This is a genomic window from Pilimelia terevasa, from assembly GCF_014647915.1.
GTDB lineage: Bacteria > Actinomycetota > Actinomycetes > Mycobacteriales > Micromonosporaceae > Pilimelia > Pilimelia terevasa.
On sequence record NZ_BMQC01000005.1, the window covers coordinates 113,891 to 322,734 of the forward strand.

The 208,844-nt window shown below is 75.6% G+C and carries 174 protein-coding genes, 1 pseudogene and 1 riboswitch (1 of these 176 cut by a window edge); of the genes and pseudogenes, 81 read left to right on the forward strand and 94 right to left on the reverse strand.

The features are described from left to right. Both IEY75_RS08905 and IEY75_RS08910 read left to right on the forward strand, forming a co-directional pair. Positions 1-400, forward strand: the 3' portion of a protein-coding gene (locus IEY75_RS08905) for a LamG domain-containing protein (protein WP_189113766.1). 341 nt of this gene lie to the left of the window's left edge; only the last 400 of its 741 coding nucleotides appear in the window; its start codon lies off the left edge, out of view; its stop codon occupies positions 398-400. A gap of 91 nt (positions 401-491) precedes the next feature. Further along, on the forward strand, positions 492-869 hold the full coding sequence (locus IEY75_RS08910; protein ID WP_189113767.1) for a response regulator: 378 nt from the start codon (positions 492-494) through the stop codon (positions 867-869). Between the two features lie 74 nt (positions 870-943). Here IEY75_RS08910 and IEY75_RS08915 read toward each other — a convergent pair whose 3' ends face one another. Genes IEY75_RS08915 through IEY75_RS08925 form a run of 3 tightly spaced genes read right to left on the reverse strand, consistent with a single transcriptional unit; the run spans position 944 to position 4,952 of the window. Further along, on the reverse strand, positions 944-2,311 hold the full coding sequence (locus IEY75_RS08915) for a cobyrinic acid a,c-diamide synthase CobB (protein ID WP_189113768.1): 1,368 nt from the start codon (positions 2,309-2,311) through the stop codon (positions 944-946). Continuing rightward, positions 2,305-2,907, reverse strand: a complete 603-nt coding sequence (gene cobO, locus IEY75_RS08920) for a cob(I)yrinic acid a,c-diamide adenosyltransferase (RefSeq protein WP_189113769.1) — start codon at positions 2,905-2,907, stop codon at positions 2,305-2,307. Before cobO ends, IEY75_RS08915 begins: the two co-directional genes overlap by 7 nt. Continuing rightward, entirely contained in the window at positions 2,907-4,952 is a 2,046-nt protein-coding gene (locus IEY75_RS08925; RefSeq protein ID WP_189113770.1) for a VWA domain-containing protein, read from the reverse strand. Before IEY75_RS08925 ends, cobO begins: the two co-directional genes overlap by 1 nt. 87 nt (positions 4,953-5,039) lie before the next feature. Next, positions 5,040-5,118, reverse strand: a riboswitch (cobalamin riboswitch). 285 nt (positions 5,119-5,403) lie between these two features. Here IEY75_RS08925 and IEY75_RS08930 point away from each other — a divergent pair. Both IEY75_RS08930 and IEY75_RS08935 read left to right on the forward strand, forming a co-directional pair. Further along, the gene (locus IEY75_RS08930) at positions 5,404-8,475 is read left to right on the forward strand and encodes a S8 family serine peptidase (protein WP_189113771.1); all 3,072 of its coding nucleotides are present in this window, start codon (positions 5,404-5,406) and stop codon (positions 8,473-8,475) included. A gap of 449 nt (positions 8,476-8,924) precedes the next feature. After that, entirely contained in the window at positions 8,925-10,394 is a 1,470-nt protein-coding gene (locus tag IEY75_RS08935) for an SMP-30/gluconolactonase/LRE family protein (protein ID WP_229789468.1), read from the forward strand. Between the two features lie 9 nt (positions 10,395-10,403). Here IEY75_RS08935 and IEY75_RS08940 read toward each other — a convergent pair whose 3' ends face one another. Continuing rightward, positions 10,404-11,531, reverse strand: a complete 1,128-nt coding sequence (locus tag IEY75_RS08940) for an acyltransferase (protein WP_189113772.1) — start codon at positions 11,529-11,531, stop codon at positions 10,404-10,406. 214 nt (positions 11,532-11,745) lie between these two features. Between IEY75_RS08940 and trmB the strand changes: the two genes are divergently transcribed. From trmB to IEY75_RS08960, 4 genes are all read left to right on the forward strand, one after another. Next, positions 11,746-12,429, forward strand: a complete 684-nt coding sequence (gene trmB, locus IEY75_RS08945) for a tRNA (guanosine(46)-N7)-methyltransferase TrmB (RefSeq protein WP_189113929.1) — start codon at positions 11,746-11,748, stop codon at positions 12,427-12,429. Between the two features lie 8 nt (positions 12,430-12,437). After that, positions 12,438-14,957, forward strand: coding sequence for a DEAD/DEAH box helicase (locus IEY75_RS08950; RefSeq protein ID WP_189113773.1), 2,520 nt, complete (start codon positions 12,438-12,440; stop codon positions 14,955-14,957). 82 nt (positions 14,958-15,039) lie between these two features. Next, positions 15,040-16,203: a S8 family peptidase gene (locus IEY75_RS08955; RefSeq protein WP_189113774.1), complete on the forward strand. Its 1,164-nt coding sequence runs from the start codon at positions 15,040-15,042 to the stop codon at positions 16,201-16,203. A gap of 253 nt (positions 16,204-16,456) precedes the next feature. Further along, on the forward strand, positions 16,457-16,987 hold the full coding sequence (locus IEY75_RS08960; RefSeq protein WP_189113775.1) for a zinc metalloprotease: 531 nt from the start codon (positions 16,457-16,459) through the stop codon (positions 16,985-16,987). A gap of 16 nt (positions 16,988-17,003) precedes the next feature. On the opposite strand, the gene IEY75_RS08965 is transcribed toward IEY75_RS08960, so the two are convergent. Then, entirely contained in the window at positions 17,004-19,658 is a 2,655-nt protein-coding gene (locus IEY75_RS08965; RefSeq protein WP_189113776.1) for a glycosyltransferase family 4 protein, read from the reverse strand. Between the two features lie 324 nt (positions 19,659-19,982). Between IEY75_RS08965 and IEY75_RS08970 the strand changes: the two genes are divergently transcribed. The 3 genes from IEY75_RS08970 (at position 19,983) to IEY75_RS08980 (ending at position 23,932) form a co-directional block, all read left to right on the forward strand. Further along, complete coding sequence (locus IEY75_RS08970) at positions 19,983-21,551, forward strand: glycosyltransferase (protein ID WP_444544006.1); 1,569 nt, start codon at positions 19,983-19,985, stop codon at positions 21,549-21,551. Positions 21,552-21,628: 77 nt separating this feature from the next. Beyond that, complete coding sequence (locus tag IEY75_RS08975; RefSeq protein ID WP_229789469.1) at positions 21,629-23,140, forward strand: glycosyltransferase family 4 protein; 1,512 nt, start codon at positions 21,629-21,631, stop codon at positions 23,138-23,140. Between the two features lie 108 nt (positions 23,141-23,248). Further along, positions 23,249-23,932 (forward strand): LON peptidase substrate-binding domain-containing protein, encoded by a 684-nt coding sequence (locus IEY75_RS08980; RefSeq protein ID WP_189113778.1) that lies wholly within the window; start codon positions 23,249-23,251, stop codon positions 23,930-23,932. Here IEY75_RS08980 and IEY75_RS08985 read toward each other — a convergent pair. The 26 genes and pseudogenes from IEY75_RS08985 to mraZ all read right to left on the reverse strand — a co-directional run bounded on the left by IEY75_RS08985 (position 23,847) and on the right by mraZ (position 55,271). Further along, entirely contained in the window at positions 23,847-24,698 is an 852-nt protein-coding gene (locus IEY75_RS08985) for a DUF2567 domain-containing protein (RefSeq protein ID WP_189113779.1), read from the reverse strand. The two genes, IEY75_RS08980 and IEY75_RS08985, sit on opposite strands and share 86 nt — an antisense overlap. Next, positions 24,695-28,228: a DNA polymerase III subunit alpha gene (gene dnaE / locus IEY75_RS08990; RefSeq protein WP_189113780.1), complete on the reverse strand. Its 3,534-nt coding sequence runs from the start codon at positions 28,226-28,228 to the stop codon at positions 24,695-24,697. The genes IEY75_RS08985 and dnaE overlap by 4 nt, the downstream gene beginning before the upstream one ends. 145 nt (positions 28,229-28,373) lie before the next feature. Then, positions 28,374-30,101 carry an ATPase gene (locus IEY75_RS20860; RefSeq protein WP_229789470.1) on the reverse strand — a complete coding sequence of 576 codons (1,728 nt, stop codon included), beginning with the start codon at positions 30,099-30,101 and terminating at the stop codon, positions 28,374-28,376. 149 nt (positions 30,102-30,250) lie between these two features. Further along, positions 30,251-31,078 carry a hypothetical protein gene (locus tag IEY75_RS09000; RefSeq protein ID WP_189113781.1) on the reverse strand — a complete coding sequence of 276 codons (828 nt, stop codon included), beginning with the start codon at positions 31,076-31,078 and terminating at the stop codon, positions 30,251-30,253. Position 31,079: 1 nt separating this feature from the next. Beyond that, positions 31,080-31,964, reverse strand: coding sequence for an RluA family pseudouridine synthase (locus IEY75_RS09005; RefSeq protein WP_189113931.1), 885 nt, complete (start codon positions 31,962-31,964; stop codon positions 31,080-31,082). 44 nt (positions 31,965-32,008) lie between these two features. Continuing rightward, positions 32,009-32,599, reverse strand: a complete 591-nt coding sequence (gene lspA / locus IEY75_RS09010; protein ID WP_189113782.1) for a signal peptidase II — start codon at positions 32,597-32,599, stop codon at positions 32,009-32,011. Between the two features lie 98 nt (positions 32,600-32,697). Then, positions 32,698-33,129 carry a TraR/DksA family transcriptional regulator gene (locus IEY75_RS09015; protein ID WP_373290244.1) on the reverse strand — a complete coding sequence of 144 codons (432 nt, stop codon included), beginning with the start codon at positions 33,127-33,129 and terminating at the stop codon, positions 32,698-32,700. A 754-nt stretch (positions 33,130-33,883) separates the two neighbouring features. Next, entirely contained in the window at positions 33,884-35,386 is a 1,503-nt protein-coding gene (locus IEY75_RS09020; protein ID WP_189113783.1) for a potassium/proton antiporter, read from the reverse strand. 64 nt (positions 35,387-35,450) lie between these two features. Next, entirely contained in the window at positions 35,451-35,879 is a 429-nt protein-coding gene (locus IEY75_RS09025; protein WP_189113784.1) for a hypothetical protein, read from the reverse strand. A gap of 38 nt (positions 35,880-35,917) precedes the next feature. Next, the gene (locus IEY75_RS09030) at positions 35,918-36,742 is read right to left on the reverse strand and encodes a DivIVA domain-containing protein (protein WP_189113785.1); all 825 of its coding nucleotides are present in this window, start codon (positions 36,740-36,742) and stop codon (positions 35,918-35,920) included. A gap of 52 nt (positions 36,743-36,794) precedes the next feature. Next, on the reverse strand, positions 36,795-37,094 hold the full coding sequence (locus IEY75_RS09035) for a YggT family protein (protein WP_189113786.1): 300 nt from the start codon (positions 37,092-37,094) through the stop codon (positions 36,795-36,797). 93 nt (positions 37,095-37,187) lie between these two features. Further along, positions 37,188-37,850, reverse strand: a complete 663-nt coding sequence (locus IEY75_RS09040; RefSeq protein WP_189113787.1) for a cell division protein SepF — start codon at positions 37,848-37,850, stop codon at positions 37,188-37,190. A 130-nt stretch (positions 37,851-37,980) separates the two neighbouring features. Then, positions 37,981-38,760: a YggS family pyridoxal phosphate-dependent enzyme gene (locus IEY75_RS09045; protein ID WP_189113788.1), complete on the reverse strand. Its 780-nt coding sequence runs from the start codon at positions 38,758-38,760 to the stop codon at positions 37,981-37,983. A gap of 52 nt (positions 38,761-38,812) precedes the next feature. Further along, positions 38,813-39,943, reverse strand: a complete 1,131-nt coding sequence (ftsZ, locus tag IEY75_RS09050) for a cell division protein FtsZ (RefSeq protein ID WP_189113789.1) — start codon at positions 39,941-39,943, stop codon at positions 38,813-38,815. 273 nt (positions 39,944-40,216) lie between these two features. Then, positions 40,217-41,011, reverse strand: a complete 795-nt coding sequence (locus IEY75_RS09055) for a cell division protein FtsQ/DivIB (RefSeq protein ID WP_189113790.1) — start codon at positions 41,009-41,011, stop codon at positions 40,217-40,219. After that, complete coding sequence (gene murC, locus IEY75_RS09060; protein WP_189113791.1) at positions 41,008-42,441, reverse strand: UDP-N-acetylmuramate--L-alanine ligase; 1,434 nt, start codon at positions 42,439-42,441, stop codon at positions 41,008-41,010. The genes IEY75_RS09055 and murC overlap by 4 nt, the downstream gene beginning before the upstream one ends. Before the next feature lie 8 nt (positions 42,442-42,449). Then, positions 42,450-43,556: an undecaprenyldiphospho-muramoylpentapeptide beta-N-acetylglucosaminyltransferase gene (gene murG, locus IEY75_RS09065; RefSeq protein ID WP_189113792.1), complete on the reverse strand. Its 1,107-nt coding sequence runs from the start codon at positions 43,554-43,556 to the stop codon at positions 42,450-42,452. Then, the gene (locus IEY75_RS09070) at positions 43,553-44,974 is read right to left on the reverse strand and encodes an FtsW/RodA/SpoVE family cell cycle protein (protein WP_229789472.1); all 1,422 of its coding nucleotides are present in this window, start codon (positions 44,972-44,974) and stop codon (positions 43,553-43,555) included. The genes murG and IEY75_RS09070 overlap by 4 nt, the downstream gene beginning before the upstream one ends. Next, positions 44,971-46,365: a UDP-N-acetylmuramoyl-L-alanine--D-glutamate ligase gene (murD, locus tag IEY75_RS09075; protein ID WP_229789473.1), complete on the reverse strand. Its 1,395-nt coding sequence runs from the start codon at positions 46,363-46,365 to the stop codon at positions 44,971-44,973. Before murD ends, IEY75_RS09070 begins: the two co-directional genes overlap by 4 nt. Positions 46,366-46,368: 3 nt before the next feature. Continuing rightward, positions 46,369-47,499: a phospho-N-acetylmuramoyl-pentapeptide-transferase gene (gene mraY / locus IEY75_RS09080; protein ID WP_189113793.1), complete on the reverse strand. Its 1,131-nt coding sequence runs from the start codon at positions 47,497-47,499 to the stop codon at positions 46,369-46,371. Between the two features lie 109 nt (positions 47,500-47,608). Continuing rightward, positions 47,609-48,985 (reverse strand): annotated as a pseudogene (locus IEY75_RS09085) (UDP-N-acetylmuramoyl-tripeptide--D-alanyl-D-alanine ligase); the annotation flags it as partial. Between the two features lie 52 nt (positions 48,986-49,037). Then, on the reverse strand, positions 49,038-50,552 hold the full coding sequence (locus tag IEY75_RS09090; RefSeq protein WP_189113795.1) for a UDP-N-acetylmuramoyl-L-alanyl-D-glutamate--2,6-diaminopimelate ligase: 1,515 nt from the start codon (positions 50,550-50,552) through the stop codon (positions 49,038-49,040). Between the two features lie 74 nt (positions 50,553-50,626). Beyond that, positions 50,627-52,930, reverse strand: a complete 2,304-nt coding sequence (locus IEY75_RS09095; protein ID WP_229789474.1) for a peptidoglycan D,D-transpeptidase FtsI family protein — start codon at positions 52,928-52,930, stop codon at positions 50,627-50,629. 3 nt (positions 52,931-52,933) lie between these two features. Beyond that, a complete protein-coding gene (gene ftsL, locus IEY75_RS09100) occupies positions 52,934-53,518 on the reverse strand; it encodes a cell division protein FtsL (RefSeq protein WP_189113796.1) in 585 nt (194 codons plus the stop codon). Beyond that, a complete protein-coding gene (gene rsmH, locus IEY75_RS09105) occupies positions 53,515-54,633 on the reverse strand; it encodes a 16S rRNA (cytosine(1402)-N(4))-methyltransferase RsmH (RefSeq protein ID WP_189113797.1) in 1,119 nt (372 codons plus the stop codon). The genes ftsL and rsmH overlap by 4 nt, the downstream gene beginning before the upstream one ends. Before the next feature lie 206 nt (positions 54,634-54,839). Continuing rightward, positions 54,840-55,271, reverse strand: coding sequence for a division/cell wall cluster transcriptional repressor MraZ (gene mraZ, locus IEY75_RS09110; RefSeq protein ID WP_189113798.1), 432 nt, complete (start codon positions 55,269-55,271; stop codon positions 54,840-54,842). A 615-nt stretch (positions 55,272-55,886) separates the two neighbouring features. Between mraZ and IEY75_RS09115 the strand changes: the two genes are divergently transcribed. The 3 genes from IEY75_RS09115 to IEY75_RS09125 are packed head-to-tail and all read left to right on the forward strand — an operon-like array spanning position 55,887 to position 58,745. After that, positions 55,887-57,140, forward strand: coding sequence for a Mur ligase family protein (locus IEY75_RS09115; RefSeq protein ID WP_189113936.1), 1,254 nt, complete (start codon positions 55,887-55,889; stop codon positions 57,138-57,140). Further along, positions 57,130-57,846: a type 1 glutamine amidotransferase gene (locus IEY75_RS09120; protein WP_189113799.1), complete on the forward strand. Its 717-nt coding sequence runs from the start codon at positions 57,130-57,132 to the stop codon at positions 57,844-57,846. The genes IEY75_RS09115 and IEY75_RS09120 overlap by 11 nt, the downstream gene beginning before the upstream one ends. Further along, on the forward strand, positions 57,843-58,745 hold the full coding sequence (locus IEY75_RS09125) for a TVP38/TMEM64 family protein (RefSeq protein ID WP_189113800.1): 903 nt from the start codon (positions 57,843-57,845) through the stop codon (positions 58,743-58,745). Before IEY75_RS09120 ends, IEY75_RS09125 begins: the two co-directional genes overlap by 4 nt. 62 nt (positions 58,746-58,807) lie before the next feature. Here the strand turns inward: IEY75_RS09125 and leuS are convergent, their stop codons facing one another. After that, the gene (leuS, locus tag IEY75_RS09130) at positions 58,808-61,630 is read right to left on the reverse strand and encodes a leucine--tRNA ligase (RefSeq protein ID WP_189113801.1); all 2,823 of its coding nucleotides are present in this window, start codon (positions 61,628-61,630) and stop codon (positions 58,808-58,810) included. 427 nt (positions 61,631-62,057) lie between these two features. Between leuS and IEY75_RS09135 the strand changes: the two genes are divergently transcribed. The 3 genes from IEY75_RS09135 to IEY75_RS09145 are packed head-to-tail and all read left to right on the forward strand — an operon-like array spanning position 62,058 to position 66,653. Then, complete coding sequence (locus tag IEY75_RS09135) at positions 62,058-62,969, forward strand: AAA family ATPase (protein WP_189113937.1); 912 nt, start codon at positions 62,058-62,060, stop codon at positions 62,967-62,969. A 1-nt stretch (position 62,970) separates the two neighbouring features. Then, complete coding sequence (locus IEY75_RS09140; RefSeq protein WP_189113802.1) at positions 62,971-64,251, forward strand: DUF58 domain-containing protein; 1,281 nt, start codon at positions 62,971-62,973, stop codon at positions 64,249-64,251. After that, the gene (locus tag IEY75_RS09145; protein ID WP_189113803.1) at positions 64,248-66,653 is read left to right on the forward strand and encodes a transglutaminase TgpA family protein; all 2,406 of its coding nucleotides are present in this window, start codon (positions 64,248-64,250) and stop codon (positions 66,651-66,653) included. The genes IEY75_RS09140 and IEY75_RS09145 overlap by 4 nt, the downstream gene beginning before the upstream one ends. Positions 66,654-66,701: 48 nt before the next feature. On the opposite strand, the gene IEY75_RS09150 is transcribed toward IEY75_RS09145, so the two are convergent. The 3 genes from IEY75_RS09150 to IEY75_RS09160 all read right to left on the reverse strand — a co-directional run bounded on the left by IEY75_RS09150 (position 66,702) and on the right by IEY75_RS09160 (position 69,335). Next, on the reverse strand, positions 66,702-67,085 hold the full coding sequence (locus IEY75_RS09150) for an SCO2097 family morphological protein (RefSeq protein ID WP_189113804.1): 384 nt from the start codon (positions 67,083-67,085) through the stop codon (positions 66,702-66,704). Between the two features lie 161 nt (positions 67,086-67,246). Next, entirely contained in the window at positions 67,247-68,521 is a 1,275-nt protein-coding gene (locus IEY75_RS09155; protein WP_268244340.1) for a DNA polymerase IV, read from the reverse strand. A gap of 70 nt (positions 68,522-68,591) precedes the next feature. Further along, positions 68,592-69,335, reverse strand: coding sequence for a methyltransferase domain-containing protein (locus IEY75_RS09160; RefSeq protein ID WP_373290240.1), 744 nt, complete (start codon positions 69,333-69,335; stop codon positions 68,592-68,594). Positions 69,336-69,478: 143 nt separating this feature from the next. On the opposite strand from IEY75_RS09160, the gene IEY75_RS09165 reads away from it, so the two are divergent. Further along, positions 69,479-70,057 carry a hypothetical protein gene (locus tag IEY75_RS09165; protein ID WP_189113806.1) on the forward strand — a complete coding sequence of 193 codons (579 nt, stop codon included), beginning with the start codon at positions 69,479-69,481 and terminating at the stop codon, positions 70,055-70,057. On the opposite strand, the gene IEY75_RS09170 is transcribed toward IEY75_RS09165, so the two are convergent. From IEY75_RS09170 to IEY75_RS09190, 5 genes are all read right to left on the reverse strand, one after another. After that, positions 70,058-73,360, reverse strand: coding sequence for an error-prone DNA polymerase (locus IEY75_RS09170; protein WP_189113807.1), 3,303 nt, complete (start codon positions 73,358-73,360; stop codon positions 70,058-70,060). Positions 73,361-73,447: 87 nt separating this feature from the next. Then, complete coding sequence (locus tag IEY75_RS09175) at positions 73,448-74,983, reverse strand: DNA polymerase Y family protein (protein ID WP_189113808.1); 1,536 nt, start codon at positions 74,981-74,983, stop codon at positions 73,448-73,450. Then, a complete protein-coding gene (gene imuA' / locus IEY75_RS09180; protein ID WP_308425693.1) occupies positions 74,980-75,666 on the reverse strand; it encodes a DnaE2-dependent mutagenesis accessory factor ImuA' in 687 nt (228 codons plus the stop codon). The genes IEY75_RS09175 and imuA' overlap by 4 nt, the downstream gene beginning before the upstream one ends. 30 nt (positions 75,667-75,696) lie before the next feature. Continuing rightward, entirely contained in the window at positions 75,697-76,143 is a 447-nt protein-coding gene (locus IEY75_RS09185) for an SAV_6107 family HEPN domain-containing protein (protein WP_189113809.1), read from the reverse strand. Between the two features lie 484 nt (positions 76,144-76,627). Beyond that, entirely contained in the window at positions 76,628-77,047 is a 420-nt protein-coding gene (locus IEY75_RS09190; protein WP_189113810.1) for a hypothetical protein, read from the reverse strand. 410 nt (positions 77,048-77,457) lie between these two features. On the opposite strand from IEY75_RS09190, the gene IEY75_RS09195 reads away from it, so the two are divergent. Continuing rightward, positions 77,458-78,003 (forward strand): GNAT family N-acetyltransferase, encoded by a 546-nt coding sequence (locus tag IEY75_RS09195; RefSeq protein WP_189113811.1) that lies wholly within the window; start codon positions 77,458-77,460, stop codon positions 78,001-78,003. A gap of 37 nt (positions 78,004-78,040) precedes the next feature. Here IEY75_RS09195 and IEY75_RS09200 read toward each other — a convergent pair whose 3' ends face one another. Both IEY75_RS09200 and metF read right to left on the reverse strand, forming a co-directional pair. Then, positions 78,041-78,682: a CDP-alcohol phosphatidyltransferase family protein gene (locus IEY75_RS09200; RefSeq protein ID WP_229789493.1), complete on the reverse strand. Its 642-nt coding sequence runs from the start codon at positions 78,680-78,682 to the stop codon at positions 78,041-78,043. A 124-nt stretch (positions 78,683-78,806) separates the two neighbouring features. Next, complete coding sequence (gene metF, locus IEY75_RS09205; RefSeq protein ID WP_189113813.1) at positions 78,807-79,724, reverse strand: methylenetetrahydrofolate reductase [NAD(P)H]; 918 nt, start codon at positions 79,722-79,724, stop codon at positions 78,807-78,809. Between the two features lie 137 nt (positions 79,725-79,861). Here metF and IEY75_RS09210 point away from each other — a divergent pair, with 137 nt between their 5' ends. Together IEY75_RS09210 and IEY75_RS09215 are read left to right on the forward strand one after the other, a co-directional pair. Next, complete coding sequence (locus IEY75_RS09210; protein ID WP_189113939.1) at positions 79,862-80,944, forward strand: polyprenyl synthetase family protein; 1,083 nt, start codon at positions 79,862-79,864, stop codon at positions 80,942-80,944. A gap of 33 nt (positions 80,945-80,977) precedes the next feature. Continuing rightward, positions 80,978-81,181: a hypothetical protein gene (locus tag IEY75_RS09215; RefSeq protein ID WP_189113814.1), complete on the forward strand. Its 204-nt coding sequence runs from the start codon at positions 80,978-80,980 to the stop codon at positions 81,179-81,181. Positions 81,182-81,266: 85 nt separating this feature from the next. Here the strand turns inward: IEY75_RS09215 and IEY75_RS09220 are convergent, their stop codons facing one another. Together IEY75_RS09220 and IEY75_RS09225 are read right to left on the reverse strand one after the other, a co-directional pair. Beyond that, positions 81,267-82,016, reverse strand: a complete 750-nt coding sequence (locus IEY75_RS09220) for a beta/gamma crystallin family protein (RefSeq protein WP_189113815.1) — start codon at positions 82,014-82,016, stop codon at positions 81,267-81,269. Positions 82,017-82,090: 74 nt separating this feature from the next. Beyond that, positions 82,091-82,360 (reverse strand): hypothetical protein, encoded by a 270-nt coding sequence (locus IEY75_RS09225; protein WP_189113816.1) that lies wholly within the window; start codon positions 82,358-82,360, stop codon positions 82,091-82,093. 297 nt (positions 82,361-82,657) lie between these two features. On the opposite strand from IEY75_RS09225, the gene IEY75_RS09230 reads away from it, so the two are divergent. Genes IEY75_RS09230 through IEY75_RS09240 form a run of 3 tightly spaced genes read left to right on the forward strand, consistent with a single transcriptional unit; the run spans position 82,658 to position 85,271 of the window. After that, entirely contained in the window at positions 82,658-83,278 is a 621-nt protein-coding gene (locus tag IEY75_RS09230) for a hypothetical protein (protein ID WP_189113817.1), read from the forward strand. After that, positions 83,275-84,561 (forward strand): sensor histidine kinase, encoded by a 1,287-nt coding sequence (locus tag IEY75_RS09235; protein WP_189113818.1) that lies wholly within the window; start codon positions 83,275-83,277, stop codon positions 84,559-84,561. Before IEY75_RS09230 ends, IEY75_RS09235 begins: the two co-directional genes overlap by 4 nt. Continuing rightward, positions 84,558-85,271, forward strand: a complete 714-nt coding sequence (locus tag IEY75_RS09240; RefSeq protein ID WP_189113819.1) for a response regulator — start codon at positions 84,558-84,560, stop codon at positions 85,269-85,271. The genes IEY75_RS09235 and IEY75_RS09240 overlap by 4 nt, the downstream gene beginning before the upstream one ends. Here IEY75_RS09240 and IEY75_RS09245 read toward each other — a convergent pair. Genes IEY75_RS09245 through IEY75_RS09255 form a run of 3 tightly spaced genes read right to left on the reverse strand, consistent with a single transcriptional unit; the run spans position 85,208 to position 86,260 of the window. Continuing rightward, positions 85,208-85,543: a lycopene cyclase domain-containing protein gene (locus IEY75_RS09245; protein WP_189113820.1), complete on the reverse strand. Its 336-nt coding sequence runs from the start codon at positions 85,541-85,543 to the stop codon at positions 85,208-85,210. The two genes, IEY75_RS09240 and IEY75_RS09245, sit on opposite strands and share 64 nt — an antisense overlap. Further along, entirely contained in the window at positions 85,540-85,857 is a 318-nt protein-coding gene (locus IEY75_RS09250; protein ID WP_189113821.1) for a lycopene cyclase domain-containing protein, read from the reverse strand. The genes IEY75_RS09245 and IEY75_RS09250 overlap by 4 nt, the downstream gene beginning before the upstream one ends. Before the next feature lie 7 nt (positions 85,858-85,864). Then, positions 85,865-86,260 carry an Rv2175c family DNA-binding protein gene (locus IEY75_RS09255; RefSeq protein WP_189113940.1) on the reverse strand — a complete coding sequence of 132 codons (396 nt, stop codon included), beginning with the start codon at positions 86,258-86,260 and terminating at the stop codon, positions 85,865-85,867. 123 nt (positions 86,261-86,383) lie between these two features. Here IEY75_RS09255 and IEY75_RS09260 point away from each other — a divergent pair, with 123 nt between their 5' ends. The 6 genes from IEY75_RS09260 to IEY75_RS09285 all read left to right on the forward strand — a co-directional run bounded on the left by IEY75_RS09260 (position 86,384) and on the right by IEY75_RS09285 (position 91,477). After that, entirely contained in the window at positions 86,384-86,893 is a 510-nt protein-coding gene (locus IEY75_RS09260; RefSeq protein WP_189113822.1) for a hypothetical protein, read from the forward strand. A 154-nt stretch (positions 86,894-87,047) separates the two neighbouring features. Then, the gene (pknB, locus tag IEY75_RS09265) at positions 87,048-88,991 is read left to right on the forward strand and encodes a Stk1 family PASTA domain-containing Ser/Thr kinase (RefSeq protein WP_189113823.1); all 1,944 of its coding nucleotides are present in this window, start codon (positions 87,048-87,050) and stop codon (positions 88,989-88,991) included. Beyond that, positions 88,988-89,899: a deoxyribonuclease IV gene (locus tag IEY75_RS09270; protein ID WP_229789476.1), complete on the forward strand. Its 912-nt coding sequence runs from the start codon at positions 88,988-88,990 to the stop codon at positions 89,897-89,899. The genes pknB and IEY75_RS09270 overlap by 4 nt, the downstream gene beginning before the upstream one ends. A 56-nt stretch (positions 89,900-89,955) precedes the next feature. Then, entirely contained in the window at positions 89,956-90,147 is a 192-nt protein-coding gene (locus tag IEY75_RS09275; protein WP_189113824.1) for a (2Fe-2S)-binding protein, read from the forward strand. A 36-nt stretch (positions 90,148-90,183) separates the two neighbouring features. Then, positions 90,184-90,666, forward strand: coding sequence for a bacterioferritin (gene bfr, locus IEY75_RS09280; protein ID WP_189113825.1), 483 nt, complete (start codon positions 90,184-90,186; stop codon positions 90,664-90,666). Between the two features lie 244 nt (positions 90,667-90,910). After that, the gene (locus IEY75_RS09285; RefSeq protein ID WP_189113826.1) at positions 90,911-91,477 is read left to right on the forward strand and encodes an iron transporter; all 567 of its coding nucleotides are present in this window, start codon (positions 90,911-90,913) and stop codon (positions 91,475-91,477) included. 55 nt (positions 91,478-91,532) lie between these two features. Here the strand turns inward: IEY75_RS09285 and IEY75_RS09290 are convergent, their stop codons facing one another. The 5 genes from IEY75_RS09290 to IEY75_RS09310 all read right to left on the reverse strand — a co-directional run bounded on the left by IEY75_RS09290 (position 91,533) and on the right by IEY75_RS09310 (position 96,482). Continuing rightward, positions 91,533-92,555, reverse strand: a complete 1,023-nt coding sequence (locus tag IEY75_RS09290) for a threonine aldolase family protein (protein ID WP_268244343.1) — start codon at positions 92,553-92,555, stop codon at positions 91,533-91,535. 28 nt (positions 92,556-92,583) lie between these two features. Continuing rightward, complete coding sequence (locus tag IEY75_RS09295; protein ID WP_189113828.1) at positions 92,584-93,978, reverse strand: class II 3-deoxy-7-phosphoheptulonate synthase; 1,395 nt, start codon at positions 93,976-93,978, stop codon at positions 92,584-92,586. 51 nt (positions 93,979-94,029) lie between these two features. Then, the gene (proC, locus tag IEY75_RS09300) at positions 94,030-94,842 is read right to left on the reverse strand and encodes a pyrroline-5-carboxylate reductase (RefSeq protein WP_189113829.1); all 813 of its coding nucleotides are present in this window, start codon (positions 94,840-94,842) and stop codon (positions 94,030-94,032) included. Positions 94,843-94,871: 29 nt separating this feature from the next. Then, positions 94,872-95,900: a 6-phosphofructokinase gene (locus IEY75_RS09305; protein ID WP_189113830.1), complete on the reverse strand. Its 1,029-nt coding sequence runs from the start codon at positions 95,898-95,900 to the stop codon at positions 94,872-94,874. Positions 95,901-95,969: 69 nt separating this feature from the next. Further along, positions 95,970-96,482: a polyadenylate-specific 3'-exoribonuclease AS gene (locus IEY75_RS09310; RefSeq protein ID WP_189113831.1), complete on the reverse strand. Its 513-nt coding sequence runs from the start codon at positions 96,480-96,482 to the stop codon at positions 95,970-95,972. Positions 96,483-96,720: 238 nt separating this feature from the next. Here IEY75_RS09310 and IEY75_RS09315 point away from each other — a divergent pair, with 238 nt between their 5' ends. Both IEY75_RS09315 and IEY75_RS09320 read left to right on the forward strand, forming a co-directional pair. Next, positions 96,721-97,413 (forward strand): Crp/Fnr family transcriptional regulator, encoded by a 693-nt coding sequence (locus IEY75_RS09315; protein WP_189113832.1) that lies wholly within the window; start codon positions 96,721-96,723, stop codon positions 97,411-97,413. Positions 97,414-97,548: 135 nt separating this feature from the next. Further along, on the forward strand, positions 97,549-101,178 hold the full coding sequence (locus IEY75_RS09320; protein ID WP_189113833.1) for an ATP-binding protein: 3,630 nt from the start codon (positions 97,549-97,551) through the stop codon (positions 101,176-101,178). 76 nt (positions 101,179-101,254) lie between these two features. On the opposite strand, the gene IEY75_RS09325 is transcribed toward IEY75_RS09320, so the two are convergent. The 3 genes from IEY75_RS09325 to IEY75_RS09340 all read right to left on the reverse strand — a co-directional run bounded on the left by IEY75_RS09325 (position 101,255) and on the right by IEY75_RS09340 (position 111,753). After that, complete coding sequence (locus IEY75_RS09325; protein WP_229789477.1) at positions 101,255-101,959, reverse strand: S1 family peptidase; 705 nt, start codon at positions 101,957-101,959, stop codon at positions 101,255-101,257. 1,748 nt (positions 101,960-103,707) lie between these two features. Continuing rightward, a complete protein-coding gene (locus tag IEY75_RS09330; RefSeq protein ID WP_189113834.1) occupies positions 103,708-110,520 on the reverse strand; it encodes a polymorphic toxin-type HINT domain-containing protein in 6,813 nt (2,270 codons plus the stop codon). A 555-nt stretch (positions 110,521-111,075) separates the two neighbouring features. After that, positions 111,076-111,753 (reverse strand): lysophospholipid acyltransferase family protein, encoded by a 678-nt coding sequence (locus IEY75_RS09340; protein ID WP_189113836.1) that lies wholly within the window; start codon positions 111,751-111,753, stop codon positions 111,076-111,078. A 201-nt stretch (positions 111,754-111,954) separates the two neighbouring features. On the opposite strand from IEY75_RS09340, the gene IEY75_RS09345 reads away from it, so the two are divergent. From IEY75_RS09345 to IEY75_RS09355, 3 genes are all read left to right on the forward strand, one after another. Then, the gene (locus tag IEY75_RS09345) at positions 111,955-112,710 is read left to right on the forward strand and encodes a DUF308 domain-containing protein (RefSeq protein ID WP_189113837.1); all 756 of its coding nucleotides are present in this window, start codon (positions 111,955-111,957) and stop codon (positions 112,708-112,710) included. A gap of 111 nt (positions 112,711-112,821) precedes the next feature. Further along, positions 112,822-114,255: an alpha,alpha-trehalose-phosphate synthase (UDP-forming) gene (locus tag IEY75_RS09350; protein ID WP_189113838.1), complete on the forward strand. Its 1,434-nt coding sequence runs from the start codon at positions 112,822-112,824 to the stop codon at positions 114,253-114,255. Positions 114,256-114,451: 196 nt separating this feature from the next. After that, positions 114,452-115,936: a M1 family metallopeptidase gene (locus IEY75_RS09355; protein ID WP_189113839.1), complete on the forward strand. Its 1,485-nt coding sequence runs from the start codon at positions 114,452-114,454 to the stop codon at positions 115,934-115,936. A gap of 15 nt (positions 115,937-115,951) precedes the next feature. Here the strand turns inward: IEY75_RS09355 and IEY75_RS09360 are convergent, their stop codons facing one another. From IEY75_RS09360 to IEY75_RS09385, 6 genes are all read right to left on the reverse strand, one after another. Next, positions 115,952-116,596, reverse strand: coding sequence for an alpha/beta hydrolase (locus tag IEY75_RS09360; RefSeq protein ID WP_189113840.1), 645 nt, complete (start codon positions 116,594-116,596; stop codon positions 115,952-115,954). Then, positions 116,593-117,954, reverse strand: a complete 1,362-nt coding sequence (locus IEY75_RS09365) for a flavin-containing monooxygenase (protein ID WP_189113841.1) — start codon at positions 117,952-117,954, stop codon at positions 116,593-116,595. Before IEY75_RS09365 ends, IEY75_RS09360 begins: the two co-directional genes overlap by 4 nt. A 108-nt stretch (positions 117,955-118,062) precedes the next feature. Then, complete coding sequence (locus tag IEY75_RS09370) at positions 118,063-118,722, reverse strand: endonuclease/exonuclease/phosphatase family protein (RefSeq protein ID WP_189113943.1); 660 nt, start codon at positions 118,720-118,722, stop codon at positions 118,063-118,065. A 79-nt stretch (positions 118,723-118,801) separates the two neighbouring features. Then, a complete protein-coding gene (locus IEY75_RS09375; RefSeq protein WP_189113842.1) occupies positions 118,802-119,755 on the reverse strand; it encodes an ROK family glucokinase in 954 nt (317 codons plus the stop codon). Next, positions 119,752-120,198 (reverse strand): hypothetical protein, encoded by a 447-nt coding sequence (locus IEY75_RS09380; RefSeq protein WP_189113843.1) that lies wholly within the window; start codon positions 120,196-120,198, stop codon positions 119,752-119,754. The genes IEY75_RS09375 and IEY75_RS09380 overlap by 4 nt, the downstream gene beginning before the upstream one ends. Then, positions 120,195-120,638 carry an SRPBCC family protein gene (locus tag IEY75_RS09385; RefSeq protein ID WP_189113844.1) on the reverse strand — a complete coding sequence of 148 codons (444 nt, stop codon included), beginning with the start codon at positions 120,636-120,638 and terminating at the stop codon, positions 120,195-120,197. The genes IEY75_RS09380 and IEY75_RS09385 overlap by 4 nt, the downstream gene beginning before the upstream one ends. A gap of 126 nt (positions 120,639-120,764) precedes the next feature. On the opposite strand from IEY75_RS09385, the gene IEY75_RS09390 reads away from it, so the two are divergent. From IEY75_RS09390 to IEY75_RS09400, 3 genes are all read left to right on the forward strand, one after another. Then, on the forward strand, positions 120,765-122,561 hold the full coding sequence (locus IEY75_RS09390; protein WP_189113845.1) for an AMP-dependent synthetase/ligase: 1,797 nt from the start codon (positions 120,765-120,767) through the stop codon (positions 122,559-122,561). Positions 122,562-122,673: 112 nt separating this feature from the next. Continuing rightward, a complete protein-coding gene (locus IEY75_RS09395; RefSeq protein WP_189113944.1) occupies positions 122,674-124,365 on the forward strand; it encodes a GAF domain-containing sensor histidine kinase in 1,692 nt (563 codons plus the stop codon). Between the two features lie 6 nt (positions 124,366-124,371). Continuing rightward, positions 124,372-125,067, forward strand: a complete 696-nt coding sequence (locus IEY75_RS09400) for a response regulator transcription factor (RefSeq protein WP_189113846.1) — start codon at positions 124,372-124,374, stop codon at positions 125,065-125,067. Positions 125,068-125,172: 105 nt separating this feature from the next. On the opposite strand, the gene IEY75_RS09405 is transcribed toward IEY75_RS09400, so the two are convergent. From IEY75_RS09405 to IEY75_RS09415, 3 genes are all read right to left on the reverse strand, one after another. After that, positions 125,173-126,306: a glycosyltransferase family 4 protein gene (locus IEY75_RS09405; protein ID WP_229789478.1), complete on the reverse strand. Its 1,134-nt coding sequence runs from the start codon at positions 126,304-126,306 to the stop codon at positions 125,173-125,175. After that, complete coding sequence (locus IEY75_RS09410; RefSeq protein ID WP_189113847.1) at positions 126,303-127,559, reverse strand: M48 family metalloprotease; 1,257 nt, start codon at positions 127,557-127,559, stop codon at positions 126,303-126,305. Before IEY75_RS09410 ends, IEY75_RS09405 begins: the two co-directional genes overlap by 4 nt. A 148-nt stretch (positions 127,560-127,707) precedes the next feature. Beyond that, a complete protein-coding gene (locus tag IEY75_RS09415) occupies positions 127,708-129,060 on the reverse strand; it encodes an NYN domain-containing protein (RefSeq protein ID WP_189113848.1) in 1,353 nt (450 codons plus the stop codon). A 119-nt stretch (positions 129,061-129,179) separates the two neighbouring features. Between IEY75_RS09415 and IEY75_RS09420 the strand changes: the two genes are divergently transcribed. The 4 genes from IEY75_RS09420 (at position 129,180) to IEY75_RS09435 (ending at position 134,557) form a co-directional block, all read left to right on the forward strand. After that, complete coding sequence (locus tag IEY75_RS09420) at positions 129,180-130,985, forward strand: DEDD exonuclease domain-containing protein (RefSeq protein ID WP_189113849.1); 1,806 nt, start codon at positions 129,180-129,182, stop codon at positions 130,983-130,985. Between the two features lie 272 nt (positions 130,986-131,257). Further along, positions 131,258-133,057 carry a RelA/SpoT family protein gene (locus IEY75_RS09425; protein ID WP_189113850.1) on the forward strand — a complete coding sequence of 600 codons (1,800 nt, stop codon included), beginning with the start codon at positions 131,258-131,260 and terminating at the stop codon, positions 133,055-133,057. Between the two features lie 10 nt (positions 133,058-133,067). Next, complete coding sequence (locus IEY75_RS09430) at positions 133,068-133,652, forward strand: NUDIX hydrolase (protein WP_189113851.1); 585 nt, start codon at positions 133,068-133,070, stop codon at positions 133,650-133,652. Continuing rightward, positions 133,649-134,557 carry a nucleotidyltransferase family protein gene (locus IEY75_RS09435; protein WP_229789479.1) on the forward strand — a complete coding sequence of 303 codons (909 nt, stop codon included), beginning with the start codon at positions 133,649-133,651 and terminating at the stop codon, positions 134,555-134,557. Before IEY75_RS09430 ends, IEY75_RS09435 begins: the two co-directional genes overlap by 4 nt. Before the next feature lie 34 nt (positions 134,558-134,591). Here IEY75_RS09435 and trpD read toward each other — a convergent pair whose 3' ends face one another. The 3 genes from trpD to IEY75_RS09450 all read right to left on the reverse strand — a co-directional run bounded on the left by trpD (position 134,592) and on the right by IEY75_RS09450 (position 137,056). Continuing rightward, positions 134,592-135,668: an anthranilate phosphoribosyltransferase gene (gene trpD / locus IEY75_RS09440; RefSeq protein WP_229789480.1), complete on the reverse strand. Its 1,077-nt coding sequence runs from the start codon at positions 135,666-135,668 to the stop codon at positions 134,592-134,594. A gap of 4 nt (positions 135,669-135,672) precedes the next feature. Beyond that, positions 135,673-136,101 (reverse strand): response regulator, encoded by a 429-nt coding sequence (locus tag IEY75_RS09445; protein ID WP_189113852.1) that lies wholly within the window; start codon positions 136,099-136,101, stop codon positions 135,673-135,675. A 61-nt stretch (positions 136,102-136,162) separates the two neighbouring features. After that, complete coding sequence (locus tag IEY75_RS09450; protein WP_229789481.1) at positions 136,163-137,056, reverse strand: cytochrome c oxidase assembly protein; 894 nt, start codon at positions 137,054-137,056, stop codon at positions 136,163-136,165. Between the two features lie 84 nt (positions 137,057-137,140). Between IEY75_RS09450 and ctaE the strand changes: the two genes are divergently transcribed. The 4 genes from ctaE to qcrB all read left to right on the forward strand — a co-directional run bounded on the left by ctaE (position 137,141) and on the right by qcrB (position 141,397). Beyond that, on the forward strand, positions 137,141-137,767 hold the full coding sequence (gene ctaE, locus IEY75_RS09455; protein WP_189113854.1) for an aa3-type cytochrome oxidase subunit III: 627 nt from the start codon (positions 137,141-137,143) through the stop codon (positions 137,765-137,767). An 83-nt stretch (positions 137,768-137,850) separates the two neighbouring features. Next, a complete protein-coding gene (gene qcrC / locus IEY75_RS09460) occupies positions 137,851-138,729 on the forward strand; it encodes a cytochrome bc1 complex diheme cytochrome c subunit (protein WP_189113855.1) in 879 nt (292 codons plus the stop codon). Beyond that, positions 138,726-139,805 (forward strand): cytochrome bc1 complex Rieske iron-sulfur subunit, encoded by a 1,080-nt coding sequence (qcrA, locus tag IEY75_RS09465; RefSeq protein ID WP_189113856.1) that lies wholly within the window; start codon positions 138,726-138,728, stop codon positions 139,803-139,805. Before qcrC ends, qcrA begins: the two co-directional genes overlap by 4 nt. Next, the gene (gene qcrB / locus IEY75_RS09470) at positions 139,802-141,397 is read left to right on the forward strand and encodes a cytochrome bc1 complex cytochrome b subunit (protein ID WP_189113857.1); all 1,596 of its coding nucleotides are present in this window, start codon (positions 139,802-139,804) and stop codon (positions 141,395-141,397) included. The genes qcrA and qcrB overlap by 4 nt, the downstream gene beginning before the upstream one ends. A 74-nt stretch (positions 141,398-141,471) precedes the next feature. Here the strand turns inward: qcrB and IEY75_RS09475 are convergent, their stop codons facing one another. The 3 genes from IEY75_RS09475 to IEY75_RS09485 all read right to left on the reverse strand — a co-directional run bounded on the left by IEY75_RS09475 (position 141,472) and on the right by IEY75_RS09485 (position 143,696). Then, positions 141,472-142,089 (reverse strand): DUF4360 domain-containing protein, encoded by a 618-nt coding sequence (locus IEY75_RS09475; protein ID WP_189113858.1) that lies wholly within the window; start codon positions 142,087-142,089, stop codon positions 141,472-141,474. A 226-nt stretch (positions 142,090-142,315) separates the two neighbouring features. Beyond that, positions 142,316-142,969 (reverse strand): DUF4360 domain-containing protein, encoded by a 654-nt coding sequence (locus tag IEY75_RS09480; protein WP_189113859.1) that lies wholly within the window; start codon positions 142,967-142,969, stop codon positions 142,316-142,318. A 124-nt stretch (positions 142,970-143,093) separates the two neighbouring features. Beyond that, the gene (locus tag IEY75_RS09485) at positions 143,094-143,696 is read right to left on the reverse strand and encodes a DUF4360 domain-containing protein (protein WP_189113860.1); all 603 of its coding nucleotides are present in this window, start codon (positions 143,694-143,696) and stop codon (positions 143,094-143,096) included. A 351-nt stretch (positions 143,697-144,047) separates the two neighbouring features. On the opposite strand from IEY75_RS09485, the gene IEY75_RS09490 reads away from it, so the two are divergent. Beyond that, the gene (locus IEY75_RS09490; RefSeq protein WP_189113861.1) at positions 144,048-144,245 is read left to right on the forward strand and encodes a hypothetical protein; all 198 of its coding nucleotides are present in this window, start codon (positions 144,048-144,050) and stop codon (positions 144,243-144,245) included. A 78-nt stretch (positions 144,246-144,323) separates the two neighbouring features. Here IEY75_RS09490 and IEY75_RS09495 read toward each other — a convergent pair whose 3' ends face one another. Both IEY75_RS09495 and ctaC read right to left on the reverse strand, forming a co-directional pair. Beyond that, on the reverse strand, positions 144,324-144,767 hold the full coding sequence (locus IEY75_RS09495) for a cytochrome c oxidase subunit 4 (RefSeq protein ID WP_189113862.1): 444 nt from the start codon (positions 144,765-144,767) through the stop codon (positions 144,324-144,326). Continuing rightward, entirely contained in the window at positions 144,764-145,675 is a 912-nt protein-coding gene (ctaC, locus tag IEY75_RS09500; RefSeq protein WP_229789482.1) for an aa3-type cytochrome oxidase subunit II, read from the reverse strand. The genes IEY75_RS09495 and ctaC overlap by 4 nt, the downstream gene beginning before the upstream one ends. A 268-nt stretch (positions 145,676-145,943) precedes the next feature. Here ctaC and IEY75_RS09505 point away from each other — a divergent pair, with 268 nt between their 5' ends. Both IEY75_RS09505 and IEY75_RS09510 read left to right on the forward strand, forming a co-directional pair. Then, positions 145,944-147,104, forward strand: a complete 1,161-nt coding sequence (locus IEY75_RS09505) for a cysteine desulfurase family protein (protein ID WP_189113863.1) — start codon at positions 145,944-145,946, stop codon at positions 147,102-147,104. A gap of 41 nt (positions 147,105-147,145) precedes the next feature. Next, a complete protein-coding gene (locus IEY75_RS09510; RefSeq protein WP_189113949.1) occupies positions 147,146-147,352 on the forward strand; it encodes a sulfurtransferase TusA family protein in 207 nt (68 codons plus the stop codon). A gap of 103 nt (positions 147,353-147,455) precedes the next feature. On the opposite strand, the gene IEY75_RS09515 is transcribed toward IEY75_RS09510, so the two are convergent. The 3 genes from IEY75_RS09515 to IEY75_RS09525 form a co-directional block, all read right to left on the reverse strand. Then, positions 147,456-148,436: a carbohydrate kinase family protein gene (locus IEY75_RS09515; RefSeq protein WP_189113864.1), complete on the reverse strand. Its 981-nt coding sequence runs from the start codon at positions 148,434-148,436 to the stop codon at positions 147,456-147,458. 145 nt (positions 148,437-148,581) lie between these two features. Then, positions 148,582-148,938 carry a HesB/IscA family protein gene (locus IEY75_RS09520; protein WP_189113950.1) on the reverse strand — a complete coding sequence of 119 codons (357 nt, stop codon included), beginning with the start codon at positions 148,936-148,938 and terminating at the stop codon, positions 148,582-148,584. 226 nt (positions 148,939-149,164) lie between these two features. Further along, complete coding sequence (locus tag IEY75_RS09525; RefSeq protein WP_229789483.1) at positions 149,165-150,307, reverse strand: glycerate kinase family protein; 1,143 nt, start codon at positions 150,305-150,307, stop codon at positions 149,165-149,167. Positions 150,308-150,798: 491 nt separating this feature from the next. Between IEY75_RS09525 and nadA the strand changes: the two genes are divergently transcribed. The 5 genes from nadA to IEY75_RS09550 all read left to right on the forward strand — a co-directional run bounded on the left by nadA (position 150,799) and on the right by IEY75_RS09550 (position 157,268). Continuing rightward, the gene (gene nadA / locus IEY75_RS09530; protein ID WP_189113951.1) at positions 150,799-151,932 is read left to right on the forward strand and encodes a quinolinate synthase NadA; all 1,134 of its coding nucleotides are present in this window, start codon (positions 150,799-150,801) and stop codon (positions 151,930-151,932) included. A 213-nt stretch (positions 151,933-152,145) separates the two neighbouring features. Beyond that, entirely contained in the window at positions 152,146-153,528 is a 1,383-nt protein-coding gene (gene murA, locus IEY75_RS09535) for a UDP-N-acetylglucosamine 1-carboxyvinyltransferase (protein WP_189113866.1), read from the forward strand. An 80-nt stretch (positions 153,529-153,608) separates the two neighbouring features. Beyond that, positions 153,609-154,241: a DUF3043 domain-containing protein gene (locus IEY75_RS09540; protein ID WP_189113867.1), complete on the forward strand. Its 633-nt coding sequence runs from the start codon at positions 153,609-153,611 to the stop codon at positions 154,239-154,241. Positions 154,242-154,714: 473 nt separating this feature from the next. Then, positions 154,715-156,181 carry a WG repeat-containing protein gene (locus IEY75_RS09545; RefSeq protein ID WP_189113868.1) on the forward strand — a complete coding sequence of 489 codons (1,467 nt, stop codon included), beginning with the start codon at positions 154,715-154,717 and terminating at the stop codon, positions 156,179-156,181. An 88-nt stretch (positions 156,182-156,269) separates the two neighbouring features. Continuing rightward, positions 156,270-157,268 (forward strand): aldo/keto reductase family protein, encoded by a 999-nt coding sequence (locus tag IEY75_RS09550; RefSeq protein WP_189113869.1) that lies wholly within the window; start codon positions 156,270-156,272, stop codon positions 157,266-157,268. 22 nt (positions 157,269-157,290) lie between these two features. Here the strand turns inward: IEY75_RS09550 and IEY75_RS09555 are convergent, their stop codons facing one another. Beyond that, entirely contained in the window at positions 157,291-157,488 is a 198-nt protein-coding gene (locus IEY75_RS09555) for a hypothetical protein (RefSeq protein WP_189113870.1), read from the reverse strand. A 163-nt stretch (positions 157,489-157,651) separates the two neighbouring features. Here IEY75_RS09555 and IEY75_RS09560 point away from each other — a divergent pair, with 163 nt between their 5' ends. The 3 genes from IEY75_RS09560 (at position 157,652) to IEY75_RS09570 (ending at position 161,105) form a co-directional block, all read left to right on the forward strand. After that, positions 157,652-159,286 (forward strand): bifunctional adenosylcobinamide kinase/adenosylcobinamide-phosphate guanylyltransferase, encoded by a 1,635-nt coding sequence (locus IEY75_RS09560; protein WP_189113871.1) that lies wholly within the window; start codon positions 157,652-157,654, stop codon positions 159,284-159,286. Positions 159,287-159,347: 61 nt separating this feature from the next. Continuing rightward, on the forward strand, positions 159,348-160,151 hold the full coding sequence (locus IEY75_RS09565) for an adenosylcobinamide-GDP ribazoletransferase (RefSeq protein WP_189113872.1): 804 nt from the start codon (positions 159,348-159,350) through the stop codon (positions 160,149-160,151). A 204-nt stretch (positions 160,152-160,355) separates the two neighbouring features. Next, positions 160,356-161,105 carry a S1 family peptidase gene (locus tag IEY75_RS09570; RefSeq protein WP_189113873.1) on the forward strand — a complete coding sequence of 250 codons (750 nt, stop codon included), beginning with the start codon at positions 160,356-160,358 and terminating at the stop codon, positions 161,103-161,105. Between the two features lie 58 nt (positions 161,106-161,163). On the opposite strand, the gene gcvT is transcribed toward IEY75_RS09570, so the two are convergent. Continuing rightward, positions 161,164-162,276, reverse strand: a complete 1,113-nt coding sequence (gene gcvT, locus IEY75_RS09575) for a glycine cleavage system aminomethyltransferase GcvT (protein ID WP_189113874.1) — start codon at positions 162,274-162,276, stop codon at positions 161,164-161,166. A 211-nt stretch (positions 162,277-162,487) separates the two neighbouring features. Here gcvT and IEY75_RS09580 point away from each other — a divergent pair, with 211 nt between their 5' ends. Then, positions 162,488-164,038 (forward strand): leucyl aminopeptidase, encoded by a 1,551-nt coding sequence (locus tag IEY75_RS09580; protein ID WP_189113875.1) that lies wholly within the window; start codon positions 162,488-162,490, stop codon positions 164,036-164,038. A 39-nt stretch (positions 164,039-164,077) separates the two neighbouring features. Here IEY75_RS09580 and IEY75_RS09585 read toward each other — a convergent pair whose 3' ends face one another. Continuing rightward, positions 164,078-164,410, reverse strand: coding sequence for a hypothetical protein (locus tag IEY75_RS09585; protein ID WP_189113876.1), 333 nt, complete (start codon positions 164,408-164,410; stop codon positions 164,078-164,080). 268 nt (positions 164,411-164,678) lie between these two features. Between IEY75_RS09585 and lpdA the strand changes: the two genes are divergently transcribed. From lpdA to IEY75_RS09600, 3 genes are all read left to right on the forward strand, one after another. Next, positions 164,679-166,064: a dihydrolipoyl dehydrogenase gene (gene lpdA / locus IEY75_RS09590; protein WP_189113877.1), complete on the forward strand. Its 1,386-nt coding sequence runs from the start codon at positions 164,679-164,681 to the stop codon at positions 166,062-166,064. A gap of 42 nt (positions 166,065-166,106) precedes the next feature. Next, on the forward strand, positions 166,107-168,077 hold the full coding sequence (sucB, locus tag IEY75_RS09595; RefSeq protein WP_189113878.1) for a 2-oxoglutarate dehydrogenase, E2 component, dihydrolipoamide succinyltransferase: 1,971 nt from the start codon (positions 166,107-166,109) through the stop codon (positions 168,075-168,077). A 97-nt stretch (positions 168,078-168,174) separates the two neighbouring features. Further along, positions 168,175-169,101, forward strand: a complete 927-nt coding sequence (locus tag IEY75_RS09600; RefSeq protein ID WP_189113952.1) for a TIGR01777 family oxidoreductase — start codon at positions 168,175-168,177, stop codon at positions 169,099-169,101. A gap of 58 nt (positions 169,102-169,159) precedes the next feature. Here IEY75_RS09600 and IEY75_RS09605 read toward each other — a convergent pair whose 3' ends face one another. After that, positions 169,160-169,543, reverse strand: a complete 384-nt coding sequence (locus IEY75_RS09605) for an SCO5389 family protein (protein WP_189113879.1) — start codon at positions 169,541-169,543, stop codon at positions 169,160-169,162. A gap of 31 nt (positions 169,544-169,574) precedes the next feature. Further along, positions 169,575-170,531 (reverse strand): ATP-binding protein, encoded by a 957-nt coding sequence (locus IEY75_RS09610; RefSeq protein WP_189113880.1) that lies wholly within the window; start codon positions 170,529-170,531, stop codon positions 169,575-169,577. A gap of 161 nt (positions 170,532-170,692) precedes the next feature. Between IEY75_RS09610 and IEY75_RS09615 the strand changes: the two genes are divergently transcribed. Both IEY75_RS09615 and lipB read left to right on the forward strand, forming a co-directional pair. Further along, positions 170,693-171,928 carry an MFS transporter gene (locus tag IEY75_RS09615; RefSeq protein ID WP_189113881.1) on the forward strand — a complete coding sequence of 412 codons (1,236 nt, stop codon included), beginning with the start codon at positions 170,693-170,695 and terminating at the stop codon, positions 171,926-171,928. Positions 171,929-171,979: 51 nt separating this feature from the next. Further along, positions 171,980-172,693, forward strand: a complete 714-nt coding sequence (gene lipB, locus IEY75_RS09620; RefSeq protein WP_189113882.1) for a lipoyl(octanoyl) transferase LipB — start codon at positions 171,980-171,982, stop codon at positions 172,691-172,693. A gap of 26 nt (positions 172,694-172,719) precedes the next feature. On the opposite strand, the gene IEY75_RS09625 is transcribed toward lipB, so the two are convergent. Both IEY75_RS09625 and IEY75_RS09630 read right to left on the reverse strand, forming a co-directional pair. Then, positions 172,720-175,056 carry a PAS domain S-box protein gene (locus tag IEY75_RS09625; RefSeq protein ID WP_229789484.1) on the reverse strand — a complete coding sequence of 779 codons (2,337 nt, stop codon included), beginning with the start codon at positions 175,054-175,056 and terminating at the stop codon, positions 172,720-172,722. 63 nt (positions 175,057-175,119) lie between these two features. Then, the gene (locus IEY75_RS09630) at positions 175,120-175,923 is read right to left on the reverse strand and encodes an isocitrate lyase/PEP mutase family protein (RefSeq protein ID WP_189113883.1); all 804 of its coding nucleotides are present in this window, start codon (positions 175,921-175,923) and stop codon (positions 175,120-175,122) included. 128 nt (positions 175,924-176,051) lie between these two features. Between IEY75_RS09630 and lipA the strand changes: the two genes are divergently transcribed. The 5 genes from lipA to IEY75_RS09655 all read left to right on the forward strand — a co-directional run bounded on the left by lipA (position 176,052) and on the right by IEY75_RS09655 (position 180,853). After that, complete coding sequence (lipA, locus tag IEY75_RS09635) at positions 176,052-176,993, forward strand: lipoyl synthase (protein ID WP_189113953.1); 942 nt, start codon at positions 176,052-176,054, stop codon at positions 176,991-176,993. Between the two features lie 67 nt (positions 176,994-177,060). Next, positions 177,061-177,558, forward strand: a complete 498-nt coding sequence (locus IEY75_RS09640; RefSeq protein WP_189113884.1) for a hypothetical protein — start codon at positions 177,061-177,063, stop codon at positions 177,556-177,558. 56 nt (positions 177,559-177,614) lie between these two features. Next, complete coding sequence (locus IEY75_RS09645) at positions 177,615-178,304, forward strand: DUF4191 domain-containing protein (RefSeq protein ID WP_189113885.1); 690 nt, start codon at positions 177,615-177,617, stop codon at positions 178,302-178,304. Positions 178,305-178,449: 145 nt separating this feature from the next. Next, positions 178,450-179,874: a type I glutamate--ammonia ligase gene (glnA, locus tag IEY75_RS09650; RefSeq protein WP_189113886.1), complete on the forward strand. Its 1,425-nt coding sequence runs from the start codon at positions 178,450-178,452 to the stop codon at positions 179,872-179,874. Positions 179,875-180,010: 136 nt separating this feature from the next. Beyond that, positions 180,011-180,853, forward strand: a complete 843-nt coding sequence (locus IEY75_RS09655; RefSeq protein ID WP_189113887.1) for a PhzF family phenazine biosynthesis protein — start codon at positions 180,011-180,013, stop codon at positions 180,851-180,853. Positions 180,854-180,916: 63 nt separating this feature from the next. Here the strand turns inward: IEY75_RS09655 and mptB are convergent, their stop codons facing one another. Genes mptB through IEY75_RS09670 form a run of 3 tightly spaced genes read right to left on the reverse strand, consistent with a single transcriptional unit; the run spans position 180,917 to position 186,151 of the window. Then, positions 180,917-182,413 carry a polyprenol phosphomannose-dependent alpha 1,6 mannosyltransferase MptB gene (mptB, locus tag IEY75_RS09660; RefSeq protein WP_189113888.1) on the reverse strand — a complete coding sequence of 499 codons (1,497 nt, stop codon included), beginning with the start codon at positions 182,411-182,413 and terminating at the stop codon, positions 180,917-180,919. Then, positions 182,406-185,369 (reverse strand): bifunctional [glutamine synthetase] adenylyltransferase/[glutamine synthetase]-adenylyl-L-tyrosine phosphorylase, encoded by a 2,964-nt coding sequence (locus tag IEY75_RS09665; protein ID WP_189113889.1) that lies wholly within the window; start codon positions 185,367-185,369, stop codon positions 182,406-182,408. Before IEY75_RS09665 ends, mptB begins: the two co-directional genes overlap by 8 nt. Positions 185,370-185,377: 8 nt before the next feature. Beyond that, entirely contained in the window at positions 185,378-186,151 is a 774-nt protein-coding gene (locus tag IEY75_RS09670; RefSeq protein WP_189113890.1) for a type 1 glutamine amidotransferase, read from the reverse strand. A gap of 119 nt (positions 186,152-186,270) precedes the next feature. Here IEY75_RS09670 and IEY75_RS09675 point away from each other — a divergent pair, with 119 nt between their 5' ends. Next, a complete protein-coding gene (locus IEY75_RS09675; protein ID WP_189113891.1) occupies positions 186,271-187,011 on the forward strand; it encodes a lysophospholipid acyltransferase family protein in 741 nt (246 codons plus the stop codon). Between the two features lie 120 nt (positions 187,012-187,131). Here IEY75_RS09675 and IEY75_RS09680 read toward each other — a convergent pair whose 3' ends face one another. Further along, complete coding sequence (locus tag IEY75_RS09680) at positions 187,132-187,824, reverse strand: RICIN domain-containing protein (RefSeq protein WP_189113892.1); 693 nt, start codon at positions 187,822-187,824, stop codon at positions 187,132-187,134. A 362-nt stretch (positions 187,825-188,186) separates the two neighbouring features. Further along, entirely contained in the window at positions 188,187-189,542 is a 1,356-nt protein-coding gene (gene glnA / locus IEY75_RS09685; RefSeq protein ID WP_189113893.1) for a type I glutamate--ammonia ligase, read from the reverse strand. Between the two features lie 186 nt (positions 189,543-189,728). Between glnA (IEY75_RS09685) and IEY75_RS09690 the strand changes: the two genes are divergently transcribed. Then, entirely contained in the window at positions 189,729-191,489 is a 1,761-nt protein-coding gene (locus IEY75_RS09690; RefSeq protein ID WP_189113894.1) for an NAD+ synthase, read from the forward strand. Positions 191,490-191,514: 25 nt separating this feature from the next. Here the strand turns inward: IEY75_RS09690 and IEY75_RS09695 are convergent, their stop codons facing one another. Next, positions 191,515-191,739 carry a hypothetical protein gene (locus IEY75_RS09695; RefSeq protein ID WP_229789485.1) on the reverse strand — a complete coding sequence of 75 codons (225 nt, stop codon included), beginning with the start codon at positions 191,737-191,739 and terminating at the stop codon, positions 191,515-191,517. 336 nt (positions 191,740-192,075) lie between these two features. On the opposite strand from IEY75_RS09695, the gene IEY75_RS09700 reads away from it, so the two are divergent. Next, a complete protein-coding gene (locus IEY75_RS09700) occupies positions 192,076-193,203 on the forward strand; it encodes a hypothetical protein (protein WP_189113896.1) in 1,128 nt (375 codons plus the stop codon). Between the two features lie 147 nt (positions 193,204-193,350). Further along, on the forward strand, positions 193,351-194,232 hold the full coding sequence (gene panB, locus IEY75_RS09705; RefSeq protein ID WP_189113897.1) for a 3-methyl-2-oxobutanoate hydroxymethyltransferase: 882 nt from the start codon (positions 193,351-193,353) through the stop codon (positions 194,230-194,232). A gap of 24 nt (positions 194,233-194,256) precedes the next feature. Here the strand turns inward: panB and IEY75_RS09710 are convergent, their stop codons facing one another. The 3 genes from IEY75_RS09710 to IEY75_RS09720 form a co-directional block, all read right to left on the reverse strand. Then, positions 194,257-195,132 carry a S41 family peptidase gene (locus IEY75_RS09710; RefSeq protein ID WP_189113898.1) on the reverse strand — a complete coding sequence of 292 codons (876 nt, stop codon included), beginning with the start codon at positions 195,130-195,132 and terminating at the stop codon, positions 194,257-194,259. Then, positions 195,129-195,869, reverse strand: a complete 741-nt coding sequence (locus IEY75_RS09715; RefSeq protein WP_189113954.1) for a helical backbone metal receptor — start codon at positions 195,867-195,869, stop codon at positions 195,129-195,131. Before IEY75_RS09715 ends, IEY75_RS09710 begins: the two co-directional genes overlap by 4 nt. Before the next feature lie 167 nt (positions 195,870-196,036). Next, positions 196,037-197,479: an RNB domain-containing ribonuclease gene (locus IEY75_RS09720; protein WP_189113899.1), complete on the reverse strand. Its 1,443-nt coding sequence runs from the start codon at positions 197,477-197,479 to the stop codon at positions 196,037-196,039. A gap of 99 nt (positions 197,480-197,578) precedes the next feature. Between IEY75_RS09720 and IEY75_RS09725 the strand changes: the two genes are divergently transcribed. From IEY75_RS09725 to IEY75_RS09755, 7 genes are all read left to right on the forward strand, one after another. Next, positions 197,579-198,688 (forward strand): hypothetical protein, encoded by a 1,110-nt coding sequence (locus IEY75_RS09725; RefSeq protein WP_189113900.1) that lies wholly within the window; start codon positions 197,579-197,581, stop codon positions 198,686-198,688. A 418-nt stretch (positions 198,689-199,106) separates the two neighbouring features. After that, positions 199,107-200,546: a flavin monoamine oxidase family protein gene (locus tag IEY75_RS09730; protein WP_268244342.1), complete on the forward strand. Its 1,440-nt coding sequence runs from the start codon at positions 199,107-199,109 to the stop codon at positions 200,544-200,546. A 111-nt stretch (positions 200,547-200,657) separates the two neighbouring features. After that, a complete protein-coding gene (locus IEY75_RS09735; protein ID WP_189113902.1) occupies positions 200,658-202,058 on the forward strand; it encodes a hypothetical protein in 1,401 nt (466 codons plus the stop codon). Then, on the forward strand, positions 202,055-203,770 hold the full coding sequence (locus tag IEY75_RS09740) for a D-glucuronyl C5-epimerase family protein (protein WP_189113903.1): 1,716 nt from the start codon (positions 202,055-202,057) through the stop codon (positions 203,768-203,770). The genes IEY75_RS09735 and IEY75_RS09740 overlap by 4 nt, the downstream gene beginning before the upstream one ends. Before the next feature lie 24 nt (positions 203,771-203,794). Next, positions 203,795-204,349, forward strand: coding sequence for a DUF1990 domain-containing protein (locus IEY75_RS09745; protein WP_189113904.1), 555 nt, complete (start codon positions 203,795-203,797; stop codon positions 204,347-204,349). Positions 204,350-204,358: 9 nt separating this feature from the next. Continuing rightward, complete coding sequence (locus IEY75_RS09750) at positions 204,359-204,925, forward strand: dienelactone hydrolase family protein (RefSeq protein ID WP_189113905.1); 567 nt, start codon at positions 204,359-204,361, stop codon at positions 204,923-204,925. 102 nt (positions 204,926-205,027) lie between these two features. Further along, a complete protein-coding gene (locus tag IEY75_RS09755; protein ID WP_189113906.1) occupies positions 205,028-205,393 on the forward strand; it encodes a hypothetical protein in 366 nt (121 codons plus the stop codon). A gap of 307 nt (positions 205,394-205,700) precedes the next feature. Here IEY75_RS09755 and IEY75_RS09760 read toward each other — a convergent pair whose 3' ends face one another. Continuing rightward, positions 205,701-205,937, reverse strand: coding sequence for a hypothetical protein (locus tag IEY75_RS09760; RefSeq protein ID WP_189113907.1), 237 nt, complete (start codon positions 205,935-205,937; stop codon positions 205,701-205,703). Continuing rightward, a complete protein-coding gene (locus IEY75_RS09765; RefSeq protein WP_189113908.1) occupies positions 205,921-206,073 on the reverse strand; it encodes a hypothetical protein in 153 nt (50 codons plus the stop codon). Before IEY75_RS09765 ends, IEY75_RS09760 begins: the two co-directional genes overlap by 17 nt. A gap of 329 nt (positions 206,074-206,402) precedes the next feature. Here IEY75_RS09765 and IEY75_RS09770 point away from each other — a divergent pair, with 329 nt between their 5' ends. Together IEY75_RS09770 and IEY75_RS09775 are read left to right on the forward strand one after the other, a co-directional pair. Further along, a complete protein-coding gene (locus IEY75_RS09770; protein WP_373290245.1) occupies positions 206,403-206,921 on the forward strand; it encodes a DUF6879 family protein in 519 nt (172 codons plus the stop codon). After that, on the forward strand, positions 206,902-207,732 hold the full coding sequence (locus tag IEY75_RS09775) for a helix-turn-helix domain-containing protein (RefSeq protein ID WP_189113910.1): 831 nt from the start codon (positions 206,902-206,904) through the stop codon (positions 207,730-207,732). Before IEY75_RS09770 ends, IEY75_RS09775 begins: the two co-directional genes overlap by 20 nt. A gap of 270 nt (positions 207,733-208,002) precedes the next feature. On the opposite strand, the gene IEY75_RS09780 is transcribed toward IEY75_RS09775, so the two are convergent. Beyond that, positions 208,003-208,350: a hypothetical protein gene (locus tag IEY75_RS09780; RefSeq protein ID WP_189113911.1), complete on the reverse strand. Its 348-nt coding sequence runs from the start codon at positions 208,348-208,350 to the stop codon at positions 208,003-208,005. Between the last annotated feature and the right edge of the window lie 494 nt (positions 208,351-208,844).

Below are 208,844 nucleotides of genomic sequence, written 5' to 3' on the forward strand. Positions count from 1 at the left end.
GTTCTTCGGCGCCCGGCTCATCGGGACCGCGGGCGCCGTCGGCACGGGCGCCAACATCCTGCAGAAGGGCGTGAACCCGGGCGGCAGCCAGTACAAGCTCCAGATCGGCGCCCGGGGCAAGCCCAACTGCGTGGTCGCCGGCCAGGCGGCCGGGGAGGTGTTCCTCGCCCGCTCCTCGGCGCCGGTCACCGACGGCGCCTGGCACCAGGTCGCCTGCCTGCGGACCGGCACGACGCTGTACGTGTACGTCGACGGCGTGGCCCGCGGCTCGACGGCGGTCCCCGCTACGGTGACCGTGACCAACACGCTTCCGCTGCGGCTGGGTGCCCGCAACCTCGCCGACCGGACCGACCGCTTCGGCGGCGGGGTCGACGACGTCTTCGTCACCATCGGCGGCTGACGCCGCCTCCGGCGGGTCCGGCCCGCGGGGGCGCCGGACCCGCCGCCCGTCCGCCCCCGACCTGGCCCGACCGATGCGGAGTACACACGCCATGGCGCTCATCACCGTCGCCGAGGACGACGACGACCTGAGACCGGTGATCGTCCGGGTCCTGGAGCGGGCCGGACACGAGGTGGTGGCCGTCGGCGACGGCGGCGCCGGCCTGGCCGAGCTCCGCCGCCGCCGGCCGGACGTCCTGGTGACCGACCTGGACATGCCGGTGCTCACCGGTACCCAGATGTGCCGGCGGGCCGCCGCCGAGGGGCTGCTGGACGGGGTACTGATCATGGTGGTCAGCGGCGCGCTCCCGCGCGGCGCCGACCCGCACGACGCCCTGCCCACGAACACGGTGCTGCGCAAGCCGTTCACCGGCACCGATCTGCTCCGCTGCCTGCGCGCCCTCATGGACCCCTCCGCCCCGACTCCCTGACCTCCGCCGCCCTCGCCCCTGCCGGGGGCGCCGCGGGTCCCGCCGCGCCGCCGGTCTGCCCGGGGGCGGCGGTGCTACGCGGGGGCGTGGGGGGTGGCCCGGGCCGCGGCGCGGACCAGGGCCGCGGCCAGCTCCGGGCGGCCCGCCCAGTGCAGGTGCAGGTACGAGGCGTGGACGCGGCCGAGGACGAAACCCTCGCGCCGGGCCCTCCCCTCGCCGTCGCGCCAGGCCCACGCCGGGGCGGCGCCCGCGGGCGGGCCCACCGCGGTCCGGTGGAACTCGTGCCCGGTCACCCGGGTGCCGGCCGGCGCGAGCGGGCTGTCGGTGACGGCGACGGCGTCGCGGTACCCGAGCACCAGGGTCGGGGTCATCGCCGCGTCCGCGGGCAGCACCCCGCACATCGGCGCGCCGTCCAGCGTGCGGCACAGCCAGAGCAGGCCGGCGCACTCGGCGACCACCGGCGCGCCGGCCGCCGCCAGGTCGGCCACCGCGGCCCGCAGCGGCGCGTTGGCCGAGAGCTGGGCCGCGTACACCTCCGGGAACCCGCCGCCGACGACGAGCGCGGCGGTGCCCGCGGGCAGCCGCTCGTCGCGCAGCGGGTCCAGGGTCGCCACGCGGGCCCCCGCCGCGGCCAGCAGCTCGGTCGTCTCGGCGTACCCGAAGGAGAACGCCGGACCCCCGGCGACCGCGACGACCGGGCGGGCGGCGGTGACCGCCCCGCCGGGGGTCCAGGGGGCGGCCGCCAGCGGCGGCGCCGTGGCGGCGAGCGCCGCGACGGCGTCCAGGTCCACGCCCGCGGTGACCAGGGCCGCCAGCGCGGCCACCGAGGCCAGCGCCTCGCCGCGCCGCTCGACGGCCGGCACCAGGCCGAGGTGCCGGGACGGGGCGGCCACGTCCGGGTGCCGGCGCAGCGCTCCCAGCACCGGCGCGCCCACCTCCGCGCACGCGTCCCGCAGCAGCCGCTCGTGCCGGTCGGAGCCGACCCGGTTGAGGATGACGCCGCCGAAGCGGACCCGCCCGTAGGCGCGGAACCCGTGGATCAGCGCCGCGACCGAGCGGCCCTGCGCCGAGACGTCCACGACCAGCACCACCGGCGCCTCCAGCAGCGCCGCCACCTGCGCGGTCGAGCCGAGGTCGCCGGCCCCGACCCGCCCGTCGTACAGGCCCATCACGCCCTCCACGACCGCGAGTTCGGCACCGGCCGCGCCGTGGGCGAACAGCGGGGCGATGCGGTCCTCGCCGACCAGGACCGGGTCGAGGTTGCGGCCGGGGCGGCCCGCGGCGAGCGCGTGGTACCCGGGGTCGATGTAGTCGGGGCCGACCTTGAACGGGGCCACCCTGGTCCCGCGCGCCGCGAAGGCCGCGAGCAGGCCGGTGGCCACCGTCGTCTTGCCGTGCCCGGAGCCGGGGGCCGCGAGCACCAGCCGGGGCACGGTCACCACTCGATGCCGGCCTGTCCCTTGCGGCCGGCGTCCATCGGGTGCTTGACCTTCGTCATCTCGGTGACCAGGTCCGCGGCCGCGAGCAGGTCGGGGTGGGCGTCGCGGCCGGTGACGACGACGTGCTGGCTGCCCGGCCGGGCGGCCAGGGTCGCCACGACGTCGGCGACGTCCACCCAGCCCCACTTCATCGGGTAGGTGAACTCGTCCAGCACGTAGAAGCGGTACGACTGCGCGGCGAGGTCCCGCTTGATCTGCGCCCAGCCCTCGGCGGCCTCCACGGCGTGGTCGCGCTCGGCGCCGGGCCGCTGGATCCAGGACCAGCCCTCGCCCATCTTGTGCCAGGTCACCGGGCCGCCGTCGGGGCCGGCGCCCAGCGCGCGCAGCGCGCTCTCCTCGCCGACCCGCCAGCGCGGGCTCTTGACGAACTGGAACACGGCCACCGGCCAGCCCTGCGACCAGGCGCGCAGCGCCATGCCGAACGCGGCGGTCGACTTGCCCTTGCCGGCACCGGTGTGGACCGCCAGCACCGGCTGCCGGCGGCGCTGGCGGGTGGTGAGGCCGTCGTCGGGTACGTGCTCCGGCCTGCCCTGCGGCATCAGGCGGCCCCCCGCACGGCGCCCAGTGCGTCCAGCGGTACGCAGTCGGCGGAGAGGGCCGCGGCGAGGCGGCGCGCCGTGCCGAGCCGGACCGGGCCGGACTCGCAGTCGACGACGACGGTGCTCACGCCGGCCAGCGCGGGCGTGACGGTGGCGGGGTCCGGGCCGCTGGTGCTGCGGCCGTCGGTGACGACGACCAGCAGCGGGCGGCGGCGCGGGTCGCGGCGGCGCTCCAGCTCCAGCGTCCGGACGGCCGCGGACAGGCCGGCGGCGAGCGGGGTCCGGCCGCCGGTGCGCAGGGCGGCCAGCCGCAGGACGCCGACCTCGTGGCTGGTCGTCGGCGGCAGCACCTCCTCGGCGGCGGTACCGCGGAACGTGATCATGCCGATCCGGTCGCGGCGCTGGTAGGCGTCGCGCAGCAGCGACAGGACGGCGGTCTTCACCACCGTCATCCGCCGCCGCGCGGCCATCGAGCCGGAGGCGTCGACCACGAACAGGACCAGGTTGGACTCCCGGCCGACGTGGACCGCCTCGCGGAGGTCGGCGCCGGTGACGGGCGCGCCGCCGCGCAGCGCCGCGGCGCGCAGGCTCGCCGGCAGGTGCACCCGGGTGATCCGGCCGGTGGGCCGGCGGGCGCCGACCACCCGGCCGCGGTGGGCGTAGGCCGGCGAGCGCCGACCGGTGTGGCCGGCCTGGCCGCGCCGGGCCGCCCGCAGCTCCCGCGGCCGGAACGCCGCGCCGGCCGCGACCGGCGGCGCGGCGTCGGCCCGGGCGCGGTCGGTGCCCGCCACGGGGGGCGTCCCCGCGGCGGCCGGCGGCGGGCCGCCGTCGGCGTGCGGGGCCGCAGCGCCGGGCCGGGGGTGCTGCTCCCGGCCGCCCGCGTCGTACGGGGGGTCGCCGGCCGGGCCGCCGGAGCCGCCGCCGTCCGGCCCACCGCGGGGGCCGCCGCCGTCCGGGCCGCCGCCGGGGCCGGCGGGGCCGCCGCCGGGATCGTCGGGGTCCGGCGCGTCGCCGTCGGGGCCGGGGGGCTGCGGCGCGTGCCGGTCGAGTACTTCGTCCAGCCGCGCCTGGTCGGTGCCGGGCGGGTCCAGCGGGTCGCGGCGGCGGCGGTGCGGCAGGGCGAGGCGGGCGGCGTCGCGCACGTCGTCAACCCGGACCTCCGGGTGCCCGTGCCAGGCGGCCAGGGCGACGGCGCAGCGGGCCACCACGATGTCGGCGCGCAAGCCGTCCACGCCGTAGTCCAGGCAGATGGCGGCGATCCGGTCCAGCTCCCGGTCGGGCAGCCGGACGGCGCCCAGCCGCTCCCGGGCCGCCGCGATCCGGCCGGCGAGCGCGGCGTCCTCCGGCGACCAGCGCGCGGCGAACGCGGTGGGGTCCGCCTCGTAGGCCAGCCGGCGCCGTACCACCTCGGCGCGCTCGGGCGCCCGGCCCGGGGCGGCGACCGAGACGACGAGCCCGAACCGGTCGACGAGCTGCGGGCGGGGCTCGCCCTCCTCGGGGTTCATCGTGCCCACGAGCAGGAAGCGGGCGGCGTGCTTGACCGAGACGCCGTCGCGCTCGACGTGGGCGCGGCCCATGGCGGCGGCGTCCAGCAGCAGGTCGACGAGGTGGTCCGGGAGCAGGTTCACCTCGTCGACGTACAGCACGCCCCGGTGCGCCGCGGCCAGCAGGCCGGGCTCGTACGCCTTCACGCCGTCGCTGAGGACGCGCTGGAGGTCGAGGGTGCCGGTGACCCGGTCCTCGGTGGCGCCGACCGGCAGCTCGACCAGCGCCGCCGGGCGGCGCTGGGCCGGGGCGGCGGGGTCGTGCGGGCCGTCCGGGCAGGCGGCGTCGGGGGTGGCGGGGTGGCAGGCGAAGCGGCAGCCGGGTACGACGTCGACGTCGGGCAGCAGCGCGGCGACCGCCCGGACGATGGTCGACTTGGCCGTGCCCTTCTCACCGCGGACCAGCACGCCGCCGACGGCCGGCGACACCGCCGTCAGCAGCAGGGCCAGCCGCAGGTCGGCCAGGCCGACGACGGCGGAGAACGGGTAGGGCGGGGTCACGGGCAACTCAGGCGCGGAGCCATGCGCGTCAGTCCCTTCCGCGGGTGTCCACGCCCGCGCGTCGGTGGGGTTCGGGTCCGCGCGACGGAGTTCCTGACTCCCCGCCGGGCACGCGGCCGGGCGGGTCACAGTGGCGGGACCGCCCCGGACTCGCACCGGGTTCCTCCACGCGCGCTCGGGCGCCATGCTCCCCCACCCCCGGTACCCCGTCAAACCTCGGCCGCGGCGGCGGCGCCCCGCCGCGGCCTCCGGCGGGCGCGGGCGGACCCGGGCCGCACCGCGGGGAGGCTGTCCGCGGAATCGCGGCGAAGTACGGGGATTTGGGCGGTTAAACATCGTCTCTTTCGCTAGATTTGGCTCTCCTGCGCAGGAGTACGCGCTGGTGCGGTGGAACCGCCGATGCCAGGGGCGAGGGAGGCTCTCCGGCAGCCCCACACCCGGGAGAGAGCCAGTGTCGAATATCTGCCGCCGTACCGTCCTGCTCGCCGCGCTGGTCGCGGCGACCGGCGCGGTCGCGCCCGCGGGCGGGTCCGCGCCGACGCCCGCCGCCGACCGGGCCTCCTCCTCTCCCGCCGCGACCGGCCCCGGCGCTGCCGGCGGCGACGCCGCCGCGACCGACTTCGACACCACGACCGACTTCGACGCCACGGCCGACCTCGACGCCACGGCCGGCCCGGGGCCGGCGGGCGGCGCGGCGCCGAGCGGGGCGGGCGCGGCTGGGCCGCGCGGCGCCCGGCGCGGCGCGGCGCGGGTGGCGGCCGCGGACTCGGTGCTCGTCCGGTTCCGGTCCGACCTGGCCCCCGCCGCCCGGCGGGCCGCCGTCGGCCGCCTCGGCGCCTCCGGCGCCACCGGCGTCGGCGCCTCCGGCCTCACCCGCGTGGCGGTCACCGGCGACGCCACGGCCGCCGCCGCGCGGCTGCGCCGCGACCCCGCCGTCGCCGAGGTGGCCGTCAACCACCGGCGCCGCCTGACCTTCGTGCCCGACGACACCCGGTACGCCGCCGAGCAGGCCGGCAACCTCGGCGTGCTGCGCCTGCCCGCCGCGTGGGACGTCGAGCGCGACGCCGCCGACCAGATCGTCGCGGTCGTCGACACCGGCGTCGACGGCACCCACCCCGACCTGGCCGGGCGCCTGGTCGCCGGCTGCAACACCGTCGGCACGGCCGGCGGCTGCCAGGGCAGCACCGGCGACGCGAACACCGCCAAGTACGAGGGCGCCGGCCACGGGACCATGGTCGCCGGCATCATCGGCGCCGCCACGAACAACGCGACCGGCGTGGCCGGCGTCACCAGCGCCGCGAAGATCATGCCGATCAAGGTGTTCGGGCCGGACGCCGCCGCCCCCGGCGAGCTGACCGCCACCGACGACGACGTCATCGAGGGCGTGCGCTGGGCGGCCGACCACGGCGCCACCGTGATCAACCTGTCGCTGGGCGGGAGCGAGCCCGGCGCGCTCGGCCCGGCGATGACCTACGCCCGGTCCAAGGGCGCCGTCGTGGTGGCCGCGGCCGGCAACTCCGGCGCGGAGTCCCCGGAGTACCCGGCGGCGTTCAGCAGCGTCCTAGCCGTCGCCGCGACCGACAGCGCGGCCCGGCTGACCGAGTTCTCCACCCGGGGCGACTGGGTCGACATCGCCGCGCCCGGGTTCGACGTCGCCTCGACGTTCCCCGGGGACAAGTACGAGGCGTGGAGCGGCACCTCCTTCTCCGCGCCGCTGGTGGCCGGCGTCGCCGCGCTGGCCCGCTCCGCCGACGGGCTGGACGACGCGGCGACGTTCAGCCGGATCGTCGGCACGGCCCGCGACGCCGGGCCGCGCGGCACCGACCCGTTCTACGGCCACGGCCTCGTGGACGCCGCGGCGGCCGTCGGCGCCCCGGCGCTGCCGCCGGGTCCCGGCGTGGCCGAGGTGCCCCAGCCGGACATGACCGACGACGCCAACGGGTTCCCGGCCCGCGCCACCGCCTTCACCGGGTCCAGCACCGCCGGCACCATCGGCATCGAGGGCGACGTCGACTGGTACCGCCGCCCGGCCTCCCCCGGCCGGCGGGTCAGCGTCCGGGTCACGCCGCCGTCGTACGTGACGACGAAGGCCGCCAACATGGACCCGGTCCTGCTCGTCTACGACCAGGACCTGCGCCTGCTCGACGTCGCCGACGACCCGTTCGACGCCACGGCCACCGAGACCAGCACGCTGACCACCCCCGCCGGCACGACGGCCCTGTACCTGGCGGTGCACAGCTACCACGGCGCCCGGGACAGCCGCAGCTACACCCTGTCGGCGGGTACCCCCGCCGCGGCGCCGCGGCGCGCCCGCGGCACGGCCGCCTGGATCCGCGACATCAGCCCGGCGCCCTACGCCGTGGCGCAGTCGGCCGCCGCCGCCCCGCGGGTGGTCTTCCACCGGGCGATGAAGGCGTCGTCGGTGACCGCCGCGACCGTCAGGCTGCGCGACGGCCGGACCGGCGCCTTCGTCCCGGCGACCGTCACCTACCGGTCGGCCACCAGGACGGCGACCCTGGACCCGGTGACCGCGCTGACCGCGACCGGGCCCTACCGGGTGGAGGTCGGGTCGGTCCGGGACGCCCAGGGCACCGTGTACACCGGCCGGGCGCGCAGCGCGTTCCGGGTCGGCGTCGCCCCCGTCACCGGGCTCGCCGTCACCGCGACGCCGGACAACGGCGCCCAGGACATCGACCTGGACTGGACGAACCCCGCGATCGGCACCCTCGACAAGGTGGTGGTCCGGTACGTCGCGGGCGCCGCGGTCCCCGGGCGGCCGAGTCTCGGCGCGGCGGTGTACGACAGCGACGACGCGGCCCAGCCCAGCGACGTGCACGCCACCGTCCAGGACCTGGCGGGGCCGACGCACACCTTCGCGGTGTTCACCGTGGACGAGACCGGCCTGTACTCCGCGCCGGTGGTCGGCCGGGTGAGCGCCGCGGCCGTGGCGCTGCGGGCGTCGGCGACGCCGGTCACCTACGGCGCCGCCGTCACCCTCACCGGCACCGTGCGGCACGCCGGCACGCTGGCCCTGTCCGGCGCCGCCGTCAAGCTGGAGTTCGTCCCCGCCGGGGTCGGGGTCGCCGCGCACGTCAGCAACCTGACCACCGACGCGACCGGCGCGGTGGTGTACCGGCTGCGGCCCGCCGCCAGCGGCACCTACCGCCTGCGCTACCTCGGCGCGGCCGGCGCCGCGCTGGTGGCCCCGGCGACCGGGTACCGCCCGGTGGCGGTCCGGGTGGCGGTGACCGGCGCGCTGGCGCGGGCCGCGGCCGCCCGCGGCGCGACGGTCGCGTTCACCGGCGCCGTGGCCCCGGACCACGCGGGCGGGCCGGTACGGCTCCAGGAGCGGTCCGGCGGCACCTGGCACGACGTGGCGACGGCGACGCTGGACGCCGACAGCCGCTACCACTTCGCCGTCCGCGCGGCGGTGCGCGGCGTGCACACCCTGCGCGCGTACTGCCCCGGCGACGGCGACCACGCCGGTGGCGCCAGCCCGTCCCGGCAGCTCACCGTCACCTGATCAAAAAAGGTTGCCAGTTGATCTGTCGGATACCTGACAGCGCGGGAGTCGCGCGAGGGGCAGTCTAGGGAGACGACCGACGGCAGGGCCTCGTCAGACGGGGGTGTGCCGGATCGTCCCCGCACCCACACGGCGGACGCATCCGATCAGCGGCGGGGCTCTCGCGGTCGACCGGCCAGGTGCGGATCCGCGCCTTCCCCGCCGGTGGGCGTGGTGTCCGACGCCGGGCGACCGGAGAGTCGGAGAGCGCGCCCACCTCGGCCGCCGGTCCGCGGGCCGGCGCGCTTGCGCGCCGCTGCCTCTACGCGTCGCACGCGCCGCCCCGTCGCTTCCCCGGGCGCGGCCCGGCCGCCTTGTCAGGTGCGCCGGGGCCGTAGGCCAGGATGGGGGCCGCGCAGCCGCGCCGCGGCCCTCCACTGTGGTCGCGTGGTCGGAGAGGAACAACGCACATGCCCCCACCCCCGCGCCCCGGTCGACGCGCGCTCCTGGCCGCCGGAGCCGTCCTCGCCCTGCTGGCGACCGCGAGCCCGACCGCGGCGGCGGTACCGCCGCCCGCGGCCGACCGGCCGGTCGCCGCGCCGCCCTTCGGACCCTCGGCGCCACCGAACCCCGCCACCGCCGCCAACGGCGGGGCGTCGATCCACGGCGACAGCGCGTCGGCCAAGGCGTTCCCCACGCCCGGGCCCGGCACCGGCGTGGCCCGGGTCGGGCGGTCGGTGCTCGGCGCCGCCTGCCCGACCCTGCTGCACGGCCGCGACGCCCTGCCGATCGCCCTGTGCACCGACATGCTCACCCGGGTGCCCGCGCTGCACCTGCTCGACCCGCGCACCGGCCGCAGCCTGGCCACCCACGAACTGGCCGCCGGGGACCTGCTCGGCGGCGTCTACGCCTACCTCGACCGGGACGACCGGGTCGTCCTGGTCGACGGCACCCGACACCTGCTGCGGATCGCCCACGAACGCGACGGCGGCGGGCGGTGGCGGTTCCGGGTCACCGACCGGACCCCGATCGGGGCGGCCGTGCCGCCCGGCGACGGGGTGGTCGCGGTGCTGCCCTCCCACGACGGGCGGATCTGGTTCGCCACCACCGGCGGCGTCGTCGGCGTGGTGGACCGCGCGGGCGCCGTGGCCACCCGCCGGCTGCCCGGTGAGCGCGTCGCCAACAGCATCTCGACGGTCCCGGGGCAGGTAGCCGTGGTCACCGACCACGCGCTGTACGCCTTCGACGCCGACGCCCCGGGCCCGCCGCGGGTGCGCTGGCGGCACGCCTACGACCGGGGTCCGCACCGCAAGCCCGGCGTGCTGAGCTGGGGCAGCGGTACCACCCCGGTCTACTTCGGCCCGCGCGAGGGCACGGAGTACGTGACGATCACCGACAACGCCCACCCGCACATGCGCCTGACGGTGCGCCGGGCGGCCGACGGCGCCGAGGTGTGCACGCTGCCGCTGTTCGCCGCGCACGCCGCCAGCGGCACCGACGACGCACCGGTGGCCTCGGGGCGCAGCGTGTTCGTCACCAACGCCTACGGCTACACCTACCCGCCGGGCACCGACGACGGGACCCCGAGCGTGCCGGCGACCGCGCCGTTCGTCGGAGGGCTCACCCGGGTGGACGTCGAGGCCGGCGGCACCGGCTGCCGCACCGTGTGGACCGACCGCGTGCGCACCTCGTCGCTGCCGCGGCTGTCCATGCCGGACCGCGTGCTGTACGTGATGGAGCAGCTCGGGCCGCTGGCCAACGACCTGGGGCCGTACGCGCTGGCTCCGGTCGACGCGGACACCGGCGCCGTCGGCACCCGCACGCCGGTGGGCTTCAGCCTGGTCAACCCGCTGCGGCTGGGGGCGACCGTCACCCCGGACCGGGTGCTGTACCAGGGCACCGTCACCGGCGTGCTGCGGTTGGCGCCGACCGGCTGGTAGCCGCCGGCCTCAGAAGACGGTGCGCAGGTACGGGACGCGGGCGGCGCTGAGCGAGACGGCGAAGGACGCGGCGAGGACCAGGGCGTACGCGCCGAGCATCACCGGCAGCGAGCGGCCGGCGCCCGCCGCCGGCACCGCGGCCTTGACGGCCTCGTACACCAGCAGGTGGACGAGGAAGACCCCGAAGGTCGCGTCGGCGACCCGGACCAGCCGCCGGCCGGCGGTCGGCCCGGGTCGCCACCGGTCGCCGAGGTTGACGCCGAGCAGGAACACGCCCAGCGCCGCCACGGCGACCGTCGGCCCGAGGTAGTTGACCGGCAGGAGCACCTGCAGGGTCGGGTACGCCGGCCGCACTCCCCACTGCCAGACCAGCGCCGCCAGCAGCAGGGCGGTGCCGGCGGCGACGGCGAGCAGCGCGCGGCGGCCCAGGTGCGCGCGGCGCAGCGCCCAGCCGGCGAGGAAGTAGCCGACGTACGGCCACCACATCGTCCACGCGCCGAGGTGCTGCGGGCGGGGGGTGCCCAGCACCTGGTGGGCGCCGACGACGACGGTGGCGCCGAGCGTCCAGACCAGGGCGACGGCGGCGGTCCGCGCGGCGCGGCGCTGGCCGCCCTCGCGCAGGAAGGCGGCGAGGACCGGGGCGACCAGGTACAGCCCGGCGATCAGCCAGAGGAAGTACAGGGCGGTGAACACCTTGGCGTCGAGCACCAGTCGCACGATCCGGTCGAGGTCTAGCCGCTCGCCGCGCCACAGCATCCGCACGCCGACCAGGTACACCGCGTGCCACACCACGAGGGCGGGCAGGATGCGCAGGAACCGGCGGCGGTAGAAGCGGGCCGGCCCGCCGGCGTGGCCGCGCGGGTCCAGCAGCAGGGCGCCGCTGATCATCACGAAGACCGGGACGGCCCAGACGAAGCCGATGTCGACGGCCGCCGCCGCCCACCAGGTGGCCGTCCCCCGCAGGTCGTCCTCGTTGAGGATCATCCCGACCACGTGGATCGCCACGACGCCGCAGATCGCCACGACCCGCAGCAGGTCCAGGCCGTACCGGCGCGGCGGCGGGGCGGGCCGCGCGCCCGCGGGGTGGGGGATGCGGACGGCGGTGTCGCCGCTGCGCGACTCCACAGATACGGACATAACGTCTATAACGCCCTATTTACACTATTAGTCGCGGTGCGTCCATCCGTCGGACCGGTACCCGGCTCGCCCGCGGGGACGCGCCGGGCACCTCGCTAGAGTGCACGCGGTGCGGCGAGAGGTGGCGAGGGTGCGGGAGCAGGTCGGGGCGCGGGCGGTCGGCGGGGCGGTCCCGGGGCAGGTGGCGCGGCCCGCCCGGGTGCGGACGTTCACCATGCGCGGGCGACTCAGCGGCACCAACGCCGCCGCGGTCGTCGACCACTGGGCCGCCTACGGCGTCGACGTCGCCGACCGGCCGGCCGCGCCGCTGGACTTCGCCGCGCTGTTCGGGCGCACCGCGCCGGTCGTCCTGGAGATCGGCTTCGGCATGGGCACCGCCACCGCCGCGATGGCCGCCGCGGACCCCGGCCGCGACTACCTGGCCACCGAGGTGCACGTCCCGGGCCTGGGCAACCTGCTGCGGCTGGCCGTCGACGCCCGCCTGAGCAACCTGCGCGTCGCCCGCGGCGACGCCCTGGACCTGCTGCGGCACCAGATCCCGCCGGGCTCCCTCGACGCCGTGCACCTGTTCTTCCCCGACCCGTGGCCGAAGGTCCGGCACCACAAGCGGCGGCTGGTGCAGCCCGCGCACGTCGCGCTCCTGCGCTCGCGGCTGCGCCCCGGCGGCACGCTGTGGATGGCCACCGACTGGGCCGAGTACGCCGCGTCGGCCCTGGCGGCCCTGCGCGCCGACCCGGAACTGGTCAACCTGCACGCCGACTACGCCCCCCGGCCGCCGCAGCGGCCGGTGACCAAGTTCGAGCGGCGGGGCCTGCGCGCCGGACGGGCCGTGCGGGACCTGGCCTTCCGGCGGGCTGCCGAGGCGGTCGCGGCGCGCGGGGGCGACCAGGCAGGATAGGGGCCATCATGACGCTCTTCGACCTCCTGCCCCCGGACGGACCGGACGGCTCGCCGCCGGACGCCGACGCCGTGTACGACGCCTTCGCCACCTGGGCCGCGGGGCGGGACCTGACCCTGTACCCGCACCAGGACGAGGCCCTGATGGAGGTCGTCTCCGGGTCGCACGTGATCCTGTCGACGCCCACCGGCTCGGGCAAGAGCCTGGTGGCCACCGGCGCCCACTTCCACGCGCTGGCGCGGCGGGTCCGCACCTTCTACACCGCACCGATCAAGGCGCTGGTCAGCGAGAAGTTCTTCGCCCTGTGCGACGTCTTCGGCGCCGCGCACGTCGGGATGCTCACCGGCGACGCGAGCGTCAACCCCGACGCCGACATCATCTGCTGCACCGCCGAGATCCTGGCCAACATCGCCCTGCGCGACGGCGACCGGGCCGACTGCGGGCAGGTGGTGATGGACGAGTTCCACTTCTACGCCGAGCCCGACCGCGGCTGGGCCTGGCAGGTGCCACTGCTGGAGCTGACGCGGGCGCAGTTCGTCCTCATGTCGGCGACCCTCGGCGACGTGACCCGGTTCGAGAAGGACCTGACCCGGCGCACCGGCCGGGCCACCGCCGTCGTCCGCTCCGTCCAGCGCCCGGTGCCGCTGATCTTCTCGTACGCCACCACCGCGCTGCACGAGACGCTGGAGGAGCTGCTGCGCACGAAGCAGTCGCCGGTGTACGTCGTGCACTTCACCCAGGTGGCCGCGCTGGAGCGGGCCCAGGCCCTGCTGTCGGCGAACGTGAGCACCCGGGCGGAGAAGGACCTCATCGCCGAGGCGATCGGCAACTTCCGGTTCTCCTCCGGCTTCGGCAAGACGCTGTCCAAGCTGGTCCGCAGCGGCATCGGGGTGCACCACGCCGGGATGCTGCCCAAGTACCGCCGGCTCGTGGAGACCCTCGCCCAGGCCGGCCTACTCAAGGTCATCTGCGGTACCGACACCCTCGGCGTCGGCATCAACATCCCGATCCGCACGGTGCTGTTCACCGGGCTGTCCAAGTACGACGGCGTGCGGACCCGGCTGCTGTACGCCCGCGAGTTCCACCAGATCGCCGGCCGGGCCGGGCGGGCCGGCTTCGACACCATCGGCACCGTCGTCGTGCAGGCGCCCGAGCACGTCATCGACAACGAGCGCGCCCTGGCCAAGGCCGGCGACGACCCGAAGAAGCGGCGCAAGGTGGTCAAGAAGAAGCCGCCCGAGGGCAGCGTCGGCTGGGGCCAGCCCACCTACGACCGGCTCGTCGCCGCCGACCCGGAGCCGCTGACGTCCCGCTTCCGGGTCTCCCACGCGATGCTGCTCAACGTCATCGGCCGCCCGGGCGACCCGTTCGCCGCGATGCGCAGGCTGCTCACCGACAACCACGAGGAGCCGGCGGCGCAGCGGCGGCACATCCGCCGGGCGGTCGAGGCGTACCGGGCGCTGCTGGCCGGCGGCGTGGTCGAGCAGCTCGCCGTGCCCGAGCCGGACGGGCGGCGGGTGCGGCTGACGGCCGACCTGCCGTACGACTTCGCGCTCAACCAGCCGCTGGCGCCGCTGGCGCTGGCCGCCCTGGAGCTGCTGGACCGCGAGTCCCCCACGTACGCCCTCGACGTGGTCTCGGTGGTCGAGTCCATCCTGGACAACCCGCGGCAGGTCCTGTCGGCGCAGCAGCACAAGGCCCGCAGCGAGGCGATCGGCGCGATGAAGGCCGAGGGGATCGAGTACGACCAGCGCATGGAGCTGCTGGAGGAGGTCACCCACCCGCGGCCGCTGGCCGAGCTGCTGGAGGCCGCCTACGAGATGTACCGCCGCGGCCACCCCTGGGTCGCCGACCACGAACTGGCGCCCAAGTCGGTCGTCCGGGACCTGTACGAGCGGGCGATGACCTTCACCGAGTACGTCAGCCTGTACGGGCTGGCGCGCTCGGAGGGGCTGGTGCTGCGGTACCTGGCCGACGCGTACCGCACCCTGCGCCAGACGGTCCCGGAGGAGGCCCGGACCGAGGAGCTGACCGACCTCGTGGAGTGGCTCGGCGAGCTGGTCCGCCAGGTGGACTCCAGCCTGATCGACGAGTGGGAGCGGCTGCGCTCGCCGTCCGACGACCCGGCCGCGCCGGTCGCGCCGCCGGAGCCGGCGGGGGTCACCCGCAACGGGCGGGCGTTCACGGTGCTGGTGCGCAACGCCCTGTTCCGCCGGGTGGAGCTGGCCGCCCGCCGGCGCTGGGACGCCCTGGGCGAGCTGGACGGCGAGGCGGGCTGGGACGCCGCCGCCTGGTCGGCGGCGATGGCGCCGTACTTCGCCGAGTACGCCGACCTCGGCACCGGGCCGGCGGCGCGCGGCCCCGCGTACCTGCTGCTGGACAGGGGCGCGCGGGTGTGGACCGCCCGGCAGGTCTTCGACGACCCCGCGGGCGACCACGACTGGGGCTTCACCGCCGAGGTGGACCTGGCCGCCTCCGACGAGGCCGGCACGGCCGTGCTGCGGATCACCGGGGTAGGACCCCGCTGAGGGGAGCCGCCGCGCGGCTATCGAAACACATCACCGTTTCGTACAGTGTGGAGGCGCCTTCCCCACTCACCCGGAGGCCCCTGTGCACGTTTTCCGCATCCTCGCCGCCGCCCTCCTGCCCGCCGTCGCCGCCGGCACCCCCGCCGCGGCCGCCCCGCCCACCGCCGGGCGCGCCGCCGCCTCCGCCGCGGTCGCCGACAGCTACCTGGTCGCCCTGCGGCCCGCCCGGTCGTCCGTGCAGAGCCGGGCCGCGGGGCTGACCGCCCGGCACGGCGGCCGGGTCGACCGGCTGTACCGGCACGTCCTCGACGGCTACGCCCTGACCGCGAGCGCCGCCCAGGCCCGCCGCCTGGCCGCCGACCCGGCGGTCGCCTCGGTCGAGCAGGACCGGTGGTACCGCGCCAGCGCCGTCGCCTCGTGGGGGCTGGACCGCCTCGACCAGCGCAGGCTCCCCCTGGACGACACCTACCGGGTGCCCGACGGCGGCGGCGCGGGGGTGCACGCGTACGTGATCGACACCGGCGTGCGGACCACCCACGGCGACTTCGGCGGGCGGGCGGTCAGCGGCACCGACACCTACGACAACGACGACGACGCCACCGACTGCAACGGCCACGGCACCCACGTGGCGGGGACGCTCGGCGGCACCGCCCACGGCGTGGCGCCGCAGGTGCGGGTGGTCGCCGTCCGCGCCCTGGGCTGCGAGGGCTCCGGCAAGACCTCGCAGGTGGTGGCCGCGCTCGACTGGGTGGCGGCGCACGCGCAGAAGCCGGCGGTCGCGAACATGAGCCTCGGCGGCCCGGCCTCCGCGACCCTCGACGACGCCGTGCGCCGGCTGGTCGCCGCGGGCGTGCCGACGGCCGTGGCGGCGGGCAGCGACGGCAACGGCGGCATGGACGTCGACTGCCGGTCCTCGCCCGCCCGCGTCGCCGAGGCGGTCACCGTCGGGGCCACCGACCGCCAGGACCGGCTGGCCGGCTTCTCCAACTTCGGCAGGTGCGTGGACATCCTGGCGCCGGGCGTCGACATCGTGTCGACGACGATCGCCGACGACGCCGCCACCACGAAGCTGACCGGCACGTCGATGGCGGCCCCGCACGCGGCCGGCGCGGTGGCCCTCCTGCTGTCGCGACAGCCGGCGGCCACGCCCGCGCAGGTCGAGTCGGCGCTGGTCGCCGCCGGGACGCCGGGGATCATCACCAACGCCGCCGGGCCGGTGCCCCACCGCCTGCTCCATGTCCAGTAGCTAGCCGCGGGCGCGGCGCGGCCGGCCCCGGCGGCTCACCCGCGGATTTCGGCCGGTGGTCCCCGGCCGCGGCGCCGAACGGCCGGTGCCCGTGCCGACCGGCGCCGGGCCCCGCGCGACCGCGCGCCCGGATCCGTCCCGGCGGGTGAGCCGCCGACCGCCGCCACCGGCGCAGAATCAGCGGCTCCGGCGGCGCCCGGCCCGCGTCGCGGGGCGGCGCCCGCGACGCTTCCGGGTCTGGGCTGGTGGAGATTTGCGGTTCGGCGTACGGAGAATCCTGGCCGCGGCCGTCGTCGGCGCCCTCGGTGCCGGCACGATGGCGGCGCCGGCCGCCGCGGCGACGCGGGTGACGTACGTCAACGTGTCCGCGGGCGTGAAGGCCCGGTGGGGAGTCGGCGCCGCGGTGCGCGCGCTGGACCGGTACGCCGGGAGCACGGCGCGGTTCGGCCCGTGCCGCAGCGGCGCCAAGTGCATCGTGATCCGCGAGGCCCGCCGCACGCCCTGCGACCGATACACCCGGGCCGGCTGGGCGGCCGGCTGCGCCGACCTGGCGCACCGCACGTGGCTGGCCCGGCGGTACACGATCACCCTGAACCCGCGGCTGCGCGACCCGGGCGACCGGTCCCGGGCCGCCCGGCACGAGCTGGGCCACGTCTACGGCCTGGCGTGGCACCACGCCGGCGACTGCCGGCTGATGATGTACCCGACCACCCGCTGCCCCGACGGCCGCCCGACCCTGGGCCGGCTGACGAGCGCCGACCTGCGCCGGGTCCGGGCCAACTGACGCGGGCCGGCCCGGCTCAGCTCAGGAAGTCGGTGAGGATGCGCGCCGTCATGGCGCCGTCGTGGAAGGTGCGGGCGTAGGCGGCGGAGGCCGCCCCGAGCGCCGCGGCGCGGTCCCGGTCGGAGACGAGCTGCTCGATCGCCCCGCCGAGGTCGGCGACGCCGACGTTGACGATCGGCAGGTCCGCGCCCACCACGGCGGCGACCTCCTCGGTGATGTGGCCGAGGACCGGCCGGCCGGCGGCCATCGCCTCGACGGCGAAGGTGCCGAAACTGCCGGTGGTGAACTGGTCGAGGACGATGTCGCAGCGCTGCACGAGGTCCCGGACCTGCGCCCAGGGCACGTTCTCGGCCAGCACCAGCTCGATCATGCCCTTGCGCTCCAGCTCCTCGACGACGGGCAGGATGTGGTCGGTGCCCTTGGTCCAGCGCTTGGACGGCGCGTGCAGCACCATCGGGCGCGGGCGGCGCATGACCGGCTCGTCGGAGGCCCAGGCGGCGACGTCCACCACCAGCGGCACCCACGTCGCCGTGGGCACGTCGGCCAGCAGGTCGGGCGTGGTGACGTAGACGGGCAGCTTGCCGGCGGCGACGATCTTCAGGTTCTGCTCGACGCGGCCGGTCAGGTTCTCCACCATCCACGCCGGGGCGTCGCGGAACATCGACCACTTGTGCCGGTCCATGTGGTGCAGGGGGTGGCGGATCTCGCTGCCGTGGGCCAGGATCGCGGTCTTGATCCCGGCGCGGCGCAGGATCGGCAGCTCCTTGTCGATGGCGCTGCCGTACAGGTGGCCGAACACCGGCAGGAACGCGTCGGCCAGCACGTGGGTGTACCGCTCCAGGATGCTCTTCATCCGCTGTGCCTGGACGTCGGCGTCGGGCAGGCAGTCCACGTCGAGGTACTCGTCGGCGGGGTAGTCGAAGGACTCCGGCTGGCGCCACATGACGACCTCGGCGCCGACGTCGGGGCGGCGGCGGCAGATCGCGCTGGCGAACGCCGCGCCCTGCCCGGCGTAGTTGGCCGGCCCGAGCCCGAGCCGGATCCGCGACTCGGGCGTGATCTTGCGCCAGTGCGCGGTGACCGCGGGCGCCTCGACCGGCGGCTCCTCGTCCTCGGCGTCCTCCTCGCCCGTGCCGTCGCCGGTGCGGACCCGGCTGACCCGCGCGCCCTCCTCCAGGCCCCAGGGCAGGTCCGGGCGCGGCGCGGGCGCCGGCAGCGGGGACAGCGCCTGGTACACCTCCAGCAGCACCTCGGTCTGCTTCTCCCAGGACAGCTCGTCGAGCAGGCTGTCGGTGATTTGCGCCCGCCGGCCGTCCCGGTCGGCCATCACCGCGCGGATGGCCGTGACCAGGCTCGCCGGGTCCCCGGCGGTGAAGACCTCGCCGACCCCGCGGTCGTGGACGAAGGCGCTGGCGGCCTTCACGTCGCTGACGATCACGGGCAGGCCGGCGTGCAGGTACTCGGCCATCTTGGTGGGCAGCGACAGCTCGTAGTTGAGGGTGCGCTTGGAGCAGATCAGTCCGATGTCGGCGCTGGAGAGGTAGTCGGCGACGGTGTGCTGGGCAACGTAGGGCACGACGTGCACCCGGTCGGCGACCCCGGCGTCCTCGGCCTGGACCAGCAGCCCGTCCAGCTCCGGGTGCGAGCGGCCGGCGACGATGGCCAGGTGGAAGTCGGGCAGCAGCGCGAGCGCCCCGACGGCCGAGCCGAGCCCGCGCTCGGCGGAGATCCAGCCGGAGTAGACCAGCAGCGGGGTGTCGGGGTCCAGCCCGCAGACCTCCCGGACCGTCGCCTGCTCGGGGGCCCGGCCGACGCAGGCGCGGACGGGGGTGTTGCGCACGACGCGGGGCGTCTGCCGCAGCGCGTACACCTGGCGGATCCGGTCGGCGATCTCCGGGGAGACGGTGACGACGGTGTCGGCCCGGCGGATGAAGGACTCCTCCAGGTCCAGGTAGGCGGCGCGCTGGTGCGGCGAGGGCCAGTCGACGCCGGGGACGAACTCGTGCGCGTCGTACAGCCACCGCACCGTCTCACCCCGGGCCCGCATCCGCGAGACGGCCTGGGCGACGACGCCGATGGTGGTGATGTCGTTGGCGTGGATCACGTCGGGGCGGATCCGCTCGATGGCGGGGCCGAGCGAGTTGTCCAGGTCGACGAGCTGCGGCCAGTCCTTGTACCAGGTGCCGGCGGGCGCCCGCTTCTGCCGCTGCTCCCACAGGAAGGCCCGGCGCCGGAGCTGGTGGACGGCGCGGCGGACCTTGAGGCCGCCGGTGAGGGCCAGGCGGGCGGGGACGGCGGCGGCGGCGCCCGGCCCGCCGTTGCGCGCGGCGGCGCGCAGGTCGCCGATGCGCGCCGTGGTCCGCCGCTCGGCGGCGCGGTAGTTGGCGTCGAAGTACGGCAGGACGGTCCGGTGCCCGATGCCGAACTGGGTGAGCGCGCTGCGCCACGGGTGGGCGTTGGCGCTCGTGCGCACGTACGCGGGGACGACGACCCGGGAGACCCGGATCGGGCCCATCATCGACCGGCTGACCAGGCCGTCGGCGGCGACGCCGAGCAGGGCGACGTCCCAGCCGGCCCGGGCCGCGGCGATCGCCGACTTCTGCACCCGGGAGTCGCCGGTGATCCCGTTCGCCACGACTACGGCCAGGCGGGGACGGCGAGGCTGGGACATGTAGAGACCTCCATCGGGGGTGTGCCACCGGACAGATCAACGACGGGGAGCCGGTCCGGCGGCGCGGGCCCGGGTGAACGCCGATCAGACAGCGCCGGAACACCTCAGGCCGAATTACCGGGGCGAATCCTATACGTCTGCCAGACACCATTCGCCGGGCTCGTCTGGTTTAGCGCCCCTTTCACCCGACAGAGTAGGCGCGCAAAACCGACATATCTGGGTAAACGCCCTAGGCTGCGCTGGATGATCGCCCACGACTCCGCGCCGCCCTCCCGGACGCAGGACCGGCCGGCGGCCGACGGCCGGCCGCCCGGCCGTGTCGTCATGCTCGTCGACAACGACGTGGCCCGGGACTCCCGCGTGCAGAAGGCGGCCCGCAGCACCGCCGCGCTCGGCTGGGACGTGACCCTGCTCGGCGTCACCAGCGACGCCACGGCGCGCTGGGCGGTCGGCGACGCGGTGGCCCAGACGTACCCGGTGGCCCCGCTGCCGCGCCCGCGGCGCCGGGACTTCCGCCGCTCGCTGCGCCACCCGCTGGCCTACCCCACCCCCCAGCACGCCGACCACTTCGGCAAGCTGGCCCAGCTCCGCCGCACCGACCGGGTGTTCCTGGCCGGCGCCCGCCCCGTCGCGCCCCGGACGCCCCGGTGGGCCGCCCGCAAGGTCACCGGCCTGCTGCGGCGGGTCCAGGACCGGTGGGTGGCCGCCCGGGTCGCGCAGACCGCCGCCAAGGAGGCCGGGCACCTGCGCATCACCCGCCGCGACGCGCTCGGGTACCGGCTGGCGGGCGCCGTGCGCGGCCACCGCGCCTGGCGGTCGCTGGAGCCGTACCTGTGGCGCTACGAGGTGGCCCTGGGCGCGGCCGTCGACGCCCTGGCGCCCGACATCATCCACGCCAACGACGTGCGGATGCTCGGGGTGGGCGCCCGCGCCGTCCGCCGGGCCCGGCTCGCCGGCCGGGAGGTCGCCCTCGTCTGGGACGCCCACGAGTACCTGCGCGGCCTGCGCCAGCCCGGCGCGCAGCGGCGGTGGCTGCCGGCGCACCTGGGCTACCTGGAGGAGTACCTGCCGTTGGCCGACGCCGTGGTGACGGTCTCCGAGCCCATCGCCGACCTGCTCCAGCGCGACCACCAGCTCGCCGCGCGGCCGCTCGTGGTCCAGAACGTGCCCTCCGTCGACCGGCCGGTCACCGACGAGGACCGGCGGCGGTACGGCGACATCCGCGCCGCCTGCGGCCTCGGCCCCGACACCCCGCTGCTGGTGTACAGCGGGGCCGCCGCCGCCCAGCGGGGCATCGGCAACGCGGTCACCGCGCTGCGGCTGCTGCCCGGCGCGCACCTGGCGCTCGTGGTCGGCCAGTCCGGCCCCCGCTACGTCGCCCGGGTCCTGGAGCAGGCGGTGCGCCAGGGCGTCCGGCAGCGGGTGCACCTGGCCTCGTACGTGCCGCACTGGTACGTGCCGGAGTTCCTGTCCACCGCCGACGTCGGGCTGATCCCGCTGCACCACTGGCCCAACCACGAGCTGTCGCTGATCACCAAGTTCTTCGAGTACTCCCACGCCCGCCTGCCCCTGGTCACCAGCGACGTCGCCACGATGGCCGCCATGGTGCAGCGCACGGGGCAGGGCGAGGTGTTCGCGGCCGAGGACTGCGAGGACCTCGCCCGCGCGGTGCGCGCCGTGCTCGCCGACCCCGCCCGGTACCGCGCCGCCTACGACAACCCCGCGCTGCTGTCGCGGTGGACGTGGGAGGAGGAGGTCCAGGTGCTGCACCAGCTCTACGCGCGCCTGCGCGGCGTCGGGGCGGCGGCCGAGGCCGGCGTCCCCGTCCCGGGCGGCCGCACCCCCGACCGCGCGCGGGCGCGGGTCGGCGCCGCGGCCGAGCCGGCAGAGTGACGGCCCGTGCCCTGGAGCGTTGACCCGAACGATCCGGCCATGCCGCGGGCGGCCGGGAACCCGCCTGGAAGGAACCGATGAACCCGACCGAGGAGACCCCGACCCACCGGGGCCGGATCGTCATGCTCGTCCACCGCGAGATCCACAACGACTCGCGGGTCCAGAAGATCGCCGTCTCCGCCGCCGAGGCGGGGTGGGAGGTCTTCCTGCTCGGGCGGGCGCCCCGCTCGTCCACCCGGCAGCTCGGCGGCGCGACCGTACACATGCTGCGGCCGGCCACGGGCGTCGCGCTGCCGCGGCACGGCCTGCACCGGTCGTGGCTGCGCCACCCGCTGGCGTACCCGCCCAACGGCATCGCCGGGTACCGCCGCGAGTGGATCTCCTCCTGGGAGGCCAGCATCAACGAGCGGCGCGACGTCAGCCGGTACGCCGGGGGGCGGCCGCCGGCCTGGCTGCGCGCCGAGTCGCTGGTGCACAAGGTGGGCCGGCGCTGGGTGCGGCTGCGCACCAACCAGCTCACGGCCGCCCGCCAGCCGCGCCGGCACCACGGGCCGATCGACCGCGGGTACGCGGCGCTGTGGCGCGCGCTGGCCGGCAGCCGGAGCTGGCGGCGGCTGGACCCGACGCTGTGGGAGTACGAGCTGACGTTCGGGCCGACCATCGACCGGCTCAAGCCCGACCTCATCCACGCCCACGACTTCCGGATGCTCGGCGTCGGCGCCCGCGCGGCGATGCGCGGCCGGCTCAAGGGCCGGCAGGTCAAGCTCGTCTGGGACGCCCACGAGTACCTGCCGGGCATCCGCTCCTGGGTGGACAACGTGCGCTGGAAGCAGGCGAACATGGACCACGAGCGGGAGTACGCCCGGTACGCCGACGCCGTGGTGACCGTCTCCGACACCCTCGCCGAGATGCTCCGCGAGCGCCACCGCCTGCCGCGCACCCCGCACGTGATCCTCAACGCCCCGTCCACCGCCGAGATCACCGCGGACGGCACCGCGCCCAGCCTGCGGGCGCAGTGCGGCCTGGCCGCCGACACCCCGCTGGTGGTCTACAGCGGCGGGGCGGCCGAGCAGCGCGGCCTGCGCACCATGGTCGAGGCCATGCCCCTGCTGGACGACGTGCACGTGGCGTTCGTGGTCAACGCGCCGGACAGCCCGTTCGTCACCGCGCTGCGGGAGCAGGCCGCGGCCCTGGGGGTGGCCGGCCGGCTGCACGTGCACCCGTTCGTGCCGCACGACCAGGTGGTGCCGTTCCTGTCCAGCGCCGACATCGGCGTGATCCCCATCCACCACTACCCGAACCACGAGATCGCGCTGATCACCAAGTTCTTCGAGTACTCGCAGGCCCGGCTCCCGATCGTGGTCAGCGACGTGAAGACGATGGCGGCCACCGTCCGGGAGTCGGGGCAGGGCGAGGTGTTCCGGGCCGAGGACGCGGCCGACTACGCCCGCGCCGTGCGGGCCGTGCTCGCCGACCCGGCCCGGTACCGCGCGGTGTACGAGACCGACCTGCTGGACTCGTGGACGTGGGAGGCGCAGGCGAAGGTCCTGGACAGCCTGTACTCGCAGCTCCTCGAACCGGCCTCCTAGCCGGCGGCCGTGACCCGGCGGCGGGGCGTCGTAGGATGTCCGCGTCGCCCGGCGCCGGTCAGGACCGCACCGCCGGACGCGGCGGCGGAGGCCGGTTGGGGTGGTCGGATGAGTGCGCGGCTGGCGCTGCTGCCGCTGCCCACCGTGCTCTTCCCGGGGCTGGTCCTGCCGCTGCGGGTGGTCGAGGAGCGGTACCGCGCGCTCGTCCGCCGGCTCGTCGCGCTGCCGGCGCGGGTGCCGCGCGAGTTCGGCGTGGTCGCCATCCACCGCGGCAACGCGCTGCTCGACCGGCCGGTCGACGCCACCGGGCGCGCGGTCACCCTGCACGCGGTCGGCTGCGCCGCGGTCGTCCGCACGATCACCGCCCACGCCGACGGCCGGTACGACGTCGTGGTGGTGGGCCGCCGCCGGTTCGAGGTCGAGGGGCTGGACACCGTGGCCGCGCCGTACCTGACCGCCGAGGTCCGGTGGCTGCCCGAGCCGGCCGGCGCCGGGGCGGCGGCGCTGGTCCCGCAGGTGTGCGCCGCGCTGCGCCGGTACCTGGCCGCGCTCGACGGCGACACCGCCGCCACCGAGCAGTTGCCGACCGACCCCCGGGTGGTGTCCTACCTGGTCGGCGCGGTCGCCTCGCTGAGCGTGGACGACCGCCAGCTCCTGCTCGCCGCGCCGGACACGGCCGCGCGGCTGCGCACGGGCCAGCGGCTGCTCAGCCGGGAGGCGGCGCTGCTGGGCCGGATCCGGGCGGTGCCGCAGCCCCTGGCCCGGTGGACCACCCATCCCCTGCCGAACTGACCGGACCCGCACCGGCGCCGGGTCCGCCGCCGCCGGCAGCCTGCGCCCCGCCGTCCGCCTGCACTCCGCCCTCGGCCTGCGCCCCGCCGTCCGCGCCGGGGACGCCCGCAAGGACCGGCCAGGCCGGTCGGGCCCAGGCCAGGGCGTCCTCCTCGTGCCGGCGCAGGGTGGTGAACCGGGACCAGCCGGCCAGCAGGGTGTACGCCGTCGCCGCGCACAGGGCCGGCGCGAGCACGTCGCCGCGGACCAGCGGCAGGACCCCGCCGAGCCGGTACACCTGCGTCGCCCGCAGGTCCGCGGGCTTGGCCAGCCTGGTCCCCGCCGCGGAGTCCAGCAGCGCCCGGTAGTCGGCGAGGCCGATCTGCCGGCCGACCCACCACGCCACGACGCCCGCGGCGACCGCGCCCAGGACCAGCGCGCCGAGCTGCCCGACGCCCCGGTACCGGCGCAGGAGCACCCAGGCCGCCACCGCGGCCGCGCCGCCGAGACCCGCGCCCAGCATCGTGAACCACGCGTCGGCGGCGGCGAACTGCTCCGGCTGCGGACTGGTCAGCGCCGGGCCGGCGGCCGTCATCCGCAGCGGCACGTCGGGGGCCAGCGCCTGCCACAGCAGCCCGAGCGGCACGCCGGCCACCGCCAGCGCGCCCACGAGCGCAGCGTGCCGGACCCAGCCGCCGCGCCGCGCGGGCCGCGGCGCGGCGAGGGCGGCCGCCTCCGCCGCCCCCACGCCCACCGGCGCCGGCCAGGCCGGCCCGTCGGTGCTCACCCGGTCACCGCACTCGGGCCGAGCAGGGCCTTGAGGTCGGCCTTCAGCGCCGTGGTCGGCGCCACCCGGTGCGGGTTCAGGCGCAGCAGCCGGACCCGGCTGCCCTGGGTCAGCCGGACGTGCACCTCGGCGTTGCCCGGGTGGCTGACCAGCACCTCCCGCAGCCGGTCGACCGTCGGCGGGGTGCACCGCGGCGTGGGCAGGTTCAGCACCAGCGGCCGCACCTCGTCGACGGCCGTGATCTCCGGGACGGACAGGTCCATCGCCATCAGCCGGGGCTGGTCGTCGCGCCGGTCGACCCGGCCCTTGACCACCACGATCGCGTCCTCGGCGATGTACTGGCCGACCAGCTCGTAGGTGTTGGGGAAGAACAGCACCTCGACCGCCCCGCCCAGGTCCTCCAGCGTGGCCGAGGCCCACGCCCGGCCCTGCTTGGTGATCCGGCGCTGCACCCCGGACAGGATCCCGGCCAGCGCCAGCACCTGGCCGTCGCCGACCCCGCCCTCCTCGCCGAGCGCGGCGATGGGCATGTCCGCCGCGGCCGAGAGCACGTGCTCGACGCCGAGCAGCGGGTGGTCGGAGACGTACAGCCCGAGCATCTCGCGCTCGAAGGCCAGCAGGTCGGCCTTGTCCCACTCCGAGGCGGGGATGCTGGGCGTGACGGTCATGGGGGTGCCGGTGTCGCCGCCGGCCCCGAACGCGTCGCCGAACAGGTCGTACTGGCCGACCGCCTCGTTCTTCTTCAGGTCCATGAACGACTCGACCGCGTCGGCGTGCACGGTCAGCAGCCCGCGCCGCGGGTGGGTCATCGAGTCGAACGCGCCCGCCTTGATCAGCGACTCGATCGACTTCTTGTTGCAGGCCACCGCGTCGATCTTGCGCAGGTAGTCGTAGAAGTCGGTGTAGGCGCCCTTCTCCCGGCGGCAGCGCACGATCGACTCGACCACGTTGGTGCCGACGTTGCGGACCGCGGCCAGGCCGAACCGGATGTCGGTGCCGACGGCGGCGAACCGGGCGCGGGACTCGTTGACGTCCGGCGGCAGCACCTTGATGCCCATCCGCCGGCACTCGGCCAGGTAGATCGCCGACTTGTCCTTGTCGTCGCCGACGCTGGTCAGCAGCGCGGCCATGTACTCGGCCGGGTGGTTGGCCTTGAGGTAGGCCGTCCAGTAGGAGACCAGGCCGTACGCGGCGGAGTGGGCCTTGTTGAAGGCGTAGTCGGAGAACGGGACCAGGATGTCCCACAGGGTCTTGATCGCCGCTTCGGAGAAGCCCTTGGCCTTCATCCCGTCGGAGAACGGGACGTACTCCTTGTCCAGGATCTCCTTCTTCTTCTTGCCCATGGCCCGGCGCAGCAGGTCGGCGGCGCCGAGGGTGTACCCGGCGAGCTTCTGCGCGATCGCCATGACCTGCTCCTGGTACACGATCAGCCCGTAGGTGTCGCCCAGGATGTCCTCCAGCGCGTCGGCCAGCTCCGGGTGGATCGGGACCACCGGCTTGCGCTTGTTCTTGCGGTCGGCGTAGTCGTTGTGGGCGTTGGCGCCCATCGGGCCGGGGCGGTAGAGGGCGCCGACGGCGGAGATGTCCTCGAAGTTGTCCGGCGCCATCGAGCGCAGCAGCGCGCGCATCGGCCCGCCGTCGAACTGGAACACGCCGAGGGTGTCGCCGCGGCCGAGCAGCTCGTAGGTGGCCCGGTCGTCCAGCGGCAGCGTCTCCAGGACCAGGTCGACGCCCTTGTTGTCGCGGATGCCGTCGAGGCAGTCGTCCATGATGGTCAGGTTGCGCAGGCCCAGGAAGTCCATCTTGAGCAGGCCGATGTTCTCGCACGCGCCCATGTCCCACTGGGTGATGATCGCGCCGTCCTGCTCGCGCTTCTGGATCGGCAGGACGTCCACCAGCGGGTCGCGGGACAGGATCACGCCCGCGGCGTGCACGCCCCACTGGCGCTTGAGGCCCTCCAGGCCCTTCGCCGTGTCGACGATCTTGGCGACCTCGGCGTCGGACTCGTAGAGCTGGCGGAACTCCACCGCCTCCGGGTACCGCTTGTGCGAGGGGTCGAAGATGCCGGTCAGCGGGATGTCCTTGCCCATCACCGCGGGCGGCATCGCCTTGGTGATCCGGTCGCCCATGGCGAACGGGTAGCCCAGGACCCGGGAGGCGTCCTTGATCGCGGCCTTCGCCTTGATCGTGCCGTAGGTGATGATCTGCGCCACCCGGGCGTCGCCGTACTTCTCCGTGGCGTAGCGGATCATGTCGCCGCGGCGGCGCTCGTCGAAGTCCATGTCGATGTCGGGCATCGAGATGCGGTCGGGGTTGAGGAAGCGCTCGAACAGCAGGCCGTGCTGCATCGGGTCCAGCTCGGTGATGCCCAGCGCGTAGGCGATCAGGGCGCCGGCCGCGGAGCCGCGCCCCGGGCCGACCCGGATGCCCTCCCGCTTGGCGTAGGCGACCAGGTCGGCGGTGACCAGGAAGTAGCCGGGGAAGCCCATCGTGAGGATGACGTCCAGCTCGTACTCGGCCTGCTTCAGCCGGTCCTCCGGCACCCCGCCCGGGAAGCGGCGGCGGAGGCCGGCGAACACGTCGCGGCGCAGGACCGACTCCTCGGTCTCCCCCGGCGGCACCGGGAACTGCGGCATCAGGTTGCGGGCGGCGAACACCGAGGAGTAGTCGCCGATCTTCTCCGCCACCTCCAGCGTGTTGTCGCAGGCGCCGGGCACCTCCGCGTCCCACAGCGCGCGCATCTCCGCGGCGGACTTGAGGTAGAAGTCGCGGGCGTCGAAGCGGAACCGCTTCGGGTCGGCCATGGTGGAGCCGGACTGCACGCACAGCAGCACCTCGTGCGCGTCGGCGTCCCGGGCGTACGTGTAGTGCAGGTCGTTGGTGGCCAGCGGCTTGAGCTGGAGCCGGCGGCCCAGCCGGATCAGGTCGGCGCGGACCCGGTTCTCGATGTCCAGGCCGTGGTCCATCAGCTCCAGGTAGAAGTTGTCGCGGCCGAAGATGTCGGCGAACTCGCCGGCCGACTCGCACGCCTTCTCGAAGTTGCCGATCCGCAGCCAGGTCTGGATCTCGCCGGACGGGCACCCGGTGGTGGCGATGACGCCCCTGCCGTACGCGTGCAGCAGCTCCCGGTCGGCCCGCGGCTTGAAGTAGTAGCCCTCGATGCTGGCCCGCGACTGCATCCGGAACAGGTTGTGCAGGCCCTCGGCGTCGGCGGCCAGCATCGTCATGTGGGTGTAGGCGCCGCCGCCGGAGACGTCGTTCTCCCCGCCCTCGGCCCAGCGGACCCGGGTGCGCTCCTGGCGGGGGGTGTTCGGCGTGACGTAGCTCTCCACCCCGATGATCGGCTTGACGCCCGCCCGGGTGGCCTGCTGGTAGAAGTCGTACGCGCCGAACATGTTGCCGTGGTCGCTCATCGCCAGGGCCGGCATCTGGAGCCGGTTCGCCTCGGCGAACAGGTCGCCGAGCCGGGCCGCCCCGTCCAGCATCGAGTACTCGGTGTGGACGTGCAGGTGCACGAACGGGTCCGTCATGCGGCTCCTTCACGGGACGGCTGATCCACGGGGCGGCCGCCGGCAGGCGCGGACCGGCAGGCGCGCCGGCCGGTACCGGGGCGGAATCTCGACCTCCGACACCCTATCGCTGCGCGGGGACATCCCCGGCCGGGTACCGCCGCGGTCAGCCGGTGAACGGCTCCATGATCGCTCCGGCGGCGCGCAGCCAGGCCGCCCGGGTCTCCGGGCGCAGCTCGTGGTGGTCGATGGAGGAGCCGGCCTCCAAGGCCGGGTCGTAGGGCACGCTGACCACGGCACGGGTCCGGGTGGCGAAGTGCCGCTCCAGGTCTTCGGCGAGCGCCGAGCGTGCCGGCGTCGTACTCGACACCAGGGTCACCGACCGGTCGGCGAGCGCGCCCAGGCCGACCTCGTGCAGCAGGTCCAGCATCCAGTCGGCGGCGAAGGCGGCGTCCTCGCGCGGGACCGTGGTCACCACGAGCTGGTCGCAGCCGCGCAGGACGGTCTGCCAGTTGGCGCTCTGCACGTTGTTGCCGGTGTCGACGCACACGACGTCGTGGGTCCGCCGCAGCAGGTCCAGGACCCGCTGGACGGTGACGGCGTCGAGCTGCTGGGCGAACCGGGGGTTCTCCTCGCCCGCGAGGATGTCGTAGGAGCCGTCGGGGGCGTGCCGCAGGTAGTCGTCGAGCTCGGAGCGCAGCGCGGCCGGCGGCGCCTGTTCGATGCGCTCCAGGTCGCCGACCAGGTGCCGGATGGTGCGCGCGTGCCGCGCGCTGCCCGCGCGCAGGCCCAGGGTGCCGCGCAGCTCGTTGTCGTCCCAGGCCACCACGCCCCGCCCGCGGACGGCGCCGATGGTCGCGGCGGCCAGGACCGTGGCGGTGGTCTTGTGGACGCCGCCCTTGGGGTTGGCGAACGCGATCACCCGGGGGCCGCCGAAGCCGCGCCGCAGCCGCACGGCCGGGTCGTCGCCGTCGCGGGGGGCGGCGGCGTGGAACGACAGCTCGCCGCCGAAGTCGGCCAGCAGGGCGGCGCCGTACCCGGGCAGGGCGCCGGGGTCGACGTCCAGGCGGGGGTAGCCGGCGGCCGGCGGCTGGCGGGTCCAGTCGGGCGCGCGTGCCGCGGGGTCGTGCGGGGTCAGCGGGTCATCGGCGCCCGCGGGCCGGCGGACTCCGTGGTCGGCGGCGTCAGCGGGCCGGCGGACAGCGGCGGCGCTGTCGGTGTCGGTGTCGGCGGTGTCGATGTCGGTGTCGGTGGCAGGAGGGGTGGCGGCGTGGTACCCGGGCGGACCGGTCCACGCCGCGTCCGGCACCAGGTCGCGCTCGTCGCGGTCGTCGTCGCGGTCGCGGCGGTGGTCGTGGCGGTCGTGCGGATGATGGCGGGCGTGGGGGTGATGGCGTGCGTGCGGGTCTCGGGGCCGCGCGGGCGGGTCGCCGGTGGGGTGCTCGTCGTCCCCGTCCGGGTCGCCGGGCGCCGCCCACTCCCCCGGCCCGGCGCCGGAGTCCCGGTCCGGGTGGCCGGCGGGGCGCCAGGGGGCGGCGGTCTCGGCGGACCAGCGCGCGTCCGGCGGCGCGACGTCCGCGGTCGGGTCCGCGCCGTCCCAGCGGTCGTCCTCCGGCGCGGGCGCCCACTCCTCGGCCGGCGGCGCGGCGAGCCGCTGCTGGGGCGGCTCCCAGATCGGCTCCGACAGGCGGGCCAGCGGGTGGCGGGCGGCGGCGCTGACGTAGGTGGCGCCGCCGCGCTCCGGCCAGCCGGCGGCCGGGTCGAGCCAGGACAGGTCGTCCTCCGCCGCGGCCGGGGCGTCCTCGGGCCGGGTGCCGCGCGCCCGGTCCAGCAGCGCGCGCCATCGCGGTGCGGGGTGTCCCCCACGCTCCCGATCGACTTCGGCGCCCTCCACGCTTGCCTCCCAGCACCGTCCGCTCGCCGTCGCCGGCCGCGAACCTCTCCGACCTCGGCCCGTGGACCGGCCACGCGGGGGCGGCGGTCCACCGGGCGGGCATCCGCCCATCGGGAGTTTCAACGCGGCACAAGAAGGGCGGATGCGACTTAGCGCGTATTCGGCACTTTCGGGACACATCCGCTGGACGTTCCGCCCCCGCACTCCTGGTCCGGCAGCGGCGGGAGGAACACGGTCCGGTCCAGCCGCCGGACCTCCGGCGCCGGGTCGACGATCCGCACCTCCGGCTGGGTCGCCACCCGCGCCAGGACCGCGTGCGGCGCCCGCACCACCAGGGCGTACACGCAGGAGCAGGCGGCCCGCATGGCGGCGGCCTCGGTGCCGACCACCCGGCGCTGCGCCTCGTACGACGCGCGCAGCCGGCGGGCCTTCTCGTCGGTGCCGGCCGCGCGCGCGAGCAGCTCCTGGTAGTCGAGCACCTCGCCGTCGAAGCGCAGCGCGACCTGGCCCATGCCGGCCACCACGTCCTCGGGCACCCGGAACGCATCGATCTTGACCACCCGGGTGTCCACGCCGGGCAGCGGGACCTTGGCGAAGACCGCCGAGACCGACAGTCCGCCGACCAGCGGCGGGAGCCGGTCCGGCGCCAGGTAGGCGGTGAGGGTGACCAGGGCGTACGCCTCCTCGGCCGGCGCCGCCGCGGCCAGCGCCCGGAGCTGGGCGCGGCTGGCCTTCAGGTACCCGGTCACGCTCTCGCCCGGCCCGGCACCCACCCGGGCCGAGGGCTCGGCGGCCGCCCGGCTGCCCGGCCGGCCGCCCTGCCACACGGCGAAGCTCAGCAGCAGCACCAGCCCCAGGCCGCCGGCCGACAGGGGCACCCGCGCGCGGCGGCACCGGCGCATCAGCCCGCGCAGGCCCGCCGCCAGCCGGGGCAGCGCCCACGCGTCCAGCCGACGCAGCGCGGCGGCCAGACGCACCTCAGCCCGCCTGCCGCAACTGCGCCAGCGCCGCGGCCAGGTCCGGCGGGTAGTCGCTGACGAACTCCACCGGCGACTGCGTGCCGGGGTGGACGAAGCGCAGCCGGTGGGCGTGCAGCCACTGGCGGTCCAGGGCCAGCGCCCTGGCCAGGGTGGGGTCGGCGCCGTACGTAAGGTCCCCGACGCAGGGGTGGCGCAGGGCGGCGAAGTGCACCCGGATCTGGTGCGTGCGCCCGGTCTCCAGGCGGACGTCCACCAGGCTGGCCGCCGCGAACGCCTCCAGCGTGTCGTAGTGGGTGACGCTCGGCTTGCCGCCGGACATCACCGCGAACTTGTAGTCGTGGCGGGGGTGCCGGTCGATCGGGGCGTCGATGGTGCCGCGCAGCGGATCCGGGTGGCCCTGAACCAGCGCGTGGTACCGCTTGCCCACCTCCCGCTCCTTGAACGCCCGCTTCAGCTCCCGGTACGCCCGCTCGCTCTTGGCGACGACCATCAGGCCGGTCGTGCCGACGTCCAGCCGGTGTACCACGCCCTGGCGCTCGGCCGCCCCCGACGTCGCGACCTGGTAACCCAGCGCGGCCAGGCCGGCCGTGACCGTGGGGCCGGTCCAGCCGGGGCTCGCGTGGGCCGCCACGCCGACGGGCTTGTCCACCACCACGATGTCCTCGTCGTCGTGCACGATGCGCAGGCCGTCCACCGGCACCGGGTCGGCCACCGGCGCCGTGCGCGGCGCGGGCAGCGTCACCTCCAGCCACGCCCCGGCCTGCACCCGGTCGGACTTGCCGCGGACCGTGCCGTCCAGCAGCACGTCGCCCGCGGCGACCACGGCCGCGGCCGCCGTGCGGCTCAGCCCGAACAGCCGGGAGACCGCCTGGTCCACCCGCATCCCGTCCAGCCCGTCCGGGACCGGCAACGTCCGGGCCTGCCCGCTCACGCCTGTACCTCCGTCGTGTCGCCGCGCCGCGATCCGTCGCGGGGCCGGCCGGTGAACTCCAGGAACACGGCCAGGACGACGCCGCAGACCAGGGCGCTGTCGGCGAGGTTGAACACCGGCCAGATCCGGCCGTAGGGGTCGAACAGCGAGACCATGTCGACCACGTGCCCCCGGAACACCCCGGGCGCCCGGAAGACCCGGTCGGTCAGGTTGCCGAGGACGCCGCCCAGGATCAGCCCGAGCGACACCGCCCAGGGAAGCGACCGCACGCCGCGGGCGAGCCAGACCAGGAACCCGATCATGATGACCGCGAAGATCGGGAAGATCCACGTGTAGTCGCCGCCGAGGCTGAACGCGGCGCCGCTGTTGCGGGTGAGCGACAGGTAGAGCACGCCGCCCCACAGCCGGACCGGCACCTCGTCGGCGAGCTGCGCCAACGCCACCTGCTTGGTGACCACGTCGCCGGCCAGGATCGCCGCGGCCAGGCCGCCCAGCAGCCACACCGCCCGCCCCGGACCCGACGGCGCGCCCGCCGACCCGCGCTCTGGACCCACGCCCCACCTCCCACGCCCGGTCGCCCGGGGCATCCACCTTTGTCGGAGCAATCTACTAGGCGCGGCCGCGACGACGCGGACGCGCCGAGCCAACTACGCACAGTAGCGGGAAAGGAGAGGTCGTGGACGGGTCAGCGGCGCTCGGCGAGCTGCTTGCACGGGATACACAGCGTGGCGATCGGGAAGGCGGCCAGCCGCTCCACCGGAATCGCGTTGCCGCACCGCTCGCACCAGCCGTAGCCGCCCTCGTCGAGCCGCTCCAGGGCGCGCTCCACCTGGCTCACCCGGTCGGCGAGGTTGTTGACGAGGGTGATCTCCTGCTCGCGCTCGCCGGTCTTGGTACCGGTGTCGGCCTGGTCGTCGCCCGCGGAGTCGGACAGCCGGCCGCGCTGCAGCGCGGTGATCTCGACCATGGTCTGGTCGTACTCCTCGGTCAGCTCCGCGAGGCTGGCGGTCAGCGCGGCGCGGATCTCGGCCTCCTCCCCGGCGCTGCGGCTGCGGCGGGGCGGGGTACCGGCCCCGGCCTTCGACAGCCTCGCCGCGCCCTCGGCCGGCTCGGCCACCCGGCGGCGGCGGGACGGGGCAGCCGGGCGGGGCGCCGCCGGAGCGCCGGTGCCCTCGTCCGGCGCACCGGACGGCCCCCCGTCGGCGCGGTCGGGGAGGTCGCCGCCGGGCACCGCCGCTGCGGTGGCGGCCTTCCGGGCGGTCGTCGTGCCGGCGCCCTTCTTGACTGCCGTGCTCTTGGCCACCGTGCTCTTGGCTGCCGTGCTCTTGGCGCCGGGTGCAGGGGCGGTCGAGGTCTTGGCCGCCGGAGTCCTGGCCGTCGGAGCGACGGCAGCGGACTTCCTGGTGGCCGCTTGCTTGGCGGCGGGCGTCTTCGGTGCTGGAGTCGTCTTCGATGCCGGGGGCTTCGGTGTGGCGGTCTCAGATGCCGGGGCGGGGGTCGACGCCTTCGGGGCCGCGGGCTTGGTCGAGCGGGTCGCCTTGGCGGGGGACTTCGCGCCCGACGCCGCGGTCCGGGCGGCCCCCCGGGCCGGCCGCCCGGTCGCGGGCGGGCCGTCGGCGGGCCGGTCGCCGCCGGCCGTCCGCGTCGTCGCTGCCCCGCGCTTCACCGCACGCTCGGCCATGGCGTCCCCCGTCCACCCGGTGCGCGACCGGCCGTCGCGCACACCGCCCCCGACGCCGGCGCGGGCCGGCAGGCCCCGCCGTGCCGCCGCGCGGGACCTGTTGGTCACCGCTCGCCCACCCCGCCGGGCGCGGGCGCGTCGGACCAGCATAAAAGGTCACCAAACACCGGGCGCACGCGAAGCGCGGAGATCACTCCGACGCATGGCCCTCCTCGCCGAGCCACCGGGCCACCCGGCCGCGGCGGCTCACCGCCCGCAGCCGGCGCTCCGCGGTGTCCCGGACCTGGCCGGTGGCGACGATCAGCAGGCTGTCCCCGGTCCGTAGGCGGGTCGAGGCCGCCGGGACGAACGCCTCCGCGTCCCGGACGACGAGGGTCACCGCGGCGCCGGGCGGCAGCCGCAGCTCGTCGAGGTAGACGCCGCACAGCCGCGAGCCCTCGGGCACGTCGAGCTGGAGCAGGTCGGCGCCCATCCGGTCCAGCGGCGCGGTCTCGACGCTCAGCTCCGTGGCCTCGTCCCCCGCCGCGGTCACCCCGAGCCGCCGGGCGAGCGAACCGATGCCGCTGACCTGCGCGAAGGTGAACACCACGACCAGGACGAACACGGCGTTGAACAGCTCCCCGGCGCCCGGGTAGCCGGCCGACAGCGGAATGGTCGCCAGGACGATGGGCACCGCGCCGCGCAGGCCCGCCCAGGACAGGAACGCCTGCTCGCGCAGCGGTATCCGAAACGGCCACGCGCTGACCCACACCGACAGCGGCCGGGCGAAGACCAGCAGCGCCACCCCGACCACCAGCGCCGGCAGCACGGCGGAGGGTAGCTGCGCCGGGGAGACCAGCAGGCCGAGCATGACGAACAGGCCGATCTGGGCCAGCCAGGCCACCCCGTCGGCGAAACCGAGGATCGCCTGCCGGTGCGGCAGCCGCGCGTTGCCCAGCACCACCCCGGCCACGTACACCGCGAGGAAGCCGGAGGCGTGCGCGGCGGCGCCGACGGCGTACGCGAGGACCGTCAGCGCGACCGCCGCGATCGGGTACAGGCCGGCCGAGGGGAGCGCCGCCCGGCGCAGGGCGGCCCGGCCGGCGAAGCCGACCGCCAGCCCGATCGCCGCGCCGGCCGCCAGCTCGTACGCGACCAGCAGCAGCTCCTGCCACCACGGCCGGCTGCCGAACTCCCCCGTCGCCAGCAGGATCACGAGGAGGGCGACCGGGGCGTCGTTCATGCCGGACTCGGCCTCCAGCACCGTGACCAGCCGGCGCCGCAGCTTGAGCCGGCGCAGCGTCGAGAACACCGCCGCGGCGTCGGTCGAGGAGAGCACCGCGCCGTACAGCAGGGCCAGCCGCCAGTCGAGCCCGAGCGCGTAATGGGCGACCAGGCCGACGGCGGCGATGCTGACCAGGACGCCGAGCGTGGACAGCGTCGAGGCCAGGCCGAGGACCGGGCGCAGGGCGGTCCACCGGGCGGTCAGCCCGCCCTCGGCGATGATCAGGATGAGCGCGACGAAGCCGAGCACCCGGGCGAGTTCGGCGTCGTCGAACTCGATGCCCAGGCCGCTCTCGCCGAGGGCCACGCCGAGCAGCAGGTACACCAGCAGGCTGGGCAGGCCGGCGCGCGCGGACAGCCGGACGGCCGCCACCGACACGAGCAGGACCGCCGCGCCGATCAGCAGGACGACGTCGAGCCCGGTGGTCACGAGGCGGGGCCGCGCGGGGGACGCCCGCCGGCCGCGGGGCGGTCCGGGCGCGCCGCTGCTGTCGTCACGACCGGCGGGCCGCGGGGCGCAGCAGCGCCTCGGCGGGCTGGCACCACCGGCAGGACGCCAGCCCGGCCGACACCGCCGCGCCGACCGGGACCTGCCGGCCGCCGTCGGCGGCCAGGTCGCCGCAGCCGTCGAGGTGGAACGACGCGCCGCCCTCGGTCACCCGCACGGCCGCGGTCATCGCCGCCAGCCGGGCCAGGTTGCCCGGCGTGACCTGCCGCGGCGTGCGGGTGGGGCGCGGGATCCGGGGCCCGCCCGCGGGTGCGGCTGCCGGCGGCGTCGCCTGCCGGACGCCGACCAGCAGCGCGGCGCCGGCCAGGAGGCTGACGAGGATCGATCCGCCGAACAGCGGGCCGGAGCCGGCGGCGGCGCCGATGCCGAACAGCGCGACCGCGGCGAGGATGAGCAGCAGGCTACCGACCACCATCACTCATCCCCACCGCGTCGCGTCACGTCCGACGGGGCTCAGCGGCCGCCGGCGTCGATGCCGGTGCGGCCGTACGGCCCGGACAGGCCGGCGGTGGCGAGGCCGCCCCCGGCGGCGGCAGCGGCTCCGCGGGCGGCGTCCGCGCGGCTCATCTCGGCCTCCAGGCCCTGGCCCCGCCCGTCGAGGTCCCGGAGCTGGCTCTCCAGGTACGCCTTGAGGCGGGTGCGGTACTCCCGCTCGAACTGCTTGAGCTCCTCGATGTGCTTCTGCAGCGCCGACCGCTTGGCCTCCAGGCCGCCCATGGCCTCCTGGTGCCGCTGGCGGGCGTCGCGCTCCAGGGCGTCGGCCTTGGCGCGGGCCTCGCGGGTGACCTCCTCGGCCTTGGACCGGGCGTCCGAGAGGAGCTTGTCGGCCTCGCGGCGGGCGTCGTTGACGTGGTCGTCGGCGGTGCGCTGGGCCATCATGAGGACCCGCAGTGCCTGCTGCTCGCCGTCAGCGGTGGTCTGCGGCGCGGCGGCCGGCGCCGGCGCCGGGCCCTGGGCACGCATCTGCTCCAGCTCGCCCTGCATGGCGCGGGCGGCCTGCTCGGCGGCGGCCTTGTCCCGCTGCACCCGGTCGAGCTGCGCCTTCAGGTCGTTCATCTCGGCGGCCATGCGCGGGTCGCCCCCCGCCGCCGCCGGGGCACCCCGGCCACCGCCGCGCTCCACCTGGGCGCGCAGCTCGTTGTTCTCCTCGATCAGACGGGCGAGTTCGCGCTCGACCTCGTCCAGGAAGGCGTCGACCTCCTCCTCGTCGTAGCCCCGTTTGCCAATCGGGGGCTTCTTGAAGGCGACGTTGTGCACGTCGGCCGGGGTCAGCGGCATCGAAACTCCTCGGGTCAGTTGCGGCCGCGAGGCGTACTGGTCGCGTGGGCGGTCAGGCCCCGGCGATCAGCCGCCCTAGCAAACTCATCAGCACGAACAGGATAACCAGCAGCACAAGGGAGGCCAGGTCGAAGCTCACGGTACCAACCCGCAACGGGGGGATCACACGCCTCAACGCCCGCAGTGGCGGATCCGTAACGCTCCACACCGTCTCCATCGTCGCGGCCGCGCCGCGCCCCGGTTGCCAGCGGCGGCCGTACTGGAGGACAGCTTCCAGGACGAACCTGGTCAGCAGAACCAGGAGGAAGACGTAAACCAGCAGGTACGCGACCTGGCTGACGATCGACAGCACAGTGGCGGCACTCCATTCGGTCAGCGCTGGTGCAGAGGCGACGACCGGCGGAGCCTAACGCAGCGTGCATCCCCGCGCCGCGTCGGCGGGTCCTCAGCTCTGGTTGAAGAACCCGCCCTCCGCGATCTTGGCCTTGTCCTCGGCGGTTACCTGCACGTTGGCTGGTGAGAGCAGGAACACCCGATTCGTGACGCGTTCGATCGTACCGCGCAGACCGAACGCCAGGCCGGCGGCGAAGTCGACGAGCCGCTTCGCGTCCGACTCGTCCATCTCCGTCAGGTTCATGATCACCGGGACGTCGTCGCGGAAGTGCTCGCCGATCGTGCGCGCCTCGTTGTATGTGGTGGGGTGCAGCGTGGTGATCTGGTACCGGCGCTCGGGCTCCTCGACCGCGACGGGCCGCTCGCGCGGCGTGGGCGGGGCCGTCTGCGTGGCCAGGGCGAGGTTGTCCTGGGTAGCGAAGCCGCCCCCGCCAGTGGTCGGGCCGGTCCGGGTGATCGAGCGCACCCGGGCGCCCGCGGCGGCGCGCTCCGCGCGCTCGGCCCGCTCCGCGCGCATCTCGGCGACCCGCTCCCGCGCCCGGGGCACCGGCGGCTCGTCGTCGTCCTCGTCCTCGTCGTCGTAGCTGTCGGCCACGGGGCGCGACCGGTAGCCCGACTCCCGGTAGCCCGGCTCGTCGTACTCCCGGTCGTACGCGCGGTCGTCATCCTCCTCGATGAGTCCGAGCCACACTCCGGCCTTGCGCATTGCGCTCACGCGCCCACCTCGCTCCGCTGGCGTCTTTCCGCCACTCACCCACACACCGACCCCGATGATCTTTCGGCATCATGCCCGGCTGGTAACGGTCTAAACAACACCGTTGTCATTAGGTGCGAACGGCGCCAGGTTACCCCGGCGTCGCACGCTTTCCGAGGACGGCGCTGCCGACCCGCACATGTGTCGCACCGCACGCCACCGCCTCCTCCAGATCTCCACTCATGCCCGCCGACAGCAGCGCCGCCTGCGGGTACGCCGCGCGCACGCGCGCGGCGAGATGCTGCAACCGGTCGAACGCCGCCGCCGGCCGCTCCCCCAGTGGCGCGACGGCCATCAGCCCCCGCAGCCGCAGCGCCCCGGCGCCGGCCACCGCCGCCAGCACCCGGTCCAGCCCCGTGTCGGGGTCGTCGCCGGACACCGCCCCGCCGCGCGCGGCCGCGTCGGGCCCGGCGTCCAGCGACACCTGCACCAGCACGTCCAGCGGCGCCGGCCGCAGCCGGGCCGCGGCGCCGGCCAGCGCCCCGGCCAGCCGGACGCTGTCCACCGAGTGGACGGCGTCGGCGTAGGTGACCACCGAGGCGGCCTTGTTGCGCTGGAGCTGGCCGATGAAGTGCCAGCGCGGCGCGGGGCCGGCCGCCGCGACGGCGGCCGCCTTCGGTGCGGCCTCCTGGTCGCGGTTCTCGCCGACCTCGGTGACGCCGAGGGCGACCAGGTGGCCGACGTCCGCCGCCGGGTAGGTCTTGGTGACCACGACCAGGGTCACCGCGTCGGCCGCCCGACCGGCGGCGGCCGCGGCCGCGGCGACGCGCGCGCGGACCGCGGCCAGCCCGGCGGCGATCTCCGCCCGACGCGCCGCTGACCGGTCGGGGTCGGCCCGCCGCGGCGCGGCGGGGTCGGGGCCGGCCGGCACCGGCCGCCGTACTGTCCCGGGACCGTCCGGCGAGGGGGAGCCGGACACGGGTTCAGGAGCCGTTCTTGAGGAAGTCCGGCACGTCCACGTCGTCGAACAGCACCCGCCGCGCGGGCTGGGCCGGCGGCGGCGCGGCCGGCGCGGGGGCCGGGGCGGGCGGAGCCGCGGCCGGTACCGGGTGGGCGGGCAGGGGCTGCGGCACGATCCGCGCGGTCTCCGCCGGCCGGTAGGCCGGGGTGCCGCCGTCGAAGCCGGCTGCTATGACCGTCACCCGGACCTCGTCGCCGAGCGCGTCGTCGATGACCGCGCCGAAGATGATGTTGGCATCGGGGTGGGCGGCGTCGGTGACGAGCTGCGCCGCGTCGTTGATCTCGAACAGGCCCAGGTCGGAACCGCCCGCGATCGACAGCAGCACCCCCCGGGCGCCGTCCATGCTCTGCTCCAGCAGCGGGCTGGAGATGGCCGACTCGGCGGCGTCGACGGCCCGCTTCTCGCCGCGGGCGCTGCCGATGCCCATGAGCGCGCTGCCGGCGCCGCTCATGACGCTCTTGACGTCGGCGAAGTCCAGGTTGATCAGGCCGGGCGTGGTGATCAGGTCGGTGATCCCCTGCACCCCGGAGAGCAGGACCTGGTCGGCCTGGCGGAACGCGTCCATCATGCTCATGCCGCGGTCGCCCAGGGCGAGCAGCCGGTCGTTGGGGATGACGATGAGCGTGTCGCACTGGTTGCGCAGCTCCTCGATCCCGGCCTCCGCCTGGACCTGGCGGCGCTTGCCTTCGAAGGAGAACGGCCGGGTGACGACGCCGATGGTCAGCGCGCCGAGCTTGCGGGCGATCTGCGCCACGACAGGCGCGCCGCCGGTACCGGTGCCGCCGCCCTCGCCGCACGTGACGAAGACCATGTCGGCGCCCTTGAGCACCTCCTCGATCTCGTCGCGGTGGTCCTCCGCGGCGTTCTTGCCGACATCGGGCTGCGCCCCGGCGCCGAGCCCGCGGGTCAGCTCCCGGCCGACGTCGAGCTTGACGTCGGCGTCACTCATGAGCAACGCCTGGGCATCGGTGTTGATCGCGATGAACTCGACGCCCTTGAGGCCGACCTCGATCATCCGGTTGACGGCGTTGACGCCGCCACCACCGATGCCCACGACCTTGATGACCGCGAGGTAGTTGTGCGGAGGTGTCATCGGAGCGAAGTTCCCTTCGGGATTGGTCGATGCGGTTCGCGCGGCCCGCCAGACGCGCGATCGGTCACCGCGGTGTACGCGAAGGCGGGGGAAACCCTCACCCTCTACAAGAGCCTTAGACTTCTGTCAACTACTGACCTGCAATTCGCAACGTAAGCGCCCCATGCTCGTGATCCAAGGACCGCGTCGGCGTGTCGCCACGCCATGAGAGCCGTACCACGTCATGGGCCTGATCGTTAACACGCCCCGCCGTCGGATGTCGACGCTCCGTGGTCAGCCACCCGCACGGGGACCCGTCGACCCGCGCCGCAGCGACACCACGTCCACGGAGCTGACGTCGATGGTGCGCTCGGCGTTCTCCAGCAGCCCCAACGCCAGGCGCGCCTTGGTCTCGCTGTCGGCCGAGTCGCCCCACACCACGGTACGGCCGTCGCGCATCGCCAGCGTGATCCGCGCGGAGGACGCCACCACCAGTTCGCGGACGCGGTCGGCCAGCGCGGCGGGCATCGCGGCCAGGACCCGCAGCGCCCCGCGGGTCGCCGGGTCCTCGGGGCCCGGCGCCGCCAGCTTGACCAGCGGCACCCCGGGCGGCTGGCCGTCGGAGTGGAACGCCACACCGGCGGCGTCCAGCCACAGGTACTGCTGGCCGCGCGGGACCGCCGCCACCGGCGTGCGCTCGTGCACCCGGACCCGCACCGTACGCGGCCAGTCCCGCTCCACCTCGACGGACCCGACCACGGGCAGCGCGGCCACCCGGCGCCGGACGCCGACGGTGTCCACCCGCGCCAGCGGCGTGCCCAGGTCGACCTCCGCGGCGGCGGTGACCTCGAACGGCGTCAGCAGCGAGGTGCCGCTGACCTGCACCGCGCGGACGGCGAACAGGCCCGTGTCGCGCACGACCCACCAGCCGGCCCCCGCCAGCCCCAGGACCGCCAGACCGGCCGCCCAGGGTGCGGCGGCGCGCAGCCGGCGGCGCCGGGCGCGCTCGGAGAAGCGCCGCACCGACGGCGGGACCGGCCCGGTGCGCGTGCGGGCCAGCCGCCACCGACGCCCGGCCGCCGGGCTCATCGGGCCTCCGCCCCCGCCCGCGCCAGCGCGTCCAGCAGCACGTCGCCCAGCAGCGAGATCGGCGGCGCGCCCATCGTCACCACGACATCGCCGGGCCGCGCGCGGCGGACCACCTCGGCGGGCACGTCGGCCTCCGAGGCCACGAACAGCCGGCGGTCCCCGGGCAGCGCGACGGCCGCGGCCAGCGCGGCGCCGCCGTCGCCGGGCGCGCGCTGCTCGCCCGGCCCGAAGACCTCCAGCACCAGCGCCTCGTCGGCCAGCGCCAGCGCGGCGGCCAGGTCGTCGCGCAGCTCGCGGGTGCGGTACACGCGGTAGGGCTGGAACACCACCAGCAGGCGGCCGTCCCCGGCCACCGTGCGCAGCGTCCGCAGCGCCAGCGTCATCGACGTGGGGTGGTAGGCGTACTCGTCGTACACCCGCACGCCCCCCGCGGTGCCCTTGAACTCGAACCGCCGCCGCACGCCCGGGAACGCCGCCAGCGCCTGCGCGACCGCCGCGGCCGGCACCCCCAGGCGGCGGGCCACCAGCAGGGCCGCGGCGCTGTTGAGTCCCATGTGCCGGCCGGGCAGGGCGAGCGTGAACTCCCCCAGCGGCGCGCCGTCGAGGTGGGCCAGGTACCGCACGCCCTCGGCGGTCGAGGTCAGCTCGCTGACCCGCAGGTCGGCGTCGGCGGCCTCGCCGTAGGTGTACACCGTCCGGCCGGCCGCGCGCAGCCGGGCGGTCAGGCGCGCGGCGCCGGGGTCGTCCGCGCACGCGACGACGAAGCCGTCGGGGTCCACCAGGTCGGCGAACTGCGCGAAGCCGGCCTCCAGGCCGGCCAGGTCGCCGTAGGTGTTCAGGTGGTCGGGCTCGATGTTGGTGACGACGGCGACGTGGGGCCGGTACAGCAGGAAGGAGCGGTCGCTCTCGTCGGCCTCGGCCACGAACAGGTCGCCGGTGCCGTGGTGGGCGTTGGAGGCCGCCGCCGAGATCTCCCCGCCGATGACGAACGACGGGTCGGCCCCGGCGTGCTGGAGGATCAGCGTCATGATCGACGTGGTCGTGGTCTTGCCGTGCGTACCGGCGACCGCGACCGTGCGCCGCCCGGTCATCGCGGCGGCGAGCGCCTCGGACCGGTGCAGCACCCGCAGCCCGCGCCGCCGCGCCTCGGCCAGCTCGACGTGGTCGGCGGGGATGGCGGTGGAGTAGACGACGGTGTCGACCCCGTCGAGGTTCGCGGCGGTGTGCTCCCGGTGGACGACGCCGCCGAGCGCGCGCAGCCCGGCCAGGGACGGCCAGTCCTTCAGTTCGCTGCCGGTGGTCGGCACGCCGCGGGTCAGCAGGAGGCGGGCCAGGCCGCTCATGCCGACGCCGCCCACCCCGATCAGGTGCACGGTCCCCAGGTCCTCGGCGGTGAGGACGCCGGCCGGGGTGAGGTTGCGGATGTCCACGGCCCCTCCTACCAGCGCACGGATTCGAGGAGGAACGCGCGCAGGGCCTCGTCGCCGTCGCGGCGGCCGTAGGCGCCGGCCGCGGAGCCCATGGTCGCCAGCCGCGCCGGCGCGGTGATCAGCGGGATCAGCTCGGCCTCGATCCACGCGGGGGTCAGCTCGGCGTCGTCCACGAGCAGGCCGCCGCCGGCCTCGACGACGGGGCGGGCGTTGCGGTACTGCTCGCGGTTGTGGTGCGGGTAGGGCACGTACACGGCCGGCATCCCCACCGCGGCCAGCTCGGCGCAGGTCAGCGCGCCGCCGCGGGCGAGCATCAGGTCGCCGGCGGCGTAGCCCAGCTCCATCTCGGCCAGGTACGGCACGGTCACGTACGGGGTGCTCAGGTCGGCGGGCGGCTCGACCGGCTCGTTGCGGGCGCCGATGACGTGCAGCACCTGGACGCCGGCGCGGGAGAGCTGCTTGGCGGCGCCGGTGACGGCGAGGTTGATGGACCGCGCGCCCTGCGAGCCGCCAGAGACGAACAGCGTCGGGCGGTCGGGGTCGAGGCCGAAGTGGGCGCGCGCCTCGGCGCGGGACGCCGCGCGGTCGAGGCCGGAGATCTGCCGGCGCAGCGGCACGCCGACCAGGCGGGCGCCGGCCAGCAGCTCGGACTGCGCGAGCTGGTGCGGGAAGCCGACCGCGACGTTCTTGGTGATCTTCATCGCGAGCCGGTTGGCGACGCCGGGCGGCACGTTGACCTCGTGGACGACGATCGGCAGCTCGCGCTTCCAGGCCGCCAGGTACGCCGGCACCGCCACGTAGCCGCCGAAGCCCACGACGGCCTGCGCGCCCACCTCGTCCAGGACCGCGCCGGCCGCGCGGGCGGCCCGCCACATCCGGGCGGGGGTCTTGGCCAGGTCCAGGTTGACGGCGCGGGGGAGCTGGTGGGCGGGGATCCGCCGCAGCGGGTAGCCGGCGGGCGGGATCAGCTCGTTCTCCAGCCCCTTCGCCGTACCGAGGCAGGTGATGGTCACCGTCGGGTCGTGTCGTCGCAGGCAGTCCGCGAAGGCGAGCAGCGGGTAGACGTGTCCACCCGTGCCGCCGCCGGCCAGGACCACCGAGCGCAGCGCGCTCATCGTCGGTCTCTCCTCTCGCCCCCGGGGCCGCTGCGGCCCCGGCCGGTCCGCGCCCCGGCGCGCTCGCGCCGCGGGGACCCGCTGCCGGCCCGGGCCGCGGGCGGCCGCCGGGCGGCGCCGCCCGGCCGCGGGGCCGGACCCGTGTCGTCGCCGATCGGCGGCAACGGCGCCCAGAGTAGCCGGGCCCAGCGGGCCGGCGGCCGGGCGTGCAGGGCGCGGGCGGCATCGGGCTCGGTGCGGGCGAACGAGGCGAGCATCCCCACGGCGACGAGCGTCACGACCAGCGCGCTGCCGCCGTCGGAGATGAACGGCAGCGGCACGCCGGTGATCGGCAGCAGGCCCACCACGCCGCCGAGGTTGATCACGGCCTGGACGATGAGCCAGCTCATCGCCCCCGCGGCGGCCAGCCGGCGGAACGGGTCGGCCACCCGGCGGGCGATCCGCAGCCCGGTGTAGGCGAACACGCCGAGCAGCACCAGCACGACCGTGCAGCCGACGACGCCCAGCTCCTCGCCGATGATGGCGAAGATGAAGTCGTTCTCGCCGGCCGGCAGCCAGCCCCACTTCAGGGACGCGTCGCCGAGGCCGACGCCGAACCAGCCGCCGTCGGCGAGGGCGTACCGGGCCTGGTTGGCCTGGTAGCAGTCGTTGGGGTCGCAGGCGCCGCCGACGCTGAGGTAGGAGGTCAGGCGCTCCAGCCGGTACCCGCTCTTGCCCGGCAGGGCCAGCAGCGCGGCCAGGCCGAGGCCGGCCAGGACCGCCATCCCGCCGAACACCCGGCCCCGCACGCCCGCGGCCCAGAGCATCCCGACGAACAGGCCCAGCAGGACCACGAGGCTGCCGAAGTCGTTGTACCCGATCAGGACGAACAGCGCCGCCACGGCCAGGAACAGCGGCCGGGTCAGCGCCCGCCAGTGGACCACCGCGGCGCCCTTGCGGGCCAGCACGTCGGCCGCCCACAGCACCAGCGACAGCTTGGCGAACTCGGCCGGCTGCACCTGGACCGGGCCGATGTGCAGCCACAGCGCGTCGGCGAACACCGGCCCGAGGCGGGGGGCCGCCAGCAGGTGGAACGCCTTCAGGGCCAGCAGGGTGTCCAGCAGCGCGAGCGCGGCGAAGGACAGGACCATGAAGGGGAAGCCCAGGACGCGGAACGTGCGGCCCGGCAGGCGCTGGGCGATCCAGAAGCCGAGCAGGCCGACGAGGGCGTACAGGGCCTGGCGGCCGATCAGGGCGAACGGGTTGCCGTCGGTGGCGTACGCCTTGACGCTGGTGGCCGAGAACACCATCGTCAGGCCGATCACCAGCAGCAGGCCGGCGCTGGAGACGAGCAGGTAGTACGAGGCCAGCGGGCGGGCGAGCAGGCCGCGCAGGGCGGCCAGGCCGATCCCGCGGCGGGCCGCGGGCGCGGTACTCACGGCCGGCCCGCCAGCCGGTCGACGGCGGCGGCGAACGCCCGGCCGCGCGCCGGGTAGCCGCTGTACATGTCCTTCGACGCGGCGGCCGGGGCCAGCAGCACGGTGTCCCCCGGTGCGGCGAGCGCGGCGGCGGCGCGTACGACCTCGTCCATGGCCCCATCATCGACGCTGGCCACCTCCACGACCGGCAGGCCGGGGGCGTGTCGCCGCAGTGCCGCGGCCACGGCGGCCCGGTCGACGCCGAGCAGCACCGCCCCGGCGAGCCGGCCGGCGACCGCCGCGACCAGCGGGTCGACGTCCACGCCCTTGAGCTGGCCGCCGGCCACCCAGACCACCCGCGGGTAGGAGGTGAGCGAGGCGTGCGCGGCGTGGGGGTTGGTGGCCTTGCTGTCGTCGACGTACCGGACCCCGGCCACGGTGGCGACCGCGGCGTTGCGGTGCGGCTCGGGGGTGTAGCCGCGCAGCCCGGCGGCCACGGCCGCGGCCGGCACGCCGGCCGCGCGGGCCAGCGCGGCGGCGTGCAGGGCGTTGGCGACGTTGTGCGCCCCGGCCGGCCGGACCGCCGCGGCCTCGACCAGCGGCGTCGGCGCCGCGCACGGCGCGGACTCGACCAGCGTCCCGTCCAGCACCCCGAGCACGTGCCCGTCGCCGACCTGCGGCGGGCGCAGGGTCACGCCGATCCGGTCCCCGGCCACGGCGCGCAGCAGGGCGGCGACCCGCGGGTCGTCCAGGTTGCCCACGGCGGTGCCGTCGGCGGCCGCGGACCGCCAGATCGCCGTCTTGGCCTCCTGGTACGCGGCGAAGGAGCCGTGCCAGTCGAGGTGGTCGTCGGCGAGGTTCAGCAGCGCGCCGGCCTGCGGCGCCAGCAGCCGGGACCAGTGGAGCTGGAAGCTGGACAGCTCCACGGCCAGCACGTCGTACGCCGGGTCCGCCGCGGCCTCGACCAGCGGCGTGCCGATGTTGCCCAGCGCGGCGGTGCGGCGGCCGGCGGCCGCGAGGATCGCCGCGAGCATCGTGACGGTGGTGGTCTTGCCGTTGGTGCCGGTGACCGCCAGCCACCCGGGCGCGCCCGGGCCGCGCAGCCGCCAGGCCAGCTCCGGTTCGCTGTACACCTCGATGCCGGCGGCGGCCGCGGCGGTGACCAGCGGGTGCGTCGGCGGGAAGCCCGGCGAGACGACGACGTCGGTGACGCCGGCCAGCAGCTCCGGCGACGGGGTGTCGGCCACGACGAACGCGGCGCCCGCCGCGGCCAGCTCCTCCCCCGCCGCGGTCGCGCTCCGGTCCACGACCGTGACCGCGGCGCCCCGGCGCAGCAGGGCGGTGGCGGCCGCGCGGCCGGCGACGCCGGTCCCCCCGACGACGGCCACCCGGCGCGACCAGTCGAACCGCACGGCTCAGCCCATCTTGGCGAGGAAGTCGCCGTAGAAGATACCGAGGCCGACCGCCACGCCGAGGCCGGCGACGATCCAGAACCGGACGACGATGTTGACCTCGCTCCAGCCGGACAGCTCGAAGTGGTGCTGGAGCGGCGACATCTTGAACACCCGCTTGCCGGTGGTACGGAACGAGATGATCTGGATCACGACCGACATCGTGATGATCACGAACAGCGCGCCGAGGATCGGCAGCAGCATGATCGTCCGGGTGGACATCGCCAGGCCGCCGATCAGGCCGCCCAGGCCCAGGGCGCCGGTGTCGCCCATGAAGATCCGGGCCGGCGACGTGTTCCACCACAGGAACCCGACGCAGGCCCCCGCCGCCGCCCCCGCGATGAGGGCGATCTCCAGCGGGTCGCGCACCCGGTAGCAGTACTCGGCCACCGCACCGTAGTTGGCGTCGGCGCACCAGTGCCGGTACTGCCAGAACGCGATCAGCGCGTACGCCCCCAGCACCATCACCGAGGTCCCGGTGGCCAGGCCGTCCAGGCCGTCGGTGAGGTTCACGCCGTTGGTGCTGGCCAGCACGACGAAGATGAAGATGATCACGGCGCCGACCTTGCCGACGTCCAGCCAGGCGATGTCCCGGACGAAGGACAGGGTGGTGCTGCCGACCGACTCGAAGTTCGACGGCCGCCCCTCCAGGTCCAGCATGCTGCTCTGGAAGCCGAGCGCCACCATGCCGAACACGGCGCCCACCAGGAGCTGCCCGATCAGCTTGCCCCGCTTGTTCAGGCCCGCGCTGTTGCGCTTGCGCACCTTGAGGAAGTCGTCGACGAAGCCGACCGCGCCGCAGAACACGAACAGGCCCAGCAGCACCAGCCCGGTGACCGTCGGCTGGACCTGGAAGATCTGCTCCGCCGGCAGGGTGGTCAACGCCAGGTGCCCCGCGACGTACGCGACGAGGGTGGCGATGATGAACACCACGCCGCCCATCGTCGGCGTCCCCCGCTTGCCCTGGTGCATCTGCGGACCGTCGGCGCGAATCGGCTGCCCGGCCTTGAGCCGGGTGAAGACCTTGATCGCCACCGGGGTGCCGAGAAGCGAGACCAGGAACGCGACCGCGGCCGCGACGATCACCGCCCGCACTGTGTCATCCTTCCGATGCTGAGCCATTGGCCGACGCCGTCGGCGTGCCGCCATGGGCCGACGAGGCCGGCGCTTCATTGTGGATGACCTGTTCACCGACCCGGAAGCCGGCGTCGTCCCGGAGGGCGTCGGCCACGTCCCACGTCCGGTACCGCGAGCCCTTGACCAGGACGACGTCGCCCGGTGTCAGGACCCGGCGCAGGTGCGCGACGGCCGCCGCCTGGTCGTCGACGAGGGTCACCCGTCCGGCGTACCCCGGGACCGCCCGCGCCGCCGCGTGGGCGGGCGCCGCCTCCCGGCCCACGACGACCAGCTCCGCGACGGCCAGCTCCGCCGCCAGCCGGCCGACCTCCGCGTGCCCGTCGGCCTCGGCGTGGCCCAGCTCGGCCATGTAGCCCAGCACGGCCACGGTCCGGCGGCCGGCGCCGAGCGCCGCCAGCGCCCGCAGCGCCGCCGCGGTCGAGGCGGGGTTGGCGTTGTACGAGTCGTCGATGACCGTCACCCCGTCGGGGCGGTCGTAGACGTCCATCCGGCGCGCGGACACCGGGCGCAGCGCGCCCAGCGCGGGGCCGAGCCGCGCCAGCGGGAACCCCAGCCGCAGGGCGACCGCCGCGGCGGCGAGCACGTTGCCGACCTGGTGGGCGCCGGCCACGCCCAGCCGCACCGGTACCTCGCCCTCAGGCGCCACCAGCGTGAACGCCGCGCGGCCCCGGGCGTCGAGCGCGACGTCGCGGGCGCGGACCCGCGCGTCGGGGGCGGTACCCACCAGGACCACCTCGGCGGCGGTCCGCGCGGCCATCGCCCGGACCCGCGGGTCGTCGGCGTTGAGGACGGCCAGGCCGCCGGCCGGCAGCGCCTCGACCAGTTCGCCCTTGGCGGCCGCCGTCGCCTCCAGGGAGCCGAACTCGCCCACGTGCGCCGCGCCGACGTTGAGGACCACGCCGATCGCCGGGGGCGCCACCTGGCACAGGTGCGCGATGTGCCCGGCCCCGCGCGCCCCCAGCTCCAGGACGAGGAAGCGGGTGTCGGGGCCGGCCTGGCAGACGGTGTACGGGTGGCCCAGCTCGTTGTTGAACGACCCCGGCGGCGCGACCGTCGGGCCGATCTGGGCCAGCAACTGGGCCAGGTGGTCCTTGGTGGTGGTCTTGCCGGACGAGCCGGTCAGGCCGACGACGGTGAGCCGCGGCAGCCGGTCCACGACCGCGCGGGCGAGCGCGCCGAGCGCCGCCAGCGGATCGGCGACCACGACCGTCGGCAGCGCGGGCAGCGCCCGGGTGGCCAGGGCCCCGACGGCGCCGGCCGCCGCGGCGGCGGGCGCGAAGTCGTGCCCGTCCACCCGCTCCCCGGCGATGGCGACGAACAGCCCGCCGGGGCCGGCGCGCCGCGAGTCGAACTCCACGGCTCCGGTGACCAGGGCCGCCGCGCCGCCGCCGACGACGGTCCCGCCGACGGCGGCGGCGACCTCGGCCAGGCTCATCGCGATCACCGCCGACCCCTCCCCCGCGTGCGGCGCGGCGCCGGGCCGCGTCGGGCCGGCGTCACCGCGCCAGCCCCGGGGCGTGGGCGGCGAGGGCCGCGGACAGCTCCTCGCGGTCGTCGAAGGGCAGCACCTCGACGCCGACGACCTGGCCGCGCTCGTGCCCCTTGCCCAGGACCGCGACCACGTCGCCCGGCCGGGCGCGGGCCACCGCCGCGGCGATCGCCTCGCGCCGGCCCGGTACCTCCACGACCTGTGCGGGCCCGCCGGCCGCGCCGGCCAGCACGGCCGACCGGATCGCCGCCGGGTCCTCGGTGCGGGGGTTGTCGTCGGTGACGACGACGAGGTCGGCGCCCCGGGCGGCCGCGGCACCCATGAGCGGGCGCTTGCCGGTGTCCCGGTCGCCGCCGGCCCCGACGACGCAGATCACCCGGCCGCCGTCGGCGTCGGCCAGGTCGCGCAGCGCGCGCAGGACCGCCACCATCGCGTCGGGCTTGTGCGCGTAGTCGACCACGCCGCGCACACCCCCGGCCGCGGGCACCTCCTCCAGCCGGCCCGGGATCACGGTGACGCCGGCCACGGCGCGCGCGGCGACCTGCGGGTCGACGCCCACCGCGGTGAGGGCGGCGAGGGCCAGCAGGGCGTTGGCGACGTTGTGCCGCCCCGGGAAGGCCACCCCGGCGGACAGCACGAGCCCGCCGGGCCCGTGGGCGGTGAACCGCTGGGCGCCGGCCCCGGCGACGTCGGCGGCCCGCCAGGTCGCCCCCGCCCCAGCGGCCGAGTAGGTGACCGTACGCGGCCCGGCGAGCGCCGCCAGGGCGGGGTCGTCGGCGTTGAGGACCTCGACCGCGCTGCGGCCGTCGAACAGCCGCGCCTTCGCGGCGAAGTAGGCGGCCGAGTCGGCGTGGAAGTCGAGGTGGTCCTGGCCGAAGTTCGTCCAGCCGCCGACGGCGAACCGCACGCCGCCCACCCGGTCCAGGGCCAGGGCGTGGCTGGAGACCTCCATCACCACGTCGGTGACGCCGCGCTCCCGGGCGGCGGCGAGCGCCGCCTGGAGGTCGGGTGCCTCGGGCGTGGTCCGGCTGCTGGGCACCACGAGGTCGCCGAGCCGGGTCTCGACGGTACCGATCAGGCCGGTGGTCCGGCCGGCGGCCCGCAGGCCCGCCTCCACCAGGTACGCCGTGGTGGTCTTGCCGGCGGTGCCGGTCAGGCCGATGACCGACAGCGCCGCGGTCGGGTCGCCGAAGACCGCGGCGGCGACGGCGCCCAGGACGGCGCGCGGGTCGGGTACCACCAGCGCCGGCAGCCCGGCCGCCGCCGCGGCGGCGGCGCCGGCCGGGTCGGTGAGCACCGCCACCGCGCCGCGCCGGGCCGCCTCCGCGACGTGCGCGGCGCCGTGCTGGCGGGCGCCGGGCAGGGCGGCGAACAGGTCGCCGACGCCGATCTCCCCGCTCACGTGGCTCATGCCGGCGACCGGGAGCGCGGCGTGCGCGGCCGGGGTCGGGGCGGCGGCGCGGCGGGCGAGGTCGCCCAGCGGGACGGCGGGCGCGGCGCGGGGGCGCGGATAGCTCGGCACGCCGAAAGACCCTACCCTGAGCGCTCCGCCGGACCCCGGGGCGCCGCGGCCGGCGGCCCCGCGGGCGTCGGCGGTCAGGGGAAGAAGACGAACGTCGGCGGCCGGACGGTGGTCGGCGGCACCTTCGCCCGGGTCAGGGCGAAGGCCATGATGTCGCGGAAGGCGGGCGCGGCGACGGCGCCGCCCTCGCCGCCGGGCGTGTGGGCGAACACGGCCACCACGAACCGGGGCGCCTCCGCCGGCGCCATGCCCACGAACGAGGCCACCTCGCCGGGCGTGTACCGGCTGTCCACGACCTGCTTGCCGGTGCCCGTCTTGCCCGCCACCCGGTACCCGCGCACCGCCGCCCCGTTGCCGGTGGCGCCGCGCACGCTCACCACCGCCTCCATCGCGTGCCGCAGCGCCGCCGCGTTCGCGCTGTTGAGGACCGCCCGGCGGACCGGCGGAGGCCCGGGGCGGACCTTGCCGTCGGGGCCGATCACCTCCCGGACGAGGTGCGGCTGGATCCACGTGCCGTTGTTGGCGATCGCGGCGTAGGCGGCGGCGACCTGTACCGGCGTCGCGGCCACGCCGTGGCCGATGGGCACCGACCCGTACGACGACGGGCTCCACCGCTCGGGCGGCTGGACCAGGCCGGCGGCCTCGCCGGGCACGCCGACGCCGGTCGGCTTGCCCAGGCCGAAGCGGCGCTGGTACTCGTACAGCTTCGGCGCGCCGAGCCGGTCAGCGATCTTGATGGTGCCGACGTTCGACGAGTACGCCAGGATCCCGGCCAGCGACACGTCGCGCGGCCGGTAGTACGGGTGCGTGTCGGCAAACTGCGTGTCGCCCTTGGTGATCGTCGGCCCGATCTCGACCGCGGTGTCGGGGCGGATCGCGCCCTCCTGCAGCGCGGCGCCGAGCACGAGCGCCTTGTGGACCGAGCCGGGGTCCACGACCGCGCTGGTCGCCTGGTCCTCGCGGGCCTTGGCCGGCTGGCGCAGCGGGTCGGCGGCGTCGTACGTCGGGTAGCTGGCCTGCGCCACCACCTCGCCGGTGGCCGGGTCCAGCACGACGGCCGCCGCCCACGTGGCGCCGACCGAGTTCATGTGCTGGAACAGCGTGCGCTGGGCGTGGAACTGAAGGTCCCGGTCCAGGGTCAGCCGCAGCGAGCTGCCCGGCTGGGCGGGCGTCTCCTTCTGGTACCCGCCGGGGATCGCCATCGACTCGTAGGAGCCGCCGTCGGCGCCGCGCTCGAACACCCGCTCGCCGTCGCGGCCGCGCAGCAGCGAGTCGAATTTGGCCTCCATGCCCTCCAGGCCGTCGAGGTCGGCGCCGGTGAAGCCGATCAGGTTGGCGGCCAGGTCGTGGCCGGGTACCTCGCGCCGCTCGTCGTGGGCGGTGTGGACACCGACGAGCCGGAGGGCGGCGACCTGCGCGGCGGTCTCGGGGGTGACGCCGCGCTGGAGGTACTCGAACTCCGCGGGCCGGCCGTCGTCGCGGGCGTGCGGGGTCAGCTTGGGCAGCAGCGCCGAGCTGGCGACGCCGAGCAGGGGCGTGAGGAGCCGGGCCACGGCCGCCGGGTCCTCCACCTTGCTCGGGTCGGCGTAGATGTAGCGGGCCTCGACGCTGCGGGCCAGGACGGCGCCGGACCGGTCGAGGATCGCGCCGCGCTTGGCGGGCAGGGGCACGCTGTCCAGACGGCTGCGCAGGCCGTCGCGGGCGAACGCCGACGCGTCGGTGACCTGGAGGCCGACCAGGCGCACGCCGACGACGGCGAACATCGCCAGCGCCAGGAAGGTGGCCAGGCGCAGGCGGCGGGGGGGGTCGCCGAGCTTGGGGGGCGCGGGCCGGCGGGCCGCGGGACGGCGGCGCGGGGCGGCCGGGCGCGGCGCGGGCCGCGGCTGCGCGGCGCTCCCGGCAGCGGGCTCCCGGGTGCCGGCGCTGCGGACCGCGGCCTTCCGGCTCCCGGCGCCGCGGGTGCCGGTCCGGGTGCCGGTGCTCCGGGTGCCGGTGGATGCCGCGGTGCTCCGGCCCGCCGTGGGCTTCGCCGGGGCGGCACCCGCGGGCGGCGTGGCCGCGGGCCGCGGGCGGGGCGCCGCCGGGCCGCGGCGGACGCGGGCCGCGCGGGGCGCAGGTGCGTCGTCGTCGCCCTCGTCCGGGTCCTCGTCGGTGGGCGGGGCCGCGGGGCGCTGCCGCGCCGGGCGGCGCCGGGCCGGCGCGTCGGGACTCTCGCCGTCGACCACCCGCAGCGCCGGCCGGAACGGGTCGGCTGCCCGCGGCTGCTCGCGGACCGTCCGCCCGCGCGGCGTGTACCGCCGGGCGTCGCCGATCCTGCCGCGGCCGGCGCGGCGGGTGCCGGGGGCGTCGTCGTCGCCGGGCTCGGCGGGACCGGGCACGCGCTACCTCCCGGCCCGTCGCTCGTTGCTTCTGGTGATGTCCTGTTTATCGGAACGTGACCCCGTCCGGGCGGCCACCGGATCGGTGAGCGGACTGGGCAGCTCGACCTTGCGACCGTTCGGCAGCGTGATGACGGCCGGCTGGCCGTCGTAGGTCATCCCCAGCCGCTCCGCGGCCCGGTACAGGGAGTTCGGCGCCTCGGCGTCCTCGATCTTCTTGCGCAGCTCCGCCTCCTCCTGGTCCAGGGCGGCGTGCTGCTGCTGGAGGGTCTGGAGCTTGAAGGCGTTCTCCATCACGGTCGTGTTGACCACGAGGATGCCCAGCACCCCGCCGACGACCACGAGCAGCAGCAGCGCGACGAACGGCGCGCGCGGGACCGCCACCGGTGCCGGCGGCGCCACGGTCAGCCACGACGCGGCGCGCCGCCGCGGCGCGGCGGGCTGCGCGGCGAGCGCGGTGGCCCCGTCGACCGGCGGCGCCGGCCGCCCGGCCCGCGCCTGGTCGGTGTGGTGCGCCGCGGTCCGACCCCCGGACCGCGGTGCACCGGTGCGGCGCCGTGCGGCCCCGCCCCCCGGTACGGCGTTCATGTCGCCTCCCCTGTCTCGTCCCCTGTCCCCCACGCCCCCGGGGGCGGTGTCCGCCGCTGGCCGGACCGTTCGCGGACGGTCCCCCCGGTGCGGCGGTACGGACGCCTCGCGGCGCCCCGGTCGGCCGTGGCAGCGGCCTGTGTGTCGAACGCGGCGATCCGCTCCGCGGCGCGCAGCCGGACCGACTGCGCGCGCGGGTTCGCCGCCACCTCCTGCTCCGAGGCCAGCTCGGCCCCCCGGGTCAGCAGCCGGAACGTCGGCCCCATGCCCGGCAGCTCCACCGGCAGCTCCACCGGCGCGCTGCTGCGCACCCGCGGCGCCAGGACCTGTTTGGTGAGCCGGTCCTCCAGCGAGTGGTAGGACAGGACCACCAGGCGGCCGCCCGGCGCCAGCGCGTCCAGCGCCGCCGGCAGCGCCGCCTCCAGCGCCGCCAGCTCCTGGTTGACCTCCATGCGCAGGGCCTGGAAGGTCCGCTTGGCCGGGTGTCCCCCCGTCCGCCGGGCCGCCGCCGGGATCGCGTCCCGGACGAGGTCGGCCAGGCGGGCCGAGCTGACCAGCCGCCCGCGGGACCGTTCCCGGCCGATGGCCGAGACGATCCGCGGAGCGAACTTCTCCTCCCCGTACACCCGCAAAACCCGGATCAGGTCCTTTTCGGAGTATTCGTTGAGGATCTCCTCGGCGGTGACGCCCGTGGACTGGTCCATCCGCATGTCCAGCGGCGCGTCCTGGGCGTACGCGAAGCCCCGGTCGGCCGCGTCGAGCTGGAGCGAGGAGACGCCCAGGTCGAACAGCACGGAGTCGGCGTGCGGCAGGCCCAGCCCGGCCAGCGCCCCGGGAAGCCCGTCGTAGACGGTGTGCACGAGGCGCACGCGGTCACCGAAGGGCGCCAGGCGCGCCCGGGAGTGGGCCAGCGCCTCGGTGTCGCGGTCGAGGCCGACGACGACGACGTCCGGGTCCGCCCGCAGGACGGCCTCGGCGTGCCCGCCCAGGCCGACCGTGGCGTCCACGTGCACCGGCGTCCGCCCGGCGCCGGCCGCGGCCCGCAGCGCGGGGGTGAGCAGCGCCAGGCACCGCTCCAGGAGAACCGGCACGTGCGTGCCGCGCAGCTCCCCCATGTCGCCCCCTCACTGTGGTGCTGTCCGCCGGTCGTTCGCGCGACCGGCGCTGTCCGTACCGTCAAATCCCCATCCGCTCCCGCCCGTCCGAAACGGACCGGTGACTCGCGCCTGCCGCCGGGGAAGTGGCCTCAGGTGCCGAGCGGGTGGAGATTTGGCGGTACGGCGTGCCGCGGTACCAGGCTCGCCGCGCCCGGTGGCCGCCGCTACAGCCCGCCGGGCAGGACCCCCTCCCCGATCTCGGCGAAGTCGTCCTCGCTCGCGTCGAGGTAGGACTCCCACGCCGCCGCGTCCCAGATCTCGACCCGGCTGCTCGCCCCGATCACCGCGAGCTCCCGGGTCAGGCCCGCGTACTGGCGCAGGTGCGCCGGCAGCGTGACCCGCCCCTGCTTGTCGGGGGTCTCGTCGTGCGCGCTGGCGAAGAAGACCCGGCTGTACGCGCGGGCCGCCTTGTGGGTCATCGGCTGCGCCTGGAGCTGGGTGGCGATCCGCTGGAACTCGGCGACGGGGAACACGTAGAGACAGCGCTCCTGCCCTTTGGTGATCACGACGCCTCCCGCCAGCCCGTCCCGGAACTTCGCCGGCAGGATCAGCCGGCTCTTGTCGTCCAGGCGCGGGGTGTGCGTGCCGAGGAACATCGGCGGCACCCCCCTCGCTCCGGCGCCTGCCGCGCCGTGCCGGCCGGGACGGGCCACACAGCGCCGCACGCGCTGACGCAGTCCGGCTGCGGACCCCCACGGCCGGGTGCGCCCTACGAGCTCCCCCACGGTGGCCGACGGTCACCGACCCCCACCGCGTCTCGCGCGCCGCGGCCCGCGTCCCGCACCTGGGCTGCGCGCCCGTCCGGGACCCGGAGTCCTGCACCCGTCTGGGCCGGAGCCCCTACCCCGCAGGACCGCATCCTGCGCTCGGCAGGACCGGAATCGGTGGCTACCCCCAGCGCACCAACGCCCCCCACTCTACTCCACTTCACTCCACCCGCAATCGGAATCATGCGTCCGGCTGATCTGGTCGCTCCCGCAAAACCGCAGGTCAGGCGCGGTGGAGCGCAGTGGAGCGAGAAGTTGATCACTGCATGTCCACAATCCGACACCGGTGCCGAAACCGACGTCCGGTCACGGACGGGCACGGTCGGGCAGGAACCACGCGGCCCCGGCGCCGCCCGAACGCCCCGCGCCACGGCCGCCCGGGGCGCGCGCGGTGGGTCGGTCGGGCCGCGGTCCGGTACCCTCGCTCGCGTGTCGGATGCGAATATGCCGCTGCGGGCGCGCGTGGCCACCTCGGTCTCCCGGACCGCCGCGGCCCTGTCCCGGGCCGCGGGCCGCGGCGACGGCTCCGTGATCGGCGGATGGATCGGCCTGAAGATCGAACCGGAACTGCTGCGGCACCTGGCGGTGGGCCGGCGGATCGCCCTGGTCTCCGGCACCAACGGCAAGACCACCACCACCCGGCTCAGCGCCGCCGCCGTGGCGGTCGCCGGGCGGGTGGCCACCAACTCCTACGGCGCCAACATGCCCACCGGGCACACGTCCGCCCTGGCCAAGGCCGGCACCACCCCGTACGCGGTGCTGGAGGTCGACGAGCACTACCTGCCGCAGGTCATCGGCGCCACGGACGCCGAGGTCGTGGCGCTGCTGAACCTCTCCCGCGACCAGCTCGACCGGGCGAAGGAGGTGGCGATGATGGCCCAGCTCTGGCGCCAGTGCCTGGCCGCCCACCCGGCGGTGCGGGTCATCGCCAACGCCGACGACCCCATGGTCGTGTGGGCCGCGCACGCCGCTACGGCGGTCACCTGGTTCAGCGCCGGCCAGCGCTGGACCGACGACTCGTGGGTCTGCCCGGCCTGCGGGGCGCACATCGCCCGCGAGGAGGCCGACTCCGGCGGCCTGCCGCCGGCCGGCCCCGGCGACTGGCGGTGCACCGGGTGCGACCTGCGCCGGCCCACCCCGCAGTGGAGCGTCGAGGACGACGGGATCGTCGGTCCCGACGGCCGCTGGCACAAGGTCGCCCTCCAGCTACCCGGCCGGGTGAACCTGGGCAACGCCGCGACCGCGCTGGCCCTCGCCGACGCCTTCGACGTGCGCCCCGAGCGCGCCGTGCCGAAGCTGGCGGAGGTCACCTCGATCGCCGGCCGGTACGCGGTGGTGGAGCGCGACGGGCGGCGGATCCGGCTGCTGCTGGCCAAGAACCCGGCGAGCTGGCTGGAGGCGTTCGACATGGCGACACCGGCGCCGACCCTGCTGTCGATCAACGCGCGCGACCCCGACGGGCTCGACACCTCATGGCTGTTCGATGTGGACTTCGCGCCCCTGCGCGGCCGGGAGCTGCTGATCACCGGGGACCGGGCGTACGACCTCGCGGTGCGACTGACGGTGAACGATGTGCCGTTCCGCCACGTACCTACTTTCGCCGAAGCGGTCACCGGCGTGCCGGCCGGGCCGCTGGAGGTCATCGCCAACTACACCGCATTCCAGGACATCCGAGCGGAGCTGGACCGTGTCCTCTGACAGCACCCTGCGGCTGGTCTGGGTGTACCCAGACCTGCTGTCCACCTACGGCGACCGGGGCAACCTGCTGATCCTCGCCCACCGCGCCGCCGCGCGCGGCTTCCCCGTCGAGGCCGTCCAGGTGCGCTCCGACCAGGCTCTGCCCGAGAGCGCCGACATCTACCTGCTCGGCGGCGGCGAGGACGGCCCGCAGTCGCTGGCCGCCGACCGGATGACCGCCGACGGCGGCCTGCACCGCGCCGTCGAGCGCGGCTCCGTGGTGTTCGCCGTCTGCGCCGGGTACCAGATCCTCGGCCACTCCTTCAGCGCCAGGGGGGCGAGCTGCCCCGGCCTGGGCCTGCTGGACCTGCGGTCGGACCGCGACCCGCAGCGCGCCGTCGGCGAGCTGGCCGGCACCGTCGACCGGCAGCTCGGCCTGCCGACGCTCACCGGCTTCGAGAACCACGGCGGCCGGACGGCACTGGGCCCCGGCTGCGCCCCGCTGGCCCACGTCACGGCGGGTGTCGGCAACGACGGCCGGACCGAGGGGGCCTGGCACGGCAAGGTCCTGGGCACGTACGCGCACGGCCCCGCCCTGGCCCGCAACCCGGCGCTGGCCGACCTGCTGCTGCGCTGGGCGACGGGGGCCGCGGCGCTGGACCCCGTCGACGACACCTGGCCGGAGCGGCTGCGCGGACAGCGCCTCGCCGCGGTCGGTGCCGCATGATCTCTCGGATCCGGCGGCTGGCCGCCGAAGCTGGGGGCGTGCCGGACCACGTGCGTCGCCGCGTCCTCTGCCGCCTGCTGCCGCTGCTGGCCGCCGTGGCGGCCCTCGGGGTGGCCGCCACCCAGCTCCCGCTCGGCGAGATCCGCACCGCCGTGTCCGGTCTCGGGCCCGGCGCGCCGATCGTCACGATCGTGCTCGGCGCGGCCCTGATCTCCGTCCTCGTGCCCCGCACCGCCGTCTCGATGGCCTGCGGCGCGCTGTTCGGCACGCTGGCCGGGTTCGGCTGCGCGATGGCCGCCGCGATGGCCGCAGCGGTCGGCACCTACCTGCTGGGCCGCTGGGCCGGCCGCGGCCTGCTCGGCGCGAAGCTGGGCGGCCGGATGCACCGGCTGGACGGCTGGCTGGCCCGGCAGGGCGTCCTGGCCGTCGTCGTGACCCGGCTGCTGCCGCTGTCGCCGTACGGGCTGGTCGGATACGCCTACGGCACCACCACCGTGCGCGTGCGGCACTACCTGCTGGGTACCCTCCTGGGCGCCGTGCCGTCGAGCATCTCCTACGCCACGCTCGGCGCCGCCGTGGTCTCGCCGGGCAGCCTGAGCCCCGTCGCCGCGGTACCGGCGGTGTGCGGCATGGCGATCAGCACCTTCGCGGCCTGGCACTGGCGACGCAAGGCCCGGGCGGCCCGCCTGGCCGCCGGCCGCGCGGGTGGGCCGCCGCGCCCGACCCCCGCCGGCCGGCCCGCCGCGGCCCCCCGGAGCGCACCGGCCGGCCGCACCGCGCCGGGTACCCGCGGCACGCCGGGCAACCGCCCCGCGCCGGTGCGCGGCACCGGCCCCCGGCAGCCGCTGCGCGGCAGGGCGGCCGGCACCGCCGTCGCGCCGGCCGCCGCCGCGGCCTGACCCGACCGGCCGTCCCGGACGAGACGCACCGCGGCGGCCAGCCGGGTTGACGCCCCGGGCGCTCAGCGGACGATCGAGACCATCCGCCCGGGTACCACGATGACCTTGCGCGGCGCGGCGCCGGCAAGCTGGTCGGCGACCGCCGCCAGCGCGGCCGCGCGCACGACCTCCTCCGCCGCGTCCGCCGGCACCTCGACCCGGCCGCGCACCTTGCCGTTGACCTGTACCGGGTAGGTGACGGCGTCGTCCACCAGCAGCGCCGGGTCGGCGGTCGGGAAGGGCGCGTACGCCAGCGAGTCGGCGTGGCCCAGCCGGTGCCACAGCTCCTCGGCCACGTGCGGGGCGAGCGGGGCGAGCATCAGGGCCAGCGGCTCGGCGACCTCCCGCGGGGTCGCGGCGAGCTGGGTCAGGCCGTTGGTCAGCTCGATCAGCTTGGCGACCGCCGTGTTGAAGCGCAGCGCGGCGTAGTCGGCGCGGACCCCGTCGACGGTGCGGTGCAGCAGCCGCCGCAGCTTCTCGTCGGCGGGCGCGTCGGTGACCCGCAGCGCGCCACTCTCCTCGTCCACGACGGCCCGCCAGGCCCGCTGCAGGAACCGGTAGGAACCGACGATGGCGCGCGTCTCCCACGGCCGGGAGGCATCCAGGGGGCCCATCGACATCTCGTAGACCCGGAACGTGTCGGCGCCGTACTCCGTGCAGAAGTCGTCCGGCGTGATGACGTTCTTCAGCGACTTGCCGATCTTGCCGAACTCGCGCCGGACCTCCTCGTCGCCGAGGTAGAACGCGCCGCCCCGCTCGACGACCCGGGCGGCCTCGACGTACTGGCCGCGCCCGTCGGTGTAGGCCGGCCCCTGGATCATCCCCTGGTTGACCAGCCGCCGGAACGGCTCCGGGTGCGAGACGTGGCCCAGGTCGAACAGGACCTTGTGCCAAAACCGGGCGTACAGCAGGTGCAGCACCGCGTGCTCGGCCCCGCCGACGTACAGGTCGACGCCCGGGTGCGCGCCGCCCATCCAGTACCGCTCGGCCTGCGGGTCGACGAAGGCGGTGTCGTTGGTCGGGTCCAGGTAGCGCATCTCGTACCAGCACGACCCCGCCCACTGGGGCATCACGTTGGTCTCGCGCCGGTACCGCCGGGGGCCCTCGCCCAGGTCCAGCTCGACCTCGGTCCACTCGCCGGCCCGGGACAGGGGCGTCTCGGGCGAGGAGGCGGCGTCGTCCGCGGCGAACGTGCGCGGGGCGAAGTCCTCGACCTCGGGCAGCACGACCGGCAGCATCGACTCGGGCAGCGCCACGGGCAGGCCAGTCTCGTCGTAGACGATCGGGAACGGCTCGCCCCAGTACCGCTGCCGGCTGAACAGCCAGTCCCGCAGCCGGTAGCTGACGGCCCCCACGCCGTGGCCGGTCTCCTCCAGCCAGGCGACCGCCGCGGCCTTGGCCTGCGCGACGCCCAGGCCGTCCAGCCGCAGGCCGGTGCGCTCGTCGCTGCTGTTGACCGCCGGCCCCTCGCCGGTGAACGCCTCGCCGTCGAAGCCCTCGGGCGGGGCCACGGTGCGGACGATCGGCAGGGCGTACGCCTGGGCGAACTCCCAGTCCCGCGCGTCCTGCGCCGGTACCGCCATGATCGCGCCGGTGCCGTAGCCGGCCAGGACGTAGTCGGCGATGAACACCGGGATGCGGGCGCCGTTGGCGGGGTTGACGGCGTACCCGCCGGTGAAGACGCCGGTCTTCTCCTTGGCGTCGGCCTGGCGCTCGACCTCGGACTTCGCGGCGGCGAACGCGCGGTAGGCGCTCACCGCTCCGGCGGGCGTGGCGTGCCCGTCGGTCCACACCGCCGGCACGCCCGCCGGCCAGGCGTCGGCCGTCAGCGCGTCGACCAGCGGGTGCTCGGGTGCCAGGACCAGGTACGTGGCGCCGAACAGCGTGTCCGGGCGGGTGGTGAACACCCGGACCGGGCCGGCGTCGGTGGCGAAGTCGACGTGCGCGCCGGTGGACCGGCCGATCCAGTGGCGCTGCATCGCCGTGATGGCCTCCGGCCACTCCAGCAGCGCCAGGTCCTCGACGAGGCGGTCGGCGTACGCGGTGATCCGCATCATCCACTGCCGCAGCTTGCGCGGGTACACCGGGAAGTTGCCGCGCTCGCTGCGCCCGTCGGCGGTGACCTCCTCGTTGGCCAGCACGGTGCCCAGGCCGGGGCACCAGTTGACCGGCGCCTCGCTGACGTAGGCGAGGCGGTGGTCGTCGACCAGCCGCCGCCGGTCGACCTCGGGCAGCTCCGCCCACGGGCGGCCGTCGGGGGTGGGGCGGGTGCCGGCGGCGAACTCGGCGACCAGGTCGGCGATCGGCCGGGCCCGGCGGGCCTGCGGGTCGTACCAGGACCCGAACACCTGGAGGAAGATCCACTGGGTCCAGCGGTAGTAGGCCGGGTCCATGGTCCGCACCGTGCGCCGGTCGTCGTGGGCCAGCCCCAGGCGGCGGAGCTGGGCGGCGTACCGGGCGATGTTGGCCTCGGTCGTCGCCCGCGGGTGGGTGCCGGTCTGGATCGCGTACTGCTCCGCCGGCAGGCCGAACGCGTCGTAGCCCATGGCGTGCAGCACGTTGTGCCCGGCCATCCGCTGGTACCGGGCGTAGACGTCGGTGCCGATGTAGCCCAGCGGGTGGCCGACGTGCAGGCCGGCGCCAGAGGGGTAGGGGAACATGTCCAGCACGTACATCTGCGGCGCCCCGGCGCGCGGGTGCCCGGGGTCAGCGAGCGGGCCGGTCGGGTTGGGCGCCCGGAAGGTGCCCTCGTCGGCCCAGCGGCGCTGCCAGCGCGCCTCGATCTCGTTGGCCACGGCCGCCGTGTACCGGTGCGGCGGGGTGTCCGCCGCGCTCGCCTCGCTCATGTCGCCACCTTCTCGCGTCGTGGGTGGGCCGTGGCCGCCGGGCACGAAAAAGCCCCTCGCTGGAGGAGGGGCCGCGGCAGCCGGGCGGGACGCGCCGTGCGCCCAGCATAGCGCGCGGGGCCGGCCCCGCCGCGCACCGCGGGCCGCCTGCCGCCCGCGGGACGACCGGTATGTCTGATAGGCCGGCACCCGCCGCATCACCGACTGATTTCCGACGCGCACACGGGGTCGATCATGCCGCCACGGACGGCTAGCCTCTGGAGGGAGTACCCGTCAGGAGGACCTGTTGACCGCCGCCCACACCTGGCCGGAGCCGCACGCCGTCGACCCGGCCACCGCCGGCGGTCCCGCCGCGGCCGGGTCGGCCGACGTCGCCGCGGTGAGCGCCGCGTCGTTCCAGGCGACCACCGCCCGGATCGTCGCCGGCATGGAGACGGTGATCTCCGGCAAGCGGGAGACGCTGCGGCTGGCCCTGGCGGTCCTGCTCGCCGAGGGCCACCTGCTGATCGAGGACGTGCCCGGCGTCGGCAAGACGACCCTGGCCAAGGCCCTGGCTCGGACAGTCGAGGCGTCGGTGCGCCGGATCCAGTTCACCCCCGACCTGCTGCCCAGCGACGTGACCGGCGTCAGCGTGTACGACCAGGAGCGGCGCGACTTCGAGTTCAAGCCCGGCGCCGTCTTCGCCAACATCGTCATCGGCGACGAGATCAACCGGGCCTCGCCCAAGACGCAGTCGGCGCTGCTGGAGTGCATGGAGGAGCGGCAGGTCACCGTCGACGGGGTCACCTACCACCTGGCGGCGCCGTTCATGGTGGTGGCCACCCAGAACCCCATCGAGATGGCCGGCACGTACCCGCTGCCCGAGGCGCAGCGCGACCGGTTCACCGCCCGCATCGCGATGGGGTACCCCGACGCCGCCGCGGAGCTGGCGATGGTCGAGGGCCACGGCGCGGCCGACCCGCTGGAGGACGTCCGGCCCGTCGTCGACGCCGCGGGCGTGCAGGCCCTGATCGGGTACACCCGGCGGATCCACCTCGCCGCGGCCGTCACGCAGTACGCCGTCGCGCTCGTCCAGGCCACCCGCCACTGCGCCGAGCTGCGCCTGGGCGCCTCCCCGCGGGCGACGCTGCACCTGCTGCGCACCGCCCGCGCGGTCGCCGCCCTCGCCGGGCGGGACTTCGTGGCCCCCGACGACGTGCAACTGCTCGCCGGGCCGGTCCTGGCCCACCGGGTGATCCCCACCGACGAGGCCGCGCTGCACCGGGGGGCCCACCAGATCGTGGCGGACCTGGTCGCGCGGGTGCCGGTGCCCGCGGCCCCCCGGCGGCAGGGGGCCTAGGGTGCGGGCGGCGCTGGGGGGACTGACGACCCGGGGCCGCTCCTTCCTGGCCGCGGGCGTCGCCGCCGTCCTCGCCGCCGTCGCGCTCGGCGAGCGCGACCTGCTGCGGGTGGCCGTCCTGCTGGCGCTGCTGCCGCTGCTCGGCGCGTGGTACGTCGGGCGCGGGCGGCACCACCTGCGCACCCGGCGCGAGCTGAGCCCCCCGCGGGTGGCCGCCGGCACGCCGGTGCGGGTCCGGCTGCACCTGCGCAACGCCGCCCGCCTGCCGGTCGGGACCCTGCTGCTCGCCGAGGGCCTGCCCGGCGCGCTCGGCGCCGCCCCGCGGCTGGTGCTGGAGCGGCTCGGCCCCCAGGCGTCCACGGACGTCGCGTACACGCTGGAGCCCGCCCGCCGCGGCCGGTACCCGATCGGCCCGCTGCGCGCCCGGGTGACCGACCCGTTCGGGCTGTGCAGGCTCGACCACACGTGCGCGGAGCGCGAGTCGCTCACGGTCGTCCCACGGACCGAGCCGCTGCCCGCCGGCCCGCTGCGCGGCGCGCACGCCGGTGCCGGGGAGGCCCGGGGGCGGGCCGTGTCGGTGCACGGCGAGGACGACACCGGCACCCGGGAGTACCGGCACGGCGACGACCTGCGGCGCGTCCACTGGCGGTCGACGGCCCGCGCGGGCGAGCTGATGGTGCGCCGCGAGGAGCAGCCGTGGGAGAACCGCGCGCTCGTCCTGCTGGACAACCGGGCGCCCGCCCACCACGACGCCGACGGGCCGGCCGACACGTTCGAGTGGGCGGTCGGCGCGGCCGCCAGCGTCGCCGCGCACCTGCGACGCGGCGGGCACCGGGTCCGGCTCGTCTGCGCCGCCGCCGACCGCGACGGGCTCCGCCACCCGGCGCTGGACCACCTCGTCCACGACGCCGCCAGCGAGCAGGCGGCGCTCGACCGCCTCGCCGACGTCGACCTGCGGCACGGCGAGGACCTCGCGCCGCTGGTCGCCCAGGCCCGCCGCGTCAGCGACCAGGGGCTCACCGTCGCGGTGCTGGGCGGCTGCGACACCGCCGCGGCCCGCCGGCTGGCCGCGCTCGGCGGCCCCCGCGGCCAGGCCGTCGCCCTGGTGGCCGACCCGCGGGACTGGGGTCCGGGCGCGGCGGCGGTCTGGGGCGCGGGGGCGGCGCTGCTGCGCGCCGCCGGCTGGCGGGTGGCGGCGTACCGGCCCGACCGGTCGGTCGCGCAGGTGTGGGCGGAGCTGGCTGCGGTACCGGGGCCGACCGCCGTCGGCGGTGCGCGGTGAGCGCGCCGCGGCGGCTCAGCGTGGTGGCCGGCGCCGCGACGCTGCTGGGCGCCGCGCCCCTGTGGAGCCTGTTCGCCACGCCGAGCTGGGCGTTCCACGCCCTGGTGGCCGTCGCCCTGACCGCCGCGGCGTCGGCCCTGGCCACCCGCCTCGGCGGGGCCTGGTGGCTGCGGGTACCGCTGCTGCTGGCCGGCCTGGCGGTGGCCCTGACGCTGCTGTTCCCCAGCGGCGGCGAACTGCTGCGCGTCCTGCCGACCGCCGACACGCTGCGCGGGTTCGCCGCGCTGGCCGCCGCCGTCCCCGAGGCGCTGCGCACCCACGCCATCGCCGTCCCCGACCTGCCGCCCCTGCTGCTGCTGAGCACGGCGGGCGTCGGCGCCACCGCCGTGCTCGTCGACCTGCTGGCCGTCGGCCTGCGCCGGCCCGCCCTGGCCGGGCTGCCGCTGCTCGTCGTGTACGCCGTCCCGGTGGCCATCCACGCCGACAGCGCGCCGAGGGCCCCCTTCGCGGTCGGGGCGCTGGGCTTCCTGTGGCTGCTGGTCGCCGACAACCTCAGTCGGGTCCGGGCGTTCGGGCGCCGGTTCCGCGGCGACGGCAGCAGCGTCGACGCCTGGGAGCCGTCGCCGCTGGGCGCCTCGGCCCGGCGGCTGGGCGTCGTCGGGGTGGCCGCGGCCGTCCTGGTGCCGCTGGCCGTCCCGGGCCTCAGCGTCGGCGTCCTGTCCCCGCGCGCGGCCGGGCCGGGCGCGGGGCGGGGCAGCGGCCGGGCCGTCGACCTGTTCGCCGACCTCAGCGGCCGGCTCAACCAGCCGCAGGTCGAGGAGCTGGCCCGGTTCCGCACCACCGACCCCGACCCCGGGTACCTGCGCTTCGCGGTGGCCGACGCCCTCGACGAGCAGGGTTTCCGGGCCGCCGGGTGGTCCGGGCTGCCGATCGACCAGGCGACCCTGCCGGTCTCCCACGGCGAGGAGCGGTACCGGGCGCAGGTCACCCTCAGCAAGCGTTTCTCGATGCGGATGCTGCCGGTCTACCAGGGGCTGGCCCGCACCGACCTCGACGGCGCGTGGCAGTACGACGCCGAGCGCGGGACCGTCTTCTCCACGGTCGCCTCCGGCGCGGGGCGACGGTACGAGTTCGGCTTCACCCGCGAGGCGCCCGAGGCCCGGCAGCTCCGCCGCGTCCCGCCGCTGGCGCCCGACGACCCGCTGCGGCGGTGGACCGAGGTGCCGCGCAACGACCGGGTCGCCCAACTCGTCGCCGACCTCACCCGGGGCGCCCGCACCGACTACGACAAGGTCGACCGGCTCCGCCGGCACTTCGACCCGGCCAACGGGTACCGGTACGACCTGCGGACCGAGCCGGGCACGACCGGTGCGGCGATCACCGACTTCCTGGACCGCAAGGTCGGCTTCTGCCAGCAGTACGCGGCGGCGCTCGCCTGGCTGGCCCGCGCGGCCGGCGTCCCCGCGCGGGTGGCGATCGGCTTCACCCTCGGCAACGACAACCGCGACGGCGAGCGGATCCTGACCAACCGCAACCTGCACGCGTGGACCGAGATCTTCTTCCCGGACGCCGGGTGGCTGCCGTTCGACGCCACGCCCCCGGCCAGCATCGTGGGCGGCGTCAGCCCGCGGTACGCGCCCCGCGACGTGGACGTCTCGCCGACCCGGCCGGCCCCGGGCTCCGACTCCGGCGCCGGCCCGGCCGGCCCGGCGCCGACCGGCGCGCCGGACCGCCGGCCCGGCCGGGACATCGACGCGGGCGCGCCGGGCGCCGCCCCGGCCGCGGCCGGCGGGGACCGGCGGTCCTGGCTGTGGCTGCTGGCGCTGCCCCTGCTGGCGGTCGCGGCACTGCCCGCGCTGCGCCGCCGCCAGGTCCGCCGCCGCCGGGTGGCCGCCCCGCGCGCCGGCCGGGCCGGCGGCGCGGCCCGGCTCGGCGGTCGGCCGGCCTGGGAGCCCGAGGACGGGTGGCGGGCGCGGGCGCACGCCGCCTGGGCGGAGCTGACCGACACGCTGGCCGACTACCGGGTGCCGGCCGGCGGCAACGACACCCCGCGGCAGCAGGCCGACCGGGTCGCCGTCGACCTGGCGCTGCCCGCGGCGGCGCGGGCGCAGGTGCGGGAGTTGGCGGCCGCGGAGGAGCGGGCGCGCTACGCCCGCACGGCCGGCGGCGCGGGCGACCCGGCCGCGGCGCTGCGCGCGGTCCGGCAGGCCTGCGCGGCGCGGGCGTCGCGGCTGGACCGGGTCGCGGCCGTCGTACTGCCCCGCTCGGTCCTGCGGCGGACCCGCGCGGCACTGGACGGGCGCGCCGCGCGGGCGCGGGAAGCGGTCGACCGGTGGCGCGGCGAGGGTGGCCGAGGCGGCGACCTGCGGCTGGGGGACGCCTCGGCGGCCCGGGACGGCTGACGCCCGCCGCGGGCGGTACCCGGGGCTTTCGGAGCGCCGCTCAGGAGGTCAGCGGTGGCTCTCGGGGCGACCGCGCCAGCGTGCCTCCAGGCGGTCCACCAACGTGGCGCGGCGGGCGGGGCGCGGGGCGGCGGCGGTGCCGCCGACGACGCGGAGCTGGGGGGTCTGGCCGCGGCGGTAGGAGTGCGTGGCCAGCGCGGCGGCGGCGAGCATGACCACGAAGCCGGCGACGCCGACCAGCATGCTCTTGATGGCGGTGCCGTAGACCACGAGGCCGAGACCGGCGAGGACCACGAGCACCGCGATGACCACGCGCCGCCGTGCGTGCAGGCGCGGGTCGTTGGCCCGCACCGCCGAGGCGAACTTGGGGTCGTCGGCGAGCGAGCGTTCGATCTGCTCGAACAGGCGCTGTTCGTGCTCCGAAAGCGGCACGGCACTCCTCTCCCGCCCAGGACCGGGGGAACCGGCGTGGATAACCGGCGACCAGGTCACCGCACCGGTACCGACAGGCTCCGCGAGGTGCGTGGCCGAGGGCCCGCCCGCACGGAGTCACTACCGGCAGTCGATCCGACACCGCACCGCCTGACACCAGTCTACGAGGGGGATGACCGGTCGGAAAGCGGGACGACCGACGGGGAGTACGGATTTTCGGCCGAGGTTTCACCGCCCCGCGGCAGCAGACTGGCCGGACTCACTACAGAACGCCCGAAACGGGCAGAGACGGCGTCGGCTGCCCGTTCGGCCTCCGCCCACCCGTGGACCGCGGCGCCCAGCTCCGGCTGGCGGGCGGCGTCGGCGGCCGTGACCAGGCCCTCCACCCGTACGCCGAGCAGCCGGACCCGGTGCACGGGCGGCCGGCCGCCGGCCCGCAGCGCGCCCCACAGGTCCACGGCCGCGGTGTAGATCTCCCGGCCGACGTCCGTCGGGTACGGCAGGGTCCGCGAGCGGCTCAGGGTGGTGAAGTCCGGCAGCCGGACCTTGATCGCCACGGTGCGGCCGGCGTGGCCGCCCGCGCGCAGCCGCTCGCCCACCCGCCGGGCCAGGTCTAGCAGGACGCGGTGGACCGCCGCGTCGCCCCCGATGTCGGTGTCGAACGTCGTCTCGGCGCTGACGGAGCGCCCGGCGCGCTCGGGGGTCACCGGCCGCGGGTCCCGGCCGCGGGCCAGCTCCGCCAGGTGCGCGGCGGCCGCCCTGCCGACCGCCTGGCGCAGCAGCGCCGGGGGCGCGGCGGCCAGGTCGCCGACGCGGTGCAGGCCGTGCCGGCGCAGGGCCTGCGCCGCCCGCTCCCCGACCCCCCACAGCGCGCGGACCGGCAGCGGGTGCAGGAAGTCCAGGACGCGGCCGGCGGGGACGACCAGCACGCCGTCGGGCTTCGCCCGGGCGGAGGCGACCTTGGCGACGAACTTGGTCGGTGCCACGCCGACCGAGCAGGTCAGCCCCAGCTCGTCGGCGACCCGGGCCCGGATGTCGGCGGCGATCCGCGCCGGTTCGCCGAACAGCCGGACCGCGCCGCGGACGTCGAGGAAGGCCTCGTCCAGCGACAGCGGCTCGACCAGTGGAGTCACCGCGCGGAAGATCTCCATGACGGCGTGCGAGGCGGCCCGGTACGCGGCGTAGTCCGGCGGTACGCAGACGAGCGGGGCGCACCGCCGCCGGGCCTCGCCGACGGGCATCGCGCTGCGGACGCCGAACCGCCGCGCCGGGTAGCTGGCGGAGGCCACGACGCCGCGCGGCCCCAGCCCGCCGACGATCACGGGGCGCCCGCGCAGTTCGGGGCGCCGCCGCACCTCGACGGCGGCGAAGAACGCGTCCATGTCGACGTGCAGGACGCCGCACCGGGCGGCACCCGACTCCGACTCCACGACCACGCCCGCACCCTAGCCGGACTCTCCGACATCCTGGGGCGCGCCGCGGTGGCCGCCGCGTGGTGGCCGCAGGTCAGGCGGGCTTGCGGGCGAGCAGGTGGAGCTGGGCGGCGACGTCGCGGAAGGGCGCCTGCGCGGACAGGCGCAGCTCCAGCTCGTCCAGGCTCTGCTGGTCGGCCTCGGCCAGCGCCGCCGGGATCAGGTCGCCCAGCACCCGCACCCCGTGCGTGTGCTCCACCGCCAGCCCGGCCGCCGCCAGCAGCGCCTGCGCGCCCGCGGCGTCGAAGCGCCGGGGGCGGGCCGACCCGCCGGTGTCCGCGGCGAGCGCGGCCGCCTCGGCGAAGTGGCCGGCGAGCGCCCGGCTCAGCACCGCCCCCGCCCGCCCGGCGACGAGTACGCTGGCCGCCCCGCCGGGGCGCAGCGCCGCCGCGATCGCGGCGGCGACCGCGGCGGCGTCGTCCACGACCTCCAGCACGGCGTGGCACAGCACCAGGTCGACCGAGCCGGGCGCGGCGACGGAGGCGATCTCGTCGGCGTCGGCCTGGCGGGCCTCGATGCGGTCGCCGACGCCCCGGTCGGCCGCGCGGCGGCGCAGCGCGGCCAGCGCGTCCGGGCTGGCGTCGATGACGGTGACCTCGTGGCCGCCCTCGGCGAGCGGGACCGCGAACCCGCCGGTGCCGCCGCCGACGTCGAGCACCCGCAGCCGGCGCCCGACGTACCGGTCGACCTCCGCGCGCAGGACCGCCCAGATCGCGGCGGTGTGCGGGGCCTGCCTGCTGGCTCTGCTGTCCACCCCCGCGAGCGTAGTGCAGCCCACCGGCGCCGCCGCGCTCGTCCCGCGCCGCGGGACCCGCCGATCCGCGGCCGCCCGCGCGAAACTGGCGGTCGTCGCCCAAAAGCGACAGCTACACTCGCCACCTGACATCGCCCGCAGGGGCGGACATCGAGGAGGGAACCTTCGTGCGTACCCGCCCGGCGGCCGGTGTGTCGGCAGTGCTTCTCCTGTTCTCGCTGCTCGTCGTCGCCGCGCCCGCCGCCGCCTCCGACGGCGGCTGCCGACCGGGCGAGGGCAACTCCGGCCGGATCACCGGGATCGGGAGCCGGGTCCTGGACTCAGGCGCCGAGGTGCTCGCGGTGGCGGGCTGGGTGCGGTACTGCCACCCCTCGGCGGAGCACTCCGCCGTGGCGCGGACGGCGTTCGCCACCCACGGTTTCCGGGACGGGCGATGGACGGGCGCCTCCCACAAGGCACAAGGGCCCTGGTACCCGGTCGAGGAGCAGTTCGTCCGCCGCTTCAGCCGGGCCGTCGGGACGATGTCCAACCCGGTCACCCCGATGGGTGGGCGCCTGCACTGCCTGTACGCGAACTTCGTGGCCCTGGACTGCTGGGCGATCGAGGTGCGCCAGCTTCCCGTAGCCGGCCCCGACGGGTGGCCGCGCCACTCGCTGAAGGTGTTCGGCCGCGTCCCTGTCGTCGTCGCGCTGACCAAGCCGGGCACCGACAGTCCGGGCGACTCCTTCTGCGGTACCTGCTGGTAGTCAGCGGAAGTCGCGCGACGGCCGCGACGCGGGCGGCGTCACCGCCGCCAGGTGCTCCGCCACCAGGTTGACCACTGCACCCACGCGCTCCAGCCGCCCGCGCACGAGCAGCCCCGGGCTCGCCCCGGCCACTTTCCGGTACCGCCGCCACAGGCCGGGCGCGCACACCACGTTGAGCATCCCCGTCTCGTCCTCCAGGTTGACGAAGGTGATCCCGCCCGCGGTGGCCGGCCGCTGCCGGTGGGTGACCACGCCCCCGACCCGCACCCGCTCCCCGTGGCGGTACCGGGCCAGCGCGCCGACCGGGACGGCCCCGGCGGCGGCGAGGCTCTCCCGCAGGAACGCCACCGGGTGCGTGTCCGGCGCCAGCCCGGTGGCCCACACGTCGGCGACCAGCGTGTCCAGCGCGGACATGCCCGGCAGCGGCGGCGGGGCGGGGGTGGCCAGGTCCAGCCGGTCGGGGCGGGCCTGGGCGGCGGCGCCGGCCTGCCACAGCGCCTCCCGCCGGGACAGCCCGAAGCCGCGGAACGCGCCCGCCGTGGCCAGCGCCTCCAGGGCCGCCGCCGGGGCGCCGGTGCGGCGGGCGACGTCGGCGATGCCGGCGTACGGGCCGTCCGCCGCGCGGGCGCCCTCGATCGCGGCGGCCAGGTCGGCGCCGACGCCGCGGACCGCGGCGAGCCCCAGCCGCAGCACCGGACCGCCCACGCCCCACTGCGGGGGAAGCTCGTCCGGCAGGGCCGCCGTCCGGGTGCCCGGCTCCAGGCCGGCCCGGGCACCGCTGGCGTTGATCTCCGCCCGGCGCACCCGGACGCCGTGCCGGCGGGCGTCGTCCACGAGGGACTGCGGGGCGTAGAAGCCCATCGGCTGGTTGTTCAGCAGGGCGGCGCAGAACGCCGCCGGATGGTACCGCTTGAGCCACGCGCTGGCGTAGACCAGGAACGCGAAGCTCAGCGCGTGGCTCTCCGGGAAGCCGAAGTTCGCGAAGGCCACCAGCTTGTGGAAGATGTCGTCGCGGATGTGCGCCGGGACGCCCCGGTCGGCCATCCCGGTGTACAGCCGTTCCCGCAGCTCCCCCATCTTCTCCGCCGACCGCTTGGCGCCCATCGCCCGGCGCAACTGGTCGGCCCCGGCCGGGTCGAAGCCGGCCGCGTCGATGGCGAGCTGCATCATCTGCTCCTGGAACAGCGGCACGCCGTAGGTGCGGGCCAGCGCGTTCTCCATCGTCTTGTGGGGGATCTCCCACTCCTCGCCGTTGCGGCGCCGGATGTAGGGGTGCACCGACCCGCCCTGGATCGGCCCGGGCCGGATGAGGGCGACCTCGACCACCAGGTCGTAGAACACCCGGGGCCGCAGCCGCGGCAGGGTCGCCAGTTGCGCCCGGCTCTCCACCTGGAACACCCCGACCGCGTCGGCCCGGCAGAGCATCTCGTAGACCTCGGGGTCCTCGGGCCGGAGGTCGCCGAGATCGAGGTCGCCGCCGATCATGTCGTACGCCTCGCGCAGCGCGCCGAGCATCCCCAGCCCGAGCAGGTCGAACTTGATCAGTCCGGCGGCGGCGCAGTCGTCCTTGTCCCACTGGAGCACGGTGCGGCCGGGTGTCCGCGCCCACTCCACCGGGCAGACCTCGATCACCGGCCGGTCGCAGATGACCATCCCGCCAGAGTGGATGCCCAGGTGCCGGGGGGCCGCCTGGAGCTGGGTGGCGTACGCGAGCACGGGCTCCGGAACGCCCGTCACGTCGGCGGGGTCGATGTGGTGCCAGCGGTCGATCTGCTTGCTCCAGGCGTCCTGCTGGCCGGGCGAATAGCCGAACGCGCGGGCGACGTCCCGGACGGCGGAGCGCGGCCGGTACGAGATCACGTTGGCCACCTGGGCGGTGTGGTGCCGGCCGTACGTGGCGTAGACGTGCGCGATGACCTCCTCCCGGCGGCCGGACTCGATGTCGATGTCGATGTCCGGCGGCTCCTTGCGGGCCGAGGACAGGAACCGCTCGAACAGCAGGTGGTGGTCCGCCGCGTCCACGTTGGTGATTCCCAGTGCGTAGCAGACGACGGAGTTGGCCGCCGATCCGCGCCCCTGGCAGAGGATCCCCTCCTTCCGGCAGAACGCGACGATGTCGTGGACGATCAGGAAGTACCCCGGGTACCCCAGCTCCTCGATGACGCCCAGCTCCCGCGCCAGCAGCGCGTGCGGCACCGGCCGGTCCCGGTACCGGCGGGCGGCGCCGTCGCGGACCAGCGCGCGCAGCCAGCTCGCCTCGGTGTGCCCGTCGGGCACCTCGCGGTCGGGCAGCGCCGGCGCCACCAGGTCCAGGTCGAAGGCCAGCTCGGCGCCCAGCGCGGCCGCCTGCGGCACGGCGTCCGGAAACGCCGCGAACCGCCGGGCCATCTCCGCCCCGCTGCGCAGGTGGGCGGTACCGGCGGCGGGCAGCCAGCCGTCCACCTCGTCCAGGCCGCGCCGGGCGCGGACCGCCGCCACGACCGCGGCCAGCCGGCGCCCGGCGGGGGTGGCGTAGTGGACGTTGCCGCTGGCGACCAGCCGCAGGCCCCGCCCGGCGGCCAGCGCGGCCAGCACGTCGTGCCGCTCGTCGTCGGCCGGGTCGCCGTGGTGGGTGAGCTCCACGGCGACGCCCTCGCGCCCGAACAGCCGGACCAGGGTGTCCAGTTCCCGCGCGGCGGCGGCCGGGCCGCCCGTGCGCAGGGCCGCCGCCACGTGGCCCTTGCGACAGCCGGTCAGCACCACGACGTGGTCGCGCAGGGCGTCGGCGACCTCCGCCAGCGGCGGGTACGCCGGCCTCCCCTTCTCGCCGCCGGCCAGGTGCGCCAGGGAGATCGTCCGGGCCAGGCGGGCGTACCCCCGCGGCCCGCGGGCCAGCGCCAGCAGGTGCCGGCCGGGCGGGTCGGCCGACCCGGCGCGGGGGGCCCGCAGGTCGAGGGAGAGCTCGCTGCCGAAGACCGTGGGCAGGCCGATCCGGCGGGCGGCCCCGCTGAACCGGACCACCCCGTAGAAGCCGTCGTGGTCGGTGACGGCCAGCGCCGTCAGGCCGAGCCGCGCCGCCTCGGCGGCCAGCTCCTCCGGGTCGCTGGCGCCGTCCAGGAAGCTGAAGTTGCTGTGCGCGTGCAGCTCGGCGTACGCGGGCGCGGCGGGCTGGTACTCCTGGTCGGGCGGCGGCGCGTAGGGCGGGCGGCGGCGGGAGAACCCGGGGCCGTCCCCGCCGTCGGCTTCGGCGAGCGGGTCCGCGACCCGCCCGTCGAGCCGGTCGGCGAGTTCGCCCCACGCCGTCGGCGGGTTGTTCCACCCCACTGTCGTGCCTCCTGTCGCTTCCTGGTGCTTCCTGTCGCTTTCCGTCGTCCCTCGTGCGGCGGCGTGCTGGTCGGTGGGGGCGCCCGGTCAGTCGTAGAAGGCGCGGACCTCCCAGCGGCCGCCGGTGAGGGCCGCCAGGGCGGCGCGGCCGTCGGCGAGGGTGAGCTGGAACCGGGCCTGGCGCCGCGGGCTGTCGGTCCACCAGCGCTCGTCGACCGGCCACGGCCCCGCCCAGCCGGTCACCCCGAGGCGCCGCCGGTCCAGCAGCAGCAGGGCCGGCGGGGCGGACAGCGCCAGCCGGGCGCTGACCGTCACCGGCGCGCCGGCCGCGTCGCGGACCTCCGCCGGCACCGGCACCGGCGGGACCACCGCCGGTGCCGGTGCCGGAAGCCGGCCCGGCCACGGCGCGTCGTCCCCGGCGGGGCGGTCCTCCCCCCACGGCACGTACCGGGGGCGGTCGTCCGGGGAGCGGCCGCCGCCGAGGAACGCCGTCACCACCGCCCCGAAGCCGAGCAGCCCCTGCACCCGGGACAGGGCGCGGTCGGCCCGCGCGCCGCCCTCCCCGGCCTCGCCCCACAGCCCGGGCTGCTGGCCGGCCTGCCGCACCACCCCGTCCGGGACCAGGCGCAGGGCGACGAGGCCCGAGGTGGGCCGGGCGGCGTCCCCGCGGGCGGGGGTCAGCCAGCCGTCGAGCTGCCAGCGCACCCGGTCGGCGATGGCCGCCGCGGTGAGCAGGCCGTCGTGCCGCCAGGTCCGGTGCAGGGCCAGGCCGGTGGCGGTGACGGCCTCGATCCCCAGCCGGGTGCACGCCAGCCCGTGGGCGGCCAGCCGCTCGTGCAGGCGCGCGGCGAGCCCGCGGGCGGCGAACGCCGCGGCGTCGACCCGGTCCAGCGGATCCTCGTAGGACGCGCTGACCGCGAGGTCCGGCGGCGGCTGCCGCACCGCGAGCGGCCGGGGGTCCCGGCCGGCGGCCAGCCGGTGGGCCCACGCGGCGTCGGCGCCGAACCGGGCCAGGACGTCGGCGGCGGGCAGGGCCGCGAACGCGCCGAGCGTGCGGACGCCCAGCCGGCGCAGCAGGTCGACCAGCGGCGGCCGGCCGAGCGCGCCGACGTCCAGGCCGGCGAGGAAGGCCGCGGTACCGCCGGGCGGGACGAGCTGCCCGGCCCGGGCGGCCAGGCCGGCGGCGAAGGCCCCGTCGGCGACCCCCACCTGGCTCTCCACCAGGCACTCCGCGGCCACCTGTTCGATAATCCGCTCGGCGGCGGCGGCCTCCCCGCCGCAGTGCCGCGCCGGACCCCGGGCGGCGAGCGCGCAGGCCCCCGGCCGCAGCACCTGGACCCCGGCGGCGACCTCGGCCACGGCGGCGACGACCGGCTCGAACGCCCGCGCGTCCCGGCCGGGGTCGTAGCCGAGGACGGTCAGCTCCGGGCAGCGGTACTGGGCCTCGCGCCGCCGCAGGCCGCGGGCGACGCCCTGCGCCCGGGCGGCCGGCGAGCAGGAGACGACCCGGTTGGCGTACAGCACGGCGACGGGCGTGTGCGCCGGTACGCCGTCGACGATCTCGGCCGCGGCGATCGGCCAGTCGGGACACCAGAGGACCATCGTGCGCACCGCCCCGGTCACCGCGGCGCCCTCGGCAGGTCGCGCACCGTGGCGCGGTCGAACGGAGCGAGGGCACCGGTGTCGCCGGGCAGCCAGACGGTGACCTCCCGGGGGCGGGCGGCGGCGCCCCGGCCCCGGGCGGCCACCGCCATCCGGCGCCGGCACAGCCGGCCCCGGCCCTGTCCGAGCCCCTGCCAGACGCCGTCGGTCATCCGCAGGGTCAGGTCGGCGCCGTCCCACCGCCCGTACGGGACCAGTACGCACCCGCGTTGCCGGGCCCGGGCGGCGAGCCGGCGGGCGAGAGCGGGCGGGGCGGCGTCCGGTACGGCCACCGCGACCACGTCCACGCCGTCGATGAGGGCGGCGACCACCTCCGGCCAGTCGGGGCCGGGACGGGGTACCAGCGCGAGCCGGTCCAGCGCGATGCCCAGCTCCGCGGCGGCGACGGCGCCGAAGGCCGGCACCCCGACGACCGCGCACCAGGAGCCGCGCCGGGACGTCTCCGCCAGCAGCGCCATGAGCAGCGCGGTACCGGACGCCACCGCGACGGTGCTGCCGCGGCGCAGGCCGCCACCGGGCAGCAGGGGGCTCAGCGCGGGGGCCACGGGCAGGGCCCGGGCCTCGTCCGCGCCGGGGCGGTACCCGCTGGCCACCCCGACCAGGTCGGTCAGCGCGGCGGCGGGGAGGGCCGCCACACCAGCCATGATCCTTACTCCCTACGGACAGTGCCTTCGTCAGGCGGCGAGCAGGCCGCCGGCGGCGGTGTCCCGGGCTAGCCCGAGCGTCACCTCCACCACCGCCACGAACTGCTCCGCCCCGCGCAGCAGGTCGTCCGCCTCCCGGGCGCTGACCACCCGCGGGATCCCGGCCTGGGCCGCGGCCCGCTTGGCGGCGCTGTCGGCGAAGTAGCGCGCCCACTCCCCCAGCTCGGGGGCGACCAGCACGAGCAGTGCCCACACGCTGGTCACCTGGTTGCGCCGGGCCGGTCCCGGCTGCGCCCGGGTGGCCAGCACGGCGGTGGCGGCGCGCAGGGCGGCCAGGTGTGCGGTGGCGAAGCGCAGGCCGTCCGCCCGGGTGCCGGCGGCCTCGGCCACCCCGCGCCGGGCGATGACGAGCAGTTCACCGGGGGTGCGGTGCGGCAGCAGGTGCGCCGCGACGGTCGGCGTCGTACTGAGCGACATCGTTCCTCCAAGATCCGGCCCGCAGGGTCCCGGGCGGCGGTGACAGGTCGGCGGCGGGGCCCGGACGGGCCCCGCGCGGACGCTGCGTGAGGAAGGCGCAGCGGTGGCGCCGGCCGGACGAGACGCTTCCCCTCGTCCGCCCGGCCGGCTCGGGCGCACGCCCGCTGCCCGGGGGTCGAGAGGGCAGCGGGCGTGGCCCGCCGATCGAGCGGGGCAGGCGTGCGAGTGCCTGTCCGCCCGGGAGGGTGTGGTCCGCGAAAACCACGCCCTCCGGGGAGTGGCCGCGCCGCCGCTCGCGAGGCGTCGGCACGGCGTGCTCCCGTGACCGGCCACCCCCGCCGGGGCGCCGGACATCTCTGGACACCCCGGCCGACATGCCGGCCGCGTCCGCGGGCGGCTTCCGCCGGGGTGCGTGTACCAATCTATTCGAACACCCGTTCGAACACAAACAGATTAGCGAACCGGTATGACAGAACCTCCCGGCCTACTCCCCCTCCCACCACACCAGCTCGTAGGTCCACAGCCGGGCCGGCACCTCGGGTGCCGACCACATGCCGAGCGCGCCGGCACCCTCCTCGGTCCACCGGACGGTCACGGCGCTGTTGTCGGGCAGCGCCAGCCCGTAGGCGCGCAGACCGCCCTGGCCCACCAGGGCGAACGGCCGGGGGCGCGGCCACTCGTCCAGCGCGGCTCCCCGCGGCGGCGCGGCCGGCGGCTCCGCGCCCGGGGCGCCGACCAGGGACCGCACCGGCCCGCTCATCGGCGGCGGCCCGGCCGGGGCGCCGCCCGCCGGGGGCCGGCCGCCCGGGGGCCGGTCCCCGGGGCGGCGGTCGGCGGGCGGCCGACCGCTCGGACGGCGGCCGGCGCTGTGGTAGACAGGCACGTCGGGTCGACGCTCCTTCATGGGGCTTCCTCTCTCGACACCGGGCCGGGGCGGATGCGCATGGCGCTCACCAGACATCCGCCCCGGCCTTCCTCCACCGACCACCCCCGCCGTCCGGGCAGGCCGCCGGGGCGGTCGACGCGCACGGCGACGACCGCCGCCGAAGGCGTGCGGGGACGACCGGGCCCACCGCGGGCGGGCGCGTGGCGGGTGCCGCGGACCCGCTCCGCTGTGGACGGTCGGTGCTGCTGCGAGCATGCCAGCCGAATCGCGTCCGCATAAGGTGTAATCATGCAACCGGGATATACCGGACAGGTGGGCCGGACCGCCGCGCCCCGGCAGGCCGGTCCGGGAGCCGGCCGTCTCCGCCGTGCCGACCCCGCCGACCCCGCGGTCCGCGTACCGTGGGGGCAGCCGGCGGAGGAGGGGCGATGAGGCTGCTGCCGTGGGGTCCCGGCGACCTGCTCCGCCGACTCGACGACGTGCTGTCAGTGTACGGCGCGGCGATGGGCTACTCCCCCGAGCTGCTGGCGACCCGCCGCGGCTACATCGCCGCCCACGCCCACCGGCAGGGCTTCCGCGCGGTCGCCTCGGTCACCGACGAGGGCACGCTCGCCGGGTTCGGGTACGGCTACCTGTCCGGCCCCGGCCAGTGGTGGCACGACCAGATCTGCGCCGCCCTCCCCCGACCCGACCGGATCTGGCTCGCGGACTGCTTCGAGCTGGTGGAACTACACGTACACCCGGCGGCGCAGGGCAACGGGCTCGGCCGCACGCAGCTACGGGCCCTGCTGGAGGCGGCGCCGGGGCGCACCGTGCTGCTGTCCACCCCCGAGGCCGACGAGGCGACCTCGCGGGCCTGGCGGCTGTACCGCGGGTTCGACTTCGTCGACGTGCTGCGCGGGTTCCGGTTCCCCGGCGACGAACGGGCCTTCGGGGTGCTCGGCCGCCCCCTGCCGCTGCCCTCCCGGGTCTGACGGCCGGCGCGCAGATCCGCGGCCGGGGTGCGGGGCGTCAGCTCCGCGCGGGCACCCGGCCGGTCCGCAGGACGGTGAGGAGCTGCCCCAGCCCGTACAGGCTGCCGGCCACCCAGATCGTCATCACCAGCGTGGCCGTCCCCGCCGCCAGCTCCGGCGCCAGCAGGCCGGCGGCCCCGGCGAGCAGCAGGCCCCCGGCGGCCAGCCCCACCCGCACCGGCCGGTCGGCGACCGGGGCGCGGCCGCGGTAGCTCATCGCGGCCACGGCGGCCTGGGCGCAGGCGTACTCGTACAGCCAGCCGACCGCCACCACCGCCGCGCAGAGCTGCCACGGCACGCCCACCAGCCAGAACGCGCCCGCCCAGCACAGCTCGCCGAGCCGGTCGGCGAGCGCGTCGTGGACGTGGCCGAGTTGGCTGGTCCGCCCGGTGACCACCGCGACGGCGCCGTCGACGCTGTCGGCGAGGGCGGCGGCCAGGACCAGCACCGCGGCCGCGAGCAGTCCCGGCGGCCCGGCGGCGGCCGCCGCGGGGACCGCCGCGGAGGCGACCAGGCCGACGACGGTGACCGCGGCGGGGCGGACGCCGAGGCGCCCGCCGACGCGGCCCAGCCGGTAGGACAGGCGCAGCCAGCCCCGCACCGGCGCGGCCGCGGTCCGGGGGTCCAGGCCGCCGTGCAGGCCGGCGAACGCGGCGGCGTACCCGTCCCAGCCGCCGCCCGCCGGGCCGCCGACGGGGACGGCCCCGTCCGCCCGCGGCCCGGCCGGCGCGGCGCCCCGAACCGGCGCCGCGCGGACGGGGGCCTCACGCACCCGCGACCACCCCCAGGTCCGCCCACACCTCGCGGGTGGCGGTGGACCGGTTGAGGGTGATGAAGTGGATCCCCGGCACGCCCTCGTCGAGCAGCCGCCGGCACATCTCGCCGGCCAGCTCGACGCCGAGCCGGCGGACGGCGACCGGGTCGTCGGCGAGCCGGTCGAACCGCTCCCGCAGGGCCGCCGGGAACGGCGCCCCGGAGAGCTGCGGCGCCCGCGCGATCGTCCGCATACTGGTCACCGGCATGACCCCGGCGACGATCGGGGTGTCGCCGCCGGCCGCGGCGACGCGGTCCCGCAGCCGCAGGTAGTCGTCGGCGTCGAAGAACATCTGGGTGATCGCGAAGTCGGCGCCGGCCCGGCACTTGGCGACGAAGTGCCGGGTGTCGCTCTCGATGTCGGGCGAGCGCGGGTGCTTGTACGGGAAGGCGGCGACCCCGACGCAGTAGTCGCCGGCCGTGCGGATGAGCCGGACCAGGTCGGCGGCGTACGTCACGCCCGCGGGGTGCCGCACCCACTCCCCCGTCGGGTCGCCGGGCGGGTCGCCCCGGACGGCCAGTACGTTGCGGACGCCGACGTCGGCGAGCCGGCCGACCATGTGCCGCAGCTCGGCGACGGAGTGGTCGACGGCGGTCAGGTGGGCCATCGGCAGCAGGGTCGTCTCGGTGGCGATGCGCTCGGTGACCGCCACGGTGGTGTCGCGGTTGCTGCCGCCGGCCCCGTACGTGATGGAGACGAACGAGGGGCGCAGCGGCTCCAGCTCCCGGATCGCCGACCAGAGCTGGCGCTCGCCCTCGGCGGTCCTGGGCGGGAAGAACTCGAAGGAGAACGTGGGCGCGGACGCGCTGATCAGCGCGCCGATCGACGGTTGGCTGTCGTCGAGTACGGAAGGAAGCCCCAGAGACACGCCCTGACCTTACTGCCTGAATGGACGCCAGAACGTAACGAAGCGCTTCCGACCGCGGACGGACGGTGTTGCCGGCGGCCCGGTCGTCCGCCCGCGCGGCGCCGCGGGCGGGTCGCGGATACGGTGCGGTGGTGACCATGACACCGCCCGAGGACCTGCCGCCCACCGAGTACGCCGACGTGCGGGCCCGGGTGGAGAAGGCATTGACCGACTTCCTGGCCGTCCAGCGGGCGCGGCTGGCCGCGATCGACCCGGAACTGCTGCCGGTCGCGGACACGCTGGAGTCGTTCATCCTGGTCGGCGGCAAGCGGCTGCGGCCGGCGTTCGGCTACTGGGGGTACCGGGCGGCGGGCGGCCCCGACCGCGACGCCGTGGTGGCCACGCTGGCGGCGCTGGAGCTGGTCCAGGCCAGCGCGCTGATCCACGACGACGTCATGGACGGCTCGGACACCCGCCGGGGCCAGCCCGCGGTGCACCGCCGGTTCGCCGACCGGCACGCCGCCGCCGGCTGGCGGGGCCCGGCCGAGGGGTTCGGCGCCGCGGCGGCGATCCTGCTCGGCGACCTGTGCCTGGCCTGGTCCGACGAGCTGCTGGACCGGGGCGGGCTGGACGCGGCGACGGTGGCGCGGGCGCGCCCGGACTTCGACGAGATGCGCACCGAGGTGATGGCCGGCCAGTACCTGGACGTGCTGGCGCAGGCCACCGGCGACACGACGCGGCGGCGGGCGACCCGGATCGCGGTGTACAAGTCGGCCAAGTACACCGTCGAGCGGCCGCTGCTGTGCGGCGCGGCGCTGGCCGGCGGGGGCGCGGCGGTGCGGGCGGCGCTGTCGGGGTACGGGCTGCCGCTGGGCGAGGCGTTCCAGTTGCGCGACGACGTGCTGGGCGTCTTCGGCGACCCGGCGCGCACCGGCAAGCCGGCCGGCGACGACCTGCGCGAGGGCAAGCGGACGTACCTGGTCGCCGAGGCCCACGCCCGCGCGGACGCCGCCCAGCGGGACCTGCTGGCCACCGCCCTGGGCGCGCCGGACCTGGACGCCGCCGGCGCGGACGCCCTGCGCGAGATCATCGTCGGCACCGGCGCCCTGGCGGCCACGGAGGCCCGGATCGCCGCGCTGGCCGCCGCGGCGCTGCGCGCCCTGGACGCCCCGGCCCTGGACCCGGCGGCAGTGGGCGTGCTCGCCGCGCTCGCGGACGCGGCGGTGCGCCGCCCGGCGTGAGGCCGGCGGCGCCGGATGCGGCAGGATACCGCCGTGGTCAAGGAACTCATCGCCCTCGCCGTCGTGCTGGCCGTGCTGGGCGGCACCTGGTGGCTGGGGCAGCGGACACTGGCGCGGGCGCACGACGGCGCGGCGCCGCGGGTGCTGTCGGTCGCGCTCGCGTTCGTCCTGCTGGTCGGCGGGGCGATCGTGCTGTGGCCGGTCCTGGCGCAGATCTGGCACGCCCTCACCCGGTGAGCCGCGCCGGGCGCGGGCGCGCCGCGGGGCGGGCGCGTCAGCACCCGCCCCGCGGACTCGGACCGGCCGGCAGAGCCGGCGGCGGTCACCGGACCCAGATGGACGAGGCCCGGTCGTTCCAGCCCCACACCCCGAGGTTCGGGGCGACGTAGCCGGGCGGGAAGTAGATCGCGCTTCCCTGGTAGAGGATGTGCTCGTACAGGAACGTACCGTTCCAGCCCGTCGCCCCGACCGACGAGAGCTGGTCGTTCCAGCTCGTGCACCACCACAGGAAGCAGCTCATGTTGTACCGGGTCAGGTCGTTGACCGCGGTACCCACCCGCATCGAGAAGCGGTTGCCCCCGAAGTTGCCGTGCTCGTAGAACCACGAACGGTCGGTGGTCAGCGCCGGCAGCGCGGTGCCCGCGCCGGTGGCCCGCAGCCGGGGCGCCGCCGCGGCGGTCGCGCCGAGCCGCGCCTGGGCCGCCCGCCGGGCCGCCGCGTCGATCCGGGCGGTCTCGGCCTTGAACGTCCGCAGGTTGGTGTAGCCCTCCAGCCGCGCCGGCTGCCCGGCCTTCGCCGGATGGGCGATGAAGTACACCGCCCGGCCGTCGTAGCGGCTGATCTGGCTGCCGCGGCCGGCGACGCCGTTGACGGTGAAGGCCACCCTCGGCACCTGGTGGACGATGGTGCGGGCCAGTGCCGGGGTGGCGCCCCGGGCCGCCCCGCTGCGGGCGTCGCTGATCACCCTCTCCGGTGCGGGCGCCGCCGCGGCGGCCCCGGCCGCACCGAACACGGCGGCCAGCGCCACCGAACCGACCAACAGGCCGCGCGCGATATTCGTGACGTGATACATACAGTTCCCCCTCGATCTGAATACTGCGGTAAATACGTTGTGTTTCCCTTCCCGGCGGCACCCCCGCGGTGCCGTCAGCCGTAGAACCGGTCGACCAGTGCGCGGGCCCAGGCGGAGCGCGGTACCGCGCACTCGGGGTGCTCCCCGTACGCCGTGGCCATGACGGCCAGGCACCCGCCCACCCCGCCGTGCACCTGCAGCGCCCGGCGGACCGCGGCGGCGTACCGGTCCTGGGTGACGGCGGCTCCGGTCGCCAGGTCACTGGCGAAGACCGCCTCGACGAGGTCGTCGGCCAGAGCCGGCCGCCCGGCCACGGGATCGATGCACCGCACCATGTCGCTCACCCCCGATACGTATTCGCTGTCCACTCAGAATGCGATTCCGGCGGCTCTGCCGAATCAGCGCCCGGGCGGAAATCGGGGCTCATCTCCGCGGCGGAAAAGGATCGGGTAACGGGCCTCCACAGAATTACCCGGAGCCTCTGTCGTCCCCCTCAGGGCGGATTCACGGGTCATTCCGCAATCGGATGAGGATGCCCGGAACGGCTCGTAGCGTGGAGTGCGGCACCGGTTCCCGGCGGGTCGCGCCGCTGGCCCCACCGGGGCCGGGCCAGGGGATCAAGAGCAAATCGGGGGGCTCACATGACGAAGGATCTGACGCGCAGGGCGGTACTGATGACCACCGCCTGGCCGCCGGAGGAGAGCGACTACCTGGGGGTGGTGGCCCGCTTCGGCGAGTACCTGGCGGTGGCCGACGCCGCCCGGGCGGGCGCGCTGGCGCCCGCGGACGGGACGACGGTCCGCAACCTGCCGTGGGACCGGTACCTGGTGGTCGAGGCCGCCGCGGACCCCGAGCGGGTCACCGAGGAGCCCGTCGAGGCGGTGCCGGTCTTCCGCTCGTACCGGGTGGCGGGCGCCGACCCGCACGCCGGGCCGCTGCGGCTGGACGTCAAGGTACCGGCGCAGGTGCTGGGCGCGCTGGCCACCTGGGACGAGGACACCAGCGCGCCGCCCTCGGGCAGCGCCGGCCAGGTTGCCCAGCTCACCGAGGCGCTGGCGGAGGCGGCGCGGGAGCCGTTCGACCACCGCACGTGGGTCGAGGCCGTCCGCACCGTCCTGCGCGGGGTGCACCCCGCCGACCTGGTACCGCCGCCGCCCGGGCTCCCGGCGGCGGGCCGCGTGCTGCCGGTACTGGGGGTGGCCAACGGCGTGCACGCGACCGTCTTCTGCGCGCTGCGCCCCAAGCCGTGGTGGTGTAGGTGACGGCGGCCCCGGACGCGCCGTTGGCGGACCCGGGCGCCGGGTCCGCCAACGGCCGTCCGCGGCGCCGGCAGTGGTGGTTCGACGGCGGCGTGATCGCCTGCTGCGTCGGCGTCGACCTGCTGGTCTGGTCGGTGTCCGCCGCCGACCCGCGGGCGGGCCTGCCGTTCTGGACCGTCGCCGTCGCCGCCCCCCTGGTGTTCCTCACCCTGGCCTGGCGCCGGTCCCGGCCGACGGCGGTCCTGGCCGGGCAGCTCGCCTACGCGACGGCGAGCACCCTGCTGCTGCCCAGCTACGCCACCTTCGCCGGGGTGCTCGTGGCGCTCCAGGCGGTGGCGGCCCGGCGCCCGCCGCGGGAGTCCGGGAGCTGGGCGGTGGTCAGTATGCTGCCGCTGAGCCTCCAGAACTACTACGAGGTGCGCGACGAGCAGTCCATCCTGGTACCCATGATCGGCCAGACCGTCTTCTACGCGCTGCTCGTCCTCGTCGCCTGGGGCATCGGCCACCGCGCCTGGCTCGCCGAGGCCCGGGTGGGCGCCGCGTCCGCCGCGCACGAGGTCGCCACCACCGAGGCGCTGCGCGCCGAGCGCCTGCGGATCGCCCGCGAGCTGCACGACATCGTGGCGCACGCGGTGACCGCGATGGTGCTCCAGGCCGCCGGCGCCCGCGCGGTTCTGGGGGGCGACGAGGCCCGCACCGCCGCCGCGCTCACCACCATCCAGACCACCGGCCAGCAGGCCATGCAGGAGATGCGCCGGATGCTGCGCCTGCTGCGCTCGGTCGGCCTGCCGGAGGAGGCCGACCTGCCCGGCAGCCCCGGCCTGGCCGACGTCGACACGCTGATCGCCGAGAGCCGGTCGGCGGGCCTGGACGTCACCGGGCGCCACACCGGCACGGCCGGGGCGGTGGACCCCAGCGTCGGCCTCGCCGCGTACCGGGTGGTGCAGGAGGCGCTGACCAACTGCATGAAGCACGCCGGGGCCGACGCCGTCGTCCGGGTGGAGCTCACCTGGCGGCACGACACGCTGACGGTCCTGGTGGAGGACCGCGCCAGCGGCGGGCCGCCCCCGGACCGGCCGGCGGCGGCGCTGTCCACCGGGCTGGGCCTGCTGGGCCTGCGCGAGCGGGTGCTGACCGTCGGCGGCGTCCTGGAGACCCGGCGCCTGCGCCGCGGCTTCGCCGTCACCGCCGTCCTGCCCGCCGTCGCCGCCCCGCCGCGGGCCACCGACCCGCCCGCGGCGGCGTCGGCGACGCCCGTCGGCAGTCCGGGTGGGGAGGGCGCATGAGCGCGATCCGCGTCATCCTGGCCGACGACCAGCCGCTGGTCCGCACCGGCATCGCCATGGTCCTCAGCGCGACCGCCGGCATCGAGGTGGTCGGCGAGGCCGACGACGGCGAGGCCGCCGTCACCCTCGCCCGGGCACTCGCGCCGGACGTCGTCGTCATGGACGTGGTCATGCCCCGGATGGACGGCGTGGCGGCGACCCGCGAGATCACCAGCGACGGCTTCCGCACCGACCGCGACGCCCTGGTCAAGGTCCTGGTGCTCACGACCTTCCACAGCGACGAGCGCGTCTACGAGGCGCTGCGGGCGGGCGCCTCCGGCTTCCTGCTCAAGGACGCCGCGCCGACGGACCTGGCCGCCGCGATCCGCGCCGTCGCCGACGGCAACGCGTGGCTGGACCCGTCGGTGGCCCGCGGGGTGATCGCCGAGATCGCCGCCCGCCCGCTGCCCGCGACACCGGCCGCCGGCCTGCTCGACAGCCTGACCACCCGCGAGCGCGAGGTCCTCACCCTGATGGCCGCCGGGCTGTCCAACACCGAGGTCGCCCGGCACCTGGTGGTGGGCGAGGCGACGGTGAAGACGCACGTCAGCCGGGTGCTGATGAAGCTGGACGTGCGCGACCGGACCCAGGCCGTGGTGTTCGCCTATCAGTCCGGCCTGGTCACGCCCGGGTCGCCGGCGGCACCGGGCGGGCCCGCCGCGCCGCGGTGACACCACAGGCTGAGGGTCAGCAGAACCAGGGCGAAGCCGAAGGCCAGGTCCTCGACGGGGGCGTGGGCCAGCCGGAGGCCGGTGATGGCGGCCGGGTCGTACCGGACGACGCCGCGCCCGGTCAGGATGCCGTTGCTGAGCAGTTGGAAGCCCAGGATGATCGGGTACGCGAGCCAGAACGCCGCCCGGCCCAGCAGCCGGGTGCGCAGCAGCCACCAGTCGGCCGCGGCGACGGCGAGAACGGCGAGTGCCGCGGCGGCGGTGTAGGTCACCGGCGGCGGCGGGCGAGGACGGCGGCGACCGCCTCGTACCCGTAGATCGCGCAGACCGGGATCACCAGCAGGAACAGCGCCTCGTCCAGCGGCAGCGGGCCGAGGCGCACACCGGTGGTCTGGGCCGGGTCCAGCCACCAGTGGCCGGCCGCCAGCGCGGCGACGTCCCAGAGTCCGAACAGGAGCGCGACCGGCAGCACCGTCCACAGCAGGCGGCGCCGGTGCCGGTACACCCGCAGCCGCAGGGCCGGCTCCAGCCAGGCCACGGCGACCAGGCAGCCGCCGAGGACGGCGAGGTAGGTGAGCTGTCCCATGTGGGCCTCAGTAACCGAGCGCCTGGGCGCGCCGCCGCACCTCCACGGCCTCCGGGCCGCCCAGCGCGCGGGCCGGACAACCCCCCTGGAGGGAATCGTCGGACGCGTAGAGCCACCGCAGCGACTCGTCCTCGTTGTACCCATTGTCCCGCAGCACGGTGAGGACACCGGGCAGGTGCTTGAGGACGGTCGGGTTGGCGATCAGCTCGCCCGGCACCCGCAGCACCCCGTCCCGGCGGACGGCCAGCAGGGTGCCGTCGCGCACGTACTGGCGCACCCTGCTGATGGTGAGGTCGAGCCGCTCGGCGACATCGGGCAGCGGTACCCACTCGGCCGGCTCCACCGCCGCCGGCCCGCTCGCCGTCGGCTCCACCCCGGTCGGCTGCCCGGCCGGCCGCTTCATCCCTGCGCGTCCATCCACCCGACCACCCTGTCATGACCCCCGACACCCCGCCATGCCGGGCCGGCGGCGCCCCGCCCGGCGCCCGGCGACCCCGGCCCGGCACGCGACTACGGAAGGCACCCCATGTGGCAGGCGATACGGCGAGAGCTGGCCGGGGCGCTGCGCTCGGTCCGGTACGACCTCTACCAGCACAGCGTCGACCAGGACAGCCCGCACCGGCTGCGCAAGCTGGGTCTGGTCCTCGGCGGTACGGCGGCGCTGTCGGCGGTGGGTGCCCTCGCGGTCGTCCAGCTCGTCGACTGGTCGGTGCCGCACCCGCCGCCCGCGGCGTTCCCGGCGCCGCCGCCGGACGCGGCCGCGCCGGCCGGACCCGCCGCGGGCGCCCCGTCGGCGAGCCCGGCGCCGCCGCGGGCCGGCGGCCCGGCCACCCCGACCCCGGCGGCGGGGCGGCGCGGCGCCGCCAGTCGGCCGCCGTCGGTGTGGACCGCCCGGGAACTGCCCGAGGCGGTGCTGGTCCCGGCCGTACCGCGGACGCCGCCGCGCCCCACCCCCACCGCGGGACCGGCCCCGTCCCCCACCCCGGCGCCGTCGCCGACGGCCGTCCCGGCCGATGTCCCGGACGGCACCGGCTGACGGCGCTGTCCGAGATGTCCGTCTGACGCGTCCGGACGGAACATGTGTGCACACCGGCCGCTGTGGCATCCTGGGCAACGCCCTGCCCGGTCGCGGGGGCCGCACCCGGGTGCGCGCGCCGCCGCCCGGGCCCGCCGAGAGTGGGACTTCGCCGATGGACACGCAGCTCGCCGACCCGATGCTGGGCGCCCTGGTCGACGGGCGCTACCGCGTCCGGGGCCGGGTCGCGCGCGGCGGGGTCGCGACCGTCTACACGGCGACCGACGAGCGGCTCGAACGCGTCGTCGCCCTGAAGATCATCCAGTCCGGGCCGGACGTCGACCCGGACTTCCCCGGCCGGTTCACCCACGAGGCCAAGGCGATCGCGCGGCTGACCCACCCCAACGTCGTCGCCGTCTACGACCAGGGCGAGTGCGAGGGCCGCCCGTACCTGGTGATGGAGTACGTGCGCGGCCGGACGCTGCGCGAGATCCTCGCGCAGCGTCGGCGGCTGGACCCGGCCGAGGCGCTGGCCGTCGCCGAGCAGGTGCTCGCGGCGCTGGCCGCCGCCCACCGCGCCGGCCTGGTGCACCGCGACGTCAAGCCGGAGAACGTCCTCGTCGCCGAGGCGCCGCAGCAGGGGCCGGGGCGGCTCGTGGACGCCGTCGTGAAGGTCGCCGACTTCGGCCTGGCCAGCGCGGTCGAGGCCAGCGCCGACGACCCCGGCCAGCTCATGGCCACCGTCGCCTACGTGGCCCCGGAGCTGGTCGCCGACGGCGCCGCCGACCCGCGCGCCGACATCTACTCGGTCGGCGTCGTGCTGTTCGAGATGCTGACCGGCCGGGTGCCGTACTCCGGCGCGCGGCCGGTGGACGTGGCCTGGCAGCACGTCGACTGCGACGTGCCGCCGCCCTCGCGCTACGCCCCGACGGTGCCCGGCGAGGTGGACGCGCTGGTGCTGCGGGCGACCCGCCGCGACCGGTCCCGCCGCTTCTCCGACGCCGCGGCGATGCTGGCCGAGACCGCGGCGCTGCGCGACGAGATCGGCACCGGCGCCGCCGCCGCGCCCCGCGGCGCGGACGGGCCGACGATGCGGGTGCCGACGCTGCCCAGCCGCCGGCCGCGGTCCCGCCGCGAGGCCGCCGCGCCGCCGCGCCGCCCGGGCGCCGCCGGGCTGCTGGACCGGGCGCGCGACGGGGCGGTCACCGCCGCTCGGGCGACCGCCGGGGCCGTCCGGCTGGTCCACGGCCGGCACGGCCCGCTGCCGTTGGTCGCGGCCGGCGTCGTCCTGGCGCTGCTGGCCGGGCTCGGCGTGTGGTGGGTGGCCGCCGGCCGCTACACGCAGGCGCCGAGCCTGGTGAACCTCACCAAGGTCGAGGCGCAGGACCGCGCGGCCGACGCCGGCCTGGTGCTGAACTTCAGCGACGCCCGGCACGACGAGCTGGTCCGGCCCGAACTCGTCCTCGCCCAGGACCCCGCCCCGGAGGCGCCGATCATCCGCGGCGGCACGGTGACGCTGGTGCTCTCGCTCGGCCCGGAGCGGTACCAGGTGCCCAACGTCATCGGCATGACCTTCGACATGGCCGGGGTGGAGCTGGGCGCCCTGCGCCTGCCCGTCAAGCGCGGCCCGGACCGGTACCACGAGACGCTCCCGCCCGGGATGGTCAGCGCCCTGGACCCGGCCGCCGGCGCCACCGTCAAGCCCGGCACCGCGGTCACCGTCACCGTCAGCAGGGGACGGCCGCCGGTGACGGTCCCGGACCTGGTGGGCAAGGCGGTGGCCGAGGCCCGGCGGCTGCTCGCGCAGCTCGGCCTCGTGGTCACCGAGCAGACCGTCCCCGGCGACGCGCCGACCGGCCAGGTGCTCGGGCAGAGCCTGGATGCCGGCACCGGGGTCGAGAAGGGCGCGAAGATCACGCTGCGGCTCAGCGACGGCCCGCCGGTGCTGAAGGTGCCGCGCGTGCTGGACCTGCCCTGCCAGCAGGCCCGCCAGGCGCTGACCGGGATGGGCCTGGAGGCCAGGGTCACCTACAACCCCAACGGCGTGGTCCGGCTCCAGGACCCGACCGAGGGCACCGAGGTGCCCGCCCGGTCCGTCGTGACGATCGGCTGCCTGTGACCAGCGCGCTGCCCGCGGCCCCGCTGCCCCGGCCCCGCTCGGGCGCCCGCCCGGTCGGCGGGCACGCGCCGGCCGCGGGCGGGCTGGCCAAATCCGCCCTGCCGTACCTGGCCGCCACGGGCGCGACCGCCGTCCAGGTCTACGTCGGCAACCCGCGCGGCTGGGCGCTGCCCGAGGGCGTGCCGGCGCAGGACGAGGCGTTCCGCGCCGGCTGCGCCGACCGCGACGTGCCGGCGTACGTCCACGCCTCGCTGCTGGTCAACCTCGGCTCGCCGACTCCTGAGACCGTCGCCCACTCCACCCGGGCCCTGGCCCACGCGCTGCGCCGCGGCGCGGCGATCGGTGCCCGCGGCGTCGTCTTCCACGCCGGCAGCGCCGTCGACGCCGCCCACGGCGACGCCGCGCTGCTCCAGGTGCGGGAGGCGCTGCTGCCGCTGCTCGACGAGGCCGCCGACCGGGGGTACCCGCGCCTGCTGGTCGAGCCCAGTGCGGGCGGCGGGCGGTCGCTGGCGGCCCGGGTCCAGGACCTGGAGCCGTACCTGGCCGCCGTCGACCGGCACCCGTGGCTGGGCGTGTGCCTGGACACCTGCCACGCGTGGGCGGCCGGCCACGACCTGGCCGCGGCCGGCGGCATGAGCGCCACCCTGGACGCGCTGACCGCGGCCGTGGGCCCGGACCGGCTCTGGCTCGTCCACGCCAACGACTCCCGCGACGCGTGCGGCTCCCGCCGCGACCGGCACGAGACGATCGGCGCCGGCACGATCGGCGCGCCGGCCTTCGCGGAGCTGCTGGCGCACCCGGCCGCGGCCGGGGTACCGGTGATCGTGGAGACGCCCAGCAAGGGCCATGCCGGACATGCGGCCGACATCGCGACTCTCGGGCGGTTGTCGGCTCCGCACTTGCCGTGACCGCCTGCCTTAGGGCACCCTTCGTTAGGTAAGCCTGCCGAAGAGGGAGTCCGCCGGTGTTCGTCTGCATCTGCGCGCGGGTACGCGAGTGCGAGGTCCGCGCCGCCATCCGCGGCGGGGCGCGCACCGAGGCCTGCGTCGGCGAGGCCTGCGGCGCCGGTACCGGCTGCGGGAGCTGCCACGACCGCATCGCGGAGCTGATCGACGCCGAGGCCGCCCGTCCCCTCGCGGTGAATCTCGCCGCTTGATCCACGCGCCGGCCGGACAGCCCATACGCTGCGGCTATGCAGGGTGACGCGCGGGTGGTGGAGTTCCTCAACGAACAGTTGACCGCGGAGCTGACCGCGATCAACCAGTACTTCCTGCACGCCAAGATGCAGGAGAACTGGGGCTACACCACCCTGGCGGCGCACACCCGGCACGAGTCCATCGACGAGATGCGGCACGCCGAGACCCTGACCGACCGCATCCTGTTCCTGGAGGGGCTGCCCAACCTCCAGCGCCTGTTCCCGCTGCGGATCGGCGAGTCGGTGGCCGAGCAGTTCCGGTGCGACCTGCAGGTCGAGGTCGAGGCCATCGCGCGCCTGCGGCGCGGCAGCGCGCACATGCGGTCGGTCGGCGACGTGACCTCGGCGAAGATCTTCGAGGACATCCTCGCCGACGAGGAGCAGCACGTGGACTACCTGGAGACGCAGCTCGCCCTCATCGAGGCGATGGGCGAGCAGCTCTACCTCCAGAACGTCACCACCCACCCCACGGCCGGCTGACCACCACGCTGCGTAGCTGCCGCCCGGGCACGACCGCGCCCTGGGCCGACGCCCCGGAACCCGGTCATCCGGGCGATCCCGGCACCTGGGCAGCGACCGCCCAGGTGCTCTGTCGCAGGCGGTAAACCGGCGCCTGAGCTGGTTGTACAGGTGGGATGAACCACACCCGATGGCACCGGGGCGGGAGGTACGGCAGGTTGGCGGGCCGAGGCGAGAGTCGCCTCGGATCCCGAGGAGTCCCCCCATGGTCAAAGCCCCCCTGGCCGTCCTGGCCGCCGCAGTGCTCACGCTCAGTGTCGGCGGCTGCTGTACGCGGAAGAAGCCCCCCGCCACCGCGGCCGCGGGCGCCGCGGCGGGGTCCGCGGCGCTCGACCGCGACATCCGCGACGGCGGCGGCCAGACCACCATGGACGAGTGGCGGGTCGCCTACGTCGTCGGCCGGCCGCAGGGGTGGCAGCAGCTCGTCGGGGGCGTCCACACGTTCCGCGCCCCGCTGCCGACCGAGACCCACCACGTCGCGGTCGTGCCGATCGAGGCCGCCACCGGCCGGATCGTCCCCGACGTGCCGGTGACCCTCCAGGTCCTCGACTCCGCCGGCACGGTCGTCGACCAGCGGCGGCTGTGGTTCCTGCACCGCGCCGACTACTACCGGTACGGGCACAACGTCGCCGTGCCGACGCCCGGCGCGTACACGCTGAAGGTGGTCCTCGGCACACCGACGTTCGCCCGGGTCGCGGCGGCGGCGGCCGACGTGCCCGCCCTGAACCGCGGCACCGTCGCGGTGTTCCCGAACGTCGCCTTCGGACGCTGAGCGCGCGCCCGGGGCCGCACCCCGGGCGCGCGGTGCCGGTGGCCGCGCCGCCGCGTCAGGCGGCGCGGCGCTCCAGCAGCGAGGTGAGCACGTCGAGTGCCTGCTCCACCGCCACGTCGTCGATGTCCAGGTGCGTGATCAGCCGGCCGGTGCGCGGCCCGAGCACCGAGACCAGGACCCCCCGCTCGCGGGCGGCGGCGGCGAACCCCGGCGCGTCGTGCAGGTCCAGCAGGACGACATTGGTACGCGGCTCCCCGACCACCACGCCGTACGGGGCCAGCGCCTCGGCCAGCCGGGCCGCGCGGGCGTGGTCCTCGGCCAGCCGGCCGATGTGGTGCTCCAGCGCGTACAGGCCGGCCGCGGCCAGCACCCCGACCTGCCGCATCCCGCCGCCGAGCCGCTTGCGCAGCCAGCGCGCCTGGGCGATCCGCTCGGCCGAGCCGACCAGCAGCGACCCCACCGGCGCGCCCAGGCCCTTGGACAGGCAGACCGCCAGGGTGTCGAACAGCGCGCCGTAGCTGTCCAGCGGCACCCCGTCGGCGACGTGGGCGTGCCAGATCCGCGCGCCGTCGCAGTGCAGCGCCACGCCCGCGCCGTCGGCGACCGCGCGCAGGGCGTCCAGCGTCGCCAGCGGGGCGACCGTACCCCCGGCCAGGTTGTGCGTCTGCTCGACGGCGATGGCCCGGGTCGGCACCGCCCAGTAGCCGTCCGGTCGGACCATCGCGGCCACCCGCTGCGGGTCGATCGCGCCGCCCTTGGCCGGCCAGGTCCGCGAGGAGATGCCCCCGTAGGCCGCCGCCGCCCCGATCTCGTACGTCACCACGTGCGCGTCGGCGTCGACGAGGATCTCGTTGGCCGGCGGCACCAGCAGTTGCAGCGCGATCTGGTTGGCCATCGAGCCGGTCGGCGTGAACAGGGCGGCCTCGTGCCCGAACAGCGCCGCCACCCGCTCCTGGAGCAGGTTGGTCGTCGGGTCCTCGCCGTACACGTCGTCGCCGACCTCGGCGTCGGCCATCGCCGCGCGCATCCCCGCGCTCGGGCGGGTGACGGTGTCCGAGCGCAGGTCCACCGTGCGCAGCTCCGCGGTGACCGCCTCGGCGCCGGACTCAGCCACGGAGCATCTCCGCCACCAGGAAGGCCAGCTCCAGCGACTGCTGGGTGTTCAGCCGGGGGTCGCAGGCGGTCTCGTACCGCCCGGGCAGGTCCCCGTCCTCGATCGCCTGCGCGCCGCCGAGGCACTCGGTGACGTCCTCGCCGGTCAGCTCGACGTGCAGCCCGCCGGGGTGGGTACCGCGGGCGCGGTGCACCTCGAAGTAGCCCAGCACCTCGTCGACGATCCGGTCGAAGTGCCGGGTCTTGTACCCGTTGGAGGACTCCTGGGTGTTGCCGTGCATCGGGTCGCACTGCCAGACGACCTTGTGGCCGGCGACGGTGACCTCGTCCACGATGGCCGGCAGCACCTCGCGGACCCGGTGGTTGCCCATCCGGCTGATCAGCGTCAGCCGGCCGGGGATGTTGTGCGGGTTCAGCTTGGCGCACAGCTCGCGGGCGGCCGCCGGGGTCGTCGTCGGGCCGATCTTCACCCCGATGGGGTTGCTGAGCCGCGAGACGAAGTCCACGTGCGCGTGGTCGAGCTGGCGGGTCCGCTCCCCCACCCAGAGGAAGTGCCCGGACAGCCCGTACGCCCGGTCGCCGACGATCCGGGCCAGCGACCGCTCGTACTCCAGCGCCAGCGCCTCGTGCGAGCTGTACAGCGTCACGCTGCGCAGCGCCTCCTCCTCGGTCATCCCGCAGGCGCGGATGAAGGCCAGCGCCCGGTCGATCTCCCGGGCGATCGCCTCGTACCGCTCGCCCGCCGCGGAGATCCGCACGAAGTCCTTGTTCCAGTCGTGGACCGCGTGCAGGTCGGCCATGCCGCCGCCGAGGTAGGCGCGCATCATGTTCAGGGCCGCGGCGGCGTTGGCGTAGGCGCGGACCATCCGGTGGGGGTCGGCCGCGCGGGCGGCGGCGTCCGGCTCCAGCGAGTTGATCATGTCCCCGCGGTACGCGGGCAGGCCCAGGGCGTCGGTCGGCGACGAGCGCGGCTTGGTGTACTGCCCGGCGAACCGGCCGATCTTGACGACCGGGACCGAGGCGCCGTAGGTCAGCACGACGGCCATCTGGAGCAGCGTGCGGGCGTTGGCGAGCAGGTGCCGCTCGGTGTTGTCCACGAACGTCTCGGCGCAGTCGCCGCCGATCAGCACGAACGCGCGCCCCTCGCAGGCCAGCGCCAGCCGGTCGGCGAGCTGGTCGACCTCGTAGGGCGCCACGATCGAGGGCACCTGGTCCAGGACGGCGCAGACGTCGGCGACCCGGGCGGCGTCCGGCCACGGCGGCATCTGCTCCCGGGGCAGCTCGCGCCACACGTCGAGGCCGAGCTTCTCGGCGTCGGCGCTCTCCGGGCGGCTGCCGCCGGACCGGGCGGCCTCACCGGCGCGGGGCAGGTACCACTGGTCAATCATGATTCCAGCGTACGACCGACCGTCACCGCCCCGGCACCCGGCCGGCGCCGCTCAGGCGTCCGCGGCCAGCTCGCGCGCCCGGTCGCGGGCGGCCTCCAGGGCGGCGAGCAGCGCCGCCCGCACGCCGTGCCGCTCCAGCTCCGCGACCGCCGCGATCGTCGTACCCGCCGGCGAGGTCACCGCCTCACGCAGCGTCACCGGGTGCTCGCCGGAGTCCCGCAGCATCACCGACGCCCCGATCGCGGTCTGCACGATCAGGTCGCGGGCCACCTGGCGGGGCAGGCCCAGCAGGATCCCGGCGTCGATCATCGCCTCGACCAGCAGGTAGAAGTAGGCGGGCCCGGAGCCCGACAGGGCCGTCACCGCGTCCTGCTGCGACTCCGGCACCCGGATCGTGCGGCCCAGCGGGCGGAACAGCTCCTCGACCAGCGCCAGGTGCGCGCCGCTCGCGTGGGCCCCGGCGGAGATCGCCGTCATCGCCTCGTCGACCAGCGCCGGCGTGTTGGTCATCACCCGCACCACCGGCGTGCCGGCGGGCAGCCGGTCGGCGAAGAACCCCGTGGGCAGCCCGGCGCACATCGAGACGATCAGCTTGTCCGCGGGCACCTTCGGGGCGACCTCGGCCAGCAGCGCGTCGGCGTCCTGCGGCTTGACCGCGACGACCACCACGTCGGCGCGGGTCACCGCGTCCGGGTTGTCGGTGCACTCCACGCCGTACTGCTGCCGCAGCGCGGCCGCCCGCTCCGGCCGCCGGGCCGTCGCCAGCAGCCGCCCGGCCGGCCAGCCGGCCCGCAGCAGGCCGGCGAGCATCAGCTCGCCGATCTTCCCCGCGCCGACCACCGCCACGGTGTGCCGCTCGTTCATCAGGCTCCCCTCGTCCGCCGGTCCGGGCGTCAACTGCCGAAGAACACCTCGGCCTCGGCGTACCGCTCCAGCGGGACGGTCTTGAGCGCGCCGGTGCCCTCGGCCAGCGGCACCCGCACGATGTCGGTGCCGCGCAGCGCCACCATCGTGCCGTACGCGCCCGCCTGGACGGCGTCGATGGCGTGCAGGCCGAACCGGGTCGCCAGGACCCGGTCGAACGCCGTCGGCGTGCCGCCGCGCTGGATGTGGCCGAGCACCACGGTGCGCGCCTCCTTGCCGGTGCGCGACTCCAGCTCCCCGGCCAGCCACTGGCCGATGCCGCCCAGCCGCACGTGGCCGAACGCGTCGGTCTCGGAGTTCACCACGAGCATCTGGCCGGCCAGCGGCCGGGCGCCCTCGGCCACGACGACGATCGGCGCGTACTCGAACTGGAACCGCTTCTCCACGTACCCGGCCACCAGCTCCACATCGAACTCCCGCTCCGGCAGCAGGATGACGTTGGCGCCCCCGGCCAGGCCGGCGTGCAGGGCGATCCAGCCGGCGTGCCGGCCCATCACCTCGACGACGAGCGTGCGGTGGTGGCTCTCGGCGGTGGTGTGCAGCCGGTCGATGGCCTCCATGGCGATGTTGACCGCCGTGTCGAAGCCGAAGGTGTAGTCGGTGCCGCTGAGGTCGTTGTCGATCGTCTTGGGCACGCCCACGACCGGTACGCCCTGCGCGTGCAGCCGGGTCGCCACACCCAGGGTGTCCTCGCCGCCGATCGCCACCAGCGCGTCCAGGCCGAGCTGGTCCAGGTGGGCGACCAGGCGCTGCACCCCGCCCTCGACCTGGTACGGGTTGGTCCTGCTGGTGCCGAGGATGGTGCCGCCGCGGGGCAGGATGCCGCGCACGTCGGCGATCCCCAGCGGCCGGGTCAGCCCCTCCAGCGGCCCGCGCCAGCCGTCCCGGAAGCCGACGAAGTCGTACCCGTACGCCGTGACGCCCTTGCGCACGATGCCCCGGATGACCGCGTTGAGGCCGGGGCAGTCGCCCCCGCCGGTGAGTACGCCGACCCGCATGTTCCTTCGTCCCCTCGTCGCGCGACTGACCGCCCCATTCTGGCGGCCGACGATCCGCTCCGGGCGGATTTACCCGTCCGCGCCGCGGGGGACACCGGCCATGGCGTGCCACCGGGCGAGGTTGTGCCGGGCGTCGACGAGCGCGTCGTGCCGCCCGTCGGCCTCGGGCAGGGCCGGCCGGCCCCGGTCGTCCCAGCGCTGGCGCAGGTCCTTGGTGAACCGCGGGATCTCCCGGGGCAGCGCGGTCATCGGCCCCCAGAGCTGGGCGAGCACCACGTGGTCGTACGCCGCGTACCAGGCCCACAGCTCCAGCTCGGCCGCCTCGCCCGCGCGCAGCGGCGCGGCCAGGAACTCGTACAGCTCGTCGCGGATCCGGGCGCGGGAGCGCCACGCCCGGTCGGCCGGGGAGGGCAGCTTGTCCAGGACGTGGCGGCGCACCCACGGGATGGCGCGGCTGTCGTCGAACTCGGTGGAGACCGCGTAGAACTCGCGGCCCCGCTCGTCGACCACGGCGATCGAGACGAGGTCGATCGTGGTCCCGTCCTCGATGAACTCGCAGTCGTAGAAGTAGCGATAGGTCACCGCACTGATTCTTCCGCGCCGCACCACCCGGCGCCAAACGCCGGGCCCACCCCTGTGATCATGGTGCCCGGCACCGGCCGGAACGCTGACGAATGGCCCACAACGCATTGCCCGTACCGCCCGGGTGCCGCCATGCTGTTCGACACCGGCCGGTTGGCGTGACGGCAGCAGCAGTGCAGGTGACGGCAGCAGCGCAGGTGGTGCAGGTCGCAAGATGTCCTACCGGGGAGGGACGAGGGTGGAGCTTCGGTTGCCGGACAACGGGGACGCGCTCAGCGGGGTGGCGATGTTCACCGGCCTCGAACAGGAGGTGCGGCAGCGGGTGCTGGCCGCCGCCGTGCCGCGCACGTACCGCCGCGGCACGCTGCTGTTCGTGGAGAACGACCCGGGCGACTCCCTGATCCTGCTCAAGCGCGGCGCCGTCGCGGTCTTCCGCACCTCCGCCACGGGCGAGCGCGCGATGCTCTCGGTGGTCCGCCCGCCCGACGTCCTGGGCGAGGTCTCGCTGCTGGACGGCTCGGCCCGGTCGGCGTCGGCCGAGGCCATCGAGGACACCCACGCGCTGGCGCTCTCGCGCGGGGCGTTCATGGAGCTGGTGCACTCCAATCCGCGCATCCTGGACGCCGTCATGCGCTCGCTCGGCGCGCTGATCCGCCGGCTCACCGAGCAGAACGCCGACCACGTGTTCCTCGACCTGCCCGGCCGCGTCGCCAAGACCCTCGTGCGGCTGGCGGGCGACACCTCGGCGACCATCGTCACCGTCGAGCTGAACCAGAGCCAGCTCGCCGAGATGGCCGGCGGCTCGCGGCAGAGCGTGAACCAGGCCATCGGCTCGTTCGCCGGCCGTAACTGGCTGCGCACCGAAGGAAGACGCATCGTCATCAATGATCTACCGGCCCTCCGCCGCCGCGCCGGCATGCCCGACCGTTAGGCCGGATCGGCACCTGACCGACTTTCCGGGCGCCGGGATGTGCGGCATACTCCGCCTGTGGCGAGCCCACACGCCACGTCGACACGCCTCCGGCCCACCACAGCCGCCGACACCCGGCCGCCCGCCGGACCGGCGGTGGTCAGGGGTCGACCGACCGACACGCATGGAGGACGCGTCATCGGCCAGTGCCCGAGGTGTCACCGCGTCGCCGCGACCGAGGACAGGTACTGCGGGGGCTGCGGTGCCGAACTCACCGTCGCATGTGGGGGCTGCGGCGCCAACCTGGCCCCCGACGGCTCCTTCTGCACGCGGTGCGGCACCGCCCGCGCCGACGGCGAGGAGGCCGGCCCCGCCCGCACCACCCTGGAGGACCGCCGCCGGATCAGCGTCCAGTTCGTGGACCTGATCGACTTCACGCCCTATGTGGAGCAGGCCGACCCCGAGCAGGTGCGGCACCTGCAGACCGGCTTCTTCAGCGCCGCCCGGCAGGTGATCCAGCGGTACGGCGGCGTCGTCGAGAAGTACATCGGGGACGCCGTCATGGCGCTGTTCGGCGCGCCGATCGCCACCGAGACCGACGCCCTGCGCTGCGTGCGCGCGGGCCTGGAACTCCAGCGCGCGCTCGGCCGGTGCGCCCCGGCGGGGCGCGACGACCTGCGCTTCCGGGTCGGCGTGGCCACGGGCGAGGCGCTGGTGGACGTCCTGGCGGCGCGCGACGGCGGGCAGGCCATCGTGGCCGGCGACGTCGTCAACACCGCCTCCCGGATGCAGTCGGTGGCGCCGCCCGGCGGCGTCCTGGTCTGCGGCGCCACCTACGCGCTGACCCAGACCGAGATCCGGTACGCCTCGCAGCCGCCGGTGACGCTGCGCGGCCGCTCCACCCCGACCGAGGTGTGGCTGGCGCTCGACGCCGTCCAGCGCCGGCTGCCGGACCAGGAGCCCGACCCCACCCCGCTCGTCGACCGCGACCACGAGCTGAACCTGCTCATCAACGCCCTGCACCGCGCCCTCAGCGACCGGATGCCGCAGCTCGTCACCGTCTTCGGCCACGCCGGCATCGGCAAGAGCCGGCTCGTCCGCGAGCTGTACCGGCACAGCGACCGGCTGCTGGAGGAGCCGATCACCTGGCGGACCGGCCGCTGCCCGCCCTTCGGCGAGAACGTCACCTTCGCGGCGCTCGCCGACATCGTCAAGGCCGAGGCCGGCATCCTGGACACCGACGACGCCGCCACCGCCGACGAGCGCCTGTCCGCGGCCGTCCGCGCCCTGGTCGCCGCGCCGGTCCCCGACCCGCGGCCGCACGTCGCCCCCCAGGCCGACCGGCTCATCGACGCGCTGCGCCCGCTCGTGGGCCTGCCCGGCCCCCGGCTGCCGCCGGAGGAGGCCGAGTCGGCGTGGCGGCGGTTCCTCATCGCGATGGCCCGGCGCCGGCCCACCGTGCTCGTCATCGAGGACCTGCACTGCGCCGACCGGACCATGCTGCGCTTCGTCGAACTGCTCGGCGCCACCGCCCGCGACGTGCCGCTGCTGCTGCTGGGCACCGCCCGCCCCGAGCTGATCGACCGGGAGCCGGGCTGGGCGGGCACCATCTCCGGCTCGCTGACCATCACGCTGCCGCCGCTGCGCCCCAACGCGATCGCCTCCCTGTACGCCTCGCTGTTCGGCCAGGCGGTGTTCGCCAGCGAGATGCTGCGCCCGCTGGTCGAACTCGCCGACGGCAACCCGCTGTACGCGCAGGAGTACGTGCGGATGCTCATCGAACGCGGTGCCCTGCGCCAGTCCGGCCGCGGCTGGACCCTCGACAACAGCCAGGACCTCCCGATGCCCGACAGCGTGCACGCCGTCATCGCCAACCGCCTCGACCTGCTCGACCCCAAGGACCGCACCGTCCTGCTCGCCGCCTCCGTCGTCGGCATGGAGTTCTGGCCCGGCGCGGTCGCCGCCGCCATGGGCCAGCCCGTCGAACTCGTCGAGCGCGCCCTGCGCCGGCTGGAGCAGCGCGACTTCGTGTACGAGCAGATCGGCTCCACGATGGCCGGCCAGGGCGCGTACCGGTTCCGGCACGTCCTGGTCCGCGACGTCTGCTACCGCCGGCTCCCCCGCACCGAGCGGATGGCCCGGCACGAGCGCACCGCCGACTGGCTGGAGGGGCTGTCCCGCAGCCGCGACACCGACCTCGCCGAGGTGCTGGGCCGGCACCGGTGGGCCGCGTACGAGATAGCGACCTCCCTCGGCCAGAGCCCCCGCGACCTCATCCCCAAGACCCGCGACGCCCTGCACCGGGCGGCCCGCCGCGCGTACGCCCTCAACGTCATCGACGTCGCCGCCGACCACGCCGCCCGCGCCCTCAGCCTCTACGGCGACGAGCCCGCCAGCATCGGCCGCCGCCAGCTCGAACTGCTCAACGAGGAGCTCGGCTTCTACCTCGACGGCGCCGCCTTCCTGGCCAGCGGCGGCGTCGGCCGGCTCATCACCCTGGCCACCGACCTGCACCGGCTCGGCGACCCCGGGGGCGCCGCCCGCGCCTGGACCCTGCTCGGCCAGATCGCCGTCATGCGTACCGACCACGCCCTCGCCTTCGCCCGCCTCGACCGCGCCATCGAACTGTTCGAGCAGCTCCCCGACAGCGCCGAGAAGGCCGACGCGTACGCCGAGCTGGGCCGCCTGCACATGCTCAACTACGAGCAGGCCCCCGCCGTGGCCAGCGCCGAGGCCGCGCAGGAGATAGCCGAGCGCCTCGGCCTGATGGAGGTGCAGGCCAACGCCCGGATCACCATCGGCTCCGCCCACTTCCACGAGGGCGACCCGCGCGGGCTCGACGAACTCCACGCGGTGTACGCGTTCTGCCGCGAGCACCAGCTCATCGCCACCCGCCGCGCCTCGCAGAACCTCGCGTCCGCCCTGCGCGAGCACGGCGAGTGGGTCCAGTCGGAGAAGATGCTCGCCGAGGTCGACAGCGAGCGCGGCCCCGGCCAGGGCCTGACCACCAACTACTCCGGCGAGTCGATGCGCGGCTTCTTCGACGGCGACGTCGCCCGCGTCCTCACCGCCGCGGACGCGTTCATCGACACCCCCGCCGAGGGCTGGGATCTCAAGGTCCGCGGCGTCCGCGCCTACCTGCGGGTACTCTGCGGCCACACCGACGACCACGACGACGTCATCCCGCTGCTGGCGCGCGGCCGCGACTGCGGCTTCCACCGCCCGCACTGGACGGCGCTGGCCTCCGGCGCGCTGTGCCGGGCCCTCCAGCAGCGGCCCGCCGACGCGCGGGCGCTGCTGGACGAGCTGATCGCCTCGTTCACCCCGCTCCAGGTCATCGCAAGCGGCGAGTGGCTGCCCTCGGCCGCGCTGGCCGCCGCGCTGATCGACCGCGAGGCGGCGGTCGCGGTCCGTGCCATGGTGGAGGCCAACGGGTACCGGACGCCGTTCATCGACGCCTCGGTGCTCATCCTCGACGGCGCGCTGTCGGGGTACGGCGGCGACCACGCGGCCGCGGCGGCGGCGTACGCCCAGGCCGCGAAGACGTTCGACGGCGTGTCCGACGCCACCGACCGGATGCTGGCGTTGGCGCTCGCCGCCCGGGCGTACGCGCGGGCCGGGGAGGCGCAGGTGGCCCGGCAGACGGCCGCGGAGGTGGCGTCGTTCGCCGAGCGCAACGGCGCGCCCGGCTTCGTCGACCTGGCCAGCCCTGCCGACCGCCGGCCCGGCTCGCCCCCCTCACCGTCGCCCAGGTCCGGCCGGTCCTCGGCCGGACGAGTGGCCTGACCGGAGGCACCGACGGCACCGCGCACCGGCGACGTGTCGCCGGTGCGCGGTGTGTGGTGCGCGGGTACCGAGCCGGTCAGACGCCGGCCACCGAGCGGATCCACTCGCGGCTGGCGGCGACGCTGCCGTAGATCTGGTACGAGCTGCCGTCGCCGACCGAGCAGACGCCCACCTGCTCGCCGTTGTACATCTGCGGTCCGCCGGAGTCGCCCTTCCAGGCCAGCCCGTTGACCCGGCCGGTACGGATGCCCGGACCGCCCTTGCCGTCCTTGGCACTGGTGCTGGTCACCTTGACCCGCGCGGTCTTCAGCACGGGCGAGGCGGGGCAGTCGCGGCAGGTGCGGCCCCAGCCGTACAGCGAGTTCTCCGAGTTCGTCGCGGGGTCGGCGCTCGCCAGCCGGACCAGGACGGGGTTCGAGACAGGCTTCTTGAGCTTGAGTACCGCCAGGTCGTGCCGCACCGTCTGCTGCGCGACCTCGATCACCTCGCCCTCGGCGTGCCGCACCTTGCCGACCTTGACGGTCAGCCCGCTGCTGGCGCCGGTGTTGCCGACGCAGTGCTGCGCGGTGAGCACCCACTCGGCACCGATGACCGAACCGCTGCAACTGAACGAGCCGTTCTTGAACAGCGCGGCCGCCCACGGGGCGTCGGCGACCTCCTCGCCGTCGATGATCCGGTTGGCCGGCGCCGGCTCGGCGGCCGGTGCGGCGTGGGCGAGCGCCGGAATGGCGAGCAGGCCCGCGGCCAGCGCGCCGCAGAGGTGGGTCATTCTTCTGATCATCTTCGCTCCTCAGGGTGGGGGTGGTGGACGGAGGTCAGAGGACCGCGACGGATCCGATCCGCTCGCGGCTGGCGCGCCGGCACGGGTGACCGGTGAAACTGGGTCCTGGTCCGCCGAAATCATTCCTGGCATCCGGTGCGGTGTTCACCCGCACAGCCTCGGGGAACGACCCAGGCCCCGCGTCTCCGGTGATCTCCACGGGGCGGGACGGGGTCGCGTAGCCGGGACCATCGACGCGGCCGGGCGGCGGCAGTCGTGGTGAGGGGCGACGGCCATGGGCGTCCGTATGCGGCGGGGCTGCTGCCCACAAGGCGACCTCCAGGACCGACGGGTGAGGTGGACGGCTGGACATACAGTTGGTCGATCCGGCCAGCAACGCCGCGACATCTACAGACGCCAATATATGGCACTCGTCACGCCACGTCGATCGATAGATATCCGAAAATACGGACACATCACCATCATGCAAAGTGGACGCCTACCCGCACGCGGAACTTCCCAGGACAAATCAACACTGCGACTACAGACTAGTTTCGACTAAATTTTTCGACATTGGCTCAACGATTTACCGAGGATCCTTTCACTTGAATCTCCGATTGCCGTCCATACAATGGGCGCCCGTCACTCTCCTCATACAGTCCAAGGAAACCAAGTTGTCAGTAGTCACGAGTCGACATAGGCGCCATCCTGTTGACTCTCCATTGCCGCCGCAACTCGGGATTTCCGTACAGGCAGACTGCCACTCCATCATTACTGGAAGCGAGCAAAGCCATTTCTTGACAGACTCTATCCTCGATGATCGACAAGTCGCCTGCACGTACGCCGTCTAATCAACCAACATGGTTCCAAAACAGGCGCTCGAACCCACGAAGTATAGAGCGACGCAGTCGGCGCTAGCTGACCCGCGGCAGAGGTGACGCCGCCGTCGCGGCCAACAAACCGGCCCCCACGCCCTCGACACCGAACATCAAGCGCCGTCGCGACCTGAACACCGGCCGAAACGGCCCGTCCCAACAGTCAACAACGTGACCGGCCGAATCGGGCCAAAAATTTCTTTTCTTATATCAAGACCGCCCACGCTCACGCACGGGGTGAGGGCGGCGCGCTGCGCCTCAGGCCCGCACGCCGCCCCACCAACAGACGGTTGACCCTGTTACTCATCCGTAGCCGTAAACCCGAAACGTCCATCCGCACTGGCCAATGTTATCGGCAACTGTGACGGCAACCGGCCAGTACGCCAGCAGCCGCCCAGTGACCACCGACACTTGCTGCCACGAGTTTGCCACTCTCCGCGTCCCGACAACACTCCCGACAATACCAAAATGGTGCGGCCGGCGAGGAGGTCGCCGGCCGCACTCTCAACGATTGTTACGACGCCTACGAGGTCGATTCTGCACGTGGCACGTTACCTTCTATGACCATCCAAGCAATCAAGATCTTCGCGTCCTCTGAGAAAAGCAGCATGTGAGTAAGTGCGCCCACAGGTAGCGATCCAATCAGTAGTTGACCCTCGGCTGAGGCGAGCCCGCGGACAAATTCATCGTGACCGTGAAGAACTAACCCTGCGTTGCCAGCAATCTCGCCACGGACTTGATACGTGTCGACGAGATCGGACGCCCATACCGCTGTTACCTTGAGCGTCCGCCCCCTCAACGCCTCGATCCCCTGACTCGCGATGGTCGGCGGCAAACTGACTGCGAACTGAGTAAACTTGCCCGCGTGAGCATCTAGATCAATGTCAGTTGACCTCATTGCGGCAGCCTCACGTAATGATAGTGCTTAAGGCCCTTGACGGCCCCTTCGACTAGCACTTCACTTTCTCCAAACTTGTCAAGACCCATAGCTCTCATGTCGATAATTGGCCTTGTTCCGCGCCTCATCATCAACACGATTCCTCTACCAGACATTTTCGATGCGTGAGACTCGGCAACAGCTCGACTTGAGGTCCAGGAAGTGAAGGCACTATCGACAGACCCGTCATTGTGCTGCATCCAGTTACTGTTGCCACCGACCGGCGTGACGTCGCCCGCATGTGATGTAGCGAAGTCGCGGTGCTGTTCGTCTACGCCACGATAGAAGTGGTCTCCCTCATTCTCTGGGATGTCATCGCCGCAGTTGTGGACGAGGATCGGAGTGTTGCCGGCTAGGACATGGTAAGTGTGGAAGGTGGCGACCGTGAGGTCGTTCATTTCGGCGTTGCCACGGTAGCTGACCGTCTTCGCTACGCGGACGGGCTCGCCGTCGCTGCGCAGTCGCTCGCCAGCCCGCAGCTCCCCCGCATCGACCCACGCGCCCCGGGTCTCGCTCCAGAACGGATGGTTCTGCGTCGTACGCAGCACCTCATCCCGACCGCGCCCGTCCACGACCGTGACGTCGGTCAACGCCTGGTCCTGGTTCGTGAAGGTGCTGGTCACCTTCTCCACGCTGGACTGACGAGACTCAGGATCGGTCGCCAACACCTCGTCGCCGACCTGCACCTCGCCGATCGCCTTCGTGCTCCCGTCCCCCATGGCCACTTTGGTGGCGGGGTCGAAGCTGTGGCACTTGTCGCCGCCCGAGCCCCGGCTCGGTGCGCTGTCCGGCTTGCCCTCGGCGTCGGCGCCCCGCTTGGGACTTGCCTTGCCTCCCCCGTCCGCGCTTTTCGCGCTCGCCGCCGACTGTTTGGGCCGGGCCGGCGCCTCCGGCTTCGGCGCCGGCTTGGGTTTGGCCGCCGACGGGGGCGTCAGTTGCCGGGCCGCCTTCGTGGCGTCCTTGGCGTTGCCCGCCGCCTTCGCCACGTCCTTGGCGGTGTCGGCCGTCCGGACGGTGTTCTTCAGCGCCATGGCGCCCTTGGCCAGGAACTTGCCGCCAGGGATCATGCCCGCCGCGGACATCGCCGCGTTCGTCCAATCGCCCTGGGCGGCGTACCACCCGGCATTGATCCCGTTCGCGACCATCCCCACCGGACCGGGGATCATCCCCACCACGTCCAGCACGCCGTGGCCGACGAGGTTCCAGTTCCACCTGCCCCAGAACATCCCCGACGGGTCGGCGAAGGACAGGGGGTTGTTCCGGCCGTATCCGTACGCGTTGAGCTGCTGCGGGTCGCTGAAGTCCATCACCGGGTCGGGCGAGATGAACCGGCCGCTGGCCGGGTCGTACTCGCGCGCCCCGAGATGAACCAGGTTCAGCGACCGGTCGACGGTGCCGCCGACGAATCCGCGGCTGCCCGGCAGCGGCGTGTCCGCCCCCCGCGGCTCACCGAACGGCTTCGTACGCTGGCGGACCACCTGCTGGGAGACGGAGTCGACGGCGATCTCGCTGGTGCCGTTCTGGCCGCCGGTGAGCCAACTGAGCCCGCCGGATGTACGCACGGCTACGGTCTGCCCGCCGTGGCTGTAGTACCGCGTGCCCGCCGCTGTCTGCCTGGTTGGGTCCGGGTTGCGCAGGTCCACGCGCAGTTCCTGGTTGCCCAGGTAGAGGGTGGCGGACTGGTCGGTCTCGTCGCGCTTGACCAGCCGGTTGCCCTCGGCGTCGTACACGAAGGATGTCGACCTGCCGTCCTTGTGCGTGATCCTCTCGACGTGTCCCTCGGCGTCCCAGGTGAGCTTCTGGTCGACGGTGTCGCCCAGCTTGCGGCGCGTCATGCGACCGGCCTGGTCGTAGGCGTACTCGTCGCCCGTCACCGACCGGGAGCCGCGGGCCTGCACTGTGGTCTCGGCCTTGTCGACCGCGTGCGCCGGGAACTTCCCCGCGCCGAACGGGCGGAAGGTCTTGGCGACCGTCGCCCCGCCGGCCACACCGTGATCAATCTGCGCGACGCGGTTGCCCGCGGCGTCGTAGTCGAACGACTGCCAGTACGGCGCCGGCCCGCCGAGCACCTTGTCCGACGGCTCCCCCGCACAGTCGGTGGTCGCCTGCGCCCACACGTCCTTGACGCGCCGCTGGTGGTCGTACCGGAAGCACTGCGCCTCCCGGCCCCCGCGCGCGGCGTTCTCGGCGATCTTCAGGATGTTGCCGGTGGGGTCGTAGGCGTAGCTGACCTTGGAGTCGGCGTCGGGCGTCTTCTCCCGGTCGATCGCGACGCTGCTGAGCCGCCGGGTCCCCTCCTCGTACTCGTAGGTCTGCCAGGTCATCTCGCTGGCCTGCGTCGTCAGCAGGCCGCGCTGGAGCGGTTCGCCGAACGGCGAGTAGATCGTCTCGCCGACGTAGGTGTTCCGGGAACCGCGCAGGATGAGCGGCTGGCCGAGGGTGTTGTAGTAGGTCTCGACCTTCTCCTCGGGCAGGTCTCCGGCTGCGGGGTAGGTGACCGAGCCGACGGCGCCGTCGGCCTCGTAGGTGGCCTTGGAGACGTAGTCGCCGGCCAGCCTGCCCTCGGACCGCGGGATGGAGATCTTCGTCTCCAGCGGCCGGCCCGCCACGTCGTACCCCAGAACCTCCGAGGCGTAGGCGTTGCCGCCGACGTAGCGGGTCGCGGTGTGCGCGCGGCCCTTGCCGTTCGGGATCCCCGCGTCGTAGGTCCAGCCCAGCAGGGGCGTGTCACCCTGCTTCACCGAAGCCGGTCGGCCGAGCAGGTCGTACTCATAGTCCAGGGTCCTCCCCGCAGCCGTGACGCTGGCCACCCGGTCGAAGTCGTCGTAGGTGGTCGAGGTGCGGCCGGTGTCGGGGTCCACGGCGACGGTCTGCCTGCCGCGCAGGTCGTACTCGAACGACCACTCGTGCCCGGTGTGGTCGCGCACCCTGCGCATCCGGTCGGCGTGGTCGTACTCGTAGGTGGTGACGTCGGCGTCCTTCTCGTCGCCGGTCGGCTTCGGCGTGCGGTACTCCCAGAGCTTGGTGGTCAGGCCCTGGGCGTTGGTGAACGTGGCCCGCGGCGTCCCGCCCGCCGGCGGCGTCACGACGGTGTGGTCGCCGTGGTGGGACGTCGTGGTGGTCCACTCCTTGCCCGGCGCCCTGAAGGTCTCGGCGGTGGCCCGCCCCGCGCCGTCGTAGGTGGTCGTGGTCTGCGGCGCGTTGGCGCCGCTGTCGGCGACGTCGACGAGCTTGCCGTCGGGTGCGCGGTCGTTGAAGAAGGGGCCGACCCTGCGGACGGCCAGTCCGCGCGCGTCGTAGGTGGTGTCGGTGATGAGCCGGCCGAACCGGGTCTGCCTCTGCGTCTGCAGTGGCCGCAGCAGCGGGTCGTGGATCTCGTACGTCGTCGTGACGCCGCCACCGGACAGACTCCTGGTCGCGACGGTGCTGACGTCGTCGTTGCGGACCTGGTACTGGTACTCGTGGTTGGGCAGCAGGTCCTCCGCCCGGTCGGGCAGCCAGACCTTGCGGAGCCGGCCGAGGGCGTCCAGCTCCATCTTCGTGCGGGCGTTGTTCGGGTCGACGGTCTCGACCACCTCGCCGAAGGCGGGCGCGACCTTCGAGCTGGTCACGTGGTCCTTGGCGTCGCGGACCGTCATGCCCACGACCACGCCGCCGGGCCGCTCGTGCCGGTACGCCGTCGTGGTCTTCCGGCCCTTGACGTCCGTGCTGGTCAGGACCCGCCCGTACTCGTCGTAGGTGGACCGGCTCACCGCCACGTGCGTGGGCGCGCCGTCGCGGAAGCCGGACAGCTCCTCGGTCGCCACGACGTCGCCGTTGGCGGGCTTGTCACCACCGGCGTACCGGGTGACCACGTCGGACACCACGGTGTCCGCGGCCAGCCTGGCCCGCGCGCCCGTGCACGGCCGGGAGGTCGTGGTGACCCGGGACAGCAGGGTGAGCAGGTTCCGGTCGGTGTTGCGGGCGTAGGAGTAGTCCGTGCACGAGTCGTCCGCCGCCGCAGCGCCGGTGTTGCGGCCGTCCGGCCCGAGGTCCCCCTGGTCGTCGGACCGGTCCACCATGCCGTGGGCGTCGTAGTGGTGGACGATGCCGGTCCAGCGGGTGCCGCTGTCCAGCCGGGTGCGGGACTTCGTCGTCCCCGGCTGCGTCAGCCGCGCCTCGTCGTCGCCCTCGGTCGCGGTGGGAGCCGACAGCCACGGGGTGTGCAGGGTGGCGTTGACTTCCTTGCCCGTCTCGTCCCACTGGCGCTGGCTGAGTACGAAGCCCTGGAGCCGGTCGTGGTCGGTGACCCTGACGCCGTCCTCCGTGGTGCGGACGACCTGCTTGCGGCCGCCGCCGCGGTCCTCCCGGTCGCCGTGCATCCCCTGGAGGAAGGCCGCCTCGGCGCGCAGGCGCAGCGGGTCGCTCGGCGCGCCGGTCGTGGTCGTGACCTTCTCGAAGCCGCGGAACTGGCCCCATGTCTTCGTGTCGGCCTTCTGCAACTCGCCGTCGTCGTACCGCCACGCCGGGGTGGCGTACTCGTAGCTCGTCAGCTTCTGGTCACTCTCCAGCCCGATCCGTGAGTCCTCCCGGACGGAGCGGACCACGTACTTGTGGAACCAGTCCTCCTTGCCGTTGTCGGCGTCCTTGCGCCAGTACGACGGGAAGCACAGCGCGCGGTTGCTCTGCGGCGCGGGCCGGGCCGCGGGGCACGACGGCTCGCTGTAGCGCACGTCGACGACGCCGCCGGACTCGGTCTGGATGGCGCTGAGCCGAAACTTGCGGAACGGCAGCGAATTCTTCTCGTTGACCCGGTTGGGCAGCGCGACGCCCTTGCCGAAGACCGTCGGCGGCAGCGTGATCGCGTCCTTGCCGGAGCCGCCGGTGTGGGTGACCGAGTCCAGCCACAGCGCCGGGCTCTCCTCGCCCGCGTCGGGGAAGTCGTGCGCGAGGTTCCAGGTGTCCACGTCCTGGTACGCGCCGCCGACGTGGATCTGCGTGGTGATCCGACTCATCCGCACCCGGGTGAAGAACGTCGGCGACCACTGGCCCTTGCACTTGGGCTTCTTGTCGTCGGCGCGCGGCGCGCAGATCTGGTCGTGGGGCACGTCCCGCCAGGCGACCGCCGTGGTCGGGTTGAGGCCCTCCTTGCACGTGACCTTGGGCGACGACATCGGCTTGCAGCGGGCGTCGACGCCGAAGACGACCCGCATCGGGGCCGGCGCGGCGGCCTCGCCACCCTCGCGCCCGCCGTACTCGATGCGCTCCAGGAAGCTGCCCCGGTCGTACTCCATCACCTTCGCGTCGTCCGCCGCGGCGGCGTACTTGTTGGTCTCCTTGTTGTAGTAGTACGTCATCGAGTTGCCGTGGACGTCCACGGTGTAGTCCAGATTCCACCGCCAGCCCTGCCGGCAGTGGGCGTCCTTGAACTCCGCCTTGTGGCACGGCTCGCCCTCGTCGTCGCCGAACACCGGCACGGTGAGGGTCGAGTCGGTCCCCTCCCCGTCGGCGTCGGTGCGCTTGGTCCTGCCGAAGTGGTGCCGGGTGCCGTCGGTGGTGGTGACGACGAAGTACTCGCCGTCGTCGTCGCCGTTGGGGGCGCCCCGGCGGCGCTCGATCCGGGTGCCGTCGTCGGACTTCAGCCGCCACTGGTCGGTCCCGGACCTCACCAGCTCGCCGTTGCGGCCGCCGAAGGACATCGTCAGGTGGTCGCCCTTGCCCGGCCAGCACAGGTCGTACCGCGACTTGCGCTTCTTCGGGTCCGCCACCGGCTCCGGGTCCTTGTGGCCGTCGTCCAGGCAACTGCGGTACGACCGCTCGATGAAGCCGGCACCGGCGAAGTCGAAGCCCTCGCCGACGACCGACGGCTGGGCGTTCGTCGCGCCGGTACGGCCGTCGGTCGTCCCGGAGTTGTACTGCAGCGACAGCTCCGGCGCCGGACCCGCCAGCGCCGGGGGCATCCGCAGGGGGTAGCTCCAGTTGAAGGCGCCCGAGTTCCCGCTGACCTGCCAGCTCCCGGCCGGCGACAGACTCGTCGCCTGGAAGGTGCCGCCCTGGCCCGAGGCCCCGCCCGCGATGGCGAGCAGCGGCTCGTCGGCCGCGCCGCGGCGGGCCGCCGGGATCGCCGGAACCTCGGCCCGCAGCAGCCGCGCCCCGTCGTCCGAGCTGGTCGGCAGGAGCGTGGTGTTGCCGCACTCCTCGCCGTCGCAGGTCGGCGTGGTCACGAACCGGGCACGGGTGGTCCAGTCCGCGCCGAAGCTGTCCGCGAACGCCGACAGGTCGACCTCCAGGCCGACCGTGCCGGCCGCCGCGCCGCCGTCCGCCCGGCTGATCCGCATCGGCAGGCCGGCGACGCCAACCCGGTCGGCGGTCTCCCGGTCCAGGACCTCCACCCGCACCTTCGCGGGTACCTGCGCGGGAGTCAGGCCGGCGCGGCCCTGGGGGGCCACCACCCGGACCGGCAGGCTGCCGACCTTCTGCGGGTCGCCGCGGCGACCCGCCGGGGCGACCGCGACCTCCGCCGAGGCCGCCTCCGGCCAGGCCGCCCGCGGCTTCCACTCCGCGTGCTTCGGCGCCGCCGCGGGGCGCAGTCCCTGCGGCTTCACCGGCACCGACGCGGTCTTCTGACTCTCGGGCCGGCGGGTGTCGCGGTCCACGGCGGCTGCCGGTACCTGGACCAGGCCCGCCGCCAGCACGCCGAGGGTGGCGGCGGCGCCCCAGCGGCGCCAGCGGGCGGCTCCCGACGGTCTACCGGCCGGCGGGCCGGTTACGCGAGCTTTCGCACGCAACATGACGATCTCCTTGTGAGGGGATGGGTGCGGGCCGCGCAGGCGCGCGGCCCGCGGGCTTCAGCGGTGGCGCCGGTTGACGCGGGCGAGGTCCGCGACGGCTGCCGGCGGGAGGTGGCCCTGGTAGATCCGTACGTCGTCCAGCACGCCCGCCAGGTGGTCACGCCACAGGCCGTTGCGGCGCTGTCGCCCCCGCGCGAGCGCCCCGCTGCCGGGCAGTCCGGGCCTCGGCGACCGGGCGGCCGTCAACGTAGAGCACGAGGGTGCCGGTCGCCGCCTCGAAGGTCACAGCCAACTGCTGAGGACCGCGGTGTCCCTGTCCAGTCGCGGCGGCGCGGGACGCAGAACTCGGTGCGGAGTGGACGGTGCGGCGTGGACGGGTGTCGGCGCGAGCATGGCTGTCGCCAGTCCCGCGGCCAGCAGGTAACCTCGATTTCCGGTCGCTGACACGACCTTCCCCGATCTCCCCCGTGATCGATTCATGTATCAGGCACCATGAATCCCACCCCGGGGAGGTCGGGGAGTCACCACAAGTGACAGGTACCCGACACGACGCGGCTAGGGCGCGCCGGCCTTGGCCTGCTGGGCGTACATGTCGACGTACTCGCGCCCCGACAGCCGGCGCAGCTCGTTCATGATCTCGTCGGTGACCGCCCGCTCCACGGCCCGGTCCCCGAGGCGGTCGGCGTACCGGCTGAAGTCCATCGGCGGCCCGAACCGCATCCGCGGCCGCATCAGCCGCGGCCACACCTGACCGGGGGGCTGCACGACGTCGAGGTTCAGCATCGCCACGGGTACCACCGGCGCCCCGCTCTCCAGCGCCAGCCGGGCCACGCCCGTCTTGCCCCGGTACAGCCGGCCGTCGGGCGACCGGGTGCCCTCGGGGTAGATGCCGGCGAGCGCGCCCGCGCGCAGGATCCGCAACTGGGTCTCCAGCGCCGCGCGGGCCGCCCGGCCGCCCGCGCGGTCGACGGGGACGACGCCGGTGCTGACGAAGAACATTTTCGTCAACCACCCTTTCAGGCCACGCCCGGTGAAGTACTCCGACTTCGCGACGAAAGTGATCTTTCGGGACACGACGAGCGGCATGAAGATCGAGTCGGAGAAGGACAGGTGGTTGCTGGCGATGATCGCCGGTCCGGTCGACGGAACGTACGCTCGGCCCTCGACCTTCGGCCGGAAGACCAGGCGCAGCAGCGGCCCGAGCAGGACATACTTGAAAAGCCAGTACAGCACCGGTGCCCTCTTCCCCGCCGGGTCGGCGGCCCGCCGGCCGCCCATGCGTGGCGGCGTCCCGTCCGCGCGCCCGGCCCGGGACTAGTTTTCAGCGTACGGATGTTGCCGGGGACGGGACAACGCACTCCCGCCGGAGCGGGTGGGCGTGTCACCATGCAGACGACGAGCGCGGCGGGCCCGCGCGGGGTGCGGGGAGGCACAGTGGGCGTGGGTGAGGCCGGCCGGGAGCGCCGCGACAACGGGCTGGTCGCGGCTGCCTACACCGCGGCCGCGGACGTGGACCCCCGCCTCGGCGAGCGGGTGCTGAGCGTACTGGCGGCGGCCGGCATCGCGGCGTACCTCCAGGCCACCCAGCGGCCGGCTCCGCCGGACCGGCCGTCGGCGGAGCGGCTGTACGTGGACCACGCCCAGGTGGCGGCCGCGCACGACCGGCTGCGGGCGTTCGCCGGGGAGCCCGGCAGCGGCGCGTCCGTGCAGAGCCCGGGCGCCGCCCCCGCCGGCCGCGCGGAGATCGACGCCGCGTTCGCCGACATCGTGGCGGGCTACCACCTGTCGGCCGACGCCCCGCACGACCCGGGCCCGGTCCGGCCGGTCGAGGGCGGGCCGGCCGGGCCCACCCAGATCGACCTGCGCGGGTTCGGGCTGGCGCCGCAGGAGCCGACCCTGCTGGACGCGTTCGACTCCCTGGGCGCCGGGCTGCCCGACGAGGACGAGGACGAGCGGTACGTACCGCCGCCGCCCCCGCCGCTGCCGCGCGTGTCGAAGTACACGGTCGCGGCGGTCGCGGCCCTCGTCGTCGGTTTCGTGTTCTTTCTCGCGCCGGGCCTCGTGCCGCGCATCGACCCGCTGCTGACGACCCTGGTCGGCGTCGCGCTCCTGCTCGCGGGCGCCGGCACGCTCATCGCGCGGATGCGGACCGGTGACGACGACGACCCGGGCGACGGCGCCGTCGTCTGAGGCCGGCTCACACGGTAGTCCTCTCGTAACATTTGGTCACAACGATCGTGGCGCGTGGGGCGCGTGGGGGTGCCCCGGGTAGCGCGCGGTCGCCGACCGTACGGAGGCAGCGTGCAGCGCAGATCCCTGGTGGTCGTCACCAACCGCCTACCGTTCGACGAGTCGGTCGCGCCCGAGGGCGCCTTCGACTGGCAGCACAGCAGCGGCGTCCTCGTCTCGCCGCGGCACGCCCACCTGCGGGAGGCGCCCGTGACGTGGGTCGGCTGGTCCGGGCACGCCGGGCCGCCGCCCGAACTGCCCGACACCCGCGGGCTGCGGGTGCGGGCGGTGCCGCTGAGCGAGGAGGAGATCCGGTACCACTACGAGGGGTACGCCAACGCCACGCTCTGGCCGCTGTACCACGACGCGGTCGAGCACCCGACGCACCACCGGCGCTGGTGGGAGGCGTACCAGCGGGTGAACCGCCGGTTCGCCGCGCGCACCGCCGAGGTGGCCGCGCCGGGCGCCGTGGTGTGGATCCAGGACTACCACCTGCAACTGGTCCCGGCCCTGCTGCGCGAGCTGCGGCCCGACCTGACGGTCGGCTTCTTCCTGCACATCCCGTTCCCGCCGCCGGAGCTGTTCATGCGGCTGCCGCGGCGCGCGGAGATCCTGCACGGGCTGCTCGGCGCCGACCTGGTGGGGTTCCAGCGGGAGCGGTCGGCGCGCAACTTCCGGCTGGCCATCGCCGACGCCTGCGGCATCGAGGCCGGCCAGGGGCCGGTGCGGGTCGACGGCCGGCAGGTGCGCACCGGCGTCTTCCCGGTGTCGGTGGACACCCCGGCGGTGGCGGCGCTGGCCGAGGCCCCCGAGGTCCGGGCGCGGGCGGCCCAGATCCGGGAGGACCTGGGCAGGCCGCGCACGGTCCTGCTCAGCGTCGACCGGATGGACTACACCAAGGGCATCGAGCACCGGCTCAAGGCGTACCGGGAACTGGTCGCCGACGACGTCCTGACCGCGCCGGACACGGTCTTCGTGCAGGTGACGGTACCCAGCCGCGAGCGGGTCGACCACTACGAGCGGCTGCGCGAGCGGGTGGAGCGGGAGGTCGGGCGGATCAACGGCGAGTACGGGCGGGTCGGGGCGGCGCGCGTGCACTACCTGAGCCGGCCACTGGACCGGGTCGAGGTCGCCGCCTTGTACCGGGCGGCCGACGTCCTGCTGGTCACCCCCCTGCGGGACGGGATGAACCTGGTCGCCAAGGAGTTCGTCGCCGCCCGCACCGACGGCGGCGGCGCGCTGCTGCTCAGCGAGTTCGCCGGGGCGGCGGCGGAGCTGTGCGACGCGTACCTGGTGAACCCGCACGACACCGCGGGGATGAAGCGGACGCTGCTCGCGGCGGTCGGCGCCGACGCGGCCGAGAACCGGCGCCGGATGGCGGCGATGCGCGCGCAGGTCACCGGCCACGACCTGCACGCCTGGGCCGAGCTGTTCCTGGAGGCGCTGGTACCCCCGGCCGCCGACCTGGCCGCGCCGCGCGGCGCGCCGCTGCTGGCCACGAGCTGAGCCGGGCGCCGGGGCCACCGACGGGCGCGGCCTGGTTTCCGGCACCGCGGGCGAACCGGCCCGGCGCGGCGTCCCGGCAGCTATAGCGTGGCAGGGAGCGACCTTCCGGGTCGGCGCCGCCGGGTCACTACCGCCCGACGGCGGCCTGGCCCTACGATCCAGCGACCACCCTCGATCCACCCGTCGGAGGTTCCTGATGCGCAGGCACGCCCGCTCCACCCTCATCGCCGCGCTCGGCGTGGCCCTGGTCGCCGCGGCCGGCACGCCGGCCGGCGCCCGCCCGCGCGGCCCCCAGCCGGGCGCGGCCGGGATCGGCGACAGCTACTACCCCGGGTACGGCAACGGCGGCTACGACGTCGGCCACTACGACCTCGTGACGCGGTACGACACGGCCACCAACGAGCTGACGGCCACCGCGACCCTGACCGCCAGGGCCACCCAGGACCTGTCGGCGTTCAACCTGGACCTGTTCGGCCTGACCGTCGACGCGGTGACCGTCGACGGCGCGCCGGCCCGCACCGCCCGCGCGGGCAGCGAGCTGACGGTCACGCCCGCCGCCGCCCTGGCCGGCGGCGCCACCTTCCGCACCGTCGTGCGGTACCACGGCAGGCCGCAGCTCTACGACATGCCGCACACCGGCAAGTCCGGCTGGTTCCGCACCAGCGACGGCGTCGTGGTCACCGGGCAGCCCGAGGGCGCCGCGTCCTGGTTCCCGTGCAACGACCACCCGCGGGACAAGGCCACCTTCACGTTCGCGATCACGGTGCCCAAGGGCAGGACCGCCATCGCCAACGGCGTGCCCCGGGGCACGGAGGCCGGCGCCGACGGCTGGACGACGTTCCGGTACGCCGAGGACAGCCCGATGGCGCCCTACCTGACGACCGCGACGGCCGGGGACTTCAAGCTGACCGTCAGCGACCACGGCGGCCGGCCGGTGGTGTTCGCCAGCAAGGGCGCCCCGTCGGCGCCGCTCAGGCGCACCCCCGAGGTGGTGGACTACCTGGCCGGGCTGTTCGGCCCGTACCCGTTCAGCTCGATGGGCGGGATCGCCGGCGGCGATGTCCCCGGCCTGAGCTTCGCGCTGGAGATCCAGACCCGGCCGGTGTACAGCGGCAGCGCCAGCGACCTGTCCACGGTGGTGCACGAGAACGCCCACCAGTGGTTCGGCGACAGCGTCGCCCTGCACGACTGGAAGGACATCTGGCTCAACGAGGGGTTCGCCACGTACGCGGAGTGGCTGTGGGCCGACGCGCACGGCGGCCCCAAGGCCGACGCGACGTTCCAGCAGCTCTACAAGCAGCCGCAGAACGCCGGCCACTGGGCGCCCGCGACCGCCGACCCGAAGGTCGCCGGACTGTTCGGCTCCTCCGTCTACACCAAGGGCGCGATGACCCTGCACGCCCTGCGCCGCACCGTCGGCGACGAGAAGTTCTTCGCCGTCGTGCGGGCCTGGGCGGCCCGGAAGAAGAACGCCAACGGCACCACGGCGGAGTTCGTCGCACTGGCCGGCGAGGTCGCCGGAAAGGACCTGTCGGCGTTCTTCCAGAACTGGCTGTACGCCACGACGAAGCCGCCGGCGCCGCCGCGGGCGCTGCGGCCCGTCAGCACCCTCGACGCGCGCGCGGCCCGGGCGTACGTGGCCGCGTTCGCGGTGCGGGAGGCCACCCACCGGCGCTTCTGAGCCGGCGGCCCGGGGCTACCGGCGCAGGTGGTCCAGCCAGTCCAGGATCGCCTCCAGCGCGCCGATCCCGGCGTCGCTGGTGAGCAGGTCGGCGCTGCGGCCCGGGAACAGCAGCGGGCCGCCGCCGTAGCCGGCGGCCTCGGCCGCGAGCGCCGCCGCCGAGGTGCCCGGGTCGTCCGGGCAGCCGGCGACCAGCACCGCGGGGGCGCCGGCCAGCGCCTCGGGTACGCCGAGCCGCCAGCGCCGCCAGCGCCCGAGCGGGGCCGGGGCCAGCAGTACCGCCGCGGCGGCCGGGTACCGGGCCAGGGCGTACCGGGCGACGACGGCGCCGTGGCCGAAGCCGACCAGGACGCCGCGACGCGGCAGCCCGGCGGCGACCTGGACGACGTCGTGCACGCACGTGCGCATCGCGGCGGCGGTCCGCGGGGCGGCGCCGGTCCGCGGGCTCAGCGCGTACGCCGGGTGGCCGCGGCCGGCGGCCCGGTCGAGCCAGCGGGCGGCGAAGCTCTCGGCGCCGTGCCCGCGGTCGGGGAGCATCAGCAGCGGCGGCCGGGGCGGGTCGGCGTCGTCCTCGGGCGTGGCGTGCAGCACCTGCCGGGCGTGCGGCAGCACGGGGTCCGCCCAGTCGGCGGTGCGCACGACGCGGGGGCGGCCGGTCACGGGCGGGACTCCATCCGGTCGAGCAGGTCCTGGAGGGCGGCGAGGTAGCGGTGCGGGTCGACCTCGGCCCAGTGCCGGTCGGAGTCGACCGTCGGCAGCCGCAGCGCGCCGGTCCCCCGGAACAGGGTGGGGCGCACGGCGGCCGCCCGCGCCGGGTCGGCGTGCCACAGCCGCAGCCAGCGGGCCGCGGCCACGCTCTGCCAGTGCAGCATCACCGGCGCCCCGCCGGGGAACTGCGGCAGGCCGACCACGGCGAGGGTGGGGTGGTCGGGGGCGAACAGGTGCAGGCCCAGCCGCGGCCGCTCCCCGCCGCCGAGCAGGTCGTCGGGCAGGAAGTCGTGGCGCGGGCGGTAGCCGGTCGCGAAGACGACGACCTCCGGGTCGATGGTCCGGCCGTCGGCGAGGATCACCCCGTGCGCGGTGAACCGGTCGATGTCGGCGACCGGGGTGACCAGGCCGTGTCCGATGTGGTGCGGGAGCATCGAGTTCACGGTCGGGTGGGTGCCCAGCGGCGGGTGGTCGGGGCGGGGCAGGCCGAGCCGGGTCGGCTCGCCCACCGCGTGCCGCAGCAGGCCGGCCAGCAGCCGGCGCCGCCAGCGCCGGGGCAGCCGCAGCGCCCGGAGCCGGGCCGCGGCCTGGTCCAGCGGCCGGCCGAGGAGGTACTTGGGGTACAGCCAGTAGCCGCGCCGGGTCGAGTACCAGGTGGCTGCCGCCGGGCTGGCCGCCGCGACAGCCAGGTCGGCGGCGGTGTTGCCGCCGCCGACGACCAGGACCCGCCGGTCGCGCAGGGCGGCCGGCTCCTTGCACTCGGCGGCGTGCAGCAGCCGGCCGAGGTAGGCGTCCTGGCCCGGGTACGCCGGCAGCACCGGGTCCCAGTGGTGGCCGTTGGCCACGACCAGGCCCGCGTACCGGGTGACCCGCCGCGGCCCGGCGCCGCCGGTACCGCCGGTGCTGACGTCCCAGCGCAGGTCGTGGGTGGGGCTGACCCGGTGCACCTCGGTGCCGAACCAGATGTCGCGGCGCAGGTCGAAGTGCGCGGCGTAGCGCTCCAGGTAATCCCGGAACTGGCTGTGGTGCGGGTAGTCCGGCCAGTGGTCGGGCATCGGGAAGTCGGGGTACCCGGTCAGCGGCCGGGACGTGATGAGGTGGGTGGCGGCGGTGACGGGGCTGCGCTCGTGGCGCCAGTTCCACAGCCCGCCGACGTCGGTCTCCCGCTCGTAGCAGTCGACCTCGAAGCCGTGCTCGCGCAGGTTCTTGACCGCCGCCAGGCCGGCCGCGCCGGCCCCGATGACGCAGACCGCGCCGCCGCGGTCGGCCGACACCGCCCCGCCGTCGGCGACCGCGGAATCGTTGCTCACCTGTCCTCCTCGTCACCTGCCGGCCCGCGGGCGGCGTGCGTCCCGCCGGTCGGCTGCACAGTGGATCCTGCCCCGCGGCGTCGCAGGGTGTAAAGCGCGCCCCGGCGCTCAGGGCAGCGCGAGCCGGGCGAGCACCGGGAAGTGGTCGCTGGCCCGGCGGCTGTCCGGTGTGTCCAGGACGTCGTACGCCAGCAGGCGCGGCCCGCCGGCGGCGAGCAGGACGTCGATCCGGCGGCAGGCGCCCGCGACGGGGTACGTGGGGCGCGCGTCGCCGGCCTCGACCGCCAGGTCCGTCAACCCCTCGGCGAGGGCGCGGTAGGCCGGCCCGCCGGGGTCGTCGTTGAGGTCGGCACCGACGATCAGCGGCCCGGCCACGGCCCGGGCGGCCGCCGCGAACAGGCGCGCCTGCGCGGGGCGCTCGGCCGGGTCGGTGGACAGGTGGGTACCGGCGACGGTGAACCGGCGCCCGGCCACCACGCAGTCGACGAAGGTCGCGCCGCGCAGGTGCCGCCCGGGCGTGAGCGGGTACCGCAGCGACCGGCCGGCGGTGACCCCGACCCGCAGGCTGGTCAGGACGACGTTGCCGAGCGAGGGCAGGCCCCCGGCGGCGACGACCAGGCCCAGCCGGTGGGCGAGCCGGGCGCAGGCGGTCCGCCAGCGCCAGCGCCGCGGTCCCTCCTGGACGATCACGACGTCCGGCCGGGCGGCGCGCACGGTGGCGGCCAGGGCGCTCAGGTCGTCGCGCTGGGTGTGCACGTTGTACGACATGACGGTCAGTGCGACCACGGGTCACCCTCCCCAGAGTGTGCCGGCCCGCGGGGGGCCGGGCCGGTCGTGCGCCGGGCGGCTAGCCGCCGCGGGCGAGGTCCGCCGCGCCGACGACCCCCGCGTCGTTGCCGCGCACGGCGGCCGTGACCGTCGCGGCGGGGTAGCGCCCCCGCCGGCCGAGCTGCTCCGCGTACGCCGCCCGGGCGGGGGCGAGCAGGAGTTCGCCCGCGTCGGCGACTCCCCCACCGACAACGAACGTGTGCGGGTCGAGGATCTGCGTCCAGTCCGCGCAGGCCGCGCCGAGCCAGCCGCCGATCTCGGCGAACGCCGCGCGGGCGACCGGGTCGCCGGCCCCCGCGGCCGCCGTGACCATCGGGCCGCTGACCGCCGCCGGGTCGCCGCCCGCCCGGCGCAGCAGGTCCGCCGCCGCGGCCGGGTCGGCCCGCGCGCCCGCGCGGGCGGCCTCCACCAGGGCGGTGCCGCTGGCGTACCGCTCCAGGCAGCCGCGCCGCCCGCACGGGCAGGGCCGGCCGTCCGGGACGACGCGCACGTGCCCCAGCTCGGCGGCGATCCCCTGGGCCCCGCGGTACAGGCGGCCGCCCAGCACGATCCCGCCGCCGACACCCGTGCCCACGGTCACCATCACCATCGTGGCGCCGGGGTCCGCGGCGGCGCAGGCGCCGAACCGGTACTCGGCCCAGGCGGCGACGTTCGCGTCGTTCTCCACCACCACCGGCAGGCCGACGGCGGCGGCGACGGCGTCGCGCAGCGGCTCGTCGCGCCACGGCAGGTGCGGCCCGTACCGGACGACGGACCGGCCGGCGTCGATCCAGCCGGCCGCCCCGATGCCGACGGCCGTCACCGGGTGCTGCGCGGCCAGCCCGGCGGCCACCTCGACCACCTGGGCGCGCAGCTTGTCCGGGTCCCCGGCGCTCGTCGGGCGACGGAGCCGGGCGACGATCCGGCCCGCCGGGTCCACCACCGCGGCGGCGATCTTGGTGCCGCCGATGTCGATGCCGACGGCCAGGCTCATCCGCGCGGCTCCGCCACCGGCCGCCGGATCGGCTTGCGGACCGCCTTCTTCGCCATGGGCGTGGGCGGCGGCCCGTCGGCGTCCCGGGTGGCCGTGCGCCAGGCGTCCGCAGGCGCCGGCCGCGCGTCCCCGCCGGACGCCGGGCCGGGCTCGCCAGCGGACTGCCGCGCCTGCGCCCCGTCGGCCGGGGCGGTGGCGCCGGCCTCGGCGACGCTGCGCAGGAGGCTGGTCAGGCCGGCGGCGAAGTCGGCCGCGCCGGCCGCCAGCCGCTCGGCGAACTCGGGGCTCGGGTCGCGCAGCGCCGTGATGGCCCGGCACAGCGGGCACACGCAGCACGGGTTGCCCTCGGCGAGGCCGTCGACCCGCTGGGCGGCGGTGGACGCCATCGCCAGCGCGGTGGCGACCAGCCGCTGCGCCTCGTGCCGGGCGGCGGAGCCGGTCACCGCGCCTCCGCCCGCGTCTTCATCTCCCGCAGGGCGGTGTCCAGGATCTTGCGCTCGGCCTTCTTCTTGAACATCCCCAGCATCGGGATCGCCAGGTCCACCGACAGCGTGTACGTCACGTCCGTCGTGCCGTCGGCGTTGCCGACGATGTCGTACGCGCCGTCCTGCCGCTTCTGCACGCTGGAGGGCGCCGCCAGGTGCCACTGGATCCGGGACAGGTCGGCCGCGTACTCGTAGACCAGCGTGTACTCGTCGGCGAACATGCCCGCGTCCACCGCGAAGCGGACCTCGTGGGCGTACCCGTCCTCGTACTCGCTGAGCACCTCGACGGTCTTGATCGCGTCGACCCAGCCAGGGTACGACGCGAAGTCGCAGATCACCTCGGTGACCCGCGCCGCCGGGGCGGCGATCTGAATTGTCTGTGTCGAGGAGTCCGCCATGCGGGCAGGCTACCCCGTACCCCACCCGATTCTGGCTACCGTAGGGGCAGGCGTCGCCGAACGGGTCGGCGCCGCGCCCTTTCCGCGCGCGCGGAACCCGCGGGGGCGTGGACGAGACGAGGTGCCATGCGCGAGTACACCGTGTCCCCGCTGGTCGAGTTCGCCCCGGACGAGCACCTGACCGACCCGGTGTGGCGGCACGCCGCCAGCCACCCCGAGCATCCGGCCGTCCTGCGCCCCGACCCGGCCGGGGGGTGGACCCCGGTCACGTGCGCCGCGCTGCACCACGACGTGCGCACCCTCGCCCGCGGCCTGCTCGCCGCGGGGATCCAGCCGGGCGACCGGGTGGGGCTGATGAGCCGCACGCGGTACGAGTGGACGCTGGTGGACTACGCCGTCTGGGCGTGCGGCGCGGTGACCGTGCCGATCTACGAGACCTCCAGCGCCGAGCAGGTGGCGTGGATCCTGTCCGACTCCGGCGCGGTGGCCTGCGTGGTGGAGACCGACGCGCACGCCGACCTGGTCGGGCACCCGGCCGCGCACCTGCCGGAGCTGCGCGAGGTGTGGCGGATCGACGCGGGCGACCTCGCCGCGCTCGCCGACCGCGGCGCCGACGTGCCCGCCGAGCAGGTCGAGGCCCGCCGGGCGGCCGCCGGGATCGACGACCTGGCCACGATCATCTACACCAGCGGCACCACCGGCCGCCCCAAGGGCTGCGAGCTGACCCACCGCAACATGTACGCCGATATCGGCAACGCCCTGCCGCTGCTGCGCGGGGTGTTCGACGAGAACGCCACCACCCTGCTGTTCCTGCCGCTGGCGCACGCCTTCGCCCGGCTGATCCAGATCGGCGCGATCCAGAGCCGGGCCACCCTGGGCCACACGGCGGACCTGCTGAACCTCGCCCAGACGATCCGCGAGTTCCGGCCGACGTTCCTGCTGTCGGTGCCGCGGGTGTTCGAGAAGGTGTACAACACGGCGCGGCAGAAGGCCGCCGCCGAGGGCAAGTCGACGATCTTCGCGCGGGCCGAGAAGGTCGCCGTCACGTACAGCCAGGCCCTGGACACCGGCGGCCCGGGCCTGCCGCTGCGCCTGGAGCACGCCCTGTTCGACAGGCTCGTGTACCGCAAGCTGCGCGCCGCCCTCGGCGGCCGGTGCACCGGCGCGATGGCCGGCGGCGCCCCGCTGGGCGCGCGCCTGGCGCACTTCTTCCGCGGCGTCGGGATCACCGTCTACGAGGGGTACGGCCTGACCGAGACCTCCCCGGCCGCCACGGTCAGCCTGCCCGGCGCCACCCGGATCGGCTCGGTCGGGCGGGCGCTGCCCGGGGTCGGCCTGCGGATCGCCGACGACGGCGAGATCCTCATCGGCGGCGACATCGTGTTCCGGGGGTACTGGAACAACCCGGCGGCGACCGCCGAGGCGCTGACCGGGGACGGCTGGCTGCGCACCGGCGACCTCGGCGCCCTGGACGACGACGGGTACCTGCGCATCACCGGCCGCAAGAAGGAGATCATCGTGACGGCCGGCGGCAAGAACGTCGCCCCGGCCGGGCTGGAGGACCAGCTCCGCGCCCACCCGCTAGTCAGCCAGTGCATGGTCGTCGGCGACGGGCGGCCGTTCATCGCCGCCCTGGTGACCCTCGACGAGACCGCCCTGCCGGCGTGGCTGGCCGCCCACGGCCGGCCCGCCGACACCGCCCTCGCCGAGCTCCGCGACGACCCGACGCTGCGGACCCAGCTCCAGGAGGCCGTCGACGCGGTGAACGCCACCGTCTCGCAGGCCGAGTCGATCCGCACGTTCCGGGTGCTGCCCCGCGACTTCACCGAGGCCACCGGCGAACTGACGCCGTCACTCAAGGTCAAGCGCCGCGTCGTCCTGGAGCAGTACGCCGACGAGGTGGAGCGGCTGTACCGGCGGTGACCGCGGCGCGCCCGGGGGCCCGCGGCGCGCCCGGGTGCCGGGCCGGGCCCGCTCCGGCGTCTACGATCGACGGGTGCGCTCACCTTCCGGCCCCGGCGAGCGGCCGTCCACCCTGGCGGGGTCGCCGGTCCGCGCCTCCCTGCCGGCGCTGGCCCGGCTGGCCCTGCTCCTGCTCGCGGCCGTCCTCGGCCCCGCCGTCACCGCCCCGTCGGCCCTGCTCTGGCTGCTGCCGCTCGCCGGCTGCGGCGCGTGGGCCGCGGCGGCGCCGCGCGCGGCGTGGGCCGCGGCCGGCCGGTTTGCCGAGGTGGTCGTGGCCGCGCTCGCCGCGGCCGGCTTCGCCGCCGGGGCGCTGTCGGCCGACCCGGGCGGCGCGGCGCTCGCCGCGGCCGTCGTCCTGCCCTACCTGAGCCTGCCCGTCGCCACCGCGACCTACCTGGGCCGCCCGGCCGAGGGCGGCGCGCTGCTGGGCACCGGGGTGCTGGCGCTGGGGCTCGCGGCGCTGTTCACGCCGCTGCCCGACGGGCCGCTGCTCACCGACCGGTGGTTCCTGGTGCTGTCCGCGCAGGCGGTCCTGATCGCCGCGCTGGCCGGCGCGGTCGTCGGCGTGGTCCGCGGCGGGGCCGCCGCCGAGCCGGCCGCGCCCGCCCCGCCCGCGCCGTACGAGGAGGCCACCCGCCTGCTGACCCAGCTCCGCAGCGTCGCCCGGCAACTGCCCGGCGCCACCCTGGACCCCGGCAGCATCGCCGAGCACATGCTGGACGACGTCAAGAACGTCGCCCGCACCGACCGCGCCGCGGTCCTCACGGCCAGCGGCGGCGGCCGGCTCGTCGTCCTGACCGAGTCCGGGGTGGACCGGGCCGAGTGGGAGGCCACGATCGACTCGGACTCGGCGCTGGCCGAGGCCTGGGCCAGCCAGCAGCCGCAGACCTCGGGCCGGTCGCAGACCCGCTCGCACGCGGGCGGGGACGTGTCGGCGCTGATCGTCCCGCTGATCGCCGGGGTCCGCACCGTCGGGCTGATGGTGATCGAGGCGGCGGTCACCGGCGCGTACCCGGCCGAGGTCGTGGAGAAGGTCACCGCGATCACCGCGCCCGCCGCGCTGCGGCTGGAGGCGGCGCTGCTGTTCGACGAGGTGCGCTCGATCGCCACCAACGAGGAGCGGCAGCGGCTCGCCCGGGAGATCCACGACGGCGTGGCCCAGGAGCTGGTGATCGTCGGGTACGGCATCGACAACGCCCTGGCCACCCTGCCCGAGGGGCCGGGCGCCGACGACACCGCCGAGACGATGCGGATGCTGCGCGGCGAGGTCACCCGGGTGATCACCGAGCTGCGGCTGAGCCTGTTCGAGCTGCGCAGCGAAGTGGACCGGCACGGGGGGCTCGCCGCGGCGCTGGCCGAGTACGCGCGTACTGTTGCCGCGTCCGCCGGCCTGCGGGTGCACCTGTCCCTGGACGAGTCGACCAACCGGCTGCCGGCGGCCACGGAGGCCGAGCTGCTGCGGATCGGGCAGGAGGCGATCACCAACGCCCGCAAGCACGCCGCGGCGAGCAACCTGTGGGTGACGTGCGAGGTCGACCCGCCGTACGCGCGGGTCGAGGTCGCCGACGACGGCAAGGGCCTGCCCGAACGCCGCCCCGACGGGCGGTACGGGCTGACCATCATGCGGGAACGGACAAACCGCGTACGGGGTCGTTTGGAGATCACTCCACGGGACCCGAACGGCACAAGTGTTGCGGTAGTAGTAGGAACTCCGCCCCGACGCGATAGCGTGCGCGATAGCGTGAACGCAGCAGAAACGGAGTAATCGAGCATGACGACGAGCCCAACCCCGCCCGCGGGCCCCCCGGGACCGCCGCCGGGGACGCGCACGAAGATCCTGCTGGTCGACGACCACGACCTGATCCGCAAGGGTCTGCGGCACGCCTTCGAGCGGGACAAGGACTTCGAGGTCGTGGGTGAGGCGGCGACCGCCGCCGAGGGTGTCCGGCAGGCGGGCGCCCTCCAGCCCGACGTGGTCATCATGGACCTGCGGCTGCCCGACGGCAGCGGCCTGGAGGCCACCCGCCAGCTCCGCAAGAACAGCGCGACGATGGGCATCGTGGTCCTGACGATGTACGCGGGCGACGACCAGTTGTTCGGGGCGCTGGAGGCCGGCGCGAGCGCGTTCGTCCCCAAGACGGCCCCCGCCGACGAGGTGGTGGCCGCGGCCCGGCACGCCGCCTCGGCGCCGAGCGCCTTCACCGCAGCCGACCTGGCCGACGCCATGAAGCGCCGGCTGGCCCCGGCCGGACCCCAGCTCTCCCCCCGCGAGGGCCAGGTGCTGCGGCTGCTCGCCGACGGCATGAGCGTGGCCGGCATCGCCAAGCAGCTCTTCGTCAGCGAGTCGACGGCCAAGACGCACATCTCCAAGCTGTACGAGAAGCTCGGCGCGGCCAACCGCGCGCAGGCGCTGATGACGGCCCTCAAGCTGGGCCTGCTGGAGGCACCGGACGCGCCGAAGTTCTGACGGCACGACGGAGCGCCGGGGACGGCGGACGGGGCCTTCGCCCCGCCGCGGTGCCCGGCGTTCCGCCGTCCGCCCCCCGGTGCTGAGCCGGCGGCGCCCGGCGGGTCAGGCGTCCGGCGCGGGACGCAGAAGCGCGGCCAGGCGGTCGGCCTGGGTCTGCCACGTCCACTCGCGGCACACCCACGCGCGGCCCTGCGCGCCCAGCTTCGCCGCCAGCGCGGGCTCTGCCAGCGGCGCGGCCACCCGGGCGGCGAGGGCGGCGGGGTCCCGGCCGTCGACGACGTAGCCGGTCTCGCCCTCGCGGACCGCGTCGGGCGCGCCGCCGGAGGTGCCCGCGACCACGGGAAGGCCGACGGCCGAGGCTTCCAGGTACACGATGCCCAGGCCCTCGACGTCGAGGCCGCGGCGGCGGGTGCGGCACGGCATGGCGTACACGTCGCCGGCGCGGTAGTGGGCGGGCAGCTCCGCCCAGGGGACCGCCCCGGTGAACACTACGTGCGCGGCCACGCCGCGCGCTTCGGCCAGCCGCGTCAGCGCCGGCCGGTACGGGCCGTCCCCGACCAGCAGCAGCGCGGCGTCCGGTACCCGGCGGCGGATGTCGGGCAGCGCGCGGATCAGGGCGTCCTGGCCCTTGCGCGGCACCAGCCGGGAGACGCACACGACGACCGGCCGGTCGCCGAGGCCGTACCGCCGCCGGACCGCGGCACCGTCCACGTCGGGGTGGAACACCTCGGGGTCCACGCCGGGTGCCAGCCGGCGCAGGGTGGTCACGTCGCCGATGGCCCGGTGCAGCCGGACCCGGGTGTACTCCCCCAGGTACGTCACGACGTCCGCGCCGCGGCCGATGCGGCGCAGCGTCGCCCGGGCCGCCGGCAGCGCCGCCCAGCCGACCTCGTGGCCGTGGGTGAGGGCCACCGCGCGGCCGATGCCGGCGCGGCGGCGCAGCCCGTGGGCGAGCAGGCCCAGCGGCGCGGCGGCGCCGAACCAGACCGCGTCGCAGTCGCGGGCCCGGGCCAGCGCGGCGGCGCGCCGGGCGACGCCGGGCGTCGGCAGCAGCATGGCCGTCGGCTCGCGCACCACCTCGAACGGCTGGGCCGCGTCGAACGCCGCCGCGCCCGCGGAGGTGGAGCAGTAGACGACGACGGAGTCCGCCGGCTGCCGGAGCGCGAGCTGGTGCACGAAGGCCTGGATGCCGCCGGGGCGGGGCGGGAAGTCGTTGGTGACCAGCAGCGTCCTCACCGCGCGCCCCGGGCGTACGCGCGGGCCGCGGCGATCCGCTCGACGGTGCTGGGGTGGCTGCCCAGCAGCGCGTGCTCCAGGTACGGCGGGTCCGGGTCGGCGAGGTTGACGCCGGCCAGCCGCCGCTGCATCGCCGCGAACGCGGCCGGGTCGCCGGTCAGGGCCAGGGCGTGCGCGTCCGCGCGGGCCTCGATCCGGCGCGACGCGTACGCCTGCACCGGCCCGCCGACCAGCCCGGCGACCGCGCCGAGCGCCAGCAGCAGCCCGATCGCGCGCGGGTCGCCGATGTCCGGCGCACCCGCGAGCCGCAGCGGCCAGGCCAGGCCCCCGATCAGGTAGAGCGCGACGACGCCGGCCGCCGCGGCCAGGGCGCCGGTGAGCGTCCCGGCCAGGACGTCGCGGTCCTTGGCGTGCCCCAGCTCGTGCGCGGCGACGGCGACGACCTCGGCCGGGGGCGCCTCGCGCAGGAGCGTGTCGTAGACGACGATGCGCCGGGTGGGGCCCAGGCCGGAGACGTAGGCGTTGACCGCGCGGGTGCGGCGGGAGGCGTCGGCGACGAGGACCTCGCGGACCGGTACGCCGTCGCGGTCGGCGAGCGCCATCAGCTCGGTGCGCAGCGGCGAGGCCGGCATCGGGGTGAACCGGTTGAACACCGGCTCGACCAGCACGGGCAGCACGAACGAGAACAGCGCCACCAGCGCCGCGGCGCCGGCCGCCCCGTACGCCCACCACCAGCGCGGCGCCAGCCGGACCAGTCCGAAGTACCCGAACAGGACCACGGCGCCGACGACCGCGCCGACGGCGTACGCCTTCAGCAGGTCCACGAGCCAGCCGCCCCAGTCCTGGGTGGACAGCCCGTACCGGACCAGGATGGTGTGCCGCCACGCCGCCAGCGGCAGCGCGACCAGGTCGGCCACGAGCAGGACCCCCAGCCCGCCGCACAGGACCTGCGCCCACCAGGCGCCGCCGCCGAGCCGCCCCGCGAACTCGACCAGCCGGGCGCCGAGCGGGGTCAGGCCCAGCGCGAGCGCGACGGCCAGGGACAGCCCCATGCCCCCGTACCGGCCGGGGCGCAGCGCGGCAGCGAACTCCCGCCCCCGGGCGACCTGGTCGGCCGGCAGGTCGCGGAGCGCGGCGAGCTGGTCGGCGCGGGGGGCGGGTACCCGCTGCCAGGGGGTCAACAGCGCCACGGCCAGGGCGAGTCCCGCCCCGAGAACGACCAGGGTGAGCACCGCCCACGTGCGCGCCGTCATCCGCTCACCTTCCGCCGTCGCCGTCGGCGCGGCTGCGCCGGGTACCCGCAGCACGGTACCGCCCGGCCCCGACCCGGCCGCGCACCCCGCGCCGCCGGCCGGGGCGCCCCGGGCGCGCGGCGGCCCCGCGGCCCCGCCCGGGGCCGACTCAGGCGCGGCCGAGCCGGCGCAGCAGGGCGTCGGCCGCGGCCGGGTAGGCCCCGTGCCGGCGGATGCCGTCGGCGACCTCCCGGTCGGAGGAGACGACCACGACCGGCCGGCCGGCCGGCTCGGCGCGGACCAGCCGCCGGATCAGCTCGTCGGCGATCTCGCCCTTCTTCGAGAACAGCACCCGGACGCCGCGCGGCGGCGGCGGCAGGCCGGGGACCTTGTCCGCGCCGTCGAAGACGACGGTGACCTCGGCGCGGGTCTGCGCGGCCAGCCCGCTCAGGCCCGTGATCAGGCGCTGCCGCTGGCGCTCCAGCGAGAGTTCGCCGTAGCCGCGCTTGGTGACGTTGTAGCCGTCCACGACGAGGTGAACCTTCGGCAGGGCCAGCAGCTCGTCCAGGCGGGCCGGGTCGTCGCCGTCGCGGGCCTTGGCCGCCGCGGCGGCGGCCGGGGGACGGTCGGCGTGCGCGGCGGCGACGGCGTCGGCGGGCAGCTCGGCGGCCGGTTCGAGGCCGAGTTCCCGGCGCAGGCCGACCGCGGTCTGGCCGAGGGTCTCCAGCAGCAGCCACAGCCGGGCCTCGTTGGTCGTCCGGGCGTCCCGGGCGGCCTGCCGGGCGCTGCCAGCGGCGGACTGCGCCTCGGCGAGCCGGGCGCGCAGGCGGCGCAGTTCGGCCTCGTGGTCGGCCTGGGCGCGGGCGAGCCGGCCCTTCTCGGTGGCCAGCAGCTCGGCGGCGCGCTGCCGCGCGGCCTCGGTCTCGCGCAGGGCGCGGCCCGCGCGACGGTGCTCCTCGCGCAGCCCGCCCAGCTCGTCGCGGACCCGCGCCAGCTCGTCGCGCAACTTGTCGGCCTCGACCCGGGCGACGGCCCGCTCGTGGACCGCCCGCGCGACCTCCTGCCGGGCCTCGCGGACGGCCGCGGCCACCTCGGCGCTGCGGGTCTCGGCGGCGACGGCGGCCCCGGCCGCAACCACCATCGCGCGCCAGCCGGCGGGCCGCAGCAGGTACGCGAGCGCGGCGACCTCCACCGGGTCCGCCGCGCCCGGGACGCTCCCCTCCCGGATCGCCCCGGCCAGCTCGCCGGCCTCGGCGCGGACCAGGGCGGCGGCCTGGTCCCGGAAGGACGCGTCCGCGGCGAGCTGCGTGGCGATGGCGGCGCCGCCCAGCTTGGCCCGCCGCGCCGGGGCGAACTTGGCGACCTTTCGCAGCGGCGCCGGCAGGTCCGCCTCGGCGAGCTGGGGCAGGACCGCGGCCACCAGCGCGACCGTGCGCTGCCGGACGGGCTCGGGCAGCACCGGGTCGACCGCGGCGGCCGGCTCCGGCCGGTCGGCGGTCTCGTCGGGCTGCGACGGCGCCATCCGCCCAGTCTGTCACCGCGGCCCGCCGGGGCGCGCGGCGGATCACCACGCGGGGTCCCGCGACTACGCATAGACGCACGTCGGCGGGTCATGTCGTACGGCACCCGTACCGTCCGGGCATGGCGGACAACCGGCACCACCCGCGCCTGGAAAGCCGAACGGAGCACGCAACGCGAACGGAGCACGCGACGGGCGCGCCGCGGTACACCCAGCCGACGCTGGGCGGCCCCCTGGTCGACGACTGGCGCGACACCCCCCTGGCGGACGCGACGTTCGTCGTGCTCGACCTGGAGACCACCGGCGGCACCGCGGAGGACTGCGGCGTCACCGAGATCGGCGCCGTCAAGGTGCGGGGCGGCCGGCGGCTGGGCACCTTCGGCACCCTGGTCGACCCCGGCCGGCCGGTCCCGCCACTGGTGACGGTGCTGACGGGCATCACCACCGCGATGGTGTCGGCGGCCCCGGCGCTGCCGGCCGTGCTGCCCGGGCTGCTGGAGTTCCTGCGCGGCGCCGTGCTGGTGGCGCACAACGCGCCGTACGACGTCGGCTACCTGAAGGCCGCCTGCGCCCGGTACGGCCACCCGTGGCCCGCCCCGCCCGTGCTGGACACGCTGCCGCTGGCCCGCCGGCTGGTCGACCGGGACGAGGTGCCCGACCGCAGGCTGGGCACCCTGGCCCGGTACCTCCGGCTGCCGCACCAGCCGACCCACCGCGCGCTCGACGACGCGGAGGCGACGGTCGACCTGCTGCACGCGCTGTGCGAGCGCCTGGGCGGCCACCGGGTGGGCACCGTCGGGGAGGCGGTCGCGTTCTGCCGTGCGGTGTCCGCCGTCCGGCAGCGCCAGCGGCACCTCGCCGACGGGCTCCCGCGCGCCCCGGGGGTGTACCTGTTCCGCGCCGCCGACGACCGCCCGCTGTACGTCGGCACGTCCCGGGACATCGGCGCGCGGGTCCGCACGTACTTCACCGCCGCCGAGCGGCGTCCCCGCATCGACGAGATGCTGGCCGCCGCCACCCGGGTCGAGGCCGTGGTCTGCGCCCACCCGCTGGAGGCCGAGGTGCGGGAGCTGCGGCTGATCGGCGCGCACGCCCCGCCGTACAACCGCCGCTCGAAGCATCCACAGCGGACGGTGTGGCTGCGGGTGACCGACGAGCCGTACCCGCGTCTGTCCGTGGTCCGCCAGCGCCGCGGCACCCCGGATAGCTGCCTCGGCCCGTTCCCGTCGACGAAGGCGGCCGAGCGCGTCGCCGAGGCGGTCCGCGAGGCGCTGCCGATGCGCCCGTGCGGCCAGCGCCTGTCCGCCCGCACGGTCAGCGCCGCGTGCGCGCTCGCCGAGATCGGCCGCTGCCTCGCGCCGTGCCAGCACCGGGTGACCCCGCAGCAGTACGCCGACCGCGCGGTCGCGCCGCTGCGCGAGGCGACCCTCGGCGATCCCGGCCCGCTGGTCGCCGTCCTGCTCGCCCGGATCGGGGCGCTGTCGCGGGCCGAGCGGTTCGAGGAGGCGGCGGCGGTCCGGGGGCGGCTGTCGGCGCTGCTGCGCACCACCACCCGGATGCAGCGGCTGAGCGCCCTGACCGGCATCGCCGAGCTGGTGGCGGCGCACCCGGCGCCGGGCGGGGGCTGGGAGCTGAGCGTCGTGCGGCACGGGCGGCTGGCCGCGGCCGGGGTGTCGCCGCCGCGCGTCCATCCACAGCCGACGATCGACCTGCTGCTGGCGACCGCGGAGACGGTGGCCGGCGGGGACGGCCCCGTCCCGTGCGCGAGCGCCGAGGAGTCCGAGCGGATCCTGCACTGGCTCGAACGGCCGCGCACGCGACTCGTTCGGGTGTCCACCCCTTGGGCGCTGCCCGCGCGTGGCGCGGCCCGGTTCGCGGCGCTGCTGGCGCAGGCTGAGACGGCAAGCCGGTCCGCGGAGGCGGGCTGATGCCGTACCCCGTCGTGGGCGGACCACGGACCCGCTGCTCACGGCCATTGCGTCTCCTCCGGCCAGGGTGTGTATCAACCCGATCACACACCCGCATGTAGCCGTTCGGATATCGGTCTGCTGATTACTCTGGTTCCATGGTGTTCTTCTGGGACACTTGTCCGATTACCCCTGTCCGCGCGAACGCCGGCCGCCCGCCGGCCGGTCGCCGCCAGGGTCGCCCGGGAGCCCCGTGACCCGGTGCGCCCGGCGGCGGCGAGGAGGTGACGCCGATGGACCTCGACGCCGGGAGCGGTACGCCGCTGGACCGGATCGCGCGGCCCCGCGCCCTCGATCTGGGCCTGCGCCGGCGGATGCGGTCGCTGCTGGACAGTGCCCGCGGCCCGCGGGCCGCCGATCCGGTGGCGGCACTGCTGCGGGCGCACCGGGCCATCCACCCCTACATGGACGCCACCGTCCTGCGCCGCGCCTACGTCATCGCCGAGAGCGCGCACCGTGGACAGTTCCGCAAGAGCGGCGAGCCGTTCATCACCCACCCGCTGGCCGTTGCGCAGATCCTCGCCGACCTCGGGATGGACACGACGACACTGGTCGGGGCGCTGCTGCACGACACCGTCGAGGACACCGACTACACCCTGCACGCCCTGCGCGACGACTTCGGCCCCGAGGTGGCGCACCTGGTCGACGGCGTGACGAAGTTCGACAAGGTCTTCTACGGCAAGGCCGCCAAGGGCGAGACCGTCCGCAAGCTGATCATCGCGGCGGGCCGCGACGTCCGGGTCCTGGTGATCAAGCTCGCGGACCGGCTGCACAACATGCGCACCCTGGACGCCCGCTCGCCCGCCTCCCGCGCCCGGATCGCCCGCGACACCCAGGAGGTCCTGGTCCCGCTCTGCGAGCGGCTCGGCATCCAGGCCCTGAAGCGGGACCTGGAGGACGCCGTCCTGCGCCACCTCGACCCGGAGGCCTACGGGCTGATCGCCGAGTACGCCGCCGCCCGGCAGGGGGGCACCGAGACGCTGGCCGCCGTGCTCAGCTGCACCCGGCGCGCGCTGCGGCGGCAGCGGCTGGCCGCGACCGTGCGCCCCCGGCCCCGGCACCTGTACTCGATCTGGCGGGACACCCGCAAGGAGGGCCACCGGGAGCCGCACGTCCAGCCGCGGGTCGCGGTGGTCATCGACGGCGACGAGGCGGCGTGCTACGAGGCGCTCGGCGCCGTGCACGCCCTGTGGCGGCCGGTGGGCGGCCGGTTCAAGGACTTCATCGCCGCCCCGAAGCACAACCTGTACCGCTCGCTGCACACGACCGTGGTCGGGCCGGACGACACGGTCGTCGAGATCCTGATCCGCACGGCGACGATGCACCGCACCGCGGAGTACGGCATCGCCGCCGGCTTCCGCTACCCCAACCCGGCCGACCACGACGCGGACGCCCACGAGCCGCTGGAGTGGCTGCACCGGGTGCTGTCCTGGCAGGAGGAGACCGCCGACACCGGCCAGTTCCTCCAGTCGCTGCGCTCGGAGCTGGCCGAGAACCAGGTCAAGGTCTTCGCCCACGGGCAGACCCTGCACCTGCCCGAGGGCGCCACCCCGGTCGACGTGGCGTACGAGCTGGGCGCCGACGTGGGCGAGGCGTGCCTGTCCGCGCGGATCAACGGCCGCCTCGTCCCGCTGTCGCTGTCGCTGACCGACGGCGACCTGGTGGAGATCTTCACGGAGATGGACACCGCCGAGGGCGTGGCCGTGCCGCGGGGGCCGCGCCGGGAGTGGCTGATGTTCGCCCGCTCCAGCGCCGCGCAGCGGCAGATCCTGCGCTGGTTCACCGGGGACGAGCCGCCGATGGCGATCGGGGACCGGGTCCGCCTCGGCCGCGACGCCCTGTTCCGCGAGCTGCGCCGACGCGACCGCGGCCTGGTCGACGACGACCCGCTGCGGCAACTGGCCGTCCACCTCGGCTACCCCGACCACGAGACGCTGCTCGTGGCCATCGAGGACGAACAGCACAGCGCCGCCGACATCGCCGACAGCCTGATCAGCATGGTGGACCAGGGGCCGGGCGGAGCGGTGGCCTAACCTGGCAGGTGTGACCGACCCCTCCCCGCCGGCCCGCCGGCTGCGCCGCGCCGTGCGCGGTGTGGTGTACGGCGTGTTCTACCGGCTTCCCCCCGTCCTGCGCCGCCGGATCGTGCGGCTGACGGTGCGCACGTACGTCGTCGGGGCCGTGGTCCTGCTACACGACGCCGACCGGCCCGGCCGGCTGCTGCTGCTGCGCCAGCCGCCCGGACGCGGCTGGACGCTGCCGGCCGGGCTACTCAAGAAGGGCGAGGAGCCGCGCCGGGGAGCGGCGCGGGAGCTGGCCGAGGAGACGGGGATCGCCCTGCCCCCGGACGCGCTCCGCCCGGCGAACCCCAACGCCATGGTGCACACCCGCGGCTGGATCGACCTGGTGTTCGAGGCGGCCGTACCGGCGGACGGGGTACGCCCCGTGGTCGACGGCGCCGAGGTGCTGGAGGCCGCCTGGCACGAGGTGGCCGACCTGCCGCCGCTGACGGTCGCCACCGCCCGCCTGCTGGGCCACTACGGGCTCGGCCCGCGGGCGGAGCCGCGGGGCGACACCCGGGGGTCGCCGCGGGAGGGCGGGGAGTCGCCGCGGGAGGGTCCGGCGTGATCGCCGCGGTGGTTCTCGCCGCCGGCCTGGGTACCCGGCTGCGGCCGCTCACCGACGGCACACCCAAGGCGCTGTGCCCGGTCGGCAACGTCCCGCTGCTCGACCTCGCGCTCGCCCGCCTCGCCCGGTGCGGCCTGGCCGGGCCGGACTCGGTCGCCGTGAACGCCTCCTACCTGGGCGCGCAGGTGGCGGCCCACGTCGCGGGGCGGGCCACGGTGTCGTGGGAGACGGCGGGGCCGCTGGGTACGGCCGGCGCGCTGGGCGCGCTGCGCGACTGGCTCGACGGCCGCGACGTGCTCGTCGGCAACGCCGACGCCTACCTCGTCGCCGCCGGGCCGCCGGTGGACGCCGACGGCGGGCCGCGGGAGGACGCCGACGGGCCGCCGGAGGGCACCGACGGCGGGGGCGCGGACATCGCGCCGCTGCTGGCGGACTGGTCGGGGGCCACGGTGCGGCTGCTCGCGCGGCCGGCCGCGCCCGGTGAGCCCGGGGAGTTCGGGGCGTGGCGGTTCGCCGGCTTCTCGCTGGTGCCGTGGCGCCTGGTGCGCGATCTGGCCGCGGAGCCCGCCGAGCTGTGGCGCGAGGTGTGGCGGCCGGCGGAGGCCGGCGGGACCCTGGAGTGCGTCCCGTACTCCGGTACCTACCTGGACTGCGGCACCCCCGCGGCCTACCTGGCGGCGAACCTGCACGCCGCCCGGCAGGCCGGCGGCCGCATCGTCTCGCCGGACGCCCTGGTCACGGGCGCGGTGTGCGACAGCGTGGTCGGCGCCGGTGCGGCGGTCCACGGCCGGGCGACCCGCTGCGTGGTCTGGCCGGGCGCGACGGTGCCGGCCGGCGAGTCGCTGAGCGACGCCGTCCGGCTCCCCCACACGACGGTCCAGGAGGCGCCCCCGCGGAGCGGGTGACGCCGGGGCCGCCTGGTCGGCGCCCCGCGTGTCGTCAGGCGCCGCGGCGGGCGGACGCCAGCCAGCGCTCCAGGGTCGCCGCGGCGGCGCCCGAGTCGATCGCGTCGGCCGCGCGCGCCAGCCCGTCGGCCAGCGCCCGGCGCAGGGCCGACTCGCCCACCTCGGCCAGCCCGTCGCGGGCCACCAGGGCCGCGGCCGCATTGACCAGGACCGCGTCCCGCACGGGGCCGGCCGCGCCACCGACCACGCGCCGCAGGACGTCGGCGTTGAACGCCGGGTCCCCGCCGCGCAGGTCCTGCGCCCGGCTGCGGGGCAGTCCGAGGTCGACCGTGTCCACCCGCAGCGCCGTCACCGCGCCGCCGGCCGCGACCCAGATGCGGGTCGGCGCGGCCGTGCTGACCTCGTCCAGCCCGTCCTCGCCCCGGACCACCAGCACCGAGTCGCCCCGGGCGGCGAACACCTCGGCCATCAGCGGCGCCATCCGCGGGTCGAAGCAGCCGATCGCGCCGGCGCGCGGCCGGGCCGGGTTGGTGAGCGGGCCGAGGAAGTTGAACGCCGTCGGCACCCCCAGCTCGCGCCGGACCCCGGCCACGTGCCGCATCCCCGGGTGGAACCGCGCCGCCATGCAGAACCCGATGCCGGCCTCGGCGACGGTCCGCCGGACCTCCGCGGCGCCCAGGTCCAGCGGGAGGCCGAGGTACTCCAGGACGTCGGCCGTGCCGCACTGGGAGGACGCGGCGCGGTTGCCGTGCTTGACCACGGTCACGCCCGCGCCGGCCACGACGACGGCGGCCATGGTGGAGATGTTGACGGTGTGCGCCCGGTCCCCGCCGGTGCCGACGACGTCGACGGCGGCGGCCCGGGTGGGCGCGTCCAGCGGTACCGGCACCGCGTGGGCGAGCATCGCCTCGACGAGGCCGGTCAGCTCCCCGACGGTCTCGCCCTTGGCGCGCAGGGCCATGGCGAACGCGGCGAACTGCGCCGGGGTCGCCGCGCCGGAGACGATCTCACCCATCGCCCAGGCGGTGTCGGCGGTCGTCAGCGGCGTGCCGGCGAGCAGGGTGGTGAGCAGCGCGGGCCAGCTCCGGGCGGTGGTCACGGCGGCGGTCACGGCGTCAGGCGGGCAGCGCGGGGCCGCCGGCGCCCGGCAGCGCCGCGTCCTGGCCGCGCAGGAGCGCGGCCACGGTCTGGCCGGTGGCGATCGGGTCCAGCGGCAGCCGCAGGGTGGCGTCGACCTCGGCGTACGCGGCGAGCCACTTGTCGGCCGCCCGGGCGATCGCCACCACGATGGGCGGCGGCGCGGCGAACTCGTCGCGGATCTGCCGGGCGATGCCCAGCCCCCCGGCCGGCGCGGCCTCGCCGTCGAGCAGCATGAGGTCGATCTCGTAGGTGTCGGTGAGCCGGATGCAGTCGGCGTAGGTGCCCGCCTCGACGAACTCGACGGCGAGGTCCGCGGCCGGCCGGGTGCCGATCGCCAGCCGCATCCGCTCGCGGACCTGCGGGTCGTCGCTGTACAGCAGGACGGTGTGCGAACGGTCAGTCACGGCCGGGGCTCCCAGGTGTCCAGATCCGGTGGTCGGTGCCCGCCGATCGTACCGCGGGCGGTCAGCGCGCCGCGGCGGTGGCGCGGGCCTCGGCGCGGTCCAACTCGCGGTCGATCCGGCGCTCCTCGCGCCGGGACTGGCGCACCCACTGGGTCACCAGGACGGCCAGCATGGTCACGCTGACCACCTCGCCGCCGGCCCACAGGAGCCCGCCGGCGACCTTCTGGTCGGCGAACGGGTCGACCCAGCCGAGCCGCAGCGCGGGGTACCAGTCGCCGCCGAGCAGCGTGACGCTCTGCATGATCGTCAGCCCGAGCACGGTGTGGAACGGCACCGCCAGCAGCATCAGCAGCGCGCGCCCCGGGTACGGCCAGCGCCCGGGCAGCGGGTCCAGGCCCAGCAGCGGCCAGAAGAACAGGCAGCCGGTGAGGATGAAGTGCGCGTGGGTGACCTCGTGCGCGAACCCGTTGCGCAGCGTGAGCGCGTACAGGTCACTGAAGTAGAGCACGAACGGATTCGCCACGAACAGGGCGAAAGCGACCAGCGGAAACGTCACCACGCGCGCGACCCGGCTGTGCAGCACCGCGAGCAGCCGCTTGCGGGGGCGCACGGGCAGCGTCCGCAGCGCCAGCGTCACCGGGGCGCCCAGCGCCAGGAAGATCGGCGACACCATCGACAGCACCATGTGCTGCACCATGTGCACCGACAGCAGCGTCGTGTCGTACGCCCCCAGCCCGCTGAGGGTCACGAAGGCGATGCCGCCCAGCCCCGGGCCGAGGAACAGCACCGTCCGGCCGACCGGCCACCGGTCGCCGCGCGCCCGCATCCGGTACGCCCCGTACAGGTACAGGCCCGCCACCAGGACCAGCCCGAGCGCGAGCCAGCCCTCGAAGCGCACCTCGGTCACTACCCGGCCGACCGTGAACGGGGGTGGGACGAGCGCCTGGCTAACCACGTCCGGGAGGCTACCCCCTGCGCGGGCGGCTGCCCGATCAGGTCTCAATGACGCGCCGGTGTGCGACCCCGGCGACGCGACGGGATGATCGGGGGCAATAATGACCGCGTGACTGCGGCCTCGACCACCATTGATCAGAGCCGGATCCATTCGCTGACCCGCCCGAACATGGTCAGCGTCGGGACGATCGTGTGGCTCTCCAGCGAACTGATGTTCTTCGCGGCACTGTTCGCCATGTACTTCTTCATCCGCGGCGCCTCGCCCGAATTGTGGGCAGAGCGCACGGAGGTCCTGAACATCCCGTATGCGACGACTTTCACCGTGATTCTGGTGGCGTCCAGCGTGACGTGCCAGTTCGGTGTCTTCGCGGCGGAGAAGGGCGACGTACACGCGCTGCGGCGCTGGTTCACGCTCACCTTCGTGATGGGCCTGATCTTCGTCCTCGGCCAGGCGAACGAGTACCGCCACCTCGTCCACGAGGGCATCAAGATCAACGCCGACGGCTACGGCTCGGTCTTCTACCTCACCACCGGGTTCCACGGCCTGCACGTGACCGGCGGGCTCGTGGCGTTCGTCATCTACATGATCCGCACGACCATGGGCCGCTTCACCCCGGCGCAGGCCACGTCGGCCATCGTCGTGTCGTACTACTGGCACTTCGTCGACGTCGTGTGGATCGCCCTGTACTTCATGATCTATTGGCTGAAGTAGCGCGGCGACCGCCGCCCCGGCCGGGGCATCCGCAGTCCGAACAGAAGCGGCCTTCCACGGCCACAACCCAGGAGATCCAGGCGATGACTTCTGACAACCCGGGGCGGGGCGCAGCCGCCACGCCACCGGCGGGGGCGGCGCGGCGTCGCGCCGGCGCTACGGCGGCCGGCGGACGGCTGCGGCGCCGGGTCGGCACCGTGCTGCGCATCGCCGCGGCGCTCGCCCTGGCCGGCGGGGTCTACGCGGGCTTCGCACCCGGCAGCGCCACCGCCGCCAAGGACCCGGCCAGCCTGAGCCCGGCCGGGCAGGAGGGCAAGGCCCTGTTCGACACCAACTGCACCTCGTGCCACGGCCCCGACGCCCAGGGCGTCGCGGGCAAGGGCCCGAGCCTGGTCGGCGTCGGCGCGGCCTCGGTCGAGTTCCAGGTGAGCAGCGGCCGGATGCCGATGGCCCGCCAGGAGGCCCAGGCCCTGCGGAAGCGGCCCGTGTTCACCTACGACCAGACGCGGCAGCTCGCCCAGTACGTCCAGGAGCTGGGCGGCGGGCCGCAGATCCCCGAGGGCTCGATGAAGCTGCCCGGCGGGACCCCGGAGGAGCAGGCGGCGGCGGTCGCCCGCGGCGGCACCCTGTTCCGCATCAACTGTGCCTCCTGCCACGCCAACGCCGGTGGCGGCGGCGCGCTGTCCTCGGGTAAGTTCGCCCCGGACCTGGAGCCCGCCAACGACCGCCAGATCTACGCGGCGATGCTCACCGGCCCGCAGAACATGCCGGTCTTCGGTGACAACCAGCTCACCCCCGAGCAGAAGCGCGAGATCATCGCGTACGTCCACACCCTCAAGGCGCAGGAGCCGGGCGGCTGGGGCCTCGGCAAGCTCGGCCCGGTCACCGAGGGTATGGCGATCTTCCTGCTCGGCATGACCGCACTGATCTTCACCACCCTGTGGATTGCGGGGAAGTCATGACCGTCGTCGACAACCCACACGGCTCGCCCGGCCTGGCCACGGCCGAGGAGCGCTCCCGCTTCGAGACGATCGTGGCCGGCGCCCGCGAGGACGGCGTCGAGATCGTCCACTACGAGCCGCCGTTCCCGGCGCCCGGCACCCGGGGCGAGCGGCGCCTGCAGCGGATCGTCGCCGGCTGCTTCCTGACCACCGGCGGCCTGGCCACGGCGTTCCTGGTCACCTATATCTGGTGGCCGTGGGAGTACGACCGGGACAGCCTGCTGCACAACATGTACACGCCGGTCCTGGGCCTGACCCTCGGGCTGGCGCTGGTCGCCACGGGCTTCGGGATCATGATCTGGGGCAAGAAGCTCATCCCGCACGAGGTCTCGATCCAGGAGCGCCACGACGGCCCCTCCAGCGACCACGACCGCTCCATGGCCACGAGTACGCTTCTGTACATGGGCGACGAGATGGGCCTCAAGCGTCGCCCGCTGCTCGGCCTGTCGCTGCTGGCCGGCGTCGCGCCGGTCGGCCTGGCAGCCGCGGCGCCGCTGATCGGCGGGCTGATCAAGGACCCGCACAAGCCGGTCGAGGGCGGCACGGGCAGCCCGCTGATGACCACCGCGTGGGGGCCGGGCATCCGGCTGACCCGGGAGGACGGCACGCCGATCCGGCCCGAGGACATCAGCACCGGCGGCCAGCTCACGGTGTTCCCCGGCGTGCCGGAGGGCCACACCAACGTCCACGCCGACTCCCCCACGCTGCTGATCCACCTGCGCGGCCAGGACATGGCGGAGCTGCGGGACAACCTCACCGGCACCAACGTCGGCGCCACCTGGGGCGACTTCGTCGCCTACTCCAAGATCTGCACGCACGCCGGCTGCCCGGCGAGCCTGTTCGAGCAGCAGACCAACCGCCTGCTGTGCCCGTGCCACCAGTCGCAGTTCCTGGTGACCGACAACGCCAAGCCGGTCTTCGGCCCGGCCACCCGGCGACTGCCGATGCTGCACATCAGCGTCGACGACGAGGGTTACTTCGTCGCCACCTCCGACTACAAGGTGGCGATCGGCCCCGGCTTCTGGGAGCGGCCATGAAAAAGCGCGCACGGATCGACGTCAAGGCCCTGCCGGGCACCGCGGCCAACGCCGCGGACGAGCGGCTCCAGGTCGCCCGGCCGCTGCGGGCGGTCTTCAACAAGGTCTTCCCGGACCACTGGTCGTTCCTGCTGGGCGAGATCGCGCTGTTCTCGTTCATCGTCCTGCTGCTGACCGGCGTGTTCCTGACGCTGTACTTCGACCCGTCGATGTCGCACGTCACCTACAACGGCAGCTACCTGCCGCTGCGCGGCGTGCACATGACCCGCGCGTACGAGACCACGCTGCACATCTCGTTCGACGTGCGCGGCGGCCTGATCATGCGGCAGATGCACCACTGGGCGGCGCTGCTGTTCATGGCCTCGATCGTGATCCACATGTTCCGCATCTTCTTCACCGGCGCGTTCCGCAAGCCGCGCGAGCTGAACTGGGTCATCGGCGTCACGCTGTTCATCGTCGGCTTCCTGGCCGGCTTCACCGGCTACTCGCTGCCCGACGACGGCCTGTCCGGCACCGGGCTGCGGATCGCCCACGCGATCATGCTGTCGATTCCGGTGATCGGGTCCTGGACGGCCAACTCGCTGTTCAGCGGCGAGTTCCCGGGTCCCGGGGCGATCCTGCCCCGCGCCTACATCGCGCACGTGCTGCTCATCCCCGGGATCCTGCTGGCCCTCATCAGCGTCCACCTGGGCCTGGTGTTCAAGCAGAAGCACACGCAGTGGCCGGGGCCGGGCCGGACGAACACCAACGTCGTCGGCGAGCGGATGTTCCCGCGGTACGTGATCAAGCAGGGTGGCTTCTTCGCCATCGTCTTCGGCGTCATCGCGCTGATGGGCGGCCTCCTGACGATCAACCCGATCTGGCTGTTCGGCCCGTACGAGGCCGCCGCGGTCTCCGCCGCCAGCCAGCCCGACTGGTACGTGATGTTCCTCGACGGCTCGACCCGGCTGATGCCGCCGTGGGAGATCCGGGCCTTCGGGCACACGCTGCCGCCGCTGTTCTGGCCGACGGTCGTCCTGCCCGGAGTCATGTTCACGCTGGCCATGGCGTACCCGTTCATCGAGGCCCGGCGCAACAGGGACACCGCGATCCACAACCTGCTCCAGCGGCCCCGCGACGTACCCGAGCGCACGGCGCTGGGCGCGATGGCGGTGGCGTTCTACCTGGTGCTGACGATCTCGGGCGGCAACGACCCGCTGGCGGAGAACTTCGACATCAGCCTCAACGCGATGACCTGGGCCGGCCGGATCGGCCTGCTGATCGTGCCGCCGATCGCCTACTGGGCGGCGTACCGGATCTGCCTGGGTCTCCAGCAGCACGACCGGGAGGTCCTGGCCCACGGCGTGGAGACCGGCATCATCCGCCGGCTGCCCAACGGGCAGTTCGTCGAGGTGCACCAGCCGCTGGCCGCGCCGGACGCGCACGGCCACACCGAACTGGAGTACACCGGCTGGGTGGTGCCGAAGAAGATGAACCGGGTCGGCGCGCTCGCACCGGCGATCAAGGGCTTCTTCTACCCTGTCGAGGAGCCGGCCCCGCCGGCCCTGCCGCAGGCGGAGCGGCGCGAACTGGAGTCCTCCGGCACGCGCTGAGCGACACGCACGACCAGAGGGCGGGGCCGGGATCACCAGATCCCGGCCCCGCCCTCTGCGTGGGCGCGCGTGGGCTAGACGCAGCGCTCGGTCACCCACTCGTAGACCGCCGCGTAGCCCGCGTCGGTGGTCTGGACCACCACGTCACTGGCGCCCGGGGCGCCGCCGCGCGCCTTGAGGTTCTGCAGGATGTCGAACTGGGCCTCGGGCTGGCACGGCCCCCAGTGCACCTCCTTGAGCGTGTGGCTGACCTCCCAGTCGCCCTCGAACGGCCCGGCCTTGGTGTACGCCGGCTGGTAGATGGTGGGCTGGCCCAGCCAGTGGTACTTCGCCTCGAAGACGAAGCTGGCGTTGGCGTTGACCAGGTCGGCCGTGCCGCGGTAGGTCACCTTCCGCAGGCCGATGTGCAGCCCGCCGTCGATCTTGGCGCGGACCACCAGGTTGCAGAACTTGGACGTCTGCGGCGAGGCCACCGCGGCGAACTGCTGGTAGGCGATCGTGAAGCCCTGCTCGCCCAGGTGCGGGGTCACGGTGGCGCTGGCCGGGGTCGGACAGCCGGACCCGGCCACCGACTCCACCCGCACCGTGATCCCCCGCGACGGCGCGTGCGCCGCGGCCGGCAGCGCGGTCCCGGCGGCGAGCACGGCGGTAACCAGCGTGACTCCGACCTTCTTCAGGTAGCGCGATGTCATGACGTCCTCCATATCGGCAGAGGTGAATCCACGCCCCGGTGGCGGCGGTTCGCGGTAGCGGCAGACGGTGCGCCGCCCCGGCACTCGTGCGGGGTTCACCCGGTGAAAATCGAATGGTGCGGTGGCGGGGTGCCGGAACACGCGGCATCGTGATCCGGCACCCCGCCGGAGTGGGGCATGGGAAGCCCCGGTGGGGAGACTCGGTGAATGGTCGACCGGGTGGCGATCAGGCGCGGCGCGGCGCGGTGCCGCCGCAGGGCGCCATCTCCCACTCGCAGTACAGTGCCCAGTCCTCGCCCGGCGTTTCCAGGCTGACCCGGCTGTCGGCGGTGTTGGCCGGCGGGTTGCTGTGCGCCCGCAGCGTCTGCGTGACCTGGAACTGCGACTCGGGCGTGCACGCCGACCAGTGGGCGTCGTCGAGCCGGTGCTCCTGGTTCCAGTTGCCGCGGAACGGTCCGCTCTGCCGGTAGCCGGGGTGGTGCATCGTCTCCCCGCCCGCCCAGGCGTACTTGGCGTCGAAGCTCACCCGGGCACCGTGCGCGACGCGGGCGGCGCCGCGGTAGGCGACCCGGCGGATCCCGACCCGGTACCCCTGCGGCACGGTGACCTTCAGGACCACCAGGCAGAAGCGGTTGCTGAACGGCGGCGCGACCGCCTGGAACCGCGGGTACCGGGCGTGGAAGCCGTTGCCGTCGTCGTGCGCGACGACCTCGGCCGCCGAGGTGTCCGGGCACCCCGACCCGGCGGCGCTGACCAGCGCGACGTGGACGGTGTGCGGCCGCCGGTCCGCGCTCCCGGCGGTGGCCGGCCCGGACAGGCCGCCGACCAGCAGCGCGGCGGCAAGGCCGCCCGCGGTGCGGGCGATGGTGGTACGACTCATGACTCCCCCATGACGTGGTGGCGGTGGCGGTCTCCCGCCGCGGACCCGTGCCGCGGCCCGCGGCGGGTGCGGCGACGCGCGGGGGCGGTGTCCGGTGCCCCGCGCGCGCCGCCGCGCGGCGGACTCAGCAGGGCGCCGTGACCCACTCGAAGATCGAGGCGTAACCGGCGTCGGTGCTCTGGACGTTGATGTACGCCTCGCCGGGCCCCTTGGCCCGCAGCGTCTGGGTGATGTTGAGCTGCGCCTCGTGACACGGCCCCCAGTGGACCTCCGGCAGCTCGTGCACCCGCTCCCAGTCCCCGCTGTACGGGCCGGTGCGGCTGTAGCCCGGGTGGTGGGCGGTCGGGCCGCCGGCCCAGAAGTACTTCGCCTCGAAGGAGCCGCGGCTGTTGCGGCCGAGGTCGGCGGTGCCGCGGTAGGTGATCCGGCGCAGGCCGACGTGGACCCCGGCGTCCGTGCTCACCTTCAGGGTGAGGTTGCAGAACCGGTTGCCGTTGGGCGGCGAGGAGGCCTCGAAGGCGTTGTACACCGCCAGGAAGCCGCTGCCGTCCAGGTGCGGCGTCACCGAGGTGTCGGCCGGCGTCGGACAGCCCGACCCCGCGGCGGTCTGTACTTCCACCCGGACGGCCGGCCGGGCAGCGTAGGCCGCGGCCGGCGCGGACAGGCCGCCGAGCAGTGCGGTGCCGGCGGCTACTCCGGCAAACGTCGATCTGAATACCGTGTTCATGTGCTTCCCCTCATCTGCGACAGTGGCCCGGCCGCGATGGCAGAATCGCTGGCAGAGGTGCGGCCGGTGATGTGGGGATCCCCGTCTTTCCAGATAACCAAATGACATCCACGAACACCAATTGACCAAACGGCCATCGACGTTCGTCAGTTCGTGAAGAATTCCACATCGGACAAATGTCGGCCGGGGGCGGCCGCCGGTCCGATCTTGTGTATCGACGGGCGGCAGCGCCGTGCCGGCGCCGCGCGCGACACGCCGCGCGGGTGCGCGGTTCTGCCCGGCCCTGCTGGCAGTGTGGAAGTTCGCCCGGGGTCCGCCCGGGAAGGCAGGAGTGCGACGAGGGGGTGCCCCATGGCCGACGAGGAGATGTACTGCGCGGTCTGCGAGACCGAGATGCTCTTCGCCGCCGCACCGACCGGCGACGAGGACTGCCCGGAGCTGCTGTGCGCGGGCTGCGGCAGCGCGATCCTCATCGCCTCGGTGGTGGTGTGGGGCCTGCCGGAGAACCGCGCGCCCTGGAGCGCCCCGCACCAGCGCCGCGTGGCCTGACCGCTGACGACCGACGCCGACCGGCGCGCGGGGCGGCGGGTCGGCGTCAGGCGGTGTGGTGTGGTCGGGCGGGTGCGGTCAGTGCTCGACCGCGCGCCGGGTGCCGCTGTAGTACTCGAACAGCAGGCCCGCGGCGGCGAGGACCACGGCGATCAGGCCCCCGGCGACGAGCCACCAGGCCATGAAGGCGGTGCCGATCGCCGCGAAGGCCGCCGCCAGCGCCAGGCCGAACGGCCAGTAGCTGCCCGGGCTGAAGAAGCCGACCTCGCCGGCGCCCTCGTGGATCTCCGCGTCGGGCCGGTCCTCGGGGCGCAGGTCGATGCGGCGGGCGACGAACCAGAAGTAGCCGCCGAGCATCAGGCACAACATGCCCGACAGCAGCAGGGCCATCGTGCCCACCCAGTCGACGCGGCCCGGCGGGTTCATCGGGTCACCGGCGGTGGCGGTCCACCACGCGTAGACGGCCGTACAGGCGTAGAGGAAGACCGCCAGGATGGTGAAGAGCTTGTACTCCGACTTCACTGCGCCGCCTTCCGTTCCTTGAGCTGCCGCTTGGTCTCGAACGGCGTCGTCTTGGTGGCGTACGGCGCCTCGCCGATGGCCGTCAGGGCCTCCGGGGTGGAGCGGCCGGCCCGCATCGCGTCGAGGAACTGCGCGTACCGGTCGGCGCTGACCGCCCGCATCTCGAAGTTCATCATCGAGTGGTAGGTGCCGCACAGCTCGGCGCAGCGGCCCACGTAGGCACCCTCGCGCTCCACCGTGGCCTCGAAGACGTTGCGCAGCGGGCCGGGGAAGACGTCCCGCTTGAACAGCAGCTCGGGCACCCAGAAGGAGTGGATGACGTCCTTGCTGGTCTCCTCGAACCGGATCTTCTTGTGCGTCGGCACGACCAGCACCGGGATGTAGTCGCTGTCGCCCAGGGTCGAGGCGACCGTCCTGGCCTCGACGCCCATGCCGTCGCGGTAGTTGAACTGCCAGTTCCACTTGAAGGCGACGACCTCGACGACCACGTCGGGGTTCTTCGACGTGCGCTCGACGTCGGCCTGCACGATCGCCGTGTAGTAGAACAGCACCGCGATGACCAGGAACGGCGTCGCCGTGTAGATGGTCTCCATCGGGATGTTGTACCGGGTCTGCGGCGGCAGCTCCTCGCCCCGCTTGCGGTACCGGATGATGCACCAGAAGATCAGGCCCCAGGTGATGAAGCCGACGATCAACGCCGCCACCGTGGAGCCGATCCACAGGTCGTACATCCGGTGGGCGGTGGGCGTGATGCCCTCCTGCGGCCAGCCGAACCCGCCGAAGGCGCTGCCGACATCGCAGCCGGTCAGCAGGGTCAGCAGCGCCACCGCGCCGAGACCGAGGCCCGCCAGTCGGGTCGCGCCGGGCCGACGGCTCCGACCGCTGACCGTCGCACGCTCTGCGTACACCTGCTCCTGCCTCCCTCGTCGCGCCCGCGGCGGCACCCCGGCCGCCGGGCCGCGCCGCACACTGACCGCCCGCACCCGCGCGCGCCGCGTCCGCCCCGTCGGCGGCCGACCTGGGTCGCCACGTGCCGAAACCGGACGCCGCACCCACGCGGGGTCACCGACGGTCGCACCTTACTCGACCTCCCCGCCCGGATCGGGCACGGGGGTGTGGCGGGCCGGGTCGGTCGGCGCCGGCCCGGCGCACCCGGTCCCACGCTACCGTCGACCGGTGACCCAGCCGGCCGAACCCACCGCCTTCACCCCCGCCTACTTCGACGCCGCGACGGCCGCGCCGCTGCACCCGGTGGCCGCCCAGGCACTCCAGGCCGCGTACGCCGACGGCTGGTGCGACCCCGCCCGCCTGTACACCCGCGCGCGCCGGGCGGCCCAGCTCCTGGAGGGCTCCCGGGCCGCTGTCGCGGAGGTGCTGGCCGTCCGGCTCGACGAGGTCTTCTTCGCGCCCAACGGGACCGTCGCCGCGGACACGGCCGTCGCGGGGCTGGCGGCCGGCCGCGCGCGCACCGGCGCCGCGGTCGTGCACTCCGCCGTCGAACACTCGGCGGTCCTGCACGCCGCCGCCGCCCACGGCGCGCCCGTGCCCGTGCCGGTCGACGGGTACGGGCGGCTCGACCTGGGGCGGTGGCGGGCGGCCGTGGCCGCGCCGGGCGTCGCGCTGGCCGCGCTGATCAGCGCCAGCCACGAGGTCGGCACCCTCCAGCCGGTCGCCGAGGCGGCGGCGGCCGCGCGGGACGCGGGGGTGCCGCTGTACGTCGACGCCGCCGCCTCGCTCGGCAGGGTGCCGGTACCCGGCGGCTGGTCGGTGCTCACCGCCAGCGCCCGCAAGTGGGGCGGGCCGCCCGGGGTGGGGCTGCTGGTCGTGCGCCGCGGCACCCGCTGGCAGCCGCCGTACCCGCGCGACGAACGCGAGCGCGGCACCGCGCCGGGCGCCCTGCACCTGCCGGGGGTGGTGGCCGCCGCCGCGGCGCTGCGGGCCGCCGCGGCGGAGGCCGCGGCCGAGGACGCCCGCCTGCGCGCCCTCGTGGACCGGGTCCGGGCCGCCGTCGCGGCGACGGTCCCCGACACCGTGGTGGTCGGCGACCCGGTGGACCGGCTGCCGCACGTGGTGACGTTCTCCTGCCTGTACGTCGACGGCGAGGCCCTGCTGCTGGCGCTGGACCGGCGCGGCTTCGCGGTGTCCTCCGGTTCGGCGTGCACCGCCTCCACCCTGCGCCCCAGCCACGTGCTGGAGGCCATGGGGGTGCTGTCGCACGGCAACGTCCGGCTGTCGCTGCACCGGGAGACGACCGAGGCGGAGGTGGACCGGTTCCTGGCGGAGGTGCCGGGGGTCGTCGCGGCACTGCGCGCCGAGGCCGGCGCGGTGGGGCTGTGACCGCCCCGCCGCCCCCGGCCGCGCCCGACGGCGGCGACGGCGTGCCGGTCCTCGACTGCCTGGGTCAGCGGTGCCCGCTGCCGGTCATCGCGCTCGCGCGCGCCGTGGCGGCGCTCCCGGCGGGCGCGCGGGTGCGGATCCTCGCCGACGACCCCGCCGCCGCCAACGACATCGCCGCCTGGTGCCGGATGCGGGGCCACACCCTGACCGCGGCGGCACCGCCCTCCTTCACCGTCCGGCGCGACTGACCGGCGCCGCCGACCGGGACGCCGCCGACTGGGACGCCCGCCGACCGGAATGTCACCTGCCGGAATGTCGCCGGCCGGGCGGCGCCGGTCCGCGCGGCGGGGCTCAGGCGGCCGGCAGGTGCGGGCGGACCTCGTCGGCCGCCGCCGGCCCGTAGGACTCCTCCAGGCGCTTGAGGAAGGCGCTGGGCTGGAGGTCGTACTCCTGGGTGCCGACGGTCTCCAGCACCAGCGTCGCCAGCAGCGCGCCCACCTGGGCGGCGCGCTCCAGGCCCAGACCCCAGGAGCGGGCAGCGAAGAAGCCGGCCCGGAAGCCGTCGCCGACGCCGGTGGGGTCGTACGCCTGGATCTCGCGGGCGACCGGGACGACGGTGCGCGGGATGTCCCGCCCGGTGATCTCGGCGCCGTCCTTGCCCAGGGTGGTCACCCGGACCCCGACGCGGTCGAGGACCTGGTCGCCGGTGAGGCCGGTCTTGCTCTCCAGCAACTCGCGCTCGTACGCGTTGGTGAACAGGTACGCCGCGCCGTCGATGAGCCGGACGATGTCCGCGCCGTCCATCCGGGCGAGCTGCTGGGACGGGTCGGCGACGAAGGCGTACCCGCGGTCCCGGCACTCCTGGCTGTGCCGGACCATCGCCACCGGGTCGTTGGGGCTGACCAGTACGAGGTCGAGGCCGCCGACCCGGTCGGCGATGGGCGCCAGCTCGATCTGCCGGGCCTCGGTCATCGCCCCCGCGTAGAACGACGCGATCTGGCACATGTCCTCGTCGGTGGTACAGACGAAGCGCGCGGTGTGGGCGACCTCGCTGACGTGGACGGAGGCGCAGTCGACCCGGTGCCGCTCCAGCCAGGAGCGGTAGTCGGCGAAGTCGGCGCCGACCGCGCCGACCAGCAGCGGCCGCAGGCCCAGCCGCGCCATGCCGAAGGCGATGTTCGCCGCGGCGCCGCCGCGCCGGACCACCAGATCGTCGACGAGGAACGAGAGGGACACCTTGTCGAGCTGGTCGGCGATGAACTGCTCGGCGAAGCGGCCGGGGAAGTGCATCAGGTGGTCGGTGGCGATCGAGCCGGTGGCGGCGATCTTCATGGGGATCCTCGTCGGTCGGCGGAGTGCGGACGCCCAGCCTAGTCGACCGCGCCCTGCCGCCCGGACCCCCGCGAGCGGGGCGCGGGGGACGTCTGCGCCCCGCCGCGCCCCGGCCGGCGCGCGGCCGGTACCGGTGCCGTGCCGGTCAGTGGAACGAGTCGCCGCAGGCGCACGAGCCGCCCGCGTTGGGGTTGTCGATCGTGAAGCCCTGGGCGTCGATCCGGTCCGCGAAATCGATCTTGGCGCCGGCCAGGTACGGGGCGCTCATCCGGTCGACGACGACCTCGACCGCGCCGAACGCGGCCACGACGTCGCCGTCGAGCGACCGCTCGTCGAAGAAGAGCTGGTACCGCAGGCCGGAGCAGCCGCCGGGCTGCACCGCCACCCGCAGCCGCAGGTCGTCGCGGCCCTCCTGCTCCAGCAGGGCGTGCACCTTCTCGGCCGCCACGTCGGTCAGGATCACGCCGGTCGCGCCGTCGGCGCCCGGCGCGGCGGCGGGCATCGCCGCCGGGGCGCCGCCGCCACCGCCGCAGCAGCCGCCCGCGGGCTCGCTGGAAGCGCCGGCCGACGGGCCAGCGGTCTCGGTCGTCGCAGCGGTCTCGGTCACTGTCCTGGTCTCCTGATCGCTCTGCCCGGATCCGGCTCCGGATCCGAGGTCGGCCACCGCCGTCGGCCGCACCGGCCAGGCGGGTGAATCGGCACGGGGTGCCGGGGTACCCGCACCAACGCTAACCGCCCGCCGCCGCATTCCCAAGTCCGGCCCACCGGGCCGCCAGGTCCCCCGCCAGGCCGGCCAGGCCCCCGCGGGCGCCCGCCCGCGCCCGGGCCGCCGAGCCCAGCCGTCCGGTCAGCGTGTGGACCTCGGCCAGCCCCAGCGCCGCGACCTCGGCGGGCGCCAGGGTCGACCGGCCCGCCACCGCCACGCACGGGACGCCGTGCCGCGCGGCGACCGCGGCGACCTCCGCGACCACCTTCCCGCGGGCGGTCTGCGCGTCCAGCGCCCCCTCGCCGGTGACCACCAGGTCGGCCGCCGCGACCCGGGCGTCCAGCCCGGTCAGGTCCCGCACGAGCCCCGCCCCCGGGACGAGCCGCCCCCCGAGCGCGAGCAGCGCCGCGCCCAGGCCGCCGGCCGCGCCGGCCCCCGGCCGCTCCCCCGGCGCCGGCGGGCACCGGGGCAGGCTCCGGGCGAGCAGGGCGGCGAAGTGGCCCGCGGCGGCGTCCAGCGCCGGCAGGTCCCGGCGGCGCAGGCCCTTCTGCGGGCCGTACACCGCCGCGGCGCCCGCCGGCCCGGTCAGCGGGTTGTCGACGTCGGCCGCGCCGACCAGGTCCACCGGCCCGAGGTCCGGCACGGCCGCGAGCGCCGCCGCGCCCGCCAGGGCCAGCCCGCCCGGCGGCAGTGGCACGCCGTCGGCGGCCACGGGGGGCGCGCCGAGAGCGTCGAGCAGGCCGGCGCCGACGTCGTGGGTACCGGAGCCGCCGAGCCCCACGACGACCCGCGCCACGCCGGTGCCCAGGGCGGCGGACAGCAGCACGCCGACGCCGTACGTCGAGGCGTGCCGCGGGTCGCGCTCGCGGTGGCGCAGCAGGTGCCGGCCGCACGCCTGCGCGCTCTCCACGTAGGCCGTACCGCCGCCGACCAGGATCCGCGCCGCGACCGGCCGGCCGAGCGGGTCGACGGTCGGCACGGCGACGAACTCGCCGCCGACGGCCGGCGCCAGCGCGTCGAGCAGGCCCGGCCCGCCGTCGGCGAGCGGGGCGAGGACGACCTCGTCGGACGGGGCGGCGGCGCGCCAGCCCGCGGCCACCGCCGCGGCGGCCTCGGCCGCGGTGAGGGTGCCGGCGAACTTGTCCGGGCAGACCAGCACGCGCACCCCGGGACTCCCTCCGCCACCTGCCGCCATCATCGCGCCCCCCGGCCGCGAATCAGGGCGCGGGGCCGGCCCGGGATGTCGCCGACGGGACATCGGGCGCCGCCGCGCCGGGCCTGGCATCCCCGGTAGGGACGTGGCCCGGCATCATCCGACCGGCTCCCGCGGTCCGCCGGACAGCGCGCCGTCGCTCTCAACTGCGCCGGGAACGCTGGTGAGCCGGCTCATGGCCGGTGTCGGCACCCCGTGCGACGATGGGCCACGTGACCCCTCCCCCCGCCACCTCCCACGCCTCCGCCACGGGACCCGCCTCCGCCACGGGACCCGCCTCCGCCACGGGACCCGCCTCCGCCACGGGACCCGCCTCCGCCACGGGACCCGCCCCCGCCGCAGGACCCGCCGGCACCGGAGTCGCCGCCGACCCGCCCGCCGCCGGAGCCCCCGCGCCCGCGCCGCGTCCCGCCGAGGGCTGGGCCGAGCCCGCCGCCACGCCGCTGGCCCTGCTCCTGCTCGGCCAGGGCAGCGACCCCGGCAGCGAGCCGGGCGTCGACTGCCCCGGGTCCCTGCCGGCGGCCAGCGACCCGGACCTGGTGGCCCGCGCGCGGGCGGCGAAGGCCGCGCTCGGCGACCGGGCGTTCGTCCTCGGCCACCACTACCAGCGCGACGAGGTGATCGCGTTCGCCGACGTCACCGGCGACTCGTTCAAGCTGGCCCGCGACGCGGCGGCCCGGCCGGCGGCGGAGTTCATCGTCTTCTGCGGCGTGCACTTCATGGCCGAGAGCGCCGACATCCTCACCGGCGACGACCAGAAGGTGATCCTGCCCGACCTGGCCGCCGGCTGCTCGATGGCCGACATGGCCGCGCTCCCGCAGGTGGAGACCGCCTGGGAGGTGCTGGCCGACGCCGGGGTCGTCGACCAGATCGTGCCGGTCACGTACATGAACTCCTCGGCCGACATCAAGGGGTTCGTCGGCCGGCACGGCGGGCTGGTCTGCACCAGCTCCAACGCCAAACGGGCACTGGAGTGGGCGTACGCGCGGGGCGGGAAGGTGCTGTTCTTCCCCGACCAGCACCTCGGCCGCAACACCGCGGTCCTGGAGCTGGGCTTCGACCTGGCCGACTGCGTGCTGTACGACCCGCACAAGCCGGGCGGCGGCCTCACCCCCGCGCAGGTGCGGGACGCCCGGATGATCCTGTGGCGGGGGCACTGCTCGGTGCACGGCCGGTTCACCCTCGACAGCGTCGAGGAGGTACGGCGCCGGGTACCCGGGGTGAACGTGCTGGTCCACCCGGAGTGCCGGCACGAGGTGGTCCGCGCCGCCGACCTGGTCGGCTCGACGGAGTTCATCATCCGCACCCTGGAGGCGGCGCCGCCCGGCTCGGCGTGGGCGGTCGGCACGGAGCTCAACCTGGTCCGGCGCCTGGCCAACGCCCACCCCGAGAAGCGCGTCATGTTCCTGGACAAGACGGTCTGCTACTGCGCCACCATGAACCGGATCGACCTCCCCCACCTGGTGTGGGCGCTGGAGGAGCTGGCGGCCGGCCGGGTGGTCAACCGGATCACCGTCGACCCGGAGACCGCCCGGTACGCCCGGGTCGCCCTGGACCGCATGCTGGCGCTGCCCTAGCGGCCCGGCCGCCGGACGGGGAGGATGACGGGCGCAACGGCCAGGTGGGGGAACCGGCCCGGCGGCGCTATGCTGCCGAGGACGCACATGTGGATACTTTCCCACTCCCGCCGCCGCGGATCGCACCGCGGCGCTCCGCGGCGAGGCGGACGACTCCCAGGCTCCCGGTACTCCCCCGCCGTGGAAGCCTGGCCGTAGCAGCGAGGTGACGGCGTGAGCGAGACGACGAGGCGACCGACGTCGGAGACCGACGTGCTCGTCGTGCGCGGCGGCACCCCGCTCCAGGGCACGATCCGGGTCCGCGGCGCGAAGAACCTGGTCTCCAAGGCGATGGTGGCCTCCCTGCTGGGCGACGGCGTGAGCCGGCTGTACGACGTGCCGGAGATCCGCGACGTCGAGGTCGTGCGGGGCCTGCTGGAGCTGCACGGCGTCCGGGTCAGCGACGGCGCCGAGCCCGGCGAGCTGGTGCTCGACCCGGCCAACGTCGAGAGCGCGCACGTCGACGAGATCAACGTGCACGCCGGCTCCAGCCGCATCCCGATCCTGTTCTGCGGCCCGCTGCTGCACCGGCTGGGCCACGCGTTCATCCCGGACCTGGGCGGCTGCCACATCGGACCGCGGCCGATCGACTTCCACATGCACGCCCTGCGGCAGTTCGGCGCCGTGGTCGACAAGACCCCGGGCGGCCTGCACCTGACGGCCCCGGACGGCCTGCGCGGGACGAAGCTGGAGCTGCCCTACCCCAGCGTCGGCGCCACCGAGCAGGTGCTGCTGACCGCCGTCCGCGCCGAGGGCGTCACCGAGCTGCGCAACGCGGCCGTGGAGCCGGAGATCATCGACCTGATCTGCGTGCTCCAGAAGATGGGCGCGATCATCAACGTGCACACCTCCCGGGTCATCGAGATCGAGGGGGTGCCGCGGCTGGCCGGGTACGCGCACCGCCCGATCCCCGACCGGATCGAGGCCGCGAGCTGGGGTGCCGCGGCGCTGGCCACCGGCGGGCAGGTCGAGGTCGTCGGGGCCCGCCAGGCCGACATGACCACCTTCCTCAACGTCTTCCGGTCCGTCGGCGGCGCGTTCGAGATCACCGACGTCGCCCCGCCCCGCGACGGGCACCCCGGGCACGAGGGCGGGATCCGCTTCTGGCACCCCGGCGGCGAGCTGCGCGCGGTGGCGCTGGAGACCGGCGTGCACCCCGGCTTCATGACCGACTGGCAGCAGCCGCTGGTGGTGGCGCTGACGCAGGCGCGCGGGCTGTCGATCGTCCACGAGACGGTGTACGAGCAGCGGCTCGGCTACACCTCCGCGCTGAACACGATGGGCGCGACGATCCAGACGTACCGCAACTGCCTGGGCGGGACCCCGTGCCGGTTCGGCCGGCGCAACTTCCACCACTCGGCGGTGATCGCCGGACCGAGCAAGCTGTACGCCACCGACCTGGTCATCCCCGACCTGCGCGCCGGCTTCAGCCACCTGATCGCGGCGCTGGCGGCCGAGGGGACGTCCCGGGTGTACGGGGTCGATCTGATCAACCGCGGCTACGAGGACTTCGAGGCGAAGCTGGCGGCCCTGGGCGCCGCGACCGAGCGCCCGTGACGGACCGCGGTCCCCGGGCCGCGCGGGCGCCGGCCCACCCCGCGGGGTGGTGGGCGCCGCGCTTGGCTACCCTTGCCCGCGTGCCGTCTCTCTTTCGCCGCAAGTCCGCCGACCTGGTCGAGAACGCCGTGAGCACGGACGCCCCCGAGGCGCCCGCCGATCCGGCCGCGGGCCGGGGCCACACCGCGAGCAAGCGGGAGCGCGGCCTGGTCACCCCCCGCCGGGCGGAGGCGCAGAAGCGCCGGCCCGCCGCGGCGCCGCCCGCCGACCGCAAGGAGGCCATGGCGCGCGCCCGCGAGCGCCGCCGCGGCCAGCGCGCCGAGGCGATGGCGGGGATGCGCCGCGGCGACGACCGGTACCTGACGGCCCGCGACCGGGGGCCGGAGCGGGCCCTGGTCCGGGACCTGGTGGACAGCCGGCGCACCGCGGGCACGTGGTTCTTCGGCGGCGCGCTGCTGGTGCTCATCGGCTCCTCGCCCTCGATGCCGCCGGTGGCGCGCGCGGTGTCGCAGTACGTGTGGCTGCTGCTGGCGCTGGCCGTGGTCGTGGACAGCACGCTGATCGCGATGCGGATCCGCAAGCGGATCCGCGCGGAGTTCCCGCAGAGTACGCAGCGCCCGGGTGGCCTGGCCTTTTACGGGATCATGCGCGCCCTGACATTCCGGCGGATGCGGATGCCGTCGCCGCGCGTCGATCTCGGCGACAGGATCTGAATAGACCGCCGCGCTATTGCGGTACCGCGCGGAAATGCTTTTCCCGGTGATTCCGAAAAGAAACTAATCGGGCAAATCGGCCCAGGTTACGGGTGCGCGGCGACCAGTTGTGTGAACCGGCCCACCGGCCGTTCACCCGCCGGCGGGACTTCCCGTAACCGGACCCCCGGGCAGGCGCGTAGGTCATGGCGGGGGCGGTCGCGCGTGGGCCGTCCGGCCGGTGCGCCGGTCCGCCGGCCGGACTGATCATCGGCGAACGGCCACCGGTCCCCGGCGAATTGTCGGCAAGGCGCCACTTTCGCGGGGGCGGCGCACTGGCGGTGAGGTGGGTCACACCGATACCCTCCTGACGTATTCCGCACTATTGCGGGCCATCGGCGAAATCGCCACAGCAGACCGGCCGGGGCAGCAGACCGGCCGCGGAGACCAGCCGGGGTGGAGGGCGTTTGCCGTATGGGTGGCGAGGTGACGACATGACCGCGAACCCGTTCCACACCCGGCCCTCGACCACCCCCGAGTGGGCGCTCACCGACACCGGCCACTGGCCCGCCGCGGGCGTCCACCCGAGCGCCGCCGCCGACCGCCGCGCCGTGCCCCACGGTCGCCCGGGCGTGTACCGCGGCGCCGCGCCCGTGCCGACCCCGCCGCCGGACGCGCTGCGCCGCCGGCCGGCCCCGTACCGCCCGCCCGCGCCGGCCGCGCCCCCGCTGACGCTGCGCGCGGACGCGCTGACCCCCGAGGACCGGCCCGAGGACGAGGCGGAGACGCGGCTGGCCGCCTGCCGCGGGCACCTGGACCCGCGGACCCTGCGCGAGGTCGTGACCCGGCCGGCGCTGGTTCAGGCGCTGCGCGACGACCTGGGCCGCGCCATCAGCCGGGCCGCCCACGACGCCACCCGGGCCCGGCTGCTGAGCCTGCGCGCGGTCGCCTCGCGGCTGCTCGGCGACCTCGGCGAGGCCCTGCGCGACGGCCAGTGGGCGCTGGACCACGCCAAGGCAGTCGGGGAGCTGCGCCAGCTCGCCGTCGTCCGCGCCCGGCTCGCCCACATCCACCAGTGGCGGGGCGAGTTCGGCCAGGCGGACCGGCTGCTCGCCCTCGCCTCCTGCGCCGAGCTGCCCGACGCCCTGCGCGCCAGCGTGCACGAGCAGGCCGGGCGTTCCTGCTACGAACAGGGCAGGCTGGTCGAGGCGATCAAGCACTTCGACCAGGCGGTGACGCTGTGCGGCGACGCGCGCGCGCCGATGGTGCCGCGGATCGCGCTGGCGCTCGGGGCGGTCGCCGAGCGCGCCGGCCGGCACGGCTTCGGGCCGGCGGCCCGGGACCGGGCGACCGTCCTGGGGGTACCGCCGGCGCCGGTCCTCACCCGGGACGACCGCACGGGCGCCTGGGGGTACGCCGACGCCGCCGGCCGGCCCCTGGTGCCCGCGGCCTACCGGCAGGCCCAGCCGTTCGGCGACGGGATGGCCTGGGTCCAGCCCAGCGAGGCCGACGGGTGGCAGCTCATCGACGCGACCGGCGCCGCCCGCGGGCCGCGGGGGTACGAGGACGTGCGGCCGTTCCGGTCCGGCGTGGCGGCGGTCCGCCAGGACGGCTGGGGCGCCATCGACACGGTGGGCCGGGTCGTCGTCCCGCTGCGGTACCGCGGCTTCGCCACCGCGCTGTCCGACGGCCGGTACCTGGACGGCTTCACCGAGGAGGGGCTGGCCGTGGTGGACACCGGCCGGTGGCGGGGCGTGGTCGACCGCACCGGGCGGCAGTGGGTCGAGCCCCGGTACCGCACGGTGGTCATCCACCCGCTCGCGTTCCTCATCGTCGACGGCGGCCAGTGGGGCGCCCTCGACCGCCGCGGACGCGCGCTCATCTCCCCCACCCACGGCGACCGCCGGGCGCTGCACACCGCCCTGCGGCGGCGGCTGCGGGTGGAGGCCCCCGTCCTGTGACGCCAGCCCGCTGACGCCCGCGGCCCCGGACCACCCTGGCCGCCCGGTTCGCCCGGCGGGGCGCGGGGGCGCCCGATAGGCTCGCCCCATGCAGTTCCGACACCTTGGCCGGTCCGGCCTGCTCGTCAGCGAGCTGGCCTACGGCAACTGGATCACCCACGGCTCGCAGGTCGAGGAGGACGCCGCGACAGCCTGCGTGCAGGCCGCGCTCGACGAAGGCATCACCACGTTCGACACCGCCGACGTGTACGCCGGCACCCGCGCCGAGGAGGTGCTGGGCCGGGCGCTGAAGGGCGTCCGCCGCGAGGGCGTCGAAATCTGCACCAAGGTGTACTGGCCGACCGGTCCGGGCCCCAACGACCGGGGCCTGTCCCGCAAGCACATCACCGAGTCCGTGCACGGCTCGCTGCGCCGGCTGGGCACCGACTACCTGGACCTGTACCAGGCGCACCGGTACGACTTCAGCACGCCGCTGGAGGAGACCATGACGGCGTTCGCGGACCTCGTGCACAGCGGCAAGGTGCTCTACATCGGCGTGTCCGAGTGGACGGCCGACCAGATCCGCGCCGCCCACGCCCTGGCGCACGAGCTGCGCATCCCGCTCGTGTCCAACCAGCCGCAGTACTCGGCGCTCTGGCGGGTCATCGAGGCCGAGGTCGTGCCCGCGTGCGCCGAGCTGGGCATCAGCCAGATCGTCTGGTCGCCGCTGGCGCAGGGCGTCCTGACCGGCAAGTACCTGCCGGGCCAGGCGCCGCCGGAGGGCTCGCGCGCCACCGACGACAAGTCGGGCGCGGCGTTCATCGCCCAGCTCCTGCACCTCGACGTGCTGACCGCGGTCCAGCAGCTCCGGCCGGTGGCCGACGAGGCCGGCCTGACCATGGCCCAGCTCGCGCTGGCCTGGGTGCTGCAGAACCCGAACGTCTCCGCGGCGATCATCGGCGCCACGCGGCCCGAGCAGGTCCGCGACAACGTGCGCGCCGCCGGGGTGACCCTGGAGCCGGACGTCCTCAAGGCGGTCGACGAGGCGCTGGACCCGGTCGTCGAGCGCGACCCGGCCAAGACCGTCTCGCCCCCCAACCGGCCGTAGCGGGCGGGCGGCGCGGCGGCGCTCAGCCGGTCGTCTGGAGGCTCATCGTGTACTCGACGCGGTCGTCCTCGCGCAGCGTCACGGCGGCCACCCCGTCCTCGGCCAGCTCGCGCCACGCCTGGCCGATCCACGACTCGGCGTCGGCCTGGCTCGGGAAGGTCTCCTGCGGACCGTCGACCGCCGCGCCGGACGCGTCCTCGTACCGCCATGTCCACGACATCGTGCGCTCCTTCGGGTGCGGCCGCGGGGCGGCCGGTGCGGTTCGGCCGGTCCGGTCAGGACCGCCGGGGCCAGCCTACGGCGGGCCGGGGGCGGGCACCACGCTGCGACGCGCGCTCCCCGCGCGCGGCGGGGCGGCCGGCGGTCTGGACTAAGGTACGGGCATGTCCGACGGCAACTGGCGCAGCGTCCTGGTCCTCGGCGGCATCCGGTCCGGGAAGTCCGCGTACGCCGAACGCCTCGCGGCGGCCGCCGCGCGGGTCCGGTACGTGGCCACGGCCGCCGCGCCGGACCCCGCGGACGCCGAGTGGCAGGCCCGGGTGGCCGCCCACCGCGAGCGCCGGCCGGCCGGCTGGCGGACCGAGGAGCTGGGCGCCGACCCGACCGAGCTGGCCGCGACGCTGGCCGGGGCCGCGCCCGACGAGGTCGTCCTCGTCGACGACCTGGGCGGCTGGGTCACCGCCGCGCTGGCCGCCGGGGCCGCCGACCCGACCACCGGAGCCGACGACCCGACCGCCGGGGCCGAAGGCCTGATCCCGGGGGCCGAGGGCCTGGCCGCCGCCGCGCAGGCGCTCGCCCGGGCCGTCGCGGCGAGCCCCGCCCGGGTCGTCCTGGTCAGCCCCGAGGTGGGGCTCACGCTGGTGGCGCCGACGCCGCTGGGCCGGGCGTTCACCGACGCCCTAGGCACGCTCAACCAGGCCGTGGCCGGCGCCTGCGACCGCGTCGCCCTCGTGGTGGCGGGCCAGCCGACCTGGCTCAAGCACGAACGGGCGCCGGGCGCGCGCCAGGCGGGCGCCGCGTCCGTCACCGAGGTCGCCCCCGCCCCGGCCGAGGCGCTGCCGGACGACTGGGACATCCCGCTGCCGGACGAGGTCCTCGCCGCGCAGGCGCGCGCCGCGCTGGCGACGCTGGCGCCCGGCCTGGGCCGGCTGGTGGAGGGCATCGCGTTCACCGCCGGCACGCGCGGGGTGCACCCGCCGCGGCCGTACGCGGTGCCGGTCGTGGTGGCCCTGCACGCCGACCGCGGCGGCGCGCTGGCCACCGGGGAGGCGCCGGGGCACGAACGCCGGGACGCGCTGCTGGCCGGCCGGGGGCCGCTGGCGGCGCTGGCCGCGCAGGCCGGCGCCCGGGTCGAGGTGCTGTCGCTGGGCGAGGTCCGGCCGGTGGAGGACGGGCCGGCGGCGACCGCGGAGGCCGCCGCCGCGGCCATGGCCCAGGGGTACCAGCTCGCCCGGCGGGCCGCCGCCGAGGGCGCCGACCTCCTGCTGGTCGCGGCGACCGGCGCCGGTACCGCGAGCGCGGCGACGGCCCTGGCGGCCGCGCTCGGCCGGGCCGAGCCGGCGGCGCTGCTGCCGCGGGTGGTGGACACCGAGGGGCTGATCGACGACCTGTCCTGGATGCGGCGCTGCGCCGCCGTCCGGCGCGCGGTGTTCGCGGTGCGGCGGGAGGTCGACCCGCTGGCCGTGCTGGCCGGGGTGGGCGGCGGCGACATCGCGGCGGCGGCGGGGCTGGTGCTGGGGGCGGCGGCGCACCGGGTCCCGGTCCTGCTGGACGGGCCGGTCGGGGCGGCGGGGGCGCTGGCGGCCGCGGAGTTCGCGCCCGACGTCCGGCACTGGTACCTGCTGCCGGACGAGGGCCGCGGCCCGCTGCTGCCGGGCCTGGCGGGCCTGCTCGGTACCAGCGCCCTGACCGACCTGGACCTGGACCTGGGCGAGGGCTGCGCCGGCCTGACGGCGCTCGGCGTGCTCAACGCCGCGCTCGCGCTGGCCGGCACGCTGCTGGCGGAGGCGGACGCCTGATGGACCCCGCCGCCGGGGCGGTCCCGTCGCCCGGCGCGGCGGACCGCGCCGCGGCGGTGCGGTGACGTCGCCCGACGCCGGTGCCCGCGGCGGCAACGGGGCTGCGCGGCGGGGGGCGGGGCTGCGGCTCGCGCTGACCACGCTGACCGTGCTGCCGGTGCGCCCGGGGCCGGTGGACCGCGCCGCGGCGGCCGGGGCGATGCGGCTGGCCCCCGCGGTCGGCGCGCTGGTCGGGCTCGGCAGCGGCGCGGTGCTGGTCGCCGCGGCGGCGCTCACCGGCGCCCCGCTGGTGGCCGGCGGGCTCGCGGCCGGGGCGGCCGTCCTGCTGACCAGGGGCCTGCACCTGGACGGGCTGGCGGACACCGTCGACGCCCTCGGCTCCTACCGGCGGGGCGCGGCGGGCCTGGCGGTCATGCGGCAGGCGGACATCGGGCCGTTCGGGGTCGCCGCGCTCGTCCTGACGCTGCTGGTGCAGGCCGCGGCGCTGGCGGCGCTGGCGGGCCGGTCGCCGCTGGGCGCCCTCGCCGCCGCGGCGGCGGCCGGGGCGGCGGGCCGGCTGGCGGCCGGCTTCGCCTGCCGGCGCGGCCTGCCCGCGGCGCGGTCGGACGGCCTGGGCGCGCTGGTGGCGGGGACCGTCGGCCCGGCGGCGTTGGCGCTCGGGTTCCTGGCGACGGCGGCCCTGGCGGTGCCGGCGGTACCGGGCCGGTGGTGGCAGGGTCCGGTCGCGGTGGCGGTCGCGCTCGCGGCCGCGGTGCTGCTGGTCCGGCACGCGGTGCGGCGCTTCGGCGGGGTGACCGGCGACGTCCTGGGCGCCGCGGTGGAGGTCGCGGTGACGGTCACGCTCGTGGGTCTGCTGCCCCGCTGACCACCCTGCGCAGCTCGCCAGCTACCGAAAGCCGTGGGTTCGTGTCCGCGCGGGCATTTCCCCGACCCATTGACCTATCTATATTCGTCCATGCGTTCTAGCGTGGGAGGGCAAGCGGACCACCCCGTCCCGCCGTGCGGCCGACCACCCCCACCGGCCGGCGCTGCCGCACTCCCATGGCCCTCACCAGTCAAGGAGCCACCCGTGAAAAGCTATCTGCGCCTCGCGCTCGTCGCACTGACCACCGGCGCGATCGCCGTCGGCGTCGGCGTCGCGCACGCCGACGAGGCACCGGAGCCCAGCAACCGGATCGTCGGCGGCAAGGTCACCGCCGAGAAGTGGCCGTTCACCGGCAGCCTCGGCGGCTGCGGAGCCGCGCTGATCCACGAGAGGTGGATCGTCACCGCCGCGCACTGCACCAGCGGCGGCGGCGGGCAGGTGCGGCTGGACAGCAACAACAAGAACTCCGGCGGCGAGGTCGTGCGGGTCAGCCGCTACACCCGCCACCCCCAGTACCAGGAGATCCACGACATCGCCGTCGGCGAGCTGGCCTCGCCGGCCAAGACCGCGCCCATCCCGATCGCCGCCGACATCCCGGTCGGCACGAAGACCAAGCTGCTGGGCTGGGGCGCGACGACCCCGTCGGGCGGCTCGCCGTCCAACGTGCTCAAGGAACTGGACACCTCGGCGGTCGAGGCCGGCCGCTGCAAGGGCATCGCCGGCCGGTTCGACCCGGCGAGCGAAATCTGCACGGACAACCCCGGCGGCAACCAGGGCGCCTGCTTCGGCGACTCGGGCGGCCCGCAGATCGCGCAGAACAACGGCCGCTGGGAGCTGGTCGGCGTGACCAGCCGCGGCGAGCAGACCTGCGCCCGCAAGCCCTCCATCTACACCAGCGTCCCGGCGCACCTGAGCTGGATCAAGGACGCGACCAAGGGCGCCGTCGGCGGCTGACCCGCATCCACGCCGACAGCGGCGGCGGCCCCGCGGGGCCGCCGCCGCGCGCGTCAGGTCAGCGGACCGAGGGCGTCACGAACGGCGGCTTAGTCACCGTCATCGCGCAGCGGCGGCCGCGGATGTCCACGGTCACCGTGGCGCCCTCGGCGAGCCCCGCGGCGGTGTCCAGCAGCGCCAGCGCGATGCCCTGCTTCAGGGTCGGCGAGAAGGTGCCGCTGGTGATCTCCCCGACGACGGCCTCGCCCGCGTGCACCGCCATGTGCGCCCGCGGGATGCCGCGGTCGGTGGCCCGCAGGCCCCACAGGGTCCGGCGCGGCCCGGCCGCCCGCTCCGCGACCAGCGCCTCGCGCCCCCAGAACTCCGGCTTGGACCAGCCCACCGCCCAGCCGGCGCGGGCCTGGACGGGGCTGATCTGCGGCGAGAGGTCCTGGCCGTGCAGCGGGTAGCCCATCTCGGTGCGCAGCGTGTCCCGGGCGCCCAGCCCGCACGCCCGCACGCCCCACGGCGCGCCCGCGGCGAAGACCGCGTCCCACACCGCCACGGCGCCCGCCGCCGGCACCACCAGCTCGTACCCGTGCTCGCCGGTGTACCCCGTCCGGCAGACCGTCAGCGCCACCCCGCCCAGCGCCGCGGTCTCGAACGACATGTACTCGTGCGCGGTCGGCAGCCCCAGCGCCGCCAGCAGGTCGGCCGACCGCGGACCCTGGACCGCCAGGACCGCGTACGCCTCGTGCGCGTCGGCGACGCGCACGCCGGCCGGCGCCGCCTCGGCCAGCCGCCGGACCACCTCCGCGGTGTTGGCGGCGTTGGGGATCAGGAAGACGTCGTCGTCGCCGTGCAGGTAGGCGATGATGTCGTCCACCACCCCGCCCGAGGCGTCGCAGCACAGCGTGTACTGCGCCCGGCCGGGCTTGATCCGGGCCAGGTCGTTGCTGAGGCAGCGGTTGACGAAGTCCGCCGCGCCCGGGCCGGCGACCCGCGCCTTGCCCAGGTGCGACACGTCGAACACCCCCACGCCCGCGCGCACGGCGGTGTGCTCGGCCACGACTCCGCCCCCGGCGTACTCCAGAGGCATCTGCCAGCCGCCGAACGGCGCGAACTTCGCGCCGGCGGCCTCGTGCCGGGCGTGCAGGGGCGAGCGGCGGTCGGCGCCGGAGGACTCAGTCATGGCTGGGAACTTACCGGCCCGTCGACAGGCTGTATCGACCGGCGGGCCAGGAGGCTAGCATCGGCGGGACATGACCTCCGCCCACCGGTAACGTGGGCGGACAGTCGTGCTGTACCACCACGGGGTGCCGACAGATCCGGCGCACCGTGGCGCGTCCCACTCGTCGCCTGGTCGCGGTGCGCGACCCGGCCCCCACCGCCGGAGTAGCCGCGTGACCCCGCCTGTCAAGAAGCGTCCCCAGACCACCCTGTCCCTGGTGGACAACGACCCCGCCGAACTGCCCGTCGACGCCCTCGTCGTCGGCGTGCACAGCCAGGCCGACGGCCTGCTGCTGGCCACCGGCGCCGAGAGCGTGGTCGCGGCGTTCGACGGCGCCCTGACCGACACACTGCGCCTGCTCGGCGCCACGGGCGCCGCCAACGAGATCACCAAACTGGCCACTCTCGGCACGCTCACCGCGCCGGTCCTGGTGGCGGTCGGGCTCGGCCCGGAGCCCACGGGCGCCGCGCCGCGCCCCGAGGTGCTGCGGCGCGCCGCCGCCAGCGCGGTCCGGTCGCTGGCCGGGACGGCGAAGGCGGCGCTCGCGCTGCCGCTGCCCGACGACGCCGACGCCCCGGAGGCGGTGCGCGGCGTGGCCGAGGGCGCGCTGCTGGGGGCGTACCAGTTCGCCGGGTACAAGACCGGCGACCGCGCCCGGCGCCGGGCGGCGGTGCCGGCCGTGCAGATCCACGTCCCCGACGCCAAGGACAAGGCCGCCAAGGCGGAGTTGGCCCGCGCGGCCGTCGTCTGCGCCGCCGTGGCCCGGGCCCGGGACTTCGTCAACATGGCCCCCAACGAGCTGCGCCCGCCGGCCTTCGCCGACGCCGTGGCCCAGGCGGCCACCGACGCCGGCCTGACTGTCGAGGTGCTCGACGAGAAGGCGCTCAAAAAGGGCGGCTACGGCGGCATCCTGGCCGTCGGCATGGGCTCGGCGGCCGCGCCGCGCCTCGTGAAGCTCACCTACACCCCGACCAAGAAGAAGAAGGTCGCCCGCGTCGCGCTGGTCGGCAAGGGCATCACCTTCGACAGCGGCGGGGTCTCGATCAAGCCGTCGGCCGGCATGTGGGAGATGAAGTCCGACATGGCCGGGGCGGCGGCCGTCGCCTCGGTGATGATCGCGGTCGCGGCGCTGAAGCCGGCCGTCGCGGTGACGGCGTACGTGCCGATGGCGGAGAACATGCCCTCGGCGACCGCGTACCGGCCGGGCGACGTGGTGACGATGTACGGCGGCAAGCGGGTCGAGGTGCACAACACCGACGCCGAGGGCCGGATGATCCTCGCGGACGCGATCGTGCGCGCCTGCGAGGACGGCTGCGACTACCTGGTGGAGACGGCGACCCTGACCGGCGGCCAGGTGACCGCGCTCGGCAAGCGGATCTCCGGCGTGATGGGGACCGAGGAGCTGTGCGAGCGGGTCCGCGTCGCCGGGGAGGCCGTCGGCGAGCCGATGTGGCCGATGCCGCTGCCGGAGGAGGTCCGCCGGGGCATGGACTCCGACATCGCCGACATCTGCCAGATCAACGCCTCGGGCGACCGGTCCGCGCACATGCTGCAGGGCGGGGCGTTCCTGTCGGAGTTCGTGGCCGACGGGGTCCCGTGGGCGCACCTGGACATCGCCGGGCCGAGCTTCCACACCGGCGAGCCGACCGGCTACCTGGCCAAGGGCGGCACGGGTATCCCGGTGCGCACGCTGCTGGCGCTGCTCGACGACCTGGCCGGCTGACGCTCCCGCGGGTCCGGGCCGGCGGCGCGCGCCGCCGGCTCAGACCTCGGGGTGCGGGGCGTCGGGCCGCAGCCGGCGGCGGGCGTTGTAGTCGCGCATCCGCTGCGGATACCCGGTGAGCTGGACGTCGTACAGCGGGATGCTCATCTTTCGAGCGAAGCGGGCCGCCGCCTCCGGGTCCCGGACCCGGCGGCGGGTCCACTCGCCGTCGTGGGCGATGAGGATGACGGTGGTCTCGGTCATCACGGTCCGCGGTTCCAGGTACGCCTCGACGCCGTACCTGTTCTGGACGAACCACCCGAGATGGGCGAAGGCGTCACTCTGGCCCTCGCGGTGCCCTGAACTGGCCTTCCGACGACGAAACCAGTTCATTCCAGGCGCCTCCCGCCCTCGCTCCCGCAGTGCGGCCCAGGGTACGCCGATGCCGCAACCGCCACGGAGAGTCAGTCCCGGCGTGACCGACGTGTCCTTCGGCACCTGCCTGCCCGAAGCCGTTCCACAAGTGACAAGATGGCCTGGCGGGGGTGTTCCCCGCAGCGTACGCGCGGCGGCGGGCCACCACCGCGGCCGACACCACCGAGACCACCGCGCAGCGGTGCCGCCCGATCCGGTCGGCAGCGCCGTACCCCAGGAGACGACCGTGAGCGACCCCAACACCTTCGACCTCGTGATCCTCGGCGCGGGTAGCGGCGGGTACGCCTGTGCGCTGCGCGCGGCCCAGCTCGACCTCAAGGTCGCGCTGGTGGAGAAGGGCGAGCTGGGCGGCACCTGCCTGCACCGCGGCTGCATCCCCACCAAGGCGCTGCTGCACGCCGCCGAGGTCGCCGACCAGACGCGGGAGTCGGAGCAGTTCGGCGTCCTGGCCGAGCTGGCCGGGATCGACATGAAGGGCGTCAACGCCTACAAGGACGGGGTCGTCGGGCGGCTGTACAAGGGCCTGACCGGGATGCTCCAGGGCAACAAGAACATCACGATCGTGCAGGGCGCCGGGCGGCTCGTCGCCCCGGACACCGTCGAGGTCGACGGCCGCCGGGTCACCGGCCGCCACGTCGTGCTGGCCTCCGGCTCGTACTCGCGCAGCCTGCCCGGCCTGGAGGTCGACGGCGAAAAGATCATCGCCAGCGAGCACGCGCTGACCCTGGACCGGGTGCCCGAGTCCGTGGTGGTGCTCGGCGGCGGGGTCATCGGGGTCGAGTTCGCCAGCGTGTGGCGCTCGTTCGGCGTCGAGGTCACCATCGTCGAGGCCGCGCCCCGCCTGGTCCCGGCCGAGGACGTGGACTGCGCGAAGGCGATCGAGCGGGCCTTCCGCAAGCGGAAGATCAACTTCAAGGTCGGCAAGCCGTTCGAGAAGGTCGAGAAGACCGGCAAGGGCGTCCGGGTCACCATCGCCGGCGGCGACGTGGTCGAGGCCGAGCTGCTGCTCGTGGCCGTCGGCCGCGGCCCCAGCACCGCCAACCTCGGGTACGAGGAGCAGGGCGTGAAGATGGACCGCGGCTTCGTCCTCACCGACGAGCGGCTGCGCACCAGCGTCCCGGGCATCTTCGCCGTCGGCGACATCGTCCCCGGCCTCCAGCTCGCCCACCGCGGCTTCCAGCAGGGCATCTTCGTCGCCGAGGAGATCGCCGGGATGCACCCGGCCGTCATCGACGAGAACGGCATCCCGCGGGTCACCTACTGCGACCCCGAGGTCGCCTCCATCGGACTCACCGAGGAGAAGGCCAAGGAGCAGTACGGCGCCGACCAGGTCCGGTCGTACAACTACAACCTCGGCGGCAACGGCAAGAGCCAGATCCTGAAGACGGCGGGCTTCATCAAGCTCGTCCGGGTCGCCGACGGCCCGGTCGTCGGCGTCCACATGGTGGGCGCCCGCGTCGGCGAGCTGATCGGCGAGGCGCAGCTCGTCTACAACTGGGAGGCGTTCCCGGAGGACGTGACCCCGCTGATCCACGCCCACCCGACCCAGAACGAGGCGATGGGCGAGGCGTTCCTCGCCCTGGCCGGCAAGCCGCTGCACGCGCACGCCTAGGCTTCACCACAGAAGAACCGCCACCGAAGGAGTCGACTAGAGATGCCGGTATCGGTCACCATGCCGCGACTCGGCGAGAGCGTCACCGAGGGCACCGTCACCCGCTGGCTGAAGGCCGAGGGCGAGCGGGTCGAGGTCGACGAGCCGCTGCTAGAGGTCTCCACCGACAAGGTGGACACCGAGATCCCGTCCCCGGCCGCGGGCGTGCTGTCGCGCATCGTCGTGGCGGAGGACGAGACCGCCGACGTCGGCTCGGAGCTGGCGGTCATCAGCGACGGCGCGGCCGCCGCGGCGCAGCCCGCCGCGCAGCCGGCACCGGAGCCCGCGGCGCAGGCGCAGGCGCCCGCGCAGGCCCCGCCCGCGCCGCAGGCCCCGCCCGCGCAGGCGGCACCGCAGCAGAGCCCGCCGCCGCAGGCGGCCGCGCCGGACGGCGGGGCGACCGGCGCCGGCGGTACCGGCACGCCGGTGACGATGCCGGCCCTCGGCGAGAGCGTCACCGAGGGCACCGTCACCCGCTGGCTGAAGCAGGTCGGGGAGCGGATCGAGACCGACGAGCCGCTGCTGGAGGTCTCCACCGACAAGGTCGACACCGAGATCCCGTCCCCGGTCGCCGGCACCCTGCTGGAGATCAGGGTCGCGGAGGACGACACCGCCGAGGTCGGCGCGGTCCTGGCCGTCATCGGCGCGGGCGCCGCGACCGGTGCGGCCTCCACGCCGGCACCGGCCGGCGGCGCGGGCTCCGGCCGCGCGGACTCCGGTGCCGCTGGCGCGGGTTCCGCGGCCCCGCCGACCGCGACCCCGGGTAGCGCGGGCTCCGGCAGCGCAGGCTCCGGCAGCGCGGGCTCCGGCAGCGCGGGCTCCGGCGGCGCAGCTTCCGGCGGCGGTGCCGCGCCGGCCGCGCCGTCGGCCGCGGTACCTCCTCCGCCGCCTCCGCCCGGCGCGGGCGCCGCGCCCGGCACGGGCACCCCGGCCGGGGTCGAGTCCGCTCCGGCGCCGCAGGTGGGCGGCGGCAGCGCCGCCGTCGGCGCGGCGGCCCCGGCTCCCGCGAGCGGCAACGGCGGGCCGGCCACGGCCGGCGCCAACGGCGGCGGCGGGTACCTGACGCCGCTGGTCCGCAAGCTGGCCGCCGAGCAGGGGGTCGACGTCTCGGCGCTCGCCGGTACCGGCGTCGGCGGCCGGATCCGCCGCCAGGACGTGCTGGACGCGGCGGCCCGGGCGAAGGCGGCCTCCGCCGCCGCCCCGAGCACCGCCGCGGCACCCGCTGCGGCCAAGGGGGCGCCGAGCCCGCTGCGCGGCCGGACCGAGAAGCTGTCCCGGACCCGGGCGCTGATCGCCCGCCGGATGGTCGAGTCGCTCCAGATCTCGGCGCAGCTCACCACGGTCGTCGAGGTCGACGTCACGAAGATCGCCAAGCTGCGGCAGCGGGCCAAGGACGACTTCCTGGCCCGGAACGGCGTCAAGCTGTCCTTCCTGCCGTTCTTCGCGCTGGCCGCCGTCGAGGCGCTGCGGGTACACCCGAACGTCAACTCCTCGCTCGACCTGGAGGCCGGCACGGTCACGTACCACGCGGCCGAGCACCTGGGCATGGCCGTGGAGACCGAGCGCGGCCTGCTGGTACCGGTGATCCACCACGCCGGGGACCTCAACCTCGCGGGCCTGGCCAAGCGGATCGCCGACGTCGCCGAGCGCACCCGGACGAACAAGATCAGCCCGGACGAGCTGTCGGGCGGCACCTTCACGGTGACCAACACCGGCAGCCGCGGCGCCCTGTTCGACACGCCGATCATCAACCAGCCCCAGGTCGCCATCCTCGGCACCGGCGCCGTGGTCAAGCGGGCCGTCGTCGTGGACGACCCCACGCTGGGCGAGGTCGTCGTGCCCCGCTCGATGGTGTACCTGGCCCTGTCCTACGACCACCGGATCGTCGACGGCGCCGACGCGGCGCGCTTCCTGACCACCGTCCGGGAGCGGCTGGAAGGCGGCCAGTTCGAGGCGGAACTCGGCCTGGCCTGATTGCGCGACGCCCGGGGGGCGTGCCGGCTGCGGGCCGGCGCGCCCCCCGTTTTCCGCCGAGAGGGCGGCCGCCCGCCGGCCGCGGAGAGAGGTGCCGATGCACGTCGTCCTGGCCGGGGCGTCCGGCTTTCTGGGCAGCACGCTGGCGGCACAGCTCCGGCTCGCCGGCCACACCCTGACCCGCCTCGTGCGCCGCACGCCGGACGGGCCCGAGGAGCGGGCGTGGGATCCGCACCGCGGCGACCTGGACCCGGCCGTCCTCGCCGACGCCGACGCCGTGGTCAACCTGGCCGGCGCGGGGGTCGGCGACCGGCGCTGGAGCGCGGAGTACAAGCGGACGATCCGCGCCAGCCGGGTCGCGCCCGCGCGCACCCTGGCCGCCGTCCTGGCGGCGCTGCCCGCCGACGCCCGCCCGGCGGTCCTGCTCAGCGCGTCCGGCATCGGCTGCTACGGCGACACCGCGGACTCCCCCGTGGACGAGTCCGCGCCGCTGGGTACCGACTTCCTGGCCGGCGTGTGCCGGGACTGGGAGGCGGCGACGGCGCCGGCCGCCGACGCCGGGGTCCGCACCTGTCTGCTGCGCACCGGGCTGCCGCTGCACCGCGACGGCGGCTTCCTGCGGCCGCAGCTCCTGCCGTTCCGGCTGGGCCTGGGCGGGACCTTCGGCAGCGGCCGGCAGTGGCTGCCCTGGCTGTCCCTGCACGACTGGCTGCGCGCGGTCCAGCTCCTGCTCGCCGACGAGACCGTCGCCGGGCCGGTGAACGTCGTCGGACCGGCTCCGGTGCGCAACCGCACGTTCACTCGGGCCTTCGCCGCGGCCCTGCACCGGCCGGCCTTCTGGCCGATCCCGGCGGTGGCGCTGCGGGTGGTGCTCGGGGAGTTCGCGGTGGAGACGGTACGCAGCATCCGGGCCGTCCCCGGCGTGCTGAGCGCGGCGCGGTTCACCTTCCGGCACGCCGACCTGGACAGTGCGCTCGCCGCGGCGCTGCACGAGCCGCGCACCTACCCGCCGGCCGGGCGCTGAGCGGAGCCGCCGCGACGCCCCGACGAGGAAGGGCGCCGCGGCGGACGAACCGGCCCCGTCAGCAGTCGCGCAGCTCCGGCGACTGGTTCAGCAACTGGCCGCGGGGCGAGACGAAGGCCCGGTACCGCACGCCGTCGACCTCGGCCGGGGCGAACGCGGCGACCCGGTGGCAGTTCTGGAACGCCAGCTTCACGCCGAAGTGCCGCTCCAGCCCGCCGCGGATCGCGTCGCTGGCCAGGGCGCGCAGGAGCTGGCCGCGGGCGGCCTCGTCCGGCGGCGGTACCTCGTGGTCGGCGAAGCCGCCGCCGGCCCGGCCGGCAACGTCGGCGACCACCGCCCACGCGTAGGGCAGGGACTGGCGGACGCAGGCCACGAACGCGGCGTCGTCGACCTCGCCGCGGGTGGCCCGCTCCAGCAGGTCGTCGGATACCTCAAGCGACATGTGCGGTCTCCTCTTGGTGTGATGGACGGTTTCAGCGGACCGACAGCGCCGGCCCGAGGACGAAGTCGGGGTCGATCTGGTCCCGCAGGTCGGCGCCGGCCCGCTCGTTAGCCCAGGCCAGGGCGTTGCGCCGGTGGAACTCGTGGGCGTGCCGGGTCAGCCGGTCCCAGTCGCGCGGCGCGGCGTCGACGGCCGCGCGCAGGGTGGCCAGCGCCGCCGCGTTGGCCGGTTCGAGCCGGTCCAGCGGGGCGGCGGCGCCCTTCTCCGCGGCCCGCACGTACCCCGACCGGCCGCACCAGGTGAGCAGGTCGGCGCCGACGTGCGCGCGCAGGAAGGCCACGTCGGCGTCGTCCTCGACCTTGTTGCCGACGACCCGGACCGGGATGCCGAACTCGCGGGCGTGGCCGACGTACTGCCGGTAGACGCCGACGCTGCGCACGGTGGGCTCGCAGACGAGGAACGTCATGTCGAAGCGGGTGAACAGGCCGGAGGCGAACGAGTCGGCACCGGCGGTCATGTCGACCACGACGTACTCGTCCGGCCCGTCGACCAGGTGGTTGAGGAGCAGCTCGACGGCGCCGACCTTGGAGTGGTAGCAGGCGACGCCGAGGTCGGCGTCCGCGAACGGGCCGGTCACGGCCAGCCGGACGCCGCCGACAGCGGTGACGAGCCGGTCGTAGAGGGGGTTGCCGGTCTCCTCGACGGCGAGCAGCCGCGACCCGGGGCCGGGCGGCGTGGTCTTGACCATGGCGGCCGCGGAGCTGATCCGCGGGTTGTCGCCGCGCAGGTACTCCTTGATCTCGGTCAGGTGCGCGCCCAGCGCGGGCAGCGCCGCGGCCTGCGCCTGCGTGGCGCCGAGCGCGACGGCCAGGTGCTGGTTGATGTCGGCGTCGACCGCCAGCAGCGGCGCGTCGGCGACCGTCCGGGCGAACAGGGCCGCCAGCGTCGTCTTGCCGCTGCCGCCCTTGCCGACGAAAGCGATCTTCACGGGGTTTCCTTCTGGTCCGGGTAGCGGGTCACGCCGGTTATTGGTACTCGTTTTCGTTTCCATCTGCAACTGACCCGCGGGTGACCCACCCGACCGGGTGATCACCATCGATGCAGACCCGCCCGGCCCGGCCGGCGCGCCGGCCCGTAGCGTCGGCCGCTGTGCGCCGACTCCTCGACCGCCTGTTCCCCCCGCGCCTGGGACCTGGGTTCCGCTGGCTGCTGGGCTCCTCCTGGACGTCGAACCTCGGCGACGGCATCACGCTGGCCGCCGGCCCCCTGCTGGTGGCGTCGCTGACCGACGACCCGTTCCTGATCTCGCTGGCCGCGCTGCTGACCTGGGCGCCGCCGCTGCTGTTCGGCCTGTGGGCCGGCGTGCTGTCCGACCGGCTGGACCGGCGCCGGATCGTGCTGGCCGCCAACGCCGTGCGCGCGGCGGTCCTGCTGGCGCTGGTCGGCACCCTGCTGGCCGGGGTGCTCCCGGTGGCCGGCGCGCTGGCGGCCCTCGGCCTGGTCGCCACCGCCGAGGTCTTCGCCGACAACGCCTCGGCCACGCTCGCGCCGATGCTGGTCCGCCGCGACGACCTCGCGGTCGCCAACGCGCGCATCCAGACCGGCCTCATCACGCTCAACCAGCTCGTCGGGCCGCCGATCGGCGCCGCGATCTTCGCGGCCGGCGCGGCCCTGCCGTTCGCCGCCGAGGTGGTCCTGCTGGCCGCGGGGGCGCTGATGCTCTCGCGCCTGCGGCTGCCCGCCCACGGCCGCCCGCCGGGCACGTCGGGCAGCGTGCGCCGGGACATCGCCCAGGGCGTCCGCTGGACAGTGCGGCACCCGGCGGTGCGCACGCTGGTCCTGACGATCCTGATCTTCAACGTCACCTACGGGGCCGCGTGGTCGGTCCTGGTGCTGTACGCCAGGACGCGGCTGGGCCTGGGCGCGGTCGGGTTCGGGCTGCTCACCACCGCGGCGGCGCTGGGCGGGCTGCTGGGCACGGCCCTGTACGGCACGCTCACCCGGCTCGCCAGCCTCGGCGACATCATGCGCGTCGGGCTGGTCATCGAGACACTGACCCACCTGGCGCTCGCGCTGACCCGGTCGGCGTGGCTGGCCATGTCGGTCTTCTTCGTCTTCGGGGTGCACGCCTTCGTCTGGCACACCACCTCGACCACCGTCCGGCAGCGCGCGGTGCCGCAGGAGTTGCAGGGGCGGGTGGGCAGCGTCAACGTCATCGCCGTCTTCGGGGGCCTGGTGGCGGGCTCGGCGATCGGGGGCGCGCTGGCCAGCCGGTACGGCGTCACCGCCCCGTTCTGGTTCGCCTTCGGCGGCTCGGTGCTGTTCCTGGCCCTGCTGTGGCGTGAGTTGAGCCGGATCGCCCACCAGGACCCGGAGCCGGCGTGAGCCCGCTCTCCCGGACTGGGTGACCCGCCCCGCCGGGACTACGCTGGTGTGATGACCAGCACCACCACCGGCCCTGCCCCTACCGGCCCTGCCCCTACCGGCCCGGCCACCCCCGACTCCCCCGTCCCCGGGCTGGTCGTCACCCGCCTCGGCCTGGTCGACTACACCGAGGCGCTCGCGGCGCAGCGCGCGCTGCACGCGCGGGTCGCCGACGGCGAGGCGCCCGACACGGTCCTGCTGCTGGAGCACCCCAGCGTGTACACCGCGGGCAAGCGCACCAACTCCTGGGACCGGCCCGTGGACGGCACCCCGGTCGTGGACGTCGACCGCGGCGGCCGGATCACCTGGCACGGCCCGGGCCAGATCGTCGGGTACCCGATCATCACCCTCCCCGAGGTCCGCCGCGACCGGCCGGCCGACGTCGTCGCCCACGTCCGGCGGGTCGAGCAGGTCCTCATCGACGTGTGCGCCGAGTTCGGCCTGGCCACCGAGCGGGTCGACGGGCGCAGCGGCGTGTGGGTGCGCGAGGACGCACGCGGCCCGGACCGCAAGGTGGCCGCGATCGGCATCCGCGTGGCCCGGGGCGTCGGCCTGCACGGCTTCGCGCTCAACTGCGACGCCGACCTGGCGGCGTTCGACAAGATCGTGCCGTGCGGCATCTCCGACGCGGGGGTCACGTCGCTCTCCCGCGAACTCGGCCGCCAGGTCACCGTCGCCGAGGCGCTGCCCGTCGTGGAGCGGCACCTGCCGACGCTGCTCGGCTAGCCCGCGGCGGCCCCGCCGGCCGCGGGCTAGCCGGCCGCGCGGGCCTCGTCCAGCGCCGCGGCCACGGCGGCCAGCAGGTCCGGCTCGGCGAACGGCTTGGAGATCAGCCGCACCCCCGGTTCGAGGGTGCCCTGCTCGTTGAGGACCGGCTCGGCGTACCCGGACATGTAGAGCACCGGGATCCCCGGCTGGTGGACCCGCGCCTGCTCGGCGACCTCCTTGCCCAGCATTCCCGGCATGATCACGTCGGTGATGAGCAGGTCGACCCGGCGCGGCGAGTCGCGCAGCAGCGCCAGGGCGTCCGGGCCGTTGTCGGCGATCATCACCTGGTACCCGTTGCGGCCGAGGATCCGCCGGGTCACCTCGCCCAGGGCGGTCTCGTCCTCGACCACGAGCACCAGCTCGCCGTCGCCGGCCTGGGCCGGCGCCCGCGGCGGCCACTCGGCGCTGATCTCCTCGTCGGTCACCGGCAGCAGCACGGTCACCGTCGTCCCGCGGTCCGGCTCGGACTGGAGCCACACGTGGCCACCGGCCTGCGAGACGATCCCGTACACCGTGGCCAGGCCGAGCCCCGTCCCCTCCCCCTTGGGCTTGGTGGTGAAGAACGGGTCGAACGCGTGCGCGGCCACCTCCAGCGGCATCCCGTGGCCGGTGTCGGCGACCCGGACCTGGGCGTAGCCGCCGGGCTCGACCGCGGGGCGCTGGGCGCGGTAGGCCTCGTCGGACTGTACGCACTGCGTCTCGATCACCAGCCGCCCGCCGCCGGGCATCGCGTGCCGGGCGTTGACCGCCAGGTTGATCAGCACCTGGGCGAGCTGCCCCGGGTCCGCCCGCACCGACTGCAGGTCGGGCGCCAGCGACACCGTGAGCTGGACGTGCTCGCCGAGGGTCCGGCGCAGCAGCTCCTCCACCCCGCTGACGCACGCGTTCACGCTCATCACCTGCGGCCGGACCACCTCCCGCCGCCCGAACGTCAGGAGCTGGTGGGTGAGGTCCGCCGCCCGGTGCGCCGCCTGCTGGATCTGGGCGACGTCGCGGTGCACGGCGGCCCAGCGGTCCTGGCCGCCGTCGGCGATGGCCCGGCTCAGCTCCTCGGTCACGAAGTCGCTGTAGTTGAGGATGACGCCCAGCAGGTTGTTGAAGTCGTGGGCGACGCCCCCGGCGAGCTGGCCGAGGCTCTCCAGCCGCTGGGACTGCTGGAGCTGGGCCTCCAGCCGCTCGCGCTCGGCCTGCTGCTTGAGCCGCTCCCGCTCGGCGGTGGCCTCGATCCGCTCGGTGACGTCGCGGATCGAGGCGGACACCAGCAGGCCGTCCTCCCAGTCCAGGGCGCTGAGGCTGATCTCGGCCGGGAACTCGGTGCCGTCCCTGCGCCGGGCGCGCAGCAGCGTGTTGTGCCCCATCGGGCGGGGGCGGGGGTCGGCGAAGTACTGCCGGCGCAGCCGCGGGTGGCTGGCGCGCAGCGCCTCGGGCACCAGGACCTCGACCGGCTGGCCGACCAGCTCGTCGCGGCCGTACCCGAACAGCGCCTGCGCCTGCGCGTTGACCAGCAGGATCACGCCGTCGACGCTGACCCCGACGATGGCGTCCGGGGCGGCCTCCAGCAGCCCCTGGAACTTGGCCTCCGCCTGCTCCTGCCGGGTCAGGTCCCGGGAGACCGAGGCCGCGCCGACGATCCGCCCGCCCCGGTAGATCGGCGAGATGCTGACCGAGACGGTGATCAGGTTGCCGGCGGCGTCGCGGCGGCGCATCCGCATCCGGTCGACGTGCTCGCCGCGGGCGATCCGGCCGAGCAGCTCCCGCTCGTCGTCCTGCTGGTCCTCGGGGACGATCGCGAAGATGTGCTTGCCGACGATCTCGTGGGCGGGGTAGCCGTAGATCCGCTCGGCGGCGGAGTTCCAGCTCGTGATCACGCCGTCGAGGGTGCGGCTGACGATCGCGTCGTGGGACGACTCGACGATGGCCGCGAGCAGCGCCTGCGCCTCGACGGCGAGCAGCCGGTCGGTGACGTCGCGGACGGCGGCGGCCACGAGCGTGCCGGTGGGCGTCTCGATGGCGGACAGGCTGATCTCGGCCGGGAACTCGGTGCCGTCGCGGCGGCGGGCGGCCAGCGGGACGCCGTGCCCCATCGCCCGGCGCCGGGGCTCGCGGAGGTACTCGCGGCGGTGCACCGGGTGCGCCTCGCGGGCCGCGCCCGGCACGAGCATCTCGACGCTCGCGCCGAGCATCTCGTCGCGGTGGTACCCGAACAGGTGCTCGGTCTGGGAGTTGACCATCTGGATGGTGCCGGCGGCGTCGACCAGCAGGATCGCGTCCGGGGCCGCGGCCAGCACCTGGAACGCGGTGACCTCGGTCGCACCCGACACGGCACTCCCTCCGGCAAATCTCTACGTAACGTAATTAAGCGTATACGTAGCGCGAATTCATCGCTAAAAGCCGGACGTACGGAAAACATCTGACTTTACGGCGTGAAAAAGGGGGAACGCCCCCCCTCGGACCGTCTCCAGCGCGCCCGCGAACGCCGCCAGGGCGAGCCGGTGCAGGTACGGCCCGAAGCTCACCCGGGCCACCCCCAGCGCCGCGAGCGCCGCCGGGTCGGGGGTACCCGGCCGGCACAGGATGTTCACCGGGCCGCCGACGGCCGCCACCACCCGGCCGATGTCGGCGGGGTCGGCCAGCCAGATCGGGTACACGCAGTCGGCACCGGCCGCCAGGTACGCCCGCGACCGCGCGACGATCTCGGCCACCTGCGCGGCCGGCGCGCCGCCGGTCCGCAGCGCCACGTCCACCCGGGCGTTGAGCACCAGCGCGTCCCCGGCGGCGGCGCGCACCGCCGCCAGGAGGGCCACCTGCCGCTCCGGCGGCACCATGGCGCCGGTCCGCGGGTCGGAGTCCTCCAGGTTGAGGCCGACGGCGCCGGTCGCGCGCAGCCGGGCCACCAGCGTCGCCGGCGGCAGCCCGTAGCCGCGCTCGGCGTCGACGGTCAGCGGCACGTCCACCGCCCGGGCGATCCGGGCGGCGGCGGCCAGCATCTGGGCTGCCGGCGCCGCCTCGCCGTCGGCGTACCCGAGGGCGGCCGCGACGGCGTCGCTGCCGGTGGCCACGGCCGGGAAGCCCGCGGCGACGACCGCGCGGGCCGCGGCGGCGTCCCAGACGTTGGGCAGCAGGAGCGGGTCGCCGGGGCGGTGCGCGGCCCGCAGGACATCGACGGACGACGGTGCGGCGGTGGTCATGGACGGACCGTAGCGCGGCAGCGTGACCGAGGTCACGCAGGGAGCGTGACCTCGGTCGCCCACCCGTGTTACAGGCCGCGACCAGGGCGTAGCCTGGCGAGGTGACCGTAGCTCCCGAAGGCCGCCGGATGCTCCGCATCGAGGCCCGCAACGCCGCGACCCCGATCGAGCGCAAGCCGCCGTGGATTAAGGTCAAGGCGAAGATGGGCCCGGAGTACACGTCGCTGCGCGGACTGGTCGCCCGCGAGGGCCTGCACACGGTCTGCCAGGAGGCCGGCTGCCCCAACATCTTCGAGTGCTGGGAGGACCGGGAGGCGACGTTCCTCATCGGCGGCGACCAGTGCACGCGGCGCTGCGACTTCTGCAACATCGACACCGGCAAGCCGGCCGACTTCGACGCCGACGAGCCCCGCCGGGTGGCCGAGTCCGTGGTGAGTATGGGCCTGCGGTACGCCACCGTCACGGGCGTGGCCCGCGACGACCTGCCCGACGGCGGCGCCTGGCTGTACGCCGAGACGGTCCGGCAGATCCACCTCAACCAGCCCGGCTGCGGCGTGGAACTGCTGATCCCCGACTTCAACGCCGAGCCCACCCAGCTCGCCGAGGTCTTCTCCGCGCGGCCCGAGGTGCTCGCCCACAACGTCGAGACCGTGCCGCGGATCTTCAAGCGGATCCGCCCGGGCTTCCGGTACGAGCGCTCCCTCGCCGTGATCACCCGCGCCCGCGAGGCCGGCCTGGTCACCAAGTCCAACCTGATCCTCGGCATGGGCGAGGAGCCGGCCGAGGTGTCGCAGGCGCTGCGCGACCTGCACGGCGCGGGCTGCGAACTGATCACCATCACGCAGTACCTGCGGCCCTCGCCGCGGCACCACCCCGTGGAGCGGTGGGTGAAGCCGCAGGAGTTCGTCGACTTCGCCGCCGAGGCCGAGGCCGTCGGCTTCGCCGGGGTGATGAGCGGCCCCCTGGTCCGCTCGTCGTACCGGGCCGGCCGGCTGTACCGCCAGGCGGTGGACGCCCGCGCGGGCCACCCCGCCGTCGGCGCCCCGCTGGCCGCGACCGTCCCCGCCTGAGGGGCCGATCCGGCATTTCCCCGCCCCGCCCGTGAACCCCGGCGGGCGCGAACCCGTTACCCCTGACGTGACGGGTCCGAGCGCGCCGGTGCTGACCGCCCTCGTGGCGGGCGCCTTCGCGCTGGCCGGCTTCCTGCTCGGCTACCGCGGGCTGCGGCAGCTCCGCCGCGGCTGGCTCGCCCGCCGCCACACCGCCGGCCGGCTCGTCGCCGGCCAGTGGGCGCACGCCGTCGTCGTCGGCCGCGAGCCGGGCACGGTGGGGTCCCGGCTGGCCGACCTGCGGCCGGTCGTCCGGTTCGTCAACGGCTCCGGGGTGGCCACCACGGCGATGGCCGACCTGCCGCTGGCCCGCCGGCCGGTGGTCCAGCCGCTGCAGGTCGGCGACCGGGTGGCCGTGGTGCACCGCGGCGGCGCCCACGTCGAGGTCCTGACCGCCGGTTCGGACGGGCCGGCGGGTGGCCTGATGACCAGCGGGATGGCGTTCTTCAGCGCCGGAATCGTGCTGGTGCTGTGCGGCGGCGGCACGTACCTGGTCGCCAGCATGTTCGCCGTCCTCACGCCGTAGCCGGGGCCCGGCTGCCACCGGCGGGGCGCGCCGACGCGCCGACTAGACTGCCGCGCATGGCGAAGCCGGAGGAGAAGGTTCCGTTCACCGCGAAGCTCAAGCAGCTCGGCCAGGTGTTCGCGTTCACCGCCAAGCAGGACAGGTGGTTCCTGCCGCTCGTGGCGGGGGCGATCCTGGTGCCGCTGGCGGTGACGTTCGTCGTCTGCGTGCTGTGGAGCTGGCTGGCGCTGCCGATCGGCGTCCTGCTCACCCTGCTCGCGGTCCTCGTCGTGCTGAACCTGCGGGCCGGCGCCGCCATGACCAGCGCCGCCGAAGGCCAGCCCGGCGCCGCGGCCTCGGTCGTGGAGACGATGCGCGGCGACTGGCGGGTGAAGCCGGCGGTCAGCTCGACGACGCAGTTCGACATGGTGCACCTGGTCCTCGGGCGGCCCGGCGTGGTGCTGCTCGGCGAGGGCGACCCGCAGCGGGTGCGCGCGCTGATCAGCCAGGAGAAGCGCCGGCTGGGCAAGGTCGTCGGCAGCGCCCCGATCTACGACTACGTGGTCGGCACCGGCGAGGACGCGCTGTCCCTGCGCAAGCTGCGCAGCACCCTCCTGCGCCTCCCCCGCACCCTCGCCGCCCGGGAGGTCAACGCGCTGGACGCCCGGCTCAAGGCGCTGACCGCGCGGCCGCAGATGCCGCGGGGCGCCGTCCCGAAGAACATGCGCCCGCCCCGGGGCGCGTTCCGCGGCCAGCGCGGGCGCTGACCTCTCCGCCCATGACGTGCGGCCTTGTCCTTCTTTGGTGGTAAGAAGACTGTTGGGAAACACGGCGGAAACAGGGCAGACATCGGCGGGCAACGGCGGGCCGCTACCGTCGTCGTCGTTCTGCCGTCACAAGCCTGGAGGACGAGTGTTCAGCAACCCCGACGAACTGATGCGGTACCTGCGCGACGAGAAGGTCGCGTTCGTCGACGTGCGCTTCTGCGACCTGCCGGGCGTCATGCAGCACTTCAACCTGCCGGTCGAGAGCGTCGACGACAGCTTCTTCACCGAGGGGCTGGCCTTCGACGGCTCCTCCATCCGCGGCTTCCAGGCCATCCACGAGTCCGACATGCTGCTGCTGCCGGACGTGGCCACCGCGTTCATCGACCCGTTCCGGTCGGCGAAGACGCTCGCCCTCAACTTCTTCATCCACGACCCGTTCACCCGCGAGGCGTACAGCCGCGACCCGCGCAACGTGGCGAAGAAGGCCGAGGCGTACCTGGCCAGCACCGGCATCGCCGACACGGCGTACTTCGGCGCCGAGGCCGAGTTCTACGTGTTCGACTCGATCCGGCACGAGACCAGCGCGCACCAGGCGTACTACTACATCGACTCGGTCGAGGGCGCCTGGAACTCGGGCCGCGAGGAGCCGGGCGGCAACCGCGGCTACAAGACCGCCTACAAGGGCGGCTACTTCCCGGTGCCGCCGGTGGACCACTACGCCGACCTGCGCGACGCGATGACGCTGAAGCTCATCGAGACCGGGTTCACGGTCGAGCGGGCGCACCACGAGGTCGGCACCGCCGGCCAGGCCGAGATCAACTACCGGTTCTCGACGCTGCTGCACGCCGGTGACCAGGTGCAGCTATTCAAGTACGTCATCAAGAACACCGCCTGGGCCGCGGGCAAGACGGCCACGTTCATGCCCAAGCCGCTGTTCGGCGACAACGGCTCCGGGATGCACACCCACCAGAGCCTGTGGCTCGGCGGCGAGCCGCTGTTCTACGACGAGACCGGGTACGCCGGGCTGTCGGACACCGCCCGGTGGTACATCGGCGGCCTGCTCCAGCACGCGCCCTCGCTGCTGGCCTTCACCAACCCGACCATCAACTCGTACCGCCGCCTGGTGCCCGGCTACGAGGCCCCGGTCAACCTGGTCTACTCCCAGCGCAACCGCTCCGCCTGCACCCGCATCCCGGTGACCGGCAGCAACGCCAAGGCCAAGCGCGTCGAGTTCCGGGTGCCGGACCCCTCGTGCAACCCGTACCTGGCGTTCTCGGCGATGATGATGGCCGGCCTGGACGGCATCAAGAACAAGGTGGAGCCGCCGGAGCCGATCGACAAGGACCTGTACGACCTGCCGCCGGACGAGTTCGGCAACGTCGCCCAGGTCCCCGGCTCGCTGCCGGAGGTGCTGACCGCACTGGAGGGCGACCACGAGTACCTCCTGGAGGGTGGCGTCTTCACCGCCGACCTGATCGAGACGTGGGTCGACTGGAAGCGCGAGAACGAGGTGGACCCGGTCCGGCTGCGGCCGACCCCGCACGAGTTCGCGATGTACTTCGACTGCTGACCGGCAGCGCGCGGGGGCGGCGGTGTCCGGCGGACCCGCCGCCCCCGCGCGCCCGGCGGGGGCTCGCCACCCGCCGCGATCCACGCACCGCGAAGTGGACCTTGGTTGCGGCCGGCCGGCGCCCTAGCGTCGCGGCATGGAGATTCTGCGGTACGCGGCCTTCACCACCGACCCGGCCGGCGGCAACCCGGCGGGGGTGGTCCTGGACGCCGCGGGCGTGAGCGCCGCGCGGATGCGCGCGACGGCCGCCGAGGTCGGGTACTCGGAGACGGCGTTCGTCACCGCCGCCGACGGCCGGCGGGCCGCCGTCCGCTTCTTCAGCCCCGAGGACGAGGTGCCCTTCTGCGGGCACGCCACCATCGCCACCGCCGTCGCGTACGCCGAGCGGCACGGCCCCGGTCCGCTCACGCTCGCCACCGCGGCCGGCGAGGTGGCGGTGGTGACCGCGCCCGACGCCGCCGGGCGGCTGACCGCGACGCTGACCAGCGTGCCCCCGCGGGTGGCGCCGCTGCCCGCCGACGACCTGGCGGCGCTGCGCGGGATCCTCGGCTGGACCGCCGACGACCTGGACCCGGCGCTGCCGGCGGCCGTGGCGTATGCAGGCGCCTGGCACCCGGTGCTGGCCGCCGCCACCCGCGCCCGGCTGGCGGACCTGCGCTACGACCTGCCCACCCTGCGCGCGCTCATGGCCGCCCGCGGCTGGACGACGGTGAACCTGGTCTGGCGGCGGGACGCGACCACCTTCCACGCCCGCAACCCGTTCCCGCCGGGCGGGGTGTACGAGGACCCGGCCACCGGAGCGGCGGCCGCGGCGCTCGGCGGCTACCTGCGCGCCCTCGACCTCGTGGCCACCCCGGCCGAGATCACCGTCCACCAGGGGGCCGAGATGGGCCGGCCGAGCCGGCTGCGCGTGACCGTGCCGGCGGACCTCGCCGCCGGGGTGTCGGTCACCGGGCCGGCGGTGCGCCTGGCCGGCTGACGCGGCGGGTCACACCGCCCGCCGGCACCCGTCGGGTCACACCGCCGGCCGGTACGCGGCGGGTCAGGCCGCCGCCGGTACGCGGCGGGTCCGGGCGCGCCACCACCGCCAGGCGAGCGCGCCCAGGGCGAGGGTGACGGCGACGGCCAGCGGCTTGGTCAGCGCCGGTACGCCGGTGCCGTCGGGCAGGGTGAGGGCCGTCGCGGCCGCTGCCAGTACCGCCCCGCGCCGGGCGGCCGCGCCGCCGGCCACCGCGAGCAGGGCCAGCGGCCAGACCGCGTACCAGGGGTAGAAGACCGGCGCGCACAGCACCGCGGCGACCGAGACGGCGGTGACCGCCGCGAGCGCCGTCGTCGTACCGCGCCACACCCGCCGCGCCAGCACGGCCGCGACGACGAGCAGGACCAGCACCCCGAGCCCCCGGGCCGGCGGGACCGCGTCGTAGGAGAGGCCGGCCGCGCGGGCGAGGTAGGTGGCGGTCATGCCGACCGCCGTCGGCGGCGAGGACCACTGGGTGGTCTCCCCGGTGTGCCGCAGCGCCGTCGCCCAGCCGAGCCCGAGCCCGCTGACGAGCCCCAGCAGGACGGGCGTGGCCGCGGCCGCGGCGGCCAGCGGCACCGCCGCGCGGACGAAGGCGGGCCAGCGGGCCACCCGCGCCGCGCCGCCGGCCGCCAGCGCCGGGTAGGGCAGGGCGAGCAGGGCCGTGGCCTTGACCGCGACGGCCGCGCCCAGCAGCGCCCCGGCGGCGCGCCACCGCCGGGCGACGGCCGCCTCCGGCGACCACCGCGGGCCGGCCAGCGCGGGGCGGTCGGGCGGCGGGTCGGACGCGGCGGCGGCCCCGCGCAGGACCACGGCCGGGGCCAGGGCCAGGCCGGCCACGAGCAGCCCCAGCATCAGCGCGTCGTGGTGCCCCCCGGCCAGCAGGTGCACCCCGACCAGCGGGCAGCCGAGGACGAGCCAGCCGGCCCGCGCGCCGGCCCCCGGCCCGCCGCCGGTGGCGGCCACCAGGCGCGGCAGCGCCCAGCCCAGCAGGACCAGCCCGACCAGTACCGGCAGGCGCAGCAGCAGCACGCTCACCCACAGCGCGGCGGCCGGCGCGACGGCGGCCGCGGACAGCAGCAGCGCCAGCGGCCCGTACGGCGCCGGGGTGTCCCGCCACAGGGGGGCCACGGCGTCCAGCCACGGGCACGGCAGCGCCGCGGGCCCCACGTCGTACGGGTCGCGCCCGGCGTCGACCAGGGCGCCCTGACAGGCGTAGGAGTACAGGTCGCGGCTGCCCAGCGGCGCCGCCAGCAGCAGCGGTACGGCCCACAGCGCCAGGGTGGCCCGGCGCCAGCCGGCGGCGGCGTCCAGCTCCCGGCCCCGCCACCACGCCCAGCCCAGCGCCGCCAGGCCGAGGACCCAGGCGGCCAGCCCGAGTGGTCCGGCCGGCCGGCTCCAGAAGGCGGCGGTGGAGACCAGCGGCGGCGCCGCGGGCAGGGCACCGGCCAGCCACGAGGCGAGGGCGACCAGCGCGGCGCCGGCCAGCCCGGCGTACCGGACGCGCCCGGCGTCAGTCATTCATGATCCGTTCGACGGCGGCGCGGGCGTGCCGGGCGACCCGCAGGTAGCCGTCGAGGAACTCGCCCGGGTCGTCCCCGCCGCACAGGGCCACCGCCCCGGCCAGGTCGACGCCGTGCCGCGGGAGCTGGTCGGTGGCCTTGCCGCGGACGAGGGTGAGCGCGTTGCGGACCGCGGTGGCCTGGCGCCAGGCCGCGGCGAGTGCCTCGGTGTCCGCCGCGGGCAGCAGGCCGACCGCGCGGGCGGCGTCGAGGGCGGGGATCGTACCGGTCGTGCGCAGGCCCGGCACGGCGTGGCCGTGGCGCAGTTGCAGTAGCTGGACCGCCCACTCGACGTCGGCGAGCCCCCCGCGCCCGAGCTTGGTGTGGGTGGCGGGGTCGGCGCCGCGCGGCAGCCGCTCGGTCTCGACGCGGGCCTTGATCCGGCGGATCTCGACGACCTGCGCGCCGGTGAGCCCGCCCTCGGGGTACCGGATCCGGTCGGCCAGCGCCAGGAACCGGTCGCCGAGGCCGGCGTCCCCGGCGACCGTGCGGGCGCGCAGCAGCGCCTGCGCCTCCCACACCTGGGACCAGCGCCGGTAGTACGCGGCGTAGGCGTCCAGGCTGCGCACCAGCGGCCCCTGCCGGCCCTCGGGCCGCAGGTCGGCGTCGACGACCAGCGGCGGGTCGGGGGCGGGCATCGCCAGCAGGTCGCGGAGCCGCTGGGCGACGGCGTGCGCCGCCGCGGCGGCGTCGGGCACCTCGGGCGCCGCGTCGTAGACGAACAGGACGTCGGCGTCGGACGGGTAGCTCAGCTCGCGGCCGCCGAGCCGCCCCATGCCGATGAGGGCGAACCGCAGGCCGTCGGGCGCCCCGGTCGCGGCGCGGGCCACCCGCAGGGCGGCGGCGAGCGTCGCGTCGGCGACGTCGGTCAGGCCGGCGCAGACGGTGTCGACGTCGACCGGGGCGGCCGGGGCGAGGTCCGCGGCGTGGGCGAGGGCGTCGGCGCCCGCGACGCGGAACAGCTCCCGCCGCCGGACCGCGCGCGCGGCCCGCACGGCCGCCACCGGGTCGCCGTCCGGGCCGTCGAGGTGCCGGCCGACCGCCGCGGCGAACGTCTCGCGCAGCGCCGCCGCGGAGCGGGGCCGCAGCGCGGCGTCCTCGGCGAGCAGGCGCAGCGCCTCGGGGTCGCGGGCGAGCAGGTCGGTCGCGTACCGGGCGTGGCCCAGCACCCGCGCCAGCCGCCGGGCGACCGGGCCGCCGTCGCGCAGCAGCCGCAGGAACCACGAGGTCGTGCCGAGGGCGTCGGAGACCTGCCGGTAGGCGAGCAGCCCGCGGTCGGGCTCGGGCGCGTCGGCGAACTCCTGGAGCAGGACCGGCAGCAGCGTCCGCTGGATGGCGGCCCGCCGGGACAGCCCCCCGGTGAGCGCCTCGATGTGCCGCAGCGCACCGGCGGGGTCGCCGTAGCCGAGCAGTTCGAGGCGCCGGCCGGCTGCCTCGGGGGTCAGCCGGAGCGCGGCGGCGGGCACCCGGGCGACGGCCTCCAGCAGCGGCCGGTACAGCAGCTTGGCGTGCAGCCGGCGGACCTCGGCGGCGTGGCCGCGCCACTGGGCGTGGAAGGCGTCGGCGGCGCTGTGCCCCGGGCCGCCGCGGAAGCCCAGGGCGTGGGCGAGGCGGCGCAGCGCCGCCGCGCCCTCGGGCGTGTCGGCGGCCGGGACGGTGTGGGTCCGGCGCAGCGACTGCAACTGGAGCCGGTGCTCGACCCGGCGCAGGAACTCGTACCCCGCGATCAGCGCCTCGCCGTCGGCGCGGCCGACGTAGCCCCCGGCCACCAGCGCCCGCAGCGCGGGCAGGGTGCCGCGGGCGCGCAGCGACTCGTCGGTGCGGCCGTGCACGAGCTGGAGGAGCTGGACGGCGAACTCGATGTCGCGCAGCCCGCCCGGCCCGCGCTTGATCTCCCGGTCGGCGCCGTCGGCGGGGAGCTGGTCGAGGATCCGGCGGCGCATCGCCCGCACGTCGGCGACGGCCTCCGGCCGCTCCGCGGCCCGCCAGACCAGCGGCGCCAGCGCCGCGTGCCAGTCGGCGGCGACCGCGGCGTCCCCCGCGGCGTACCGGGCCTTGAGCAGGGCCTGGAACTCCCAGGTCCGCGCCCACCGGCCGTAGTACGCCTGGTAGCTGGAGCGGGTGCGCACCAGCGGGCCGCGGGCGCCCTCGGGGCGCAGGGCGGCGTCCACCGGCCAGGCGACGAAGCCGCAGATCTCCATCAGGCGGGTGGCCAGGCGGGTCGCGGCGGGCAGGTCCTCGTCGGCCTCGGCGACGAAGACGACGTCCACGTCCGAGACGTAGTTCAGCTCGTCGGCGCCGCACTTGCCCATCGCCACGACCGCCAGCCGCGGGGCCGCGCCCTGCTCGGTGGCGGCCATCCGGTACGCCGCGCGCAGGGTGTGGTCGGCGAGCGCGGACAGCGCGGCCATGGTCGGCGCGACGTCCCGGGCGCCGGTGAGGTCGTCGGCGGCGATGCCCAGCAGGGCCTGGCGGTAGACGCGGCGCAGCGCGGCCACGGTCGCCGGGGCGCCCAGGCCGGGGGCGGCCGGGTCGTCGAGGCGGATCGCCGCGCCGTCGAGGACGACCACGTCGTCGGGGTGCGCGACGAGGTGGTCGCCCAGCGCGGAGGAGGCGCCGAGGACCGCGAACAACCGGTCCCGCAGCCGGGCGTCGGCCAGTGCGGGCGGGGGGAGCCCGTCGCGGGCGGCCGCGGCGGCGACCCGGTGGAGCTGGCGCAGCGCCTGGTCGGGGTCGGCGGTGCGGCCCAGCGCGTGCAGCAGCGTCTCGGCGGTGGCGTCGGCGGGCGCCTGCCGGGCCGGGTCCCACCAGCCCAGTCCCGCCGGGCCGAGCAGGTCGGCGGCGGCGGTGCGCGGGTCGTCCCCGGCGGGGGCGAACCCGTACCGGGTGAGGCGGCCCGTCGTCGTCCGCGTCATCGCCGTGACTACCGCCCGACGATCGGCAGCGAGCGCCGGTCCCGGACCGGCACCGCGTCGCCGCGCAGGGCCAGCGCCGCGAAGCGGGCGGCGAACGGCTGCCACACCTCGGCCAGGTCGGGCATCGCGGCGTCGGCGGCGGCGACCAGGTCGTCGGGGTCGATGCCCAGGTCGGCGAGCAGCGGGTGGTTGCCGGCGACCCAGCCGGCGTACATGGCGGTGTCGCACTCGATGTGGAACTGCGTGCCCCAGGCCCGGGCGCCGAGCCGGAACGCCTGGTGCGGGTACCGGGGCGAGGCCGCGATCAGCGTCGCGCCGGCCGGCAGCGCGGTGATCTCGTCGTGGTGCCACTGGAGCACGTCGGGGGCGAACGGCAGCGGCGCGCACAGCGGGTCGTCGTCGCAGGCGTCGCGCCGGCCGACGAGGCCCGGCCCGATCTCCGGGCCGGCGGTGCTGCGGGCGACGGTGCCGCCGTGGGCGGCGGCGAGCAACTGGCCGCCCAGGCAGATCGCCAGCGTGGGCACCTGGTGCCGGACCGCCTTGCGCAGCAGCCCCTCCAGCGCGGGGAACCACGGCGCTCCCGGGCTGCCGTCGGCCGCGGGGTACGCCGACTGCTCCCCGCCGAGGACGACCAGCGCCGCGTACCCGGTCAGGTCCGCGGGCAGCGGGTCGCCGGCGTGCGGGCGGCACCCGACCAGCTCCAGCCCGGCCTCGGTCAGCCACTCCCCCAACCGGCCGGGGCCGTCGGTCGGGTCGTTCTCCACCACCAGCGTCTTCGCCACAGGCCGAGGCTACCGCCTCCGGGCGCCGCCGGGTCCGGCGCGCATCGATCACCGGAGCCGGCCGCGCGGGGGCCGGCCCCGGCCGGAACCGGCGGGCACCCGGCAGTTAGCGTGCGGACATGCCCGAGCTGGTCTACCCGCCTGTCATTGCCGCCGCCAATGCCCTCTTCCATGCTCTTGACCTGCGCGTACGCGTCGACGGCGAGGCCCACATCCCGGCCTCCGGCGGCGCCGTACTGGCGTGCAACCACATCAGTTACCTGGATTTCATCTTCTGCGGGTACGGCGCCCGCCCGGCCGGCCGCCGGGTGCGCTTCATGGCCAAGCAGGAGGTCTTCGCCCACCCGGTCGGCGGGCCGCTGATGCGCGGTATGCGCCACATCCCGGTCGACCGGCAGGCGGGGGCGGCGTCGTTCCGCGCGGGCCTGCAGGCGCTGCGGGCCGGCGAGGTGCTCGGGGTGTTCCCGGAGGCCACGATCAGCCGCTCGTTCACCGTCAAGGACCTGAAGATCGGCGCCGGCCGGATGGCCGCCGGGACAGGGACGCCGCTGATCCCGATGGCGGTGTGGGGCACGCAGCGGCTGTGGACCAAGGGCCGGGCGCGCAGGCTGGTCCAGCGCCACCTGCCGGTGACGATCCTCGTCGGCGAGCCGATGGAGGTCGGCCGCCGCGACGCGCCGGACCTGGTGACCGCGGAGCTGCGCGCGCGGATGATCGCGCTGCTGGACCGGGCCCAGCGCGAGTACCCCGACCAGCCCGCCGGCCCGGCCGAGCGCTGGTGGCAGCCGGCCCACCTGGGCGGCACCGCGCCCACGCCGGAGCAGGCCGCCGCCATGGACGCCGACACCGACGACGACTGACCGGCGACCGCCGGCCGGCCCGCGCGGCGCGGCCGGCACCCGACACGACGAAGGGCCACCCGCTCGGTGAGCGGGTGGCCCTTCGTCACTGGCGGCAGGTCCGCCTGACGACGGGTGTCGTCAGCCGCGGATCTTCCACTCCTGCGTGGGGGCGTTGTCGCAGCTCCGCGTACCCACGGCGCTGCCCTCGTCGAGGTCGGCGTCGAGGACGGCGAGGCAGGTGCCGCTCTGCCGGTTCTCCAGCAGGACGGTGCGGTTGTTGCTGTTGAGCTTGTTCCACCGCTGGTCGTTGCCGTCGTCGCAGCGGCTGACGGTGACCCTGTTGCCGCTCACGCCGAGGCAGCGGTTGAGCACCTGGAGCTCTTTGCCGGTGTAGTCGACCTCCTGCTCGCGGGAGCCGTCGCACTCCTCGATCCGCGGGCGGTTGTTGCTGGCGTCGAAGCACAGCTCCGAGTCGGCGTTGACCAGCGAGCCGCCGTTGCCGCCGCCGCCGTTGTCATCGTCGTCGTCGTCGCTCTCCCAGCACCGGATGGTGTGGCGGACCTTCCAGTTGGACCCCTGCGGGTCCTTCTGGACGCGCTCGTCCTTGCAGTCGTCGTTGTCGTAGCCGGCCCGACGCGCCTGACGGTAGGCGCTGTTCTCGGCCTCCTCCTCGGCCTCGGCGAGCTTGCCGAAGCCCTCACCGACGAAGGTCTCGTTCACGGCGGTCTGCGGGCGCTCCTCGAACGGGCGCGCCTGGGCGGCACCCGGGAAAAACGCAAGGGCGGTGATGCCGGCCGCAGCCAGACACGCCGCACGGCTGAGCATTCTCATCTGTGACTCCCCATAGAGATGACTGGTGTTGATTCGGGATCCCACCCCGGCATGAATACTAGGAATCGACAGACGCAAAAGCCAAGTGGCCGAAACGACATCGGATTTGAGACTATGAATGTTGTCACAAGACGTCGCACAGCGGACATTTTTCGGGCGGCCGGTCCGATTTCTCCACGCGAAAGTGAGACCGCTTCACTGTCGCTCATGGACTACTCAGCCGAACGGATGAGCTGCGGCGACGGAACGGCCCCACCCGCCTCCACCGAATGCCGAAATGACACCGAGTCATTCATTCCGCAATGCAGATGTCCACCAGTAAAGACGCTGGTAAATATTCGTCGCCGGCCTCGATTTGCGTTTCAGAGCGCGCCGAGGTATCGCTGCCGCTCGTACGGGGTGACCTGGCGGCGGTACGCCTCCCACTCGGCCCGCTTGTTGCGCAGGAAGAAGTCGAAGACGTGCTCGCCGAGCACCTCGGCCACCAGCTCGGAGCCGGCCATCGCGTCGATCGCCTCGGAGAGGTTCTGCGGCAGCGGGTCGTACCCCATCGCCCGGCGCTCAGCGCCCGACAGCGACCACACGTCGTCCTCCGCCCCCGGCGGCAGCTCGTAGCCGGCCTCGATGCCGCGCAGGCCCGCGCCCAGCAGCACGGCGAAGGACAGGTACGGGTTGCACGCCGAGTCCGGCGACCGGATCTCCACCCGGGCCGAGTTCGGCTTGCCGTAGGCCGGTACCCGCACCAGCGCCGACCGGTTGAGGTGTCCCCAGCAGACGTACGCCGGCGCCTCGGTGATCCGCTCGTCGGACAGCGGCGCCGGGAACAGCCGCTTGTACGAGTTGACCCACTGGTCGGTGACCGCCGTGTACTCCCGCGCGTGGGTCAGCAGCCCCGCGATGAACGACCGGGCCACCTTGGACAGCTTCATCTCGGCGCCCGGGTCGTGGAACGCGTTGCGCTCCCCCTCGAACAGCGACAGGTGGGTGTGCATCCCGCTGCCCGGCTGGTCGGTGAACGGCTTGGGCATGAACGAGGCCCGCACCCCGTGCGAGAGCGCGACCTCCTTGACCACGTGCCGGAAGGTCATGATGTTGTCGGCCGTGGCCAGCGCGTCGGCGTACCGCAGGTCGATCTCCTGCTGGCCCGGGGCCACCTCGTGGTGGCTGAACTCCACCGAGATGCCGATCCGCTCCAGCGCCAGCACGGCCTGCCGGCGGAAGTCGCGGGCCACCGAGTGGGTGGTGTGGTCGAAGTACCCGCCGTCGTCCACCGGCACCGGCATCCGGCCGTCCGCCGGGGCGTCCTCGAACAGGTAGAACTCGATCTCGGGGTGGGTGTAGAAGGTGAAGCCCGAGTCGGCGGCCCGCGACAGCGCCCGGCGCAGCACGTGCCGCGGGTCGGCCCACGAGGGCGAGCCGTCGGGCAGCAGGATGTCGCAGAACATCCGGGCGCTCTCGCCGCTGGTGCCGCCCTCGAACGGGAAGACCTGGAACGTCGTCGGGTCCGGCATCGCGATCATGTCCGACTCGTAGACCCGGGCGAAGCCCTCGATCGCCGAGCCGTCGAACCCGATGCCCTCCTCGAACGCCGCCTCCAGCTCCGCGGGCGCCACCGACACGCTCTTGAGGGTGCCGAGGATGTCGGTGAACCACAGTCGGACGAAGCGGATGTCGCGCTCCTCCAGGGTGCGCAGCACGAACTCCTGCTGACGATCCACCGCCCCGCTCCGTCCGCCGCCGCGGCCACCGCCGCCCCACCGACACCTGCCCCCGCCACGTTACGCCACCGCCGGCCCGGCCCCGCCGGCATCGACCGGCGCCGCGCGCGCACGCCCGCCGGGCGGGTCACCCGCCGGCCCCGGGGTCTGCGCCGCGCCGCCGGCCGGGAGGGAGACAATGGCGGGATGCCCACCCTGCGACTCGCCCTCGCCCAGGTGAACCCGGTCGTCGGGGACCTCGCCGGCAACGCCGCCCTGCTGCGCGGGGCCGCCCGCGCCGCCGCCGCGGCCGGCGCCGGCCTGGTGCTCACCCCCGAACTGGGACTCACCGGCTACCCGCCGGAGGACCTGGTCTTCCGGCGCTCCTTCGTCGCCGCCTCGCAGGCCGCGCTGCGCGGGCTGGCCGGGGACCTGGCCGCCGACGGGCTGGCCGACCTGCCGGTGGTCGTGGGGTACCTGGACGCCGACGGCGGCGCCGGGCTGCCGGCGCGGCGCCGCAACGCCGCCGCGCTGCTGCACGGCGGCCGGGTGGTGGCCCGGTACTTCAAGCACCACCTGCCCAACTACGGGGTGTTCGACGAGGGGCGGTACTTCACGCCCGGCGACGTGCTGACCGTGGTCCGGCTGCCGGTCGGCGGCGCGGCGGTCGACGTCGCGCTCACCGTCTGCGAGGACCTGTGGCAGGCCGGCGGGCCGTTCGCCGTCGCCCGCACGGCCGGCGTCGGCCTGGTGGTCAGCATCAACGCCTCGCCGTTCGAGCAGGACAAGGACGACCTGCGGCTGCCGCTGGTGGCCCGCCGGGCCGCCGAGGCGGGCGCCCCCGTGGCCTACGTCAACGCCGTCGGCGGGCAGGACGAGCTGGTCTTCGACGGCGACTCGATGATCGTGGCCGCCGACGGCGCGCTGCTGGCCCGCGCGCCGCGCTTCGCCGACCACCTGCTCGTGCACGACCTGACGCTGCCCGCGGCCACCGACGACCCCGCCCAGGTGCCGCTCGTGGCCCCGCCCGGCGCCGCCCTCGTCGTGCACCGGGTCGCGGTCACCGGGCCGGCGCGGGCCGGCGGCGCGGGTACCGCCGAGGGCGGCGTCGCCGACCGGCTCGACGGCACCGCGCAGGTGTGGCGGGCGCTGGTCGTCGGGCTGCGCGACTACGTGGACAAGAACCGCTTCCCGTCGGTGATCCTCGGGCTGTCCGGCGGCATCGACTCCTCGGTCGTGGCGGCCCTGGCGGTCGACGCGCTGGGCCCCGACCGGGTGCACGGCGTCTCCATGCCGAGCCGGTACTCCTCGGCCCACTCCCGCGACGACGCGGCCGACCTGGCCGCGCGGACCGGCTGCGCCTACCGGGTCGCGCCGATCCAGGAGATGGTCGACCAGTTCCTGGCCCACCTGAGCCTGTCCGGGCTGGCGGTGGAGAACCTCCAGGCCCGGGTCCGCGGCGTGCTGCTGATGAGCCTGTCCAACAGCGAGGGCCACCTCGTCCTGACCACCGGCAACAAGAGCGAGCTGGCGGTCGGCTACTCCACGCTGTACGGCGACTCGGTGGGGGGCTTCAACCCGCTCAAGGACGTGCCCAAGACGCTGGTCTGGGAGCTGGCCCGCTGGCGCAACGCCGACGCCGCCGCCCGCGGTGAGGTGCCGCCGGTACCGGAGAACGCGATCACCAAGCCGCCCAGCGCCGAGCTGCGGCCCGACCAGCGCGACAGCGACTCGCTGCCGGAGTACGACGTGCTCGACGCGATCCTGGCCGGGTACGTCGACGGCGACGCCGGCCGGGCCGAGCTCGTCGCCGCCGGGCACGACGCGGCGCTGGTCGACCGGGTGCTCGGCCTGGTCGACTCCGCGGAGTACAAGCGCCGGCAGTCCGCGCCGGGCACGAAGATCTCGATGAAGGCGTTCGGCCGGGACCGGCGGCTGCCGATCACCAACCGGTTCCGCGAGCGCTGACCCCGCCTGTCCGCACCGCCCGCCCTCACCGCCCGTTCTCGGCGGGCCGCGCGCCGTACGCGGTGGCGCGGGCGGTCTCGATGCAGCCGGCGTAGTGCCGGCGGCGCAGCCGGAGGGTCTCGGCGGGCGGGCACGGGAGGGTCTGCCCGCAGGAGCAGCAGTGTCCCCCGGCGGGCCGGTGCCTGGCGAGCGCCCGGTCGATGACGGCGATCTGCACGGTGGCGAACTCGACGAACTCGGCCTCACTCATCGCTCTGGACATACCGACCTCCGCTACGGCCGCAGTGCGGGTACGGCGCTCGGGTTGCGCGGCACCCGGGCCCCCAGCGTCACCGCTGCGGCCCGGACAAGCCATACCCGGACCACCCGAAGGCGGGAATTCCAGCCGTACGGTCACCAGCACACCGGATGAAGTGTCATCGGGATACTCCCGTTCGGAGTGTGGCGCACCGCCCGGAACGGGACTGACAGCCGCCTGGTGGGGTCGATACACTGTCCACTGTGGCGTAAATCACACACGATGCGTCAGTACCGACGACTAGGCGGGGCGCTCCCCACCCGCCGCCACAGACACACGGGAGGACCCATGCGTACCCATCGCGCCCGCGCGGCGGCGCTCGCCGCCGCCGCGCTGCTGACCACCGCACCCGCACTCGCCGCCGGGCCGGCGTGCGCGCAGCCCGCCGCCCGCAAGGGCACGCCGGGCGGCCTCGCCGTCGTTCCGCGCGGCCCCGACCAGTTCGACGTCGTGTGGAACGACGCCGGGATGCGGCTGCGGTCCGTCGGCTGGAGCCGCGCCGCCGGCTGGGCACCGGCCACCACCACGGGCAGGTCGGCGGAGGGGGCCAACGTGGTCCTGCACGGCGGCCCCGAGGCCCTCACCCTGCTCCGCGCCGTCGAGGGCAGCCTGGTCGAGTCCCGCTGGCAGGCCGCCACCGGCTGGCGGCACGACGTCGTCGTGGCGGGGGCGGGGGTCGCCCGGACCATGGCCCCGACCGGCACGATGACCGCCGTCACCCACGCCACCGGCGAGGTCGACGCGGTCTGGGTCGACCAGCAGGGCGGGGTCCGCGCGGCCCGCCGCGCCGCCGCCGGCACCTGGGCGGCACCGGTGCAGGTGGCGCCGGCCCAGTCCTCGGGCGTCGGGCCGGACCAGATGGGCGTCGCCGCCGGAGCGGGGCCGGCCGGCCGCACCGACGTCTACTGGCGCGGCGCCAGCGGGGATGTCCAGACCAGCGCCCGCACCGGCGACGCCTGGTCGGCACCGGCGGCCCTGCCGCTGGGCGGCACCACCGGCGGGCTCGCCGTCGTCCAGGCGGGCGCCCGGCGGACGCTGCTGTTCTCGGCGGCCGACAGCCAGCGCGCCGCCGAGTACGCCGACGGCGGCTGGTCCGCCCCGGTCCGCCTGGGGCCGGCCGCCCGCGGCAGCGGGGTGCCGCGGGCGGTCGGGGTCGGGGACCGGCTGGAGGCGTACTGGGCCGGCTCCACCACGGTGGAGACCGTGCGCGGCGCGGGCGACCGGTGGTCAGCCGTGGCGCCCGTGCCCGGCACCGGGGTCCTGGCCGCGCACAGCGGGCGGCAGGCCGTGGTGCCGTGGGTCCACGGCGACCGGCTGGAGCTGTTCTACATCGACCAGAACTCCAGGCTGGCCACCGTCGGGCGCACCGGCGACGGCCCGTGGAGCGCGCCCACGGTGATCGGTTCGGTGGCCTGACCCGCCCCGGCGGAGCGTGGCGGGGCCGGCCCGCGCCGGCCCCGCCACGCCGTGACGCAGGTCTCGCCGCGGGCGGGGGGCGGACGTGGGACGCTTCGGGGAGACCCGGGGACCGCGGACGCGGCCTCGAGGCGAGAGGAGACCCGCATGTCCGAGTTCCCGCAGGCCGCCGACGACGGACGCGCCGCCGGTCCGGCCGAAGACGACGTCCAGGCGCTGTACGGCGGCCCGCTGACCCGGCGGATCCGCGTCGGCGACCTGCTGCGCGCCAAGCAGCGCGGCCAGCGCTGGGCGATGCTGACCTCCTACGACCAGTACACCGCCGGCATCTTCGACGCCGCCGGCATCCCGGTGCTGCTCGTCGGCGACTCGGCGGCCAACAACGTGTTCGGGTACGAGACCACCGTCCCGGTCACCGTCGAGGAGCTGCTCCCGCTGGTGCGGGCGGTGGTCCGTGGCACCCGGCACCCGCTGGTCGTCGGGGACCTGCCGTTCGGCTCGTACGAGGAGGGGCCGACCCAGGGGCTGCGCACGGCCGTCCGGTTCCTCAAGGAGGGCGGCTGCCAGGCCGTCAAGCTGGAGGGCGGCGTCCGCGTCGCCGCACAGATCGCCGCGATCACCCGGGCCGGCATCCCCGTGATGGGCCACGTCGGCTTCACGCCGCAGAGCGAACACCAGCTCGGCGGGTACAGGGTGCAGGGCCGCGGGGACTCGGCGGAGGCGGTCATCGCCGACGCGCACGCCGTCGCCGAGGCGGGCGCCTTCGCGGTCGTGCTGGAGATGGTGCCCGGCGAGGTGTCCGCGCAGATCACCAAGGACCTCCCGATCCCGACGATCGGCATCGGCGCGGGGCCGCGGACCGACGCGCAGGTCCTGGTCTGGCAGGACCTGGCCGGGCTGCGCCGCGGGCCGGCGCCGCGCTTCGTCAAGCGGTACGCGGACCTGGCCGGCACGCTGGCCGACGCCGCCCGCGCGTACGCCGACGAGGTCGGCAGCGGAGCCTTCCCGACGGCGGCGCACACCTTCTGACGGCACGCACCCGCCGACGGCGGTTCAGCCGGCCGCCGCGGCCAGGGCGCGCGCGGCGGCCTCGGCCCCGGCCGCCGGTACGGGCACGTCCGGGGTGACGCCCACGCCCTCCCAGTTGGTGCCGGTCACCGGGTTGACCGAACGGGCGTAGGGCAGGTGCAGCACCACGTGCGGGGTCAGCCAGTGCGGCGCGGTGGGGTGGGCGCCGCCGCGGGTCCGCTCCCCCACCACCGTCGCCCGGCGCAGCGCCTGGAGGTTGTAGGCGACCTCCTCTGCGCCGGAGAACGTCCGCGCCGAGGTCAGCACCCACGCCGGGCCCGCGAACCGGGCGGCGGGCAGCGTCGCCGCGGTGCGGTACTCGCGCACCTCGCCGTGCGGGTGGTGCACCCGGTTGACCACGACCGGCGGGGGCGGCAGCAGGTAGGAGCAGACGAGCGCCGCGCCGTCGGGGGTCCCGCCGGGGTTGTCGCGCAGGTCCAGCAGCAGCGCCCGCGCGCCGGCCACCGCGTCGAACGCCGCCGCCAGCGCCCCGCCGACCCACCCGGCCGGGCCGACGTCGGTCAGGACGACCGTGGCCGTGCCGTCGGGCGCCCGGTCGGCGCGGGCCACGCCGTACCCGCGGGCGGCGAGCTGTTCGCGGTACCGGGCCCGGGCGTCGGCCGCCGCGGTGGCCGGGTCCGCGGGCGTGCGGCGCCACGTCAGCCGCAGGTGCCGGTCGGCGCAGGCGGCGGCCAGGTCGGCGGTCAGCGCGGCGCACAGCGCCGGGTCGACGGCGGCGCCGTACGCGCCGGCCGCCAGGCGGGCGGTCAGCAGGTCGGCGGCGGCAGCGCCGCGCTCGGGCAGCACGTACGCCGAGCGCAGGCGGTGCGCCAGGTCCGCCACGAGGTCGGCGACGCTCATCCGGCCGCCGTCACCGGTCGGGCGAGGGCGGCGGCGAGCACGGCCGGGGCCTCCACGAGGCTGGGGCCGTACCAGGTGAGGTGCCGGCCGGACACCAGCGCGCAGGGCAGCCCCGCGAACGCCTCCGGGCCGTCGTCGGCGGTGAACGCGTACGGCTCGTCGGGCAGGACCGCCAGCGCCGCGCCGGAGGTCCGCAGCGCGTCCGCGGCGGGGCGGGGGTACCGCTGGTCGGCGTCGCCGTACACGTTGCGCAGCCCGAGCCGGGACAGCACGTCCCCGGCGAAGGTGTCCGACCCCAGGACGATCCAGGGGCGGCGCCACACCGGTACGACGACGGGCGTCGGGGCCGCGGGCGCGGGCAGATCGGCCCAGGCCGCGGCGGCCGCGCCGAGCCAGCCCGGCGCCGGCCGCCCCAGTGCGCCGTACAGCCGGCGCAGCGTGTCCAGCGCCTGCGGGACGGTCCGCGGGTAGCTCACCCACACCGGGATCCCGGCCGCGCGCAGGGCGGCCACGTCGCTCTCCCGGTTCTCCTCGACGTTGGCCAGCACCAGGTCCGGCCGGGCGGCGCGGACGGCCTCGACCGACGGGTACTTGCTGCCGCCGACCCGGGCCACGTCCAGGCCCGCCGGGTGCACGCAGTAGTCGGTGGCGCCGACGAGGAGGTCCGCCGCGCCGGCCGCCACGGCCTCGGTGAGCGACGGCACGAGGGAGACCACCCGGCGCGGGGGGCCGGGCACGACCTCCCCCAGATCGTCGGCGGCGCCGGCCGCCCCCTGTGCTCCGTCGACCGCCACGCCGGCCATTCTGCCCCACCCCCGGAACGGGCCGACAGGTCTGCCCGACCCCGACGCGGCCGGCATCGCCGGCAGGCAGGTCTGCCCGACCCCGGACCCGGCCGGCAGGTCTACTCGGCGGCGAACAGCACCTCGCGGCGGTCGGGGTCCGCCGTGACGAGCCGGACCGAGGTCTGCTCGCCCAGCGGCAGCGCGCCGCGGCACCGCGCCCGGACCACCGGGTCGGCCAGCGCCACCACCCCGCCCGGCTCCCGCGGCGCGCCCCGGCCGCCGGCCGCCCCGCCGCCCGGCTCGTCGACGTCGACCACGGTCGCCTCGAACAGCTCGCCGACACGCGGCCGGAGCACGGTCGCCTCGGCCAGGTCGACCGCCGCGCGCTCGGCCGCCCCGGTGCGCCGGCCGGTCTCGCCCATCACCGCGGGCAGCCGCGGCAGCGCCGCCCGCGCCCACTCCGGTACCGGCGCCCCGGCGGACAGCGCCAGGCACACCTCGGTGGCGAACCGGTCGGCGAGCCGGCGCAGCGGCGCCGTGACGTGCGCGTACGCCGAACCCACCCCGGCGTGGCCGACCTCGGGCGGCACCGCGCCGTCGAACGCGGTATAGCCGGCGCCGCGCAGCAACTCGGCCGCGTGGTCGAGGAAGGCGGCCCCGCGCGGGCGGGCCGGGTCGGCGGCGGCGACCACCGCGCCGACCCCGGCGCCGTCGGGCCAGTCGATCCGCAGGGCGGCGGCGGCCGTCCGCAGCCGCCGCACGGCCGCCGCGGGCGGCGCGGGCATCGTCCGCAGCAGGCCGACGCCCCCGGTGAGCATGATCTGCGCGGCGACGGCGCCGGTGAGCAGCGACACCTGCGCGTTGTACTCCTCCACCGGCAGCGCCCCGCGCAGGGTGAGCCGCCACGTGTCGCGGTCGGCGACCAGTTCCTGCTCGGGCGTGGGCAGGCTGATCGCGCCCCGCCCGCGGGCGGCGTCGACCAGCGCCCGGCCCAGCGCCGGCAGCGGCCGCAGCGGCGCGGGGAGCGTGCCGGCGTCGGCCGCGGCCTGGACGCCCGCGTAGTCGTAGCGCGCGCGGCTGCGCACCAGGGCGCGGGCGAGCTGGAAGTCGGTGACGGCGCCGGCGGCGTCCACGGCCATCGTCCACACGACTGCCGGGCGGGTGACGTCCGGCAGGAGGCTCGCGGCGCCCTCGCTGAGCGCGACCGGGTGCAGCGGGGTGTTGCCGTCGGGCAGGTACACGGTCTGGCCGCGCCGCCAGCTCTCGGCCGCCACGGCGCCGTCGGGGTCCACGAAGAAGGCGACGTCGGCGATGGCGTACCGCACGAGGAAGCTCCCGTCGGCCCTCGTCTCCAGGCAGAGTGCCTGGTCGAGGTCGCGGGAGCCGGGCGGGTCGACGGTGACGAACGGCAGGTCGGTGCAGTCGGCGTACCCGGTGGGTGCGCGCGACGCGGCCGCGCGCGCCTCCTCGCGCACCTCGGGCGGGAAGTCGGCGGGCAGGGCGAGTTCCTGGCGGAGCGCGCCGAAGTCGATCCGGGGCGGCTGGAGACGTCTGATCAGCACTGGTTCTTTGTATCAGCGCCGCGTCCCCGCCGCCCGTCCTCGCTCCGGCACGCTCCGCCTCAGCGTGCGGAGCGGCGGGCCGCCGTACGCCGGGCCGCCGTGGTGCGGCGGCCGCTGCGGCCGGCCGGGGCGCGGCTGCCGGTGGCCCGGGCGGACGTCGGCCGGGCGGAGGTGCGGGCCGTGCTGCGTCCGCCTGCCGACTTGGCGGCGGCCCGGGTGCCGGTCGCCTTCTTCGCCGCGGTCTTGCGCGCGGTGGTGGCCTTGCGGACGGTCGTGGCCTTGCGGACGGTCGCGCCGGCCGCCTTGCGCGCCGTGGTGGCCTTGCGCGCCGCGGTGCCGGTGGCGCTGCGGGCCGTCGTGCCGGCCGCCTTGCGGGCCGCGGTGGTACCGGCGGCCTTGCGGGCGGTCGCGGTCTTGCGGGCGGTGGTCTTCTTCGCCGCCGCCGACCCCGTGGTCTTCCGCGCCGCCGCTGTGCCCGTCGCCTTCCGCGTAGCGGTGCCTGCCGTCTTGCGCGCGGCGGTACCCGCCGCCTTGCGCGCCGCGGTACCGGTCGTCCGCGCCGCGGTGCCCGTCGTCTTCCGCGCCGTCGTCTTCTTCGCCGTGGTCTTCTTCGCGGTCGTCGAATTCGCCGCGGTCCTGCGCGCGGTCGTCGTCTTCTTCGCCGCCGTCGCCTTGCGCGCGGTGGTGCCTGTGGCCTTGCGGGCGGCCGCGGTAGCGGTCTTGCGGGCGGTGGTCTTCTTCGCCGCCGTCGACCCGGCGGCCGTCTTGCGCGCGGCGGTACCCGTCGCTTTACGCGTAGCGGTCCCCGCCATCTTGCGCGCGGCGGTACCTGTCGTCTTCCGCGCCGCGGTGCCCGTCGTCTTGCGCGCCGCGGTCTTCTTCGCAGTCGCCCCGGCGGTCGTCTTCTTCGCGGTCGTCTTCTTCGCGGTCGTCTTCTTCGCGGTCGTCTTCTTCGCGGTCGTCTTCTTCGCGGTCGTCTTCTTCGCGGTGGTCCTGCTCGCGGTCGCCTTCGTCGCCGCCGCGGTCGCCGACTTCCGCGCGGTGGTCTTCTTCGCCGCCGCCGTCCCCGTACCGGTGGCCCCGCTCGCCGCGGTCGCCCCCGTTGCCGCGGCCTTCTTGGCCGTGGGGCGAGCCGCCTTTCGCGCTACCGCCATGTCGTTCCCTCCTCGCGATTCTTGGACAGATCGCCCCCCGATAGTCGGGCGATGAAGAGAGCCGGCGAACGCCAGGCTCAGTCGTCCTCCCCAGCCCACCGCGCGTCTGCGGTCGACACGGCCGCACTGCGGTTCCGGACACGCCTCGGGGCACGCTCCGCCTCAGCCACGTTCGCGTTCGGGCCCAGCTCATGACGGCCGGCGCACGATGCGGCGTGGGATGAGACGCGGTCGTGGCGCACGCGCGGTGCGAACCGCGCGCCACTCCCGCCAAGGCTCATGACCACACTGTGCACGGCGAAACGACCACGCGCTGCCGATTCAGCCAAATAGTCGGGCGCTTCTACATTAGAAGCGATTCCGGTGCGCCGGGAACCCACCCGCATTCACCACGGTATTGCGCTCGCCATCGGGCGCGATGGCGCCCGGAAGCCGGAATACACGCACCGCGGTCCGCCGCGCGCGCCCGCGCCGTGCTGTGCTGTGCTGTCCGGGCGGCGAACCGGCCGGGTACGGGAGCGGGAGGTGGGATGGGCACGCGCAGGGCGCAGGTGGCGGTCGTGGGCGCGGGGCTGAGCGGGCTGGCCGCCGCGCGGGTCCTCGCCCGGGCCGGGCGGGACGTCGTCGTGTGGGAGGCCCGGCCCCGCGTGGGCGGGCGGGTCTGGAGCCTGCCCACCGCGCACGGCGTGCCGGTCGACGCGGGCGCCGAGTTCGTCGGCCCTACCCAGGACCGCATCCGCGCCCTGGTCGCCGAGTGCGGGCTGGCGCTGGCCCCCACCTACGACCGCGGCCACCACCTGTACCAGCGGGCGGGCCGGCGCCGCCGGTACCGGGCCGGCGGGCGGTTCGGCCCGATCCCGCCGGACCCCGGCGTCGCCGAGGTGGCGCTGCTGGTCGGCGCGGTGAACCGGCTCGCGCGGGCGGTACCCGCGGGCGCGCCGTGGCGGCACCCGCGGGCGGCGGAGTTCGACGCGCTGACCGCGCAGCAGTGGCTCGGCCGGCGCGCGTTCACCCCCGGCGCGCACTTCCTGTCGCGGCTCTCGCTCTCCTCGGCGCTGTCGGTGCCGGCCGACGAGGTGTCCTTCCTGTTCTGGCTGCACTACGTCGCCGGAGCCGGCAACGCCACCACCCCGGGTACCGTGCAACGCCTTGCCTCGACCGGCGGCGGCGCGCAGGAGTCCCTGGTCGTGGGCGGCGCCCAGGAGGTGGCGGTGCGGCTGGCGGCCGCGCTCGGGGACCGGGTGCGGCTGGGCACGCCGGTACGCGCCCTGACCCAGGACGCCGAGGGCGTCACCCTCGCCGCGGACGACGCCGCGCTGCGCGCCGAGCGGGTGATCGTGGCGATGGCCCCCGCGCTGACGGCGTCGATCGCGTTCCGGCCGACCCTGCCGGCCGCCCGGCTCCAACTGGCCCAGCGGATGCCGATGGGCGCGGTCGGCAAGGTCGTGGCGGTGTACCCGACGCCGTTCTGGCGCGACAGCGGGCTGTCCGGCCAGGCGCTCACCGACGGCGGCCCGGTGGACGTCACCTTCGACAGCACGCCACCGGGGTCGGCGCGGGGCGTGCTGACCGGCTTCGTCTCCGGCGCGGCGATGCGGCGGCTGGACGGGGTCCCCGCCGACGCCGTCCGGGAGGCGTGCCTGCCGGGGCTGGCGCGGCTGTTCGGGCCGGCCGCGGGCCGGCCGCTGGAGTTTCTGGTGCAGCGCTGGGACCGCGAGGAGTGGTCGCGCGGCGGCCCGACCGGCGTCGCCGGCTGCGGCACGCTGACCGCCTTCGGCCCCGCGCTGCACGCCCCCTGCGACCGGATCCACTGGGCCGGTACCGAGACCGCGGAGTACTGGGCCGGATATATGGACGGCGCGGTCCGGGCGGGTGAACGCGCGGCCCGCGAAGTAATGGCCGCCCTCGACTGATCAGGCCGGTATTTCCGCCGCCTCGCCGTTATTCGTTAAATGCGCGATAAGTGGCTGTTTCGCTCGTTAGCGTGTGCTCAGCCAATCGGTCATCAGAGGCGCAGAGGGACGATGGACAAGCGAGCGGTAGCCGCAGTCACCACGCTGGCCGCGATGGCCGGCATCACCGTGGTCGCCGGCAGTGCGCCCACTCCGCCGGCCGGCCGGACGGTCGCGCCCCCCGGCGAGGCCCCGCCGTCGGCCATCGCGCGGTGGCGGCCGCTGGCCGCGCCGGTGCCGGCCGCCCGCGCGGCGCGCCGCGCGCAGCCCGCCGTCGGGATGCCCACCGACGGCGTCCGGTACCCCGTCCGGCGCCTGCCGTGGAGCCTGCGCGCCGCGACCACCGCCGAGGTCGCCACCGCCTTCCCCCCGCGCACCGTCACCGGCGTGTGCACGGACCCGGCGCGCGGCGCCGCCGGGGACCCGCTCAGCGCCGCCCGCTGCGGCCAGATCATGTGGAACAACTATCGCCTCACCGGTACCCAGACGTGGCTCGACCAGGCCGTCACCCAGGCCGAGTGGCTGGTGGCGCGGCACCGGCGCCACGGCGACGCGTGGTTCCACCCGCGCGGGGCCGCCGGCACGTACTCCGGCGTGGTCCAGGGTGAGGCGCTGACCCTGTTCGCGCGCCTGGCCGGCACCACCGCCCAGCCGCGCTGGCGGACCGCCGCCGAGGCGACCTTCGCCGCGCTGCTCGCCCCGCCGCAGCCGGGGCGCCCGGCCACCAGCCGCGTCGTCGGCCGGCGGCTCTGGCTGGACTCCAGCACCGACCCGGCGGCTGCCCTGGCCGGCCACCTGGAAGCCCTCACCGGCGCGTACGAGCTGTGGCGGGTCACCGCCGACCCGCGCGCGCTGCGCCTGCTGCGGGCGGGGCTGGCGACCGTCCGCGGACACGTGGCCGGCGCCCTGCCGGGCACCTCGGCGGCGCTGGCGCCGCACCTGCTGCACCTGGCGCACCTGACCGGCCTGGACGTGTTCAGCCTGCTCGCCGCCCGGGCGTGGACCGGGGCGCCGCTGGCCGACCAGCGGGGCACCGTCGTCCTGCGCGGCACGGTCACCGGCTGGGTGCTGCGCGGCGGCCGCCCCGTCCCGGCGGGCAGCGTCCGCCTGGCCCGGCCGGCGTACCCCGCGCTGGGCTGGCGGGGTCCGCTGCCCGGCGCGACCGGCACCTGGCTGCGGGTGCGCGGCGGACCCCTGCGCGACCGCTTCGTCCGCGAGGACCCCCGCACCGCCTACGTGCGGGGGATGCTGCTCCCGCTGGACCTGCACCCCGCGGTCACCACCGCCCTGCGCCCCGGCACGCCGCTGCCGCGCTACGACCGCGGCGGCCTCGGCGCCGCCGTCGCCCACCTCGGCCGGCGCAACGTCACCCTCGACCGGGTGGCCACCATCGACAGCACGCCGTACGCCCGGCTCGCCCCCGGCCAGCCGTACGGCGGTCGCTGGGTGGCGCTGTCCGGGGTGAGCGGATGACCCGGCGTCTGCTGTCCGCCGCGGCCTCGGCCGTCCTCGCGCTCGCGCTGGCCCCCGTGCCGGCCGCCGCGACCCGGCCGGCCGCCGCGACCCGGCCGGCGGCGGCGGCCCCGGCCCCGCCGCGGGACCCGGGCGACCCCGGCGCCGGCCCGCCCGGCGCCGGCCCACACAGCGGCGACCCGGCCGGCTGGGATCCGGCCGGCGTGGACCCGCTCGCCGTCGACCCGGACTCCCCGGGGATGCTGGCCGACCCGCCGCTCATCCCCGAGGGCCTCGACGACGACTGGCCGGACGCCGGCAGCCCCGCCGACCCGGCCGAGTCGGCCGCGCCCGGCGTACTCGCGCCGCCGCCGCGCTACCCGGCCGCCCGGCTCGCCCCGCTCGCCGTACCGGTCGGCCGCGCCCGGACGCTGGCGTTCAACGTCCGGCCCGCCTGGCAGGACGAGGTCCTGGCCCGCGCGGGCGTGGTCACCACCTTCCCGCACCTGACCCCCTCCGGCGTCTGCATGGACGTGCGGACCAGCCCGCCGCGCCCGCACCCGCTGTTCGCGGCCCGCTGCGGCCAGACCATGTGGACCAACTACCGCCGGACCGGCAACGTCACCTGGCTGAACCGCGCCAGGCTCCAGGCGGCCTGGCTCGTCAGCCACCGGGTCGAGTACGACCGCGGCTGGTTCTACCCGTACCGCTGGAACCACCTGCTCCAGGCCAGCCCCACCAAGCCGGCCGTCCTGCTGCGCGCCCCCTGGTACTCGGGGATGGCGCAGGCGGTCGCGCTCAGCCTGTTCGCCCGGCTCGCCCAGTCCACGGGCGACGTCCGCTGGCGCACCGCCGCCCGCCGTACCTTCACCGGCCTGCTCACCACCCCCCGCACCCGCCGCCCCTGGTCCTCGTGGATCCACCGGGGGTACTGGTGGATCGAGGAGGCCCCGTTCACCCACAACGCCACCGGCGACCGGGTGTTCAACGGCCACAACTCCGGCGTCATGGCGCTGTACGACTACTGGCGGCTCACCCGCGACCCGCTGGCGCTGACCATGGTGCGCGCGGGCGCCTACACCTCCCTGGTGTACGGCAACGCGCTGCGCCGGCCGCACTGGCGCTCGTACTACGACGACTGGCGGCGCGGCGACTCGTTCAAGTACCACACGATGCACGTCGTGCAGTTGCTGCTGCTGGCGGAGATGACCGGCCACTCGGCGTTCGTCCGCACGGCGCTGCGGATGTGGGGCGACGTCCAGGACACCCTGCGCACCGGCTCGATCCACGTCCTGGGCACGGTCGCGGGGTACCGGCTGGTCCGGGGCCGGCTGACCGTGGCCCGCACCGGCCGGTACAGCCGGCCCTCGACCGCGCCGCTGGCCTGGCGGTACCGGATCTCCGGGTCGCCGCACATGTGGCTGCGGCCGCGCGCCGGCAGCCTCGCCGGGCTGTACCTGGTCGAACGCCCCGGGCTGGTGTACGTCCGCGGGCTGGTCAGTGCCATCGGCCTGCGCCTGCACCTCGTCAGCCGGGCGCGCCGGGCGACCATCCGGTACTACACGTACCACCCGGGCACCGGCCGGATCACCGGCGTCGACCGCACCGGCGCGGCCGGCCGGCCGGTCGTCGTGTACCAGTACGCGATCATCGCAGGCGTCCCCCACTACCGGGTCTCCCCCGGCCAGGCCGGCGCCGGCTCCTGGGTGACCCTCGCTCAGATCACCGGCTGAGCCGCGACCGGCCACAATGACTCCATGAGGGACCTCGACCGGCTCGCCGCGGCACCGCTGACGTACCCCGAGCGCGGCGCCACCCGCGGCCCGCTCCCGCCCGGCTACCACCACGTCGACGTCAGCGCGGCCGTCGGCCGCGGCCAGGCGGCGTTCGACCGCGCCGCCGCCGGGGTGCTCGGCTGGCGGATGCACCGCGGGGCCGGCCTGGCGGTGGCCGCCTCCGCCCCCGAGGCGGCGCCGGACGTCGTCGTCGCGGTGCGGATCGGCTGGGGACCGCTGGCCGTCACGGCGCCTTGCCGGGTCGTGTACCGCCTCGACGAGCCGGCGCTGCGCGGGTTCGCGTACGGCACCCTGCCGGGGCACCCCGAGTGCGGCGAGGAGGCGTTCCTGGTCCACCTGCTGCCCGACGGGCGGGTCCGATGCACGATCCGTGCCTTCTCCCGGCCGGCGACGCCGCTCACCCGGCTCGGCGGACCGGTCGCCCGGTCAGTCCAGGCCGCCGTCACCCGCCGCTACCTGCGCGCGGTCCGCCGGCTCGCCGCCGGTGGACCGCGGCCGCCCGCCCGCGGCTCGTAGGGTGATCGCGTGACCGAGACGCTGCTGTTCCACCACGCCCAGGGCCGGACGCCGGGCCTGCTCGCCTTCGCCGACCGGTGGCGGGCCGCCGGCCACGCGGTCCACACCCCCGACCTGTTCGACGGGGCGACCTTCGACAGCGTGGCCGAGGGCGTGGCGCACGCCCGGTCGCTGGGCTTCGACGAGATCATCCGGCGGGGCGTCGCGACGGCACAGAAGTTGCCGGCGCGGCTGGTGTACGCGGGATTCTCGCTCGGGGCGCTGCCGGCGCAGGCGCTGGCGCAGCGGCGGGCGGGGGCGGCGGGGGCGCTGCTGCTGCACAGCGCGGTGCCGACGGCGGAGTTCGGGTGCCCGTGGCCGGCGGGGGTGCCGATGCAGGTCCACGTCATGGCCGACGATCCGTGGGAGGACGCGCAGTCGCTGGCGGGCGTGGTGGAGGAGATCGACGGCGGCGAACTGTTCCTCTACCCCGGAAACGGGCACCTCTTCGCCGACTCCGGCAGTGCGGACTACGCGGAAGAAGCGGCGACCCTACTCACGGAGCGCACGCTGGCCTTCCTCGGCCGCGTCGCCTGACGTTCGCCACGGCGCCCGGCAACCCTGCGCGCCGTCAGGTGGCCCCGCAGCCGGTACGCGGTACGCGACTGCGCCTGCAACCCGACCTCCCGCGCCTTCGCGGTGCCGTCCGCGCTGGACGTGGAGGTGACCGTCCTGCTGTGGGTGCGCACCAGGAGCGGCCGGGTGTACGCCACCGGGCTGGTCGAGTGGAGCAGGGACAGCTTCGGCAACCTCCCGTCGCACACGTTCGAGAGCTTCGTGCTCCACCTGGGGCTGGAGCGCGGCAACGCCGACATCAGGGAGGCGTTCTGCAACGTCCGCCCGGCGATCAACAGGTACCGCGACGGGCAGCTCGGCTGCCGGACCGCGACGGCCGCCAAGGGCGGGTCACGGCGCTGGACGGCCGACGGCCACGTGGTCGCCAACGTCGACAACGACGGCGCGGGCAACCGCCGCCGGCCCCTGGCCGGCTCCCCCGCCCTCTGACAAACCGACCACCGGTCATGTGGTTGCGGCGCCCGGCACAAAGATTTCCAGTCCTGCGAATCCTGGGGCCGTTGCAATCAATTCGAAACACCCATCGACAACGCCCACGACCCATAGGAACGCGCGACTCGCCACAAACTTGCCAACCATGACACTTTTCCAGCAGTGAATGCCACAGGGAAGTAAGCACAGTTGCACGCCAAGGGGTGAGCGGATCTGTTGACAATGGACCTACCGCCCGGCCGCAGGCGGAACTCCACCGTCGGAGATAAGCCGTGACCGGCTGCGGGTAGCAGAGCTGGCGAGTTCAGTCCGAGGTCTCGGCCGCCCGCCGCCGGGCCCGGATAATAGAACAGGTTCGAATTTCAATAAAGCGGACTTGGGGCTCGACTCTCCACGTGGTCTGTGCGCACTTGACGGGCAGCCAGTAGCCGTCATCGTCCCGGCGAAGGCCGCCAACCGCCAGGATGCGGACCATGATGGCGCCCTCTCCGCGGCGGTACTCCCGTTCCCGCAGGATGAGGATGTCACCGGTGCGCAGCATGACCTGCCCCGGTCAGCGTGACAGTGGTGTGGGAGCCGCAGCGAGGACACCAGCGATTCTTGACCTTGAAGGCGAAAACGCCGATCAGGAAGCCGGTCAACACTCCGGCGCCCAGCCCGACGAAAAAGTTCCACATGCATGGGACGTTAGGAACAAGGCGACGACGAGCCCAGGAGCTTGCCGGGGTTTGGTTCTTGACTTGTCGGACAGTGTCCGTCCACCATGGTGTGCGTCAAACGTAGGCAAACTTCGTGCTGGGGGACGACGTGAGAGTTACGTCATCGGCAAAGATCCTGGTAGTAGTGTCGGCGAGTGTCCGTCGGTCTACACGACGGAGCGTGACACGGTGCTCGTGCAGGGGTGGCGGTTCACCGACGTCGAGGCCCTGGCGAGCATGGAGGTCCCCGAGGAGGAAACCGTGGTGGAGATTCCCCGTAGCCTCTTGCCGTTACTCCGCCAGTTGTGATGCACGAGGTCAGCCGCGAGGAGTTCTTCGACCACTGCGGCCGCATCACCCGCTCGTGGGTTCACCTGGAACAGCAGCACTACTACGGCGTGCCGTCCGATGTCGAGCCCTTCCAGCGATGGCAGCGGGGCGAGCCCGATGATCTTTCCTACATGAACGAATGGTGCGAATTCACCGCTCGACTAGCAGCCGACGGACGGACTCTGCGGCGACTCAGGCTGATTAGCCCACCGGTCCTCGATTACCACCGTTGGGTGGCCTCGGTGGCGTTCCGCATCGTGGAAGCCGGCGAAAGTCTGCGGTGGTGTGACCGGAGGGACGTCCCTGAGATCCTGGTGCCGGTGACCGACTACTACGTGCTAGACGAGAAGCTCGCACTCTTTCTGCATTTCTCCGCGGCCGGGGAGATCACACGCCGACTGATGACCGACGACCCCGCCGTGGTGTCCGGCTGTCTCGCCGCGTTCGAGAACTGTTGGGGCGCAGGGACCGACCACGGTGACCACCAGCTCGACTGACGATGCCCGCCGTTCTCTCGGGATTCGGCTGCGTGACGTTCGCAAAGATGCCGGCCTGACCGGCAAGCAACTGGCCGAGCTGTCGGGGATCAACAACTCGCGCATCAGTCGGATCGAACACGGTGGCGCGACCCCCACCGAGGAGAACGTCACCGCCTGGCTCACCGCCTGCGGCGCGCAGGCACAGCACGGCGAAATCATCGCCACCCTGCGGGCGGTCGAGGAGGCGTACTCCGAGTGGCGTACGCGAATTCGCTCCGGGATGCGGGGGGCGTACCGTCCCATTGCGATCTACCAGGACGTGCAGGCGTTCCGCATCCACGAACCGACCCTGATCCCCGGCGCATTCCAGACTCCCGCATACGCCCGCGCCATCGTGTCATTCTGGCAGGACTTCTATGCGGCCCCCGACGACCTCGACGAAGCGGTCGCCCACCGGATGCGGCGGGCGGAAGCGATCCTCGGCCGCCGCGTGGCGGCGGTGGTCGGGGAAGCGGCGCTGCGACTGCGGTACACGTCGGAGGATGCCCACGAGGAGCAGTTGCTGCGCCTCGTGGAGTCGATGCGACGACCGAACGTCAGCCTCGGCCTCGTGCCCCTGGGTGCGCGCCTGCCCGGAATTTTGTCTGCAGGCTTCATCATGTACGACGACCGAGTCGTCTATCTGGAGACGCCTACCGCCGAAGTGGCGGTACGCCGACCAAGCGAGGTCGCACAGTACGCGCGGCTGTTTGGGTTATTTCAGGCGCAGTCGCTCTACGGCCGGGATGCCCGGCGACTGGTACTGAACGCGATCGGTGACCTTACGTGAACGCCAATCGGGCGACAAAGTTCGCACAGCATTGAGGCAGGCACCGGGGCTGACGGAACACAGATGCCGGAGCGCGGCAACGCCGACTTCAGGAAGGTGTCCTGCGACATCCGCCCGGTGATCAACAGATACCGCGACGGGCAGCTCGACTGCCGGACCGCGAGGTGCTCATCCGGTCCGCGTTCGAGGCGTCAAGCGTTTAATAGTAGGCAGGACGCGTTCCGTGCACGCCAAGCCATGGCCGTCGTACATCGCCGCCTTATTACGACGCTACTTTTGCCGGCTGATGAGAGCGCCCGCCATCAGCGCTACCACCCCGGGCGCAACCAACGGAAGCAGACCGAGTACGCCGGCCCCAAATAAGAGTCGCTTACTGTTCTTCAGGTCACCCCGCCAGTAGCGCCACAGCGCAACAGCGCATGCGATAGCCAGAAATGTCATCCCGACTGATCCAACAGTCCCCCATTCGTTGACTCGCTCGAATACCACGACTGTTTGGCCTGCTTTGTTTATGAGGCTTCCTTCCTCGGAGCTGGAAAGGGATGCTGCGCTTAGCAGAAACAGTAGTGTCGCCAGTCCGACCATGACTAAAGTGAAGGGCCGCTTCGCGGTCTTCATTACTGGATCCTTCGCTCAGTGGGTTCCGTTGAGTGGGATTCAAAAATTCCCGCTCAGGCTTGCCAATTTGCCAGGGCACGGCGACGGCAGACGACGGATCCCCGGCCCCTCAAGATCAGGCCGGCACCACGCCGGCAGGCTGTCACGAGGCCTCACATGTCGACCGAAGTTGCCCGATGACAGCCATCGAACCAGCTCAGAGCCGTGATCGTGGCTCTGAGCTGGTGGTCGGCGGACGAGTCGGCCTGTACGCCGGATCGAGGGCCTGAAATGTGCTCTGACCTGCGGAAACTCATCTACTCCCCCGCCGTGGGCCGTGGCTGGGCCGTATCGGTGATTCCGTACAACTGGTCGATGGCGCCGCGCGTGGGGTCTGCTGCACCAACTGGTGACAGTTCTAGTCAGGCGGCCTGACTGGCCGGTGGAGTCATGATGGTCTCGTACTCGATAGGGGTCAACCGGGCCAGCGACCGTTGTCGTCGGCGCCGGTGGTA

Coding starts and splice junctions, on each gene's coding strand:
- qcrA (WP_189113856.1), top strand. CDS start 138,726: ATGACCGTCGTCGACAACCCACACGGCTCGCCCGGCCTGGCCACGGCC.
- IEY75_RS09600 (WP_189113952.1), top strand. CDS start 168,175: ATGCACGTCGTCCTGGCCGGGGCGTCCGGCTTTCTGGGCAGCACGCTG.
- IEY75_RS09605 (WP_189113879.1), bottom strand. CDS start 169,543: ATGTCGCTTGAGGTATCCGACGACCTGCTGGAGCGGGCCACCCGCGGC.
- IEY75_RS09375 (WP_189113842.1), bottom strand. CDS start 119,755: ATGAGCCTGGCCGTCGGCATCGACATCGGCGGCACCAAGATCGCCGCC.
- qcrB (WP_189113857.1), top strand. CDS start 139,802: ATGAAAAAGCGCGCACGGATCGACGTCAAGGCCCTGCCGGGCACCGCG.
- IEY75_RS09185 (WP_189113809.1), bottom strand. CDS start 76,143: ATGTCGCTCAGTACGACGCCGACCGTCGCGGCGCACCTGCTGCCGCAC.
- IEY75_RS09210 (WP_189113939.1), top strand. CDS start 79,862: ATGACACCGCCCGAGGACCTGCCGCCCACCGAGTACGCCGACGTGCGG.
- IEY75_RS09355 (WP_189113839.1), top strand. CDS start 114,452: ATGCGCAGGCACGCCCGCTCCACCCTCATCGCCGCGCTCGGCGTGGCC.
- mraZ (WP_189113798.1), bottom strand. CDS start 55,271: ATGTTCCTCGGCACGCACACCCCGCGCCTGGACGACAAGAGCCGGCTG.
- IEY75_RS09425 (WP_189113850.1), top strand. CDS start 131,258: ATGGACCTCGACGCCGGGAGCGGTACGCCGCTGGACCGGATCGCGCGG.
- IEY75_RS09115 (WP_189113936.1), top strand. CDS start 55,887: ATGCCGCTGCGGGCGCGCGTGGCCACCTCGGTCTCCCGGACCGCCGCG.
- IEY75_RS09410 (WP_189113847.1), bottom strand. CDS start 127,559: ATGACGGCGCGCACGTGGGCGGTGCTCACCCTGGTCGTTCTCGGGGCG.
- murG (WP_189113792.1), bottom strand. CDS start 43,556: ATGAGCGCGCTGCGCTCGGTGGTCCTGGCCGGCGGCGGCACGGGTGGA.
- IEY75_RS09700 (WP_189113896.1), top strand. CDS start 192,076: ATGCGTACCCATCGCGCCCGCGCGGCGGCGCTCGCCGCCGCCGCGCTG.
- IEY75_RS09255 (WP_189113940.1), bottom strand. CDS start 86,260: ATGAAGCGGCCGGCCGGGCAGCCGACCGGGGTGGAGCCGACGGCGAGC.
- IEY75_RS09695 (WP_229789485.1), bottom strand. CDS start 191,739: ATGAGTGAGGCCGAGTTCGTCGAGTTCGCCACCGTGCAGATCGCCGTC.
- gcvT (WP_189113874.1), bottom strand. CDS start 162,276: ATGACTGAGTCCTCCGGCGCCGACCGCCGCTCGCCCCTGCACGCCCGG.
- IEY75_RS08950 (WP_189113773.1), top strand. CDS start 12,438: ATGACGCTCTTCGACCTCCTGCCCCCGGACGGACCGGACGGCTCGCCG.
- IEY75_RS09735 (WP_189113902.1), top strand. CDS start 200,658: ATGGACAAGCGAGCGGTAGCCGCAGTCACCACGCTGGCCGCGATGGCC.
- IEY75_RS09025 (WP_189113784.1), bottom strand. CDS start 35,879: ATGGTGGTCGGTAGCCTGCTGCTCATCCTCGCCGCGGTCGCGCTGTTC.
- IEY75_RS09220 (WP_189113815.1), bottom strand. CDS start 82,016: ATGTATCACGTCACGAATATCGCGCGCGGCCTGTTGGTCGGTTCGGTG.
- IEY75_RS08970 (WP_444544006.1), top strand. CDS start 19,983: ATGCTCGTCGACAACGACGTGGCCCGGGACTCCCGCGTGCAGAAGGCG.
- rsmH (WP_189113797.1), bottom strand. CDS start 54,633: ATGGGGGAGCTGCGCGGCACGCACGTGCCGGTTCTCCTGGAGCGGTGC.
- IEY75_RS09390 (WP_189113845.1), top strand. CDS start 120,765: ATGCGCGAGTACACCGTGTCCCCGCTGGTCGAGTTCGCCCCGGACGAG.
- IEY75_RS08965 (WP_189113776.1), bottom strand. CDS start 19,658: ATGTCCCAGCCTCGCCGTCCCCGCCTGGCCGTAGTCGTGGCGAACGGG.
- dnaE (WP_189113780.1), bottom strand. CDS start 28,228: ATGACGGACCCGTTCGTGCACCTGCACGTCCACACCGAGTACTCGATG.
- IEY75_RS09480 (WP_189113859.1), bottom strand. CDS start 142,969: ATGAGTCGTACCACCATCGCCCGCACCGCGGGCGGCCTTGCCGCCGCG.
- pknB (WP_189113823.1), top strand. CDS start 87,048: ATGGACACGCAGCTCGCCGACCCGATGCTGGGCGCCCTGGTCGACGGG.
- mptB (WP_189113888.1), bottom strand. CDS start 182,413: ATGACTGACGCCGGGCGCGTCCGGTACGCCGGGCTGGCCGGCGCCGCG.
- trmB (WP_189113929.1), top strand. CDS start 11,746: ATGCGCGGGCGACTCAGCGGCACCAACGCCGCCGCGGTCGTCGACCAC.
- imuA' (WP_308425693.1), bottom strand. CDS start 75,666: ATGGCTGGTGTGGCGGCCCTCCCCGCCGCCGCGCTGACCGACCTGGTC.
- lipA (WP_189113953.1), top strand. CDS start 176,052: ATGCTCCGCATCGAGGCCCGCAACGCCGCGACCCCGATCGAGCGCAAG.
- IEY75_RS08975 (WP_229789469.1), top strand. CDS start 21,629: ATGAACCCGACCGAGGAGACCCCGACCCACCGGGGCCGGATCGTCATG.
- IEY75_RS09485 (WP_189113860.1), bottom strand. CDS start 143,696: ATGAACACGGTATTCAGATCGACGTTTGCCGGAGTAGCCGCCGGCACC.
- IEY75_RS09675 (WP_189113891.1), top strand. CDS start 186,271: ATGCCCGAGCTGGTCTACCCGCCTGTCATTGCCGCCGCCAATGCCCTC.
- bfr (WP_189113825.1), top strand. CDS start 90,184: ATGCAGGGTGACGCGCGGGTGGTGGAGTTCCTCAACGAACAGTTGACC.
- lspA (WP_189113782.1), bottom strand. CDS start 32,599: ATGCCCCGGGCGACCGGGCGTGGGAGGTGGGGCGTGGGTCCAGAGCGC.
- IEY75_RS09520 (WP_189113950.1), bottom strand. CDS start 148,938: ATGCCCGCCGCCGCGCCGGGCGCCGACGGCGCGACCGGCGTGATCCTG.
- ctaE (WP_189113854.1), top strand. CDS start 137,141: ATGATCGGGGGCAATAATGACCGCGTGACTGCGGCCTCGACCACCATT.
- lipB (WP_189113882.1), top strand. CDS start 171,980: ATGACCAGCACCACCACCGGCCCTGCCCCTACCGGCCCTGCCCCTACC.
- IEY75_RS08910 (WP_189113767.1), top strand. CDS start 492: ATGGCGCTCATCACCGTCGCCGAGGACGACGACGACCTGAGACCGGTG.
- proC (WP_189113829.1), bottom strand. CDS start 94,842: ATGAACGAGCGGCACACCGTGGCGGTGGTCGGCGCGGGGAAGATCGGC.
- cobO (WP_189113769.1), bottom strand. CDS start 2,907: ATGCCGCAGGGCAGGCCGGAGCACGTACCCGACGACGGCCTCACCACC.
- IEY75_RS09655 (WP_189113887.1), top strand. CDS start 180,011: ATGGAGATTCTGCGGTACGCGGCCTTCACCACCGACCCGGCCGGCGGC.
- IEY75_RS09745 (WP_189113904.1), top strand. CDS start 203,795: ATGAGGGACCTCGACCGGCTCGCCGCGGCACCGCTGACGTACCCCGAG.
- IEY75_RS09030 (WP_189113785.1), bottom strand. CDS start 36,742: ATGCCGCTGACCCCGGCCGACGTGCACAACGTCGCCTTCAAGAAGCCC.
- IEY75_RS09585 (WP_189113876.1), bottom strand. CDS start 164,410: ATGAACTGGTTTCGTCGTCGGAAGGCCAGTTCAGGGCACCGCGAGGGC.
- IEY75_RS08980 (WP_189113778.1), top strand. CDS start 23,249: ATGAGTGCGCGGCTGGCGCTGCTGCCGCTGCCCACCGTGCTCTTCCCG.
- IEY75_RS09385 (WP_189113844.1), bottom strand. CDS start 120,638: ATGGCGGACTCCTCGACACAGACAATTCAGATCGCCGCCCCGGCGGCG.
- ftsL (WP_189113796.1), bottom strand. CDS start 53,518: ATGAACGCCGTACCGGGGGGCGGGGCCGCACGGCGCCGCACCGGTGCA.
- IEY75_RS09770 (WP_373290245.1), top strand. CDS start 206,403: ATGCACGAGGTCAGCCGCGAGGAGTTCTTCGACCACTGCGGCCGCATC.
- IEY75_RS09305 (WP_189113830.1), bottom strand. CDS start 95,900: ATGCGGGTCGGCGTACTCACCGGCGGGGGCGACTGCCCCGGCCTCAAC.
- IEY75_RS09645 (WP_189113885.1), top strand. CDS start 177,615: ATGGCGAAGCCGGAGGAGAAGGTTCCGTTCACCGCGAAGCTCAAGCAG.
- IEY75_RS09260 (WP_189113822.1), top strand. CDS start 86,384: ATGTGGCAGGCGATACGGCGAGAGCTGGCCGGGGCGCTGCGCTCGGTC.
- leuS (WP_189113801.1), bottom strand. CDS start 61,630: ATGAGCGAGGCGAGCGCGGCGGACACCCCGCCGCACCGGTACACGGCG.
- panB (WP_189113897.1), top strand. CDS start 193,351: ATGTCCGAGTTCCCGCAGGCCGCCGACGACGGACGCGCCGCCGGTCCG.
- IEY75_RS09760 (WP_189113907.1), bottom strand. CDS start 205,937: ATGCTGCGCACCGGTGACATCCTCATCCTGCGGGAACGGGAGTACCGC.
- ftsZ (WP_189113789.1), bottom strand. CDS start 39,943: ATGACACCTCCGCACAACTACCTCGCGGTCATCAAGGTCGTGGGCATC.
- IEY75_RS09680 (WP_189113892.1), bottom strand. CDS start 187,824: ATGAGAATGCTCAGCCGTGCGGCGTGTCTGGCTGCGGCCGGCATCACC.
- IEY75_RS09545 (WP_189113868.1), top strand. CDS start 154,715: ATGACCGCGAACCCGTTCCACACCCGGCCCTCGACCACCCCCGAGTGG.
- IEY75_RS09295 (WP_189113828.1), bottom strand. CDS start 93,978: ATGATTGACCAGTGGTACCTGCCCCGCGCCGGTGAGGCCGCCCGGTCC.
- IEY75_RS09555 (WP_189113870.1), bottom strand. CDS start 157,488: ATGTCGTGGACATGGCGGTACGAGGACGCGTCCGGCGCGGCGGTCGAC.
- IEY75_RS08935 (WP_229789468.1), top strand. CDS start 8,925: ATGCCCCCACCCCCGCGCCCCGGTCGACGCGCGCTCCTGGCCGCCGGA.
- IEY75_RS09665 (WP_189113889.1), bottom strand. CDS start 185,369: ATGACGCGGACGACGACGGGCCGCCTCACCCGGTACGGGTTCGCCCCC.
- IEY75_RS09765 (WP_189113908.1), bottom strand. CDS start 206,073: ATGTGGAACTTTTTCGTCGGGCTGGGCGCCGGAGTGTTGACCGGCTTC.
- IEY75_RS09560 (WP_189113871.1), top strand. CDS start 157,652: ATGTCCGACGGCAACTGGCGCAGCGTCCTGGTCCTCGGCGGCATCCGG.
- sucB (WP_189113878.1), top strand. CDS start 166,107: ATGCCGGTATCGGTCACCATGCCGCGACTCGGCGAGAGCGTCACCGAG.
- IEY75_RS09190 (WP_189113810.1), bottom strand. CDS start 77,047: ATGAAGGAGCGTCGACCCGACGTGCCTGTCTACCACAGCGCCGGCCGC.
- IEY75_RS09230 (WP_189113817.1), top strand. CDS start 82,658: ATGACGAAGGATCTGACGCGCAGGGCGGTACTGATGACCACCGCCTGG.
- IEY75_RS09370 (WP_189113943.1), bottom strand. CDS start 118,722: ATGTCGTACAACGTGCACACCCAGCGCGACGACCTGAGCGCCCTGGCC.
- IEY75_RS09240 (WP_189113819.1), top strand. CDS start 84,558: ATGAGCGCGATCCGCGTCATCCTGGCCGACGACCAGCCGCTGGTCCGC.
- IEY75_RS09005 (WP_189113931.1), bottom strand. CDS start 31,964: ATGCGGGTGGACCAGGCGGTCTCCCGGCTGTTCGGGCTGAGCCGCACG.
- IEY75_RS09420 (WP_189113849.1), top strand. CDS start 129,180: ATGGCGGACAACCGGCACCACCCGCGCCTGGAAAGCCGAACGGAGCAC.
- IEY75_RS09250 (WP_189113821.1), bottom strand. CDS start 85,857: ATGGGACAGCTCACCTACCTCGCCGTCCTCGGCGGCTGCCTGGTCGCC.
- IEY75_RS09710 (WP_189113898.1), bottom strand. CDS start 195,132: ATGAGCGTCGCCGACCTCGTGGCGGACCTGGCGCACCGCCTGCGCTCG.
- IEY75_RS09055 (WP_189113790.1), bottom strand. CDS start 41,011: ATGAGCCCGGCGGCCGGGCGTCGGTGGCGGCTGGCCCGCACGCGCACC.
- IEY75_RS09475 (WP_189113858.1), bottom strand. CDS start 142,089: ATGACATCGCGCTACCTGAAGAAGGTCGGAGTCACGCTGGTTACCGCC.
- IEY75_RS08940 (WP_189113772.1), bottom strand. CDS start 11,531: ATGTCCGTATCTGTGGAGTCGCGCAGCGGCGACACCGCCGTCCGCATC.
- IEY75_RS09325 (WP_229789477.1), bottom strand. CDS start 101,959: ATGATCAGAAGAATGACCCACCTCTGCGGCGCGCTGGCCGCGGGCCTG.
- IEY75_RS09490 (WP_189113861.1), top strand. CDS start 144,048: ATGGCCGACGAGGAGATGTACTGCGCGGTCTGCGAGACCGAGATGCTC.
- IEY75_RS09780 (WP_189113911.1), bottom strand. CDS start 208,350: ATGAAGACCGCGAAGCGGCCCTTCACTTTAGTCATGGTCGGACTGGCG.
- IEY75_RS09330 (WP_189113834.1), bottom strand. CDS start 110,520: ATGTTGCGTGCGAAAGCTCGCGTAACCGGCCCGCCGGCCGGTAGACCG.
- IEY75_RS09285 (WP_189113826.1), top strand. CDS start 90,911: ATGGTCAAAGCCCCCCTGGCCGTCCTGGCCGCCGCAGTGCTCACGCTC.
- IEY75_RS09195 (WP_189113811.1), top strand. CDS start 77,458: ATGAGGCTGCTGCCGTGGGGTCCCGGCGACCTGCTCCGCCGACTCGAC.
- IEY75_RS09125 (WP_189113800.1), top strand. CDS start 57,843: ATGATCTCTCGGATCCGGCGGCTGGCCGCCGAAGCTGGGGGCGTGCCG.
- IEY75_RS09740 (WP_189113903.1), top strand. CDS start 202,055: ATGACCCGGCGTCTGCTGTCCGCCGCGGCCTCGGCCGTCCTCGCGCTC.
- qcrC (WP_189113855.1), top strand. CDS start 137,851: ATGACTTCTGACAACCCGGGGCGGGGCGCAGCCGCCACGCCACCGGCG.
- IEY75_RS09400 (WP_189113846.1), top strand. CDS start 124,372: ATGACGACGAGCCCAACCCCGCCCGCGGGCCCCCCGGGACCGCCGCCG.
- IEY75_RS09515 (WP_189113864.1), bottom strand. CDS start 148,436: ATGAAGATCGCCGCCACCGGCTCGATCGCCACCGACCACCTGATGCAC.
- IEY75_RS09630 (WP_189113883.1), bottom strand. CDS start 175,923: ATGACCACCGCCGCACCGTCGTCCGTCGATGTCCTGCGGGCCGCGCAC.
- IEY75_RS09415 (WP_189113848.1), bottom strand. CDS start 129,060: ATGGCGCCGTCGCAGCCCGACGAGACCGCCGACCGGCCGGAGCCGGCC.
- IEY75_RS09135 (WP_189113937.1), top strand. CDS start 62,058: ATGGAGACGGTGATCTCCGGCAAGCGGGAGACGCTGCGGCTGGCCCTG.
- IEY75_RS09690 (WP_189113894.1), top strand. CDS start 189,729: ATGCCCACCCTGCGACTCGCCCTCGCCCAGGTGAACCCGGTCGTCGGG.
- IEY75_RS09550 (WP_189113869.1), top strand. CDS start 156,270: ATGCAGTTCCGACACCTTGGCCGGTCCGGCCTGCTCGTCAGCGAGCTG.